Origin of the sequence: Pseudomonas helleri (genome assembly GCF_045830615.1) — a bacterium.
Lineage (GTDB): Bacteria > Pseudomonadota > Gammaproteobacteria > Pseudomonadales > Pseudomonadaceae > Aquipseudomonas > Aquipseudomonas helleri.
Window position 1 is genome coordinate 3,486,749 of the sequence record NZ_CP174501.1, and the last position, 225,217, is coordinate 3,711,965.

The window sequence follows — 225,217 nt, forward strand, 5'->3', positions numbered from 1 at the left end:
ATTCCTACGCAATATAAGGAATACGGAAGAGGACGAACTCAAAAGTCATCTTTAAAGTTCATGCCATTCAATCTAAGCCATTGCCTATAAACCGCAATCTGCGCACAGAGCAACTTAACTCTGCCCCCTGTGCACGCACTCAGGAGCAACTATGTCCCGTCCACAGGATGTGCGGTTTACCTTCAGTTCAACAGCAGACATTGCCTTTGATGTGGTGTCATTTGAACTGAGCGAAGGCATCTCTGAACTTTTCTGTTTAAACGTTGAATTGATCAGTGAATCCGCCAATGCCGACTTCGCCACCCTGCTGGACAAACCCGCCACACTGACCCTCTTCCAAAATGACCAGCCCGTACGGTACGTACACGGCCTGATCAGCCAGTTCGAGCAAGGTAAAACCGGCTTTCGTCGCACCTGGTATCGCGCCCGTATCGAGCCCGAGCTGGCCCGCGCCAACCTGCAATCGGACTGGCGCATCTTTCAGCAGCGCAGCGTGCCGCAGATTCTCCAGCAGTTGTTCAAGGATCGCCACTGGGGCGCGTGTACCCAGCGCCTGACCGAGCCCCATAAAACACGCGAGTTCTGCGTTCAGGCTGGCGAGCTGGACCTGGCGTTTTATCAGCGCCTGGCCGCGCCGAAGAAGGCTTGCTGTCGATCTTTCAGCACAGTGAGGCCGGGCATTCGTTGATCCTGGCTGACCACATCGCCACCTTCGGCATTTTGCAGGATGAGCCGTTGGTCTATGCGCCCAACCCCGGCGGCGATCCCGCGCAACCGTCACTGCACAGTTTTACCTACCGCGAACAGGTGCGTAGCAGCGAGCAGACTCAGCGCGATTACACCTTCACCCACCCGCGTTACAACCTGGAGCAACAAGAACAGGCGATGCATCTGGACCATCAATCCAGCGGCTATGAACGCTACGACTACCCCGGTCGTTACAAACATGACAACGCCGGTAAACCCTTTACCCGCACCCGCCTGCTGGCCTTGCGCAGCGATGCGCGCACGGTTGAAGTGACGGGCGATGATGCGCGGCTGGTGCCGGGTTTGGCCTTTGATCTGGTCGGCCACCCGCGCGAAGACATGAACATCGGCTGGCGCGCCGTGCACATCCACCACAGCGGGCAGCAGCACACCGCCCTGGAAGAGGAGTCCGCCGACAGCCGGGTCGGCACTCGCTACAACCTGACCGCCACCCTGATCCCGGACACCCTGCAATGGCAAGCCCCGCTGCTGCCCAAGCCGTGCATCGAAGGCCCGCAAATCGCCACGGTGGTCGGCCCGGCCAATGAAGAAGTCTATTGCGATGAGCATGCCCGGGTGCGTCTGCAGTTCCCTTGGGACCGCGAAGACCGCAACGATGACCGCAGCTCTTGCTGGGTGCGGGTGTGCCAGAGCTGGGCCGGGGCGGGTTGGGGCCATGTGGCGTTGCCGCGTATAGGTCAAGAGGTGCTGGTGGCGTTCCTGCATGGGGACCCCGACCAGCCGATGGTGATGGGCCGCAGTTACCACGCCATCAACCGCACACCTTACAAACTCCCGGAATTCAAGGCCATTAGCCCGATCCGCAGCAAGGAGCTGCACGGCCAACGCCACAACGAACTGCGCCTTGATGACACCCATGGCCAAATCAGCGCCACGCTGATGACCGACCATCAGCACACAGCGCTGAACACGGGCTTCTTGACCCATCCGCGCCCGGATGGCGGAGCGCCTCGTGGCGAAGGTTTTGAATTGCGTACCGACGCCCACGGTGTGGTGCGTGCGGGCGGCGGCTTGTTGCTGACGACCCAGCTTCGCGCCCGCGCCGTCGCCCATCACACCGACCTGCCCGAATGCGCCGAGCAACTCAGCATTGCGCAGCAACATCACGCTACCTTTTCCCAACTGGCCCGCGACCATCTGGCCCAGGAAAGCGGCGATCAAGATGAAGTCGCGCAGGCACTCAGTGACCAGCATGCGGCCATTCGCGGCACAGGCGGCAACCCGAGCGCCAACCAGTTCCCGGAGCTGAGCGAACCCTATCTGGTGCTGCACAGCCCTGCCGGAATCGCCAGCAGCACACCGCAATCCACTCACTTGACCAGCGGCGAGCACCTGGCCCTGACCAGTGGCGGCCACACCAGCCTGGCCATCGGCAAACGCCTGCTGATCAGCGCCAGCCGCGGCGTGCGCACTTTCGTCCAAAGTATGGGCTGGCGACTGGTCGCGGCCTCTGGCGACATTGACATTCGCGCTCTCAAAGACAACATCAACCTGCTGGCCAAGCTCAACATCACCGCCACAGCCGAACGCATCACCCTCAGCGCCAAAGAAGAACTGGTAATCAAGGCCGCAGGCAGCACTACCACCTATAACGCCGGTGGCATCATCCACACCACTAGCGGCCAATACATCGCCCATGCCAGTAACTTTGCCTATAAAAACGCGCAAAACCAGGCCGCGGCGTTTCCCCAAGACCTCAAAAGCGGTACCGGGAATCTGGAGTTGCTTCAGCAGTATGCCAATGGGTTGGCGTTCAAGGGGGGCCAATACCAGGTAGAAGATGCTCTAGGGCAGGTGTTCAAAGGCGTGCTGGATGCCAATGGATTTGCAGCCGTGGCGGGGTTGGCGCCCGGCCCGGCCAACGTCCAGTTCAACAAAGACCCGGTTGATGTCTGGACCGATCCGGGTTTCCCCGGGCCCCATGAACAAATCGAAACCACCACCGCTGACACCACCCGCACCCACCTGCCGGTTCAGGCCCGAGCAGTGCTTGAGACAGTACTCAACACCCCACCGTCTAAAAACGCGCTGAAGGCAGCAGCTCTCAGCAAAATGCCCTCGTCCGTCAAAACCCTCGCAGGCAGCAGCGATGCTTCCGGACAGCGGCCCGGCAACCCGGAGAAATCATCATGAATTCTCCTGCCACTCGCCCACGGCAATCGGCCAACAGCCCAATCAATACGGTCACCAAAGACGATATCGAGGCAAGCAAGGAAAAGCTCGACCAATGGCTGCGCAAGCTCACCAACGATACGGTCAGCTGGAACATGGTGCACGCCGCTGGCTCGGTGATTCCCGGGGTCGGTACAGTCTTTGCGGGGATTGATGCCATTGGCGATCTGCTCACGCTGATCGAAGGTGACCGCGAGGATTTCCTCACTTGGGTGAGCCTGGGTATCAATGTGGTCGGGTTGGTCTCGTTCCCCGGCGTCGGTCCTGCCCGGCTTGCGGTGCGCACCACGCTGTCCACGGTGCGCAAAAACGGTCTGGCGGCCATCTCAGCAGCCATGCTTACCGCCCTCGAAGAGAATCTCAACGACAAAACCCGAGGCGCACTCGAAGACTTTGCCGCCGCCATTCAAACCCGTCTCAGCGAGCTGTTGGCGAAAATCGCCGCCGAAATCAGCAAAGCCTGTGCCGCCTTCGCCCAGATGCTCAGGAGCATCGCCAGCGATGACGGACAGAAGACGCTGGCAAACAAGACTAAAACTGCGTCTCTGTTCGCAGGCCCGCTGTTCGCCATTGGGGCGCATTTTTTAATCGACGACAGACTGCTCTCCAAAAGCACCTGCCAAGAGCTGCTCAGCGTGGCCAAGAGTGCCGACGATATCGGCAAGCTGACCGCGCAAAAGGTCACGTCGCTGGGCGATGCGGGAAAAATCGGCAGTATTGGCAATTTGATTGCCGAACTGGTCTGCGCCCTCGCCCGCCGCAAGCGCCGCGGCACCCAGCCAGCAAGCGTCGCACCACAACACGTCAGCCACGCCCAGGCCCAAACTGGCCAACGGGGGATGGTGACTCAAAACACTCAACGTCACACCGACAGAGATCCCGGCTGCAAAAACAAAACCGCCTCAAGCACCGGTTGCAGCATCAGCTTCGCCACGGGTAGCGAAACCGTCGCACACGCTGACTTTTCCCTGCCCGGACCCTTCCCGGTTGAATGGGTGCGCACCTACCGTTCAAGCCTCGACGCCCTGGATCACGGCAGCCTCGGCGCACGCTGGATCACCCCCTTCACGACCCGCATCACGGTCAACGACACAGGCCTGATCTACCTCGGTGCCGACGGGCGCAACCATCGCTATCCCAACCCCAAGCTCGGCAAACATCACTACGACGCTGTTGAAGGCGTACTGCTGGTTCGCAACTCAGCCACCACCCTGGTCATCGCCCGCGGCCACGACAGCCAGGAACACTACCAGCAGTTGAGCGATCACTACGCCCTTAGTGAAATCACCCTGCGCGGCGGCGCCCGCATCACCCTGCACTATGACCACCAGCACGCAGGCCAGGCGGTGCTGTCGGACCTGATCACCTATCAGGGCGACACCCCGCACCAGCATATCCACACCCAACTCGACGACAACGGCCGCATCAACGCCCTGTGGCTGATGCACGAAGGCGCGCCCTTGCGCCAACTGGCGGGCTACGACTATGACGAACACGGCGATCTGCGCGCTGCCCGCGACGAAAACGCCGCGCAGTGGGCGTATCAATATCAGCATCACCTGATCACCCGCTACACCGACCGCACCGGGCGCGGTATGAACCTGCAATGGCAAGGCGACGGTCCGGACGCCAAAGCCGTGCGCGAGTGGGCCGACGACGGCAGCTACGACACCCGCCTGGAATGGGACGCCAACATCCGTCTCACCTACGTCACCGATGCCCTGGGCCAAGAGACCTGGCACTACTACGACATCCTCGGCTACACCTATCGCATCATTTACCCCGACGGCAACGAAGAATGGCTGTTTCGCGACGCCGCCAAAAACGTCACCCGCCATATCCACACCGATGGCAGCACCGATTCATATGCCTACGATGAGCGCGGCAACCTGCTGCAACACACCCGCGCCGACGGCAGCAGCATTCACCACGCCTACGACGACCAGGACCAGCGCTTCAAGACCCGCGATGCCGAAGGCGGCCTGTGGAAATACGACTACGACCCGCGCGGCAACATCATCGAAACCCTCGACCCCCTGGAGAACACAACCTGCTACGCCTACAACAGCGACAACCTGCCGGTGCTCATCACCGACTCCCTCGGCGGCAGCAAACACCTGGCCTACAACGCCGACGGCCAACTGACCCGCTACACCGACTGCTCGGGCAAAGTCAGCCAGTGGCAGTACAACGCCCTCGGCCAGCTCAGCCGGTTTACCGACGCTGCGGGCAACATCACCGCCTACCATTACAGCGCCGGGCAACTGGTGCGCCTGACCCTGCCAGACAACACCGAAGAGCATTTCGAGCGCAACGCCGAAGGCCGCCTGCTCAGCCACACCGACGCCCTGCGCCAGCGCACAGTGTGGCACTACAACGAAGCCGGGTTGATCCAGCAACGCCTGCAGGCCGACGGCAGCACCCTGGCCTACCGCTGGGACAAGCTCGGCCAATTACTGGAACTGCGTAACGAGAACAACAGCACAGCCACCTTCGCCTACGACCCGGCAGGCAAACTGCTGAGCGAAACCGGCTTCGACCGGCAAACCATTCACTACCAGTACGAGAACGGTAGCCAACAGCCGACCCACCGATCCGACGGCGACCGGGTCTGGCGATACGACTACGATCCGCTCGGCCGTCTGAGCGCCCGCCACGCCGCCTACCAGGGTGGTAAGCAATGGCAAACCGAAACCTTTGCTTACGATGGCAACGGCAACTTGCTGCTGGCCACCAACCCGACCTGCAAACTGCAGTGGTTTTACGATGCCGCGGGCAACAACACCCGCGAACATCAGCACCTGCACCTCTACAAACCCTGCCACGTTGCCATCTGGCAGCACGAGTACGACGCCCTCAACCAACGCATCGCCACCACCCGCCCCGACGGCCACCGGGTCAGTTGGCTGACCTACGGCAGCGGCCACTTGCTGGCGATGAAAGTCGACGACATCGAACTGCTCAGCTACCAGCGCGACGACCTGCACCGCGAAATCGTCCGCCACCAAGGCAACGGCCTGCAACAGCGCCAGAGCTGGACGCCCAACGGCCAGTTAAAGGAACAGACCGTAGCCCTTAGCGGCTCAAGCACGCGCCTGCTGGTGCGCAACTACCGCTATGACGATGCCGGGCAATTGACCGACCTGCACGACAACCGCCGTGGCGACATCAACTACCGTTACGACCCGCTCGGCCGCCTGCTCGGGGCCAGCAGCCAGCACAAAGAAGAAACCTTCGCCTTCGATCCGGCCAGCAACCTGCTCGACCCCAAGGCCCCGCGCCGGCCCATACACCACCCGCCGCCCAAGCTCCTCGATAACCTGCTGCGCGACTACGCCGGCCAGCACTACACCTACGATGTGCGCGGCAACCTGCTTGAACGCCTCGACAACGGCAAAAAAGCTCGCTTCACCTGGGACCTCTACGACCGCCTGACCCGCTACGAAGACGACCGCCTGACCGCCGAATTCGCCTACGACGCCCTGGGGCGACGCGTAGCCAAATACTCCAAAGCCCACTGCCCGCCCAGCCCCGGCGCCGGCCCGGCGTGGATCGAGCAGCAACAGCGCACGCTCAACGCCCAATACGACTGCGGCCAAAACATCTACGGCTGGGACGGCGACACCCTCGCCTATGAAACGCGCTACAGCGATAACCCCGGCGAACGACGCCTGATCCACTACTTCTACGAACCGGGCAGCTTCATCCCCGTCGCCCAAACCGTCGAAAACCGCAGCCTGTCGCTAGTGCGCGAGCCAAGCCATGAAAACGGCTACCACATCGACCGCGACCCGCTGTGGCAACACCAACCCGTGGCGAAACCGTTCAACGCCATGGCCTGGTACCAATGCGACCACCTCGGCACGCCCATGGAACTCACCGACCAACGCGGCGAGATTGCCTGGAGTGGGACCTATCAAGCGTGGGGGTTGGCCAAAGAAAAGCGTACCGACAGCGCAACTCGCGAAAACATCCGCAACCCGCTGCGCTTTCAAGGGCAGTACTTCGATACCGAAACCGGGCTGCACTACAACCGCTATCGGTACTATGATCCGCAAGTCGGACGGTTTATCAGCAAAGACCCGATAGGGTTTGCGGGTGGGCTGAACGTCTATGCGTATGCGCCGAATCCGGTGGGGTGGGTTGATCCGTTTGGGTTGAGCGTAACTCTCGCAGAACGGCTTGCGAACAAAGCCCAAAATTTACCTGCCTCCAAACGTCCGAACACAGTAGCCGTAATCACATCTACTGATGGAAAAATTACTATTGGAAAAAATCAAGGGGGAGTGACCAACCCCGAAGTGCAAAATACCCTAGACGGACTATCTCCCAACGAGTTTTCCGCCCAGTGCGCAGAAGTAAACGCAATCTCAAGAGCAAAGAACAAAGGGATAGAGTTAAAAGATTCCTCAATTTCAGTCGCAAATGTTCGTGGAAAGAAAAGCAGCAGCGGCATTCACGGAACTAGCAAGCTCCCCTGCTCAGTTTGCAATCCACTTTTAAATAAATTTGACATGAACCTATTAGAGAGATGCCATGATAATGGATAGAACAAAAATTTTATCGGAATTCAAAAACCTCCCCGTGTCGGAAATCCAGCGATACGGCTCGTCGTGCCTAAGAGCATTTTGCGCAGAGAAAAAAATTTCACACCCAGCAATCATTGATCTACTCGATCATCTTGAATCCATGCATTTCAGCCAAAATCTACCTGAATGGGATCGTCAAGGGGCTTTATTAGAACTAAATGGAAGAGGAGATGAGATACCAGCAGATCTAGAAGAAATTTTAATAAAAAATAAAGCTACCGATTTAACTGACCTAGTTGATAGCGTAGTAGAAATCGGAATTGTAGATCTATATGGAGGAAGAACAAACCTTCCCATAGAGTTCCTGGATCGAGCAATGACCATACTGGAAAAAAACAAGATTCAATTACCAGCACCTAGCGCATAATTAATTATCAACCGTTCTTTAATAAAAAAACCATTGGCATTAGCATTGGCGTAGCGTCGCTAATGCTTTATCGCCCGCCACACCGGGCACAAGGACGGCTTCGAGTGGCAGACCGAAACCTTTGCCTACGATGGCAACGGCAACCTGCTGCTGGCCACCAACCCGACCTGCAAACTGCAGTGGTTTTACGATGCGGCGGGCAATAATACCCGCGAACATCAGCACCTGCACCTCTACAAACCCTGCCACGTTGCCATCTGGCAGCACGAGTACGACGCCCTCAACCAACGCATTGCCACCATCCGCCCCGACGGCCACCGGGTCAGTTGGCTGACCTACGGCAGCGGCCACTTGCTGGCGATGAAAGTCGACGACATCGAACTGCTCAGCTACCAGCGCGACGACCTGCACCGCGAAATCGTCCGCCACCAAGGCAACGGCCTGCAACAGCGCCAGAGCTGGACGCCCAACGGCCAGTTAAAGGAACAGACCGTAGCCCTTAGCGGCTCAAGCACGCGCCTGCTGGTGCGCAACTACCGCTATGACGATGCCGGGCAATTGACCGACCTGCACGACAACCGCCGTGGCGACATCAACTACCGTTACGACCCGCTCGGCCGCCTGCTCGGGGCCAGCAGCCAGCACAAAGAAGAAACCTTCGCCTTCGACCCGGCCAGCAACCTGCTCGATCCCAAGGCCCCGCGCCGGCCCATCCACCACCCGCCGCCCAAGCTCCTCGACAACCTGCTGCGCGACTACGTCGGCCAGCACTACACCTACGACGCCCGCGGCAATCTGCTTGAACGCCTCGACAACGGCAAAAAAGCCCGTTTCACCTGGGACCTCTACGACCGCCTGACCCGCTACGAAGACGACCGCCTCACCGCCGACTTCGCCTACGACGCACTGGGGCGACGGGTAGCCAAATACTCCAAAGCCCACTGCCCGCCCAGCCCCGGCGCCGGCCCGGCGTGGATCGAGCAGCAACAGCGCACGCTCAACGCCCAATACGACTGCGGCCAAAACATCTACGGCTGGGACGGCGACACCCTCGCCTATGAAACACGCTACAGCGACAACCCTGGCGAACGACGCCTGATCCACTACTTCTACGAACCGGGCAGCTTCATCCCCGTCGCCCAAACCGTCGAAAACCGCAGCCTGTCGCTAGTGCGCGAGCCAAGCCATGAAAACGGCTACCACATCGACCGCGACCCGCTGTGGCAACACCAACCCGTGGCGAAACCGTTCAACGCCATGGCCTGGTACCAATGCGACCACCTCGGCACGCCCATGGAACTCACCGATCAACGCGGCGAGATTGCCTGGAGTGGGACGTATCAAGCGTGGGGGCTAGCCAAGGAAAAGCGTACCGACAGCGCAATACGCGAAAACATCCGCAACCCGCTGCGCTTTCAAGGGCAGTACTTCGACACCGAAACCGGGCTGCACTACAACCGCTATCGGTACTATGATCCGCAGGTCGGGAGGTTTATCAGCAAGGATCCGATCGGTTTTGCGGGTGGGCTGAATGTCTATGCGTATGCGCCGAATCCGGTGGGGTGGGTTGATCCGTTTGGGCTAGAAAGTGTTGATACTCTTAAACCCGGTCCATTTGCAGTAGAGTACATTCCCGCGCATCGAGGCCGACCGACATCAGAGGAACAAAGATAAGTCAACGGACTTATGAAAAAGTACGGATGCCACACATGTGGAACTTCCTCTACTGGCACAAAAAGTGGGAACGCAATAGCCGATCATCAGCCGCCGCAGGCACTGGGAGAGCCAGAAATATTCCTCCCTCATTGCAACACGTGCAAAGCGAGGCAAGGCGGTCAAGTTCTTCAAGAAAAGCGCAGAAGGAGCAAAGGATAATGACAACCACAACATGCTCACTAACTCATCCAGTGATATTTATCTTTGATCACTCCAGTGAAGAGGTTGAAATTCCCGATTATGACGAATCCGCCGGAGTAAGTACTACCTCATCATGCATATCGATTGGAGCCATTGCTGACGTTGACGGGGATATCACTATTTCATTAATAAATGAATACCCAAAAACACCAAGCATCGAAATTTGCGATCAAGTTGTGGCCACACCCAACAACACAATTTCAGTTGTAACGGCCGACGACACGAAACTTCTTGAGACAAATACAAACAATAAAGAGGCACGCGTTCGAGTCCTCGTCAACAATAGAAATCATCCAGACAATATCACCATTGTTATCACATGAAATTTAATAGCAAATGCAGCTGGAAAGCCGAAAATATCGAGCCTCTCACTTTCAGAATGCCAACTAAATAGATGGATACTCATGCCCTAGTATTCAGCCCCGGCGGCATCACCCACGACAGCGGAGTCGTCATTGAATCCATCCCCCACACCAACCTCAACGGTAAGTTGATGGCAGGTAAAAACAGCCTGATGATGTGCCTCCTGATGTAAGGGGCCTTTCCCTATTGTCAGGGCAGCAGCACCTATTCCGTCAACGGAGTTCCTGTCGCTTTGGACGGCATGAAAACCGTCTGCGGTGTCAGCCTGATCGCCACAGGCTTTCGCGCATTGGTTCATCGTTCTTTAACAGCCCAATAACATTGACCCAGCGCTACCAATGCCTATGGTGTACGTACTTGCGACCTGCCCGGCCGTTTGCTCAGCGCCACCACCCTAAAGGACGAAGAAAACTTCGCCTTCGATCCGGCCAGCAACCTGCTCGACCCCAAGGCCCCGCGCCGGCCCATCCACCATCCGCCGCCCAAGCTCCTCGACAACCTGCTGCGCGACTACGTCGGCCAGCACTACACCTACGACGCCCGCGGCAATCTGCTTGAACGCCTCGACAACGGCAAAAAAACCCGCTTCACCTGGGACCTCTACGACCGCCTGACCCGCTACGAAGACGACCGCCTCACCGCCGACTTCGCCTACGACGCACTGGGGCGACGGGTAGCCAAATACTCCAAAGCCCACTGCCCGCCCAGCCCCGGCGCCGGCCCGGCGTGGATCGAGCAGCAACAGCGCACGCTCAACGCCCAATACGACTGCGGCCAAAACATCTACGGCTGGGACGGCGACACCCTCGCTTATGAAACACGCTACAGCGACAACCCCGGCGAACGACGCCTGATCCACTACTTCTACGAACCGGGCAGCTTCATCCCCGTCGCCCAAACCGTCGAAAACCGCAGCCTGTCGCTAGTGCGCGAGCCAAGCCATGAAAACGGCTACCACATCGACCGCGACCCGCTGTGGCGACACCAACCCGTAGCGAAACCGTTCAACGCCATGGCCTGGTACCAATGCGACCACCTCGGCACGCCGATGGAACTCACCGACCAACGCGGCGAGATTGCCTGGAGTGGGACCTATCAAGCGTGGGGGTTGGCCAAAGAAAAGCGTACCGACAGCGCAACTCGCGAAAACATCCGCAACCCGCTGCGCTTTCAAGGGCAGTACTTCGACACTGAAACCGGACTGCACTACAACCGCTATCGGTACTATGATCCGCAAGTCGGAAGGTTTATCAGCAGAGACCCGATCGGGTTTGCGGGTGGGCTGAATGTCTATGCGTATGCGCCGAATCCGGTGGGGTGGGTTGATCCGTTTGGGTTGTCTAAAAGGCCTCTCCCATCAAAAATACCAGTTCACCGGATAGGGGGAAATTCCTCAGATAATCTTCGACTTAAAGATGCAGAGAAAAATCTAGATCCTCCAGGAATATCTGTCCTTCACAGCTGCTGCCCTTGCGATGCATCACGACAAATGCGAGAAGCATTCCCCAAAGCAAGCGGCTTACAACGCGCAGCAGAAACAGTTGCATCGGGATCAACGGATAAAATTAGAGCAGCTGGCTTTGATGTAATTGAGGACCCTACAAAAAAATTCCCCAACCATGCAAGGATTATTCACCCAAATGGGGAAACCGGGTTCAACGATGATAATTTAGGAAAACTATCTGACGCCTTAGGGAGCACAACAAAATGCCCATGACTATTCAAGCTTTTATTTTAATGGACAAAAACGGAGTGATAATAGGACGCATCGACCCAATACAACTCACCCCAAAAATACAAGGAAAATTTTCTCCAACCACTGAATTCTCTAAATATAAACCTATCTTCTCCGAACTGGAGCATGCGGCAAATAATATGTTACTCAGTCATGCAGATGAAATAGAGAAAAAAATAGACGCCATGGATTTTTATGCTATTAGAGACAACCAACCTGAAAAAAAACTTAAATTCAAACGCCTCCAGATAATGGGCGGCGAAGCCATATTCGAACCTCAGCAAGTCTTACATGACAAATTAATACAATAATAAGTCATGAGAGCCAACCCAATACCGACTCAACAAATTATAAATATAACCTAATAAGCTAGCGCTTTAATAAATATTAAAAAAACTCACAGGCATATACCAATCAAAACCATAGTTTGCCTCGGCGACATCACCGACTACGGCGGAGTCATCATCGCCCCCCACACCTACCTCAACGGCAAGCCGAGGGCAAGTGTAGGCGACCCGGTGATGCGCCCCTAGTGCAAAGTGCCGTTTCCGATTATAGAGGGCTGCGGCACCTATTCCGCCAGCGGCGTTCCTGTCGTCACGTACGGCATGAAGACCGCCTGAGGTGCCAGCCTAATCGCCAGCACCTCGCGTGCATCGGTGCACCGTTGACCATAAGTTTATCGCTCTTTAACAGCCCAACAACAGCATTGGCCCTGCGCCGTTAATGCCTACACACCTTTCAAACCCCGCGACGCCGATGGCCACAGGGTCAGTTAGCTGACCTACGGCCAGTTAAAGGAACAGACCGTAGCCCTTAGCGGCTCAAGCAAGCGCCTGATGGTGCGCAATTACCGCTATGACGACGCCGGGCAGTTGACCGACCTGCACGACAACCGCCGTGGCGACATCAACTACCGTTACGACCCGCTCGGCCGTTTGCTCGGAGCCAGCAGCCAGCACAAAGAAGAAACCTTCGCCTTTGACCCGGCCAGCAACCCGCTAGACCCCAAGGCCCCGCGCCGGCCCATCCACCACCCGCCGCCCAAGCTCCTCGATAACCTGCTGCGTGACTACGTCGGCCAGCACTACACCTACGACGCCCGCGGCAACCTGCTTGAACGCCTCGACAACGGCAAAAAAGCCCGCTTCACCTGGGACCTCTACGACCGCCTGACCCGCTACGAAGACGACCGCCTGACAGCCGACTTCGCCTACGACGCACTGGGGAGACGGGTAGCCAAATACTCCAAGGGCTGTGGCCAATTAGTCAGCGTTCTTGCTCAATAGGCTCTATCAAAGAAGCTGAATGATTAGGTAAACACAATCATCGAATCTGACCATGCAGGAAGAGAACTGGCTCTACACTTTAGGCAATGCCACTTGCTTGCTTGGAACTGATTTCTGAGCAGGATCAAAGAGCAGCAACTCTGGGGATGTTGTTTCTGGCTAAAGAGGTGACTTATGTCGATTTCAATTGGCATTGTGCGGACGCTGTGTGGCCTCTTCTCTTTTAAGCGAACCACTACGCCTCGCCGGCTCAGTCGCGATGAAGCCAGCCTGATTGAGCACTACCGCCTGCTGTCTGAGTCAGACCGCATTGCGATGCGTTACCTGTGTACTTCGCTAAAAGAAATTTCCCGCTTCTAAAACGCGGGGATGCCTATGGATTGCTGAGCTACACACATAGAGACATCGAACGAGGTTGTGGGGGTGGCGAGAAATCGCAACGAGAAGGAGGCTGACTCTGAGGCACCTCTGATTGCGGAAACCATGGCCGCCCTGCAGCCCCATTTGCCAAACCCCAGAAACGACAAAGCCCGCTAAAAGCGGGCTCTGTCGGTGTAACAATATGGCGGAGGCGTAGAGATTCGAACTCTAGGACATGTAACAGCTGACGAATTTCAAGCATCGTATTAAATCGTTATATTTCAACAGATTAGTATTCATTATATTCCGCAAGATAAATATTCTTGCGCAGCTATATGCCGCGTCCTGCAAAGCTTGGATTTTTGGTTCCGGCACCACTTTAACGCGTTTTCTGTGATTTATTCTTATCTAGGTAAAGGCACAAAGAACTTGCAATTCAGACACAGTCAATCAAGCCTGTTCCAGACGGCAACGATAGTATTTCAAAGTCTTCGCGATTTCATGAGTTTAGAGAGTGTATAGCTAACAAAGGGCGATTCACAAAAAAACCAAGACTCACCCTAAAATTAACCGAAAGACAACATCTAGAAATAAAACCTCAGCGACTGACTCCAGTCAATTGAACCAAATAAAAAAAACCAATAAAAGCATTTAAAAATCAACTTTATTACTTTCCTTTCTCAGAGACTACCACCTTAAGCCCAACCGAAAATTCAAGACAGAAGAAAAGCTACTTGACGATACAATACAATTATCCCCTCAAGGTAATCAGCAGCTTCATTCCCCTCAACTAACCCAGCATCATATAAAGCTTCAATATATCCGGACGCCCTACCGTACATTTCATTAAGCTTTAGACTGTCACCAGCAGAGCTTATCCCTCCCTTAAACCCCCTTAACATCTCAACCATAGAAGAATCAACTAAATCACTACGTCACACTCATCATACCGCTCACAACTCGACGCTTTAACTTTACTACAAAACATAAAAACCCTTAACAGAAACACCAACTAAAAGCTAAATAAATACAATGTAAAACAGGCCTTCAACCGAGTTTATTGCACTCACCCGAGGTCGAATCAGTAATCAGCGAACGGGTTAAACGACCATCACCCTATAGATCAGAATCGCTGCAATCCAAAACTCCGAATCTGTATAAACACTTAAAATCGTAAGCCAACGAACTAAAGAAAACCTCACAACTATTGATTCAGATCAATTTTCACAACATCACAGTTATGTTAACTACCAGGCCAAACTCAAACCAGTCAACCGACACCGCTAGAGTGCTTCCCATTAATGGCTATTGGAATTGCATCGGAGTTTCGCATTTGCACACGAATAGCATTTGCAATTATTTTTTATACGCCCCCATCCTCCTGCAGGCGCATTGTATTTGCGAACGCCTTCAAACCTTATCGACCTAGATACATCCGCTCCTTATTGCATGAAGACATAAGCCCTTCACTGTTCGTGTTTAGTCTATGTGCAATATACGAGTCGATCTTCAATACACATAAGCTGCTGATCCCTTTGATTTTGTATGGTTATTTTTCGCTGTTTTGACCTTAGGTAAACGTGATTGATCTGTCAAGAGTTTTGCTGGCATATCATTGCTCAGTCGGCTATACCCGCTGCTGTGCGGATAGCCAATTGATTTACACCGACGTCTGTTAGATGTATACCTCGAGATTGGGCCAAAAAATTGGTTCCCACTGTTATTGGGTCAGAGAACTTCGGCCGTTCTTTTTATTTCGCTCCTGGGACTTCTTTGGCGTAGGCCTGCAGCGCGATCAGTCCTTGATCGGCGTCGCCGGTGATTCCGATAATTCGTTGAGCATACGCCAGGCCAAGCTGGGCTATACGGGATCCGTATACCGGGCCGCCTCGCCCCACCTCATAACACCTTGAGCGCCCGGTCATACAACGCCTGCCGATCGGCCGCGCCTTTCTGGCCACCATTATTACGCTGGGTTATCTTGTTGAACTGGCCTGCGTCGACCAGCGTATTTAGGCCTTTGGATGCCCAGTACTTAGCTGCAGACTTGCCGGTGTGCTGCGGCTTTTCAGCAGCTCCGTCTGATTGAACAGATCCAGTGCCAGCGCCTTCCCACAGGTCATGTAATTGGCCCCGCCAGTGAACTGGGCAGGCCCCGGCCGTGATACTTCTGACCGTCACCATCAGCCTGTGGCGTGCTCTCTAATTGCGGAAAGGATTTTTGTAAGCGGGCGGCGAACACACCTACCTAATCCCAGCCAAGGGCTGTGATCTGAGTGAATACATGGCTGAGATCATCAGGAGATAAAAATAAACATGTGCTGAACGACGATACTCAAGGAGTTGACTGCCGGCTACTAACGCGACAGACCGCTCCAGACGAATTTTACGGTTCATTACTGGCTGCTGGTGAGGACCGACGCCAGTCGACGCGAAGCAGCCCTTGATGTCTGTTTGTTATCTTTATATGTTACGGGCATTCATTGCAGATTCTGACTGATGGCACGCGTAGGTTTGATACTGACACCCGGTTTTGCGGACTGGGAATATGCATTCATTGCTGGTACGGCGTCCCCCTTTTACGGGATCGACGCCAGGTTTTTCGCTCCTACTACGGGGCAGTTTTTTTCGCAGGGTGGATTGGCTGTAACGGTCGATAGCAGCTTGCAACAATGTCTGGACTGGAAACCGGACGTCGTCGTCATCATCGGCGGAATGGTCTGGGAAAGTGCAGACGCCCCGGATATTCGAGATTTTCTTCATGACAGTCGTTCAAGTGGAGCAACCATTGCCGGTATCTGTGGAGGAACGCTGGCACTTGCGAGGGCCGGGCTTCTCGACACTATTCCTCATACCTCGAACAGCGCTGACTTCTTACAGAATGCCGTCAGTTATGAAGGCTTCACGCTTTACCGAAGCAGCTCGATAGCGGTGATGGAAGACCGCATCATTACTGCTCCAGGTACCGCCCCCGTTAGCTTCACCTGTGCAGTGTTTGAAGGTGCCGGGCTATCTTCAGAGAGCATTTCTCAGTTCAGATCAATGTTGGCAGCGGAAAATGGGTGATCGCGTCGTCCCTGCATGTCGGACACACTCTCACGAGGTAACTGATGTGCGCTGGGGATGTAGCTGTGGGTAAGCGTCCGGGCATCAAGCCTTGCGTAATTAAACCGGCTGCCACTTAATGCGGCCGCAACTGATCTATCTCACTCGCCCGCTGCGCCGGCAGGCGCGTGAGAACATCCTTCAAATAAGCGTACGGGTCATGACCATTCAGCCGCGCCGACTGGATCTGGCTCATGATCGCCGCCGCCCGTTATGCGCTGTATAACGACCCCGTAAAGAGCCAGTTCTTACATCCAGGAGCCCAAGGCCGGCTCTGGCTCTCTGCTCATTTGTTGTCTATGAATTTGCCCCTCGAAAAGTCGTCTGTTGTTGGGTGGTTCGCTTCATGTCAGCGCGAGAAGAAACGAATTACCATGCAGGCAAACTCCGCTGTCATGCTTCGAAAACCAAACCTCCAACTCTGATCATTCCATCACAGTTAGACACAGTGATTTGACACCTATTACCTAGCATGAGTCCTTGGTGCAGAATGATGTTTTTTGCCAGATAAACGCTAAGCGCGCCCGCTGCTACGCCAGTTGCAGCATCCTCCAGGCTCTCTATTAAATGATTGAAATTTCGTCCCTCGTACTTATTCAGTTCGCAGTGCGCGTAGGCGTAAATGCCATTCACAGCAAACACCTTCCCCCATTCGACAATCTCAGTTAACTGGGGACGCAATGCGTACAACTCCTCTGGACTGACCATTTCAACCAATAGCTTCGGACTACCTACCGACGCTACTGCCGCGGTGGGCTTGATAGCTGTTTCATCGCAGCCGAGCAGTTTTGCAATGGCACCCATAGAGGGTACAGGGCTTTTCACTTGATCCGGTTCGACACTGATGCTCAGCTCATTTTCCGAGTGCGTAAATGCCAACAACTGGTTACCTATAGATGTCTGCATTGACCCAGAATATTCAGCAGCATGATGGGTGTGCATGTAATACGCCGCCGCCAGTGAAGCGTGAAAACAAAGAGGACTTCTGGCATGTGGATAATAGAAATCGAGAATGCACGGTCCGACGCCACCCTCCCCTATGTTGATGAACACACAAGCATTAACTTTCTGAGCGGATGCAAAACTTTGACGCTCAGCAGTCGACGATCCAGAGGAGGCACCTTCAAAAATTACCAAAGCTTCATTGCCGCTATTTGGCTCTGTTCCAAAACATCTATATCGCTTTAAGTACATTTTGTAGATTCGCAGTGTTTGGTCATTGATATCTAGTGTAGCCGGAAGGGGGCGCCAAACCTACTCAACGTAGCGAGGAAGGCATCCACTGCTAAGGCAGCAACTGCCCTACACTGCCTGCCTGCTGTTTTGGAATCGACGCGAGTACATCTTTGGGTATACATAGGGATCATGCTCGTTCAGCAGTGCTAATCCAATGAGTTAGTAAATGGCATCAGAGTACTCCAGTGCAGAGATGTGTTGAATATGACTCAATAGCTGCATCTGGCCAAAAGTGGTCGTTCGCGAGCGGAAGCTATCAGCCAGAAGCCGCCAGTAGCGAAAGACTGCTCTGGTCCAATAGCGGTCACCGAACGTCTACGAAACCCGGAACAACTCATTTAGTGCCAATACCCCCACTTGACAGTTGGAGGCAAACGTTCGAAAGTACCCACTCAAATTTACCATTCAAATAATACGGATATAGTTGAAGACATTATGCCTCATTGCATTATTGAGTGTTCAGCCACTCTGAATGGCGACATGCTTACATCGAAAGTTTATCAGGGCACACTAGACTCGATGCTTTTCGAACCGGACGGTAGCGATATTAAAGTCCGGGCAATTGCCTATGACAGTTACAGTGTAGGCGGCTTTAAGAGCGACTTTGTTCATGTAACGGTCAAGATACTTTCCGGGAGATCCTTGGTGCAAAAAACAGTGCTCTCTAAATCGATACAGACCAAGCTCAGCGAACTTAATTTGGTGTCATGCTCCATAACCGTTGAGATTGTTGATATCGAGCGTACAAGCTATTTGAAGTGGCTCGTTTAGTTCACGCATCCAGCTTGCGCCGCTCCTTTTATTTCGTGTCTGGGACTTTTTTGGAGCATGCCTGACAGGCCGACAGTGCGATCAATCCTTGATCTACGTCGCCGGTGATTCCGAAAATTCGTTGAGTATGCGCCGGGTCAAGTTGAGCACTACAGGGCCATAAACCAAGCTGTGAGTGCGAGTTTGCATTGAACTGAGTCGGTGGCGTCGAGTAGGACTGACAGCCGCAGATCAGCAGTAACAAGGCGATCACGCAGGTGTGCTTGGTTAGTTTTCTCACCGCTCATGGCGCGATAGTGTGTTTGGTCGCAGGCTGCCAGCCAAGGATATCGGCGAAGCACGCCTGCCGTTGGGCCACACCAGGGGAGATATTACGCAGCGTGTTTACAGCCGCATCTGAGCGACCGCTAACCCGTCAAAATGAGTTGAGTTATTGAACACATGCTAAAAAGTTTTGGAACGCTTCACCCAAAACCGCCCTTGAGCAGCACCCTTCTCCGAACCCCAGAAACGACAAAGCCCGCTAAAAGCGGGCTCTGTCGGTGTAGCAATATGGCGGAGGCGTAGAGATTCGAACTCTAGGACCTGTTACAGTCGACGGTTTTCAAGACCGTTGCCTTAAACCACTCGGCCACACCTCCTATGTTGTTGCGGGCGCCATAATACCTGAATGAAACACGTTGTCAAACTCTCTTGATCGCTTGTTTCAGAGCCTCTGCTATGATCTTTGCTACTTAACATTTCAAACCACAGGAGTATCGCCATGCGCGAACAGGATTACGCCGTTAATAACAGCGTGCAGGCTGAGCAGCTAGAGGTTAGCCGCGTCCTGCGCAACACTTACGGTTTACTGGCTTTGACGCTCGCTTTCAGCGGCGTGATGGCTTATGTCGCTCAACAGATGCGGGTCGGTTACCCGAATATTTTCGTGGTGCTGATCGGTTTCTACGGGCTGTTTTTCTTGACCAACAAGCTGCGCGATTCGGCTTGGGGCTTGGTGTCTACGTTTGCCTTGACCGGTTTCATGGGCTTTTTGTTGGGCCCAATCCTCAACCGTTACTTGGGCATGCAGGGCGGCGCTGAGGTTGTCAGCTCGGCATTTGCCATGACCGCGCTGGTGTTTGGCGGCCTTTCTGCTTATGTGCTGATCACTCGCAAGGACATGAGCTTCCTGGGCGGCTTTATCACCGCAGGCTTCTTTGTCCTGCTGGGCGCCGTAGTTGCCAGCTTCTTCTTCCAGGTCAGCGGCCTGCAACTGGCCATCAGCGCAGGTTTTGTGCTGTTTTCTTCGGTCTGCATCTTGTTCCAGACCAGCGCCATCATTCATGGCGGCGAGCGTAACTACATCATGGCGACCATCAGCCTGTATGTTTCGATCTACAACCTGTTTATCAGCCTGCTGCAAATTTTCGGCATCATGAGCAGCGACGACTGATTGATAGCGCAACACGAAAGCCCGCTTCGGCGGGCTTTTTGTTGCCTGCTGCAAGCATCTTTGAGCGTCTGCCTTTATCATTGCCGCAGATTTGCTGACAGAGCTCACCATGAAATTTGCCATTGCCCTTTATTCAGCAGCCCATGCGCCCTCTTCTCGCCGCGCCTTGCGTTTTGCCGAGGCAGTGCTGGCAAGCGGTCACGAGATCGTGCGGCTGTTCTTCTATCAGGACGGTGTGCACAGCGCCTCGAGCAATGTGGTCACACCGCAAGACGAGCAAGACATCGCGCAGCAGTGGGCCGCGTTCGTCAGCCAACATCAGCTGGACGGCGTGGTGTGTATTGCCGCAGCCCTGCGCCGCGGTGTATTGAATGAAGACGAAGCAGCGCGCTATGAGCGCCCGGCGGTCAATCTGCAAGCGCCATGGGAGTTGTCTGGCCTGGGCCAGTTACACGACGCGATTCAATCGGCTGATCGACTGATCTGCTTCGGAGGGCCTTGATATGGCTAAGTCGCTGTTGATTATCAGCCGCCAGGCGCCCTGGTCGGGCCCAGGCGCCAAAGAGGCACTGGATCTTGTGTTGGCGGGGGGCGCGTTCGATTTGCCGATTGCACTCATGTTTATGGACGATGGGGTATTCCAGCTCGTTCCCGGACAAAACGCGGCCGCGCTGCAACAAAAAAACCTTCAGGCCAATCTGCAAGCCCTGTCACTGTTCGGGATTGATGACGTGTTTGCCTGCGGCCACAGCCTGGCCGAGCGCGGCATTTCGCCCGCACATTTGGCAGTCGACGATGTACACGCCCTGTCAACCGATGAAGTACGCGCCCTTATTGACCGTTTTGACCAAGTGATAACTCTCTGATGACGACCCTACACGTCCTGAGCCACTCGCCCTTTTCAGACACACGCCTTAGCAGCTGCTTACGCGTTCTGGGCACCGATGACGCGCTGTTGCTGACAGGTGACGCGGTTTACGCTCTACAACCTCAAAGCAGCCCTCTGAAGGCCCTGGAAGAAAAAAGCGCCACGCTTAAGCTTTTTGTCCTCGAAGAAGATCTGCTCGCACGCCATCTCGACTGCCCGCAGTGGGCGACAGCGGTGGATTACCCGGCCTTTGTCGAGCTGTCGATTCACTATGACAAGGTCAACAGCTGGCTATGAGTACCCTCCTTCTCAACGGCAAACACATCGCGCTGGATAAAGACGGCTATTTGCTCGACCTTAACGACTGGTCTGCCGAGGTCGCCCATGCACTGGCGGCCGAGGCGCAGATCGAGTTGAGCCCCGAGCACTGGGAGATCCTTGAGCTGTTGCGCAGTTTTTATCAGGAGTTCGAGCTGTCACCCGCGACACGCCCGCTGATCAAGTACACCGCGCTCAAGCTGGGCCCTGAAAAAGGCAACAGCTTGCACCTCAACCGCCTGTTTAATGGCACACCGGCCAAGCTCGCTGCCAAGCTGGCGGGCCTGCCAAAACCGACTAATTGCCTATGAATACGCCTGCTGAGCTGACATTAGAAACCCCGGCCGAACACCCTTTCGCGCCATTTGTGCGCATTCTGGGCAAAGGTAAACGCGGCGCCCGCAACTTGACCCGCGAAGAAGCGCGCGAGGCAATGGGCATGCTCCTTGACGAAAAAGTCGAAGACACGCAACTGGGTGCTTTCCTGATGTTGCTGCGTCACAAGGAAGAAAGCCCCGAGGAATTGGCCGGCTTTACCGAAGCCTTGCGTGAGCGTCTGACAGCGCCAGCAATCAACGTTGATATCGACTGGCCGACTTATGCAGGCAAGAAGCGTCACCTGCCCTGGTACCTGCTGGCTGCCAAATGCCTGGCGCAAAACGGTGTGCGGATTGTTATGCACGGCGGCGGCGCTCATACCGCAGGGCGACTGTACAGTGAACAACTGCTGGACGAGTTGTCTATTCCGCTGTGCCGCGACTGGCAAAGCGTTGAAACTGCGCTCGACACCCAGCATCTGGCCTTTATGCCATTGCAGGACTGGGCGCCGCAGTTGCAGCGCATGATCGATCTGCGCAACACCTTGGGTTTGCGCTCGCCCATTCACTCACTGGCGCGCATTTTGAACCCGCTGGGCGCCCGCTGCGGCCTGCAAAGCATTTTCCATCCGGGCTACCAAAGCGTGCACCGCGAAGCCAGCGGCTTGCTGGGCGACACCAGCATCGTGATCAAAGGCGACGGCGGTGAAATCGAGATCAACCCGGACACCATCAGCCATTTGTACGGCACCACGGCGGGCGTCAGTTGGGATGAAGAGTGGCCAGCACTGTCAGCTCGACGCCACGTGAAACCGGCCTCACTTGAGCCGCGGCAGCTCAAGGCACTGTGGCGGGGCGAGATCGAAGACAGTTACCCGCAACTGGCCCTGCTCTCGACCATGGCCTTGGCCCTTCGCGGGCTGGGCACACCGCGAGAACAAGCATTCGAGTTGGCGCAGGGTTATTGGGATAACCGCGACAAATCGATTTAACTCATTTGCGAGACCGCCTCATGCTAATTCCTTACGACCAGCTTGAACCTGACACCCTCACCCGCCTGATTGAAGACTTCGTCAGCCGCGACGGTACCGACAACGGTGATGACACTCCCCAGGAGACACGTGTCCTGCGGGTGCGCCATGCCCTGAGCAAAGGGCAAGCCGTGATCTTCTTTGATCTGGAAAGCCAGCAATGCCAGTTGATGCCCAAACATGCCGTTCCCAAAGAGTTCTTTGATTAACGCTTGCTCAACGGCCCAATGGTCAAATGCCCGGGGTCCTGATTTTTGATCCGGTCGTAGATTTCGCCTCGGTGAACGCTGACGCTCCTGGGGGCATCAATCCCCAGGCGTACGTGGCTGCCACTGATGGCAATGACATGGACAATAATGTCTTCGCCAATCGAGAAGCGTTCGCCGCTGACGCGTTTTAGAATCTGCATGGCTCTTATCCTTAAAGGTGTCTGGCCACGAAGACTGAACCGCGTCATTCGGTACTTCAATCCTTACACAGCAATTCAGCTTGGGCTTACTCCTATCTGGATTAAGCCCTACATCGACTAGCTAAAAGTCCTACGCGACAGCTGTCGAATATTCCTCATCAGTAGGGGGTTTGGCTTAGGGTGCCGAAAAGCGTGGCCCCAACAGAATGATGGTTGCCCCTATCACGCACAGCACCAGTCCGATCCAGTCAGAGCCCAATGGCCGGACTCGCTCCACAACCGCCAACCAGGCAATAGACGTCACGATGTAGATCCCGCCATACGCGGCATAAGCCCGGCCCGCATATGCCGCTTCGACCTTGGTCAAGAGCAGGGCAAAAACGGCCAGACTCAACACTGCCGGCACAACCCACACCACACTCTTGCCTTGACGCAGCCACATCCAGAATCCGTAGCAGCCTGCAATTTCAAATAACGCGGCCAAAAAAAACCAAACGTAATTAAGCATGAATACTTCTTTCCTTAGGCAGCGCGCCACCCTACTCGCGCCCCATCAGCCAGGCAATAGCCAACCTTTAGCACGCGTCACAGAATAAAAAGTTGAATTATTTTCGCACCCGGCAAGTCGGACTTATTAAGAGCGTACGTAGCAGTGGTTTCAACGCCACTGAACGCCGTCCTTACTGACAATAATCAATGAGGAAATAGTCATGACCCTGATACTTCTGATCATCCTGATCTTGCTGCTGGTGGGCGGGCTGCCAGTTTTCCCTCACTCCCGAAACTGGGGCTACGGCCCGTCCGGTATTATCGGCACCGTACTGGTCGTACTGCTGATACTGCTCTTGCTCGGCAAAATATAGCGCCGTAGTCATGGCATTACGCGCAAAAAAAAGAGGCCCTGAGGCCTCTTCTTTTTTCACGCTGGTTTACTTCGGATCCACGACACCCGCAGTGTTATCCAACAAGCTTTTGGTTGCTGTCTGCAAGAAGGATTCAAGCTTCTTCTTCAGTTCAGCTTCGTCTGGCGAGTCAGTCACTACTTTGGCTTGCGGGTTCGGGCCCAAGTTGTATTGCCATACCTTGGCAGGCATGTCTTTAGGCTGAACCAGCAGATGATCGCCGCTGATGATGGCCACGGTCTGATCGTTGCCAGATGGCTTGATCACACCTGAACCCTTGTCACCTTCCGGCAGGTTCAGCAGGTCACGGCCCCAGCATTGCTGACGGAACTCACCACCCAGACGACCCATGATGGTCGGTACGATGTCGATCTGCGTACCCACGGTATCAACCCGCGCACCAAACTTCTCCTGGATGCCCGGCCCGATCAACAGCAATGGAACGTTGAAACGCCCAAGGTCCATCTCGGAGATCTGCTGCTCGTTACCAAAACCGTGGTCACCCACAATCACAAACAAGGTTTCCTTGAAATACGGCTCTTTACGCGCCTTTTCAAAGAATTGACCCAGCGCCCAGTCCGAATAGCGCATGGCGGTCAAATGCTCGTTCAACGAGCCGCGGTCGGTCACCCGTTCAACCGGCAATGGCGTTGGCAAGGCATACGGCGTGTGGTTGGACAGGGTTTGCAGCAAGGCATAGAACGGCTCTTTGCCTTCACGCTTTTTCAGCTCTTCCAGGCCACGGTTGAACATGTCCTGGTCGGACACGCCCCACGTAGGATCAGAGAACACCGGGTTTACGAAATCATTACGGCCAACGAACGTGGTCATGCCTTGGTTGCTGAAGAAACCAGACTGGTTGTCCCAGGCAAAATCACCGTTGTACACATACACATCATCGTATTTACGGGCGCTCAGCAGCTCCGGCAGACCGGACAGCTTGTGGCTGCCTTCCGGGGTCTGCATCAGGTATTCGAAACCTGGCAGGTTCGGGAAGCACGCCATAGTGGCGAACATGCCCTGATGCGTGTGCGTACCGTTGGAGAAGAAGCGCTCAAACAACAGGCCTTCTTTGGCCAGGTTGTCGAAGTAAGGCGTGACGTTGCCTGGACGCCCCAGCGCACCCACCGAGTGGCCAGCGAAGCTTTCCATCAAGATGACGACAACGTTCTTGATCGGCAGAGTTTTTTCTTCTGGTGGCGTGGTATCACGGCGCACAGGCGCGGTGTCCGCATCGACCAGCTTGTCGTTCGGGGTCAGCAGCATGTCGCGCACGGTCTGCTGAGCCTCAGGCTGCGGCAGGTTGGCTTTCCAGATATTGCTGCGCTCATCGGAGAAGCGGCTCTGCGCCGCTGAAATCAGCGACAAGGAACCATTGAGCCCTAACTGGTTAGCGAAGTTGGAATCCGTCGTGTAGGCATCACCCCAGCGCAGTGGAGGACCTTGGCGCAGTGTGCCGCGAGCAGCGACCACACACACCACCAGAATCACCATGAACACGGCAATGCGCGCATACCATGGCGCGACGGCATGTTGAGTACCAGCGCCAGCAGCCGATGTCGCACGGGTGCGGGTTAGGCGGTCTGCACCTTTAAATGCAAAGTACAGGATCACCGTCCCGACGGCCCAGGCCAGCAGGTAACGCACCACCGGGAAACCGTACCAGAGCATGCTCATGACGGTTTTCGGGTCTTCCTTCACGTATTGGAAGACCAGACCGTTGAGGCGCTGGTGGAATTCACGGTAAAAGTCCATCTCCATCAGGCCCAGGAACAGCGCCAGGCTGGAGGCGGCAGTCAGCCAGAAACGCATGGCACCGCGCAGTCGCATCGCATGCGCACTGAGCAATGACAGCAACAAAGGAATGCTGAGATAAACCACGATGCGCAGGTCAAAGCGCAGACCATTGAAAAAGGCTTCGAGGAACGTTGAGGCCGGGGTATCCAGGATCATTTCCCGGTTGTAAACCAGCAATGCCACCCGCAACAGGGTAAACATCAGCATCATGATCAAGGCGCTGAGCAGCGTAAACGCCAGATGCGATTTGACGGTCGGTTGCAACATTCGCTGGGCAGCGTTCTGTTGTTTTAAGGCGTCCGGGTTTGCCATGTCGTTTTAGGACCCAATTGATTCAAGTTGAAGTGGCTTTTCTGTGCACGGCCAGCACCTGCGCCTATAGGGCACACGTGCAGGGAGGTCATGCGCGGGCGGGCAAATGTTGCACGATCACCGGTGATTTACCACTGATACTGCACCCTTTAATGCACAGGGTTTGGCTCGACACCTGAACTGGAAATCCAGGTGAATGGCTTCTGAGAAGCAGCCGAGCCGAAATTTTGCACGCAAATTGTCATGGACGGCACGTGAAAATTTTGTGCAAATGCATAATTTGAAACATAAGAAAGGGCCTTTCGGCCCTTTCTGTAACTCACTGCGCGTTAAACGTTGCCTGGCTTGTTAATCGCCTGCAAAACGTATTGCGGCAAGGCAAACGAACCTTGGTGAACTTCAGGGTTGTAATAGCGAGTAACAATGCCACTGCCAATAAAGCGCTGACGCAGCGTCTCCAGCGGCAACTTGCGGTAGTCGCTGTTGGTTGAGCCCCAAGCAAAGGTCATCGAACCGCCGATGTAAGTCGGCACGGCCGCTTGATAGAAGTGCCAATCGGCGAACAAACCACGCATGCGCTCTGCGGTGGTTTTAACTTCTTGCAGTTGCATGAACGGCGTGCCGTTTTGCGTCACCAGCACACCACCTTCATTCAGGCAGCGATGGCAGGCTTGATAGAAGTTTTCAGAGAACAACACTTCACCCGGGCCGATCGGGTCGGTGGAGTCAGAAATGATCACATCGAACTTTTCTTCAGTGGTCGCCACAAAGCGCATGCCGTCATCGATCACCAGATTCAGGCGCGGATCGTCGTAGGCCCCTTTGGAGTGGTTCGGCAAGAACTCTTTGCACATTTCAACCACGGTGCCGTCGATCTCGACCATGGTGATGTGCTCAATGCCCACATGCTTGGTCACTTCGCGCAGCATGCCACCGTCGCCGCCGCCAATGATCAGCACGCGCTTGACCGTGCCGTGCGCCAGAATCGGCACATGAGTCAGCATCTCGTGGTAGATGAACTCATCCTTTTCCGTGGTCTGAATCACGCCATCCAATGCCATGACCCGGCCCATCACCGGGTTTTCGAAAATCACCAGGCGCTGGTGGTCAGTGCGCACTTCGTGCAGCAGCTTGTCCATACGAAAACGCTGACCATAACCCTCGTAGAGGGTTTCGAGATAGTCGGTGCTAAGTACTTCAGTCATGGGAAGTCCCTTTGAATGCAGATGGCAACGGACGGTCACCCGCCCATGATCGGCAGCTTGAGCGCTTACCACTGTTGCGGTACACGCGTTCAACTGCCCAAGAAAGGCGCGCATTCTACGACGACGAGCATGACAGGTCGAACCTTGACGCAGACAAACTCAGCGGGTGGCGCCAAATAAAGCCGTCGCCACCCACTGGCCGACGACTTAAATGCGCACATTGCCTCGCGGCCCGGCTATGGCCCAGATAATGAGGCCGAGCACCGGCAAGAAGATAATCAACAGCACCCAAAGGATTTTCATCCCGGTTCCGACGTTACTTTTGAGCACATTGATGATGGCCCAAATATCCAGCGCCAGAATAATCAGACCTACCAGACCATTAAACGTCGACCCCATGGTGATGCTCCTGAGTGAGTGCGTGTTTACTTAGGATAGTCAGCTACGGCGAGGGTTCCGTTTTTTTATTGCAGGCCGGATATCAAACGTGAACAGCGACCTTCAACGCTTCCAGCGCAGGCGCAGCACTGATACCTACCTCGGCACACAAGGCCAGCACCCGCGGCACGTCATTGCCGTACACCAGCACCATTTGCAGTTCATCATCCAGCGGCTGACTCAGGTTCAGCAGCACATAGCCGCCGTTCTCCGGGTTCATGCTGCCCATCTGGATCTGGATACGGTTCAACGCCGTCAGCGCTTCGGTTTTGGCCAATTGCTTGGGTTTGATGTTGAAAGGCACGCCAGGACCAAACGAGGCAACGATCTGGGTGAACAGGTCGACATAGGTGTCAGCCTGGAACAGGACGGTTTCCGGCAGGCTGCCAATGACGACCCACTCGCCCAACGCAATAGGGTAAGTGTCGTCGTAGTTGATGTCCGGGTTTGCCGCCAGAAATGCGTCTTGATCAGCGTAGGCTTGTGCTGCTTCGTCAGCGATTTTTGCAATTTCTTCGTCGCCCATGCACCCAGAGCTGATTTTGCTGATGAGTTCAACGAGAGTGTTTTTCATGGGCAAGGCCTGTCACAAGGAAAATTGAGGGCGCGCAGGATATATCAATTGCGCGCCTCAAGGGCATGTAATCAGCCCAACAACTCGTTCAACAGCGCGACGCTATCGTTTGCGCCCATGGTCTTGGCAGCATCCAGCGCGGTGACCTCATTGGCATCCTTGGCTTTTGGATCGGCGCCTTTGCTGATCAGGTACTTAATGATTTCGGTGCGATTAAACATCGCAGCCATCATCAAGGCGGTACGGCCGTCAAACGAAGCGCCTTCAACCTGCGCCCCGCCCTCGATCAGGGTTTTAACCATCTCCAAATCGCCTTTGAAAGCCGCGCCAGCAATCGGGCTTTGACCGTTGTCATTGCGAATTTCAGGGTCAGCCTTGTGCTCAAGCAATACCTTCACAGCGTCAACATGCCCGTGATAGCTGGCCAGCATCAGCAAGGTGTCGCCCTTGTGATTACGCAAATTAGGCGGCAAGCCCCTGCTCATCAGAGCTGCCAGCATGGCGGCGTCGCCCTCGCGGGCTTTATTGAAAACCTGCTCGGCAAACTCAGCCGCTTCCTCGGGGGTCATCTGCCGTTGTTGATCGGCTGGCTTGTTGTCTGACATATGAGGCTCCAGGTTGGCTACATAAAGCCGTAGTTTCCCGAGAGCGGCCAACGGTGTCATCCCCTTTTTACTCAAGTGCGTCATAGAAACAATCAATCAGCAAACGACTCTTGTACAAACGCACCAACAAACCGTGCGATTGGGCAAAATGCAGGATGCATGATGGCCATTCATGCAAAATGCACGAACCCCGCATCTCAACAAAAATCTAAGCCATTGATTTAAAAGGGTTTTATTGGATATCCATACTGGCACAATCACTGCAACTACCTCTCCATGCAAGCACAGATGAGCTAATGGAGCTGATTGACATGAGCCTGATCCAAGAAAAATTCGCGTCCCTGTTTTCGAACTACACCGTCAACGTTAAGCCCCGCCCGGATGGCGGTGTATTGCTGACGTTGTGTGACAGCGAAGGTAAACAGACTCAGCGGGTCATTTCATACGCGCAATTGCACACCGCAGAGCAACTGACTTGGGTGATCAGCGCGATCCGTCGGGATCTGGCAGGTACAGCCAGTGAACTGCCGACCATTTCACTGCTGCAAAGCCAGCACCGCTTTGCCCTGCCGACCTATCACACGCGTTGATAAAAGCCTGAACAAACTGTAGGAGCGAACTTGCCTCGCGATCTTTCCAACATCAAAGATCGCAAGCAAGCTCGCTCCTTCACGTTCAAAGATTAAATATCGATCTCGGCAAAGCTGCTGACCGTCAGATGATCACCCAACTTCTTCCCGCCTTCTCGCGCCAGACCACAGGTTTGCATGCCGGCTTGTTGTGCCGCGTCCAGCTCTTCGACGATGTCCGATAGAAACAGGATTTTCCCCGCCGGGCAGCCGATGGCTTCTGTGATGTGCCGGTACGATTGGGCTTCGCGCTTGGGCCCGGAAGTGGTGTCGAAATAGCCGCTGAACAAGGGGGTCAGATCGCCCGCTTCCGAACAGCCAAAAATCAGCTGTTGCGCCTGGATCGATCCTGACGAGTACACGTACAAGTCATAGCCCTTTTCGTGCCAGGCCTTGAGTGCCTCGACGGCATCCGGGTAGACGTGCCCTTTCAACTCGCCCGCCTCGTAACCCTGCTTCCAGATCATGCCCTGCAGCGCCTTAAGCGGCGTGGCTTTGCGGTCTTCAGCGATCCACTGTTGCAGGATCTCGATCACCCGCTCAACGTCCGCCTCGGGCTCGCCGCTGTCCAGGCGCACCGCCCCCAGTTGCTTCGCAACATCAGGGGTTTCGGCATGTTCACGGACGAAGTCAGGCAGGTGTTTGGCCGCAAATGGAAACAACACGTCAAACACAAAGCTGACGGCGCTGGTGGTGCCTTCAATGTCAGTGAGGATGGCTTTGATCGGCATACGGTGTCCTTAGTCTTCGAGGCGCGGGAAGCGGCTGGCGATGTCTTCGCCGGTAAAGTTTGCAACCCAGCCTTCAGGGTTATTAAACAACCGGATGGCCACAAAGTGCGGGTGCTCGCCCATGTCAAACCAATGCGGGGTGCCCGCTGGCACTGAGATCAGGTCGTTTTTTTCGCACAGCACGGCATACACATAGTCACCAATGTGCAAGGTAAACAGCCCACGGCCCGCCACGAAGAAGCGCACTTCATCTTCGCCATGACGGTGCTCATCGAGGAACTTGGCGCGCAGCTCGGCTTTTTGCGGGTGGTCGCTGTTGAGGCTGATCACGTCAACGGTGACGTAACCCTGCTCAGTCATCAATTGATCAATCTGCGTGCGATAGGCGTCGATCACTTCGTCCTGGCTGGCGCCCGGCTGGATCGGCGCAGCCGCCTGCCAGCGCTCAAAGCGCACGCCCTGCTCGGCCAGCGTGGAGGCGATGTCTTCAAGGTGGGTCAATACCTTGTTGGGTATTTCCGGGCTTGAAACGTGGTAAACAGAAAGGCTGCTCATGGGGGTATTCCTCAGCTTCGGCGTGCACTTTCGGCTTTTTCCAGGCCGTTCAGGCAGACCGTTGAAATCAGGCGGTGGGCTTCTTCGACGTGAAGTCAGCGTTAACGGTTAAGCACAGCGCGGGTTTTCAACTCGCATTCAAACAAAAATTCAAAGGCTTCGATCTGACGCAAGGCATCGCTCATGCGGGCGCCCCACGTATACAGACCATGCCCACGAATCAGGTAACCCACGCAGTCAGGGTGTGCCTCAAGCCAGGGCTGAACCTTGGCGGCCAGTCGCTCGATGTCCTGATCATTGTCAAAAATCGGCACCCGAACTGTCGACTCATGGGTCGACACACCACTGAAGGCTTTTTGCAGTTCGTAGTCTTTAAATTCGATGCGGTCACCCGGCGTCAGCCGCGACAGCACCGTGGCATTCACCGAATGCGTGTGCAACACCGCGCCGATCTCCGGGCGCCAGCTGTACAGCTGAGTGTGCAGCAAGGTTTCCGCAGAAGGCTTTTTGCCCGGTTCCAAGCTGTTGCCTGACAAATCCGTGGCCAGCACATCATCAATGCCCAACTGGCCTTTGTGCTTGCCAGACACCGTCAGCAGCGCCTCGGTGGCCGATAGCCGGGCCGAGTAGTTGCTGCTGGTGGCCGGCGACCAGCCGCGACCATATAAAAAACGCCCGGCTTCAATGATTTCCAGGCTCAAGTGTTCACGGGTAAGGCTCATGCCCTGTCCTCTTGCAATCGAGTAGCGATGATAACGGCTGCAGCCAGTGCTGCGAGGCTTGCCATACTAAAGGTGATAGTCGGCCCGAGTGTGTTCCAGCTGTAACCGGCATAAAGCGCTCCCGCCGCGCCGCCCATACCGGCCAGGGTGGCGTAGAGCGCTTGCCCCTGCCCTTGTTGACCAGGCCCGAAACTGCGCTGCACGAAACTCATGGCCGATGCATGAAAACTGCCAAACGTTGCCGCGTGCATCAACTGCGCCAACAGCAACACCCACAGGTATTCAGCAAATGATCCCAGCAACAGCCAGCGCAAGGCGGCCAAGGCAAAGCTGGCCATCAACACGCGACGCAACGAAAACTTGAGCAGGATGCGGCGCATGGCCAAAAACATCAGAACCTCAGCCACAACCCCCAACGCCCACAGCATACCGATCACGCCACGGCTGTAACCCAGGCTTTCAAGGTGCAAGGTGATGAAGGTGTAATACGGGCCATGGCTCAGTTGCATCAGCGCAACAGTCACATAAAACGCAATCACGCCGGGGCTGCGCAGTTGCTTGAAAAAGCCGCCCTCGTGGGGTTTTCGCCCCTGATTCGAAGGCTGGGCATTGGGCACCCACAAGCTGCACAACACTATGCCGCCCATGATCACGACCAGCGCCACCGGGTAAATATCCAGGCTCAGCCATTCAAACAGGCGACCCAGAATCACCACGGTGAGGATAAAACCAATCGACCCCCACAAACGCACCTGGCTGTAACGCTCCGGTTGTTCGCGCAAGTGGGCAAAGGTGATGACTTCAAACTGCGGCAGCACCGCGTGCCAGAAGAACGCATGCAACGCCATGACCAGCGCCAGCCAGGCGTAGCTCTTGCTGATAAAGATCAGGCTGAAGCCGAGCAAGGTGCACAACGCACCCAGCCGCACGATCAGCAGGCGCTTGCCGGTGTAATCACCCAGCCAGCCCCACAAGTTGGGCGCCACGCAGCGCATCAGCATGGGAATGGCGACCAACTCGCCGATCCGTGCACTGGAGAATCCGAGGTGATGGAAGTACAGCGCCAGAAAAGGCGCTGTAGCACCGAGCAAAGCGAAGTAAAACAGGTAAAACCCTGACAAACGCCAGTAAGGAAGAGGCGCCATTGCCATCAGACCATGGCGCTCAACGACCGCTGAATCACAATTGGCCCAGCACAGGCGTCGTCACACGCACATCGGCGTTTTGCCCGCGATGACGCAACAGGTGGTCCATCAGCACGATGGCCATCATGGCTTCGGCAATCGGGGTTGCCCGAATGCCAACGCACGGGTCATGACGACCTTTGGTGATGACGTCGACCGGGTTGCCGTCTTTATCAATCGAGCGGCCCGGGGTGGTAATGCTTGACGTAGGCTTGAGCGCCAGGTGCGCCACGATGGGCTGGCCCGACGAAATACCGCCCAAAATGCCGCCCGCATTGTTGCTCACAAAGCCCTGCGGGGTCAGTTCATCACGGTGCTCGGTGCCACGCTGGGCAACGCTGGCAAAGCCGGCGCCGATTTCGATGCCCTTGACCGCATTGATGCTCATCAAGGCGTGCGCCAGATCAGCATCCAGACGGTCGAAAATGGGCTCGCCCAACCCCGGAATCACACCTTCGGCCACCACGGTGATCTTGGCCCCGACCGAGTCCTGATCACGGCGCAGTTGGTCCATGTAGGCTTCAAGCTCTGGCACTTTGTCCGGATCAGGGCTGAAAAAGGCGTTTTCTTCGACCGAATCCCAGGTTTTGAACGGGATTTCAATCGGGCCCAACTGGCTCATGTAGCCGCGAATCACAATGCCCTGGGTCGCCAAATACTTTTTGGCGATCGCCCCGGCCGCTACCCGCATGGCAGTTTCACGTGCAGAACTGCGCCCACCTCCGCGATAATCGCGCTCGCCGTATTTGTGGTGGTAGGTGTAGTCGGCGTGGGCCGGGCGGAACAGGTCCTTGATCGCCGAGTAGTCCTTGGACTTCTGATCGGTGTTGCGGATCAACAAACCGATGGCGCAGCCGGTGGTGCGGCCTTCAAACACACCGGATAGAATCTCGACTTCGTCGGCTTCCTGACGCTGTGTGGTGTGGCGGCTAGTGCCCGGTTTGCGGCGGTCCAGGTCACGTTGCAGGTCTTCAAGAGACAGCTCGAGCCCGGGTGGACAGCCATCTACAATAGCGACCAACGCCGGACCATGGCTTTCGCCTGCGGTGGTAACAGTGAACAGCTTGCCGAAGGTATTGCCGGACATTCAGGGCGCTCCGTGAAAATCAGCCTAAAAACTAAGCTTGGATAACTAAGCGCGCCAGTATACGCAGGCTGCCTCTGTAGTTCATCCTCCAACCTTACTCATCCGGTGTTGTGTAACCGGCACTTTCAACAATGATGGCGTGATGATGCTGCGAATACTCCTTCTGGTTCTAACCCTGTTTGGTACTCAGGCCTTTGCGGCGACTCAGTCCAACGTCTTGCTGCGCCCCATCGAGCTGGATACCGGCTCCGGTACTCTGTACGGCTCGCTGGTGCTGCCAAAAAGTGACAAGCCGGTGCCGGTGGTCCTGCTTATTGCCGGTTCCGGGCCAACCGACCGCGATGGCAACAACCCGATTGGCGGGCGCAACGACAGCTTGAAAAAACTCGCCTGGCGTCTGGCGCAAAACAACATTGCCAGCGTGCGCTTTGACAAGCGCGGCATTGCGCAAAGCCAGCCGGCCGCCCCGGATGAGCGCCAACTGAGCGTCGATCAATACGTCAACGACGCCGTGGCCTGGGGCGACAAGCTCAAGGCCGACCCGCGTTTTGGCAAAGTGTTTTTGCTCGGTCACAGCGAAGGCGCACTGATTGCCGTCCTGGCCGCCCCGCGCATCGACGCCGCCGGGGTTATCTCGATTGCCGGTTCCGGGCGCCCTGTCGGTCAGTTGCTGCGTGAGCAGTTGCAGCGCAACAACTTGCCGCCGGCCCTGCTCAAACGCAGCTTTGAGCTGATCGCCAGCCTCGAAGCCGGGCACACCGACGACAACGTGCCGCCGGCCCTTGAAGCGATCTTTCGCCCAAGCGTGCAGCCTTACCTGATCAGCCTGCTGCGCTATAACCCGGCCAAAGCCTTCGCTGCACTGAAAATGCCGGCGATGATTATTCAGGGCACCCACGATATTCAGGTCGAGGTCAAAGATGCGCGCCTGCTTAAAGCCGCCAAGCCAGATGCATCCCTGACCCTGGTACACGGCATGAACCACGTCATGCGCATTGTGCCGATGGACATCAAGCGCCAAGTACTGTCCTACAACGACCCTAACCAGCGCCTCGCGGGTGAAGTCGGTGACCGAATTGTGCGCTTTATCGCAAAAGTGAATGCCGCTCAGCCCTCCAGTCCTGCGCATAACGGCCGATAAAACATTGTCGGCCGTCTTCAATGAGCCGACATATCGTGCTTGCACAGGATTTTGCCGTTATGAGCGACACCCCATCACAACCCGCCGACTCGCCAGAGCCGGCCACGCCCGAGGCGCCCCCGCGACCTTGGGCTGACGTGCAGCCCGAGCATTTCAAAATGCTGCGCCTGGCGCCATTGCCCACCGATCGCAGCACCGGGGCGCGGCCTTTGCGCTTCGTCCAGTTTGGTTATGCCGAGCGCCATAACAAAGAGCAGAGCTTGCTGCGCCTGAGCATTTCGCTGCCCGGCCAACAGGTCCGCAAAGAGCAAAACCAGCTCGATATCTGGCTTGATCACACCACCCAACTTGCCAGCATCAGCCCTGAACGCGGCGTGCTGGTTGAGCCGCTGAATCGGGGTATCGGGCGCTTTCTCATGGCCCAGGGCGCGCAGTGGGTTCAGAAAAAATGGTCACGCTATCGCTTTGAAAGCTTCGATTTGCCGACCAAGGACGCCCTGCACGAAGACATGCGCCTGCGCCGCGACCATTGCTTGCGCACCCAGGGCTTTGACGTGATCTATGAAGACGCCTTGCATCGCAAGGCGCGGATTGAAACGGGGCTTGCGGCGGATTTGTACAACACCTGGAACAGCGAAAAAATCCAGTTTGTCGAGATTCTCGAAGCGGCGCAGATGCTTCAGCAGGCCGAACAGAACTTGCAGGAGCAAGAGCTGAAGCTGCGCGAAAAAGACGAGAAGATCAGCAAGTTCAAGCGTGAAGACACCGGTTTACGCTTCACCATCACCTGCCTGGTGGCGTTCGCCGTGTTTCAGGCCGCCTTACTGATCTGGATTGCCACCCATCGCTGAGGCAGGCCCCCTTGCAGGGCCTGCCGGGTTTCACCCCTTAAACCCGTGCAGTAAACAGCGCCTGATGCTCGCGGCACTGCTCAGCGGTCAGCATAAACACGCCGTGGCCGCCATGTTCAAAGTCGAGCCAGGCAAAATCCACTTCCGGGTACAACGCTTCAACATGCACCTGGCTGTTGCCCACTTCGACAATCAACAACCCTTTGTCGGTCAGATGATCCGCTGCTTCGGCCAGCATCCGCCGTACCAGATTCAAACCGTCATCACCGCAGGCCAGGCCCAGCTCAGGCTCGTGTTGATACTCGGCAGGCATGTCGGCAAAGTCTTCGGCATCCACATACGGCGGGTTCGACACGATCAAGTCAAAACGCTGGCCGGGCAAGCCATCAAAGCCATCGCCCTGCACCGTGTACACACGCTCATCGACGCCGTGGCGCTCAATGTTCTGATTGGCCACCTCCAGCGCTTCAAACGACAGATCCGCCAGCACTACCTCGGCATTCTGGAACTCATCGGCACACGCGATACCGATGCAGCCCGAGCCGGTGCACAAGTCGAGAATGCGCGCCGGTTCAGCGCCCAGCCATGGCTCGAAACGTTTTTCGATCAGCTCACCGATCGGTGAACGCGGAATCAACACGCGCTCGTCGACAATAAACGACATGCCGCAGAACCAGGCTTCGCCCAACAGGTACGCCGTGGGCACGCGCTCCTCGATGCGGCGCTTGAGCAAATGCTGAAGGTTCACCAGCTCGTCGTCTTCAAGGCGGCAATCGAGGTAGCTGTCGGCAATTTCCCACGGCAGGTTCAACGCACCCAGCACCAGTTGACGAGCCTCGTCCCAAGCGTTATCGGTGCCATGACCAAAAAATAGATCTTCCCTGTGAAAATGGCTAACAGCCCAGCGAATATGGTCGCGCAGTGTGCGCAGTCGGGAAGTGATCAACGGTCTTACTCCTCAAAATCGACCCACGATTCTAACAGCCAAATTCCGACGCAGCCAAAGTTGTGCCGGACGGTGATCAGGGGCACACATTTGTACGCGTCTGAATCCGTTACAAAAAACTTAAAAACGTTACATTTCGTAGGTTTATGCACGTTTGCAATGTTTCTTGACATCGCTGTAGGCCAACAACGGCGTGGCTTACACGACTGCCCATTCACATAAACGCTCGGCCAGTGGAGAATGTCGCAAAAGCCCCACTCAAAGGAGCCCCCGAATGTCCGCTTTAAAGACGATGTTTCAACTCACTGGGCGTGGTTATGCCGCAGCTAATCTGAGCAATGCCAGCCTGCTGATCATCGATGCACAAAACGAATACCTCAGCGGCCCTCTGGCCCTGTCCGGGATGGAAGCCGCGACTGCCAACATCGCCCTGCTCCTCGAAGCCGCCCGCAAGGCCAAGCGCCCGGTGGTGCACGTTCGCCATCTGGGCACGGTCGGCGGCATGTTCGACCCGCAAGGCCCACGCGGCGAGTTCATCGCCGGGCTTGAGTCGACAGGCGATGAAGTGGTTATCGAGAAGCGCATGCCCAACGCCTTCAACAACACCGGCCTGAAAGAAGCACTGGAAAAACTGGGTCATCTGGACTTGATCGTCTGCGGCTTCATGAGCCATTCCAGCGTCAGCACCACCGTGCGCGCCGCCAAAGACTACGGCTTTCGCTGCACCCTGGTCGAAGATGCCTGCGCCACCCGCGACCTGCCCACCGCCAACGGCGTCATCAGCGCGGCAGACGTGCAGCGTACCGAAATGGCGATCATGAATGACAACTTCGCCACCCTGGCCCAAACCAAAAACCTCATCTGAGCCTGCCACTGATAGGCGGCGCCCTTTGACCGCCTATCTGCACCCTTGCTGTGCGCCAGCTTGAACTCCGATTTCGGAGCACCTCAGGAACAACCCGCCCATGTTCCTGTCTGAAGGGCCGATACCCTATAAGGAAAGATCGGAATGAAGATCTCCGATGGTTTTGATGCACGACGCTTACGCCCTAAAGAACACCGAAACTGGCGCGCATGGCTGATTCTGACCTTGGCTGCCCTGCTGACACTGGCAGGGGTCGCGTTATTATTGACCAGTGCCAGCAGCCTGATCGGCCACCCGGCAGCTCTGGGCGACCTGAACGCCAACCCCACCGCTGCCGTACTGGTGCTGATTGCCGGGTTGTTGGTCAGTTGGCTGGGCATCTGGCTATGGCGCCGTAGCCGTCGGCGCATGCGTGCTCCATTTGGCTTGAACATGGCGCCGCACCTGATGAAAAAGCGCGACTAATACACATCGGCCTGCCGATTGTCGTCGACTTGGGTAAACTGTGCGCCCTTCGCGGAGGCTGACATGCAAGACGACGACTTTTCCCTGTTCAAAAACGAGATTCGCGGTGTCAAACCGATCAAGCATGATCGCGCCGACACCGGCAAACCCAAAACTGACCGTGCGCAACTGGCCAAACTGCGGCAAAACGCTATCGTGCGCAGCAACACCACGATCATTGACGGTTTGTCTGACCAGTTTGTGATTGATGTCGGCCCCGAAGATCAACTGCACTGGGCCCGCGATGGCGTGCAAGAAAGCCAGATGCGCAAACTCAAGCTGGGCCAGATCAGCTTCGAAGGCAGCCTGGACCTGCACGGCATGACCGTCGAAAAGGCCCGCGAAACGCTCTGGGAGTTCCTCGGCGAAGCCACCCGCCTTGAAGTCCGCTGCGTGCGCGTCACCCACGGCAAGGCCGTGCGCCTTGACGGCAAAAAACCCATGATCAAAAGCCACGTCAACACCTGGTTGCGCCAACATGCACAAGTCCTGGGTTTCTGCTCCTGCCAGGCCAAACATGGTGGCGCTGGCGCCGTTTACGTCATGCTCAAACGCACCATGATGGAAGGCCGCGACGAGTAACCGCGCATCGCCACACTTGCAGCGCCGAGTCAGCCCCCGTACCCTTGCCCTTTGCGAAAAATCCCACAGGTAGATTAATGTCCCTGGAACAAAACTACACCGCCATCCTCGGTCAGCTTGGCGAAGACGTCTCCCGCGAAGGTCTGCTGGACACGCCCAAGCGTGCCGCCAAAGCCATGAAATACCTTTGCCGCGGTTATGAGCAGACCCTCGAAGAAGTCACCAACGGTGCCTTGTTCAGCTCTGACAACAGCGAAATGGTGCTGGTCAAGGACATCGAGTTGTACTCGTTGTGCGAACACCACTTGCTGCCTTTTATCGGCAAGGCGCACGTGGCCTACATTCCAAGCGGTAAAGTGCTGGGCTTGTCGAAAGTCGCACGCATCGTCGACATGTATGCCCGTCGCTTGCAGATTCAAGAGAACCTGAGCCGTCAGATCGCCGACGCGGTGATGCAAGTCACTGGCGCCCTGGGCGTTGCCGTGGTGATTGAAGCCAAGCACATGTGCATGATGATGCGCGGCGTCGAGAAGCAAAACTCGTCGATGATCACTTCGGTGATGCTGGGTGAGTTCCGCGAAAACGCGGCCACACGCAGTGAGTTTCTCAGCCTGATCAAGTAATCCGGGCATAAAAGAGCCGGCGTTCATCGCCGGTTTTTTTTCGCCTGGCTGTTTCGGCTAAGCTCCCTCCTTTATTTATTTGCCCATGAGGCTTTCTACTGTGTTTATCAAAGCGCTTCGCATCGGTTTGGGCCAATTGATCATCGCCGGGGATTTCATTACCCGCCCCAGCAAAAAACAGCGCCCTGCTGCTGACCAGGCAAAAGTTGATCAAGCGGCCAAAAGCCTGACCCTGTATCAGTTCCACGCCTGCCCGTTTTGCGTCAAAACCCGCCGCAACCTGCGCCGCCTGAACGTGCCGGTGGCCCTGCGCGACGCGAAAAACAACGAGCAAGATCGCCAGACCCTGCTGGAGCAAGGCGGCAAGATCAAAGTGCCTTGCCTGCGGATCGAAGAAGACGGCAAGACCACCTGGATGTATGACTCCAAAGTGATCATTGAGTACCTGAACACGCGGTTTGCCAGCGTTTAAACGCCAGTAGCAGCCGCAAGCTGCGATTTATTGATGTTTAAAATCAACCCATCGCAGCCTGCGGCAGTCCCCGCTTAATCCAGCATCCCGACATAGCGCGGTTGGCTCGCCACGCGCTGTATCCAGGCCAGGATCCCCGGGAATCTGCTCAGATCAAACCCGCCCTGATGCGCCACGTGGGTGTAGGCATACAGCGTCACGTCAGCAATCGAGAAGTGCTCACCCACCAGATACGGCGTGCGTTGCAATTGCTGCTCCATCACCTCCAGCGCCCTGTAACCGCGCTTTTGCAGCTTGCGGTATTCCTCTAGCCGCTCTTCGGGCAAGCCCAGATAGAACTGGATAAACCGCGCTACCGCAATGTAGGGCTCGTGGCTGTACTGTTCAAAAAACTGCCACTGCAATACCTGGGTGCGCAAACGCGGCTCGGTAGGTAAGTAGTCACTGCCATCTGCCAGGTAGTTGAGAATCGCGTTGGACTCCCACAGGCAGGTGCCATCTTCCAATTCCAGCACCGGCACTTTGCCGTTCGGGTTTTTTTCCAGGAACTCAGGGGTTTGTGTGTCGCCATTGAGAATGTCGACCGACTGCCACTCATATTCCAGGCCCAGCAGGTGCAGCATCAGTTTGATTTTGTAGCAGTTGCCCGAGTTGTAATCGCCATAAACCTTGAGCATCGCAACTCCTAAGCCGCCTCTGCGGCGTGTGCTTGACGGATAACCATTGCCAGACGCTTGAGACCTTCGTGCAGGCGTTCTGGATCAATGTGACTGAAGTTCAAACGAAGACTCCCTACGTTCTGGTCCGGGTCGGCGAAGAACGGCTCACCCGGCATAAACGCGACGTCTTGAGCCAGCGCTGGCTTGAGCAAGGTGCGGGTATCCAGCGGCTGCTTGAGGGTCAGCCAGAAAAATAGCCCACCCTGCGGCACCTGCCAATCCGCCAGGTCCGAAAAGTGTTCTTCCAGCGCGGCCTGGAAGCCGTCACGACGCACGCGGTAAAAATCACGCAACACCGCCAAATGGTTAGCCATTTTCTCGGTGCCGATCCACTGCAACGCCTGCCACTGGCCAATACGGTTGGTGTGCAAATCGGCCGACTGCTTAAGGCGCAGCAAGTGCGGAAACAAATCCGGGCTGGCAATCAGGAAGCCCACGCGCAGGCCCGGCAACAGGGTTTTCGACACCGTGCCAGTGTAGATCCAGCTGGCTGTTTTCAAGCGACTGACAATCGGCGTCGCGCTGCCGCCATCAAAGGTCAGTTCGCGGTACGGCTCATCTTCAATCAGGGTGACACCGAACTCGTCGAGCAGCGCGGCCACGGCGTCGCGCTTGGCTTCGCTGTAACGCACGGCAGACGGGTTCTGAAAGGTCGGAATCAAATAGATAAAGGCCGGGCGGTGTTTAGCCAGCTGAACACGCAGCGCTGCCAAGTCCGGGCCATCGGCCTGTAGCGGGAACGTCAGGCACTCGGCGCCGAACAGTTGGAAGATTTGCAGCGCTGCCAGATAGGTCGGCGCCTCGAGCATGATTTCGGTGCCCTTGTCGATGTACAGCTTGGCTGCCAGGTCGAGTGCCTGTTGCGAACCGCTGAGCACCAGCACCTGGCTCGCCTCGCAGTTAACCCCTAACGCACGGGCCTCTGCGGCCAGCGCCTCACGCAGGGCCGGCTCGCCTTCGCTCATGCCGTACTGGCCCAGAGCGACGGGCATCTCGGTCCAGTCGACTTTAGGCAGCATCGACTCTGCCGGCAGCCCGCCGGCAAAGGACATGACTTCCGGACGCTGAGCAGCCGCCAGAATTTCACGGATCAAAGAACTTTTAAGGCGCGATACACGTTCGGAGAAAGCCATTGAGGTCACCCGTAGCAGAAATCATTGGAAATAAGTCAAACTGGTTGACCGAAATTACGCCTCAGCGACTGGATACGTCAATATGCTTGACCTTAAAAACCCGACCACCCAGCGTGCAGCCATGCAAGCCTTCTTCTTTGGCTACCAGGCGTTCACGGCCAAGGCCGACGAGATGCTCGCCCGGCGCGGACTGAGCCGGGTTCATCAGCGCATCGTGTTTTTCATCGCCCATTACCCCGGCGTCAGCGTCAAGGAACTGCTCACCTTGCTCGGCGTGAGCAAGCAAGCCCTCAATACGCCGTTGCGCCAATTAATCGAAATGGATTTGGTCGTCAGCGTGGTGCCGCCCTCCGACAAGCGCAAACGCCTGCTGGAACTGACCGCCGACGGAGTCCGCTTTGAGGCCAGCCTGCGCCGCGAACAGGTTAAATTGCTGCAACGGGTGTTCGAACAAGCCGGTGAAGAAGCGGTGAACGGCTGGCTGACGATCAATCAGGCGCTGGGGCAAAGCCGTTCAAGCTGACAAACCTGTAAATTTGAAAACAATACTTGCTTTATTTGTATACAAACGCATAAATCAGCTGACCCCCGATCGTGCAACGGGAAACGCTTGTACGGGTATATGGAGAAAGTGATGAGTCTGGAAACCTGGCTGCTGTTCAGCAGTGCCGCCTTGGTCGTGATCCTGATTCCAGGGCCACTGTCGTTATTGATGATCAGCAACAGCCTGAACTACGGCTTACGCCGTTCTTATCCGGCGTTTTTGGGCGGAGTGATTGCCTCGATTTGCTTGCTCAGCGCGTCGGCACTGGGCTTGGGCGCCTTGTTGCTGGCATCGGAGCAATTGTTCAGCGCCCTGAAAATCGTCGGCGCGCTGTACCTGTTCTACCTGGCCTGGCAAAGCTGGAAGCAATCGTGCCAACCGGCAAGAGCCACTACAGTGCCGGATGCCGCACCAAAACCGCGCTTTCGCGCACTCTTTGGGCGCGCGTTTGTGCTCGGCGCCAGCAACCCCAAAGACATTTTGTTCTTTGCCGCGTTCTTGCCGCAGTTTCTTGACCCCAACCAACCCTTTTTGGGGCAACTGCTGGTGATGATCGCCACCTGGACCGTACTCGACCTGCTCTGCAAGCTGGCCTACGGCCTGGGCGCCCACGGCGCGGCGAGCTACCTGCGCAGTGGCAAGGGGCAAAGCTGGTTCAATAAGGTCAGCGCTGGCTTGTTCAGCGTGGCGGGCACGGCCTCGTTGTTGAGTCGTTAAATCACACCGCCACTGTAGGAGCGAGCTTGCCTCGCGATCTTTTAAAAGGTCAAAAGATCGCGAGGCAAGCTCGCTCCTACAGGTTTTGCTTAAATCGCGGGCAAAAAAAAGCCCGCAGTGTGAGCGGGCAAATCATCTACCACGATGCGAACTTTTAAACCCTAACTACCACGGTACGTCGAGTAACTGTACGGCGAGATCAGCAACGGCACATGGTAGTGATCCTGCTCGGCACTGATCCCGAAACGCAGCACCACCACATCCAGAAACGCCGGCTCCGGCAATTTCACACCCCGTGCGCGGTAGTAATCACCGGCACTGAACTGCACCTGGTAAACCCCTGAACGGTAGTCGTCACCCTGCAACAGCGGTGCGTCGCAGCGCCCGTCTTCGTTAGTCAAGGCGCTCGCCACCAAGGTCAACTGGGCACCTTCAACGCGGTACAGCTCGACCTTGATCGAACTGCCCGGACATCCGTGTGCGGCATCCAAAACGTGTGTAGTCAAACGTCCCATTGAGTGTGCGACCTCCCCGACTCGGTGAATAAATTCGGCTGCCGTGCTTTCAGATAAGCCCCGAAAGACACGGCGATGCGAAGATTAAGACACTTATTCAAAAAATTGTACACAATTAAAAATGCTATTTTTCGCGACACGTCTAACCTGAGGTTTGGAGACTATCAACGCTCAAAGACACGGCCTTTAGAGACTTTGTATTCAGAACCTGACCAATCAGGCAAGTTTTTTGCAAGTACCCTTCAAGCACAAAGCATGATAAAAATGCACAAATTCAGGGTTACAAATTTATTATTAAGTTGTATACAATCAAGTCATCGCAGAGACGCCAAGTCTGGCCAGTCGACTGTTAACACCCACAATAAGGAAGACTGTAGTGAGCGCTGACTACCCACGCGACCTGATTGGTTACGGTCCAAACCCTCCTCATCCGCACTGGCCGGACAACGCCCGTATCGCCCTGTCTTTTGTGCTCAATTACGAAGAAGGCGGCGAACGCAGCCTTCTGCATGGCGACAAAGAATCGGAAGCCTTCCTCTCGGAGATGGTCTCGGCCCAGCCGCTGCAAGGCGAGCGCAACCTGTGCATGGAGTCCTTGTACGAATACGGTAGCCGCGCAGGCGTATGGCGGGTGCTCAAGCTGTTCAAGGAATTCGACATTCCGCTCACGGTCTTCGCCGTGGCCATGGCCGCGCAGCGTCATCCGGACGTGATCCGCCACATGGTTGCCGCCGGCCACGAGATTTGCAGCCACGGTTATCGCTGGATCGACTACCAGTACATGGATGAAACGCTAGAACGCGAGCACATGCTCGAAGCGATCCGCATCCTCACCGAAATCACCGGCGAACGCCCGCTGGGCTGGTACACCGGCCGCACCGGCCCGAACACCCGTCGGCTGGTTATGGAAGAAGGCGGCTTCTTGTATGACAGCGACACCTACGACGACGACCTGCCCTACTGGGAACCCAACAACCCGACCGGCAAAGCACATCTGGTGATCCCTTACACACTGGACACCAATGACATGCGCTTTACCCAGGCGCAGGGTTTTAACACCGGCGAGCAATTCTTCCAGTACCTCAAGGATGCTTTCGATGTGCTGTACGCCGAAGGCGCAGAGTCGCCGAAAATGCTTTCAATCGGCCTGCATTGCCGCCTCATTGGCCGCCCTGCGCGTCTCGCCGCCCTCAAACGCTTCATCGAGTACGCCAAAGGCCACGAACAGGTCTGGTTTACCCGCCGCGTGGACATTGCCCGGCACTGGCACGCCACCCACCCTTTTGTTGCCGAGACCGACCGATGAGCGCCTTCAAGACCCTCAAGCCGTCAACCCTGAGCCGCGATGAGTTCGTCGCAGCCTTTGCCGACATTTACGAGCACTCACCTTGGGTGGCTGAAAAGGCTTACGACCTGGGCCTGGACGCCAGCGTCGATCAGATCGACACCCTGCACCAGCGTATGAGCGACCTGTTATTGAGCGCTGATCACGACCGCCAACTGGCACTGATCAACGCTCACCCGGACCTGGCCGGCAAAGCTGCCGTCCAGGGCCAACTGACCGAAGCCAGCACTAATGAACAAGCCGGCGCCGGTATTCACCAATGCACGGAAGAAGAGTTTCAGCGCTTCACCGAGCTGAACGAAGCCTACAAAGCCAAGTTCAAGTTTCCCTTCATCATGGCGGTAAAAGGCAGCGACCGGCACCAGATCCTCGCCGCGTTCGAAACTCGCATCCACAACCCGGCAGACGTCGAGTTCAAATGCGCGTTGGCAGAAATCAACAAAATAGCCCTGTTCCGATTACGCCAGCTCTAAGCCGAGCCGGCAGGTGCCGGTGACGTATCTCCAGCCACTTATTTAAAGGCAGACCAGAAGAATGAAAGCTTACGCCGTACCGTTCGAGAAGTTCGTCAACCTGGCCGATGCCCGTCTTGGCACCAAAATTGTTTCGGTGACCGATGACTGGTTCGCAGACGCCAACCGCCTGTTCCAGCCGACCCCGGCCGTGTGGAAGGAGGGCGTTTTCGATGACAACGGCAAGTGGATGGACGGCTGGGAGTCCCGCCGCAAGCGCTTTGAAGGCTATGACAGTGCCGTCATCCGCCTCGGCGTTCCGGGCTCTATCAAGGGCGTCGACATCGACACTTCATTCTTCACCGGTAACTTCCCGCCATCGGCCTCCCTCGAAGCCTGCTTCCTGGCTGAAGGCGAGCCGACTGAAAACACCCAATGGGTTGAAGTGCTGTCGGCGGTCGAGTTGCAAGGCAACAGCCACCACTACCACGAGATCACTAATGACCAGGCGTTCAGCCACCTGCGCTTCAACATCTACCCTGACGGCGGCGTAGCGCGTCTGCGTGTGTATGGCGTGCCATTCCGTGACTGGTCTGCGCTGGGTGACAACGAACAGGTCGACCTGGCCGCCGCCCTCAATGGTGGCCGCGCCCTCGCCTGCTCCGACGAACACTTCGGCCGCATGAGCAACATTCTTAACCCGGGCCGTGGCATCAACATGGGCGATGGTTGGGAAACCGCACGTCGCCGTACCCCTGGCAATGACTGGGTCATCGTCGCGCTGGGCCACGCCGGTGAAGTTGAAAAAATCGTCGTCGACACCCTGCACTTCAAGGGCAACTACCCGGACAGCTGCTCGATCCAGGGCGCGTTCGTCAAAGGCGGTACCGACAGCCAGATCGAAACCCAGAGCCTGTTCTGGCGTGAATTGCTGCCGAGCCAAAAACTCGAAATGCACGCCGAGCACAGCTTCAGCGAGCAAATCAAAGCGCTGGGCCCGATCACCCACATCCGCCTCAACCTGTTCCCGGACGGCGGTGTAAGCCGCCTGCGTGTACTGGGCAAGGTCGCTAAATAACACCAACACTGTAGTCGCTGCCGAAGGCTGCGATGGGTTGCACTGCGACCCTGCTGTTAAAGGCCCTACGGACCTTATCGCAGCCTGCGGCGGCGACTACAAAAGCAAAACGAACACCTGTCAGTCATTTAGAAAAAGAAGACCAACATGCGCACATTACAGATTGAACCGCTGACCAAAGAAGCCTTCGCCCCGTTCGGTGACGTGATTGAAACCGATGGCAGCGACCACTTCATGATCAACAACGGTTCAACCATGCGCTTTCATCGTCTGGCCGAGGTCCAAACGGCGACGCCAGAGTGCAAGGCGATCATCAGCATCTTCCGCGCCGAAGCGCAGGACATGCCGTTCACTGTGTGCATGCTGGAGCGCCATCCGCTGGGCAGCCAGGCGTTTATTCCGCTGCTCGGCAACCCCTTTCTGATCGTGGTCGCGCCCGTTGGCGATGTACCTGTATCAGGCTTGGTCCGCGCCTTTGTCAGTAATGGCAGGCAGGGCATTAATTACCATCGCGGCGTCTGGCACCACCCGGTGCTGACGATCGAAAAGCGGGATGACTTCCTGGTGGTTGATCGCAGTGGCTCAGGCAATAACTGCGATGAGCATTTCTTTAAAGAGGATGAGCGTTTGATCCTCGCCCCCCACCAATAAGAGAAGGTCTGCTCATTCACTCAAGAGTGACAGGCGAGAGGTAAAGACTGTGCAAGCACATCTGATGGAATGGCTGAATCTGGGCGTGCGCTGGATTCATATGATTACCGGTGTGGCCTGGATTGGCGCGTCGTTTTATTTTGTCTGGCTTGAGAACAACCTCAATCGAGCCAACCCCAAAGACGGCCTGTCCGGCGACTTATGGGCCATTCACGGGGGCGGTATCTACCACCTCGAAAAATACAAGCTGGCCCCACCGACCATGCCGGAAAACCTGCACTGGTTTAAATGGGAAGCCTACTTCACCTGGATGTCCGGCATCGCCCTGCTTTGCCTGGTGTTCTATTTCAATCCGGCGCTGTACCTGATCGCTCCCGGCTCCAGCATGAGCGGCCCCGAAGCGGTTGCCATCGGTATTGGTTCGCTGATTGCCGGCTGGTTTGTCTACGATTTTCTGTGCGACTCTGCCTTGGGCAAACGCCCGGCACTGCTCGGTTTTATCCTCTTTTTGCTGCTGGTTGCCGCAGCGTTCGGCCTGAGCAAAGTGTTCAGCGGGCGCGGCGCGTATCTGCATGTCGGCGCCATTATCGGCACCATCATGGTCGGCAACGTGTTCCGCATCATCATGCCCGCCCAGCGGGCCCTGGTTGCAGCCATCAAAGAAGGCCGCACACCCGATCCAACGCTGCCAGCCAAAGGCCTGTTGCGTTCGCGTCACAACAACTACTTCACCTTGCCGGTGCTGTTCATCATGATCAGCAACCACTTCCCGAGCACCTACGGCAGCCAATACAACTGGCTAATCCTGGCCGGGATTGCGGTACTCGCGGTGTTGGTACGCCATTACTTCAACACCCGCCACGACAGCCACAAATATGCCTGGACCTTACCCGTCGCGGCATTGGGCATGGTCTGCCTGGCGTATGTCACTGGCCCCAAACCTGCACCTGCAACGCCTGACGTGGCCAAGGTCATCAAATACCAACCGCTGCCAGAAACGGCCGTGGGCGGTGTTAAAGCAGCAGATGCCCCGCCAGCAGCAGCGCCCGCGCCTGCCGCTCCCGCCGCCCCGGTGGCCGGCGTTGACTTCGAAAAAGTCCACGCGGTAATCCAGGAACGCTGCACGGTTTGCCATTCCGCCTCCCCTACCAGCCCGCTATTCAGCGTGGCTCCGGCCGGGGTGATGTTTGACACCGCGCAACAAATCCAACTGATGGCCCCGCGCATTCAAGCGCAAGCCGTCGCCACACCGATCATGCCGCTGGGCAACATCACTCAGATGACCCAGCAAGAACGCGATCTGGTCGGTGCCTGGGTCAACTCAGGAGCCCACATCAACTGACGCACACGGGTGGCCGCAAACCGTGGGCGGCCACCCACCACACCATTAGCTCACAACAATAAAAATGACCGAGGTGTTGCATGTCCGACTTAACCGAACCGCGCATACCCGCAGTAACCGCACCACCACCCATCCAGCGGCTACCGTTGTTGCAATTGATTCTGGTCGGTCTGCAGCACGTGCTGCTGATGTACGGGGGTGCTGTCGCCGTCCCCCTGATCATCGGCCAGGCAGCCGGGCTGAGTCGTGAAGAAATCGCCTTTCTGATCAACGCCGACCTGCTGGTGGCAGGCGTGGCAACCATCGTCCAGTCGTGGGGCATCGGCCCCATGGGCATTCGCATGCCGGTGATGATGGGCGCCAGTTTTGCCGCCGTTGGCAGCATGGTCGCGATGGCCGGGATGCCGGGCATCGGCATGACCGGTATTTTCGGGGCAACCATTGCCGCCGGTTTCTTCGGGATGATCATTGCGCCGTTCATGTCCAAGGTGGTGCGCTTCTTCCCGCCGCTGGTCACCGGCACCGTGATTACTTCCATCGGCCTGTCACTGTTCCCGGTCGCCGTCAATTGGGCGGGCGGCGGCAGTACAGCTGCGCAATTCGGCTCACCGATTTACCTGTTTATTGCGGCGTTGGTGCTGGGCACCATTTTGCTCATCAATCGCTTTATGCGCGGTTTCTGGGTCAACGTTTCGGTACTGATCGGCATGGCACTGGGCTATGCCCTGTGTGGTGCCATCGGCATGGTCAACTTGCAAGGCATCGGCCTGGCGCCGTGGTTCCAGATCGTCACGCCGCTGCACTTCGGCATGCCTGAGTTTCATCTGGCACCGATCCTGTCGATGTGTCTGGTGGTGGTGATCATTTTTGTCGAGTCCACCGGGATGTTTCTGGCGCTGGGCAAGATCACCGACCAGGAAGTCACCCCACGCATGCTCCGTCGCGGCTTGCTGTGCGACGCCGGGGCTTCGTTTCTGGCGGGCTTTTTCAACACCTTCACCCACTCTTCATTCGCCCAGAACATCGGTCTGGTGCAAATGACCGGCGTGCGTTGCCGCTCGGTGACGATCATGGCCGGGATTTTCCTGATCACCCTCAGCCTGTTGCCTAAAGCCGCGTTTCTGGTGGCCTCGATTCCGCCTGCGGTATTGGGCGGCGCCGCCATTGCGATGTTCGGCATGGTTGCCGCAACGGGGATCAAAATCCTCCAGGAGGCCGACATTGCCGACCGCCGCAATCAACTGCTGGTGGCCGTCAGCATCGGCATGGGCCTGATCCCGGTGGTGCGCCCCGAGTTCTTCGCGCACTTGCCACTCTGGATGGGCCCGATCACCCACAGCGGCATCGCCATGGCAGCAGTCAGCGCCGTGTCCCTGAACCTGCTGTTCAACGTACTGGGCGGCGCCGAGCGTGCAGCCATGAGCGGTCACGTGCATCAGCATTGATCATGCCCTCAATCATCCCCCTCTCCCTCCGGGAGAGGGTTGGGGTGAGGGGCTTTTGATTCTCTGAACAGCATCAAAACAATAATAAAAAAGGAAGCATCCCATGCACTGCAAACACTGGGGCGTCACGCTCGCGGGTGGGCTTTTGGCTGCAGGTCAGGCCATGGCCGGCGATCTGTTCTTGTGGCAAACCAACAGCCTCACCTACCTGTACGGCAAGAACTTCGCGATCAACCCGTCGATCCAGCAAACGATCACCTTTGAACACGCCGACAAATGGAAGTACGGCGACAACTTCCTGTTTGTCGACCGCATTTTCTACAACGGTAAAGCCGACCCCAACAAAGGCCCGCACACCTATTACGGCGAGTTCAGCCCACGCCTGTCGTTCGGCAAGATCTTCGACCAAAAACTCGAATACGGCCCCATCAAAGACGTGCTCCTGGCCATGACCTACGAGTACGGCGAAGGCGACAGCGAGGCCTACCTCATTGGTCCGGGCTTTGACTTGGCGGTGCCGGGCTTTAACTACTTCACCCTCAACTTTTATCGCCGCCATACCGAAGGACCACGCCCTGGCACGGGGGTTTGGCAGATCACACCGTCGTTCTCCTACACCATTCCTGTAGGCCGCTCCAACGTGCTGATTGATGGCTACATGGACTGGGTGGTCGATAACGACCAGAACTCACGCGGCACGTATCACGCCAACCTGCACTTCAACCCGCAGGTCAAATATGACCTGGGCAAAGCCCTGAATCTTGGGGAAAAACAGCTGTATGTCGGCTTTGAATACAGCTACTGGAAAAACAAGTACGGCATCGAAAGCAGCAGCCGTCTGGACACCAACCAAAACACCGCCAGCGCCCTGATCAAAGTCCACTTTTAAGCCTTGCTGCGCCCGGGCAACCACAGCGCGCTTGAGTACCGACGCCAGAGTCAGTACTCTGCGCGGCCGCTCAAAGACGGGCGCTGTTTTAAAGCTGACTCTGAAGCCAACTTTATCGTTCAACCAACTGTTTACGGCCTGCATTAGTCTCCCGCCACTCAACTGTCCACGGACAGCCGAGCGATGTCTCTTTGCCGTAAAACAGGGTGTTAAAACGCCTTTAAGTTGACCACAAAGACAAGTTTTAAAACAAAAGAACCAAGGTGCCGCACAGAGCGCCGAGTTCTACTCATGCAGCATTGATTAATTTTTGGAGCAACCGAATGAAGCGCATTCTGACCGGCCTGGTGCTTGCGGGGAGCCTGCTGGGCGGTACAACGGCAGCCGCAGAAGACTTGCTACAGTGGCAAACCAACAGCTTGACGTACTTGTATGGCAAGGACTTTCAGGTCAATCCCAAGATCCAACAGACCTTGACCTTCGAACACGCCGACAGCTGGAAATACGGTGATAACTTTTTGTTCGTCGACCGTATTTTTTACAACGGCAAAGAAGACAGTAACTTAGGTACCAACACCTACTACGGCGAGTTCACGCCGCGCTTGTCGTTCGGCAAGATCTTCGATCAGAAGTTTGAATTTGGCCCCATCAAAGACGTGTTGCTGGCCCTCACGTACGAGTTTGGCGAAGGCGATTCAGACTCCTACTTGATCGGCCCCGGTTTCGACCTGAATGTGCCGGGCTTCGACTTCTTCCAGTTGAACTTCTACAAACGCTACCCAGAGGGCAACCGCCCGGGCCGTGGCGTCTGGCAGATCACCCCGGTGTGGTCCTGGACCCAGCCCGTGGGCAACTCCGATGTGGTCATCGACGGCTACATGGACTGGGTGGTCGACAACGACCAGAACGCGCGCGGCACCTACCACGCCAACCTGCACTTCAACCCACAGATCAAATATGACCTGGGCAAGGCGTTGAACTGGAGCGCGAAGCAACTGTACGTCGGTATCGAATACGACTACTGGAAAAACAAGTACGGCATCGAAGACAGCGGCTCTTTCAAAACCAACCAGGACACCGCGAGCCTGTTGGTCAAGTACCACTTCTGATGCACCCGCTTCAGCCACTGCATTCGCGTGGCTGAAGCCCTCCTCCCTGAGCAGCAACCTCCCCTCATTGGCCACCTTTATTTGACATACGCCGCGCATGCGTATATTTCTGCATACGCCATGTATGTCAAAACACCTTTCTTACCTGCAACGTCACGGAGCTTGTATGGCCAACCCCTATCGCGAGATTTTCAGCGCCCCCGGCAGCAAAGCGTTTTGCGCCGCAGGCCTGATCGCCCGAATGCCCATATCCATGGCAGGTATCGGCATCATCACCATGCTTTCGCAGTTGCACGGCTCGTATTGGTTGGCGGGCGCGGTGGCGGCCACCTTTGCACTGGCCATGGCCCTGCTGGCACCACAAATTTCTCGCGCGGTTGATCGTTACGGGCAACGCCGGATCTTGCCCGGCGTGGCGGCGGTTGGCGTCTGCGCCATGCTTGCGTTGCTGCTGTGCAGCTACCTGAACGCGCCCGACTGGACGCTGTTTGTCTGCGCCGCCCTGGCCGGCTGCATGCCCAGCATGCCGGCCATGGTCCGCGCCCGCTGGAGTGAGCTGTACCGCGGCTCGCCCAAGCTGCACACGGCGTTCTCGTTTGAATCGGTGCTGGACGAAGTCTGCTTTATCATCGGCCCGCCCATTTCCGTGGGCCTGAGCGTGGCCCTGTTCCCCCAGGCCGGGCCACTGGCGGCCGCGATCCTGTTGGCAGTGGGCGTAACCGCCTTTGTCATGCAACACAAAACTGAGCCGCCCGTGCACCCGCGCACCCTGGAGAATGACGTCACAGTCTTGCGTCAGGGCGCGGTTCTGGTGCTGATGATGGCCTTGATTGGCCTCGGCACCATTGTCGGCACCGTGGATGTGGTCAGCGTGGCCTTTGCCCAACACCAGGGTGAACCGGCGGCCGCGAGTATCGTCCTGTCGGTGTATGCGCTGGGTTCATGCCTGGCCGGGCTGGTGTTTGGTAGCCTCAAATTGAACATGCCCCTGCCCCGGTTGTTTTTGTTGGGCGCGTTGGCCACCGCAATCACCATGGTGCCGCTGATGTGGGCCAACAGCATCATCACCCTGGCCGCGGCCATGTTTGTCGCCGGGCTGTTCTTCGCCCCGACCCTGATCACCGCCATGGCGCTGGTCGAAAACATCGTCGCCCCGGCCAAGCTGACCGAAGGCCTGACCTGGATGATTACCGGCCTGGGCATGGGGGTTGCCCTCGGCGCGGTGGTCGGTGGCTGGGTGATCGATGCTTACGGAGCACCGGCAGGCTTCCGGGTGTCGTTGATCGCAGGTTTGGGCATGTTGCTGTTTGCCATCGCGGGCTATCGGCTGTTGCAAAACAGCACCTCGCAGCCGGGTAACGCGCTGGCCTGACGGCTGGCGTACGACCGCCTGCAAGCAGCTGTCTTGAGACGTTTGCAATCACGGTGCTACCATGCCCGACCGCCAAAACAGGCAAGGAAATACCGGGTTTATGAGTAGCATCCGCGAGCGCAACAAAGAACTGATTTTGCGAGCCGCCAGCGAGGAATTCGCCGACAAAGGGTTTGCCGCCAGCAAAACCAGCGACATCGCGGCCAAGGCGGGGGTGCCCAAGCCCAACGTCTATTACTACTTCAAATCCAAGGAAAACCTGTACCGCGAAGTGCTCGAAAGCATCATCGAGCCGATCCTGCGTGTATCAACGCCGTTCAACGCCGATGGCGAGCCGAACGAGGTGTTAAGCAACTACATCCGTTCCAAAATCCTGATTTCCCGCGAACTGCCGTTTGCCTCGAAAGTGTTCGCCAGCGAAATCATGCACGGCGCCCCGCACCTCAGTGAAAAACAGGTCGAACTGCTTAACGACCAGGCCAAACACAACATCGCCTGCATCCAGACCTGGATCGACCGCGGCCTGATCGCCCCGATCGACCCGCACCACCTGATGTTCAGCATCTGGGCCGCGACCCAGACCTACGCCGACTTCGACTGGCAAATTTCCGCCATCACCGGCAAGGCCAAACTCGACGACAGCGACTACGAAGCTGCGACCCAGACCATTATTCGGCTGGTGCTTAAAGGCTGTGCGCCGGATTGACGCCTGGCGCAAAAACCGTAGGAGCGAGCTTGCCTCGCGATCTTTTAAACGCTCAAAAGATCGCGAGGCAAGCTCGCTCCTACAGAAAAAGTGATTAAGCCACCACTCCCGCATCCGCCCGCAACCCTTGCCCTTCTATTGCACTGATGGCGCATTGCTCATCAATGTCCGAAGTATCGCCGCTGATACCGATCGCCCCCATCACCTTGCCCTGAGCATCGCGGATCAAGACGCCACCCGGTACCGGCACGATATCGCCTTGGCCCATGCCATTGAGCGCCGCGAAAAACGTCGGGCGCTGCTGCGCGTCCAGCGCCAGTGCACGTGATCCCTTGCCCAATGCAATCGCCCCCCAGGCCTTGCCAATCGCAATGTTGGGGCGCAACAAGCTGGCGCCGTCCTCACGCTGCAATGCCAGCAAATACCCACCCGAGTCGAGTACCGCGACCGTCAGCGGGGACGCGTTGATGCTGCGACCTGCATTCAAGGCTTGAGCCGTCAGGGTTAAAGCGACTTTCAAGGTTAAAGCACTCATGGTTGCCGTCCTTATTTTGTTATTGGAAGCCTTGCCCCGCCTGCTTCAGGCAGAACCAATGAGAGCAATAGAACACAAAAACACGATTATTTGTATACAGTTTTTCAGCTAACAAATTCCAAAAAATCTAAAATCTCCCGAAATAGGGCCTTCTAAGCGTCTTGCCATGGATTAAACAAAAGCCATTGACCTGCAGGCCGGACCATGAATAAACTCAACCATCAGCCATTTGTATACAATTATAAAACGTAAGAGGCACAATCAAATGAGCAAAATGAGAGCAATCGAAGCCGCTGTTTTGGTGATGCGTCGTGAAGGTGTCGACACCGCTTTTGGTATCCCGGGCGCCGCCATCAACCCGCTGTATTCAGCCTTGCAAAAAGTGGGCGGCATCGATCACGTCCTCGCTCGCCACGTGGAAGGCGCCTCGCACATGGCCGAGGGCTACACCCGCACCAAAGCTGGCAATATTGGCGTGTGCATCGGCACCTCCGGCCCTGCGGGCACTGACATGGTGACCGGCTTGTACAGCGCCTCTGCCGATTCGATCCCGATTCTGTGCATCACCGGCCAAGCGCCACGGGCGCGTCTGCATAAAGAAGACTTCCAGGCCGTGGACATCACCAGCATCGTCAAGCCGGTGACTAAGTGGGCAACCACCGTGCTCGAGCCGGGCCAGGTGCCTTACGCCTTCCAGAAAGCCTTTTATGAAATGCGCTCCGGCCGCCCTGGCCCCGTGCTGATTGACCTGCCGTTTGATGTGCAAATGGCTGAAATCGAATTCGACATCGACGCTTACGAACCCCTGCCGCTGGCCAAGCCTTCGGCCACCCGCGTACAGGTCGAAAAAGCGTTGGCCATGCTCGACCAGGCCGAACGCCCACTGCTGGTCAGCGGCGGTGGCGTCATCAACGCCGACGCCAGCGCGTTGCTGGTGGAATTCGCCGAATTGACCGGCATCCCGGTGATCCCGACCTTGATGGGCTGGGGCAGCATTGCCGACGATCACCCGCTGATGGTCGGCATGGTCGGCCTGCAAACCTCGCACCGTTATGGCAACGCCACCCTGCTCAAATCCGACGTCGTGCTGGGCATCGGCAACCGCTGGGCCAACCGCCACACCGGTTCGGTCGAGGTGTACACCGAAGGCCGTAAATTCATCCACGTGGACATTGAGCCGACGCAAATCGGCCGTGTTTTCACCCCGGACCTGGGCATCGTTTCCGACGCAGGCGCAGCCCTCACTGTGTTCCTGGAGGTGGCCCGCGAATGGAAAGCCGCCGGCAAGCTGAAAAACCGCAGCGCCTGGCTGCAAGACTGCCAACAACGCAAAGCCACCCTGCACCGCAAGACTCACTTCGACTCCGTGCCGGTTAAGCCGCAACGTGTGTACGAAGAGATGAACCAGGTGTTCGGCAAAGACACCTGCTATGTCAGCACCATCGGTTTGTCGCAGATTGCCGGTGCGCAGTTCCTGCACGTTTACAAGCCACGCCACTGGATCAACTGCGGTCAGGCCGGGCCATTGGGCTGGACTATTCCGGCGGCGCTGGGCGTGGTCAAAGCCGACCCGAGCCGCAACGTTGTAGCCCTGTCGGGTGACTATGACTTCCAGTTCATGATCGAAGAACTGGCCGTGGGCGCGCAGTTCAACCTGCCGTACATCCACGTAGTGGTGAACAACTCCTACCTTGGCCTGATCCGTCAGGCACAGCGTGGATTCGAAATGGACTACTGCGTGCAGCTGTCTTTCGACAACCTGAATGCCCCAGAACTGAATGGCTACGGCGTCGACCACGTCGCCGTGGTCGAAGGCCTGGGCTGCAAAGCGCTGCGCGTATTCGAACCGGCTCAAATCCAGCCTGCACTGCGCAAGGCGCAAGACATGCTCAAAGAGTTCCGCGTACCGGTAGTCGTAGAGATTATTCTGGAGCGCGTGACCAACATCTCGATGGGCACCGAAATCAACGCCGTCAATGAATTTGAAGATCTGGCGCTGGTGGGTAACGATGCACCGACCGCCATTTCAATGCTCGATTAACCCCTAAGCCCTAGCCCTCTCCTGCGTGGAGAGGGAACAAAAAAGCAGGAGTTCACCATGCCGCGTTTTGCCGCCAACCTGTCCATGCTGTTCACCGAACAGGATTTCCTTGTCCGTTTCCAAGCGGCTGCCAACGCTGGTTTTCACGGCGTTGAATACCTGTTTCCGTACGACTACAGCGCTGAAGAAATCAAACATCACCTGGAAGCCAACAAACTGACCCAGGTGCTGTTCAACCTGCCCGCCGGCGATTGGGCCAAGGGCGAGCGCGGGATTGCCTGCCACCCTGACCGGATCGAGGAATTCCACGCAGGCGTCGACAAGGCTATCGCCTACGCCAAAGTACTGGGCAACACGCAAATCAACTGCCTGGCCGGGATTCGCCCACAAGGCGTAGACGACGCCACCGTCGAAAGAACCTTCATCAGCAACCTCAAGTACGCCGCCGACAAACTGCAAGCGGCGGGCATCAAGCTGGTGATGGAAGCGATCAATACCCGCGACATTCCGGGCTTTTACCTCAACAACACCGCACAGGCGCTGGCGATTCAGGACAAGGTCGGCAGCGCCAACCTGTTCCTGCAATACGACATCTATCACATGCAAATCATGGAAGGCGACCTGGCGCGCACCATGCAAACGCACCTGGCGCAGATCAACCACATCCAGCTGGCCGACAACCCCGGCCGCCATGAACCGGGCACCGGCGAGATCAACTACCGCTTCCTGTTCGACCACCTCGACAGCATCGGCTATCAGGGCTGGGTGGGTTGCGAGTACAAGCCGCTGACCAGCACCGAAGCCGGGCTGGTGTGGCTCAAGACGCATAACGCGGTGTAAGAAAACGGGTTGCTCCGCAACCCTTCGCAGCCTTCGGCAGCGACTACGGCTTTTTATCCAATAAAAACAAGAGGATTTGTCATGGCTAAAATCGGATTTATCGGCACCGGGATCATGGGTTCGCCTATGGCCAGCAACCTGCAAAAGGCCGGGCACAGCCTGTTCTTGTCGACCCATCGCGGCGCAGCACCTAGCGACCTGCTGTCGGCTGGCGCCATCGCCCTGGCCAGCCCGAAAGAAGTCGCTCAAGAAGCCGAATTCATCATCATCATGGTGCCCGACACCCCGCAGGTCGACGAAGTCCTGTTCAGTGAAAACGGGATTGCCGCAGGCCTGAGCCCGAACAAAGTAGTGATCGACATGAGTTCGATCTCGCCCACAGCGACCAAAGCCTTCGCTGAAAAAATCAACGCCAAGGGCGCGCAATACCTCGACGCCCCGGTGTCTGGCGGTGAAGTCGGCGCCAAGGCTGGCACCCTGAGCATCATGGTGGGCGGCGACGAAAAAACCTTCGCCCGCGCCCTGCCCTTGCTGCAAAGCATGGGTAAAAACATCACTCTGGTCGGCGGCAATGGCGACGGCCAAACCGCCAAAGTGGCCAACCAGATCATCGTCGCCCTGAACATTCAGGCCGTGGCCGAAGCCCTGGTCTTTGCCGCCAAGAACGGCGCAGACCCGGCCAAGGTTCGCGAAGCCTTGATGGGCGGTTTCGCCTCTTCGAAAATCCTCGAAGTGCACGGCGAGCGCATGATCAAAGGCACCTTCGATCCGGGTTTCCGCATTAGCCTGCACCAGAAAGACCTCAACCTGGCGCTGGCTGGCGCCCGTGAGCTGGGGATCAACCTGCCCAACACCGCCAGCGCCCAGCAAGTGTTCAGCACCTGCGCCGCTCTCGGTGGCAGCAACTGGGACCACTCGGCGCTGATCAAAGGCCTGGAACACATGGCCAACTTCTCCATTCGCGACAAATAACCTCTGCACGCAACGTGTTGTAGTCGCTGACGAAGAATGAGGCTGCGAAGCGGTCCGCTTCGCAGCCTCGTGCCTCGTCAGCGACTACACAGATGTCGCAAAGCCCAAAGGCTGTATCGATACCGTGATCCCTGCGGGGCATTCGTTCACCCTCAAAAAAGTTGATTGCGCCATGACTCATTGCCCTGACTGGGCCACGGCCCTGTGCAATGGTTTCAGCCAAGTCTTCCTGCAACGTCACCCGCTCTGCGGCGTGTTGTGCCTGCTGGCCATTGTCGTCAGCGCTCCTGCGCTGCTCGGCGGAGCGTTGCTCGGTGCAGTCGCAGGCTTGCTGACGGCACAACGTCGCGGCTACGCCAAAACCGAACGTCAGGCCGGGCTCTACAGCTACAACGGTGTGTTGCTGGGGCTGCTGCTGAGCCATCAATTGCCGTGGTCAGCCATGCTGCCACTGTTGATCATCGCCAGCGCCGGGCTCAGCAGCATGGTCGTGCATCAATGGCTCAAACGCGCCACGCATCCCCATAGCCTGATGATTTACACCGCTCCCTTTGTCGCCATCGGCTGGGTCCTGCTCACCCTGCAAGGAACACCGGAGTACAGCGTTGAGCCGTATGCCCTCAACGCCTGGACGCTGTTGCAAGCCCTGCTCAAGGGGATCAGCCAAGTCATGCTGCTGAATCACCCGGTCGCCGGGCTGCTGATTGTCATCGGCTTGTGCCTGAGCCACTGGCGGGCGGCCCTGTGGGCGCTGACTGGCTCACTCGCCGGGCTGTTATGGAGCCTCTACCAACAAGACACCGGCGCCGCACTCAACGGGCTGGCTGGCTACAACCCGGCGCTGGCAGCATTGGCCTTGAGCCAGCAAGGGAGCCGAATCTGCAAGCCATTACTGGGCATCGTCGTGACCTTGGCCCTGGCACCGGGTTTCAGTGCGCTGGGTCTGCCTCTTTTAACCGCGCCCTTTGTGCTCAGTTGCTGGGTTATCGGTGGCGGTGTTCGCCTGTTAAGCCGCAAGTCCGCTGACAGTGAAGCGCAAAGCAGGTTGCGCATCGAACGTTAATACCCGAATCTTCTGGGTTTTGGGTATCGAGCGATCTACATGAAGAATCAGGATTGGCGTCAGCGCCTGTACGTGATGGTGTTTCAGTCCGACACCCCCGCCGGGCGCCGTTTCGATACCACCCTGCTGCTGATCATCATGGCGAGCCTGGTGGTGGTCATCCTCGACAGCATCAACAGCATTCACCTGCAATACGGCGACCTGCTGGCCTATATCGAATGGGGCTTCACCTTTGTGTTTGCCATCGAATACGGCCTGCGCCTGTACTGCTCGCCCAAACCATTGCGCTACGCGTTCAGCTTTTATGGATTAGTGGACTTGCTCGCCATCGTGCCGGGGATACTGGCGATTTATTACAGCGACGCGCAGTACCTGTTGATTATTCGCGTCATCCGCATGCTACGGATCTTCCGGATCCTCAAACTGTTGCCCTACTTGAGCCAGGCCAATTACCTGCTCTCGGCCTTACGCGGCAGCAAACAGAAAATCATCGTATTCCTGGTCGGGGTATCCACCCTGGTCACTGTGTTCGGCACCTTGATGTACGTGGTTGAAGGTCCGGATCACGGCTTTACCAGCATCCCGGTCAGCATCTATTGGGCCATCGTGACCCTGACCACCGTCGGCTATGGCGACATCGTCCCGCAGACCATTCCCGGGCAAGTCATCTCGGCCATGGTGATGATCACCGGCTACTCAATCATCGCCGTGCCCACCGGTATTTTTACCGCCGAACTGGCCAACGCCATGCGCGGCGAACAGCTGCAACACACGTGCACCACCTGCAAAAAAGCCCAGCACGAGGCCTCGGCGTCTTTTTGTTCCCGGTGTGGTAATGCGCTGTTCGTCAAAAACGTATAAACAAAGTGCTTTTTAATCTTTTAAGGACTATGCAGCACCCGCTATAGTCGCTGGCATATTGCCTCTTTTGCCCCCTATAACAAGGACTACGCAGTGAAAAAACTCTTTAGCGCCTCTTTGTTGGTCGCAGGCCTTGCACTCAGCAGCCTGGCCCACGCCGACAACAAACCGTTGCTTAACGTGTCTTACGACGTGATGCGCGACTTCTACAAAGACTACAACGCTGCGTTCCAAAAGCACTGGGAAAAAGAGAAGAACGAAAAGCCGACTGTGCAGATGTCCTTCGGCGGTTCGAGCAAACAAGCACGCGCAGTGATCGACGGCCTGCCGGCCGACGTGATCACCATGAACATGGCCACCGACATCAACGCCCTGGCTGACAACGGCAAACTGGTCCCGGAAAACTGGGTCACCCGCCTGCCGGACAACAGCGCGCCGTTCACCTCGGCCACCGTATTTATCGTCCGTAAAGGCAACCCTAAAGGCCTGAACGACTGGCCAGACCTGCTCAAGGACGGCGTACAAGTGATCGTGCCCAACCCGAAAACCTCGGGTAACGGCCGCTACACCTTCCTCTCGGCCTGGGGCTATGCGCAAAAACACGGCGCCGATGAAGCAAAAGCCCGAGAGTTTGTCGGCAAACTGTTCAAGCAAGTACCTGTGCTGGACACCGGCGGCCGTGCGGCCACCACCACGTTTATGACCAACCAGATCGGCGACGTGCTGGTGACCTTCGAAAACGAAGCAGAAATGATTGCCCGCGAGTTTGGTCGTGATCAGTTCGAAGTGATCTACCCAAGCGTTTCCGCCGAAGCAGAGCCGCCGGTGACCGTGGTTGATAAAGTCGTCGACAAAAAAGGCACTCGCGCCATCGCCGAGGAATACCTCAAGTACCTGTGGTCGCCAGAAGGCCAGGAAATTGCTGCCAACAACTACCTGCGCCCACGCGACCAGGCGATCCTGGCCAAGTACAACGACCGCTTCCCCAAAGTCGACTTCCTGTCGGTTGAGAAAACCTTCGGCGACTGGCGTGAAGTGCAGAAAAAATACTTCAGCGATGGCGGCGTGTTCGATCAGATCTACAGCGGCCAATAACCCCACGCCCGCGTAGGAGCGAGCTTGCTTCGCGATCTTTTGACGTTCTAAAAGCTCGCGAAGCAAGCCCACCCTCCCTACCTGTACAAAAACACAGTAAAAACGCTTGATCTCCAGCCAATGACTGCCCATGCTGCACCTCTTCTGCGATGCATGAATGAGTGGAGCTATGCGGCTGTTTCTGTGTGAAAAACCTTCCCAGGCCAAAGATATTGCGGCCGTGCTCGGCGCCAGCCGACGCGGTGATGGCTGCTGGGTGGGCGCCAATGCAACCGTCACCTGGTGCATTGGCCACCTGCTTGAAACCGCCCCGCCAGACGCCTATGACGAGCGCTACAAGCGCTGGGTACTGGCCGACCTGCCGATCATCCCGGACAAATGGAAGATGCGGGTCAAGCCCAAAACCGCCAGCCAGTTCAAAGCCGTCAAACGCCTGCTGGGTGAAGCCAGTGAACTGGTGATTGCCACCGACGCCGACCGCGAAGGCGAAATGATCGCCCGCGAACTGGTCGAGCATTGCCGCTATCGCGGGCCCATCCAGCGTCTGTGGTTGTCCGCACTGGACGACGCCTCCATTCGCAAAGCCCTGGCGGCACTCAAGCCCGGCGCCGAAACCTTTAACCTCTATCACTCGGCCTTGGGCCGCTCGCGGGCCGACTGGCTGATCGGCATGAACATGAGCCGCCTGTTTACCCTGCTCGGGCGCAAGTCCGGCTATCAGGGGGTGTTGCCGGTCGGTCGGGTGCAAACCCCGACCCTGCGCCTGGTGGTGGACCGTGATCGCAGCATCAGCGACTTTGTGCCGGTGGCGTACTGGGCGATCGATGTGCAACTCAAGCACGACGAGCAACTGTTCACCGCGCAATGGCGGGCCGATCCCGACACCTGTGACGATCAGGACCGCTGCCTCAACCAGGCCCACGCGCAACAGGCTGCTGCCGCCATCAGCAACGCCCGCCACGCACGGGTCAGCAAATTGCACACCGAGCGCATGCGCGAAGTCGCGCCGCTGCCCTTCGACCTCGGCACCCTGCAAGAAGTGTGTTCAAAAAAACTCGGCCTCGGCGCGCAAGAAACCCTCGACGTCGCCCAGGCGCTGTACGAAACCTACAAGGTCGTGACCTACCCGCGCAGCGATTGCGGCTACCTGCCGCTCAGCCAGCACAGCGAGGCTGCGTCCATACTGGCCGCCTTGCGTCAGGCCGACCCAAGCCTTGCGCCACTGGCCGGGCACCTCGACCCGCAACGCCGCTCACGGGCCTGGAACGACGCCAAGGTCAGCGCCCACCACGGCATCATCCCCACGGCAGCGGCGAAGAACCTCGAACGCCTGAGCGGCAAGCACCGCGCCGTGTACACCTTGATTCGTGCCCGCTACCTGGCGCAGTTTCTGCCCAACCATGAATACGACCGCACCCAGGCTGATTTCGACTGCGCGGGCCAGCACTTGCGGGCTGTCGGCAAGCAAATCGTCGAACCCGGCTGGAAGCGCGCCCTGCCCGAGGCTCTGGCCCCGGCCAAAGGTCGCGAAGCCCCGGCCCCGCAACCCTTACCGGCCTTACGCGAAGGGCTCGATTGCGCGGTTGCCAACGTCAACCTCAAAGACCTGTGGACCCAACCGCCCAAGCCGTTTACCGAAGGCGACCTGATCAAGGCGATGAAAAACGTCGCCAAACTGGTCCAGGACCCGCGACTCAAGCAAAAGCTCAAAGACACCACCGGCATCGGCACCGAAGCCACCCGTGCCGGGATCATTCAAGGCTTGCTCGACCGCGGCTACCTGATCAAAAACGGCAAGGCGCTGGCCGCCACGCCCCCGGCCTTCAGCCTGATCGACGCGGTGCCCCGCGCCATCGCCGACCCCGGCACCACCGCCATCTGGGAACAGGCGCTGGATATGGTGCAAAGTGGCGAAATGCCCCTTGAGATTTTCGTCGCCAAGCAGGCCGCCTGGATGAGCAAACACATCGAGCGCTGCAGCGGCATGAGCATGACCATCAGCGGCCCGGCCAGCCCGGCGGGCGTAACACCGCCCTGGAAGAAAAAACGCAAAAGCCCGGCCAGCAAGGCCAAGCCCAAGCGCATCACAAAAGCTAAAAGTGCCTGACGGGGGTCAAAGGCTCAGCGTCCCGGAGACACACGTCACCGCCGCGCCACCGACCCAGATGTCCTGGCCGATTTGCTCAATGAACACCCGCCCTGCCCGCCCCAGGGCCGTGCCCTGGCTGGCCACATAACGCTGCGGCGCCAGGCCGTCAGCGATCAACCATTGCGCCAAACCGGCGTTCAAACTGCCGGTGACCGGGTCTTCCTGCATCCCGTCCCCCGCCAAAAAGGCCCGCACTTCAAACTGCGCCTCAGCGCCATCACGCTCAGCCGACCAAGGCGCGACCACACCCAAGGCCAGACCGTGTAATTGCGAGTAGTCGGGCTTAATCGCCAGCACCTGCTCACGATCCGCCAGCAGCAGCGCCAGCCAGCCCGGCCCGTTATCGACCCAACGCGCTTGCTGCACAGCGTGCGGCTCAATGCCCAAGCCCTGACACACACGCTGTAACAACGCCTCATCGACCGGCCCAGTACGCAACAGAGGCGGCGCGGTAAAGGCCAATTGCCCAGCGTTGCGGCGGACCCGGATCAGACCTACCGCACACTCCTGAATGATCTCCTCACCACGTGGCTTGCCACCGGCTTCCAGCCAGGCATGGCAACTGCCCAACGTAGGGTGCCCGGCAAAGGGCAACTCGCGTAGCGTGGTAAAAATTCGCAGCCGATAATCCGCCTCCGGGTTTTGTGGCTTCAGCACAAACGTGGTTTCACTGAGATTGGTCCAGCGCGCAAAATCGGCCATTTGCTCATCACTCAAACCGTCGGCATTTAACACCACCGCTACCGGATTGCCCTTGAGGGCCACCGTGCTAAACACATCAACTTGCTTGAAATCGAAGAGGCTCATGGCGGGTTCCTTGTGTAGTGAGAGGGCCATCCTACCGCTATGCAGGCGCGTTTTTTTCAAAAGATCAAAAGATCGCAGCCTGCGGCAGCTCCTACAAAATTTTTGCGTGGCGCAGGGCTATGTTTTTGATCTGGCTCTTTATCTAAGAGCACCCTCACCCTAGCCCTCTCCCGAAGGAGAGGGAACCGATTGGGGGATGCTGAAGATTCTCGGTGGCCTGTTTGCTGCGCGGCAGCGCGGCGTCGGGGTAATCGACCGCGTTACTTGAACTGACGGCTCAACCCCGGCGGTACGCCGCTGGTATCGGTTTCTTCCCAGGGCCCATTCGGGCTGATCCCGCGGGTCCAGCCGTTGTCCCAGCGGTAGTAGGTGCGCTGGCGATAAAAGATGTTGCTCTGGTCATCCAGCACATACACGCCAAGACGTGCGTCCCAGTGGCTCGGGCCGCCCGGTGGCGGGGCGAACGTGGCCGAGGTGCGCGGCAACGGTTTGGGCGGCTGCGGGATCGGCATGTCCGGCAGCGGTTTGTCCGATGGTTGCGGCTGCGGGATCGGGCTGGGCGGCGTAGGCGGCGTGGATTCGTACGGTTGATGAACCGAGCAGGCACTCAGGCCGATGGCCAGGCTAAGCAGGGTGATTCGAGCAAATGCGGCCATAACGGGGTCTCGTCTAGGTATTTAGGGCCCAAAATGCAGGAGCTGCCGCAGGCTGCGATCTTTTGAGGGTGAAGATTAAAAGATCGCAGCCTGCGGCAGCTCCTACACACTGTTCGCCCAAACGCCGGTTATTTATCCGGGCTGTCGATTATCAGCTGTTGCAACGTCTGGGTACTGTTGGGCAGCGGTTTGCCGCGCCCTACCCATTCGCCAGCGGTGGGCTGGCCCGCACGGGAGATGCGCGCAACCAGTTGGACTTCAGGAAAGTTGGACAGTTTCAACTGCGGCATCATCGCGTCGGCATCGCTCAGTTCCACGGTGATCGGCAGGTCCGCCACGGTCACGCGTTTGACCGCCAACGGGGCCGGTGGGCCCGACACGGCGCGGGCGAAGATGAACACGCTGTCGCCCGGCAACACACTGGCTTTAACGGCATCAGCCAAGTCGACGCTGACCTTGATCGACGCCTGCGCCGCAGGCACAGGGGCGCTTTCAACCTTGCCGCCGCTGGCCAGCAATTGCCCGCGTGCGCGCTCGATGCCGCCCTCCAGCGCTTCGCGGGACGGGTCACCTATAGGCAGCTCATTAAGCAGTCGCTGCCAGTAGTTGATGGCCTCTTGATAACGCTGGCCCTCAAATGCCGCAATGCCGAGCAGACCCAGGCTGGTGACTTCGTTGGGGTCGGCTTTTAAGGCTTCGTCGGTCAGGGCCTGGGTCTTGTCGCTCCACTTTTTATCGTCAGCAAAGTACTGCGCCTGCGCCCACTGACCCAACAGCTCAGGCTGGCGCCCGGCCAGCGCCACGGCACGTTCAAACACCTTGGCGGCCTCTGCCGAACGGTTTTGTGCCATGTAGGCACGCCCCAGGAAGTACCAGCTCTCGGCGGAGTCCGGCTGGGCAGCGGCGGCCCGCTCAAGACGCGAGATCATTTGCTCTAGCGATTGCGGTGGCGTGGCGAACTCTTGGGTCAGTTCAACCTTGTCGCTGGCACCAAAATGCAGGTACAGGCCCACACCCAGCACCGGCACCATCAACGCCGCCAGTATGGGCACTACTTTGCCCAAGCTGGAGCTGCGCCCCGGCGCCACGCCTTCGGTGTCCGCCAGCAGTTCACGCGCGGCTTCGTCGCGACCGCTTTGCAGTTGTTGCTCGGTCAGCACGCCCTCTTCACGTTGCGCCTGCAATTGCGCCACGCGCTCTTGGTACAGCGCCACGTTGAGGGCGGTGCGGTCTTCTTCACGCTGGGCACGGCGACCACGCAGCACCGGGATCAGCAAAAAACTCAGGGCGATGAGTAGCAGCAAGCCCGCTGCAAGCCAGAAATCAATCATCTTTGTTTTTATCCAGCAAGGTATCGAGGCGCTGACGCTCCTCGGCAGAAAGAGTGTCCGAAGCTTCGGCCCGCGCTGTACGACGGCGACGCCCGACAATCACCCCGATCACCACCACCCCGCCCACCAACAAGGCCAGCGGGCCGAACCACAGCACCACGGTCTTGCTGGTCAAGGCCGGTTTGTAGCGCACGAAGTCGCCGTAACGGTCGACCATAAAGTCGATGATCTGCTGGTTGTCCTTGCCCTCGCCCAGCATGCGGAAGATCTCGCGGCGCAGGTCGGTGGCAATCGGCGCGTTGGAGTCGGCAAGGTCCTGGTTCTGGCACTTGGGGCAACGCAGCTCCTGGGTCAACTCGCGAAAACGCGCGCGCTCAGCGTCATTGGCAAACTCATAGGTGTCGATGGCCGCATGGGCGATGCCGGTCAAGGCCAGCCCGCACACCAGCGCTGCTAACCAACGCTTCATGGCTTGGCCTCATCAACCAGCGCCTGATACTTGCCAGCCAGTTGTTCGCGCCACACGCGCTCGTCGATCACGCCGACAAACTTGTGGCGGATGATGCCCTGGCTGTCGATCAGGAAGGTTTCCGGGGCGCCGTACACGCCCAGGTTCAAGCCCAACGAACCGGCTTCATCGTTGATGTCCAACTGGTACGGGTTGTGGAATTCCTTGAGCCACTTGTTTGCGTCCTCGTTGACGTCCTTGTAGTTGACGCCATAGATCACCACGCCCTGCTCGGCCAGTTTGGTCAGCACCGGGTGTTCGACCTTGCACGAGATGCACCAGGTGGCCCAGACGTTAACCAGCGCCGGTTTGCCCTTGAGGTCGGCTTCGGTCAGGGTTTTGTCGCCCTCCACCGCTGGCAGGCTGAACGCCGGGAACGGCTTGTCGATCAGGGTCGACGGCAACTCGGTCGGGTCCAGGTACAAGCCTTTGTACAGAAACCACGCCATGCCCAAAAACACCGCCAGCGGGGCCAGCATTAGCCAGCGTCTCATGCTGTTTCTCCTTTCATGCCCAGCGCGTCGCGCACGCGGGTTTTAACCTTGACTCGATAACGTCGGTCCAGCGCCGCCAGCAAACCGCCAAAGCCGGTGAGCAAACCGCCCAGCCAGATCCAGCGCACAAACGGTTTAACGTGGACCCGTACCGCCCAGGCGCCATCGCCCAGCGGTTCACCCAGCGCCACGTACAGGTCGCGGGTAAAACCGGCGTCGATACCGGCTTCGGTCATCATCGAACTTTGTACCGTGTACAAACGTTTTTCCGGGTGCAGCACGCTGACTTGCTTGCCATTGCGGATCACCCGCACGGTGCCTTTGTCCGAGGTGAAGTTCGGCCCTTCAAAATGTTTGGCACCGTCAAAAATGAACTGATAACCGGCCAGTTCCATCGACTCACCCGGCGCCAGACGCAGATCGCGTTCGGCACTGTTTTGGCTCGACAGCACCACACCCAGCGCGCACACCGCGATACCCAAGTGCGCGATCTGCATGCCCCAATAACTGCGGGTCAGGCTGCGCAGGCCTTTGACCAGGCCCTTGTGACGGGTTTTGTCACCGATATCGCGCACCCCGGCCAGCAACACCCAGGCCGCCAGCATAAAGGTCGCGATCACCGCCCAGTTAAAGTCGCCATAGGCCACACCGGCAATCACCGACAGCGCCGCACTGCCCAGCAACACCGGGGTCAACATGCCCAGCAGCCATTTGACCGGGGTGTCTTTCCAGCGCACCAGCACACCCACCGCCATGACCACCATCAGCAAGGCCATCAACGGGATAAACAGCGCATTGAAGTACGGCGGGCCGACCGACATTTTCGCCCCGCTCACCGCGTCGACAATCAGCGGGTACAAGGTGCCGAGCAGAATCATCGACGCGGCCACCACCAGAATCAGGTTGTTGCCCAGCAGCAACGTCTCACGTGACCACAGGTTAAAACCGACATGGCTTTTGACCACCGGCGCACGCAGCGCAAACAACGTCAGCGAACCGCCCACCACAAACAGCAGGAAGATCAGGATAAACACGCCGCGCTCCGGGTCGGCCGCAAACGCATGCACCGACGTCAGCACCCCGGAACGCACAAGGAATGTCCCGAGCAAGCTCAACGAAAACGCGGCAATGGCCAACAGCACGGTCCAGCTTTTAAACACGCCACGTTTTTCGGTCACTGCCAGCGAGTGAATCAGCGCCGTGCCGACCAGCCATGGCATGAAAGAGGCGTTTTCAACCGGGTCCCAGAACCACCAGCCGCCCCAGCCAAGCTCGTAATACGCCCACCACGAACCCAAGGTGATGCCGATCCCCAGAAAGGCCCACGCGACAATCGTCCACGGCCGCGACCAACGTGCCCATGCCGCGTCCAGTCGACCACCGAGCAAGGCCGCGATGGCAAAGGCAAAGGCCACCGAGAAACCGACATACCCCATGTACAGCATCGGCGGGTGCACGATCAGACCGATGTCTTGCAGCAGCGGGTTAAGGTCGTTGCCGTTGGCAGGCATTTGCGGCAGCAGGCGTGCGAACGGGTTGGAGGTGAGGATCAGAAACAGCATAAAGCCGACGCTGATCATGCCCATGATCGACAGCACGCGGGCCAGCATCACTTGCGGTAACTGGCGTGAGAACACCGACACTGCGAATGTCCAGCCGCTCAGAATCAGCGCCCAGAGCAACAGCGAGCCTTCGTGGGCGCCCCACACGGCGCTGAATTTGTAGTACCAGGGCAAGGCGCTGTTGGAGTTGCTGGCCACATAGCGGACCGAAAAATCGTCCGCCATAAAGGCGTAGGTTAAGCAACCGAAGGCAAACAGCATAAAGGCGAATTGCCCCCAGGCCGCCGGCTGGGCCAGGCCCATCCACAGTTTGTCGCCACGCCAGGCGCCGAGCAGCGGGACGATGGCCTGCACGATGGCAAAGCACAGCGCCAGAATCATGGCCAGGTGGCCCAATTCAGGAATAAACAGTCCAGACATCATCACTTAACCTCGTTAGCCGGTGCCGGGGCGGATTGGCCGCTCTCCTTCAGCGCCTTGGTCACCTCGGGCGGCATGTACTTCTCGTCATGCTTGGCCAGCACTTCGTCGGCCACCACCACACCCTGGGCGTTGAGCTTGCCCAACGCAACGATGCCCTGCCCTTCGCGGAACAGGTCCGGCAAGATGCCACGGTATTGAATGGTCACGCCCTTGTTGAAGTCAGTGACCACAAATTCGACGTCCAGCGAGTCGCCAGAGCGTTTCAGCGAACCGTTTTCAACCATGCCGCCCGCGCGGATCCGCGTGTCCAATGGCGCTTCGCCATTGGCGATCTGGGTCGGCGTGTAGAACAGGTTAATGTTTTGCTGCAGCGCGCTCAGGGCCAGGGCAACGGCCGCGCCGATGCCTACCAGAATCGCCAAAATGATGATCAAACGTTTTTTGCGCTGCGGATTCACTTCGAATTCTCCCGGCGCAAACGACGCGCCTCTTGTTGCAGATAACGCCGACGCGCCGTCAGCGGCAGCGCCACGTTAAGCGCCAGCACCGCCAGGCAAATGCCATAGGCCGACCACACATAAAGGCCATGCTGGCCCATGGCGACAAAGTCGCTGAAAGAAGCAAAACTCATCGCGTACCCTCCAGCGCTTTTAACACTTCAGCTTTGGCCCAACTGCTGCGCGCTTCGCGCTTGAGCACTTCGAGGCGCATGCGCAGCAACAGCACCGCGCCAAAAAAACAATAAAAACCCAGCACGGTGAGCAGCAACGGCAGCCACATTTCTACAGGCATCGCCGGTTTTTCAGTGAGGGTAAAGGTGGCGCCTTGGTGCAGGGTGTTCCACCACTCCACCGAGTATTTGATGATCGGGATGTTGATCACGCCCACAATCGCCAGCACCGCGCAGGCCTTGGCCGCGCTGTCGCGATTGGTAATGGCGTTGCCCAAGGCAATCAGGCCGAAGTACAGAAACAGCAGAATCAGCATCGAGGTCAGGCGCGCATCCCAGACCCACCACGAGCCCCAGGTCGGTTTGCCCCAGATGGCCCCGGTCACCAGCGCCACGGCGGTCATCCACGCGCCGATGGGGGCGGCGCATTGCAGCGCGACGTCAGCGATTTTCATCTTCCAGACCAGCCCCACCACCCCGCACACCGCCAGCATCACGTAGCAGGACTGCGCCAGCATGGCGGCCGGAACATGGATGTAAATGATCCTGAAACTATTACCCTGCTGGTAGTCCGGTGGCGCAAAAGCCAGGCCCCAAATCACGCCGACGACCATCAGCAGCACGGCGGCAATGCTTAGCCAGGGCAGTAAACGTCCACTGATGGCATAGAACCATTTAGGTGAGCCGAGTTTGTGAAACCAAGTCCAGTTCATCACGCTGTTTCCATCACGGTGCTTTGACGTGGCCTGTGCACGGCCTCATCAACGCGCGGGTCTTTACTGGCCTGTGCAGGGCCAGACCTCATTATTTATTCGCCGACACTGATCTTCAGGCCGGCCGCTATTGCAAAAGGTGTAAGGGTGACGGCCAGCACGGTCAGGCTGGCAAGCCAGAGCAGATAACCGGTTGCAGGCATGCCTTGCAAAGCTGCTTGCAAAGCCCCGCTACCCAAAATCAGCACCGGGATATACAAGGGCAAAATCAGCAACGCCAGCAGCAAGCCGCCGCGTTTAAGCCCCACGGTCAGCGCGGCGCCCACCGCGCCGAGCAAGCTCAGCACGGGCGTTCCGAGCAACAACGACAACAACAGCACCGGCAAACAGGCCACCGGCAATCCCAGCATCAGCGCCAGCAACGGTGACAAAATCACCAGTGCCAGCCCGGAAAACGCCCAGTGTGCCAGCACCTTGGCCAACACCAGTAGCGCCAGAGGGTGCGGCGAAAGGACCCACTGTTCCAGTGAACCGTCTTCAAAATCACTGCGAAACAGCCCGTCCAGCGAGAGTAAAACCGCTAATAGCGCTGCCACCCAGAGCAGTCCGGGAGACAAGGTTTGCAACAATTGAGACTCCGGGCCAACCGCCAGCGGGAACATCGCGATCACAATTGCGAAGAACACCAGCGGGTTGGCCAACTCGGCCGGGCGCCGAAAAAGCAAACGCGCTTCACGAGCCAATAACGATGCAAACACACTCATACGGCGTACTGCCCCAGATCGATGTCGCGATAACCGGCAGGTGTGCGGGTCAAGGTATGGTGCGTGGTCAACACCACCATGCCGCCCCGCTCACAGTGGCTGGCCAAGTGCTCTTCAAGGGCCGCAACGCCTTGTTTATCGAGCGCGGTAAACGGCTCGTCGAGAATCCACAGCGCCGGGCTGTCCAGATGCAACCGGGCCAAAGCAACGCGCCGCTGCTGCCCGGCCGACAAGGTGTGGCACGGCACGTCTTCAAAACCCTGCAAACCCACGGCGGCCAATGCTGCCCAAATCGCCTCACGGCTCGCCGGACGATGCAGGGCGCACAGCCAACGCAGGTTTTCTTCGGCGCTCAGCAAATCTTTGATCCCGGCCGCATGGCCGATCCACAGCAGGTTGCTGGCCAGTTCTGCACGCTGCTCGCTCAACCGTTGCCCGCTCAGCCGAATCTCGCCCTCGGTGGGTTGCATCAGGCCCGCCAACAAACGCAACAGGCTGGTCTTGCCGCTGCCGTTGGGGCCGCTGATCTGTAGCATGTCGCAGGGGCTGAGTCGCAATTCGAGATTTTCAAATAACAGGCGCCCGTCACGCTCACAGGTCAGCGATACGGTTTCTAAAAGAGGGCTGGTCACGTCGTTGAGGCCTTCACGGTTCAAGTCGGCCCGGGCGTGGCCGTTAAAGTGATGCAGGATAGATACATTTGCGGCCTGTTTAAGAGAGCTGGATCAAAGAATTGTGTTGTTTTTAGGCACCTTAAACGATGGGGCAGCATTATACATGCCATGTCCTACTCTAAAGAGGGCATATTCATAAGGTTGTAACAATGAAAAGCGACATGAATATTCCACCCATCCCACCTGCTGCGTCCAATCCCGTACGCCCCGGAGCAGCAGGCGGTGAAGTGCTCAAGTTGCTGCAACCGCTCGAGGGTTTGATCAGTCCGGGGCAAAGCGCCCAGGCGCAGGTGCTGTCGCTTAAACAGGGCGATGCGGTGTTTCAGCTGCTGCTCAAACTGACCCTGGACAGCGGCCGCCAAACCAACGTGCAGGTCAGCAGCAACCAGCCGCTACCGCTGGGCACGCTGCTGTCGGTGACCCAACCTTCGCCCGCCAGCCTGGCGGTCAGCCTGCAACAAGCCCTGAGCAGCAATGCCAGCGCCCTCACCCGCCTTGATCCGCAGCAACTGCCGGTGGGCACGTTAGTACAAGGCAAAGTGCTGAGCACCCAGGTGTTGGCGCAAGCCGCCGGGCAACCGGCCGTGTATCGCTCACTGGTAACCTTGCTTAACAGCGCCTTGAGCGGCAGCACCCTGACCGTCGACAGCCCGCGACCTTTGCGCGTCGACAGCTTGCTGACCGCGCAAGTGCAAGGCAGCCAGAGCCTGAACTTCGTACCCCTGAGCGGTCGACAAGACCAACTGGCAATTACCCAGCAACTGGCCGCCCAGCAAAGCCGTCAGGGCTCGCTCGACGGCCTGTTGAACGCCCTGCAGAAGCTTCCACCCAGCGAGAGCATGCCCGACGCTTTGCGCGCCTCTATCGACAAGTTGCTGAGCGGCTTGCCTACGCCGCAACAACTGAGCAACCCCGCCACACTCAGTAATGCCCTGCTCAACAGCGGCGCGTTTCTCGAAGCCAAGCTGCTCGGTGGCCAGTTACAAAACCTCGCCCCCGACATGAAAGCCAGCTTGTTGCGGCTGATTGCACAAATAGTGCCCGGCGTGCCGGCCAACCCCACTTTCAACCCCGGTGTCGCCGCCAGCACCCAGGCGCAAGCCCTGCCGACGTTTGTGCGCAATGCGCTGGGCATGCTTGGGCAAGTCAGCGCCAAACCGCAGCCTGGCGGTTTTCCGCTGCCGCCGCGCCTGCTGCAACGGGGCGAAGGCGAAGACAGCCTGGAAAACCTGCTCAAGCTCGCCGCCGCTGCCATTTCGCGCCTGCAAAGCCATCAATTGTCGAGCCTGGAGCAAAGCGGGCGCACCGCAGACGGTAGCCTGCTGACCACCTGGCAACTGGAAATCCCCCTGCGCAACGCCCACGACATCGTGCCGTTGCAGGTCAAGTTCCAGCGTGAAGATCCGCCCGAGCAAGGGCCTGAAGACAAACGCGAACACCGTGAGAGCAAAGATCAACTGTGGCGCGTCGAACTGGCCTTTGACCTCGCGCCGCTGGGCCCGCTGCATGTGCAGGCGCAATTGCTGCGCGGCAACCTGTCGGGCCAGTTATGGGCGCAACACAGCGCCACCGCTGAACTGATCGCCAGCCAACTGGGCGTGCTGCGCCAGCGTCTGAAGGATGCGGGGCTGAGCGTGACCGATCTCGATTGCCATCAGGGCATCCCACCCGCCCATGGCCATACTCCCCTTGAACAACGCTGGGTCGACGAAACCGCATGAGCACACCCCCCGAACCGCGTCAGGCGATTGCCCTCAAGTACGACGGCAAACAGGCGCCCACCCTGACCGCCAAAGGCGATGACGCACTGGCCGAAGCTATCCTCGCACTGGCCCGCGAGTACGAAGTGCCTATTTATGAGAACGCTGAGCTGGTCAGATTATTGGCGCGCATGGAGCTGGGCGACAGCATCCCGCAGGAGCTGTACCGAACCCTGGCTGAAATCATTGCCTTTGCCTGGCAGCTAAAAGGCAAATACCCACAGGGATTTGACCCGGATGCAGGGCCGGTGGAGCGCGACATCACGCCAACGTAACCCCACCGTTCAGTGCACTGTCGACGTGCTGCGCCGCGTCCAGCAGTTGGCTGTCGCTGCGAAAATCCCCCACCACTTGCAGGCCGACGGGCAGTTCACCCGGCGCTCTGGGCAGCGGTATGTTGATCTGCGGCAAGCCAAATGCCATCCAGAACTTGCAGAAGTCAGACGGCCCTGTGGCCTCCAGCCCCAAGGGCGCGACCATGCCGCAGCTAGCCCCGAGCATGGCGTCATAGGGGGCGAACAGCGCTTTGAGGACCGGGGCCAGCGCGGCCAGGCGGGCCTTGGCGGCGGTTTCCTGCTGCCACGTGGTCTGTTGGGCCCGCTCGATCATGGCCACCACCTGCGGGCTGAGTAACTCGGGGCTGACGTGCCATTCTTTGGCCAGCGAACGCGCACCCTCGCAATCGTTGATCAACAGATGGTCGTCAAACACCCCGGCAAACGCCTCCGGCAACTCGACCTGCGTCACTGTGTGCCCGGCCGCGCGGAGCACGTCGAGTGACGCCAGCAACGCGTCGGCCACCGGCTGATCAATGTCGCCCCAGCGTGCCGTGCGGCAAAATCCAAACGTTCTGCGCCCGCTCGCCCGCGGGCTGCTGGTCAGCCCCGGAATCAGCACCTGCGCGACCAAAGCCAGATCCCCCACCGAGCGCCCATACCAACCCAGCGTGTCAAAGCTCGGCGCCAGCGGCTTGATCCCCTCCAGAGAGACCAGCCCCCAGGACGGTTTGAACGCATATAAGCCACAGTACGATGCAGGCTTGAGCAACGAACCCGCAGTCTGCGTGCCCAGCGCCAGAGGAAAAAACCCGGCTGCCATACCCGCAGCAGAACCGGCGCTGGAACTGCCGGGTGTTCTGTTCAGGTCATGGGGGTTACGCGTCGGCCCGGTCTGCATATAAGCAAACTCGGTGGTGTGGGTCTTGCCCATGATCAGCGCGCCCGCCTGGCGCAGCAGCGTCACCACATGGGCATCGCGCGAGGGTTGGTTGCCTTGGTAGATCGGGGAATAAAAGCAAGTGGGATGATCGTGGGTATCAATGATGTCCTTGACGCCCACCGGTACACCCGCAAGCAAACCGTTGAGTGCAGGCCCTTTCAACTGTGCCACTTGCGTGCGCAGCGCGGTGGGGTCCAGCGAAACAAAGGCCTGGATGTCAGCTTCGCGCGCATGGGTGTGCGCCAAAAAATGCTCAGCGACTTCAGCGGGGCTGATACCCGCAGTGCGTACCTGCTCGGCAATCATCCCGGCATCGGCGGTGTCTAGAAGGCTCATGGTTGTGCTCACCTCTTGGCTTTATGGGTGTTAAACGGCGTATACCGACGCCCAATCGGTGAAGCCTTTGATCTCAATGGGATTGCCCGACGGATCAAGGAAAAACATCGTCGCCTGTTCACCCGGTGTTCCCACAAAGCGTCGTGTAGGCACCATCACAAAGTCGACGCAGCGATCCTCCAGCCGCGTTTTCAACGCCACCCAGTCCGGCATTTCCAGCACCACCCCGAAATGCGGCATGGGCACCCAATGCTCGCCCACTTTACCGGTATTAGTGACGGCAAACGGCTCGCCCAGATGCAGTGACAATTGATGGCCGAAAAAGCTGATGTCAAGCCAGGTCTCAGTGCTGCGCCCCTCGATGCAGCCCAAAACCCCGCAATAGAACCCACGCGCAGCGGCCAAATCGTGAACGTGGTAAGCGAAATGAAATAGCGATTTCACAGCAAGCTCCTTGAGCCAGATGTGGCCACATGACCAGGGCAGAAATCATGCCGCGTCATACTCAAAAGAGATAACCTGTTATTTTTTCCCAGAACGAAATTAATTCTTATGGATACGCGCTACCTGAAAAGCCTGATCGCATTGGTCGAGTGCGGGTCCATTGCCAAGGCTGCACGCCTTGAAGGATTGACCGCGGCCGCGATCAGCCAGCGCATCGTCGCGCTGGAGCGCCAGTTGGGGCTGGAACTGCTGCTGCGCGTCGGGCATGAGGCCAAGCCCAGCGCAGCGTGCCTGGACTTATTGCCCAGAGCACGGCGCATCACCCATGAAATAGCGCTGCTGGCCGGCGATGCCGACGCTGAGGGGCTGACCGGCCCGTTGCGCATCGGGGCGATTTCAACCGCGCTCACTGGCATCCTGCCAGCCGCCTTGCGCACCTTGACCGGCTCAAGCCCACAGCTAAAGCCGATCATTGTGCCGGGCACCTCGCGCTCACTGTTTCAGGCGCTGGAAGCCAATGAGCTGGATGCCGTCATCGTGGTAGCACCGCCCTTTGATCTGGCCAAGCGGTTTAATGCGCAGTTGCTGCGTCGGGAACCCTTGGTGTTTATCGCTCGTGAAACCTCGCCCGAGAGCGTCAACCAGCGCTTGCAGAGCCAGCCCTACATTCAATACGACCCCGACGCCTGGGGCGCCCGGCATGCGTCGCAGTACCTGCAAGACCACGGCTTGTTGCCCACCGCCGTGCTGGAACTGGACGCCCTGGAAACCATTGCCCTGCTAACCGCTGAAGGGTTGGGCGTGAGCCTGGTGCCCCGTTGGTCCGGCTTTGAACGCTGGGCCAGCGGTTGCGTGGCAGAGCCCGTGGGCGACGAGCGCTACCACCGCGAGATCGTCCTGATCAGCCACGCACACAGCGCCAAACCACGGATGGTTGCAGCGCTGAGCAGCGCGTTGTTGCGGCCGTAAATTACGAGCTATACCCCTCCCCTGTAGGAGTGGCCGTGAACTGGCCTAATGCTCCCGGACACCTCTTAAGGGCGATATGATTCGCCCAATCAGGAGGTTCCATGCAAGAGCGAAAGACCTACACCCGCGAGTTCAAGCAACGTGCTGCAAGCATGGTTCTTGATGATAGCTGCTCAGTTCCTGACGTCTGTGCATCGATGGACGTTGGGCCTACCGCTCTGCGCCGCTGGATTGATCAGGTTCGCAAAGAGCGTCAGAAAGGGCAGCCAGTGGCAGGTACCAAGGCAATCAGCGACGAACAACGAGAGCTTCAACAGCTGCGAGCCAAGGTCAAGCGCCTGGAGACCGAGGCTGAAATCTTAAAAAAAGCTACGGCTCTCTTGATGTCGGATCCCGATCGTTTTTCCTGATCGAAGAGCTGAGAGAGTCGACCTCATATCCGACCCGCCTCCTTTGTAGTGCTTTGAGCGTTTCCCGCAGCGCGTTTTATGACTGGCTTAAGCGTCGTTCAGCGCCGAATACCAAGCGTGACGCGCTCAGAGCAAAAGTCGTGCAACTGCATGACGAAAGCCGGGGAAGTGCAGGCGCGCGGATGATCTCTCAGCACTTGAAGGCCCAGCAGATCAAAGTGGGGCGGCATCTGGCCGGAAAACTCATGGCGGAGGCAAATTTGGCCAGCAGACAGCGCCGTCGCCATCAGTATCGCTCTAGAGGCGTCGAAGCATTTGTGGCCAAGAACCTGCTCAAGCGTAACTTCGAGCCAACCGCAATCAATCAGGTCTGGTGCGGCGACGTTACCAGCCTGATGGTTGGTAAACGCTGGTATCACTTGGCAGCAGTCATTGATCTGTTCGCCCGCCGAATCGTTGGCTGGGCGTTCTCTCTGATCAATGACGCCAACCTGGTTAGCAGAGCGCTGAGAATGGCGGTGGAGGTTCGAGGTAAACATGCAGGCTTGATGTTTCATTCGGATCAAGGCTGCCAATACACCAGCCAGCTCTTTCAGTCCGCGCTGCTGGAGCATGGGATAACACAAAGCATGAGCCGCAGAGGGCAGTGCTGGGACAACGCGCCAACAGAGCGTTTCTTCGGGACACTCAAATCAGAGTGGGTGCCCAATAAGGGCTACACGACAGTTGAAGAAGCCAGGCAGGATATAACTAGCTTCTTCATGCGATACAACCGAATCAGGCTCCACAGCTACAACAACTACCTGTCGCCAATAGCCATGGAGCAAAAAGCGGCATAAACACCGTAATCGGTGTCCGGGATTACTTGACCAGTTCACCGCCCCGTCTTCGACGCCGCGCTGTCGCGCAGCAAACAGGACAGCGAGTATCTTCAGCATCCCCCAATCGGTTCCCTCTCCTACGGGAGAGGGCTAGGGTGAGGGTTGCTCTTAGATAAAGATCAAAAGATCGCGAGCAAGCTCGCCCCTACAAAGCCTTTAAAATCAATCACTTATTTTATGTTTGATAAGAGCGAGCTTGCCTCGCGATCTTTTGATCTTGATCTGGCTGTTGATCCAGGAGGCCCCGTTAAATCACGCTGGCCGAACGCAGGTTTTATCTACCCAGATCAAGAGCCCCCTCACCCTGGCCCTCTCCCGAAGGAGAGGGAACTGATTGGGGGAGGCTGAAGATTATCGGTGGCCTGTTTACTGCGCGACAGCGTGGTGTCGAAGACGAAGCTGCAGCTACAGCAAGAGCCCCTTCAATACCGTTTCAAGCTCAACCTGCCCTTTGCGCGGCGTACCGGCGAATTCGATCCAGCCTTCGTTGAAGCCATCGATCATTTGCATGCGCGGCAACGGGTTGCGCATGCCCTGCTCGATAAACAGCGCCTGCCAGCGATCCCGCGGCACGACCTGCATGCTCACCGGTTTGTCGAGCAAGCGGGCGAAGGTCTCGGCAATCTGGTTCGGGGTAATACGCTGCGCGCCTTCCAGTTCAACCATGCGCTGCCCTTGCCAGGTTTCCTGCAACAACTCGGCAGCCACCCGCCCCACGTCTGCCGTGGCAATCATGGGCACCGGCTTGTCCAGCGGCTGCAAAAAGCTCGGGATCACCCCGCTCTCAATCGCCGGGGCAACATCCCACAAGGCGTTTTCCATAAACCAGCCGGGGCGTAGAAACGTCATCGGCATGGCCAGCGACCCCAAGGCCTGTTCAAGCAGTTGCAACTGGTTCAGCAGGTTGGGTTGTATGGCCTGAGCACCGATGGTTGACAGGCAAACCACCTTGCCCGGCCGCGCGCATTGCAATGCCTGGCGAATGTTGTCGACCAACACCCGCGCCTCAGGGAACCCCGGCGAAGGATCGAAGTTGGACGGCAACATGATGAACACCCCGTCGACACCGCTAAACGCCTGCGCCATGGCCTGGGCATCGTCGACTTCTGCCAGTGCCACCTCACACCCCAGTTGCGCCCAAGGCAGCGCTTTCTCGGCACTGCGTACCACCGCCCGCACCGGCTGTCCGGCACCGAGCAATGCCCGCGCGACAGCGCCACCCACTTTTCCGGTAATGCCTGTGACTGCGTACATATGCTTCTCTCCTCAACTCAAACAACGGCTGTTGTGTTGGCAGAAATTATCCAGCGCAGGCACATGATTCTTCGATAGCATCAGTGTCATTGCATACGTGACAGGTAATCACCAATGAGCTTTGACCCGGGTTTGGCCAGCGGCATGGGCGTGTTGAGCGCGGTGGTCGACAGCGGCAGTTTTGCCAAGGCCGCCGACCGGCTGGACATCACGCCCTCGGGCGTAAGCCGGGCGATTTCGCGGTTGGAAAAACGCTTGGGCATTCGCCTGTTCGATCGCACCACGCGCTCGGTGCAATTGACCGATGAAGGGCGGCGCTTTTATCAGGAAGTCGCCCCGCTGCTGGCCGGGCTTGAAGACGCAGCCAACTCGGCGGCAGACAGCGCGCTGGCCGTGCGCGGGCGCTTGCGGGTCAATATCGACCCGTATTTCTCAAGGCTGGTACTGGGCCCGGTATTGGGCGAGTTCATGCGCCGCCACCCGCAATTGCAGCTGGACTTGCACACCAAAGACCAACTGGGCGATCTGGTGGCTGACGGCTTTGATCTGGCCATTCGCTTTGGCCACCCGCAGTCGTCTTCGCTGGTGGCGCGCAAGCTGATGGAAGTACGCGTACTGACCGTCGCCGCACCCGCGTATTTCCAGCGTTACGGGCGCCCTGCCAGGCCGCAGGACCTTGAACACGGCCAGCACGTGTGCATCGACTTTCGCGACACACAGACCGGGCGGCCGTTTGCGTGGGAGTTTCATCGCGACGGGCACATACTCATCGTGCCCACTAATGGCCGGTTGATCATCAATGACGCCAGCACCTTGTACAGCGTGTGCGAGCACGGCCACGCGGTGGCGCAAATGCTCGACTTGGGGCTGGCGCCCGCGCTCAAGGACGGTCGCCTGGTGGACGTGTTCCCGGACTGGCCCGATGAGCGTTTTCCGCTGTACGCGTTCTACCCGTCGCGGCATTTACCGGCGGCTAAAGTGCGGGCGTTTCTGGAGTTTGTGCAGGGGTTGTGTTGAGTTCCCGTCACAGGCAGTGACCATGACTTACCTGTCAGTTCTGCTAGTAGACAACGCCATTCATACAACCGATTCTGCGAACTTGAACTGACCTGACAGGAGTTCCAGACATGGCCGCTATGTATCGTTATGATCCGCTGGATCGATTGATGAGTTGTTTGTCAGACACGCAAGCCAGCGGACAACGCTTTTATTGCGCCAATAAACTTGTGACAGACATTCAAGGACCGGCCAGTTATTCGCTGTTCCAATACGACAAAAATAGCTTGGCACAGTTTCGCCAGCAAGGACCTCAACGGGAAAACATTCTATTAGCCAATGACCCACAAGGTTCGGTGATTCAAGCAATAACAGAAACGCAGTTTAATACCCTTACTTATACCCTTTACGGATATCAGTCCGATCACAGCGGGTTCGTCAGTCTATTAGGTTTTAATGGCGAGCGTTGCGAGTCGTTGACCGGACATTATTTATTGGGCAATGGCACTCGCGCATTCAATCCCGTACTGATGAGATTCAATATCCCTGACCCCATGAGCCCCTTTGAGGGCGGAGGCATAAATGCTTATGCCTATTGTAAAAACGACCCCATTAACTGGAGTGACCCGTCGGGCAATATTCCCATAAAGAAAATAGCTTCCTTAGTCGTAAAAACACCAATCGTCAGACCTCAGGGGAATGTATTTACACGCACACGGAAAGCACTGCTAAACCGCCAATATCAACATATTAAAGAATTTGATTATACCCTCGCCGTTGAAGCTGAAAAACGGGGTGAATTTATAGATCGTGTCTCGGTCTATGAGACACCCTCATCTACCGCTAACATTAATAACGCTTATGAGCTTGCTCGACAAACTTATGCCTTTAAAGTAGCACCCTCAGCAAAAATGGCTCCACAATATATTGACGGCCCTGCCGGCCACCTCCCTGCAGTCGACACCTCTGCATTTGACGCAGCACATATTTATTTCAAAGCCCAACACGAAGAATTATTAAACATACCCAGCGCACAAAGAACCACGCATCAAGCAAATACAGTTAACTCACTCAAAAAAAACATATCCAGTAACAAAAAAAACCGACTTATCTATATTCACAAATCACTAAATAACATCCGAAACGCTTAAATATTTACTTTAAAAAAACAATTCACGGCAGTGCAAGAGAAGTCAAATTTCAACCCTTGTGCATCTTGCTCATCAACTCGGCCTCGGCCTGGGTCAGGCCGCAGGACTGGGTCAGTTCGTCGACGCTGGCGCCCATGCCGACCAGACGCGCGGCCTGGTCGAAGGACAGGCTGGTGGGGTCGCGCTGCTCAAGGCGGGTGAGTTTTTCTGGCAAGGGGGCCACCACCGAGCGCATTTCGTGCAGCTCTTCGCCCATTTGCACATTGCCGTTCTGGTAGGTGTCCAGGCGGCGGCTGAGTTCCTTGAGGCGGCGGTCGCGGCGGGCGTCGGCCTCGGCCTGCTGCACGGCGGCCACGCGCTGTTTGCGCACATAGAGCACAAACGCACACAGGCTCGCGGCCCACAGCAGGGCCAGCACGATTACCGCCACCTCAAGTATCAATCAGATGTTCTCCAAGTCTGACCACTCTTCTTCGGTCATCATTTTGTCCAGCTCAACCAGAATCAGCAACTCGCCGTTCTTGTTGCACACGCCTTGAATGAACTTGGCCGACTCGTCGTTGCCCACGTTCGGCGCCGTTTCGATTTCAGACTGACGCAGATACACCACTTCCGCCACGCTGTCGACCAGAATGCCCACCACTTGCCGGTCGGCTTCGATGATGACGATGCGTGAGTTGTCGGTGATGTCAGCGTTGTACAAACCAAAACGCTGGCGGGTGTCGATGACGGTCACCACATTGCCGCGCAGGTTGATGATGCCCAGCACGTAGGCTGGCGCACCCGGCACCGGGGCAATTTCGGTATAGCGCAGCACTTCCTGCACCTGCATGACGTTGATGCCGTAGGTCTCGTTGTCCAGCTTGAAAGTGACCCATTGCAGAATCGGATCCTCGGAACCTTTTGCGGCTGTGTTCTGCATACCCCAAACCCCTGACTAAAAACCTTAATTGTCTAACCGCGCTCAAGCGCGGTCGTTTATGTGTCTGCCTGATGGCGGGTCGCGCCGCTGGCGATCAAGTCGGCAAGTTCTGCCACGTCCAGCAACGCGCACATGTGTTCGATCACGGTGCCCGCCAACCACGGGCGTTGCCCGCGCTGCGAACGCCATTTGATCTGGTTGGGGTCCAGGCGCAATGAACGGCTGACCTGATGCACCGCCAGCCCCCATTCATAGCCCTGAACCGAAATAACGTATTGCAGCCCTTCACGAAAATCGTCGCGGTAACGCTCCGGCATCACCCAGCGCGCCGTGTCGAGCACGTTGAGCTTGCCGCTCTGGCTCGGCAGAATCCCCAAGAACCAGTCAGGCTGACCAAACAGCGGGGTCAACTCGCGATTGTGCAACGCGTAAATCGACCCCAGGCACACCAGCGGCACCGCCAGGGTCAGCCCTGCGACATCAAACAGCAGGCATTCAAACGCCTCGCTGGCCCACGCCGGGCGACCATCGTCCTGTACCGGCAAGCGGGTGTCGGTTGCGTTCGGCCGTTGCACGTCGAGCAGCGGCGGCGCCAGTAAGTCGGCATTCGGCAACACCTCTGACAGCGGCACCGGCACCGCCAGTTCCTGCACAGGCTCCGGGGGCGTCAGGCGGGCATCACGGACTTGCTCTTCCAGCACCGCAGCGGCGAATTCGTCCAGCGCCTCGGGCTCGGCCGTCAGTACAGGCTCCGGCGCTTGCAGTGCCTCTTCGGTTGCATCAAACAGCAAGTTGTCCAGGTAAGCCTGCAAGGCCACTTGCGGGCTTGTAGACAGCGCGACCGGTTGCTTCATCAGGTGCCTCACTCAACCTTGGCGCGACCATGGCCTCTAAGGGTTATCGGCCACGCCATGCAGATACTTGAATGCACGCCCAGCTCACACCGGCTGCGGTGTGAGTTGCTGGGTCAACATGTGTTTGAGCAACGCGCGATACGCAATCGCACCCCGGCTTTTGCCGTCGAACTGCGAGGGCGTGAGCCCTGCCCGGCTGGCGTCACGCAAACGCGTGTCGACCGGGATAAAGCCCTGCCACAGTGTTTCGGGGTGTGAGTCACGCAGTACCCGCAAAGTGCTCATAGAGGCCTGGGTGCGGCGGTCAAACAGGGTCGGCACGATGCAGAACGGCAACGCCTGTTTGCGCGAGCGATTGATCATCGCCAGGGTGTTGACCATGCGCTCCAGGCCCATCAGGGCCAAGTGCTCGGTTTGCACCGGGATGATCAACTGCTGGCTGGCCGCCAATGCATTGACCATCAGCACGCCGAGCAAGGGCGGGCTGTCGATGATCGCGTAGTCGTAGTCCTGCCACAATTGCGCCAGGGCACGGGCGATCACCAGGCCCAGGCCACTCTGGCCCGGCGATTGGCGTTCAAGCGTGGCCAGCGCGGTGCTAGCCGGCAACAAGGCAATCTGCTCGTTGCTGGTGGGCAACAGCAACTGCGCGGTCAGGCCGTCGGGCACCTGCCCCTTGTGCAAGAACAGGTCGTAATTGCTGTGCTCAAGGGCGTCCGGGTCATAACCGAAATAACTGGTCATGGAGCCATGCGGGTCGAGGTCGACCACGACCACGCGCTTGCCCGCCTCAGCCAGCAAACCCGCCAGGGCGATGGAGGTGGTGGTCTTGCCGACCCCACCTTTTTGATTAGCTACAGTCCAGACTCTCATTCAGTTATTCCTCCCGGTTGCACGCGTGCCGACCGAGAATTGCCATGCACTTATAGGGACGGTGACGGGGAATTGACGGCATTCCCTCGAACCAGCGGCGTTGATCGTGGCGGTGCAGTTTGTGTGCCAGCACGCTTCAAGGCGGCATCTGGCGTGACGTTGGCGGCGCCGCTGCTGGTCAAACTGCGACGCACTTCCAGGTTACGTGACACCACGAGCACCACGCGACGGTTGAGCGCACGCCCTTCAGGCGTTGCGTTATTGGCCACCGGCTGAAACTCGGCATAGCCCACCGACGCCATGCGCCCCGGGTCTACGCCTTGCATAGCCAGCATGCGCACAATGCTCGCCGAGCGCGCTGACGACAGTTCCCAGTTGGTGGGATATTGCGCGGTGCGTATCGGCAGGTTATCGGTAAAGCCTTCGACGTGAATCGGGTTATCGAAAGGTTTGAGGATCGCCGCCACCTTGTCGATGATGCTGAACGCCAGGTCATTGGGCATCGCATCGCCACTGCCAAACAGCAGGCTGGAGTTGAGTTCGATCTCGACCCACAGTTCGTTGCCACGCACGGTGAGTTGGTGCGAGGCAATCAAGTCCCCAAAGGCCTGGGTGATGTCATTGGCGATGGTTTTCAGCGGATCGTCCTGGGCCTGGCCCAACCCCGCGTCAGTGTTTTCGCTGTCTTTGATCAGCGGCTCGGCCGGTTTGGTGGTCAGTGGGCGCTCTTCGCCCACCGGGATCGGCTTGACGCTGCGCTCGGTGTCATTGAACACGCCCACCAGCGCCTGCGAGATCACTTTGTACTTGCCTTCGTTAATCGACGAGATCGAGTACATCACCACAAAAAAGGCAAACAGCAAGGTGATGAAGTCTGCGTAGGACACCAGCCAGCGTTCATGATTGACGTGCTCTTCAGCAGCGCGGCGGCGTCGGCTCATCGTTACCCCGTAAACCCTTGGAGTTTGAGTTCAATGGCCCGCGGGTTCTCGCCCTCGGCAATCGACAGGATGCCTTCGAGCAACATCTCGCGGTACAGCGACTGGCGCAACGCAATGGCCTTGAGCTTGCTGGCAATGGGCAGCAACACCAGGTTGGCGCTGGCCACCCCGTAAATGGTCGCCACAAACGCCACGGCAATGCCGCTGCCCAACTGCGTCGGGTCGGCCAGGTTGCCCATCACATGGATCAAGCCCATCACCGCACCAATGATGCCGATGGTCGGGGCATAACCGCCCATGCACTCAAACACTTTGGCGGCCTCAATGTCGCGGGTTTCCTGGGTCATGTAGTCGACCTCCAGCACACTGCGAATGGCTTCGGGTTCTACCCCGTCCACCAGCAGTTGCAGGCCCTTGCGCGAGTAGCTGTCGGGCTCGGAGTCGGCCATGCCTTCAAGGCCCAGCAAGCCTTCCTTGCGCGCCGTGAGGCTCCAGTTGACGACGCGGTTGATGCCGCCCGCCATGTCGATCTGCGGCGGGAAGAAAATCCAGCCCACGGTCTGGATCGCCCGCTTGAAGGCGCTCATGGGCGACTGCAACAGTGCGGCGCCAATGGTGCCGCCCAAAACGATGAGTGCCGCCGGGCCATTGGCCAGCGCGCCCAAGTGCCCGCCTTCGAGGTAATTGCCGCCGATAATCGCGACAAAGGCCATGATGATGCCGATCAGGCTGAGCACGTCCATCAGTGACACGCCTCAACCAAGTGGCGGCCCATGTCATCAAGGCTGTACACCGCGTCAGCGAGGTTGGCCTTAACGATGGCCATAGGCATGCCGTAAATCACACAGCTGGCTTCGTCTTGCGCCCACACCTGGCTACCGCCCTGCTTGAGCAAGCGTGCGCCTTCACGGCCGTCCGCGCCCATGCCGGTCAAGACCACCGCCAAAACTTTGTCACCGTAGGTCTTGGCCGCCGAGCCAAAGGTGATGTCGACACTGGGCTTGTAGTTCAGGCGCTCATCGCCCGGCAGAATCCGTACCGTGCCACGCCCGTCGATCATCATTTGTTTGCCACCCGGTGCCAGCAAGGCCAGCCCGGGACGCAAGATATCGCCGTCTTCGGCTTCCTTGACGCTGATGCGGCACAGTTTGTCCAAACGCTCGGCAAAGGCTTTGGTGAACGCCGCTGGCATGTGCTGCACCAGCACAATGGGCGCCGGGAAATTGCCCGGCAACTGGGTCAAAACCCGCTGCAACGCCACCGGGCCACCCGTCGACGTGCCAATGGCCACCAGCTTGTAAGGCTTGCGCTTGGGTGCAGGCGAATGCGCGGCCGGGGCTGGCGCCGCACGGCTGGCAATCGGTGTGGTGCGGGTCGGTGCGGGTGCAGGCGTGGGCGCCCCACCTAGCGGCGCACGGCTCACAGGTGCCGGTGCGACAACGGGCGGCGGCGCGCTGTAACTGGACAGGCGCCGGTTACTGCGCGAAATGGTATGGACCTTTTCACACAGCAGCTGTTTGACCTTGTCGGGGTTGCGCGAGATGTCTTCGAAATTCTTCGGCAGGAAGTCCACGGCCCCGGCGTCCAGCGCATCGAGAGTCACGCGCGCGCCTTCATGGGTCAGCGACGAGAACATCAAGACCGGCGTCGGGCAGCGTTGCATGATGTGGCGCACCGCCGTGATGCCGTCCATCATCGGCATTTCGTAGTCCATGGTGATCACGTCGGGCTTGAGCGCCAACGCCTGATCAATTGCTTCCTTGCCATTGGTGGCGGTGCCGATCACTTTAATCGTCGGGTCAGCCGACAGAATTTCCGACACACGACGGCGGAAAAACCCAGAATCGTCCACCACCAGGACCTTGACTACCATAAACACTCCGTTAGGCGGCAGGGCACGCTGGCGCCCCCTGCTACGAGAATCAAATACGCCGCGAGGCGTAGTGCTTGAGCATGCTCGGCACATCCAGGATCAAGGCAATGCGACCGTCACCGGTAATGGTGGCGCCCGACATGCCCGGCGTGCCCTGAAGCATTTTGCCCAACGGTTTGATCACCACTTCTTCCTGGCCGACCAGTTGATCGACAACAAAGCCGATGCGCTGGGTGCCAATCGAGATAATCACCACATGCCCTTCGCGTTGCTCTTCATGGGCGGCCGAGGCCACCAGCCAGCGCTTGAGGTAGAACAGCGGCAACGCTTTATCGCGCACGATCACCACTTCCTGGCCGTCGACCACGTTGGTGCGTGACAGGTCCAGGTGGAAAATTTCGTTGACGTTGACCAGCGGGAAGGCAAACGCCTGATTGCCCAGCATGACCATCAGGGTCGGCATGATCGCCAGGGTCAGCGGCACCTTGATGACGATTTTTGAGCCCTTGCCCAAGGTCGACTCAATGGCCAGCGAGCCATTGAGCTGGGCGATCTTGGTTTTCACCACGTCCATGCCCACGCCACGGCCCGACACGTCAGAAATCTCGGTCTTGGTCGAAAAGCCCGGGGCAAAGATCAGGTTGTAGCAGTCGTTTTCGCTCAGACGATCGGCGGCGTCTTTGTCCATCAGGCCTTTTTTGACGGCAATGGCGCGCAGCACATTGGCGTCCATGCCTTTGCCGTCGTCAGAGATCGACAGCAAGATATGGTCGCCTTCCTGTTCGGCCGACAGCACCACCCGCCCGCACCGCGACTTGCCCGCCGCTTCACGCTCTTCGGGGGTTTCACAGCCGTGGTCAACCGCGTTGCGCACCAAGTGCACCAACGGGTCGGCCAGCGCCTCCACGAGATTTTTGTCGAGGTCGGTGTCTTCACCCACCAGTTCCAGGCTGATTTCTTTTTTCAGCTGGCGGGCCAAATCGCGAACCAGACGCGGGAAGCGGCCGAAGACTTTCTTGATCGGCTGCATGCGGGTCTTCATGACCGAGGTTTGCAGATCCGCGGTAACCACGTCGAGGTTGGACAGCGCCTTGGCCATGGCCTCGTCATGAATGTTCAGGCCCAGGCGCACCAGGCGGTTACGCACCAGCACCAGCTCGCCGACCATGTTCATGATCTCGTCGAGCCGCGCAGTGTCTACCCGCACCGTGGTTTCGGCTTCGCTGGCCACCGGTTTTTCCTGCGGTGCCGGTGCTGCCTTGGCAGGTGCCGGGCGTGGGGCGGCAGGCTTGGCTTCGGGCTTGGCTTGGACCTTGCTGGCGACTGGCGCTGCAACCGCACTGACGGTAGCGGCGACCGCTGGGCTTTCGGCCGAAAACTGGCCTTTGCCATGTAGCTCGTCGAGCAGGGCTTCAAATTCTTGATCGGTGATGTGGGCTGCCGGCGTGTCCGCAACGGGTTCAGCCGCAACGTCAGCAGGGGCAGTAGCGACAGCCTCAAGGGCGTCTGCGCTGAACGAGCCCTTGCCGTGCAACTGGTCCAGCAGCGCTTCGAATTCATCGTCAGTGATTTCATTGCTGGCCGCAGCAGACGTTGCCGCAGCTGTAGCGGCTGCGGGCGTGGCCACGGCGTTCGCAGAGAACTTGCCTTTGCCGTGCAACTGATCGAGCAAGGACTCGAACTCGGCGTCGCTGATTTCGTCGCTCAGGGTCGCGTCGTCAGAGGCCTGTTCGCCAAGCGCCGCATCAGCCTTGACCGCATTCAGCGAGTCGAGCAGTTGTTCAAATTCGTTATCGGTAATGTCGCCGGTGCTGTCGTTAGACACGGCCTCGACCACCACAGCAGCCGCTTCGACCGCTGCCGGGGCAGCAGCAGGCTCGGCCAAACGCGCCAGCGCGGCCAGCAACTCAGGGCTGGCGGCGGTGATCGGGCTGCGCTCGCGCACTTGGGCAAACATCCCGTTGACGGCGTCCAGAGCTTCAAGCACCACGTCCATCAATTCCGCGTCGACGCTGCGCTCACCCTTGCGCAGGATGTCGAACACGTTCTCGGCGATGTGGCAGCACTCCACCAACTCATTGAGCTGCAGGAAGCCGGCGCCTCCTTTTACAGTGTGAAAACCGCGAAAAATAGCATTGAGCAAGTCTGCATCATCCGGTCGGCTTTCCAGCTCGACCAGTTGTTCGGACAGCAACTCTAAAATTTCGCCGGCCTCAACCAAAAAATCCTGAAGGATTTCTTCATCGGCGCCGAAGCTCATGTGTGTGCTCCTTGAAGGAGGACCTTTCAGCGCCGGACAACAGCGCCCGCACGCCTACTCAAGACCTAGAAACCTAAACTGGACAGCAAATCGTCTACATCATCCTGGCCGGATACGACGTCACTACGCTTATCGGCATGAATCTGCGGACCTTCACCCTTCGTCAGGTTTTTTTGCGAATTATTTTCAGCACGCAGCGCTTCGTGGTCATGTTCGATCCCGGCAAAGCGATCGACCTGGCTGGCCATGAGCACCAACTTGAGCAAGTTCTGCTCGACGTCGGTAACCAACTGCGTGACCCGCTTGATCACCTGACCGGTGAGGTCCTGGTAATCCTGGGCCAGCAGAATGTCAGTCAGGTTACTGGAGACGATCTGCTGCTCGGCTTCGCTGCGCGTCAAAAAACTGTCTACCCGACGTGCCAGCTCGCGGAACTCTTGCGCACCGACTTCGCGGCGCATAAAACGCCCCCAGTCCGCGCTCAAAGCCTTGGCTTCCTGGCCAAGGCCATTGACCAGCGGCGTGCAGTTCTCGACCAGATCCATGGTCCGGTTAGCGGCGGCTTCCGTCAGCTTCACAACATAAGCCAAGCGCTCGGTCGCATCCGTGATCTGCGACACTTCTTCGGCGCGCGGCATGGTCGGATCAATGTGAAAATCGACAATCGCGCTGTGCAATTCACGCGTCAGCTTGCCGACTTCACGATAAAGGCCACGATCGCGGGTCTGGTTCAGTTCATGAATCAGCTGTACTGCGTCGCCGAACTGGCCTTTTTCAAGGCTTTCAACCAGCTCTTGAGCATGTTTTTTCAGGGTCGATTCAAACTCGCCCACTGTTGATTCCTGCCGCTCCATAGTGCCCCCCGGGGAACCGTTCAACCGATGCGTTCAAAGATCTTTTCGATCTTGTCCTTGAGGGCGATGGCGGTGAATGGCTTGACCACATAACCGTTTACACCGGCTTGGGCAGCCTCGATGATCTGCTCGCGCTTGGCTTCGGCGGTGACCATCAAGACCGGCAAGTGCTTGAGTTTTTCGTCGGCACGCACATGGCGCAGCAAGTCGATACCGGTCATGCCCGGCATGTTCCAGTCGGTGACCAGAAAGTCGATATGCCCCAGATTGAGGATTGGAATCGCCGTGGTGCCGTCGTCGGCCTCGACCGTGTTGGTGAACCCCAGGTCACGCAACAGGTTTTTAATGATCCGCCTCATCGTTGAAAAGTCATCAACGATGAGGATTTTCATGTCTTTGTTCAAGTCGACCTCCAGCAGTCTTAAACGCGATCACAACCGGACCGCGCCATTCAATCAATTCGGTGCATTAACAATCGATAACCCCGTAGTCGCTGCCGCAGGCTGCGATGGGTTGCGCAGCGACCCTGCCTCGTAGAAGCGAAGGTCCTTCGGCCCTTATCGCAGCCTGCGGCAGCGACTACAGGATTTGCGTACGCCTTAATGCGCTCGCCACTGCCCCAGGCGTGCGCGCAAACGGGCGGCACACTGGCTGTGCAACTGGCTGACACGCGACTCGCTGACCCCCAGCACCTCACCGATTTCCTTGAGGTTGAGCTCTTCGTCGTAGTACAGCGCCAACACCAGCCGCTCACGTTCGGGCAACAAGCTGATGGCCTCGGCCAACGCGGCCTGAAAGCGCTCGTCTTCAAGGTCTCGCGACGGCTCAAGGTGTGCGCTGGCGCCATCTTCATGCAGCCCCTCGTGCTCGCCGTCCTGCAACAGGTCGTCGAAGCTGAACAGACGACTGCCCAGGGTGTCGTTCAAGATGGCGTAATAATCATCAAGGCTTAACTGGAGTTCGGCCGCAACCTCGTGATCTTTAGCGTCACAGCCGGTTTTTGCTTCAATAACGCGAATTGCGTCACTGACCATGCGCGTATTGCGGTGCACCGAGCGTGGCGCCCAGTCACCCTTGCGCACTTCATCGAGCATGGCACCGCGAATGCGAATGCCGGCGTAGGTCTCAAAACTCGCGCCCTTGGTGGCGTCGTACTTGCTCGAGACCTCGAGCAGGCCGATCATCCCGGCCTGAATCAGGTCGTCCACTTGCACGCTGGCAGGCAAACGCGCCAACAGGTGATAAGCGATGCGTTTGACCAACGGCGCATAGCGCTCGATCAGCTCATATTGGCTGTCACGTGACGGCTTGCTGTACATGCGATAGCCGCTGGCAGTCATCAGACTCGTCCTCCACCTGCTTGCTGTACCAAACGTTCGACAAAGAACTCCAGGTGGCCACGGGGGTTAGCCGGCAACGGCCAGGTATCGACCTTTTGCGCGATAGCCTTGAACGCCAGGGAGCACTTGGAACGCGGGAATGCTTCGTACACGGCGCGCTGCTTTTGCACGGCCTTGCGCACGCACTCGTCGTACGGCACGGCGCCCACATATTGCAGGGCAACGTCAAGAAAACGGTCGGTCACTTTGGTCAGCTTGGCGAACAGGTTGCGCCCTTCTTGCGGGCTCTGGACCATGTTCGCCAACACCCGAAAACGGTTCATGCCGTAGTCGCGGTTAAGCAGTTTGATCAACGCGTAGGCGTCGGTGATAGAGGTCGGCTCGTCACACACCACCAGCAAAACCTCTTGGGCGGCACGGACAAAACTGACCACCGACTCACCGATCCCGGCGGCGGTATCAATCACCAGCACATCGAGGTTGTCGCTCAGGTCGCTGAACGCCTGGATCAGACCGGCGTGTTGCGCAGGGCTCAACTGCACCATGCTCTGGGCGCCAGACGCGGCGGGCACGATACGAATCCCGCCGGGGCCCAGGAGCAATACATCACGCAGCTCGCAGCGACCCTCGACCACATCGGCCAGGGTAAATTTCGGTGTCAGCCCCAACAGGACATCAACATTCGCCAACCCGAGGTCGGCGTCCATCAACATGACGCGCCTGCCCAGTTCGGCCAGCGCGATGGACAAATTGACTGACACGTTAGTTTTACCGACGCCACCCTTGCCGCCGGTCACTGCGATCACCTGTACGGGATGCATGCTGCCCATGATCTTTTTTTACCTTGTCTTACTTAGACGCGGCTACAGAGAGTGCTGCGTGTTCCCCCAGGAACAACACTGTGCAGACCTTCAATGTAGGTACATTGCAACGTTTTCATCTTTACCCTAGCCAACCCGTTTGGGCGGGCTGTGGTAAATGTCAGCGAACATATCGGCCATGGCTTCTTCGCTGGGTTCTTCCTGCATTTGCACACTCACCGCCCGGCTCACCAATTGGTGGCGGCGCGGCAAGTGCAGATCGTCCGGGATCCGCGGACCGTCCGTGAGGTACGCCACGGGCAGGTCATTGCTGATCGCCAAACTCAGTACTTCGCCAAGGCTGGCGGTTTCATCCAGCTTGGTCAGAATGCAACCGGCCAGCCCGCAGCGCTTGTAGCTCAGGTACGCGGCCGACAGCACCTGCTTCTGGCTGGTGGTGGCGAGGACCAGATAATTGCGCGCCTTGATCCCGCGCCCGGCGAGGCTGTCCAGTTGCAGGCGCAACGCCGGGTCACTGGCTTGCAGCCCGGCGGTGTCGACCAGCACCACGCGCTTGCGCGCCAGCGGCTCGAGGGTTTGGCCCAATGACTGGCCGGGGGCCACGTGGGTCACCGGCACATTGAGAATGCGCCCCAGGGTTTTAAGCTGCTCCTGGGCGCCGATACGAAAGCTGTCCATGCTCACCAATGCAATATTTTGCGCGCCGTACTTGAGCACATAACGTGCCGCCAGCTTGGCCAGCGTTGTGGTTTTACCCATGCCTGCAGGACCGACCATCGCGATCACACCGCCCTCTTCCAGCGGCTCCAGTTCAGGGGTGGTAATCATCCGGGCCAGGTGCGCCAACAACATGCGCCAGGCCTGACGCGGCTCTTCAATCTCGGTCACCTGGGTCAACAAACTGTGGGACAACGGACCGGACAAACCGATGCGCTGCAAACGCCGCCACAAATTGGCTTGCTCAGGCCTTGAGCCTTGCAACTGGTTCCAGGCCAGCGAGCCCAGCTGCACTTCGAGCAACTCGCGCAGGCCGTTCAGCTCATTGCGCATGTCGTCAAACACCCGCTGGTCAATCGATGGCGCCGGTGCAGGCGCAGGCTGTGGCCGCGACGGTTCGTCAAAGCGCGGCTCAATCAACGGCTCGGCAGCGGTCAGCGGCAAGCCGGCAAACAACTGGCGGCTGGCATCCGTGTCGCCTTCTGCGCGCAAGCTCAACTCGGCCTGGGCCGAGACAATCTTGGACTGGGTCTTGCGCAGTTCTTCTTCCAGCTCAACGTTCGGCACCCGAGGTGCCAGCGCGGACAGCTTGTAGTCCAGCGCTGCGGTCAACTCAACACCGCCGGCGATCCGGCGATTGCCAATAATGGCGGCATCCGCGCCCAATTCATCACGAATGAGTTTCATGGCCTGACGCATGTCGGCGGCGAAAAATCGCTTCACTTGCATAGATCAAACCCTCAGCCGTTAGGGCCCACTGTCGCAACGATGGTCACTTGCTTGTTGTCAGGGATTTCCTGGTACGCCAGCACATGCAGGTTGGGCACCGCCAAACGGCCAAACCGCGAAAGCATCGCGCGTACCGGGCCTGCCACCAGCAAGATCACCGGGTTGCCTTGCATCTCCTGACGCTGCGCTGCGTCGATGAGTGAGCGCTGGAGTTTTTCTGCCATGCTTGGCTCCAGCAACACACCGTCTTCCTGGCCTTGTCCGGCCTTCTGCAAACTATTGAGCAATATTTGTTCCAACCTTGGTTCCAAGGTGATCACAGGCAGCTCAGACTCAACGCCGACAATGCTTTGCACGATGGCGCGGGACAAGCCGACGCGCACGGCGGCAACCAAAGCGGCAGTATCTTGACTCTTGTGGGCATTGTTAGCGACGGCTTCGGCAATGCTGCGTATATCGCGCACCGGCACCTGCTCGGCCAGCAGCGCCTGCAACACTTTGAGCAACTGCGACAGGCTCAACACGCCCGGCACCAACTCTTCAGCCAATTTAGGCGACGACTTGGCCAGCAATTGCATCAGTTGCTGCACTTCCTCATGGCCAATCAGCTCATGGGAATGCTTGTACAGAATCTGGTTAAGGTGCGTCGCCACCACCGTACTGGCATCGACCACGGTATAGCCCAGCGATTGAGCCTGGCTACGCTGGCTGACCTCGATCCACACGGCTTCCAGACCAAAGGCCGGGTCTTTGGCGGTGATCCCGTTGAGGGTGCCAAACACCTGGCCGGGGTTGATCGCCAGTTCGCGGTCCGGGTAAATCTCGGCCTCGGCCAGAATCACGCCCATGAGTGTCAGGCGATAAGCGCTCGGCGCCAGGTCGAGGTTGTCGCGAATGTGCACGGTGGGCATCAAAAAGCCCAGGTCCTGGGACAGCTTTTTACGTACACCCTTGATCCGCGCCAGCAATTGCCCGCCCTGGTTGCGGTCTACCAGCGGGATCAGGCGATAGCCCACTTCCAGGCCGATCATGTCGATGGGCGTGACGTCATCCCAGCCCAGCTCTTTGGTCTCTTGGGCGCGAGCGGGCGAAGGCAGCAGCTCTTGCTGGCGCTGCACTTCTTGCAGGGCCTGAACCTTGGCCACGTTTTGTTTTTTCCACATCCAGTAGGCAGCGCCACCGGCCACAGCAGCCAGGCTGAGGAAGGACACGTGAGGCATGCCCGGCACGATCCCCATCACCGCCATCAAACCGGCAGACACCGCCAGCGCCTTGGGCGAGGCGAACATCTGGCGATTGATTTGCTTGCCCATGTCTTCGGAGCCCGAAGCACGGGTCACCATGATCGCGGCGGCGGTCGACAACAGCAGCGACGGCAATTGCGCCACCAGGCCGTCACCGATGGTCAGCAAGGCGTAGACCTTGCCCGCTTCGCTAAAACTCATGCTGTGCTGGAAGATGCCCACGGCCATGCCGCCGATCAAGTTGATAAACAGGATCAACAGACCGGCGATGGCGTCACCGCGCACAAACTTGCTGGCACCGTCCATGGAGCCGTAGAACTCGGCCTCCTGGGCGACTTCTTGACGGCGCAGCTTGGCCTGGTTCTGGTCGATCAGCCCGGCGTTGAGGTCGGCGTCAATCGCCATTTGTTTGCCTGGCATGGCGTCGAGGGTAAAGCGCGCGCTCACTTCGGAGATCCGCCCGGCACCCTTGGTCACCACCACGAAGTTGATAATCATCAAAATCGCGAACACCACCATACCGACCACATAGTTGCCGCCGATTACCACCTCACCGAAGGCCTGGATCACCTTACCGGCAGCAGCGTGGCCTTCCTGGCCATGGAGCATCACCACCCGGGTCGACGCCACGTTCAGCGCCAGGCGCATGAGCGTCGCGACCAGCAAAATGGTGGGGAACACAGCAAAATCCAGCGGGCGCAGCGCGTACACGCACACCAGCAAGACCACAATCGACAGCGCGATGTTGAAGGTAAAAAACACATCCAGCAGAAACGCCGGGATGGGCAACATCATCATTGCCAGCATCACCAGCAGCAACAGCGGCACGCCCAACTGCCCGTGACCCAAACCGGCCAGACCGTTGCGTGCGGTGTTGATTAACTGAGAGCGATCCAATGACATGCCTAAACCTTTAGCAAACTTTTGACGCCAGATGCGTCTGCAAGCCTGCCACTGCAAGAAGCCTTCCAACTTTGGCAAAAGGCCACGTCACAATCAAAAGCCCCTCACCCTAGCCCTCTCCCTGTATGGACCGGGGACATAGCGAACACTTTGTTCGGAGACATAGCGAACAGTTAACGAAGCTTTTTCCCTGATATTACAACCCCGGTCACTCTGTCAATTTGCGCAATACGATGGCTTCCCCAGAAGACATCGTATTGCCCATCTTCAATACCCTCTTGTACACCTACACGCTCGCCTTTAAAGCCTTTACCGAGCCTCCAGGGCTGACCCTGCCAGTAGATCTCACCTTTAGCCTGCACCTTTCGCACATGAAGCTCAGCACCGTACTCGATGGCAGGTAGCACCTCCTGATACTCCCGTGCGCTGGGCGTATAGCGAGACGCTGGTACCTGCATGCCTATGCCACCGTGCGGGCGCTCGTAGTTGTAGATCTTGCGCCATTCATCCAGCGTGAACTGCGCGCTGGGCAGGTCAATCAGACACAAGCCCTTAAAAACCTCCCTGATCATGCTGCGATGCTGTCTTTCCAGCTTGCCCTGCGTTTGAGGGTGGTAGGGGCGTGAGTGGCTCACCCTTACGCCCTGACGCATGATCCAGATTTCCAGCCCTGTATACGCATCAGGCTCGTCGCCCCACGGCGCCCCGTTGTCCATCGTCATGCGCTCAGGTAGCCCGTAATGGCGAAACGCATTGATCAAATGGGCCTGTACGGTACTGCGCTGCTCGTTGCCACAGGCGGCGATAGTTAAAAAGAAACGCGAGTGGTCATCCAGAAGTGTCAATGGATGGCAGCGACCCGTACGCATGGGCACATGGCCTTTAAAGTCCATTTGCCACAGATCATTGGGCTGCTCGTGTTCAAATCTGATGAATGGTTTGACTAGACCTGCATGAGGGTCGATGCGCTCATTACGCTTGAGAATGGCATGAACCGTACTGGCTGCAGGCATGTTGTTGCCGCGCCGCTCAAGGCATCCCTTGATCTTGCGCGCCCCCCAGCCGGTGTGCTCGATATTAAGCGCCAGTATCTGCTTCTCAGACTCGTGAGCAGTTCGATTAGGCGAACTGTGGGGTCGACGGGACCGATTTATCAGCCCGTCTTTACCCTCACATTGGAAACGCTTGAGCCATTTATAAGCAGTGGTGCGGCCGATATTGAAGTGCTCGCACAATGCTTTGATGTTAGCGCCCTCAGCCAAAGCCAAGGCGACGAATTCGAGACGAAGATCCACTGCGGACACCTCTTTCCAGGACACATCACACCTCCTAAGGGGTCAATGTGTCCTATTAAAAGTGTTCGCGATGTCTCCGAACATTGTGTTCGCTATGTCCCCGGTCCATACACTCCCGGAGGGAGAGGGAACTGATTGGGGGATGCTCAAGGCTGTGGCGATCTGAAAGTACAGCGCCGAAATAAAGCCTTACACCGGCCTTAATCGCCAGCCCAGCACGTCGAGTACGTCGCAGCCATCGCGCAGCAATAACACTGCGGTGCTGGCCAGGTGTTTGAGATCAATGGCGTCGGCCTCGGCCAATTCGCGGCTGGCAAAGGTTTCCATCAGTTGGGTGACCGCCAACACACGGGCAGCCGCGTTGGCGTGCAACACATCCAGTGGCGCGTTGCGGTCGATCAATAAGGCGGGAATGGTGCAGTCAATAGCGGTCAGCGGGATGAAAGGTGAATTCGTCATAAGTTAAGTCCAATGGTTAGACGCACTAACGTTATTCATCTTTTCATTCCAAGTCGCCAAACCTGGTCGCCATGAGGGCGAGCGCGGACTATAAGCGTCGGGGTATAACAGCGGCAAGCGCCAACGCTGTACGAAGCTGCCGATAAATCGGCAGGCAAACACAAAAATCTGTAGGAGCGAGCTTGCCTCGCGATCTTTTGATCTGCCTCTGGCGAGGCAAAAAAGTGAGGCTCAGTTCCAGCGCCATTCGCCCAGGTCAATCACCAGGCACGCGCTGCTGTTTGAACCGAACACGACGTCTATCTTGCGGTTGGGCTCATAGCGGTCAGTGCCGCAACCACCAATCAAAATGGCGCCACAACGCCCATCCCGTACATGCGGGTGTTCTTCCCACACCGGCACGCTGTCCAGCTGCAACTGGCGGATAAGTTTGTACAGGATAAAACTGCGCACACAGCGCCCGTTGATGCCTTCAAAGCTCAATGACTTGCGCATAAACGTCAGTATCGAATCACGCTCTTTGTAGCAGCGCTCAACGATCGCGCTGTAGTACTGCTCTCGCCCGCTGCTGTGGGGCACCGTGGGCAAGGAAATGACGGCCAGCAAATTAGTGCCTTCCGTGCTGAAGCCCACGATGTGGCGGTCTTGCAATTGATCCAGCCAGAAAATCGCAAATGTGCCGTCCAGCGCAGGAAACTTCGGGAACAACCCCTCAAGATTAACCTTGGCTTTTTCTCGGGTATCGCTCAACACACAGGTTTTGATAGAGCCATTGGGAATAAGGGTTAACTCGATCGACATCGCGCATCTCCATTGCCTGCACACGAATCAAAAAGCACTCGACGTCTCAAGTTAAGCAGGTTTGCGCAAAGCCTCTACTGTCAGGAGTGACAGTCCGTCTTCAAATTTTCACCGCTTGTCAGCTCTTGGCTTCACATTTAGTCATCGCGGCGTAAATCCGGCGGAATCGGCAGGTCTTTCAGCGGGTCAGGCCGCTTGCCCTTGCCCGCCTGGTGCTGGCGGATCTGGTAGACGTACGCCAGCACCTGCGCCACGGCCAGGTAGAGGCCCGCCGGGATCTCCTGCTCAAGTTCGGTGGAGTGGTAGATCGAGCGCGCCAGCGCCGGGGACTCCAGCAGCAGGATGTTGTGCTTGGCGCCGATTTCTCGAATTTTCAGCGCCAAAAAGTCGCTGCCCTTGGCCAGCAACATCGGCGCCCCGCCCTTTTCGGGGTCGTATTTGAGGGCCACGGCGTAGTGCGTCGGGTTGGTGATGATCACGTCGGCATCGGGGATGGCGCTCATCATGCGGCGCTGGGACATTTCGCGCTGCACCTGGCGAATACGCTGTTTAACTTCGGGTCGCCCTTCTTGGTCCTTGTGTTCGTCGCGCACTTCCTGCTTGGTCATCAGCAGTTTCTTATGGCTTTCCCACAACTGCACTGGTACGTCGACGGCGGCAATCAAGATCAACCCGCAGGCCATCCACAACGCACTCCAGCCCACCACTTGCAGGCTGTGGATCACCGCCAGCTCCAGGGGCTCATGGGCGATGCGCAGCAGGTCGTCGATGTCGGATTTCAACACCAGCAAGGCGACGATCAGGATGATGAAAAACTTGGCCAGCGCCTTGAGCAGTTCCACCAGCGCCTTGGCCGAGAACATGCGCTTAAGCCCCGCCAGCGGGTTCATGCGGCTGAATTTGGGGGCCAGGCTGCCCGCAGCAAATAGCCAGCCACCGAGAGCGATGGGGCCGACGATGGCGGCGATCAATAAGGTGATCAGCACCGGCTGCAAGGCAATCAGGGCGATTTTGCCCGAGTGCAGCAAAAAGGCGGCCATGGAGTCGGTGTTGTACAAGGTCTCGCGGCTGATGCTGAAGTTGTAACGCATCACTTCCATCAGGTCTTCGGCCAGCGCCCCGCCAAAAATCAGCAGCCCGGCCGAGCCCGCGAGCATGATCGCCAAGGTATTGAGTTCTTTAGAGCGCGCGATTTCGCCCTTTTCCCTGGAGTCTTTTTTTCGTTTCTCCGTGGGGTCTTCTGTTTTATCGGCGCCGCTCTCGCTCTCTGCCATGGCTATTTCGCCTGTGCCAGTTCACGTAAAAACTGCAAAGCCTCGGAGGCCAGCGGCTGATACTGGTTGAGAATGTCGGCCATGCTGATCCACAGAATGACCATTCCCAGCACCAGGGTCAGCGGAAAACCGATGGCGAAGATGTTGAGTTGCGGGGCCGCACGGGTCATGACGCCAAACGCGATGTTGACCACCAACAAGGCAGTGATCGCCGGCAGCACCAGCAACAGGGCCGCGCCCAGGACCCAGCCCAGTTTGTTGGCGATTTCCCAGTAATGATTAGTCATCAGCCCGCCGCCAACCGGCAAAGTGGTGAAGCTCTCGGTGAGCACTTCAAACACCACCAAGTGACCGTTCATGGACAAAAACAGCAGGCTCACCAGCATGGTGAAAAACTGCCCGATCACGGCCACGTTGACCCCGTTGGCCGGGTCGACCATGGAGGCGAAGCCCATGCCCATCTGCACCGCGACGATTTGCCCGGCCACCACAAACGCCTGGAAAAACAGCTGCAACGAGAAGCCGAGCAAGGCACCGATAATAATTTGCTCGGCGATCAGCATCAGGCCACTGAGGTCCAGCGGGTTGACGGTGGGCAGCGGCGGCAAGCTGGGCATGATCGCCAGGGTGATCGCCAGGGCCAGAAACAGCTTGATGCGCTTGGGCACCAGCGTGGTACCGATGATCGGCATGGTGGCCAGCACCGCGCCCACCCGAAACAGCGGCAGCATAAAGCTGGCGACCCAGGTACTGATCTGCGCGTCCGTCAGGGCCAGTAGCGACATTTAGCCGATCAACTGCGGAATACTGCCGTACAACTGCAGGATGTATTCCATAAAGGTTTGCACCAACCATGGCCCGGCCACGATCAGGGTGACCAGCATCACCAGCAAACGCGGCAAGAAGCTCAAGGTTTGTTCGTTGATTTGCGTCGCCGCCTGGAACATCGCCACCAGCAAACCCACCAGCAAGCTGGGGATCACCAGCACCGCGACCATCATCGTGGTCAGCCACAACGCATTGCGAAACAGGTCGACTGCGACTTCTGGGGTCATGGGCTCAGACTCCGCCGAAACTGCTGGCCAGGGTGCCGATAATCAGCGCCCAACCGTCCACCAGCACGAACAGCATGATTTTGAACGGCAACGAAATGATCAACGGCGAGAGCATCATCATGCCCATGGCCATCAGCACACTGGCCACTACCAGGTCGATGATCAGGAACGGAATGAAGATCATAAAGCCGATCTGGAACGCGGTTTTAAGCTCGGAAGTGACGAAGGCCGGGACCAGAATGGTCAGCGGCGCCGCGTCGGGCGTCGGGATGTCGGTGCGTTTGGACAAGCGCATAAACAGCTCAAGGTCGCTGGTGCGGGTCTGCGCCAGCATAAAGTCTTTGATCGGGCCTTCTGCCTTGAGGATCGCGTCCTGGGCCGTGAGTTTTTCCGCCAGGTACGGCTGCAGGGCGTCACGGTTCACCTTGTCGAACACCGGCGCCATGATGAACAGGGTCAAAAACAGCGCCATGCCGGTGAGGATCTGGTTGGACGGGGTTTGTTGCAGCCCCAACGCCTGACGCAGAATCGAAAACACGATGATGATCCGCGTAAAGCTGGTCATCAGCATCACGAACGCCGGGATAAAACTCAGGGCGGTCATGATCAGCAAGATTTGCAGGCTGACCGAATACTCCTGCTGCCCGTTGGCGCCGGTGCCCAGGGTGATCGCCGGGATCGACAACGGGTCGGCCGCCAAGGCGACCGGCGCGAGCAAGGCCAACAACAGTGCGACAGCTAAACGCATTACGGCTTGTCCTTTTGCTGGCCGAGGATTTCCATCAGCCGCTTGGCAAATTCAGGCGTGGCCGGTTGCGTGGTGTCCGGCGCTGCAACCGGCTCTTTGAGCACATGCAGCGGGGTGATGCGGCCCGGCGTCAGGCCGAGCAGGATTTGCTCGTTGCCCACTTGCACCAGCACCAACCGGTCACGGGTGCCCAGGGCCCGCGAGCTGATCAGTTCGATGACTTGCCCCTGGCGTGCGCCCCCTTGCTGAACCCGGCGCAGCACCCAGGCCAGGACAAAGATCAGCCCCAGCACCAGCAACAAACCCAGCACCAGTTGCGTCAACTGGCCGCCCAGGCTGCTGGCGGCCACGGGCGCAACGGCGCTCGCGGTGCTGGCCACCGGCTCTGCTGCCAGGGCGCTCAAGGGTAGCGCCAGTAAACCGCCGAGAAACCGCTTCACTTAGCGCAACTTCTTGATGCGTTCGCTTGGGCTGATCACGTCGGTCAGGCGGATGCCAAACTTTTCGTTGACCACCACCACTTCGCCATGGGCAATCAGCGTGCCGTTGACCAGCACGTCCAGCGGCTCACCGGCCAGGCGATCGAGTTCGATGACCGAGCCCTGGTTGAGTTGCAGCAGGTTACGAATGTTGATGTCGGTGCTGCCCACTTCCATGGAAATCGACACTGGAATATCCAGAATCACATCCAGGTTGGGACCGTCCAGCGACACCGGGTCGTTGTTGCGCGGCACGCTGCCGAACTCTTCCATGGGCAAGCGGTTGGACGCCGGTTTTTGCGCGGCGTCAGCGGCCAGCAGCGCGTCGATATCGGCCTGGCCAACATCGCCGGTTTCTTCCAGCGCGGCGGCCCATTCATCGGCCAGCGCCTGGTCGGCGGCGCTTGTATCGTTTTCGTTAGCCATCAGGTGTCCTCACTGAGCAATTGGGGGAGTTCGGTGTTTAACGCCGAACGATGGGTTCAAGCACTTGCAAGGCCAGATTGCCTTTGTGCGAACCCAGTTTGACCTTGAACGTGGGCACGCCATTGGCGCGCATCACCAGTTCGTCCTGCAATTCGATCGGGATCACGTCCCCCGGCGCCATGTGCAAAATGTCGCGCAGGCGCAGTTGGCGGCGGGCCACGGTGGCGCTCAGCGGTACGCTGACGTCCAGCACGTCTTCGCGCAGGGCTTTGCTCCAGCGTTCGTCCTGGTCGTCGAGGTCTGACTGAAAGCCCGCATCGAGCATTTCGCGCACCGGTTCGATCATCGAGTACGGCATGGTCACGTGCAGGTCGCCGCCACCGCCATCGAGTTCGATGTGGAAGGTCGACACCACAATCGCTTCGCTGGGGCCGACGATGTTGGCCATGGCCGGGTTCACTTCCGAGTTGATGTACTCGAAATTGACTTCCATGATCGCCTGCCATGCTTCTTTCAAGTCGACGAAAGCCTGCTCCAGCACCATGCGCACGACGCGCAATTCGGTGGGGGTGAATTCGCGGCCTTCGATTTTGGCGTGACGGCCGTCGCCACCAAAAAAGTTGTCCACCAGCTTGAACACCAGCTTGGCGTCGAGGATGAACAGCGCGGTGCCGCGCAACGGCTTGATCTTGACCAGGTTGAGGCTGGTGGGCACGTACAGCGAGTGCACGTATTCACCGAACTTCATCACCTGCACACCGCCCACCGCCACGTCTGCCGAGCGGCGCAGCATGTTGAACATGCTGATGCGGGTATAGCGGGCGAAACGCTCGTTGATCATTTCCAGGGTCGGCATGCGACCCCGGACAATCCGGTCCTGACTGGTCAGGTCGTAACTTTTGACGCTGCCGGGTTCGGCAGCCGCCTCGGCCTGTACCAGACCGTCATCGACACCATGCAACAGCGCGTCAATCTCATCCTGGGACAGCAGGTCTTGCACGGCCATGTCGTGTCCTACTGCAATACAAAGTTAGTAAAGAGGGCCTGATCAATAACCACTTTGCCGAGTTCTTTTTGCGCCACTTCCTGCACGCTGGCAGTGGCTTTCTGACGCAACATTTCCTGCCCCACCGGAGTGGCGAGGCTGTCAAAGGTCTGTCCGGAGAACAGCATGACCAGGTTGTTGCGGATCACCGGCATATGCACCTTGAGCGCATTGAGGTCATTTTGCTCCCGCGCCTGCAAGGTGATGCTCACTTGCAGATAGCGCTGGCGGCCGTTGTCATTGAGGTTGACCACAAAAGCGGGTGGCAGCGGCTCGTAGATGGCCGGGCGCTTGATGTTGGCGTCCACCACAGGCGGCGCGGCGCTTTTCTCGCCGCTCATGAAAAACCAGGTGGCCCCCACCGACAGGCCGATGGCCAGCAACAGCGCCACGACCACCAGAATAATCAGCTTGAGTTTGCCTTTATCGGCGGGGTCTTTCGGTGCGTCGGTCGTCGCCATGCCAATAATCCGTCACTTTTGGGTTTTCACAGGTACATGACTAGGCAGAGCAAGTGTTATGCCAGAACTGGAGGGGGCATAACACTTGTAGTCGCTGCCGAGGCACGAGGCTGCGTGCGGGCCGCAGGACCGCCACTTAGGGGTGCTTACAGCCCATCGCAGCCTCGTGCCCCGGCAGCGACTACAAGGCCATTTGGGGTTCAGGCGTAGTAGTCCACGGCGCTGGTGCCCAGCACGATGCTGGGGGCGACGGGTTCGGCGGCGGCTAACGGCGTGTCGTCGTCAAGGCGCGCGCCACTGGCCCGGGAGCGCTGCTGGCCTTGTTGCTCCTGGCCTTGGCCCTGCCAATTGCGCGATTGGTCCGACACATTGACGTCGACCTGGCCCATGCCCTGCTGGGCGAGCATGTCGCGCAGGCGGTGCATCTGGCTGTCCAGCGCTTCACGCACGGCCGCATGACCGCTGACAAAGTTGACTTGCGTGGACTGGTCCGCCGCGACGTTGACGCGAATATCCAGACGCCCAAGCTCCGCCGGTTGCAATTGGATGTCGGCGGATTTGAGGTTGGCGCTGGACAGGTACATCACGCGGTTGACGATGTCCTCCGACCAGCCACTCTGGTGCATGGCCAGCGGCTGATTGACCGGCAGCGCATTCGCGGTTTTCGGCACGGCCGCCTGAGTCAGCGCAGCCAGACGATTGGCAAAGTCATCGACACGGGTGTCGCTGGAAGCGCTTTTGAGGTCTTTAAGGCCGTCATCCACCAGCCCCTTGAAGGCTTTTTCACCGCCCTCACCCGTACTGGAGGCGTCGGCTTTGGGCTCAAGCATCTGCGCAATCGCGTTCGGCTGGCCCTGGCTCGCACTGGCCGGAGTGTCGGGTTGAGCATTTTTCGCCGGTGACTGGCTGCTGGCGGACACATGGCCGCCCTGCTCCATGGCCAGGCGCACAGCGGGCATGTCATCCAGCGGATCGGCTTGCGGGTCAAAGGTGTCATCCACCACAGGCGGTGGCGGCGCTTGCACGGCCATGTTCACGGCGGCCAGTTGCGCAGCTTGCTCATCAGGCTGTGCCGGGGCGACAGGCGCAGGCGTTTCTGCTACCGCCGGTGGCGTTTGCACAGCAGGGGGTGTGATGTCGGCAGTCGGCAGGCCGTCGTCAGGTTTGACCGGCGTGTCATCTTGATCGGTGCTTTGAGACTTGCCAGCAGGCAAGGGTTTGCCGCTATCGGCAACAGCAGGCGGTGGGTTTTCAGCGCTGTTATTGCTCGCATCGCGTGTTATGGCAGGCTTGCTGCTGGTGACACTCGAGGTGGCGTCAGACGCTTTGGCATAGACCCTGGAAAACGGCTCGCCCCCTGTTTTTACGGGCTCGACGTCAGGCTGTGCAGCTTTGCCCGTTGCGGCTTTGGACGCAGCGACGGCAGGTGTCTGAAGGAACGGGTTGGCGGCGAGTGGCATTGGCAAAGTCTCCGCTGTACGGCAGGCATCGGTACAGGTGGAAGAGACAGAGCAAGGTTCGGGCCAGCTTTGCCGTCAGTTGCCCGAGAGGTAACTGGAGACGCTCACCCTCTGGCGCTCGGCACGATACAGCTGGCGGACCATTTGGTATTCGTCATTGATTTCGATGACCAGCTCTTTGATGTCCGCCAGTTGCTTCTTTTGCGCACGCTCTTCGAGCTGACCGCACAACAGCGCCAGGCGGGTGGCGCCCATGTTGCTGCTGCTGCCTTTGAAGCTGTGCGCAACCAGGGTCAGGTCGCGGGCTTCCTGGGCATTGTGCAATTGGTCGATACGTTCTTCGGAGTCTGAGAGAAAGGTGTCCAGCAGGTCTGCAAACCCCTCCTCCATCACCTCGCGTAACGAACTGATGACTTGCTCATCCATATGAATTTCAGACACTTGTTCACTCCTTGATCAAGAATGCTCGGATTATGCCAGAGCCTCCCATAAAAACTCTACGGTCGCTGTACGACCCTCGTCGGACCACCGCGCGGACGGGCAGAGCTGGCGCACCAGACTCAAACCGCGCCCCGACAAACGGTCGAGATCAAGCGGTCTGGCCAGCATGCTGGCCACGTCAAAGCCCGGCCCGCTATCTTCTACGTGAAGTGTCAGACGACCACCCTGGCGATCTGGCACCACGTTCATAGCAACACGAACGTAACCACTTTTTAGCGCAATCAGACGCAGATTGCGCAATTCGTAATATTTTGCAAAACCTTTAGCGTCCCGCTTGAGCCGAGAATCCAGACCCAGCACGCCATGTTCCAGCGCATTGCTATACAGCTCGGACAGCACCGCATGGATCTGAGCGCCCTGGGCACGCAGGCCATGCACCTCCATCAGCATGTGCAGCAAATAAGGCAGCGGGTTGAACTGTTGCAGCGTCGACGCCCGGAATTCGAAACGGGCGGACCAGTCGAGCGGGCTGCATTGGCCGCTGTCGGTGTAGAGCATCGCGGGCATTCCCAGGCGCGGGGCAACCTGCGAGGTGATCTGCACCATGCTGACGTCATCACGGATCTGCCCCTGGAACTGCCGCAACGCCTGCTCGACTTCATCGATCAGATGCTGCGGGTCGCGATTGGCCTCCAGCACGCGCTGCAACCGTTGCGCACCAAACAGCTGTTCATCCGGGCCAGTGGTTTCGGTTACGCCATCGGTGAGCAAGAACAACTGGTCGCCGGGCAGCATGGGCATCACCCGAGTTGAATGGTCAAACGCCTTGGCCTTCAACACCCCCAGCGGCAAATGCTGCGAACTGAGCGCGGTACGTTGCCCCGTGGCCAGGGAGTGCAAATAGCCATCGGGCATTCCCCCGCTCCACACTTCAAGGCTGCGCCTCAGCGCGCTGACACAGACCACGTGGGCGCAGCAGAACATGTCGACCGGCAGGATGCGTTTGAGCTTGGCATTCATTTCACGGAGCATTTCGCCCAGGCCATAGCCCTTGGCCGTCATACTGTAGAACACCTCAGCCAAGGGCATCGCACCAATGGCTGCCGGCAAACCGTGGCCGGTAAAGTCGGCCAGCAGCAGATGGGTATCACCCGAAGGCGTGTGGGCGGCGAGCAGCAAGTCGCCGTTGAACAAGGCGTACGGCGACTGCCGATACTGGATATTCGGGGCGCTCAGGCAGCCCTCGTGGGCCACCCGGTCAAACACCGCCTTGGCCACACGCTGCTCATTGAGCAAATACACATTGTGCCGGGCGATCTGGTCACGCTGCTGCAACACGGTGTCTTGCAGGCGCCGCAGGCGATCCATGACAGTGATCTTGGCGGCCAGCAGCATCGGGTTATACGGCTTGAGCAACACGTCATCACCGCCCGCCTCCAGGGTGCGGGTCAATGCATCGGCGTGATTGAGTGACGTCAGGAAGATGATCGGCACCAGCACTTCCCCGGCCAGCGCCTTGATCTGGCGCGTCGCCTCAAAGCCGTCCATCACCGGCATCAGGCCATCCATCAGCACCAGATGCGGGCGCTGCTGGCGGAAGACCTCCACGGCCTCGGCGCCGTTACTGGCCAGCAACACGGTATGGCCCAGGCGCTGCACGATAGTGGCCAGCAACAGCCGGTCCGCAGCGCTGTCTTCGGCGATCAATATCGTCAGGCCGCGAGCCTGGGGCGGGTTCACTTGATGTCGAACAACTTGTCGAAATTGGAGATGGCCAGGGTTTTGCGCACATCGTTGCTGCTGTTGACCACCTGGATCTCGGCTTCATCGCCACCGGCGTGATCGCGCAGCAACAACAGCATGCCCAGGGCGGAACTGTCGATGTAGGTGGCCTCTTTCAAGTCCACGACAATCGAGTCGGGTTTGGGGACGCTCTTTTCGTAAGCATCACGAAAGTCTTGATGCTTGGCAAAATCAAACCGGCCCTTGATGGCGATGGTCAGTTGGTTGCCGTCGGCTGAAACGTGAGAAGTCACGGCCATGGGGTAGCTCCTGGTTCAGGTATCGATTGACCTGAACTATAGACGCTCTGAAAACCTGCGCAGGCTGTAGGAGCGAGCTTGTCTCGCGATCTTTTAAACGATGAAAAGATCGCGAGGCAAGCTCGCTCCTACAGGGGCATGCGGGATTAGTAGACTTCTTTGCGTGGCAGGCGCTGGGATAGTTCGTCCATCAGTTTTTGCTCGCGCTTGTCTTCAAGCTGGCGCGCTTCGTCGGCGTAGCGCTGGACCAGTTTGCGCAACCCTTCAACCCTGGCGTAGGCCTGTTGCCAGGATTCGCGGGCTTTGTTGAGGTTGTTTTCATGCCATTGCAGGCTTTGGCGTTGCTGGCCCACCGCGGTTTCAAGCTGGCCCAGAAAGTATTGGTAGTTGCGCAGCCATTGGCCGGTTACGCCCTGGCTACCGCGCTCGACCCATTGCGCCTGGTATTCGCCCCGAAAGTTCTCAAGGTCGCCCAGCTTGCTGTTGGCCAGATTGACCTGGCCCTGAAAGTGCCCCAATCGCTGGGCAGCTGCCTTTTCAGTTTTTTCGGCCATTTCGACCACCGGCGCCAGACGCGCTGCCCTTCCTCCGCTCGCCATAATCGTTTAACCACCCGCCGCCGGGGCGAACAGGCTGGCCAGGTGGCCGCCGCTTTCGCCCAGGCTGATGTTGTCGTTTAGCCCTTGGCGCAGGTACGCGACCATGGCTGGTTGCAGGGCAATGGCGGTGTCGGTTTCACGGTCGCCACCGGCCACGTAGGCGCCCACGCTGATCAAGTCCCGTGCTTGCTGGAAGCGTGACCACAGTTGTTTGAATTGCTGCGCCCGGCGCATATGCTCGGCGCTGACCACCGACGGCATGACCCGGCTGATGGACGCTTCAATGTCGATGGCCGGGTAATGGCCCTCTTCGGCCAAACGCCGCGACAGCACGATATGCCCGTCGAGCACGCCCCGCGCCGAGTCGGCAATCGGATCTTGCTGGTCATCGCCTTCGGACAACACGGTATAAAACGCAGTAATCGAGCCGCCTCCGGCTTCGGCATTACCGGCGCGCTCCACCAGCTTGGGCAGCTTGGCGAACACAGACGGCGGGTAGCCCTTGGTTGCGGGCGGTTCGCCAATGGCCAGGGCAATTTCCCGCTGGGCCTGAGCAAAACGGGTCAGCGAGTCCATCAACAGCAGGACGTTTTTGCCCTTGTCGCGAAAGTATTCGGCAATCCGCGTGCAGTACATGGCCGCGCGCAAACGCATCAGCGGCGCATCGTCGGCAGGCGAAGCAACCACCACAGAACGCTTGAGGCCTTCTTCACCGAGGATGTGCTCGATAAATTCCTTCACCTCACGGCCCCGCTCACCGATCAGGCCCACCACGATAATGTCGGCCTCGGTAAAGCGCGTCATCATGCCCAACAGCACGCTCTTGCCCACGCCGGTACCGGCAAACAGGCCCAGACGCTGGCCACGACCGACCGTCAATAATCCGTTGATGCTGCGAATGCCCACGTCCAGCGGCACGCTGATGGGGTCGCGCTTGAGAGGGTTGATGGTCGGGCCGTCCATCGGCACCCAGTCTTCGGCTTTCATCAAGCCTTTGCCGTCCAGGGCGCGGCCCGCACCGTCGAGCACCCGGCCGAGCATGCTCATGCCCATTGGCAAGCGGCCGGTGTCGGCCAAGGGCACCACGCGGGCACCCGGCGCGATCCCGGCCACGCTGCCCACCGGCATCAGGAAAATTTTGCTGCCGGAAAAACCCATCACTTCGGCTTCGACTTCAACCGGGTGAAACAGGTCGTCGTTGATCACCAGACAGCGACTGCCCATGGCGGCACGCAGGCCTTCGGCTTCAAGGGTCAGGCCGACCATGCGCAACAGCCGCCCTTCGACCACCGGCTGGGCCGGTAAAGACACCGCCGGAGCATAGCCGCTCAGGCGCTTGGCGAAGCTGGTGCGCTTAAGGCGCATGGGGCTGGTCCAGGTCGACGTCGATGTCCGGCGCGGCCGGGTGCAGCGACTGCTCGTGCAGTTGATCAAACAGTTGGCTCATCGCCAGTTTGATCCGCGTTTCGATGCTGGCGTCGATGCGGCTGTGTTCGGTTTCGATGCGGCAGCCGCCCGGTTGCAGGCTGTCATCTTCGACAATTTTCCAGCGCTCGTCATGGCGCTCGCGCAGGGCTTTGATCTGGTCAAAGTCTTGCGGGTTGATAAACAGACGGATGTTGTCGGCGCCCATCGGCAGCAGTTTCAAGCTGTCGCGCAGCACTTGCTCGATGTGGCTTGAGTCGGTTTTGAGCTCGCGCTGGATCACCAGCCGGGTCATGTGCTCGACCAGCCCGACCATGGCTTTTTCAAGCTGCTGGTCCTGCTCGGCCAACGGCGCCAGCAGGCTGCCCATTAAACGTTCGAGGCTGGCGACCTTGGCATTCAAGGCCACTTCGGCTTCCTGGCGCACTTTGAGCTGGGTGCTGTGAAACCCTTCTTTTTCGCCGGTGGCAAAGCCTTCGTTCCAGGCTTCCTGGCGGATGCTTTCGAGTTCTTCGAGGGTCAGCGGCTGGACTTCTTCGAGCGGCACTTCTCTGTCGGCGGGCAGTTCTTCAACCGGTTCCGGCTCGGGTTCTTCGGGCTCTTCCTGCCAGGGGTCAAAACTGGGCAGCCCCCATACGTCGAAAGCACCGACATCCTTGGCGCGGATTACATCCCCGGGTGACTCGCCGTTGCTCACTTAGATCATCTCTTCGCCGCCCTTCCCGCCGAGAACGATTTCTCCGGCTTCGGCCATACGGCGGGCAATGGTGAGGATTTCTTTTTGCGCGGTTTCGACGTCGCTGACGCGCACCGGGCCTTTGGCTTCCAGGTCGTCGCGCAGCAGTTCGGCCGCGCGCTTGGACATGTTCTTGAAGATTTTGTCCTGAACGTTGTCGTCAGAGCCCTTGAGCGCCAGTACCAGCACGTCCGAAGACACTTCGCGCAGCAGCGCCTGAATGCCGCGGTCGTCGACATCGGCCAGGTTGTTGAAGACGAACATCAGGTCTTCGATCTGCCCGGACAGGTCTTCGTCGATGTCGCGGATCGAGTCCATCAACTGCGCTTCCATCGAGCTGTCGAGGAAGTTCATGATGTCGGCGGCCCGCTTGATCCCGCCCAGCGAAGTACGCGCCGCGTTGGAGTTACCGGCGAACTGCTTCTCGAGGATCTGGTTGAGCTCTTTCAACGCCGCCGGTTGCACGGTGTTGAGCGAGGACACGCGCAGGATGATGTCCAGCCGCGCCTTCTGGTCGAAATGACCGAGCACTTCGCCTGCCTGATCGGGGTCGAGGTAGGCCACCACGATGGCCTGAATTTGCGGGTGTTCGAAGCGGATCACGTCGGCCACGGCGCGCGGCTCCATCCACTTCAGGCTGTCGAGGCCGCTGGTGTTGCCGCCCAGCAGAATACGGTCGATCAGGCCATTGGCCTTGTCTTCGCCGAGGGCCGAGGTGAGCATTTTGCGGATGTAGCTGTCAGAGCCGACGCCGAGGCTGGTCTGATCGCCGACGATTTCGACGAACTCGCTCATCACCTGCTCGACTTGCTCACGGTGCACGTTGCGCATCTGCGCCATCGCCACACCCACGCGCTGCACTTCTTTGGGCCCCATGTGCCGCAATACTTGCGCGGCATCGGCTTCGCCCAGCGACAGCAGCAAAATCGCTGCCTTGTCGACCCGGGTCAGCTTGGCATTGGCGGCAGCTCGGTTATCACTCATCGGCGTTGATCCACTCTTTGACGACCTGGGCCACGCGGCCCGGGTCTTCGGCTACCAGACTCTTGATGGCATTCAGTTGTGCGTCATAGCCTTCGCTCGGGCTCGGCAACATGATGCTTTGCGGCCCGCCCAGGCTCACGCGGTCGTTGGCCAGCTCACCGTCCAGACCGCCCATGCCGGCCATTTCGGCATCGCTGCCAATGCCCGCCACCTGCTTGTTGCGGCCGTTGCCGGTGATGTTGTTGAGCACCGGGCGCAGCACGCCGAACACCAGCACCAGAATGAACAGCACGCCCAGCACTTGCTTGACCACATCCCAGAACCAGGGCTGCGAGTAGAACGGGATATCGGCAATCACTTCGCCGCGCTCGGAGGAGAACGGCACGTTGATCACGCTCACACTGTCACCGCGGCTGGCATCGAAGCCCACGGCGTCCTGCACCAGGCGGGTGAAGCGCGCCAATTGATCGGCGCTCCACGGCGTGCGGGTGACTTCGCCGTTGGCCGGGTTGACGATGGCCTGATCATCGATGACCACGGCCACCGACAGGCGATTGACTTTGCCCTGCTGCTGCTTGGTGTGACTGATGGAGCGGTCGAGCTCAAAATTGCGGGTCGACTGCGAGCGTTTGTCGGCCGGGTACGGCGCCAGCATCGGTTGGCCGGTGGCCGGGTCCATGATTTGCTGGCCGTTGGCATCCAGCAGCGGCTGGCCCGGTTGCACCATGCCTGCGCCTGCTGCTCCGGCCTGGCCGGTTTGCTGCGGCGCGGTGGCCGGGGCTGGCGGCTGATTGCTCAACGCCCCCGGTACGCCTTGCGGGCCGTTGCTGGCGGTGCGTTGTTCGTTGGTGGATTGCTCGCTGCGCAAGGCCGGCTGGTCGGGGTTGAACTGCTCGGAGGTGGACTCGACCGAGCTGAAATCAACGTCTGCCGAGACTTCGGCCTTGTAGCGATCGTTGCCCAGCACCGGTTGCAAGATGTTGTGCACGCGCTGGGTGAGCATGCCTTCCATGCGCCGGCTGTAATCAAATTGCTTGCCGGCCATGGTCAGCTCGGAGTTTTCCGCCTGATCCGAGAGCAAGTTGCCCTTTTGATCGACCACGGTGACCTGGGACTTGATCAACTCCGGCACGCTGGTGGCCACCAGGTTGATGATCGCCATCACTTGGCCAGGCTCCAGCGAGCGGCCGGGGTACAGCTCAACCAGCACCGAGGCGCTGGGCTTGCGTTCATCGCGCACGAACACCGAGCTTTTCGGGATCGCCAGGTGCACGCGGGCAGCCTTGATGTTGTTGAGGCTGGAAATGGTCCGTGCCAGTTCGCCTTCCAGACCACGGCGATAGCGCGTGGCTTCCATGAACTGGCTGGTGCCCAGGCCCTGGTCTTTGTCGAGGATTTCGAAGCCGATGTTGCCGTCTGAAGGGGTGACGCCTGCGGCCGCGAGCTTGAGCCGCGCCCGTGAGACGTCATCGGCCTTGACCAGCAAGGCGCCGGAATTGGGTTCAACGGTGTAGGCAATATCGGCGGCGGCCAGGGTTTCCATGACCTGCTTGGCGTCCATCCCGGCCAGGCTGCCGTACAGCGGCCGGTAATCGGGCTGTTGCGACCACAACACCACGGCAAAACCGATTGCCACGCTCGCCGCCAGACCGACCATAAGGCCGACCTGACGCAACATGGTCATCTCGGCCAGGTTGTCCAGAAAGGACAAGCCGAACAGCGGCCCTTTGCCGCCACCCAGGCCTGACTTGGCCGGAACGTTTTCCGGAAGTGCATCTGCCATGACTTAATATCGCCCTTAAACCGGCATCTGCATGATGTCTTGGTACGCCTGAACCAGCTTGTTACGCACTTGCGTGATCGCCTGGAAAGACACGCTGGCCTTTTGTGAGGCAACCATCACGTCGGTCAGGTCGACACCGCTTTTACCGATTTCGAACGCGTTGGACAGCTGCGACGACGCTTGCTGCGTCTCGCTGACCTTGTTGATCGCGTTGCCGAGCATGTCGGAGAAGCTCGGTGCACCCGCTTCAGGAGCGGCCTGCACAGCCGATTTGGGTTGAGCCATGGCGTCCATTTGCATGGCCCGCATATCCAACATCAATCGATTAAATTCAATACCTTGGCTCATGGACTATGGCCTCCGCCGACCCGCATTTTTTTGACACTTTCACTGCTCGTAGTGAGGTATAGCAACAAGGGTGCCAGCTCTTTGTCGTTTTCGCACGATTAACGTTACAAAACATCGCAAAGGATAGGTTGAACATCAAAAGCCCCTCTCCCTAGCCCTCTCCCGGAGGGAGAGGGAACTGACCGGGGGATGCCGGTGCTTTGCTGCAATCTGTAAGTCTTGCACTGAATCCAGAAACACCCGAGATAAAGCTCCCTCTCCCTGACCCTCTCCCTGAGGGAGTCGGAACCGACCGGGGAATGCCGGTGCTTTGCTGCAATCTGCAAGTCTTGCTCTGAATCCAGAAACACCCGAGATAAAGCTCCCCCTCCCTGTCCCTCTCCCTGAGGGAGTGGGAACTGACCGGGGGATGCCGGTGCTTTGCTGCAATCTGCAAGCCTTGCTCTGAATCCAGAAACACACGAGATAAAGCTCCCTCTCCCTGTCCCTCTCCCTGAGGGAGTCGGAACCGACCGGGGGGTGCCGGTGCTTTGCTGCAATCTGCAAGCCTTGCTCTGAATCCAGAAACACCCGAGATAAAGCTCCCTCTCCCTGGCCCTCTCCCTGAGGGAGTGGGAACTGACCGGGGGATGCCGGTGCTTTGCTGCAATCTGCAAGTCTTGCACTGAATCCAGAAACACACGAGACAAAGCTCCCTCTCCTTGGCCCTCTCCCTGAGGGAGTCGGAACTGACCAGGGGATGCCGGTGCTTTGCTGCAATCTGCAAGTCTTGCACTGAATCCAGAAACACCCGAGATAAAGCTCCCTCTCCCTCCGGGAGAGGGTTGGGGTGAGGGGTTTTTCAGGTTGCAGCAAACAAGTACGCCTCAACATCCATCCCGGCATCACGCATTTGCGCCAGCTTGTAGCGCAAGGTGCGCGGGCTGATGCCCAGGCGTTCGGCCGCTTCTTTGCGCCGCCCCCGCTCGGCACGCAAGGTGTCGATGATCATTTCAAACTCATGGCGACGCAGGTCGTCGCCCAACGCGCCGGACGACTCGACCGGCGCCACCGCAGGCAGCGGCGCGTACGTCACCGGCCCGGCCAGGCAGAAGTCGGCCGCTTCAATCAAGCCGCTTTGTTGCAGGATCAGCGCCCGCTGGATTGCGTTGTCCAGTTCACGCACATTGCCCGGCCACGGGTAACCCACCAGGCACGCCTGGGCCTGCGCCGAGAAACGCACCGGAGCATACTTCATTTTGCTGATGTGCTTGGCCAGCAGCCGCTCGGCCAACGGCACGATATCGGCGGTGCGTTCTCGCAACGGGCGCCAGGCCAGCGGAAACACCGATAACCGATAGTACAAATCTTCGCGGAAGCGCCCCGCCGCCACTTCACCGGCCAGGTCACGGTTGGTGGTGGCGATCACGCGGATATCCAGGGCAATGGGTTTGCGCCCGCCCACGCGCTCGACTTCACGTTCCTGCAACACCCGCAGCAACTTGGCTTGCAGGCCCAGGGGCATTTCCGAAATTTCGTCGAGCAGCAAGGTGCCGCCATCGGCCTGTTCGAACTTGCCCGCCTGCGCTGCAATGGCGCCGGTGAACGAGCCTTTTTCGTGGCCGAACAAGGTGGCTTCGAGCATGTTGTCCGGGATCGCCGCGCAGTTGATCGCCACGAATGGCTGATCGATCCGGCTGGAATGCTGGTGGATGTAACGCGCCAGCACTTCTTTACCGGTGCCCGACTCCCCGGAAATCAACACCGTCGAGTCACTTTTGGCCACCCGCGCCGCCAGCGCCAACAGTTGCGTGCTGGCCGGTTCAACCGCCACCGGGCCTTCGCTGTCTGCCGCGCCCAGGCTGCCCAGCGCATGGCGTGCCACCAGATCAAGCAAGGCTTTGGGTTCAAACGGCTTGACCAAGTAATCCGCCGCACCTTGACGCATCGCATCGACGGCACGCTCTACCGCGCCGTGGGCGGTCATCAACAGCACCGGCAACTGCGGATGGCTGGCGCGCAGGCGGCCCAGCAGTTGGTGGCCGTCCATGCCCGGCATGTTGACGTCGCTGACCACCAGGCTGAAGGCTTCGCCCGCCACCGCGTGCAATGCTTCTTCGCCGGAGCCGACGGCCTTGAAGTCGTGACCGGCCAACAACAACGTGTCGGCCAGCGCTTCACGCAAGGCGCGGTCATCCTCGACCAGTAGCACTTTGATTTGCATCGCCATCAGTTAGCCTCCCCTGCAACGGCAATCAGCGGCAAGCTGAGCAAGGCACAGGTGCCCCGCCCCAGCCGCGAACGTAAGCCCAGATCACCCTGGTGCGCACGCACCACGGCGGTGACCACAGCCAGTCCGAGCCCGGTGCCGGTGGCCTTGGTGGTGAAAAAAGGTTCGCCCAAACGCTCCAGCACTTTGGGTTCGATGCCGCTGCCGCTATCGCTCACGCACAGGCGCAGCTGGTTGTCGCGGGCATACAGGTGCACCTTGAGGCGCACCGCACCGGCTTGCAGGGCGTTTTCGATGAGGTTGAGCAGCGCGCCCACCAGCGTGTCGCGGTTACACAGCACCAGCCCGGTGTGCACATCGCACTGCCAACGCATTGACACACCCTCAACGTGGGTCTGTGCCGCTGCCTGCAATGCTTGCATCAAGGCTTTAGGGGAAACCCGATCCGCCAGCGGCAGTTCGCCACGGGCAAACACCAGCATGTCGCGCACCTGGTGTTCCAGTTCGTGCAGGCGTTCTTTCAAGCGCCCTGCAAAGCGCTGCTGGGTTTCGACCGGCAACGTTTGTTCAGTCAAATGGCTGGCGTAGATCAACGCCGCCGACAAGGGCGTGCGGATCTGATGCGCGAGGGAGGTGACCATGCGCCCCAGCGACGACAAACGTTCGTGCCGGGACAGCTGGTCTTGCAGGCGCCGGGTTTCTGTCAGGTCGTTGAGCAACACCAGTTGCCCCGGCTCCGGATCCAGCGAGCGGGTGGCAATCGACAGGCGACGGCCGTCTTTAAGCGAGATTTCATGGCCATCGTCTTCACGCGGCGCGAAGCAGCGGGCAATCACCTGGCGCCACAATTCACCTTGCAGCGGCAGCCCCAACAGCTCGCATGCCGCCGGGTTGGCCTCGCTGACCAGTCCGCGATCGTCGATCACAATGACGCCGCCGGGCAGCAAGTCCAGCAGGTGCTGCAAGCGATTGGCCAGCCGCTGGTTTTCTGCCAGCTCAGCCACGCGCCGCTCCCCAGCCAGCGCCAGCTCGCCTTTAAGCTCGGCAACCCGGGCTTCCAGCAGGCTGTAGGAGTCGGTCAACTGGGTCGACATCTGATTGAACAGCGAGAACGCCTGCTCAAGCTGCGCCGCGTTGGCGGGCATGGTGCTCAGAGACGCGGCAGCCCCTGCGAGATCAGGGACCGAGGACTGTTGGGCGGCGTGGGGCATGGGACGTTCTCGCGTGGCTGACCGTCATAAAACGGTTCGTTAAACCAAGCAAAGCAATACCCGTGCCCGAAAAATAACATTGGCTCGATGAAGGGGGATGCGTTGACGCAGATCAAAGGATTGAAACTGGACCCTGTAGGAGCGAGCTTGTCTCGCGAGCTTTTTAAAAGATCAAAAGATCGCGAGACAAGCTCGCTCCTACAGTTAGGGCGGGGTTAGTCGTCGCCCTGCTCTTCGCCTTCGCGGCGGCTCATGCCGTATTTGCGCATTTTCTCAACCAGGGTGGTACGACGGATCCGCAGGCGCTCGGCCGCGCGGGCCACAATGCCGTTGGCGTCGTCCAGCGCTTGCTGGATCAAGCCTTGTTCCAGCCCGCCCAGGTAGTCCTTGAGGTCCAGGCCTTCAGGCGGCAGCATCGCGCCGGTGGTGAAGTCCGGCGTGTGGCTGTTGATGGCAACGCGCTCTTCCATATCACTGCGCAGGCTGTCGACCAACTGCTCGTCTTCATCGTCGACATAGCGGAATTTTTTCGGCAGCTCTGCCACGCCGATCACGCCATAGGGATGCATGATCGCCATGCGCTCAACCAGGTTGGCCAGCTCGCGGACGTTGCCCGGCCAGGCGTGGCGGCAGAGCGACATGATGGCGCCCGAGTTGAAGCGGATCGAGCCGCGCTTTTCGTGTTCCATGCGTGAAATCAGCTCGTTGAGCAGCAGCGGAATGTCTTCCACCCGCTCACGCAGAGGCGCCATTTCAATCGGGAACACGTTGAGGCGGTAGTACAAGTCTTCGCGGAAGGCGCCGACTTCGATCATGCTTTCGAGGTTTTTGTGGGTGGCCGCAATGATCCGCACATCGGCGCTTTGGGTCTTGTTGCTGCCCACGCGCTCAAAGGTGCGTTCCTGCAACACCCGCAGCAGTTTAACTTGCATCGGCAGCGGCATGTCGCCGATTTCATCGAGGAACAGCGTGCCGCCATTGGCCAGTTCGAAACGCCCGGCGCGGCTGGTGATGGCTCCGGTGAACGCGCCCTTCTCGTGCCCGAACAGCTCGCTTTCAAGCAGCTCTGCCGGGATCGCCCCGCAATTGACCGGCACAAACGGCGCATCGCGGCGCTTGGAATGGTAATGCAGGTTGCGCGCGACCACTTCCTTGCCGGTCCCGGACTCGCCGAGGATCAACACGCTGGCGTCGGTGTCGGCCACTTGCTGCATCATCTGGCGCACGTGCTGAATCGCCCGGCTGGTGCCGACGAGGCTGCGAAACAGGTTGGGTTCACGATGACGACCGCGCTCACGGGCCTGATCGTACATTTCACGATAGACCTGGGCACGGTGCAGCGAATCGAGCAATTTGCTGTAGCTGGGCGGCATTTCGAGGCTGGACAGCACGCGACGACGCTGGTCGTCGGGCAGCTCGGTCGAAGAAATATCACCTAAAAGCAGAATGGGCAGGAACTCATCCCAGGCTGCGAGTGTCTTAAGCAGGCTTGAAATTCCGCCAGCAGCGCTCACCGTGCCAATCAGCACGCAGAGCACTTCACGGCTGGACGACAGGCCTGTAACCGCCTGCTCCCACTCGTGACTAGGGCTGGTTAAATTCTCTTCGCCGAGAAAACTTAAAATTACCGCCAGGTCATGGCGGCGGACGCTATCGTCATCAATCAGCAGAATTTTGGTTTCACGCCACATGCAATAGCAACTTCCCTAGTAAACTCAGCGCTCCGGACAATGTGGAGCACACTAGCCGCCCCGATCCTGTTGGATGTGTGAGGCGACTGAAACAGAATACGTACTAGTTAAGTCAAAAAAACATACACAGTCAAATTTATGGCGCCGCCAAACAGATTAACCCTATACTTCTTATGCCTTAACCGAACAAATGGTAAACCTTTGAAGCATTTTTTGCTTGGTTGATCTGCGCCATTTGTTCGACGACCAGTTGCCGCTCGTCCGTAGCGGCCTCCAGCAGCATGCGATACACCACCAACAACCCCTCCAGATTTTCGCGCAGCACCGCTTCGTCCAGCGGGCGTTCGTCGAGTACTGTCTCAACACATTCACGGCACGCCGAGTCCAGCTCGCCGATGGCATCCCAATTGCGCGCCGCCAGGGCATCGATCAGCGCGTCGCGGGTTTCTTGAATTCGTTGCAGTTGGCTCATGACGCACTCCTCAGGCCATTAGATTGATTGCGGGGCGATCTCGTCCCAGCCGCTTTTCACCGTGATCAGCAGGCGCGCGACTTCGTCGATGATTTCAGAATCGTTTTTGATATTGGCCTGGGTCAGACGCACAGCCATGTATTCGTACAGGTCATCGAGTTGCTGCAGCGCCGCCTTGTCGTCGGTCTTGTCAGCATCCAGGCCCTGACGCAAACCGCCAATAATGTCGACGGCTTTGGTCAGCAACAGTGCCTTCTGCGGGATATCACCACGGCTCAACGCACCTTTGGCCTGGGCCATGCGATCCAGACCGCCTTCCATCAGCATTTGAATCAAGCGATGAGGGCTGGCTTCGGAGATTTGAGCGTGGGAATTGACCTTCTGATACTGACGAAGGGCGCGCATCGGGTTCATGTTTCTACCTCATCACAAATGGGCTAAGTCTTACTTCTTATGTCGGCGCCGGGGCTCAAAGCTTTAGCGCTCAAGCCGCACCAGATGCCCGGAAATCAGTTATTCGACTTCGGGTTATTCAGCGAATTGAGCGTGGTCATGATGCTGGAGCTGCTGGCGTTGATCTTCGCAATCAGGCCATCCATCGCCGTGTATTTGGCGGTCAGGGAAGACTTGAGCGCATCCATGCGCCGATCCAGATCGGCTTGCTGCGTAGTCAACCCCGTCAACTTGGTGTTCAAGTCTGCAGCGCGAGTGGCCAGCAGGCCCGTGGTCCCCACATAACTGCTAGTGGCTTTATCCATGCGAGAGATCAAACCGGTGTCGCCAGTAAACACCTTGGCAATTTCAGTCGCGCCATTCTTGGTCGCCACGGCGGCGTTCCACTTGGTGTCATCCAGGCTTAACAGCCCGGTTTTGGCATCGGTGCCGATCCCCATTTGAGACAAGTTACCAACGCTTGAACCACTGGTGTTTTGCAACAACTCACTGCGCAGACTGCTGACCAGTTGGCGCATCGAAGCATCACCCGTCAGAGCCCCTGACGTAGTGGTCGATGCATCGCCGGTGGCCGTCACTTTGGTTTGCGTATTGATACTGGTCAGCAACGTGTTATAGGCCGTGACAAACGACTGCACCGAGGTTTTCAGCGTATCGGTATTGGACGCCACAGTGATGGTGGACGCCTTGGTGTCGATCAATTCCAAGGTCACACCGCTGATGGCCGAGGTGATCTTATTGCTTGAGGACTCCATCGCAATACCGTCGATGGTGTACTGGGCATTCGCCGGAGCTTTACCGGCGTCAAAGCCGCTGGACAACTCAGAGTCACCGCTCAGGGTGATATCCGTGCCCTTACCGGTGGTCTGCGAACTGATGACCAGCCGCGAGCCATTGGCATCGGTCAACACGTTGGCGCTGATGCCCTTAGATTGCAATTGCGTGTTAATAGCTTCGCGGGTCTGCTGCATCGTTGCGCCAGCCGGGATACTGACGTTGTAATCGTTGTCAGACTGCGAAATGGTCAGCGTCGTAGCTTCGTTTCCCGCATTGACCACGGCAGAACTGCCGCCCTCAAAAACCTTGCTGGTAACTTTGGAGGCGGTCGCCAATTGCGTGACGTCAAGCGCGTATTTGCCAGCCGACGCCTTGTCATCAATGGTGACCTTGGAAATTTTCTCGTCAGACGACGAGGCCACGAGTCCGTTGAAACTGGACACGCTGTTGAGCTTGTCAATCGCGGTGCGATAACTTTCGAGCGCTACTTTGATACTACCCACAGCAGACAACTGCGTGGTGGTACTGGTTTGCAGCTTGGTGATCTGGCTCTGCTTGGGGGCTTTTTCGGCGTCCACCAAAGCCTTGACGATACCGACTGTATCGAAACCCGAGCCGACACCGGTAATGGTTGAACTGGCCATCTGTATTCTCCTTATTCGGTTTCGGCGGCTGCCATTTTATTGGCGAGAAGAGCCTGGGCAGCAGAAATCATCACAATTCATGCCACCTGCGCTACAGCACACCAAAAAACAAAAGGGCACGTAAACGCGCCCCCTTGTGTTCAACCGAACGCGATGTTTACTGAAGCAGCTTCATCACAGCGGACGGCAGTTGGTTCGCCTGAGACAGGATCGCGGTGGACGCCTGTTGCAGGGTTTGTTGCTTGGTCAACTCAGCGGCTTCGGAGGCGAAGTCGGTGTCCTGAACACGACCCAGTGCCGCGTTCGAGTTCTCGGAAATGCTCTGCAGGTTGGACACAGTGCTGGTGAAACGGTTTTGCACCGCGCCCAGTGCCGAACGCTGAGTGTCGATCTGCTGGATCGCATCAGCCAGTGCCTGCACGGTACGCTGAGAGTCAGCGGCTGTCAGAATACTCAGGTCGGCGACGGTGGTTTCGACGGTAGTGGCTTTCGTGGCCGGATCTGTAGAGGCGCCTGTAAGCCCCAGCGCCTTCAAACCTGAACCTGAAGCACCATCCTTGATAGAAATGTCCTTGGTGGAGAACAACTTCAAAGTACCGTCATCATTCTTGCTAGCCGTTACGCCAGTGCTGGCGCTGTTAATCGACGAAACGATAGTGTCCGTAGAATCGCCCTTCTTGAACTTGACCTCAACACCGTTAAGCTCAATCGAGGTATCAGCAGACAATTTCGCTTGAGATGTACCCGCCGAGAGGCCCAACTGATCCAAGGAACCACCCTTAGTGTTAGCCAGCTTGATATCTTTGCCATCATTGGTGGTTAAAGATACCCGCCCATTTTCAAACGTAGCCTTGGCGCCATCACCTGCTTGGGTCGCCAAACTTTTCAAGACATCGTCCATTGTCTTGGTTGTGTCCCATGTAACCTCCTTGCCATTTACAGTAACACTTCCATCTGTGGCCATCTTGGTTGTTAATGCTGGCTGCACTTGAGCAGTAGTTGCTGTATCCAGACCAAGATTTGCCAAGCCTGCGTTATCACCGGCAGCTTTTCCTGCAACTGCTGGAATGTAGCCTTCCTCACCTTCAGTTCCAACTGCATCCTGAGCCTTAACTGCAGGATCGATCACTGCCTCGAGCTTAATGGCACTCTTGGACGTTAGAACCAACTTGCCCTCAGCAACGCTGGCAGTGACACCGGTTTTATCCGTTTTACCATTAATGGCTGTCACTGCCGCATCAGCAGCGGCGGTGCCGGCTTCGGCATCATCAAATGAAATTTCTTCACCATTAATCTTAATTTTATCTGTCGCAGTAGTGGCCTTTGGAGAAGCGACCGCGGTGACCTCAGTTTTTATGCTCAACACAGTACCAACTGTAGTTGCGCTCAACCCCTTCAACGCAGTACCGCTGGTGCTCGCTTCACTGTAAGAACCTTTCAACGCAGTAGCACTGATATCGCTCATGCCAAACGAAATGGTCTGGTTGGCATCAGCACCTACCTGGAAGGCCTGGTTCTGGAACGAGCCGTCCAGCAGATTACGACCACCGAAGGTGGTGGTTTGGGCGATACGGGTCAGTTCACCGGTTTTCGCTGTAAATTCTTGTTGCAGGGCCGAACGGTCAGCGTCGCTTTTGTCACCGTTCGCCGCCTGCAGAGCCAGTTCACGCAGACGCTGCAGAATGTTGGTCGACTCTTGCATCGCGCCTTCAGCAGTCTGTGCGATCGACGTACCGTTGTTGGCGTTGGCGATGGCAACGGTCATGCCTTTGGTCTGCGAGGTCAGACGGTTGGCCATCTGCAGGCCAGCGGCGTCGTCTTTGGCGCTGTTGATTTTCAGGCCGGAAGACAGACGGGTCATCGAGGTGCTCAGCGCATCACCGGCTTTGTTCAGGTTCTTCTGAACGGTCTGGGACGTGACGTTGGTGTTTACGGATAAAGCCATGACGAAATCCTCATTAGATAAATACTGCGGCTTCCGGCCCTGGCAACCGCCGGGTGTGGCCTAGAGAACCTTCGTAATAGTTATCGTCGTGATGGCAGGATGCTTGAGGGCTTTTTTGATTTTTTTTACAGGCGGGGTTTCATGCCTTGTGTTTCAAGGGGTTGCGCGTTGTCCCCTGGCAAAATCTGATCGTGTAGGAGCGAGCTTGCCTCGCGATCTTTTGATCTTCTAAAAGATCGCGAGGCAAGCTCGCTCCTACAGCGGGGTCGATTGTTGTGTCTAGCGCGTGTTTAGTCGCGATAGATGATCGCTGAGCCCCACGACAGGCCCACGCCGAACCCGCTCAGCGCGACGCGCTTCCAGGCGGCGTCCATCACGTGTTTTTCCAGCAGCAGCGGAATGCTCGAGGACACGGTGTTGCCGGTCTCGACCATGTCCTTGATGAACTTCTCGGGCTCGCTTTCTTCAAAACGACGGGCCACGGCGTCAACAATCGCTGCGCTGCCCTGGTGGATGCAGAACGCGTCGATGTCTGTGGCTTTGAGTTCGGACTCGTCCAGCAGTTCGTGCAGGTGCGCCGGGACTTTGACCAGGGCGAAGTTGAACACCTGGCGACCGTTCATAAAGAACACGCCATCGCTGACTTTCAGGTGCGGTGCGCCCGAGCCGTCGGTGCCGAATTTGGCTTTGCCCAGCTGCCAGGTGGCGTCTTCGCCCATCCAGGTGGCGGTGGCGGCGTCGCCAAATAGCATGGTGGTGTTGCGGTCTTCGGGGTCGACGATTTTGGAGTACGGGTCGGCGGTCACCAGCAAGCCGTTTTTCAGGCCCGCGGCTTCCATAAAGCCTTTCATGGCGTAGATGCCATACACGTAGCCCGAGCAGCCCAGAGAGATGTCGAACGCAGCCACGTGGGTCGGCAGGCCCAGCTTGTCTTGTACGATGGCAGCGGTGTGCGGCAGGCCTTCGGCGTCACCGTTCTGGGTGACGACGATCAGCGCGTCGATGGATTCACGCGAGAGCTGCGGGTTGTTGGCGAACAGTGCGTTGACGGCTTCTACGCACAGGTCTGAGGTTTCCTGGTCAGCATCTTTACGCGGCAAGAAGGCCGAGCCAATCTTGCCCAGAATGAAGTCTTCGTCCTTGGAGAACTTCGCGCCCTGAGCGTAGTTGTCTACGCCGTTTGCAGGCACGTAACTGGCGATGCTTTTAATGCCAATCATTGTGGCTTCCCAATACTAATAGCTGGAGATCACCCGCTCAGCTAACCGAGGGGCGTTGACAATAAGAGGGCTTCGTCGCGCAAAAACAGCGGCGAAATGGGCACCTGACACCTGCAAAAAAACACACAAATCAGCTGAAAATAGCCCGGCGCCCGCCCAAACGTTTCACACGATACAGTGAAGATGCGCGTTGTGACTCATAGGTCACTCTAATTTGTGTGGTTTTATACAAAAGATTTCAGAGAAGTTGTAGTCGCTGTCGAGGCACGAGGCTGCGATGCGGGCCGCAGGAACGCCAAAACGGGGGTCGCTTCGCAACCTATCGCAGCCTCGTGCCTCGTGCCTCGTCAGCGACTACGGGATTTAGATCACAGCTGATTGAACAGGCTGAGCTGGGAGATTTTGACGAACGCCAGTTGCGAGGCTTCGAGCATGGATTTCTGGAAGGCCAGTTGGGTTGCCGCGCTCGCGGTGTCGGTGTTGCCGATGGCCGCGGTGGTGGAGTCGTTGGCCAGGCCCATGCTGGTGTTTTCGTCGAATTGAATGTCCACCGCGTTCAACCGCGCACCAATTGAGCCTCGGGCGGTGTCGATGCTGGCGCTGGCGTTTTTCAGGTTGCCAATCGCGGTGTTGATTGCGTCACGCTGCATGCGCGAGGCCGCCGCGTCTTTTTCACTCGGCACTACCAGCGCCTTGCGCAGCTCGCTGATGGTGTCCAGCGCGCTCTGGCTTTGGTGGTTGTTGTTGCTGACAACAAACTGATCGCCCGAAGCCGGGGTGCCGGTGAAGTCAAATTTGACGCCCATGGCTTCCAGCGAGCCATCGGCCAGGGTGCCCTTGGCAATCGACTTGCTGCTGTCGGTCACCGGCTGCGCGTAGACCTCGTACTCGGTGGCGCTGGTGAACTTGATCACCGCGCCATTGCTCGGAAAGCTGTCGCTGTAGGTGCCCGCGTTGGTCACGTTGGAGCCGGTGATTTGCGCCGTCGAGCTGTTGCTCGGGGTGCGCGAGGCATTGAAGGTGTCGGGCTTGGCTTGCAGGGTGAAGGTATGGCCCTTGACCGCCGCGTCCTGGTCGGTCGGGGCAATGTCCTTGAGGTTCAGGTTGATGTCAAAAGACACCCCGCGCAGGCTGATGCTGTGCGCGCCCTCTTTGGTCGAATCGAACACGCCGTTGCCCGGGATCTCAGAGGTCACGTCTTTGCCGTCGGCATCTTTGAGGGTGTATTGGGTGCTGCTGGTGAATTCCAGGGTGTACGGCTGGCCTGCGGCAAAGCTCTTGTTGAACACCGCGCTGGAGGTCACCAGACCCGATGACACGGCAACCACGCCTTTGTCCGGCACCACCGCACCGTCCGGGTCGAGCATCGGCTGCAAGGTGCTTTGAGTGCGCCCGGTGTTCACCGAGTTCTCCATAAAGCTTTTGGCCGTGTCACTGCCCGCCAGGGTCAGGGTGTCCGAGACCTTGAGGTTGAGCTGAGTGTCATCGCCCTGATAGGTGTAGGTGCCGTCGTTGTTGCGGATGTACGGCTGGGTGTCGGTCTTGGAGCCCGAGAACATGTAGTTGCCCGCGGAATCTTTGCTGTTGAGCAGGCTGAACACCTGGTCTTCGATGCTGCCCAGTTCATTGGCCACCGCCAAGCGGTCGGCGTCGTTGGTCAGACCACCCGCCCGCAGCGCCAGCTCACCGGCTTTTTGCAGGGAGTTATTGATGCTGTCGAGCACGCTTTCCTGATTGCTCAGCGACGACTTGATGCTGTCCATGTTGGCGGAGTACTGGCCCAGCATGTCTTTTTGCTGCTGCAGTTGCAGCAAACGTGCGGCCCCCACCGGATCATCGGCAGCGGTCTGGATGCGCACGCCAGAGTCGATCTGCTGCTGGGTCTTGATCACCGACGAGAAGTTGTTCTGGTAAGTGGTGCTAGTCGACTCAAAAAACTGGGCAGTGGAAATACGCATCGTCGAGTGCTCCCTTAAAGACTGTTGATCAGCGTGCTGAAGGTTTCTTGCGCCGCTTTGATGATTTGCGACGATGCGGTGTAGTACTGCTGGAACTTGACCAGATTGGACGCTTCTTCGTCCAGGTTGACCTGCGACACCGAGTTGCGGGTTTGCGTGGCGTACGCCAGGGCGGCCGTGTTGGCGGTGCCGTCGACGCTGGCCTGGCTGGCTTTGCCGCCGACCTTGGAGACCAATTGGCTGTACGAGGTGCCAAGGCTCGCCCCGCCCCCGCCGCCGGTCACGCCCACGGTCTGTTTGGTTTGCAGGCCCAACAGTTGGTTGGCGTTGCTGTTGTCAGCCTTGCCATCCTTGTTGAAGCGAATATCAAAACTGTCCCCTTTGGCCGGCGAGCCGCTGAGGGTGGTGTCGAAATTGACGGTTTTTGGCGTGCCGTCCGGGTTGGTCACCGCCGCGCCCGAGGCATCGAGCACCGGCACCTTGATCGTGACTTTGTTGTCCTGACCCGGAACGATGGTGCCTTCGCCGATCTTCTCGCCCTTTTCATTGAGGATGCGATAGCCCTGGGTGCCGCCGCTGGCTTCGTCAAAGGCAATGCGCACCGGCATCGCGCCTTCGATTTCGCTTTGCGCTTTGCCCAGGTCCGCGCCGCCATAAATATTCAGCGCTTGCGACAGGCTCAGGCCGCTCGCCGCACCAGTGCCGCTGTTGGAGCCGCCTTTAACGGCCACCAAAGGCCCGGCGAACGCCAATTTACTGGCATCGGTCATTTGCACGTTAAGGCTGCTGGCGCCATTGGCGGTGGGGCTGACTTTGAAGCTGTCGCCCTTGCTCAACGCGCCGCCATTAAGGCTCATGGTGAAACCGTCGATCACCGCCGGCGGGTCTTGATCGAGCTTGAAGGCGCCCATGTTGGTGCCGTCCGAGCGCTTGACCGTGTATTCGTTGTCGCTGGTGAACGTGACCTGATAGTCGTAGGTGGTCAGTGCGCCGCTGTTGGTGATTTTTACATCGAGGTTGCCCGAGCCTGCGCTGTTGCCAGTCGCGGCCAAGCTACGCTGGCTGATCGCCTTGTCGCTATTGATGCTGCTGAACAGGGACGAGCCAAATTCGCCGTTGGCGTCCAGCCCCTGCCCCAACTGCTGGTTGAAGGCATCGGCCAACACGATGGCTGTGCGCCCCAGTTCATTGATGGACGGGGCCAGCACGTCTTCGCGATAACGCAGCAGGCCGCCGATTTTGCCGCCAGTGAGCACCGAAGTGACGTCGGAACTGGACTGCGGGTAGTTGATCTGGATGCTGAACTGGCTTTTGTCGGTTTTGCTGGGCACCGCCGACAAGGTGTTCGAGGTATTGCCCTGCACCAGCGCCTGACCAGTGCCGAGGGTGATGTCGTACACGTTGTCATGCTCTTGAACCGACACCCCGACCAACTCGTTGAGGGTGCGCACCGCTTCGTTGCGGGCGTCCATCAGGTCGTTGGGGGTGTTGCCCGCCGTGGTGGCCTGGGCAATTTGCTTGTTCAGCGAGGCAATGGTGGCCGTGTGCTGGTTGACCATCGAGGTCAGGGTGTCCAGCTGGCTGTTGATGCCGTCGTTCTGCTGGTTGAGCTGAGTCGAAATCGAGTTGAAGCGGTTGCTCAGGGTTTGCGCATTGGTCAGCAGCAATTGCCGCGTGGAGCTGTCGCCTGGCGCCCCGGCCGCTGTTTGCAGGGAGGCGAAGAAGCTGTTCAGCGCTGACGACACACCGGTGCTTTTGTCCGAGAGCAGTTTGTCGATCGAGCCGATCTGGTCGAGATACGCCTGGGCGTCGCCGTTGAGCGATGTGGTGGCTTGCAACTGGGCGTCGAGATAGGAGTTGTACACCCGGCGTACGTCGGCCAGGGTAGTCCCGGTGCCGATAAACACCCCGCTCACCTGCTGCGAGCCCGCGCTGCTCTGCACCACTTGCTGACGCGAGTAGCCCGAGGTATTGGCGTTGGCAATGTTATTGCCCACGGTGGCCAAGGCCCCTTGGCTGGCGTTAAGCCCCGACATCCCGATGTTGATCAAACTCGCCATGGTTCAAACCTTATAAATGCGTGAGAGAACCCGTCGAGACGTAGCTCTGGTAGGTTTTCATTTGCTTGGCAATCTGCGAAATCTTGCTCGCGTACTCAGGGTCGGTCGCGTAACCGGCCTTCTGCAATTCACGAACAAACTGCTCTGGTTTATCGGCTGCGTTGAGCACATCTTTATAACGATTGTTGCTCTGCAGCAGGGTCACCAGGTCGTGGAAGCTGTCTTGGTAGGAGTTGTAGGAACGGAAGTCCGCCGTCTCCTTGACCATCTGCCCGTCACGGAACTCACTGGTAATGGCCCGCGCCTGCGCGCCCTGCCAATTGCCGGTGGCCTTGATGCCGAACAGGTTGTAACTGCTGTTGCCGTTTTGTTGACGCATGACCGATTTGCCCCAACCGGTTTCCAGCGCCGCTTGCGCGACCAGATACAGCGGGTCGACGCCGATTCGGTCGGCCGCCTGCTGCGCCATCGGCAACATGGTGGCAACGAACGCATCCGGCGACTCAAAGGCTTGTTTGGCCGGTGCCAACGGCGGCTGAGCCACGGCGCGGCCATAAATCTGCATGCGCCCGTGCACCCCGGAGGCGCTGAGCATCGGCTGTCGGCTGCCCTTGATCACCGCGTCCAGCGCCGGGCTGGTGCGGCCCGGCACGGTGCTGGTGTTGACGGTTGAGCGCGCCGGGTCAGCCGACGGCACAATCCCGGCCAACAGGCGGTCGGTCAATTTGCTCGGTAACGCCAGACGACGCTGGTTAAGCATCGCCATGTCATTTTTGTGCCCGCCATCGACCGCAGGCGTGGCCACCCGTGCAGCCCACAAGGCGCGCTGGCCGTTGGAGCGCACGAACGGGCTGTTCGTGGCAGTCGTCGCAGGCGCAGTGACCTTGGTTTCTGCGGCCACAGCAGGTGTGGCGGGTACGTCACCCGGCACTACCGATTTGTTTTTCGACATCTGGCGCATCAACACGTCGGCCAAGCCAATGCCGCCGCCCTGGCGTGACAATGTCACCGACAGTTGCTGGTCGTACATTTCTTGATACTGCTTGGCCGCAGGCGTGTTCAGCGGGTTGTCCTTGCCCAGCACTTCGTTGGCCGATCGCATGGACTTGAGCATTTCGTTGAGGAACAGCGACTCGAATTCCTGCGCAACCTTGCGCATATTGCCGTCGCTGTTACGGTCGCCGACCTTCAGGTTGTTCAGACGATTGAGGTCGCTGAACGCCCCCGAATCGCTGTCACTAACGACACCACTCTTACGCATGTCCATGCCGTAGGCCTCAGATCACGATCAGGTCGGCTTGCAAAGCGCCGGCCTGTTTCAGGGCCTCGAGGATCGCCATCAGATCCCCCGGCGCCGCACCCACCTGATTCACCGCCCGGACGATTTCGTCGAGGGTGGTGCCCGGACCGAACTTGAACATCGGCTTGGCTTCTTGCTGGGCGTTGATCCGCGAGCGCGGTACTACGGCCGTCTGGCCGTTGGACAACGGGCCCGGCTGGCTGACGATCGGGTCTTCGGTGATGGTCACGGTCAGGCTGCCGTGGGTTACCGCCGCCGGCGATACCTTGACGTTCTGCCCGATCACGATGGTGCCGGTGCGCGAGTTGATGATGACCTTGGCCACGGCCTGACCCGGATCCACTTCGAGGTTTTCCAGAATCGACAGGTAGTCAACGCGCTGACTGGGGTCCAAAGGCGCGGTGACGCGGATCGAGCCGCCGTCAATCGCCTGGGCCACACCCGGCCCCAGCAGGTCGTTGATTTTGTCGACCACGCGCTTGGCGGTGGTGAAGTCGGAACGGTTGAGGTTCAGGGTCAGGCTGTTGCCCTGATTGAAACCGCTGGGCACGGCCCGCTCGACCGATGCACCGCCCGGAATGCGCCCGGCTGACGGTACGTTGACGGTGATTTTCGAGCCGTCACGGCCTTCGGCGTCAAAGCCGCCGACCACCAGGTTGCCTTGGGCAACGGCGTAGACGTTGCCGTCAATACCCTTGAGCGGGGTCAGCAACAGTGTGCCGCCGCGCAGGCTTTTTGAGTTGCCGATGGACGACACGGTGATGTCGATCACCTGCCCCGGCTTGGCGAACGCGGGCAGATCGGCGCTGATCGACACCGCGGCGACGTTTTTCAACTGCACGTTGCCCGAACCCGGCGGCACTTTGATGCCGAACTGCGAGAGCATGTTGTTAAAGGTCTGCAGGGTGAACGGCGTTTGCGTGGTCTGGTCGCCCGTGCCGTTAAGCCCGACCACCAAGCCATACCCAATCAATTGGTTGGAGCGCACGCCCGAAATGCTGGCGATGTCTTTCAACCGCTCGGCGTGAGCGCCCAGGGTTGTCGACAGCAGCAGTACGGCTGCCAGCAGGTGCTTGAGATTCGGCATGGTCGGTCCGGTCAGAAAGGGAACAGTGGGCTAAGGAAGAAGCGGTCAAACCAGCCCGGCTGGCTGGCATCGGCAAACGAGCCCGTCCCCGAATAAGTAATGCGCGCATCGGCCACGCGGGTCGAGGACACGGTGTTATCGGTAGAGATGTCATCCGCCCGGACCAGCCCGGCGATTCGCACCAGTTCGTCGCCAGTGTTCAAGGTCATCCACTTCTCGCCGCGCACGGCGATGATGCCGTTAGGCAGAACGTCGGCCACCGTCACAGTGATCGAACCGGTCAGGCTGTTGCCCTGCCCGGCCTTGCTGTCGCCCTTGGTGGCACGGCTGCCGCTGTAGCCTGCGTTGAGGCTCAGGTCAGCACCGCCCAACGGGTTGTTGGTGGTCATGCCGCCACCGAACAGCGAGGTCAGGCCGATGTTGGTGTTGCTGTTTTTACCGATGGCCGAGTTGGCGTTTTTGCTCGCCTGGGTGCGCTCGTTCAAGGTGATGGTGATGATGTCACCTACCCGGAATGCCTTTCGGTCGCTGTACAGGTTCTGTTCAAAACCGGCCTGGTAAATCGAACCGTTGTTCGCCGCAGCCGGCAGCGGCGTGCGCGGCAGTACCGGGGCGTAGTACGGATCGTTAGGGCGTGGCGGCGGGCTGACACAACCCGCCAGAAAAGTAACGCCACCCAGTGCCAGAACAGAAATAAAGCGTTTCATGACCTCTCCCGCTTCACGTAATTACAGATTTTGCGTCACAAACGACAACATTTGATCGGCGGTGGAGATCACTTTGGAGTTCATCTCGTAAGCACGCTGAGTGGTGATCATGTTGACCATCTCTTCAACGGTGCTGACGTTCGAGGTTTCGAGGGTGTTCTGCATGGTGGTGCCGAAACCGTTCAGGCCCGGCGTGCCGATTTGCGGCGCGCCGCTGGAGGCGGTCTCAAGGAACAGGTTGCCGCCCTGTGCCTGCAAGCCGGCCGGGTTGATAAAGTCGGCGGTTTGCAGGTTGCCGATGATCTGCGCAGCGGCGTTGCCGGGCACGGTGACCGACACGGTGCCGTCCTGGCCGACGGTGAACGTCTCGGCATCGGCAGGCACGACAATCGCAGGCTCCAGGGTGAAACCGCTGGCGGTGACGATCTGGCCGTTGGAATCAAGGTGGAAAGTACCGTCACGGGTGTAGGCCGTGGTCCCGTCGGGCTGCATGATCTGGAAAAACCCGCGGCCATTGATGGCCATGTCCAGCGGCTGCTCGGTGGTTTGCAGGCTACCGGCGGTGAAGTTCTTTTGCGTGCCGACAATGCGCACACCGGTACCCAGTTGCAGGCCGGAAGGCAGCTCGCTGTCTTGGGTCGATTGCGCGCCGGGCTGGCGTTTGATCTGGTAGAGCAAGTCCTGGAACTCAGCACGATCACGCTTGAAGCCGGTGGTCGAGACGTTGGCCAAGTTGTTGGAAATTGTCGTCAGGTTGGTGTCTTGTGCAGCCAAACCCGTTTTTGCAACCCACAGTGCCGGAAGCATGCGTGCTCTCCTCGTGCGCCGGTTTTTCGGCACAACGTGTCAGTAATTAGCTCATGGCCAGGACGCGAGTCATGGCCTGGTCGTCTTCTTTGGCGGTGTTCATCATTTTGATGTGCAACTCGAACTGCTTGGACAGGGCCAGCACCGAGGTCATCTCTTCGACGGCATTCACGTTGCTGGCCTCCAGAAACCCCGAGGTCACCCGCACATTGGCGTCGAATGGCGCAGGCTGGCCGTTGGCGGTGTGGATCAGACCGTCGAGACCTTTAGTCATGGAGCGCAGGTCCGGTTGAACCAGCTTGATGCGGTCCACTTCAGCCATCACGCGCGGGCCCTCACCCATGGCGCGAATGCTGATGGTGCCGTCTTCGCCCACTTCAATTTGCTGCTGCGGCGGCACGGCGATCGGCCCGCCGTTGCCCATGACCGGCATGCCGTTGCCGGCCCGCAGAATGCCCAGCGAGTCGACATTCATGCTGGCGGTGCGCACATAGGCTTCGCTGCCATCAGGGGCCTGCACGGCCAGCCAGCCATCGCCTTTGACGGCGATGTCCAGGTCACGCCCGGTTTGCACCAGCGCACCCGGCGTGAAATCCGTGGCAGGTCGCTCGGTCATGGCAAAGGCCCGCGCAGGAAAGCTGTCGCCAAACACCGGCATCGAACGCGCCTGTTCCAGATCGCGCTGAAAGCCGTTGGTTGAGATGTTCGCCAGATTGTTGGCATGTGCCTTTTGCGCCAGAGCATTCTGACTGGCGCCGGTCATTGCCACATAAAGGTACTTGTCCACACTCATTCCTCTGCCTGACGGACGCTTGCCGCCCACCGCTGTACTGAATGGGTACTAGCAATTTGCGCACCAACTTTTTATTGACGGTGCAAAGGCCGTGCTGGCGGGGCTTGAGGAGGTTTATGTGGCGTCACACAAATGGCAAACCGGCGTGGTTATGCCGGTTGCGGCAAAGGGCGGCCTGTTAAAGCCCTCACCCTCACCCTAGCCCTCTCCCGGAGGGAGAAGGAACCGATTGGGAGATGCTGGAGTTTTTTTGCAACCTGAAGGCCTTGCACTGAATCCAAAAGCTCTAATCCCGACCAGGCTTGATGATGTCGTGCTCGCGCAGTTTGTTGGCTATGGTGGTGTGCGATACGCCCAAGCGCTTGCCCAGCAGGCGGCTGCTCGGGTGTTCGGAGTACAGGCGCTCCAGCACAGCTTTTTCAAAGCGGCCGACGATTTGGTCCAGCCCGCCTTCCATCGAGAATTCGCCCAGCGGCTGGCGCACGCCGTAGTCCGGCAAGCGGATGTGTTCGGCCTTGACCACGCCGCCATCGCACAGCGACACCGCCTGGAACAACACGTTTTCCAATTGCCGCACGTTGCCCGGCCAATGGTAGTGGCTCAAGCGGTCCATGGCCGCCGGGGCCAGGCGCGGCAACGCACAGCCAATTTGCCGACTGGCCTGATCGAGAAAATGCTCGACCAACGGCTCAAGGCCATCCAGGCAATCGCGCAGCGGCGGGATGTGCAACGACAATACGTTGAGGCGGTGGTAAAGGTCCTGACGGAATTCGCCACGGGCGCACAGCTCAGACAAATCCACCTGCGTGGCGCACATCACGCGCACATCGAGGTAGACCTCTTCGTCGCTGCCGACACGGCGAAAGCAACCGTCCTGCAGAAAGCGCAACAATTTGACCTGCAAACGCGGGCTCATTTCGCCCACGCCATCCAGAAACAACGTACCGCCAGCAGTCAGCTCCAACAGCCCCAACTTGCCCTCGGCCCGTGCCCCTTCGAATGCACCCGGACCGTAGCCAAACAGTTCGGTTTCGGCCATCGACTCGGGCAAACCGGCGCAGTTGAGCGCCATCAGCGGCGATTGCCCACGCGGGCTGGCCAGGTGACAGGCGCGCGCCAGCAATTCTTTGCCGGTGCCGGTTTCGCCTTCTATTAATAGAGGCGCATCCAGCGGCGCCATGCGTCGGGCTTCACGGACCACGGCGGCCATGACTTTTGAGCTTTGGAAAATACTGTCGAAGCCGCGCAGTTCCTGCTTACGCACGTTGTAAATCTGCTCACCCAGACGGTCGGCCCGGTGCAAGGTAAGCACCGCACCGGCCATGGCTTCGCTGTCATCGTGTTCCAGTTGCAGTGGCGCGATGTCAGCGAGGAACACATGCCCCTTGATCTTGACCCGCAGGCCGTTGATCCGCGATTTGTTGGCCCGCACCAGCTCCGGCAAGTCGAAGTCTTCGGCGTAGCGCGATAGGGCAATGCCCGGCACTTCATCGACGCGCACGCCGAGCAACTGCGCCGCCGCACGGTTGGCCGCCACAATCGAGCCGCCCATATCGATGGAGAGCACGGGGAATTCCAGCGCGCCGAGCAAGGCGTTGAGTTCCATGTGCCTGCGTTCGCTGGGCATCAACCCTACACGTTTGACGCCAAAAACCCCGGCGATGGTTTCAAACTTCGGGCGCAGCGCCTGGAACTGAAGGTTGATCAGATTTGGGCAAAACAGGTAGATCGCATTGCCCTGATCGCCGCCCACCTCGCCGCGCTTGACGTTGATGCCGTAGGCCACCAACAGATTGAGGATGTCACGCAGGATGCCAATCCGGTTTTGGCAGTGGACTTTGATACGCATGGGGCAAGGCTCGGTTGTGTCTTTATTGTAGGAGCGAGCTTGCCTCGCGATCTGTTGATCTTTTTAAAAGATCGCGAGGCGAGCTCGCTCCTACAGGGGTGTGTATTTGTTCGGGAGAGCATTTTGCTGTCACGATTTTTTGACGATTTTGCAATTACTCACGCAAGAATGACAGTTCAATTCTCTTGTCGTAACGAATTATTTACGGAATGCGCACTCCATTCAGATAATTGACACGCTTGCCCGGCTGCATACGGCCAGCACTTGGGATATCACTTAACCAACGAATACCCGCCGTCCCTGACAGAACAATAAAAACGATTTCTCTGCGGAGAGCACCATGAAGCACACGAAATACGTCGCCCGTGAGCCGGATGCCAATGGCTTTATCGACTACACACCCGAGGAACACGGGGTGTGGAATACGCTGATTACCCGCCAGCTCAAATTGCTCGAAGGCCGTGCCTGCCCTGAATACTTGCAAGGCATCGAAAAACTCGGCCTGCCCCACGACCGCATCCCGCAACTGGGCGAGATCAATAAAGTGCTGGGCGAAACCACCGGCTGGCAAGTTGCCCGCGTGCCGGCTTTGATCCCCTTCCAGACCTTTTTCGAATTACTGGCCAGCAAGCAGTTCCCGGTGGCAACGTTTATTCGTACCCGTGAAGAACTGGATTACCTGCAAGAGCCGGATATTTTCCACGAGATTTTTGGCCATTGCCCGCTGCTGACCAACCCGTGGTTTGCTGAATTCACCCACACCTACGGTAAGCTCGGCCTGCAAGCCAGCAAAGAACAGCGCGTGTATCTGGCCCGCCTGTACTGGATGACCATCGAGTTCGGTCTGGTGGACACCCCTGAAGGCAAACGCGTGTATGGCGGCGGAATTCTGTCTTCGCCTAAAGAAACGGTTTACAGCTTGTCTTCAGAACCTGAACATCAGCCATTCGATCCGCTGGAAGCCATGCGCACGCCGTATCGAATTGATATTTTGCAGCCGCTGTATTTTGTTCTGCCGGACTTGAAGCGCCTGTTTGACCTGGCCCACGAAGACATCATGGGCATGGTTGAAAAAGGCATGGAGCTGGGCTTGCATGCGCCCAAGTTCCCGCCCAAGCCGAAAGCGGCTTAACCCTTATTTTTTTCAAGACCAATAAAAAATCGATTTCAGGAATACACCATGAGCACATTGAACCAAGCCCACTGCGAAGCCTGCCGCGCCGATGCTCCACAGGTCAGCGACGAAGAGTTGCCGATTCTGATCAAGCAGATCCCGGAATGGAACATTGAAGTTCGCGACGGCATCATGCAGCTGGAAAAGGTTTTTCTGTTCAAGAACTTCAAGCACGCTCTGGCGTTCACCAACGCCGTTGGAGAAATCTCCGAAGCTGAAGGCCATCACCCGGGCCTGCTGACCGAATGGGGCAAAGTGACCGTGACCTGGTGGAGCCACTCGATCAAAGGCCTGCACCGCAACGACTTCATCATGGCTGCGCGCACCGATGACGTTGCCAAAACTGCCGAAGGTCGCAAGTAATGCACTTCTCAGCCATTGGCCGCGTGCCGGGCGATCCGATTCTGGGGTTGATCGACGCCTATAACCAGGACACCAACCCGAACAAATTCGACCTGGGCGTGGGCGTCTATAAAGACGCCAACGGCCTGACCCCGATTTTGCAGTCAGTCAAACAGGCCGAACAGCGCCTGGTAGATCAGCAACAGACCAAAACCTACATCGGCGGCCACGGCGACAGCCGTTTTGGCCAACTGATCAGCGAACTGGTACTGGGCACTGATTCGCCGCTGCTGGCGGCCAAACGTGCGGGCGCCACGCAAACGCCGGGCGGTACCGGCGCATTGCGTCTGGTGGCCGACTTTATCGCGCACTGCCTGCCAGGGCGCGGAATCTGGCTGAGCGACCCGACCTGGCCGATCCACGAAAGCATTTTCGCCGAAGCCGGGTTGAAAGTGGGTCACTACCCCTACGTGGGCCGCGACAACAGCCTCAACGTGGCCGCCATGCTGCACGCCCTGGAGCACGTACCCAAGGGCGACGTGGTGTTGCTGCACGCGTGCTGCCACAACCCGACCGGCTTTGACCTGTCGCAAGACGACTGGCTGCAGGTGCTGGATGTCGTGCGTCGGCGCGAACTGCTGCCCCTGATCGACTTTGCCTATCAGGGCTTCGGCGACGGCCTGGAAGAAGATGCCTGGTCAACACGCCTGTTCGTGAGCAAACTGCCTGAAGTGCTGATCACCAGCTCTTGCTCGAAGAACTTCGGCCTGTACCGTGAGCGTGTCGGCGCGTTGATCGTGTGCGCCAATGACGCCGAAAAACTGACCGATGTGCGCAGCCAACTGGCGTATCTGGCGCGCAACTTGTGGTCCAACCCGCCTGATCATGGCGCCGCCGTGGTGGCGACCATCCTCGGTGATGCGCAGCTCAAGGCGCAATGGGCCGCCGAGGTGGAAGCCATGCGTAGCCGCATCGCCCAGTTGCGCAGCGGTTTAGTCGAGGCGCTGACGCCGTTCGGTCTGGCCGAGCGCTTTGCGCACATCAACCAGCAACGCGGGATGTTCTCGTACACCGGGTTGAGCACCGAGCAAGTGCAAGTGCTGCGTGAAAAACACAGCGTTTACATGGTCGGCTCAGGGCGCGCCAACATGGCCGGGGTCGATGGCACCCGTCTGGAGTTGCTCGCCAAGGCCATTGCACAGGTCTGCCAGCACTAAAAACCGTGTAGGAGCGAGCTTGCCTCGCGATCTTTTGAGCATTTAAAAGATCGCGAGGCAAGCTCGCTCCTACAGGCCTGTTACAAGATGAATAAATCGCCACAATCGGCGCCAGACGCAATAAAAAGACAAATTGTCACACTCCCTCCTGTATCCTGCCCTTGCTTTTTAAAAGCGCCGATTTACCCAGCGATTTAAAAACACACCTTACGAGGAGCGCGACGATGCACGAGATCCCAAACCTCCCCTTCCCAAGCCTGCATGAAACTCAGCAGCCAACCCCGCAACACACCAGTGGCGAAAACCCCGCACTGGAAGAGGCTCCAGACAGCCTCCAGGCCGACAGCGAAGACTGACCGGCCATCTATCAGGCGGTGCGAAAAGCTTCAGGTTTTTCATACCGCCTGACACAATTGCGGCACCCTTCTCTTCTCGCGGACAACAGCGTGACTGACACCTTTAGCGACACCCAGGCCAGCGTCCTGATCGGCACCGCCGAAAAAATGATCGAGCTCTGGGAGCGTCTCAGCCCACAAAAGCAGGCCCTGCTGCTTAAGCGCTTCGGCACCCAGGAAAACGCACTGGCTGCTTTAATTGCGACACAATTGGTTGCACCGTTGTAATCTGCACCTTACCGCTCCCCGCAGGACCCCTACCCAATGCCTGAAACACAACGCCCTATGGCAATCACGCTGCAAGTGGTTTCCATCGTTCTGTTTACCTTTATCGGCTATTTGAACATCGGCATCCCGCTGGCCGTATTGCCCGGTTACGTTCACAACCATCTGGGCTATGGCACGGTCATCGCCGGGCTGGTGATCAGCGTGCAATACCTGGCCACGCTCCTGAGCCGCCCTTACGCCAGCCGCATCATCGATAACCAGGGCAGCAAGCGCGCAGTCATGTACGGCTTGGCGGGTTGCGGCTTGAGCGGTGTGTTGATGCTGACTTCAAGCTGGCTGGCAGCGGCACCTGTCTGGAGCCTGGCCAGCCTGCTGCTGGGCCGGCTGGTGCTGGGCAGCGCTGAAAGCCTGGTGGGTTCGGGGTCGATCGGCTGGGGCATTGGCCGGGTGGGCGCCGCCCACACCGCCAAAGTCATCTCCTGGAACGGCATCGCCAGCTACGGCGCCATTGCCATTGGCGCACCACTGGGCGTGGTGATGGTCGGGCATTTGGGCATGTGGAGCCTGGGCGTGAGCATCATTGCCTTGGCCACGCTGGGCTTGCTGCTGGCCTGGCCAAAAGTGGCCGCGCCCATTGTCAGCGGCGTGCGCTTGCCGTTCCTGCACGTGCTGGGCCGGGTGCTGCCCCACGGTACAGGCTTGGCGCTGGGTTCGATTGGTTTTGGTACCATCGCCACCTTTATCACCCTGTATTACGCCACCAACCACTGGGAAAACGCCGCGCTGTGCCTGAGCCTGTTTGGCGCCAGCTTTATCAGTGCGCGGTTGCTGTTTGGCAACATGATCAACCGCCTGGGCGGCTTTCGCGTCGCCATTGCCTGCCTGAGCGTCGAAACACTGGGCTTGCTGTTGCTGTGGCTGGCGCCTGACCCGCATCTGGCCTTGGCCGGTGCGGCGCTGAGCGGTTTTGGCTTTTCGCTGGTGTTTCCGGCGCTGGGCGTTGAGGCGGTCAACCTGGTGCCCGCCTCCAGCCGAGGCGCAGCGGTGGGCGCCTACTCGCTGTTTATCGACCTGTCACTGGGCATCACCGGGCCGCTGGTGGGCGCGGTGGCGGCAGGTTTTGGCTTTACCTCGATCTTCCTGTTTGCAGCACTGGCGTCGTTTAGCGGGGTGCTGCTGAGTGTTTACTTGTATCGGCAGGCAAAGCTTGCACGAGGCAGTTAAGAACAACCCCCTTCTGGCTGAGGTCTTTTGACTTAAAAGTCCACCTTGCCCCGCCCGGCTTTGATGCTGCCGCGTTTGGTCTTGGATTCGAGGCGACGCTTTTTTGAGCCCAGGGTCGGCTTGGTCGGGCGGCGCTTTTTTTCGACCTTGGTCGCGCTCACGATCAATTCAAGCAAACGCTCCAGCGCATCCGCCCGGTTCTGTTCCTGGGTGCGGTATTGCTGCGCCTTGATGATCAACACCCCGTCACTGGTGATGCGGCTGTCACGCAGCGCCAGCAGTCGCTCTTTGTAAAAAGGCGGCAAGGATGAGTTGGGGATGTCGAAGCGCAAATGCATGGCACTTGAGACTTTGTTGACGTTCTGCCCGCCCGCGCCCTGGGCACGAATGGCCGTCAGTTCGATTTCGGCATCGGGAATGTGCACGTTGTTGGAAATCACCAGCATTACAAAGGTCCATCAGCAGGGCGTGCAGCATACCCCACAAACAACACACCCGGCGCGGTGGCCGGGTGTGTTGTTTAACCGATCAATTTACTTGGCCGGGCTGTAAACCTCAGCGGAGGCTTGTTCTACACGCTTGGGTTTCAACCAGTAGCAGAGCCCCATAAAGGCCACCCAAATCGGCATTGCGAACACCGAGATGCGAATGCCCGGGATCAACAGCATGATCACCAGAATGAACGCTACAAACGCCAGGCAGATGTAGTTGCCGTACGGGTACCACAGTGCCTTGAACAGCGGGGTTTGCGCGGTTTTGTTCATGTGCTGGCGGAATTTGAAGTGCGAGTAGCTGATCATCGCCCAGTTGATCACCAGCGTCGCAACCACCAGCGACATCAGCAGTTCCAGCGCGTCGTGCGGCATCCAGTAGTTGAGCAGTACCGCAATCACCGTCACTGCTGCCGAGGCCAGAATGGCATTGACCGGCACGCCGCGCTTGTCGATCTTGGCCAGCGCTTTGGGCGCATCACCCTGCTGCGCCATGCCCAGCAGCATACGGCTGTTGCAGTAGGTGCCGCTGTTGTACACCGACAACGCCGCAGTCAGCACCACGAAGTTGAGGATGTTCGCTGCGGTGTTGCTGCCCAGCATCGAGAACACTTGTACAAACGGGCTGCTGCTGTAGCTGTCGCCACCGGCGTTGAGGGTTTCAAGCAGCGAGTCCCACGGGGTCAACGACAGCAGAACCACCAGCGCACCGATGTAGAAAATCAGGATGCGGTAGATCACCTGGTTGATCGCTTTAGGGATCACCGTGCGCGGCTTGTCGGCTTCTGCTGCGGTGAAACCGAGCATTTCCAGACCACCGAACGAGAACATGATGAAGGCCATGGCCATCAGCAAACCGGTCACGCCGTGCGGGAAGAAACCACCATGCGACCACAGGTTGCTGACGGAAGCTTGAGGGCCGCCGCTACCACTGGTGAGCAAGTAACTGCCCAGGGCGATCATGCCGATAATGGCCACGACCTTGATGATCGCGAACCAGAACTCAGCCTCACCAAACACTTTGACGTTGGTCAGGTTGATCACGTTGATCAGCACGAAGAAGGCTGCCGCAGAGGCCCAGGTCGGGATCTCGGGCCACCAGTAGTGCACGTATTTACCGACCGCTGTCAGCTCCGACATGCCCACCAGGATGTACAGCACCCAGCAGTTCCAGCCCGACAGGAAGCCGGCAAAGCCGCCCCAGTATTTATGCGCAAAGTGGCTGAAGGAGCCGGCAACGGGCTCTTCGACGATCATTTCGCCGAGCTGGCGCATGATCATGAAGGCAATGAAGCCGCAGATGGCATAGCCCAGAATCATTGATGGACCGGCCGATTTCAGTACCCCGGCCGAGCCGAGGAACAGGCCAGTACCAATCGCGCCGCCGAGGGCAATCAACTGGATATGACGATTTTTCAGGCCGCGTTTAAGCTCACCTGATTGCGAGGTTTTTCCACTCATTGAAAGCGTTCCACACAAGGTTTGATGTGATTCAGTGCGATGTAGCTTGAGCACCAGAGGCAGTGATCGAAGGGTCTACAACACACATCAAACCCCAGCGCAGACGCCAGGAATCCAAAGTTGTTTCACGAGTCATGCGTCACCTGTTTGTTTTTATCTGTGACGGAATCGAACCCGCAACGCTTGTGGCGATGCGGAGTTAACAAGGCGGGTTAGCCTCGAGGTTTTGGCCACTCATCACGGGGTTGAGCAGCGCAAAAAGCGCGGGTACGCAATTGGGTCACAGTTAAAACGCGGCGCATTGTACACCCGCTCGTAGGCAAGATCCCATCACACCGCCGTTTGCAAGACGAAACAAGCCAATAAACGGTCAGAAATGGTGCAAGCAGCCAGCTTTCCGGAAAGTATTCTTTACACAAGGGGTAAAACGGGCAGTTGCGCCGGATAACCTGTTGATTTTGTAGAGATAGCGTTACGGAGCGTAAAGAAATATTTCCACGTGGAAACCTGATTTTGTAGGAGCGAGCTTGCCTCGCGATCTTTTAGAAGATCAAAAGATCGCGAGCAAGCTCGCTCCTACAGGAGATGTGTGATTTGCAGGCATAAAAAAACGCCAACCCTTTGGGGGTTGGCGTTTTTTTCACAGCGCCGCAGGTTTACTCAGGCTTGCGACGACCAAAGCCTGGACGCTGACCGGAACCGGACGGCGCGCCTCGACGCTTGCCGGACGGCGCATCATCAACCAGCTTTGGGCCAGAACGCGTCGGCTTGGCCGGGCGCTTGCTGATTTCGCTCGGACGCTCGGCGATCGGTGCACCGCGCCCTGCCGGTACGCGGTCAGTGCGACCGGACGGCTTGCGGGCCGGACGGGCAGACTCATCACGGGCCGGACGACCTGGACGCTCACCTTCGATGTGCGGCTGGCGCGCTGGACGCGGCGCAGCCGGCTCACCATTGGCCGGGCGCAAGGTACGTGCAACACGGTCAGCACGCGGTACCGGGCGCGACGACTTGCGCTGCATACGCTCAAGCTTGTCTTTGCTCTTGGCGTTCATTTCAGGCAAGGCAACCGGCGTAAGGCCGACTTCAGCACTGAGAATGTCGATTTCGTACTGGCTCATTTCGCGCCAGCGACCCATCGGCAGGTCAGAGTTGAGGAACACCGGACCGAAACGCACGCGCTTCAGACGGCTGACCACCAAGCCCTGAGATTCCCACAAACGACGCACTTCACGGTTACGGCCTTCCATCACCACGCAGTGGTACCAATGGTTGAAGCCTTCACCGCCTGGCGCTTGCTTGATGTCGGTGAAACGCGCAGGGCCGTCTTCCAGCACTACGCCCGCCTTGAGGCGTTCGATCATCTCGTCATCGACTTCGCCACGCACACGTACCGCGTATTCACGGTCCATTTCGTAGGAAGGGTGCATCAGGCGGTTAGCCAGCTCACCGTCGGTGGTGAACATCAGCAAACCGGTGGTGTTGATGTCGAGACGACCGATGTTGATCCAGCGGCCTTCTTTTGGACGCGGCAGCTTGTCAAACACGGTCGGACGGCCTTCCGGGTCGTCACGGGTGCAGATTTCGCCGTCGGGTTTGTTGTACATGATCACGCGGCGCACCGATTCGGCGGCCTCTTCACGCTTGATCACCTTGCCATCGATGGAGATGGCGTCATGCAGATCTACGCGCAACCCAAGGGTTGCATCCTTGCCATTGACCTTGATGCGGCCTTGGCTGATCCAGCTTTCTACGTCGCGGCGCGAGCCGACGCCGATACGGGCGAGTACTTTTTGCAGTTTTTCGCCTGCCGGGCCAATTTCCTGGCTGTCTTTAGGGTCTAGATCACTCATCTGGGCACCTCCCGGTGTGTCAACTCAGGCGTGGCCTGAGGTGTTAAAAATTAAGCCCTGCTGCTCGAACGAGCGCGTGGGGGTCGCGAATCATACGCGGATGTTGGCCATTGCGCATCAATGTCGGGTGATGAAGGCGCCGACTTACTTCTTTTTCCGCCGGCCGGTGACCTTCAGAGTCTTCAAACGCAGGGCGGCTTCGGCCAGCACGGCGCGTTTTTCATCCTTGTCGAGTTTCTTCCAGCTTTTGATTTCACGCTTGCTGCGCCCGCAGCCGATGCAGATGTCATCGGTGAATTTGCAGAGGCTGATGCAGGGGTCTTTCATGGTGGAATCTCTCAAAATCCCTGTAGGAGCGAGCTTGCCTCGCGATCTTTTGATCTTTAAAAGCTCGAGAGGCAAGCTCGCTCCTACAAGGGGTGTGTCAGTCTTCGAGATCGCGGCGTTCCTGTTCGATGGCGTCGGCCAGGGCGCGGGCTTCGAGTTCTTCTTCACTCAGGGTGGCCCGCGCTTCCAGGGCCGCTACGGCAGCACGCAAGCGATCACGCGCCAGCTCCGCCGCGCTGAGCCGTGGCTCGACCTCAGGGTGCGGTTCTGGCTCAGGTGCTGGTGCTGGCTCTTGCTCTTCACTTGCCGCTTGCAGCTCCTCGCTGACTGCTGCCTCTTCCCTCAACAAATCATCAAAGTCAGTTTTAAGACCTTCTTCCATCGAGTCCAGTTCCACCAGCAAGGTGCGGAAGCTGGTCTCGTCCTTGGGCTCTTCAGGCTCCAGGCTTTCGTCTGCCAGGGCTTGCAGGTGCTCGGGCACAGGGGCGTCGTCGAAGTCGAGGATCGGGTCTGGCTCCAGCTCGCGCAACTCGGCCAACGGCGGTAAATCGTCGAGGTTTTGCAGGTTGAAGTGGTCCAGAAACGCCTTGGTGGTCGCAAACATCGCCGGTTTGCCCGGCACGTCGCGGTAGCCCACTACGCGGATCCATTCGCGCTCCAGCAGGGTTTTGACGATGTGGCTGTTGACCGCCACGCCGCGCACGTCTTCGATCTCGCCACGGGTGATGGGCTGGCGATAGGCAATCAGCGCCATGGTTTCGAGCATCGCCCGTGAATAACGCTGCGGGCGCTCTTCCCACAGCCGCCCGACCCACGGCGAAAACTTCTCGCGTATTTGCAGGCGATAGCCCGAAGCGACTTCCTTGAGTTCAAAGGCGCGGCCATCGCACGACTTGCGCAGCATATCGAGGGCCTTTTTGAACACGGGCGGTTCAGGCCGTTCGCTCTCGTCAAACAGCTCAAACAGTCGCTCCAGACTTTGCGGCTTTCCGGAGGCCAACAAAAAGGCCTCCAGCAGCGGTGCCAGTTCGCGGGGTTCAGTCAAATTCATGGTTTCAGCTCTTTATTCGGCTCGCGCCCGCACGTGGATTGCCGTGAAGGGCTCATTTTGCACCAACTCGACCAGCGACTCTTTGACCAGCTCAAGAATGGCCATAAAGGTCACGACCACGCCCAAACGCCCTTCTTCTACGGTGAACAGCTCAACAAACGGCACAAAACCGCCGCCTTTGAGACGCTCAAGTACTTCACTCATGCGCTCTCGCGTGGACAGGGCTTCACGGCTGACCTGATGGCTTTCGAACATGTCGGTACGGCGCAGCACTTCGGCCATGGACATCAGCAGCTCTTCGAGCGCGACGTCCGGCACCAGCTTGCGCGCCCGTGCTTCGGGGGCGTCGAGTTTGGGCACGATGATGTCGCGCCCTACCCGGCTCAAGCCATCAATGCCTTCCGCTGCCGCCTTGAATCGCTCGTATTGTTGCAAGCGGCGGATCAGTTCGGCACGCGGGTCGCCTTCTTCCTCTTCGACCTCGGCCGAGCGCGGCAGGAGCATGCGTGACTTGATTTCGGCCAGCATCGCGGCCATCACCAAATACTCGGCGGCCAGCTCCAGACGCACGGTTTTCATCAGTTCGACATAGCCCATGTACTGGCGGGTAATTTCCGCCACGGGAATGTCCAGGATGTCGATGTTTTGTTTGCGGATCAGGTACAGCAGCAAGTCGAGCGGGCCTTCAAACGCGTCAAGAAACACCTCCAGCGCATCCGGGGGGATGTACAGATCCATCGGCATTTCAATAACGGCCTGGCCATAGACCATGGCAAACGGCAGCTCTTGCTGGGCACCGGCTTGCTCATCAACCGCTTCTACTACGTCCAGGTCTGACATCAGGCCTCGACCATAAACGGCGTCGGATCACCACAACCTACCCGCACCACTTCGGGATCGTCACCGGCAAGATTGATGACAGTCGACGCTTTATGCCCCCCAAAACCGCCATCAATAATCAGATCGACGTGCTTTTCCAGCTCCTGGCGAATCTCGTAAGGGTCTTCCATCGGCTCGGTTTCACCCGGCAGGATCAGCGTGACGCTCATCAGCGGCTCGTTCAGCTCTTGGAGCAGTGCCAGGGCAATGGGATGCTGCGGAACGCGCATACCGATGGTGCGCCGCTTGGGGTGCAGCAGCAGGCGCGGCACTTCACGGGTAGCGTTGAGGATAAAGGTGTACGGCCCCGGCGTGTGAGCTTTGAGCAAACGGAACACGCCAGTATCCACCCTGGCAAACACACCCAATTGCGACAGGTCGCTGCACATTAAAGTGAAGTTGTGTTTATCGTCCAGGTTACGCAGGCGCTTGATTCGCTCGATCGCGGTTTTGTCGCCCATCTTACAACCCACGGCGTAGGACGAGTCGGTGGGATAGATCACCACACCACCCTCTCGGATGATCTCGACTGCCTGTTTGATCAGGCGCGGCTGCGGGTTTTCCGGATGGATCTGGAAAAATTGACTCACGTTATGTTCCTGTTCAGTCGGTGGCAGCAGGCTGGTCATATTTGAATCGACACCACAATGGCGGCAGATCTTCCGGGACGGGGCGATATTCTCCGATCTCGGACCAACCTCCAGGGCCATGAAAATCACTGCCGGCGCTGACCAGCAGACCAAATTCACGCGCCAGAATCGCCAGGCTGCCCACCTGATCGGCAGGTTGGTAGCCATTGACGACCTCAATCGCGTGACCTCCCGCTTGAATATAGTCGCCAATCAGCCGACGTCGCTTGCTGCGCGTGAAATCGTAGTGCGACGGGTGCGCCAGGCTCACCCAGGCACCGGCTGCACGCAAGGTGCCGACGGTCTCTTCAAGGGTTGGCCAATGCTGTTTGACGTCGCCCAGCTTGCCAGCGCCCAGCCATTTGCGGAACGCTTCGGCGCGGTCTTTGACGTACCCGGCCTCAACCAGGTAGTCGGCAAAGTGCGGACGGGCCGGGGCATTGCCGCTGTCGCCCAGGCCTTGTTGAATGGCCCGTGCGCCTTCCAGCGCGCCGGGCATGCCTTTAAGGGCGAGCTTGCGGCTGATTTCTTCAGCGCGCAGCCAACGGCCTTCGTGCAGTTTGGCGATGGCCTCAAGCAAGGCCGGGGCCTGGGTATCAAACCCGTAGCCCAGGACATGAATGGTTGCGCCACCCCAGGTGCACGACAATTCAATGCCGTTTACCAGCGTCATGTTCAAGGCCAGCGCCGCCGCGCGGGCTTCTTCGAGGCCTTCAAGTGTATCGTGATCGGTCAGGGCCAGGACTCGCACACCTTTCTCGAACGCACGCGCAACCAGTGCCGCCGGCGCCAAAGCGCCATCAGATGCCGTGCTATGGCAATGCAAGTCTATTTCCACGGGGATTTAATAACCTCTAGCTGACGCTTTCGCTGTCATTGATGTTTGTTATTATGCCGCCACATCCTGCTTCTGGCTGCCACTGTGAAACAATTCATCGACTTCATCCCGCTGTTACTGTTTTTCGTTGTCTACAAAATCGAACCACGCGTCGTCGATTTCGCCGGGCATAGCCTGACGGTCGGGGGCATCTTCAGCGCGACAGCGATGTTGATCCTCAGCTCGGTGGTGGTTTACGGCATTCTGTTTATCAAGCAGCGCAAGCTCGAAAAGAGCCAGTGGCTGACCCTGATCGCCTGCCTGGTATTTGGCAGCCTGACCTTGGCCTTCCACAGCGAAACCTTCCTTAAATGGAAGGCGCCGGTGGTGAACTGGCTGTTTGCCGTGGCATTTGCCGGTAGCCATTTCATCGGCGACAAGCCGCTGATCAAACGCATCATGGGCCACGCGCTGACCCTGCCGGATGCCGTCTGGACGCGCCTGAACCTGGCCTGGATCGGCTTCTTCCTGTTCTGCGGTGCGGCCAACCTGTTTGTGGCCTTCACTTATCAGAGCATTTGGGTCGACTTCAAAGTCTTCGGCAGCCTGGGCATGACCGTGCTGTTCCTGGTTGCTCAGGGTATTTATCTGTCGCGCCACCTGCATGACACCGATTCTGCACCGACCAATACCAAATCCGAGGACTGACATGCTCTACGCAATCATTTCCACCGACGTTGCCGACTCCCTTGAAAAACGCCTGGCCGCGCGCCCCGCGCACCTTGAGCGCCTGCAAGCACTGCAAAAGGAAGGCCGTGTCGTACTGGCTGGCCCGCACCCGGCCATCGACAGCAATGACCCAGGCCCGGCCGGTTTCACTGGCAGCCTGGTGGTCGCCGAGTTCGACTCCCTGGTAGCGGCCCAGGCCTGGGCTGACGCGGACCCTTACGTGGCTGCTGGCGTATACGCCAATGTAATCGTCAAGCCGTTCAAGAAAGTCCTGCCCTAATCGCGGTATTTTTTGCCGGTCGCCGACGCGCAAAGCGTCGGCACTGGCTAAATCGAGTAAGACATGAGCGACCTGTTACTGATAGATGATGACCAGGAGCTGTGTGAGCTTCTGAGCAGTTGGTTAAGCCAGGAAGGCTTCCAGGTACGCGCTTGCCACGACGGCCTGAGCGCCCGCAAGGCGTTGCTCGAGGCCAGCCCCGATGCGGTGGTGCTGGACGTGATGCTGCCCGACGGCAGTGGTCTGGAGCTGCTCAAGCAACTGCGCAACGACCACCCTGACCTGCCCGTGCTGATGCTGTCGGCCCGTGGCGAACCGCTGGACCGTATTCTCGGCCTTGAACTGGGCGCCGATGATTACCTGGCCAAACCCTGTGACCCTCGCGAACTGACCGCCCGCTTGCGCGCTGTCTTGCGCCGCAGCCACCCGGCCGCCGTGTCCACCCAACTGGAGCTGGGCGATTTGTGTTTCAGCCCGGCGCGGGGCGTGGTCACCATCGACGAACATGACATTCCCCTGACCGTATCTGAAAGCCGCCTGCTTGAGGCGTTGCTGCGCCAGCCCGGCGAGCCGCTGGACAAACAGGAACTGGCGCAAATTGCCTTGGGCCGCAAGCTAACCTTGTACGACCGCAGCCTCGACATGCACGTGAGCAACCTGCGTAAAAAGATCGGCCCCCACCCCGATGGCCGCCCACGCATCATGGCCCTGCGCAGCCGCGGCTATTTTTATAGCGCATAAGAACCTGTAATCGCAGGGCTTGGCGTTATGTAAACCTCACCCCAAAACGTCTTTACCTAAGCTTTACGCTCGACTGACAGCCATTGACCTTGATCTCCCTAAACTGGGCGCATCCGGATTCACCGGAACCGTACTAAGGAGACACACCATGCGTAAGACTCTAATTGCTCTGATGTTTGCTGCAGCCCTGCCAACCGTCGCAATGGCCATGCCTGGTGGTGACGGCCCAATGGGTCCACGTCACGGCGGTGAGCACGGTCGCGGCGATGCCCCTTACAGCCAACTGGACCTGAGCCGCGAACAGCGCCAGCAGATCGGCAAGTTGATGGGCGAGCAAATGCACGAACGTAAACAACTGGTTGAGAAGTACCTGGAAAAACTCCCGGCTGCTGATCAAAAGGCACTGAAAGACGAAATCGCTGCCAAGCATCAGAAAACCCAGAGCGATATTCGTGCGCTGCTCAAGCCTGATCAGCAAAAAACGTTCGATGAGATGCAAAAAAAACGCGCTGAACGCCAAGCAGAATGGAAACAGTTCAAGGAGTGGAAAGCTCAGCAGGCTCCAAAAGCGCAATAATCTAGTCTGTTACCAAGCCCAACGGCCCCCCGGTCGTTGGGCTTTGGTCGTTTCAATCATTTACCTGTGAGGAATTACTGTGCGTTCACTGTTTTGGCGGATTCTGGCCAGTTTTTGGCTGGCGATAGCCTTGGTCGCAGGGCTCTCGATTCTGTTGGGGCATATGCTCAATCAGGACGCCTGGATCCTCAGTCGCCACCCCGGCCTGCATAATCTGGCGCAACAGTGGACCGAACGTTTTGAAACCCAAGGCCCGGACGCCGCCCAGGATTTCCTCGAACGGCGCAAGCGTCGTTATCACATTGACGTCCAGGTGCTAAACGAAAGCGGCGACCCGGTGGTGGAAGGCACCTTTCCACGCCGCGCTGCGGTTTGGGAAGCCCGCCAGGGGCGCGGCAAGGAGCAACTGCCGTGGCGCCGCCTGACCGTCGAGTACACCAGCCCCAAGACCGCCGAAACCTACTTGCTGATTTACCGCATTCCGCACCCGGAGCTGGACGCCTGGCATCGCCAAAGCCTGATCTGGCCGCTGAGCGCGCTGGGGATTGCGCTGGTGGTGCTGACCTTGTTCAGTTTGCTAGTCACGCTGTCGATCACCCGCCCGCTGAGCCGCCTGCGCGGGGCCGTGCACGATTTGGGGCAAACCACCTATCAGCAAAACAGTCTGGCGCAACTCGCATCACGCCGTGATGAGTTTGGCGTGCTGGCCACTGACTTCAACCGCATGGGCGCCCGCCTGCAAAGCTTGATCGGCAGCCAGCGCCAACTGCTGCGCGATGTATCCCATGAACTGCGCTCACCGCTGGCACGTTTGCGCATCGCGTTGGCGTTGGCCGAACGGGCCGGGCCAGAAGAACGCGAAAAGCTCTGGCCACGCCTGACCCGCGAGTGTGACCGCCTGGAATCATTGATCAGTGAAATTCTCGCACTGGCCAGGGTTGATGCCGATCAAGCCAGCGCCGAGCCCATTGAGCTGAACCCCTTGCTCGCCACGGTCCAGAAAGACGCCTCACTGGCCGCCCCCGAGCAACGGGTGCAGCTCAATGCCGAGCCTGACCTGAGCATCAGCGGTTGGCCGACCATGATCGAACGCGCCGTGGATAATCTGCTGCGCAACGCTCAGCGCTTCAACCCGCCAGATCAACCGATTGAATTGACCGCACAACGCTCGGGCGACCACATCGCCATCAGCGTGCGCGATCACGGCCCGGGGGTGGCTAAAGAGTATTTGGCGCATCTGGGCGAGCCGTTCTTCCGGGCACCGGGCCAAACGGCGGCAGGCCATGGGCTGGGCCTGGCGATTGCCCGCCGTGCAGCAGAGCGCCATGGCGGCAGGTTGTTGCTGGACAATCACCCGCAAGGCGGGTTTGTTGCCACGCTGGAGTTGCCGTTGGAGCCTAATGCCACTTAGCGAGCTTGATTCGCAATCGTTTAAAGATCATAAGACCCCCCTCACCACGCCTCTCCCGAAGGAGAGGGAACCGATTGGGGGATGCTGAAGATATTCGGTAGCCTGTTTGCTGCGCGACAGCGCGGCATCGAAGACGGGGCGGTATCGTAAACGCTTAGGCTGTCCAGGCTTTGACGAATTCGGCGCTGTTCACTTTTGGCGCATCACGCAGTTCGTTCTGCGGGGTACCCAGGTACAGGAACGCAACCACTTCTTCGCCGTCTTCCAGCCCCAGGCCCTTGGCCACGTGTGCGTTGTAGGACAGCTCGCCAGTACGCCACACCGCGCCAATGCCTTGGGCAAATGCGGCCAGTTCAATGGCGTGGGCAGCGCAACCGGCGGTAATCAACTGCTCGGACTTCGGCACTTTGAAGTGCTCCTGCAAACGTGCCACGACCACCACCACCAACGGCGCCCGCAATGGCATGGCCCGCGCCTTGTCCAGTGCCGCCTGGGTCACTTCGCCGCCCTGCCCTTGCACCGCTTGGGCCAGAATTTCACCCAGTTGATTGCGCGCTTCACCTTCAACCGTCAAAAAACGGTAAGGCCGCAGTTGGCCGTGATCCGGAGCGCGCAAGGCGGCCGCGAACAAGACTTCACGTTGCTCGGCCGTCGGCGCAGGGTCCAGCAAGCGCGGGGCAGATACACGGTTAAGCAAAGCGTCGAGAGCCTCCATTGGCCACCTCCTGAAGAAAATGTGCGGCTATTCTAACGGTATCCATCGAAAGTCTGGCGGTTTACATCGCTCAGACCACAGGTAGAATGGCGCCCCCCTTCAATCCCGAGCTGATTTCATGGCACTGCCGACTTTACGCATTATCGGTTTTGTAATCGGCATCTTCCTGATTACGCTCGCGGTCAGCATGTCTGTGCCGATGCTGACGCTGGTCATTTTTGACCGCTTGAGTGATCTGCCGTCCTTTCTGTGGGCCAGCCTGATCACCTTCGTCGCCGGTCTGGCACTGGTGCTGCCCGGCCGCCCGGAGCAAGTGCACCTGCGCCCGCGGGACATGTATCTGCTCACGGTCTCGAGTTGGCTGGTGGTGTGCATTTTTGCTGCGCTGCCGTTTTTGCTGACGCAGCACATCAGTTACACCGACTCATTTTTCGAAAGCATGTCCGGGATTACCGCCACCGGCTCCACGGTGCTGAGCGGGCTGGACACCATGACGCCGGGTATTTTGATGTGGCGATCGATGCTGCACTGGCTCGGCGGCATCGGCTTTATCGGGATGGCGGTGGCCATTCTGCCGTTGCTGCGCATCGGTGGTATGCGCCTGTTCCAGACCGAATCGTCTGACCGCTCAGAAAAAGTCATGCCTCGCTCACACATGGTGGCGCGCCTTATTGTCGCCACTTATGTCGGCATCACCATTCTCGGCAGCCTGGCGTTCTGGTGGGCGGGCATGAGTGTGTTTGACGCGATCAACCATGCCATGTCGGCGATTTCCACTGGCGGGTTTTCAACCTCGGACCAGTCTCTGGCCAAGTGGACGCAACCGGCGGTGCACTGGGTGGCCATTGTGGTGATGATTCTCGGCAGCCTGCCCTTTACCTTGTATGTGGCAACATTGCGCGGCCATCGTCGGGCATTGTTCAAGGATCAACAGGTTCAAGGGTTGCTCGGGCTGCTGGTGGTGACCTGGTTCGTCATGGGCACCTGGATGTGGTGGACCACCGACATGTCGTGGTGGGATGCCTTTCGTCATGTGGCGCTAAACGTTACGTCGGTGGTGACCACCACCGGCTTTGCCCTGGGCGACTACAGCTTGTGGGGCAACTTCTCGCTGATGCTGTTTTTCTACCTGGGTTTTATCGGGGGTTGCTCGGGCTCGACGGCGGGCGGAATCAAGATTTTCCGCTTTCAGGTTGCCTATATTCTGCTCAAGGCCAACCTTAACCAGCTGATTCACCCCCGTGCGGTGATCAAGCAAAAGTACAACGGGCACCGCCTCGACGAAGAAATCGTGCGCTCGATTTTGACCTTTTCTTTCTTCTTCGCCACCACCATCTGCGTGATTGCACTGGCGTTGTCACTGCTTGGCCTGGACTGGATGACCGCCCTCACCGGTGCCGCCAGTACGGTGTCTGGCGTGGGGCCGGGGCTGGGTGAAATCATCGGCCCGTCGGGCAATTTCTCCAGCTTGCCGGATGCCGCCAAATGGATTCTGTCGTTTGGCATGTTGCTTGGGCGTCTGGAGATCATTACCGTGTTTGTATTGTGTGTCCCGGCGTTCTGGCGGCATTGATTCAATCAGAGGTTCAGCATGGGCCAAATCCTGTCACTGCGTCATTACCGCCAGGACGTGATCGCGCACAGCCATGAGCATGCGCAACTGGTGATCAGTTTGTCCGGCCTGCTCGACTTTGAAGTCGACGGCCGGGCCAGCCTGTTGCGCCAGCAGCACCTGATGGTGATCCCGGCCGGGGCCCATCATATTTGCGGCAGCGAACAAGGCAGCCAATGCTTGGTGCTCGATGTACCGGGCCAGGACTGGCTCGGCGAGTCGCTGGGCAGTCATGCCGACGCCAGCCGCCGCTTGCTCGACAACGCCGGGCACTTGAGCCTCGACGCCAATCAACACCAACTGGTGAGCTGGCTGGCCGCCAGCCCGGTGAACGACCCCTTGATCGCCCGGCAAGGCGCGATCCTGTTGCTGGCGAGCCTGAACAACGCTGTCGAACCGGTAACTGCAAACCGTCTGCCTTTCGCCGCACTGGATGCCTACATTGAGCAAAACCTCGCTTACCCGCTTCAGGTCATGGATCTGGCGCGAGTCGCAGGTTTGTCCTGCGCGCGTTTGCACAGCCGCTTCGTCAGTGAATGCGGGCTGACGCCCATGGACTACATTCGCCAGCACCGCCTGAACACGGCATTGCAGCTTTTGCGCCACAGCGCCCTGCCCATGGGCGAGGTGGCCAGCCGGGTCGGCTACGCCTCGCAAAGCGCCTTTAGCGCGGCCATGCTGCGAGAATTTGGCGCGTCACCTTCGAGGCTGCGCCGCGAGTCTGGCGACAACTGACGCGAGTCTGGCGACAGACACCGCTCAAGCCCACAGCCTAGACTGCCTGCCTTGCCTGTATCGACTTAAGGACTGCAATGACTCCGCGTACCGCCTTGGGCGCCCTGCATATTGGCGCACTGATGTTCGGCCTGACCGGCGTGTTCGGCAAACTCGCCGCCGCGTCAGCTTCCATTATTGTGTTCGGCCGGGCCGGTTTCGCGGTGCTGGCGCTGGCCTTCTTTGCTGCACTGGCCAAAAGCACCCGCTGGAAAAAACTGGCACTGCGCGATGCGCGTAACCTGCTGATCAGCGGCTTGCTGCTGGCCGGGCATTGGGTGAGTTTTTTTGTTTCGGTCAAAATTGCCGGGGTGGCGATTGCGACCTTGGGCTTTGCCAGCTTCCCGGCATTTACCGTGATCCTCGAAGGGCTGATTTTCCGCGAGCGCATCCGCCTCAATGAAGTGATTCTGGTGTTGCTGGTCAGTATCGGCCTGATTCTGGTGACGCCCAGCTTCGATCTGGCCAGCCAGGCCACCGAAGGGTTGATCTGGGCCATTGCCTCGGGCCTGCTGTTTTCGCTGCTGTCGCTGAATAACCGGGCCAACAGCGGACGCGTGCCCGCGGTGCAGGCAGCGATGTGGCAAAACGCAGTGGTCGCCTTGTGCCTGCTGCCTTTTGCGGCACCGGGTCTGAGCGAAGTTCGACCGCTGGACTGGCTGTGGATCGCCTTGCTCGGGGTGTTCTGCACAGGCGTGGCCCATAGCCTGTTTGTCGCCAGCCTGGCGGTGATCAAAGCGCGCACGGCGGCCGTGGTCTTTGCCCTCGAGCCGGTGTACGGCATCACCCTGGCGTGGCTGATATTCCACGAAACCCCGACGCTGCGCATGCTGGTTGGCGGGGTGTTGATCATCGTCGCGATTGTGGTGTCGAGCCGCCTCAGCAGTGGCCCGACGCCGAAACAAGCCGTGCTCGATTCAGCCGCTCACTGAACCCGGTCGTTGTGCCCCAAATCACGCTGCGGGTCGATCTGATCGCGGACCCGCTGCTTGAGCACCTTGGCTTCGGGGAAGCCGCCGTCGGCCTTGCGCTCCCAGATCTGCACGCCGTCACAGGTAATGCGGAACACGCCGCCGGTACCCGGTTCCAGCGCCACTTGGCGCAAATCGTCAGCAAATGTACTGAGCAGCTCTTGCGCCAACCAGGCCGCCCGGAGCAACCACTGACATTGCGTGCAATAAGTGATGACAATTTGCGGCTTGCTGGCAGACATGTTTCTAAAACTCCTGGGGGTAAAGGCGCCGCTATAATAGACGCCTTTGTCGCTCGCCCAGAGATTCATGATGCGCCGTCTGCTGATTTTCCTGCTTCTGTGTTTAAGCCCGCTGCCTCTGTTGGCAGCTGAAAAGCCCCAGCCCAAAATCGGTTTGGTGCTGTCCGGGGGTGCCGCCCGTGGCCTGGCCCACGTCGGTGTACTCAAAGCGCTGGAAGAGCAAGGCATTCATATTGATGCCATCGCGGGCACCAGCATGGGCGCGGTGATTGGCGGGCTGTATGCCTCGGGCTACAAGATTGATGAGCTGGAAAAGCTCGCCCTGAGCATCGACTGGCAAGAAGCGCTGTCAGACAGCCCCGCCCGCGAGGATGTCCCGTTCCGGCGCAAGCAGGATGACCGGGACTTTCTGGTCAGACAAAAACTCAGCTTCCGTGACGATGGTAGCCTGGGCCTGCCATTGGGCGTCATTCAGGGGCAAAACCTGGCATTGCTGCTGGAAAGCCTGCTGGCGCACAGCAGTGACGTGCGCGACTTCGACAAACTGCCCATCCCGTTCCGCGCCGTGGCCACCGACATCGTCAGTGGCGAGAAAGTGGTGTTCCGCAAAGGCCACCTGCCCCAGGTGATTCGCGCCAGCATGTCGATCCCGGCGGTGTTTGCGCCCGTGGAAATCAACGGCCAGTTGCTGGTCGATGGCGGCATGGTCGACAACATCCCGGTGGACGTGGCCCGCGAGATGGGCGTCGACCTGGTGATTGTGGTCGATATCGGTACGCCACTGCGGGGGCGCAAGGAGCTCAACACGGTCTTCGACATTCTTAACCAGTCCATCACCCTGATGACCCGCAGTAACTCTGAGGTTCAACTGGCCACGCTAAAACCGGACGACGTACTGATCAAACCGTCGCTCGCGAGCATCGGCGCGACGGACTTTGGCCGCTCAGAAGAGATCATCAATGCCGGCTATCGCGCGACGCAGATTCTCGAAAACCGTCTGGCCAGCCTGCGCCAACCCGCCGACGCGCAACTGAGCATCGCCCGCTCTGCCGAAGAACGGACCCCGGTGATTACTGCGATCAAAATCGAGAACGACTCGAAAATCGACGACTCAGTGATCCGCTATTACATCCGCCAACCGGTCGGTGAGCCCTTGGATCTCGCACGTTTGCAACGGGACATGGGCACACTGTACGGCCTGGATTACTTTGATCAGGTGCAGTACCGCGTGGTGCACAAAGGTCAAGAGCGCACCCTGGTGATCAGCGCCCGGGCCAAGCGCAGCGGCACCGATTACCTGCGTCTGGGCATCAACCTCTCTGACGACATGCACGGTGACAGCGCCTTCAACCTTGGCGCCAGCTACCGGGTCAATGGCATTAACCGCCTGGGCGCCGAGTGGCTGACGCGGGTGCAAATTGGCGATAAACAAGAGCTGTACAGCGAGTTCTATCAACCGCTGGATGCGGGCTCGCGGTTCTTTGTGGCGCCGTATATCAACGCTCAATCGCAGAACGTCGAGGCCATTCTGGATAACGACCCGATTGCTGAATACCGTCTTGAGCGCTATGGATTTGGCTTGAACCTGGGCCGCCAGATCGGCAACAGCGGTGAGATCCGTGTGGGCGTCGGAGAGGCATGGGGTAAGGCCGATGTACGAATCGGCGAGCGTGACTTGCCGAGCACCAGCTTCACCGAAGGCTTTTATGACGTGAAGTACTCGTTCGACTCGCTGGATAACGTTTATTTCCCGCACACCGGCGAAGACATCAGCTTGAACTTCCGCCAGTTCGATCCGGCGCTGGGCTCGGACGAGCGTTATCGCCAATGGGAATTCAACCTCGACAAGGCCCTGAGTTCGGGGCCGAACACCTGGATTCTAGGCGGGCGTTACGGGCGTACGCTGGACCAGGCCAACGTCGTGACCTCAAGCTTTTTGCTCGGCGGTGCGCGGCAGTTGTCCGGGTTCCGTGAGGATGCGATTTCGGGGCAGAACATCAGCTTGATGCGGGCTGTTTACTATCGCCGCCTGACGCCGCGCTCGTACCTGCCGCTTGATTTCCCGCTGTATGCCGGTGCGTCACTGGAACGCGGCCGCGCCTGGAACAACGACAACGAGTTCGACAGTGGCTACATCAATGCCGCGAGCATTTTTATTGGCTTTGATACACCGCTGGGCCCGCTGAATTTCAGCTACGGGATTAACGATGACAATCAAAAGGCGTTGTATTTGAACCTGGGGCAGACGTTCTAAGCTGTGCCCTTGTAGGAGCGAGCTTGCCTCGCGATCTTTTGATCGTTTAAAAGATCGCGAGGCAAGCTCGCTCCTACAGGTAGAGGGAGGGAAGTCAGTTCTTTTCGAGGTTTTCGAGGATGCGCTTGTGTACGCGCATGCAGATGCGCTGATCTTCTTCGTCTATGCCGACAAACAATTCCTGACGCAATGCGGTGGCGATGGCCTCGATCTGGGCGATCAAGGGCAAGGCTGACTCACTCAATTCGATTTTCTTGGCGCGGCGGTCTTCCAGCACCGCCTGACGTTTGACCAGACCTTGGGCTTCAAGGCTGTCGAGCAAACGCGCAAGGGTCGGACCTTCAACCCCGACACTTTGCGCCAATTCCCGCTGGGTAGGCTTGCAGTCGAATCGTGCCAGATGCAGCAGCACCAGCCAGCGGGCTTGCGACAGGCCGAGACCGGCCAGGCGTCGATCCAGCTCCGCACGCCAGCCACGAGACATTTGGGCCAACTGCATACCAAAACGGTGTTGATCGGTTAACGGCATAAAAAACTCAATGTTTAGACTGAAAAAGAGTGAAACCAATTGTTAGTCAGCTAAGCATGGAGCTTGCACATAGGCAAGACCTGTATGTCAATCAATTCGTTACATGCCAATAACCGTTACATTTCGAACTCGGATTGCAGGGCGGCGCGCACGCAATACAGGACGCCTTCCGGCACTCGACCTTTGAACTGTTCAGCGATACTGGCCACGCTTGGCAACTCACCCTCACCGTCCAGAAACGCGTCCTGCACTTCTTCCATCAGCTCTTCGGGTAAGTCCAGGGCTTGCTCCAGCGACAGTTCCTGACGCCCAATGGCTTCGGCCAGCAGCGTGTAGACGTTCTTTTCAGAGCACTGCAATTGCCCGGAAATCTGCAGCGGGGTCATGCCCGCGCGTGCCAAGCTGATCAGTTCGTGGCGGATGTCCGCGACCACTTTCGGCGCCTCGGCCTGCCCGCCCAACACTTCGAGGAACGCCTCGCCGTAGCGCTCCAGTTTGCGCGCACCAATACCGCCGACCTTGGCCATGTCGGCCAGCGACGTCGGCTGGCTGCGCAGCATTTCGAGCAGCGTTGAGTCGGGGAAGATGACGTAAGGCGGTACGCCATGCTCTTCGGCCAGCTTGCGGCGCAAGGCACGTAGGGCCTCCCACTGCTCGCGCTCGTCGCCACGCACCAGTTGGCTGGCCGGGCTGGCAGAACTGCTTTTGACCGTGGTTTGCGGCTTGAGCTCGCGACGCAGCTCTAGCGTCACTTCGCCGCGCAACAATGGTCGGCACGTGTCGCTCAAACGCAAACCGCCGTAGCCTTCGATATCAATGTCGGCCAGACCACGGGCAACCAGTTGGCGGAACAAGGTGCGCCAATCGCCCTCGGATCGGGCTTTGCCTACGCCGAAGACCGACAGGTGTTGATGGCCCATGCTGCGGGTTTTTTCGTTTTCGCGGCCCAGCAACACGTCAATCAGGTGACCGGTGCCATAACGCTGGCCAGTACGATAAATCGCTGACAACGCCTGACGCGCCGGTTCTGTGGCGTCCCAGGTTTGCACGCCGTCGACACAGTTATCGCAATGCCCACATGGCTGGGGCATGTCTTCATCAAAGTACGCAAGCAAGGTCTGACGACGGCAGCGGGTTTCTTCGCACAGAGCCAGCATCGCGTCGAGCTTGTGATGCTCCAGACGCTTGTGGCGCTCGTCGCCTTCGGAGTTTTGCAGCATCTGCTTGAGCATCACCACGTCTTGCAGGCCGTAAGCCATCCAGGCATCTGCCGGCAAGCCATCACGGCCAGCACGGCCGGTTTCCTGGTAGTACGCCTCAAGGGATTTGGGCAGGTCCAGGTGCGCCACAAAGCGCACGTTGGACTTGTCGATGCCCATGCCAAAGGCAATGGTCGCGACCATGATCAGCCCTTCTTCGTTGAGGAAGCGCTTTTGGTTGGCGGCACGGGTTTCGTTGGGCAGGCCGGCGTGGTACGGCAAGGCCGGGAAGCCCTGGTCGCACAAAAACTGCGCCACTTCGTCGACCTTTTTACGCGACAGGCAATAGACGATGCCCGCATCACTGCGCCGCTCCGAGAGGAACGCCAGCAATTGTTTGCGCGGCTGCTCTTTGGGCACGATGCGGTAAAAAATGTTGGGCCGGTCGAAGCTCGACAAAAAACGCTCCGCGTTCTGCAAATGCAGGCGGGTGACGATTTCTTCGCGGGTGCGTTTGTCGGCGGTGGCGGTCAGGGCGATGCGCGGTACATGGGGGAACATCTCGGCCAGTTGGCCCAGTTGCAGGTACTCCGGGCGGAAGTCATGCCCCCACTGCGACACACAGTGCGCTTCGTCGATGGCAAACAGGGCGATGTCCAGGCTCTGCAGAAAGGCCATCATGCGCGGCTGCACCAGACGCTCTGGCGCCAGGTAGAGCATTTTGACTTCGCCACGGCGGATCCGGTTGGCCAGGTCGCGCTGTTGATCGGCGCTCAATGTCGAGTTCAGGGAGGCGGCGGCGACGCCCAGTTCTTCGAGCGTGGCGACCTGATCGTCCATCAAGGCGATCAACGGCGAGACCACCACCGCCAGGCCGTCACGCAACAGCGCCGGGACCTGGAAGCACAAGGACTTGCCACCGCCGGTGGGCATCAGCACCAAAGCGTCGCCACCACTGGCCACGCGCTCAATAATGTCACCCTGACGGCCACGGAAACTGTCGTAGCCGAAGATGTCTTTGAGTACGCGTTGAGCCTGTTCGAGCATAGAAACTCCAGAAATCGCCGAAACACCCCTGCGTCAGCGGGACCCGGCGCGGCCTCAAGCGGTGTTTAAACCCTTGGGCGCAAAGCGCTGGAGCCGCTGTCTTGACCGCAGGGCATCACAAAACGCGGCAGTATACCCGAGCACTCCACCCTACAGGGCGCTGTGATTGCAGTACCGATCACCGGGAAGTGATGGCAAATGCGCTCAACGACTGGCTTGGGCGCTCAAGAAAGCCTAGAATTCGGTATTGTTTATTTTCTAGGTAGTCCCTTAATGTCCTTCGCTGAGCAACTAACCCGCCTGCAAGCCTTCCTCGACGCTGACGAGCTGCATGACGAGGCGCTGGACTACGTAGCCACTCACGGCTACCTGACTGCCCTGTCCATCTGCGCTGAAGAAGTACCTGAGCGTGAATGGATCGACGCCATTTTCGCTGAAACCCCGAACTACAAAGACGACGCCGAGCGCGAAGAGATCGAAGGCTCCCTGATTAAGCTCAAGGACCACATCGCTCGCCAGTTGGCATCGGACGAAGAGTTCGAGCTGCCGTGTGATCTGGACCTGGGCGACGAGCCGGATGATTCCGATCTGCGCGGCTGGTGCATCGGTTTTATGGAAGGCGTGTTCTTGCGCGAAGAGGCCTGGTTCGAAAGCGCCGAAGAAGAAGTCAGCGAAATGCTGCTGCCGATCATGGTTGGTTCGGGCCTGTTCGACGACCAGCCTGAATTCGCCGATATCGCTCAGGACGCCAACCTGATGGACGACATGATCGTGCAGATTCCGGAAGCCCTGACCGCCCTGTTCCTGCTGTGCAATGCCCCTGACGAAAAACCGGCCATCCTCAAGCCGCGTCACCACTGATTCAATGCCCGGCCCCTCGTTCAGCAGCCGGTCGCGGCTGCTGCGTTACGCTCTGTTTGCCATTGGCTGGCTGAGCGTAGCGCTGGGGGTTCTGGGGATCTTCCTGCCGGTACTGCCCACCACCCCCTTTCTGCTCTTGGCTGCCGCCTGCTTTGCGCGCAGTTCCCCACGGTTTTACCAGTGGCTGGTCGAACACCCTCGACTGGGGCCCTGGATCCGCGACTACCTCGACGGTAACGGCATTCCGCTCAAGGCCAAGGTCTACGCCATTGGTTTGATGTGGCTGAGCATTGGTGTGTCCTGCTACCTGGTGCCATTGCCTTGGGCGCGAGGGTTTATGCTGCTCAGCGCGGTGCTGGTGAGCCTTTATATCCTGCGCCAGAAAACCTTGGAAAAACCCTGAAGATCAAAAGATCGCGAGGCGAGCTCGCTCCTACAGCGGGGGTTTTGTGACGTGGTTGCGCTGGTAGGTGTCGGCGCCCATGGCTTCGATTTGCCCTTCAATCAGCGCTTCAAACGGGCGCAGCAGCGGTGCATAGGACGCCGGGGCTTCGAGGATATCCAGAGCCTGGACGATGGCTTCCACGGTCGACAAAGCCCCAGGCCCCGGCGCCTTGCGCAGCCGGTAACGGGACACCGCGCCCTCGGGCAAGGTCATCCGTGGCAACTGTGCCAGCAACGGGTTGAGGTGCAGCAGTTTGCGCGCCTTGCGCCATGTGCCATCGGGCACCACCAACAGCAGTTTTTCAGTTGCCGCAGTATCTGCCTGTAGCGGTTGCGCACCCTCCCCCGGAAACAACAACCGCGTCTGATACCCCGGCGGGTTGAGCAGCGTGTGCAAATCCTCAAACACTTCGCCCACTCGCAGCTCAGCGTTGGTCAGCCCCAAGGCCGCCAGCCGTGCAGTGTTCAGCGCATGATTGACTTCACTGGGGTGCTGTAACAGCAAGACGCGGGTGTGGCTGTCCAGTTGTGGGATCAAGTCGCACAGGCAGTGCGTTTGCGGGCGCAAGCAGCGAGGGCATTGGGCACGGGACATAGCGATAACGCTCTCTTCAAGGTTGATTTAGCTGCGCTTTGAGCAGGTCGCGAAACGTTTGAATCAGCGGCTCACGACTACGACCACGGCGCACGATCATTGAAAACGGCGCCTGATAACCAAAGGTCGCCGGCAGCAACACGCGCAAGTCACCCTTCTCGACCCACGGCTCGGCGTAATGTTCGGGCAAGTAACCAATGTAGGCGCCGGAGAGCACCAGAATCAGTTGGGCCTCCATGCTGTCGACGGTGGCCGCGCTGTGTTTAAAGCCGTGCCGCGCCAGCTCGGCCTGGCTCCAGTAGCCGCGCCCGACCATGCGTTGCTGAGTAATCACCGGCTCGGGGATTCGCCGCTCAGCGAACAAGGGATGCCGCGTGCTGCAATACAGCCAATGCTGTTCACGGTACAGCGGCTGATAAACCAGACCGCTCATGCGCGACGAAAACGCACCGATGGCCAGATCAAGCCGGTTGTCTTGTACTCCGAGCTGCAATTCGTAAGGGCTCATGACCGACAGGTGCAAGTGCACCGCCGGGTGCTCCTGGCTGTAGGCGCCAATGGCTTCGGCAAAGGGCAAGGCTTTGTCGCTGACCGTGGAGTCGATCACCCCCAGATTCAAGGTGCCGCGCAGTTCACCCTTGAGCGCGGCGGCGTACTGTTCAAAGCCTTCCAGCTCGCCCAATAGACGCAGGGTTTCCTGATGAAACAGCTCGCCCTTGCTGGTAAGGCTGAACCCGCCGCGCCCCCGATGGCACAGCACCAGCCCCAGATTGGCCTCCAGTTGGCTCATGTAGGTGCTGATGGCCGACGTCGACAGGTTGAGCTCCTGCTGCGCCGTGGCGAAACCCTGGTGCCGGACCACGCTGGCAAAGATTCGCAATAGTTTTAGATCGGGTAAAGCGTTGGCCATGAATGACTCACTTTTCACGGTAGGAGCGAGCTTGTCTCGCGATCTTTTCACGATCAAAAGATCGCGAGACAAGCTCGCTCCTACCCGTGGCGCGCATATTTTAGGCTTGGAGTCTAACTCGGGGCTGCGCATTAGTTTAGAAAAATCTGAACTAAGTATTTGCCCGTAGGGATTCTTCCCGCCGCCCGCCTTTCGCAGAATCGACCGCCATAACCACAACAAACGACGAGGTCTTTCCCGTGGATAAAATTCTTCACCAACCACTGGGCGGCAATGAAATGCCGCGCTTCGCCGGCATTGCCACCATGATGCGCCTGCCCCATCTGCAATCCGCCGCCGGTCTGGATGCCGCCTTTGTTGGCGTGCCATTGGACATCGGTACATCGTTGCGCGCAGGCACCCGTTTCGGCCCTCGCGAAATCCGCGCCGAATCCGTGATGATTCGCCCTTACAACATGGCCACCGGCGCTGCCCCGTTCGACTCGCTGTCGGTCGCGGATATCGGCGACGTGGCAATCAACACCTTCAACCTGCTGGACGCCGTGCGCATCATCGAAGAAGCCTACGATGACATCCTCGAGCACAACGTGATCCCGCTGACGCTGGGTGGCGACCACACCATTACCCTGCCGATCCTGCGCGCCATTCACAAAAAGCACGGCAAGGTTGGCTTGGTGCATATCGATGCGCACGCCGATGTGAACGATCACATGTTTGGCGAAAAGATTGCCCACGGCACCACGTTCCGCCGCGCCGCCGAAGAAGGCTTGCTGGACTGTGACCGTGTCGTGCAAATCGGCCTGCGTGCCCAGGGCTATACCGCTGAAGACTTTAACTGGAGCCGCAAACAGGGGTTCCGTGTGGTGCAGGCCGAAGAGTGCTGGCACAAGTCGCTGGCCCCGTTGATGGCTGAAGTCCGCGAAAAAGTCGGCGATGGCCCGGTGTACCTGAGCTTTGATATCGACGGCATCGACCCGGCCTGGGCGCCTGGCACCGGCACCCCGGAAATCGGCGGTCTGACCACCATTCAGGCGATTGAGATTATTCGCGGCTGCCAAGGCCTCGACCTGATCGGTTGCGATCTGGTAGAAGTCTCGCCGCCTTACGACACCACCGGCAATACCTCACTGCTGGGCGCGAACTTGCTGTACGAAATGCTCTGCGTCTTGCCGGGAGTCACTCATCGCTAAACCCCGCCTCCAGACGGGATAAAGGGTTCGAGGTGCCATCGCGCACCTCGAACAGCGCCCTCGCCGGCCTGCCGGCTGACCGGGCCGTTTTTGTGCATGACGCGGCCAGCGAGCGGCGCATGTAAGGGGAGCAATTCTTTAGCCAGGATCGCGCGACTCCGGTCTTCAAGACCTGAGCCAGCACACAAGAACAAAAGGCCTTTGGCTGGCCTGTTACGAATGTTTGTCCGCTTTGTCGGAAAGGCTGCCGCCCCCTTAGCCAATGTGATCGGAGATGATCATGAATAATAAAAACAGCCCCAATAATGCGGGCCACATTAATTCACCAGGAGTTGACCCGGCTCCGAACAACGCACGCCGAACCGGACTCAGGGATGTATTTCGCCTGTTTTTGGGTAACGCGCGCGCCACGCAATACACCCAACGCCACACCCGAAACACCGGTGATGCCACCCATCGCCTGATCGCCTCATAAAAAAAATAATCGGAGACTCGCCATCATGGCTTTAGACCTAATAGTCGTCCTTATCTACGCTGCGGCAATGCTGGTGCTGGGTTACTACGGCATGCGCAAGGCAAAAACCCACGAAGAGTACTTGGTCGCCGGACGCAACCTGGGCCCGACACTGTACATGGGCACCATGGCCGCCACGGTGCTGGGCGGTGCTTCAACTGTCGGTACGGTGCGTTTGGGTTATGTACACGGGATTTCAGGCTTCTGGCTGTGCGCGGCCCTGGGTTGCGGGATCATCGCGCTCAACCTGTTCTTGGCCAAGCCGTTGCTCAAGCTGAAAATCTTTACCGTGACCCAAGTGCTGGAAAAACGTTACAACCCGATGGCGCGCCAGGCGAGTGCGGTGATTATGCTGGCGTATGCCCTGATGATCGGCGTGACCTCCATTTTGGCGATCGGCACCGTGCTTGAAGTGTTGTTCGGCCTGCCGTTCTGGGTATCGGTGGTGCTCGGCGGTGGCGTGGTGGTGGTGTATTCGACCATTGGCGGGATGTGGTCACTGACCCTGACTGACATCGTGCAGTTCGTGATCAAGACCGTGGGCCTGATGTTCGTGCTGCTGCCGATCTGTCTGTACCGTGTCGGCGGCTGGGATGAGCTGGTGAGCAAACTGCCAGCGTCGAACTTCAGTTTTACCAGCATCGGCTGGGACACCATCATCACCTACTTCATGATTTACTTCTTCGGCATTCTGATCGGTCAGGACATTTGGCAGCGCGTGTTTACCGCCAAAACTGACAAGGTGGCCAAGTACGCCGGTACGTTCGCAGGGTTCTACTGCATCCTTTACGGCCTGACCTGTGCCCTGATCGGCATGGCAGCCCATGTGTTGATCCCGGACCTGGGCAACGTCAACAACGCGTTCGCCGCCATCGTTAAGGTTTCGCTGCCGGACGGCATTCGCGGGCTGGTGATTGCTGCCGCCCTGGCCGCCATGATGTCCACCGCCAGTGCCGGCTTGCTCGCCGCCTCCACCGTATTGACCGAAGACCTGCTGCCCAAGCTGCGCGGCGGCAAACAATCGAGCCTGAAGATCAACCGCCTGTTCACCATGCTCACAGGCCTTGTGGTGCTGGCGATTGCTCTGGTGGTAAGCGACGTTATCAGCGCCCTCACGCTGGCCTACAACCTGCTGGTTGGCGGCATGCTGGTGCCATTGATCGGGGCGATTTACTGGAAGCGCGCCACGACGGCAGGCGCCATCAGCAGCATGAGCCTGGGCTTTATCACGGCGCTGATTTTTATGATCAAGGATGGTCTGGACGCTAATACGCCGATCTACTACAGCCTGGCTGTAGGGCTTATCAGCTTTATCGTGGTCAGCTTGCTGAATCGGCGCCCGGCCACAGTGGCCAGCGCTGCCTGATACCCACTTTCTTCAGCGGGCGCGACGTCGGAGGTCGTGCCCGTTTTTTTCGATATCAGGCGCTTACGCTGCCACCGTATTAACGGCGACGTTGCGGACGGCGACGCGGGTCTCCGACAGGGATCGGAATAGGTTGCAGCGGAGGCTCAATCAGGCCCAGTGCAACACCGACGTCATGCAGCCAGTTTTTCAGTTTGTCTTTCATATTTCCCCCTTGGGGCCACACTTGCGACCGGATTCCTTGGTCGCTTCGTACAGATAATAGTCCTAAGTCCTACAAGATGCTTGCTTAAGGTCAATGAACTTTAGGCTAATCCTCCTCTTTTCAAGTCAGGCCGATGCGCGTTGTGCTGCAACTTCTACGTCGCTTTTAACGGACGCCGTCTGCTGCAACGTTATCCACGCATTCAAGTTGGCGCCCAGCATGCCCTTTCGCCACATCAACCACGTAGTGGCAGAGGCAAAAGGTTGTTTCAAGGGATGTACGCCGACACTTTCACGGCCCGGCAAGCTGGCCAGCATCGAGGCTGGCATCAACGCCACACCCGACCCTGCCACCACGCACGCCAGCATGCCCTGATAGGACTCAATCTCCATCACGCGGCCCATCGCCGCCCGGTCGCTGGCGTACCAGGCCTCAAGGCGAGTGCGATACGAACAGCCCTGACGGAAGGCGAACACCTCACGGCTTTGCACGTCCTGGGCGCGGGTGATCGGTGGATGATCCAGATCGCTGATCATCACCAATTGCTCTTCACAGAACTCGACGCCATCAAGCCCGGCCAACTCAAGCGGGCCATCCACCAGTGCCGCATCCAGTCGCCCGGTGAGCAAACCTTCGAGCAATTCCCCGCTCGGCGCCGACTGTACATGCAGGTTCACCGCCGGGTAGGCGCGGTGGTAGCGGGCCAGCAAAGCGGGCAAATGGATCGCCGCGGTGCTGTACATCGTGCCAAGGGTGAACTTGCCGGACGGCACGCCGCCCTGTACCGCGCCCAGCGCCTCATCGCGCAGGGCGAACAGCCGCGCGGTGTAATCGAGCAGCACTTTGCCCGCCGGGGACAATTGCAAGCGCTGGCGCTCACGCATGAACAACTCGACACCCATTTGCTCTTCAAGTTGTTTGAGCCGGGTCGACAGATTGGAAGGCACGCGGTGCAGACGCTCAGCTGCGCGGGTGATCGAGCCTTCTTCGGCCACGGCCTGAAAAATCCGTAATTGGCTGAATTCCACACCATTCTCCAAAACTGAACAAGTCACTCACTATTATTCAATTTTATAGAAAGTCAATCACCGCTAGCCTGACGGTCATTGTCACTGCCCCGGAATTAACAGCATGTCAGCCCTGACTCGCTTACTCGCCAGCTTTATCGCACTCATGATGGCCATGGGGATTGGTCGTTTTTCACTCACCCCGCAACTGCCGCACTTGATCAGCGAAGGTCAGATCGACTTGACCGGCGCCGGGCTGATTGCCGCCGCCAACTATCTTGGCTATTTAATTGGCGCGCTGGACGCCATTCGCGCCAGACGCCCGGAGCAAGTCCGTGGCCGACTGCACACAGGCTTATGGCTGTGCGTGGTGCTGACGCTGATTTCGTACTGGGCACAAGGCTTCTGGCCGCATTTGCTGCTGCGCTTTGGCGCCGGGGTGGCGAGTGCCTGGGTGATGGTGATGATCACCGCGCTCAGCCAGCAAATCGCGGTCAGCGCTAACCGGCCGCGCTTGGGTGCCCTGGTGTTTGCAGGGCCCGGCATTGGCGTGGTGCTGACCGGATTGCTCGCGCTGTTTGCCAACGTTCAAGGGCAAAACTCGTCCATGTTGTGGCTGATCTACGCGGTGGCCGCCTTGCTCATGCTGCTGGTGATCATGCCGATCCTGCCACCCGCCAACGGCCTTGCTCCGCACGTGCAGACGGCGCCCACAAGCCCACGCCACCCCGGTATCACCCGTCTGGGAGCCATTTATGCGCTGTATGGCTTGGGGTACATCATTCCGGCGACGTTTTTGTCGCAAATGGCCAGCGCGCAATTTCGCGGTCAATGGCAAGCCGATTTGTTCTGGCCAGCTTTCGGCCTGTGCGCGGCCATTGGCGTGGTGCTGATCAGCTTTCACCGGCCCTCGCCGCGCACCACTCGCCTGTGGCTGATGGCCGCGCTGTGGGTGCAGGCGGCCGGTGTGCTGGCATGCTTGCTGCCCAGCAGTGCGGGCCTGGCGCTGGGGGTGATTTTATGCGGCACGCCATTCCTGGCCTGTATGCCGCTGGTGATGCAAAGCTCGCGCGACATCGCCCCCCACGCCACTCAGCGCAACGCCGCCTTGCTCACCGCCTGTTTTGCCGTCGGCCAACTGGGCGGGCCTTTGCTGGCAGCCGTCAGCAGCCATTTCAGTGGCGGCTTGCACCCGGCGCTGATCATCGCGGCCAGCGGCCTGGTGCTGGCCGGGGTACTGGCCTTGCAACTGGTTAATTTTGTAGCAGTGCGCGCACCTTGCGACGTACCCACTGCTCCGCGCTGACAAAAGTGATACCTAGCAGCACCAGCACCGCGCCCACGGCGAAGTTGAAGCTTAATGGCTCATCCAGTATCAACACGCCAAAGGTCACCCCGAACAAGGGCGTCATAAACGAAAACACGGCCAGATTGGAGGCCAAGTAACGCTTGAGCAGCCAAAACCACATCAGGTAGCTGAAAAAAGACACCACCAAGCCCTGAAACAAGACGCTGCCAATGGCCAGCCCGGTAAAGCTGAAGTGGGTGATCTGCCCTGTGGCAAGCGCAATCACCAGCAGGCCGATAAAGCCCACGATCAACTGGTAAAACAGGGTCAGCGTGACCGGTGCCTCAGAGAGCCTGGAGCCACGCACCACCACAGTGGTGACGCCCCAGGCCATGCCCGCCAGCACGCCGTAGGCATCGCCAAGCAAGACGTCGGGGTCCATGTCCGCGAACGACATGCCGCCGGCAAAGGAGAATGCAATGCCCAGAAACGCGAGGAAGATCCCCAGCCACTGCAGCGGCCGCAGACGCTCACTGGGCAACAGCCAGTTCACCCCCAGCGCAGTAAAGATCGGCGCGGTATAGAGGAACACCGACATGTGCGCCGCGCTGGTCAGGTGCAGACCCTGCGCAATAAAGAAAAACTCCAGGCCAAACAAACTGCCTGCGAGCAATCCGCCGCGCCAGGTGTAGGGCACCTGGTCCCAGCCACCCTTCCAGCAAATCACCAGCCCCACCAGCAGCGCCGAGATCCCCGAGCGGGCCATGGCCTGCATGACCGGGGAAATATCAGGTGCAGCCACTTTGATCAGCACCTGCTGGACACCCCAGATCAGGCACAACCCCAGCATGACTTGCAGTGCAAAAGCATCCGTTGCTCGCCGCGAACCACTCATAGCCACACCCAAAAGATAAAAACAGCGCAGGCCGCTGGTTTAAACCAGTTCGATGCGGTCCGCGTGGATCACAATCTTGCCTTCCTTGTAGAGCGCACCAATGGCCTTCTTGAAGTTGCCCTTGCTGACGCCAAACAGGTTGCTGATCTGCTCGGGTGCACTTTTATCACTGACCGGCAGTACGCCGTTGTTTTCACGCAACTTGCTGAGGATCTTCGAGTTCAGGCTGCTGGATGCCTCCTGACCGACTGGCTGCAAACTCAGGCTGATCTTGCCGTCGGCACGAACTTCTTTGATATAGCCTTTCTCTTGCTTGCCCGCACGCAGGAACTTGAACACTTCGTTCTTGTGGATCAAGCCCCAGTGCTTGTTGTTGATCACGGCTTTAAAGCCCATGTCCGTGGCCTCAGCCACCAGCAGATCAACTTCCTGGCCCACTTGGTAGTTGGCCGGGGTTTTGTCCAGGTAGCGGTCCAGGCGGGCCGTAGCCGTGATGCGGCGTGTGTGCTTGTCCAGGTAAACGTGGACAACCACATATTCGCCAGCGGTCATCTGGCGTTTTTCTTCGGAATACGGCAACAGCAAATCTTTCGGCAGGCCCCAATCAAGGAAAACACCGATGCTATTAATTTCGACGACTTTAAGACTGGCAAACTCACCGACTTGAACTTTTGGTTTTTCAGTGGTGGCAATTAACTTGTCAGCGCTGTCCAAATAAACAAATACGTTTAGCCAGTCTTCATCTTCACTGGGAATATCTTTCGGAATATAGCGATTGGGCAACAGGATTTCCCCGTCAGCTCCACCATCCAGATACAAACCGAAGTTAGTGTGTTTAACCACTTGCAAACTGTTGTAGCGACCGATTAAAGCCATGTCCAATACCCTCATTACGTGGACAGCATTCTACCCGAGTTTGGCCCGGCAAATTGGAGCCGCGCAGCAAGGCTTTCACATTTTTTACAAAAGGCCTGATTTATCAAGGATTTTTGCCTCGACCCTAGGACCACTCGTCAGCCCGGCGAGCCCTCAAGGCCCTGCCGAGCAGCGCAAAAACAACCCGATGATATGAATTAAAACAGCGGGTTAGCGGACGCGTAGAGTGTTGATTATGTGCAATGCCAAGGTGCTTATAATATTTCAGGAGGATATTTAACAAGCAATTGTCAAGTATTTCAGTTACTATCGCTGGCCAAGTTATTTTCTACAGGTGAATAGCCGCCATGCGTGTAAAAGCATCCGCCAGCAAAGTAAAGCCAGCTCCCGCCGTTGAAACCAGTGATTCAATCAATGCGCAAATTGCCGCATTCTTGAAGTCCGGTGGCGAGATCCAGCAAATTGACAAAGGCGTCAGCGGCCAAACTTTCGGCGCATCCAAACAGATTTCGCTGGGTAAAAAGTAATACCTCCCGCTTTATAGTGGTCCTGATGCGCTTTGCCTTCCAAAGCGCTGGGACTCCTGAACCCCCTCCTCTCAAGAAATCGACGAACGGCCCCCATCGGCCGGCATACATCCGTATGCTTGAACCTCTCTAAACCAAGCCTTCGAGCCAATCACTGCATCCAGTTGTCAAGGGAGTGACCTATGCTCACACGAGCGTTACTGCTCACCGGCACATTGCTGTCCAGCGCGGCTGTCAACGCACAGGTGTTTTCACGCGAGCTGGGCGATTTCGACCTCAGAATGGGCACCCAGCCCAGCCGCAGCATGGCCCAAGGCCTGGTCAAGCCGACCAGCCCGGGTTCGACCTTCCATGGCGGCCTGGACCTCACGCACAACAGCGGCTGGTATGTCGGCCAATGGGCACCCACCATGGGCCTCAAGCCCGGCAGCAATCTGGAAGTCGATTCCTACCTCGGTTACAAACACCCGTTTGACCAGACCTTGAGCTATGAACTGGGGATGATTCATTACAGCTACCCCAAGGTCAGCCCGATGGACAGCCAGCAGTTTTATGCGGGGCTGACAGTGTTGGGTACGCGCTTTGGCGCAGCGTTCAGCAATGACCCGGATCGACGCGACAGCACCGTGTTTGCCGATTTGGGCGCCAATCGCACGCTGGGCGTCGGGGTCAGCCTGAAATACACCACCCACCAGTTGGGTACGCCGGTATCCATCGCCGATGGAGGCAGCGTGCGTACGTTCAATGATTGGTCGATCACCTTCTCACGGCCCTGGATGGGCGTGAACCTGAACGTGATCTACAGCGACTCTAGCCTCGACGGCGGAGATTGCTCGGCGTACTCGGGGCAAAACCCGCAATGCGATGGGTTACTGACGTTCAAGGCTGAACGTACGTTTTATTGAGAGAGGGGATCACAAAGCCGTCCCGTCTTCGACGCCGCGCTGTCGCGCATCAAACAGGACACTGTAGTCGCTGACGAGGTACGAAGGCTGCGATCGGCCAGCGTGGTTTAACGGAGCCGCTTACGGCTTAGATCAAGATCAAAAACCAGATCAAGATCAAAAGATCGCGAGCAAGCTCGCTCCTACAGGGTCTTTAGAATCAATCACTTATTTATGTTTGATACGAGCAAGCTTGCCTCGCGATCTTTTGCTCTTAAAAGACCGAGAGGCAAACCTTATCCGTAAACCTTACTCAGCAGCCGGGGCTTCTGGCTTGCGGCGCTTGAGCGGCGCCATGCCGTCCTTGCTGACCAGCGACAGGGCGTCGGTCTTTGGGCGGTTGGCGATTTTGCGTTTGGTCGGGGCCTTGGCGCCGGTCTTTTTCTTGTCGCCTTTGCCGTCAGTCTTTTTCTTCTTCACACCAACGGCTTTACCCGAAGCCTTGACCTTTTTCGGCCCGCTGTAGGTGCCTTTGACTTCTTTGATCACGCGACGCTCGAAGCTTTGCTTCAAGTAGCGCTCGATGCTGGACATGAGGTTCCAGTCACCATGGCAGATCAGCGAGATCGCCAGACCGTCGTTACCGGCACGGCCAGTACGGCCAATGCGGTGAACGTATTCGTCGCCGCTGCGTGGCATGTCGAAGTTGATCACCAGATCCAGACCTTCAACGTCCAGACCACGGGCGGCCACGTCGGTGGCGACCAGAATTTTCACGCCGCCCTGCTTCAGGCGATCAATGGCCAGCTTGCGGTCTTTTTGGTCTTTCTCACCGTGCAAGACAAACGCCTTGTACTCCTGAGCCACCAGACGCCCGTAGATGCGGTCGGCCATGGCGCGGGTGTTGGTGAAGACGATCGCTTTTTGATAAGTCTCATTGGCCAGCAGCCAGTTCACGATTTGTTCTTTGTGCTGGTTGTGGTCAGCGGTGATCACTTGCTGACGCGTGGTAGCGTTCAGCTGGCTGACCTGGTTGAGCTGCAAGTGCTCAGGGTTGTTCAAGACTTTACCGATCATGTCACGCAGGCCCGAACCACCGGTGGTGGCCGAGAACAACATGGTTTGCTGACGGTTCGGGCATTCGTCAACCAGACGCTGCACGTCTTCGGCAAAGCCCATGTCGAGCATGCGGTCAGCTTCGTCGAGCACCAGCACTTCAACTTCGTTGAGTTGCAGGTTGCCGGCGTTCAGTTGCTCAAGCAAACGGCCTGGCGTGCCGATCAGGATGTCAGGCACTTTGCGCAACATGGCGGCCTGTACTTTGAAGTCTTCACCGCCGGTAATCAGACCGGACTTGATGAACGTGAACTGCGAAAAGCGTTCAACTTCTTTCAAGGTTTGCTGCGCCAGCTCGCGGGTCGGCAGCAAAATCAACGCTTTGATGCTGACGCGGATTTTGGCTGGGCCAATCAAGCGATTGAGAATCGGCAGAACGAAAGCAGCGGTTTTGCCACTCCCGGTTTGAGCTGTAACCCGCAGGTCACGCCCCTCGAGCGCGAGCGGGATGGCCGCTGCTTGCACAGGCGTAGGCTCGACAAATTTAAGCTCGGCCACAGCTTTAAGCAGGCGTTCGTGCAGGGCGAAATCGGAAAACACGGGTGCTACCTCGAAGAAATGCGAAAAATCAGCGGCATAGAGTAACGGTTTCGAGCGCTCAGGCCGAGTTTCTTTGCACCAACGGCGCGAAACAAATGCTTTTTTAGGGTCTTTAGTCCAAAGACAGCCCCTAAATCGTCTTGAGATGGTCTAATCCCAGGGCCATTTCTTTTGGGATAACGCTTTAACTTATGGATACTCAAACACTCTGGAGCGAATTTGAACGCCTTTGGGCCAACCTGGATCACTATCCTTGGCTGTCGTCCGTTCTGGGACTGATCGTATTGGTGAGCGTCGCCCTGCTCGCCGGTCACATTGCCCGCATCATCATCTTGCGCGTCACCAAAATGCTCGCACGCCAGCCAGCCCTGCACTGGGTCAGCGATTTGCGCGAACACAAAGTGTTCCATCGCGTGGCGCAAATGACGCCGTCACTGATGATCCAGTTTGGCCGCAATTTGGTCCCGGACCTGAGCGACAATGGTCGCCAATTTCTCGGCAACCTGGCCCTGGCCATCACCATTTTTGTGTTGACGCGGGTCATCACCGCCCTGCTCGATGCCTTGCTCGACATTTATGCACGCACCAATTACGCCAAGACCCGGCCCATCAAGGGCTACATCCAGCTGGGCAAGATGCTGCTGTATGTGTTCTCGGCGATCATCATTGTCGCCACCCTGATCGACCGCTCGCCGATGCTCTTGCTCTCGGGTCTGGGCGCCATGTCTGCGGTGATTTTGTTGGTCTACAAAGACACCCTGCTGTCTTTTGTCGCCAGCGTTCAGTTGACCAGCAACGACCTGCTGCGTGTGGGCGACTGGATCGAAATGCCGCAAGTGGGCGCCGACGGCGATGTCATGGATATCACGCTGCACACCGTCAAAGTGCAGAACTTCGACAAGACCATCGTCTCCATCCCGACCTGGCGACTGATGTCCGAGTCGTTTAAAAACTGGCGCGGCATGCAGCAATCCGGCGGTCGACGGATCAAGCGCAGCCTGTTTATTGATGCCGCAGGCGTCGGGTTTCTGACCGACGAGCAGGAGCAGCGCCTGGAGCAAGTGCGCTTGCTGAGCGACTATCTGACGCGCAAAAAAGCCGAACTCAAGAGCTGGAACGAAGCCCAGGGCAACGTCGCGGCGATGTCAGCCAACCGTCGACGCATGACCAACATAGGCACCTTCCGCGCCTACGCACTGGCCTACCTGCGAAGCCACGCGATGATCCAGCCCAACATGACCTGCATGGTCCGCCAGATGCAAGCCACGCCCCAGGGCGTGCCACTTGAAATCTACTGCTTCACCCGCACCACTGTCTGGGACGAATACGAGCAAATCCAGGGCGATATTTTCGACTATCTGTTGTCGGTCTTGCCGGAGTTTGGCTTGAGTGTGTATCAACAGCCAAGTGGCAATGACTTGCGTCAGGGGCTGATGAACAAAATCAACCCGCCGCAAGTGGCGGTTGAAGACTGAGTCACGGGTAAGTCGCCGCAGCCAGTGATGACTGCGGCGACGTGGCAGCGTTAGCTGTGTTTGAACTGCGGATCACCGGTCAGTTCGAACAACAACTCGATGCCTTCGGGCCAGTCACCCAGGCCACTCTCATGGTTGATGTGCCTGGCATTCTCCAACAGCTTCAATTCACTGCCCCACGCCTCACTGAAGGCTTTCGCACGCTCGACACTGACATAGGGATCATCCGTGCTGGCCACGGTTATCGAGTCAAAGGGCAGTTTCCCCAGGTGCATGGGTGCAAACCCTGACGTGCCTTGCGGATAACTCGGCGCTTCGGTGTCGCTGGGGGCTACCAGCAGCGCGCCGCGAACACGGTTTTTGGCATCAGTGGGGTACTGATGCGACCACGCCGCAATCAGGTTGCACGCCAGACTGTGCCCCACCAACACCACCGGTCGCTGGCTGGAAGTGACTTTGTCGTGTAATCGCTGAACCCATTCAGCGCACACCGGCGTGTTCCAATCGTCTTGCTTGACCCGTTTCAGACCGCTGTACTTCTTCTCCCAGCGCGTTTGCCAGTGATCTTCCCCCGAATTATTCAGGCCCGGCAAGATCAACACTTTGACTGTCATTCCCACTCCCCTTTAAGGCGTTAGATAGGGTCTGTTGACGTTTCATTGCGGTCGCGACGAGACGTCAACAGACCTTGGGCCTTAAGGACCTTAGCCCCTGATAGCCTTGCGGTCTAGCCGGCTGATCCACACGGCCAGCAGAATCACCGTGCCGCCCAACATTAACCTGCCCAACGGTTCGTGCTGGTTCCAGATCAGCAGGTTCAGCAGTAAACCCACCGGTACATGCAAGTTGTTCATCACCGCCAGGGTGCCGCCGCTGACCAGGCACGCGCCTTTGTTCCACCAGTACATGCCCAGCGCCGTCGACACCAGGCCCAGAAACAGCAACACGCCCCACTGCAACGGTGCGTCGGGCAAAAAGTGCGCTTTGCCAAACAGCAGGAAAGCCGGCAACACCACAATCAGGGCGCCGACATAAAAGAACCCGAAACGCCGGTAGCCTGGTAGCTCACTCGGGTAACGCAGCACCAAACGCCGGTACAGCACCTGACCAGCGGCATACGTAAAGTTGGCCAGTTGCAGCAGCAGGAAGCCTTTGAAGAAGTCCGGGCTGATGCTGTCGAACCGAATCACCGCGGCCCCGCCAACGGCCACTAGCGCGGCGACCAGCGCCCACGGGTTGAAGCGCCGGTTCAGCGCATCTTCAATCAGGGTGACGTGCAACGGCGTAAGGATGGTGAACAGCAGCACCTCGGGCACCGTGAGCACGCGAAAGCTCAGGTACAGGCAGACGTAGGTGATACCAAACTGCAGGGCGCCAATAACCAGCATGCCGCGCATAAAGCCGGGTTCGACCTGGCGCCAGCGTGTCAGCGGGATAAAGACCAGACCGGCCAGCACCACACGCACCAGCACGGCGAAGTAACTGTCGACGTGCCCCGCCAGATACTCGCCAATAAGGCTGAAGGAAAACGCCTGAATCAGCGTCACAACTAGCAAATAACCCATAAATCTCTCGCCCGGTATTGAGTGGACGCGACCTTAGCGGTTTTTCGGCACGCTGCGCTATCGGCCCGTAAATCGCAGGCAAAAAAAACCCGATCCAGCGTTAGAGCTGATCGGGCGATAGCACTCAAAGAAAGTGCCAAGGGAGGTTCGATGCGCGAACCGCTTGCTTGAAGGAGCAGTGAAGCGAATTAAGCCATGCAACGATTATCTGTTGATTAACAGACCGGCTCAGGCCACATCTGAAAGCCTGGCTTTGGCTTGGTTCAACCCTTTTTCCTGGAAGTCGCCGCCCAGGTTCATGCCCTCGGCATGGATAAAGGTCACGTCATGAATGCCCACAAAGGCCAGTACTTGGCGCAGGTACGGTTCTTGGTGGTCTGCGGTGCTACCCGCATATATCCCGCCGCGTGCGGTGAGCACGTATGCTTTTTTCCCGGTGAGCAGACCCTGGGGGCCTGTCTCGGTGTATTTGAAGGTCAGGCCGGCGCGCAACACATGGTCCAGCCAGGCTTTGAGGGTGCTGGGGATCGCAAAGTTGTACATCGGCGCCGCCAGCACCAACACGTCTGCCGCCAGCAGCTCGTCGGTCAGCTCATTGGAGCGCTGCAAGGAAGCCTGTTCAGCGGCGTTACGCTGCGCCTCGGGCTTCATCCAGCCGCCCAGCAAATCGGCGTCCAGATGCGGAACCGGGTTCACAGCCACATCGCGAATGGTCAGGCGATCAGCCGGATGCAGGGTTTTCCAGTGACTGATGAACTGCTGTGTCAGCTCGCGGGAAAATGAGTCCTGTTGGCGAGCGCTGCTTTCGATGATCAGAACATTAGACATGGGCGGTAGGCTCCATCTGTGAAGGCTGTAAGGCGATGGAGTGAATCCTAGAGGGCATTTCATTGATGAAAAAGCGTAAATATCTGCTACAACCTATCTATAAATTTGTTTATTAATGAGTACCCTGTACAACAGGCTGCGGCCACACAACGACTCATTACCAAAGGAATACAACGTGAAAGCGCCCCGCGTGACCCTTGACCAATGGCGCACGCTGCAAGCGGTGGTCGACCACGGCGGCTTTGCGCAAGCTGCTGAGGTGCTGCATCGCTCGCAGTCGTCTGTCAGTTACACCGTTGCTCGCATGCAAGACCAGCTCGGCGTGCCGCTGTTGCGCATCGACGGGCGCAAAGCCGTGCTCACTGAAGCTGGAGGCGTTTTATTACGGCGTTCGCGCCAGTTGGTCAAACAAGCCAGCCAGCTTGAAGACCTCGCCCACCATATGGAGCAAGGCTGGGAAGCCGAAGTGCGGCTGGTGGTTGATGCCGCCTACCCGAATGCACGGCTGGTGCGCGCCTTGACCGCTTTTATGCCGCAGAGTCGTGGCTGTCGTGTGCGGCTGCGCGAAGAAGTCCTTTCGGGCGTTGAAGAGGTCTTGCTGGAAGGCGTAGCCGACCTGGCCATCAGCAGTTTCAATATTCCCGGCTACCTGGGCACAGAACTGAGCACCGTCGAATTCATTGCCGTGGCCCATCCCGATCATGCCCTGCATCGCATGCAACGGGTGCTGCACTTCCAGGACCTTGAAAGCCAGTTGCAAGTGGTGATTCGCGACTCGGGCCGCCAGCAACCCCGCGACGTGGGCTGGCTGGGCTCTGAGCAGCGCTGGACGGTCGGCAGCCTGGCCACGGCCGCCGCCTTTGTGGGCAGTGGCCTTGGCTTTGCCTGGCTGCCCCGGCACATGATCGAGCGCGAGCTTAAAGAAGGCGTGCTCAAAGCGTTGCCACTGGATCAGGGCGGTGACCGCCACCCGGTGTTCTACCTGTACGCCAACAAGGACAAACCGCTGGGCCCGGCGACGCAAATACTGGTGGAGTTGTTGCGCACCTTTGATACCGCCCCCCTGGACGCAGCCTTTGCTGCCCCTGAACAGGCATAAAACAAAGATTGCAGCCATGACAGCGGTGGGCAGGAACATCGATCCCGAATATCCTGTCCAAGCTTCGCGGCTGGCCATTCATCAGTGCCAACCTCATCCCGTCACCTATTCAACACACAGCGCGTGCGTTCTCTGACGCTGCTGCTTTCACTTTTCAGGACTTTTGACTTATGTTGAAAAAAATTGCTTTTGCTGCCAGCGCCCTGCTCTTCGCCGCCAACCTGATGGCTGCGACGCCTGCGGCAAACAAAAACGCGCAAACCCCACCTGCTCAAAAAGCCCCTCACGTGCTGCTGGACACCAGTTTCGGTCCGATTGAAATCGAACTGGACCCGGTAAAAGCACCGATCAGCAGCAAAAACTTTTTGAGTTATGTCGATAGCGGCTTTTACAACAACACCATTTTCCACCGCGTGATCCCGGGCTTTATGGCTCAGGGCGGCGGGTTCACTGGGCAGATGGTGCAGAAAACAACCCGCGATCCGATCAAGAACGAAGCCAGCAACGGCCTGCATAACGTGCGCGGCACCTTGTCGATGGCCCGCACCTCCAACCCGGACTCCGCGACCAGCCAGTTCTTTATCAACGTGGTCGACAACGCGATGCTCGATCCGGGCCGTGATGCCGGTTATGCAGTGTTTGCCAAAGTCGTAAAAGGCATGGATGTGGTGGACAACATCGTCAACACCCAGACCACCAGCAAATCCGGCATGCGCGATGTGCCGATTGACCCTATCTACATCAAGTCTGCCAAACGCATCGACTAATCGCTTCGAATGCTGCGGGGAGCTTGACCGGCCCAGGCCGGTCACACCACTAAAGGAGAGCCCGCTCAGCGGGCGTCAGTGACCATGCTTTATCGTCGTTTTGAACAACTGATCGATATTTTTCGCGAAGCCCCCAGCGCCGCACCGCCTAACACCGTTTGGGCGTTTTACATCTATTACCTGCGCCAAGTCTGGCCACTGTTTGCCGCCTTGCTGGTCGTCGGGCTGGTCGCCGCCTTGATTGAAGTCTCGCTGTTCAGTTACTTGAGCACCTTGATCGATCTGGCCCAGGGCACGCCCAACACTGAGTTTTTCAGCATTCACAGTGGTGAGCTGATCTGGATGGCCGTGGTGGCGCTGATCATTCGCCCGGTATTCTTCGGCCTGCATGATCTGCTTGTGCACCAGACCTTAAGCCCGAGCATGACCAGCATGATCCGCTGGCAAAACCACAGCTATGTGCTGAAACAAAGCCTCAACTTTTTCCAGAACGACTTCGCCGGGCGCATTGCCCAGCGCATCATGCAAACCGGCAACTCGCTGCGTGACTCTGCGGTGCAGGCCGTCGATGCGTTGTGGCACGTGTTGATCTACGCCATCAGTTCGCTGGTGCTGTTTGCCGAAGCGGACTGGCGGCTGATGATCCCGTTGCTGACCTGGATCGTGCTCTATATCGGCGCGTTGTATTACTTCGTGCCACGGGTCAAGGAACGCTCGGTGGTGTCTTCGGATGCGCGCTCTAAATTGATGGGCCGGATCGTTGACGGTTACACCAACATCACCACCCTCAAGCTGTTTGCCCACACCAATTACGAGCAGCAGTACGCACGCGAAGCGATCATCGAACAAACCGAAAAAACCCAACTGGCCAGCCGCGTCGTGACCAGCATGGACGTGACCATCACCTCCATGAACGGTCTGCTGATTGTCAGCACCAGCGGCCTTGCGCTGTGGTTGTGGAGCCAGTCACTGATCAGCGTGGGCGCCATTGCGCTGGCCACTGGCCTGGTGATTCGTATCGTCAACATGTCTGGCTGGATCATGTGGGTGGTCAACGGCATTTTTGAAAACATCGGCATGGTCCAGGACGGCCTGCAAACCATTGCGCAACCCGTTACGGTCAAGGACAAGGACAACGCGCCACGCCTGAAGGTCGATCGCGGTGAAGTGCGTTTTGAGCACGTGGACTTTCACTACGGCAAACAGAGCGGGATCATCAGCGACCTGAACCTGGTGATCAAACCCGGCGAAAAAATCGGCTTGATCGGACCGTCCGGGGCGGGCAAATCGACGCTGGTAAACCTGCTTTTGCGCCTGTATGACCTGCAAGGCGGGAAAATTCTGATAGACAGTCAGAATATCGCCGAAGTGACGCAAGAAAGCCTGCGCGAGCAGATCGGAATGATCACTCAGGACACGTCTTTGCTGCACCGTTCGATCCGCGACAACTTGCTGTATGGCAAGCCGGACGCCACCGACGATGAACTCTGGGCAGCCGTGCGAAAAGCCCGTGCCGATGAGTTTATTCCTGCCCTTTCCGATGCTCAGGGACGTACCGGTTTTGACGCCCATGTGGGCGAGCGCGGGGTCAAATTGTCAGGTGGTCAGCGCCAGCGCATCGCTATAGCACGGGTGTTGCTGAAGAATGCGCCGATTCTGATCATGGACGAAGCGACCTCGGCGCTGGACTCCGAAGTCGAAGCCGCGATTCAGGAAAGTCTCGAAACCTTGATGCAAGGTAAAACCGTGATTGCCATCGCTCACCGACTTTCAACCATCGCCCGCATGGACCGTTTGGTAGTCCTCGAAAAAGGTCAGATTGCCGAGTCTGGCACCCACGCCGAACTGCTCGCCCATGGCGGTTTGTATGCCCGACTGTGGCAACACCAAACGGGTGGATTTGTCGGCCTCGATTAAATCCCCCTGTTCGACACTCCACTCGCTGCCAAAACGGCGAGAATCAGGCCTGCCGGTATGGCAGTGCCGTTCTCGCCTCTTCGGCATAGGCCAACACACCCGCACGTTCGCGCGCCAGAAAATCACTGACGGCAGCTTTCAAGCCCTGATGGCGCAGGTAATGCCAGGAGTGCGTAATCACCGGCTCAAAGCCGCGTATCAGCTTGTGCTCGCCCTGAGCGCCGGCGTCAAACCGCTGGATGCCGTTAGCAATAGCGTAATCCATGCCCTGGTAAAAACAGGTTTCGAAATGCAAACGGTCGAACTCGGCCAAACAACCCCAGTAACGACCATACAAGCTGCCGCCCCCGATCAGGCTAAAAGCCATGGCTACCGGGGTTGAGCCTTGTTTGGCCAGGACCACGCGAATCGCTTCGGGCATGCGCTCGGCCAGCAAGCTGAAAAAGTCACGGGTCAGGTACGGCGTCTGCCGTCGCACCGCATAGGTGTTGGCGTAACAGGCGTAGACAAAATCCCACTGCGCCTCGGTCACCTGCCGGCCCTCCAGCCATTCGAACTCGAACCCCTGCCCCGCCACTTGTTCGCGCTCTTTGCGCATTTGCTTGCGCTTGCGCGAACTGAGGACGTCGAGAAAATCCTGAAAATCGCGGTACTCGCGGTTTTGCCAATGGAACTGACAACCCAACCGTTGCAACCAGCCGGGCTGTTGCGCCAACGCGGTATCCGCCAGCGCATCGGTGAAGTTGATGTGCGCGCTGGACAGCCCTTCGATCTCCAGATAACCGGGCAAAGCGGCCAACAAATCAAACCCGTCTTCAGGCCGTGCGGCCAGCAATCGCGGGCCACTTACCGGGCTGAAAGGCACTGCGGTCAGCAGTTTGGGGTAGTACTCGATCCCGGCCCGTTCACAGGCGTTCGCCCATTCGTGATCGAACACGTACTCGCCGTAGGAATGCCATTTTCGGTAACTGGGCAATGCCGCCAGCACGCGATCGTTTTCAACGTGCAACAGGTGTTCAGACTGCCAGCCGGAATGTGGGCCCAAGCTGCCACTGTCCTCCAGTGCACTGAGAAACCCATGGCGAAGGAACGGTTGCGCCACCGGCACCAGCGCATCCCATTGCTCGGCCGAGATGGCGGACAGGCTGTCCAGACGTTGTAACGGCATTCAAAAGCCCCGGGGTAGTGCGTTAGAACGGCGATGTTAGCACCCGCTTATGACACTGCGCCTTTTACATTTCCACACAATGGCTGGACCCGTTAGAAACCCACGCCTGCAGATGAGTCGATTCAGCTCAAGAGTGCGTTGTCACAGAGTTGCTATCACTGTGCCACTTTTCTGTCATATCCAATCGTGATACTGGCGCCGCTTCTTAGAAGTCGGGGTTATGAGTGAGCGCTTATCAACCCACGTAAACATCATATTAGCGAGCCCATAAGGGCCGAGTGTTTTTGGGGTGGCAACGTCCATCTCACTACTGGGAGATTCATATGCGTCTTGTTTCTACACGGATTGCGGCGGGACTGTGTGGCGGGCTGGTATTAGGCATGAGTGTTCCAGCAAGCGCTGGCGTTGATGCAAAACTACTGGAAATGCTCAAGGCAAACGGCTCTATTTCTGCGGCGCAGTACGCCGAACTGCAAATCGAGTTGACCAGCGAGAAACAAGCTCAACAAGAAGCCGCTGCAGACCAGGTTAAAAAATCTGACCTCAGCGCTTTCGAACAAAAAGTGGCCTGGGCTGCCAAAACCGAATTCAAGGGCGATGTTCGGGTCCGTCAGGAAACCGTCAAAATTGATGGCGAATCCGATGGCAAAAACCGTGACCGCCAACGTATTCGTGCTCGCCTGGGTGCTTATACCGAAATCAACCCGCAAGTGAACACCGGCATCCGTATCGCCACCGGCGGCAGCGACGACGCACGCTCCACCAACCAGGATCTGGACAACTACTTCGACAAGAAGCAGCTGTGGCTGGACATGGCTTACGTTGACTATCACCCTACAGCGATCAAAAACCTGCACCTGGTTGGCGGCAAGATGCCACAACAGTGGGTCAGCATGGGCGACGTGATCTGGGATAGCGACATCAACCCTGAAGGTGTGTCTGCCTCCTACAAAACCAACCTGGGCAGCAGCGGCGTCGAAGTGTTCGGCAGCACCGGCTACTACACCCTCAAAGACAACGTGAACGGCGATGGCGTGCAGTTCAAAAATGACTTGAGCCTGTATGCCGGCCAGTTGGGTGCACGCTTCGCACCGACCGACAGCCTGAAAGTAACCCTGGGTGGTAGCGTTTACGGCTTCCACAACGACGAAGACAGCCGCTGCCCAACCACCGGCACCAAGACCACGCCGTGCGCCCTGGCCGTTAACGGCAACAGCACCAGCGAGTTCCGCCTGTGGGAAGGTTTCGGTCAGGTCGACATCGCCAACCTCCCGGTTCCGCTGTCGCTGTACGGCCAATACGTGCACAACTCCGAGACCGACAGCGATCAGGACGACGCCTGGTTGGTGGGTTTCAAGAGCAAGCTCAACGCCTTCAGCCTGGACTACAACTACCGCGACGTTCAGCGTAACGCTGTGGTCGGCGCCTTCACTGACTCTGACTTCGCCAACGGCACCACCGGTTCTCGCGGTCACAAGTTCAAAGTGGGTTACGAAATCGACAAGAACTTTGGTGTCGGCGTGACCTACTTCCTGACCAAGGCTGACTACGCAACCTCCACCCAGAAAGATGCCAGCACCAACACGCTGCAACTGGACGTAGAAGCCAAGTTCTAAACCGTTTCACGCAACAAACAAGCCGCTGAACGCTTTCACCGGCTTGTTTTAACCCGCAGTGCGTGAATGCCGTCGGTCCCCATCCCATCCCCGACGGCATTCGCGCTTGCGCCCTACCGCTGACGCGATTGCTCGCTCAGCATCCGTTCAACCGTCGCGTCCAGGTCATCGGGCTGCGGTTCGGGCAGCGCCTTCAACGTGGCACTCATCAAGCGCATTTGCCGGATAAAGCGCCGACAATTGGGACAAAACAGCAAATGATGGCGCATCTGCAAACGCTCACGAACACTCAACTGCCGGTCCATGTGGTCACTTGATCGCGCAACGTATTGCTTGCAGCTCAACATTCGCCGGTCTCCTCGAAATGCTCCACGGTCGCAAAGACTTTAAGCCGGGCACGATGCACCAGCACTCGGGCATTAGAGAGCGATATATCGAGAAGATTACAAATCTGCTCCAACTCCAGCCCCTGGCGTTCACGCAATACCAGCACCGAGCTTTGCAATTGCGGCAGGCTGAGCAACGTGCGCTCAAGGCATTCACGCAACTCTTGTTCCGTGAACAGCGCTTCCGGGGTGTCCTGATGCCAGGCATAAGGGCCCAACAACCAGTGGCCATCGCTGGCAAAACGCTCATCATCAACCGTACCGTGGGGTGACGGCAGGTCGTCGAGCAAGACTTCACGACGATTGTGTTTAAGGCGGGTTTTGGCGGCGTTGGCGGTGATAGTGAGCAGCCAGGTCTTGAGGCTGGAACGGCCTTCGAACCCGCGCAGGTTGCGCACCACTGACAACCAGGCGTCCTGAACGACTTCATCGGCATGCCGACTGCCGACAATCGCATAAGCCACGGCAAGCATGGCCCCTTGATAGGCACTGACCAACTGCCGAAAAGCTTGTTGCTCACCGGCGAGCAGGCGCTGGAGCCATTGCGAGTCGTCAGCGGCTGCCATTCAAGCGCTCCTGATCAGATAAACACACTTGCTGCCTCACGATCTTTTGGCCGATTAAAAGATCGCGAGGCAAGCTCGCTCCTACAGGGAGTGTGTTGACCTTGGTTATCGTTTGCGCAGGATCACGCTGCCTATCGAGTAGCCGGCACCGAACGAGCTGAGTACCGCCAGCGAGCCACTGTCCAGATCATCCTGGTAAGTGTGGAAGGCAATCACGGAGCCGGCAGAACTGGTGTTGGCGTAGGTATCGAGGATCACCGGCGCTTCTTCAACCGACGCTTCGCGGCCCAGCAGGCGCTTGACGATCAGGTGGTTCATGCTCAGGTTGGCCTGGTGCAGCCAGAAGCGTTTGACGTCAGCCACTTTGACTTCGTTTTCTTCCAGGTGTTTGTCGATCAAGTCCGCCACCATCGGGCAGACTTCACGGAATACCTTGCGGCCTTCCTGCACGAACAGCTTGTCCGGGCTGTCGGGGTTTTCGTCCGAAGCACGGTTGAGAAAGCCAAAGTTGTTGCGGATATTGTTCGAGAAGGTGGTCAGCAGTTTGGTGCTGACGATGTCGAACTGATGACTGGACGTCGCCAGATCAGCGCGCTCAACCACAATGGCGGTGGCCGCATCGCCAAAAATAAAGTGGCTGTCGCGGTCACGGAAGTTCAAGTGACCGGTGCACACTTCCGGGCTCACCAGCAGCACCGCGCGGGCCTGACCCAGTTGCACGCTGTTGCTGGCCGTCTGCAGACCGAAGGTCGCTGACGAGCACGCCACGTTCATGTCAAAACCAAACCCCTGAATGCCCAACGCCTGTTGCACTTCAATGGCGATGGCCGGGTACGGGCGCTGCAGGTTTGAGCAGGCCACGATCACGCCGTCGATATCTGCGGCAGTCTTGCCCGCTCGCTCCAGCGCTTGCGTGGCGGCGCCGACGGCCATTTCGCAGAGCACGGACATCTCATCGTTGGAACGCTCAGGCAAACGCGGGCGCATGCGTTGCGGGTCAAGGATGCCGTCCTTGTCCATCACAAAGCGGCTTTTGATACCTGAGGCTTTTTCGATAAAGGCAGCGCTGGACTCGGCCAGAGGCTCGATGTTACCGGCCTCGATAGCGCCAGCGTTGTCGGCGTTGAACTGTTGCACATACGCGTTGAAGGACTGCACCAACTCTTCGTTGGAAATGCTGTTGGCCGGGGTGTACAGGCCGGTGCCGCTGATGACGACGTTATACACGGTCGTTCCTCTTATTCTGTTCAAGCCGAAAATAATCGTGTCAGGTAGTTATAGCCGCGAAGTTTGCCATAAATGGCAACATTTGGCCTGATTTGCCGAATCATGAAAGCACGCCCTCCGGCAGGATCAGGCTTAAGCGTCCACCAGACTCCATTGCTTGCTCAACCGCTTATCCGAAATAGGCACTTTGGTGCCCAGTTGCTGGCCAAACAGCGACACGCGATATTCCTCCAGCCACCAGCGATAGAGTTCCAGTTGCGGGTCGCGCTTGCCTTCCTGGGCATGCTTGGCAGCACGCGCCTGGTACTGGGCCCACAAACCTGCCAGCTCAGCACTCCAGACCCGGTCTTTCTGCACCTGACCCGGCAGTTTTTCCAAACGCATTTCAATGGCCTTGAGGTAGCGCGGCAGCTCTTTGAGCCACTGCGCCGGGGTTTCGCGCACAAAGCCCGGATAAACCAAATGGCTCAGTTGCTGCTTGATGTCATTCAAGGCCACCGCCTGGGCCAGATCAATCTTGCCTTTGAAGCGCTTTTGCAGCCCGTGCCACAGCTTGAGAATGTCCAGCGTCAGTTTGGCCAGCTTCTCTGCGTGCTCGGTCAACGCACCGCGCTTGCGCTCGGCCAACGACGCCAGCCCCGCACCATCACGCGGCAACGTCGCTTCGCCCTCAAGGATGCAGCTGTCGAGGCTGGCCAAAAGGATGTCTTCGACCAGGCTCTCGACTCGGCCCAGTTCGCGGTACAACAAGCCCAGTTCGGTCTGGCCCGGCAACTTGCTGCGCAAGAACTTGGCAGGTTCAGCCAACTGCTGCATCAGCAAACGCTGCAAGGCCCGGCGGTGTTGGTACTCAGCCTCGGCAGGCGTTGAAAAGCGCCCTTCCTTGACGGTATTGCCCTCTTCCACCAGCGCCGGGTAGACGGTCATCGACAGCCCGGCGATCTTTTGCTGGGTTTTCTCGGCCACCGGCGCAAAGACTTTGGCTTCAACAGGCTGCTGGCTTTTAGCTGTTTGCGGCACCGCCAAAGCCGCCTGACTGGCTTGCGCAAAGCGCGCCGTCAGTTCGGCAAGGTCACGACCTTCACCCAGGAACTTACCGTCGCCGTCGACAATTTCGAGGTTCATCTTCAGATGACTCTCAACCTGCTGCGCGGCTTCGGCCCACGCTTCGTCAGTCACCCGTGCGCCGGTCATGCGCAGCAGTTCACGGCCCAATGCCTGCGGCAGCGAACCTTCAGCAAACGTCATGCGTTGCAGCGCGGCTTTGACGAAGTCCGGCACCGGGACGAAGTTTTTGCGCAAGGCCTTGGGCAAACTGCGCACCAGGGCAATGCATTTGGCTTCGATCATGCCCGGCACCAGCCACTCCAGGCGCTCTGGCGGCAAGACCGGCAACAAGGGCGCCGGCACTTTGACCGTCACCCCGTCACGCGGGTGATTCGGTTCAAAGTGGTAGCTCAATTCGAGGGTCAAATCCCCCAGGTGCAGGGTGTTCGGGTAGTGCTTGGCGGTGATTTCGGTGGCTTCGCGAGCCAGCACGTCCTCTTCGCGCATGATCAGCAACTGCGGGTCTTTTTGGCTATTGACCCGGTACCAGCTGTCAAAGGTTGCGGTCTGGTGAATCTCGGCCGGCAGACGTGCGTCATAAAACGCATAGAGGGTTTCTTCGTCGGCCAGAATGTCACGCCGCCGCGCCTTGGCTTCCAGCTCATCGAGCTGTTCGAGCAGCTTGGCGTTGGCCGTCAGGCACTTGGCCCGCGACTGAATCTCGCCGCGCACCAGCCCTTCTCGGATAAACAACTCACGTGACAGCACCGGATCAATCGGGCCGTAATGCACCGCGCGCCGCCCGACCACAATCAACCCGTACAGGGTGATCTGCTCGTAGGCCACCACTTGCCCGCGTTTCTTTTCCCAATGCGGCTCAAAGTAGTTCTTTTTGATCAAGTGCCCCGCCAGCGGCTCGATCCAGTCAGGTTCAATTTTGGCTACCATTCGCGCATAGAGCTTGGTGGTTTCGACTAGTTCGGCAGTCATCAGCCATTGCGGGCGTTTTTTGCCCAGGCCCGACGACGGGTGAATCCAGAAGCGACGCTGACGCGCGCCCAGGTAATCGCCGTCTTCAGTTTTCTGCCCGATCTGGCTGAGCAAACCGGACAACACCGCTTTGTGCAGTTTTGGATAGTCGGCCGGCTCTTTATTGACGCTGAGCTGCATGTCGCGGCAGATCAAACTCAATTGGCGGTGCGAATCGCGCCACTCGCGCAGCCGCAGATAATTCAGGAAGTTCTTGCGGCACCAATTGCGCAGCGGGCTCGCGGTCAAGGCCTGGCGTTGCTCTTCAAAGCCGCGCCACACATTGATCAGCGCGGCAAAGTCCGAGTCCACGTCTTTCCACTGTGCGTGGGCCTGATCCGCTGCCTGCTGACGCTCGGGCGGGCGCTCACGCGGGTCTTGCACCGACATGGCACTGGCGACGATCAACACTTCCTGCAAGCTGCCCAGCTTGGCGGCTTCAAGCAACATGCGGCCCATGCGCGGGTCCACCGGCAAGCGCGCCAGTTGGCGGCCCAAGGGTGTCAGCTGGTTCTCGCGGTTAACCGCTGACAGCTCTTGCAGCAGGTTGAAACCGTCGGTGATGGCCTTGCCATCCGGCGGCTCGATAAACGGAAACGCAGTAATTTCGCCCAGACGCAGGTGCAGCATCTGCAAGATAACGGCTGCAAGGTTGGTCCGCAGAATCTCGGGGTCGGTAAATTCCGGGCGACCGTTGAAATCTTCCTCGGCGTACAAGCGCACGCAAATCCCCGGCTCGACCCGTCCGCAGCGGCCTTTACGCTGGTTTGCACTGGCCTGGGAAATAGCTTCGATAGGCAGGCGCTGCACCTTGGCCCGATAGCTGTAACGGCTGATGCGTGCGGTGCCGCTGTCAATCACATAGCGAATACCCGGTACGGTCAACGAGGTTTCCGCAACGTTGGTCGCCAGCACCACACGACGCCCCGGATGCGACTGGAAAATCCGTTGTTGCTCAGCCGGAGACAGGCGCGCATACAAAGGCAGAATTTCGGTGTGCTTGAGCTGTGCCTTGCGCAGCATCTCGGCGGCATCGCGGATCTCGCGCTCGCCGGGCAAAAACACCAGCACGTCGCCAGGGCTTTTACGCTCGCTGCGCTCATGGGCGGCGATTTCATCGAGGGTGGCGATGATCGCCTGGTCGACACTCAAATCCTCTTCGACACTGTTGCCCTCTTCGTCCTGCTCGGAGGTCAGCGGGCGGTACCAGGTTTCGACCGGGAAGGTACGGCCGGACACTTCAACAATCGGCGCATCGTTGAAGTGTTTGGAAAAACGCTCCAGATCGATGGTCGCCGAGGTGATGATGACTTTGAGGTCCGGGCGCCGTGGCAGCAGGATCTTCAGATAGCCGAGCAAAAAGTCGATGTTCAGACTGCGCTCGTGGGCCTCGTCGACGATGATCGTGTCGTAGCGCTCGAGGTAACGGTCGTGCTGGGTTTCGGCCAGCAGTATGCCGTCGGTCATCAGCTTGATCAGGGTGTTGGAATCACTCTGATCCTCAAACCGCACTTGATAGCCGACCAGCGCCCCCAGCGGCGTACCCAGTTCTTCAGCGACCCGGCTGGCAACACTGCGCGCAGCAATCCGGCGAGGCTGGGTGTGACCGATCAAGCCGTGCTGGCCGCGGCCAATTTCGAGGCAGATTTTCGGCAACTGAGTGGTTTTACCCGAACCGGTTTCACCGGCCAGGATCAACACCTGATGCTTGAGCAGCGCCGCCTTGATCTCGTCGCGCTTGGCGGCAATCGGCAGATTTTCGTCATAACGAATCAACGGCACGCTGGCCGCCCGGGTAGTCACCTGCGCGCACGAGGCCTGCACACGCTCGGCCCAGGCCGCCAGTTTGGCGTCATCAGGCTTCTTGCGCAGCTCATGCAACTGCCGACGCAACTTATGGCGGTCGGCAATCATGGCGTGATCAAGGTTTTTCAACAGTTGGTTGATAGCAGGCGATTCGTCAGTCATCAGGTGCGCAAAAGTCTTGGTAAAGGCAGGCGGAGATTGTCGCAGATTTAAGCGGTTGTGCACGAGTCTGTAGGAATTGCGCACAACCATTGCCTTGCAGGCTGCATCCCCTACACTGCGCGGCTTAATCCTTGTTAGAGAAACCCTGTGAGATTCGCAGATTTTGTACGCATGCTGTCGCTGGCCGGCATTTGGGGCGCCAGTTTCCTGTTTATGCGAATCATCGCGCCAGTGCTCGGCTCTATTCCCACCGCGTTTTTCAGGGTTTCGATTGCCGCTACCGGCTTGCTGGTGATGTTGGTGCTGATGCGCGTCAGCTGGAACTTCGGCGGCAAGTTGAAGGTGGTGTTGATCCTGGGTGTGATCAACTCCGGGTTGCCTGCCACGTTGTATTCGGTTGCGGCGCAAGTACTGCCCGCGGGGTATTCAGCCATCTTTAATGCGACCACGCCGCTGATGGGGGTATTGATTGGCGGACTGTTTTTCAGCGAGCAACTCACCCTCACCAAGCTGGCCGGGGTATTTCTCGGGTTATTTGGCGTCGGGGTGTTGACCGGTGCCGGGCCGGTGGCCTTCGACCTGAACTTGCTGATGGGCGCCCTCGCCTGCCTGCTGGCGACGATCTGCTATGGCTTTGCGGGCTTTTTGGCGCGCCGCTGGCTGGACCAACAAGGCGGGCTGGACCCGCGCCTTTCGGCCATGGGCAGCATGCTCGGGGCGACCTTGTTTCTGTTGCCGTTGTTTGGTCTGAGCCTGCTCAATCAACCACCAGCCGATTGGGGCGGTGCACGGGTATGGTTGTCGCTGTTGGGGCTTGGGCTGGTGTGCACAGCCTTTGCCTACATCTTGTTCTTCCGTTTGCTGACCAACATCGGCCCGGTCAAATCCATGACCGTGACCTTTATGACCCCGCCCTTCGGGATCTTGTGGGGCGCCTTGTTTCTGGGCGAACCGCTGTCAATCGCGCACCTGTACGGCGGGCTGCTGATCGCCGCAGCGTTATGGCTGGTGCTCAAGCCCAACAAGCCGTGAAACTGTAGTCGCTGCCAAAGGCTGCGATGGGCTGCGTAGCGGCCCAGTTTTTTGAAGGCCCTGCGGTCCTTATCGCAGCCTTCGGCAGCGACTACATAGCTGTTTCTCTTATACGATTTTACGGAACACGAAGACCAGTCCGATGATGATCAAGGCCATACCGAGCACACTCAGCAAGGCCAGCTTGTTGCCAAAGATCAGGTAGTCCATGACCGCTGTAACCGCAGGCACCAAGTAGAAAAGGCTGGTTACGTTCACCAGGTTGCCCCGGGCGATCATCCGGTACAGCAGCAAGGTAGCCAGCACCGACACCACCAACCCCATCCACAACACCGGCACCACAAAGCCTGCGCCGTGTTCAAAGTGGAACGGTTGAAACGGCACAAACACCGTGCACAACAGTAACCCGGCCAGGTACTGCAACGGCAATGTGCCCAGCGGGTTCTGGGTAATGCGTTTCTGCATCAAAGTGCCCGCCGTCATGCTCGCCAACGCCAACAACGCACAGAGCATTCCGCCCCAGGACAAACCGGCCAGGCCAATGTTTTGGTACACCACCAGAATCAGGCCGGTCAGCCCCAGCATGAGCCCCACCGAACGGCTAAAAGAGTGACGACGTTCCAGAATCACCGCCGTCAGGATCGGCTGCACGCCCATCACCGTGGCCATGACGCCGGGCGTGACCTTGAGGTCCAGCGCCAGCAGATAAAAAATCTGATACGCGCCCAGTAGCACCGTCCCGGTGGCCAGTGCGTAACCAATGGCTTTGGCGCCGCGTGGCATCTGCAGTTTCATGGACGGGATCAACAGCACCAGCGCCAGCAGAGCGATGGCAAAACGAATCAACAGAAAGGCAAAGGGCGAAGCATGGGCCAGCCCCCACTTGGAGAAAATCGCGCCGCTGCTCCACAGCAGAACAAACAGGCTCGTGGACGCCGCCGCAAACGCGGACTCTTTAGAAATCGAAAGCATGGGTAACACCTGTCATCAGACATAAAAAGCCAACTCAGCCGAAGCTGAAGTTCAATGGTTTTTTAGACGGGTACGGGCAGCCGAAAGCTTGGCTTAGCCCGCAACACCAACACCCGGTGGCGAAACAACGACGTTCACCACGGTGCGACTGACAGGAGGGGGATAGTGGCTGATCTGCACAGGCTGTTTGCCCCCGCACGGCATCACGCCAGCAAAGACTGCTGGAACGACAACGCTGTGAGTAAGGGAAACCGGCATGTGCTGATTCTTTTGAAGAGAGTGGTATGAGCCATTGGCTCAACGAGCGCTGACTATAACCAGCGCTCGACATTTATTGCAATGACTGAACAGATTTAAAACACGTCGGTGTCCAGTACAACGGTGCACTCCGCATCGACTTCCAGAATTCAGCAAAACCTATGCCCAAACCTAGAATCCGGCTCAAGCATCAATTATTGAAATCACAGGCCAGAGCCATCGCGCACTCAATTCTGGCAGAGTCAAATGTGACCAAGGATGGTGCTCTATGCATAGTCAGATTTGAGCCCATTGATAGCGAAGCGCTCGCTGCGCTCGTCGAATGGGGCGATAACGTCCATTTTTCCTGGCAGAAAATTCCAGAATGGAAAGCCAGAGAACCCTGGTCGTTAGACCTTTCAATATGGTCCGGAACAGAACTGTGCGGGCTCTGCTTCGCCAACCCGAATCAAAGTCGGCTGCGAACGAAAATCATCAGGCTCGAAGGCAAACCGGACAGCCATCACCCTCTGAAAAACCGCATAGCTGCATTGACTATGATTGCCGTTGAACAGTACGCAAGACTCATAGGCAGCGAATGGCTGGAAATTCAAGAGCCAGCACAAGGTGCGCTAGCGGTATATCGGGACTTGGGGTTTCAATTCGATGCATTTGGCCGCCTTGTCGTACGCTTGGATTAGGACTAGTATCGACCTCACTGATCAATAAACAACCAAAACGGTGGCAATATGCAAGCAATCAACCCGACACCGTCTCCACTAAAAACCCGGCCCGACAGTAAATCTGAGGGGGCTACTGCTTCAAATCATCAGCAGCGCTTTCTACAGGTTGCGTTGAACGGCAGCAAAGTCAATGAGCCAACAGGTGTTTTAGCGGGCCGCTAACTTATTTTTTTCAATAAAAAACCGCTCATCTAGAGCGGTTTTTTATTGCACACCTCAAATCAACCGAACAACCAACGCCACAGCAGTACCAGCACGATAACGGCCAGCACCGGGCGGGCGATGCGGTATAGCTTGGGGTTGCGGCGTTTCCATTGTTTGACTACGCCGCTGAAGCGATCACTGAAGGTTTTGCTCCAGGCGTAGGCTTTGTTGATGCCGCCTACGCGTTCGTCGTCGAGGTTTTGCGGGGCGGTGGCTTTGCCCAGTTGCGCACTGACCCAGCGATTGATGCGGGTCATCAGGCGGCTGGTCAACGGGCGCTCGACGTCGCAAAACAGGATCACGCGGGTGATGTCGGTTTCGTTTTTCACCCAGTGCACGTAGGTCTCATCGAACATCACGTCTTCACCATCGCGCCAGGCGTATTCCTCGCCGTCAACGAAGATGCGGCACGCGTCGGAGTTCGGTGTCGACAACCCCAGGTGATAGCGCAAGGAACCTGCAAACGGGTCGCGGTGCGGGTTGAGATGGCTGCCGCCCGGCAACAAGGCAAACATTGCGCCTTTGACGTTGGGGATGCTGTTGACCAGCTCTACGGTTTTAGGGCACAGCAGTTCGGCCGATGGCAGCGGCTTGTCGTACCACTTGAGGTAAAAACGCTTCCAGCCTTTTTTGAAGAATGAGCCAAAGCCGGCGTCGTTGTTCTTCTCGGCGGCGCGGATATAGCCTTCGTCGAACAAGTGCATGGCTTCTTCGCGAATGGCTTGCCAGTTGTCTTTGAGGACGTCCAGCTCGGGGAATTTGCTGCGGTCCAGATAAGGCTTGGACGGCACGCCCGAGAATAAGTACATCAGCGCGTTGTAGGGCGCAAAGAATGCGGAGTGGTTGACGAACTGGCGTAACACCGGCAAACGCGCCTTGCCGCGCAAATGCACGTACAGGATGCTGCCGACAAACAGCAGTATGAGCCCTGCCTTGATGGCGAAGGATAAGGTCATGCAACAACTCCTCGAAAATACCGTGCGGCACCAAAAGCCCGCCGTGGCAGCCCGCCATGATAAACACTACCGACGCAGGACAAAACCCGCGCATTCCAACATTCAGTCTTAAGTACTACTCAATAACAGCGTAATTATGCATAAGCAGGCGTTTAGATCGTTTGATTTGAGTCATCAGTAACGGGTGGGAGCGGGCTTGCTCGCGATTCCGGCTATCGCGAGCAAGCCCGCTCCCACAGGACCTTCGGCCTTACTGCTGCAATTCTTGTTCGCTGAACAGGTCGCTGAACAAGAAGCTCGACAGGTAGCGCTCGCCCGAGTCCGGCAGGATCACGACGATGGTCTTGCCCTGCATTTCCGGGGTTTCAGCCAGGCGTGCGGCCACGGCCATGGCAGCACCGCCGGAGATCCCGCTCAAGATGCCTTCATCATGCATCAGGCGCAGAGCCATGGCCTTGGACTCGTCGTCGCCGACCAACTCAACTTTGTCGAGAATCGACAGATCGAGGTTTTTCGGCACAAAACCTGCGCCAATGCCCTGAATTTTATGTGGCGAGGGCTTGATCTCCTCTCCGGCCAGCGCTTGGGTGATCACCGGCGACGTGATCGGCTCAACGGCGACCGACAGAATCGGCTTGCCCTGGGTGTGTTTGATGTAACGCGATACGCCGGTAATGGTGCCGCCGGTGCCCACGCCCGCGACCAGCACATCCACATCGCCGTCTGTATCGTTCCAGATTTCCGGGCCGGTGGTTTTCTCGTGGATCGCCGGGTTGGCCGGGTTATCAAATTGCTGTGGCATAAAGTACTGCTCAGGGTTGCTGGCCTGAATTTCAGCAGCTTTATCAATGGCGCCCTTCATGCCCTTGGCCGGCTCGGTGAGTATCAGCTCAGCCCCCAGCGCCTTGAGCACTTTGCGCCGCTCAAGGCTCATCGAAGACGGCATGGTCAACACCAATTTGTAACCCCGTGCAGCAGCCACGAAGGCCAGACCGATCCCGGTGTTGCCGGAAGTTGGCTCGATAATGGTCATGCCCGGCTTGAGCACGCCACGGCTCTCAGCGTCCCAGATCATGTTGGCGCCAATCCGGCATTTCACCGAATAGCCAGGGTTACGCCCTTCAATCTTGGCCAGAATGGTCACGCCACGCGGCGCAATTTTGTTGATCTGAATAAGAGGTGTGTTACCGATGGAGTGCGCGTTATCTGCAAAAATGCGGCTCATGGCGGGGTCCTTATGCACCTTTTGGGGAGGCCCCAAGGGTAGGCTTCACGGTTCATCGCGTCCAGTCGTGACGCCTCAGTCAGAGACTGAATAAGGCGTCTGCGTTCACCTGAGGCGGACGTCGCGTTATAGTCGGACATACTTTTTTGTCCCCCGCCCTGCCCTTGCAGGCCTGGATCATGGTTTGAGGAATTGCAGATGAAGTTTGAAGGCACCCGCGCCTATGTGGCCACTGATGACCTGAAACTGGCGGTCAACGCAGCGATCACCCTGGAGCGCCCGCTGCTGGTCAAGGGCGAACCCGGCACCGGCAAGACCATGCTCGCCGAGCAGCTGGCCGAGTCCTTTGGCTGCAAGCTGATTACCTGGCACATCAAGTCCACCACCAAGGCCCATCAAGGCCTGTATGAGTACGACGCCGTAAGCCGCTTGCGCGATTCGCAACTGGGCGTGGACAAAGTGCACGATGTGCGCAATTACCTTAAAAAAGGCAAGTTGTGGGAAGCCTTTGAGGCCGAAGAGCGGGTCATCCTGCTGATCGACGAAATCGACAAGGCCGACATCGAGTTCCCCAACGACCTGCTGCAAGAACTCGACAAGATGGAGTTCTACGTTTACGAGACCGATGAAACCATCAAGGCCAAGGTCCGCCCGATCATCATCATTACCTCCAACAACGAAAAAGAACTGCCGGATGCGTTCCTGCGCCGCTGCTTCTTCCACTACATCAACTTCCCGGATCGCACCACGCTGCAGAAGATCGTCGACGTGCACTTCCCGGATATCAAGAAAGAGCTGGTCAGTGAAGCGCTGGACGTGTTCTTCGATGTCCGAAAAGTACCCGGCCTGAAGAAAAAACCGTCGACGTCCGAGCTGGTGGATTGGCTCAAGCTGCTGATGGCCGACAACATTGGCGAAGCGGTGTTGCGTGAGCGCGACCCGACCAAAGCGATCCCGCCACTGGCCGGCGCGCTGGTGAAAAACGAGCAGGACGTGCAGTTGCTGGAACGTCTGGCGTTTATGAGCCGTCGCGGCAATCGCTGATTTTTCAAGAAGGCGATAAGCATGCTGCTTAATCTGTTCAATGAAATGCGTGCGGCCAAGGTGCCGGTTTCGGTGCGCGAACTGCTGGACTTGATCAACGCGCTGAAAAACCGTGTGACATTCGCCGACATGGACGAGTTTTACTACTTGGCGCGTACGATCCTGGTGAAGGACGAGCGCCATTTCGACAAGTTTGACCGTGCCTTCGGCGCCTATTTCAACGGCCTGCAAAACCTCAATGAACACCTTGAGGCGCTGATCCCTGAGGACTGGTTGCGCAAAGAGTTTGAACGCTCGCTGAGTGACGAAGACCGGGCGCAATTGCAGTCGCTGGGCGGCCTGGACAAGTTGATCGAGGCGTTCAAACAGCGCCTTGAGGAGCAGAAAGAACGCCATGCCGGTGGCAATAAGTGGATCGGTACCGGCGGCACCAGCCCGTTTGGCTCGGGCGGTTATCACCCCGAAGGGATTCGAGTAGGCGATGCCGGGGCGCGTCAGGGCAAGGCGGCGAAAGTCTGGGAACAGCGCGAATACAAGAACCTCGATGATCAAGTCGAGTTGGGCACCCGCAATATCAAGGTAGCGTTGCGCCGCCTGCGCAAGTTTGCCCGCCAGGGCGCCGCCGATGAACTGGATATCGACGGCACCATCGACCACACGGCCCGCGATGCCGGGTTGTTGAATATCCAGATGCGGCCCGAGCGGCGCAACAACATCAAGCTGTTGTTGCTGTTCGATATTGGCGGCTCGATGGATTCCCACGTGAAAACCTGCGAGGAGTTGTTCTCGGCCTGCAAGACCGAGTTCAAGCATCTGGAGTACTACTACTTCCACAACTTCATTTACGAGTCGATGTGGAAAAACAACCAGCGCCGCCACGTCGAACGTATCGCCACACAAGATGTGCTCAACACCTACGGCGCCGATTACAAAGTGATTTTTATCGGTGACGCAGCGATGGGCCCGTATGAAATCACCCACGCCGGGGGCAGTGTCGAGCACTGGAACGAAGAGCCGGGTTACAAGTGGATGCAGCGTTTTATGGAGAAATATAAAAAGCTGATCTGGATTAACCCGTATCCGAAAGACACCTGGAAATACACGGCATCGACCGGGATTGTGCAGGACCTGGTTGAAGATCGCATGTACCCGCTGACCCTGGACGGGCTGGAAGAAGGGATGCGGTTTTTGGCTAAGTAATCCCGTTTTTTTGTAGGAGCGAGCTTGCCTCGCGATCTTTTTAAAAGATCAAAAGATCGCGAGGCAAGCTCGCTCCTACGGGTTCGGGGTTAGATGAAGCGTTGCATAAAAGCCTGGTGCTGGCGCTGTGCGGCGTCTTGGGTGACGGGCCGCAAGTAGACGGTCTCCCCCGGCACACATTGTGCCAATCGTGCCAGCGCCAACGGGGTTAATGCCCCCAGGCGCGGGTAACCGCCAATGGTCTGCCGGTCATTGAGCAAAACGATTGGCTGGCCATCGGGCGGTACCTGGATGGCGCCCAGCGGAATGCCTTCAGAGATCATCGGCACGCCCTGATACTCCAGCGCCGGGCCCTGCAGGCGAATACCCATGCGGTCTGCGCGGCTGTCGAGGGTCCACGGCTGATTGAAGGCATCGAACGTGCTTTGCCCGCTAAACGCACCGATCTGCGCGCCCAGCACCACATCCAGCAAAGGGTTGGCGGTAAAGCCAGGTTGTTGCGCAAGGGGAATGTCACGTAGCGCTAACGGCTCGGCGGTGTAATTCAGCTCATCGCCAATGGCCAACGCACGACCGAAACCATCGGGGCCACCCAGTTGCTCACGCACCACCGTTGCACTGCTGCCCAGTACCTGTGGCGCGACAAACCCGCCGGGAGCTGCCAGATAGGCACGAGCGCCCAACAGTGGCTGGGTAAAGCTTAAAGTCTGGCCTTTTTTCAACTCGACACGCCGCCAGGGCTTGAGTGCTTTACCGTCGACGCTTGCCGCCAGATCCGCCCCCGCCAGCGCTAGGGTGCAATCGCTCTGGGCAATCAGGCTCAAGCCGCCCAAGGTGATCTCAACGACCGCCGCGCCTGGCGTATTACCCAATAGCCAGTTGGCCCACGTCATCGACAACCAGTCTGCGGCTCCGCCTTGAGTCACGCCCAAATGTCGCACACCAAAACGTCCGGCATCTTGCAACAGACACATCGGGTTGCTGGCCTTGATCAGTAAACGGCTCATGCAAAAGCCTCCTGAGGTGTGTCGTCACCGCCTAAACGGATGAATTCTGCGTGGGACACAGCCTCGAATTGCACGGTATCGCCGGGTTGCATCAAGCTGTAGCCCTCTCGATTGCGATCAAACAGAGCGCTCGGGGTGCGGCCGATAAGGTTCCAGCCACCGGGCGATTGCGCCGGGTAAGCCGCCGTTTGCCGCTCGGCAATGCCCACGCTGCCTGCGGCCACACGCTTGCGCGGTGTGTTCAGGCGTGGCGCGGCCAGGGCTTCTTCGACCAGCCCCATAAAGGCGAAACCGGGGGCGAAGCCCAAGGCAAACACTTGATATTCACGCTCGCTGTGGCGGCGAATCACCTCACTCACGGGGCAGCCAATGCGCGCGGCCAGCAGCGAAAGTTCCGGGCCGACACTGAGGTCGTACCACACCGGCAGCACATGACACTGGCCAAGACGCTGCGTTTCGGGACGCAGGTCCGTGATGGCCTGGCCGATCAACACCCGGGCCTCGGCCGGGGTCAGCGTCAGGCCGTCGTAATGCACCATCAAGGTGGTGTAAGACGGCACCAGGTCTATCAGATGGTCGGCAAATACAGCGCGTAATCGCTCGCTGGCGGCCAGCATCCACGGCATGTTGCTTTCCGCAATCTCATCGAACAGACGCAACATCAGGCAGTCGATGGCCACGACTTCGATCCGCGGCTTCATGGCTGCGCCTGCTGGCTCAGGGCTTCACGAATGCGCCGCACGGCCGCCACCGAGCTGGCGTTGTCGCCGTGTACACACAAGGTCGTGGCGTGCAGGTGCAAGGCGCTGCCGTCGCTGGCCGTTAGGGGCTGGCCTGCGGCAATCGTCAGCGCTTGCTGGACGATGACATCTGCTTGATGGTGCACGGCGCCGGGTAACTGGCGCGAGACCAAGTGCCCGGCGCTGTCGTAGGCCCGGTCGGCAAAGGCTTCGAACCACAGGGTCAGACCAAACTCATCGCCAATGGCCTGGGCCGCGCTGTTGTCACGCGTGGCCATCAGCATCAGCGGCAAGCTGACATCGTAGGCGGCGACCGCCTGAACCACGGCGCGCAACTGCGCAGGGTTGGCCATCATGTCGTTGTACATCGCACCGTGGGGTTTGACGTAGCTGACGCGCGAGCCTTGGGCGCGGCAGATGCCGTCCAGTGCGCCGATCTGATAATGCAGCAGGTCTTGCAGCTCTTGCGCCGAGTAGGCCATGGAGCGCCGACCGAAGCCCGCCAGGTCTTGATACGCCGGGTGCGCGCCGATCAGCACATTGTTCGCCAGCGCCAGGCCCACAGTTTTGCGCATGATCCCCGGATCACCGGCGTGAAAGCCGCATGCGATGTTTGCGCAATCAATAAATGGCATCACCTCGGCATCCAGGCCCAGAGTCCAGTTGCCAAAGCTTTCGCCAATGTCGCAGTTCAATAACAGGCGGCTCACGGTGATGCTCCTGTGGTCTTTTTAGAAATTAGATGCAGGCATTTTTCGACAGCAACAGGCGGTTAGTCCAACTAATAAAAGCAGGGTATGGGGATAAGAAAAGTTGATGGCTCGCGATTTTTTAAACATCAAAAGATCGCGAGGCAAGCTCGCTCCAACAGCGGGGCGCGGGGTTTAGCTGTTGCGTTCGCGGCGAGCGATGCGTTCGCGCTGGCGTTTGCCGCCCAACACGACCCAGTCCACCAACCGGAAGAAGCCTTCGATGATGAAGGAAAACAGCAATGCACCGGCCATTGCCCAGCCAATGGCGGTGGGCGACAGCAGTACCTGGTAGGTGTAGGCGTTGAGCGTTTCCTGGCGGATGTCCGGATCGGCCGCGTAGGCCACTTGCAGGGCGCGGATGTACCAGGGGCCTTGCATGGCCTGGAACTGGTCGTCGAGCAGGCGCTGACGGTTGAGCAAGGTGCTCAGGCTGGTGGCATCGCTGCGAAACACCGGGTCGTCACTGGCCTGGTAATGCGCCACCAGGGCGTGCAGGTCACCTTTGAAGAATTGGTTGGCAGTGTTCTGGAAACCGGCCAGCCCGGTCTGGGCTTCGATCAGGTGCGCTTCCACGCGGTTGGCGTAGTCGTTGATAAAGCCCGGCACTTGCACGCCCAGTAACAGGCCCAGCGTAAACAGCACCAACCGCAGGTAGCTCAGCCACATACACGCGTCCCTTAATCAGTTTTTCCGTGGCTGATGCGCTCACCGCGGCGCCACAGGCTCCAGTGGCCAGGCTCATAGCGCGTCCAGACTTCGTTCTCGGTCAAAGGCTCGGTGGCGATCACGGTCACGACGTCGTTAGGCGTTGTTTCTGACTGGAAGTCGACGATCACGTCGACATCTTTCAATCTGGCTGGGCCAAACGGGGCGCGTCGAGTGATGTGCACCAGTTTGGTTGAACAGTAGCAAAACAGCCAATCGCCATCACTGAGCATGCAGTTAAACACGCCTTTGCTGCGAAATTCGGCGCACGCCTGGGTCAGCACCGGAATCAACTCTTCGACTTCAACCGGCTCCGGAAACGCTTCACGCACGCGATTGAGCAAATCGCAGAAAGCCGCTTCGCTGTCGGTGTCGCCAATCGGCCGGTAGAAGCTGGCGCTCGGTGAGAAATCAGCCAATTGGCCGTTGTGTGCAAAGCACCAGTTACGGCCCCATAACTCGCGGACAAACGGGTGGGTGTTGGACAAGCAGACTTTGCCGACGTTAGCCTGGCGGATATGGCCAATCACCACTTCGCTTTTGATCGGATAACGCTGCACCAGCAACGCGACTTCAGAGTCGCAACTGGCGGCCGGGTCCTGGAACAAACGCAGACCACGACCTTCATAAAAGGCAATACCCCAGCCATCACGATGCGGGCCGGTACGCCCGCCACGCTGCATCAAGCCGGTAAAACTGAACACAATATCAGTCGGGACATTGGCGCTCATGCCCAATAATTCACACACGCTCGCACACTCGCATTCAAGCTCAACGAAAAGAAATCAGACCCGCGGTTCAACCCGATTCGAGCCTGCCGGACGCGGCGCTGGCGGGCGACCGTAACGGTCATCACCGGCCGAGCCGAATGGCTGATCATCTTCAGGGTCAATGCTGCGGTTTTGCTCAGCGGCTGCGCTTTGCGCCTGACGCGCCTTGCGGGCACGCTCGATTGGCCAGCGAATAAACACAAACACCGCGTACAGGCAAAACGCAAACAGGGTGTACATCAACAAGTCAGACGCTGCACGCCAGACGTTGTCACCCACCTTGAACGCCAGGTCCAGGGCCGAGATGGCCACCGCCGGGGCGAATTGATCTTTGACCGGGTCAATGATGGTCGGGCTGAACAGCAGCACCGCCATCAGGATGCGTAATGGCTCACGTAACCAGCGCCACATAAAGCGGGTCAGGCGGCACCATACGAGCAGGCAGCCTAAAGCGGCGAAGGCGTATAAGCCCCAGGCGATCAGATAGTCGTTCTCGGTCATGGTATCCGTGGTCGGCAGGCAATGAAGCGCTATGATAACGGCTTTTCGAGAGTGCGGCTGCACCGCCGTCAGCGTCACTTCTATTCATTCAGATTTCAGAGAACGCTCAATGACCGAATCAGCCTACGCAAACAGCGCACCAATCGCACATAAGGTCGAGGGTTCTGACCCCTACGCATGGTTACAAAATCGCGATAGCAAAGAGGTTTTGGACTACCTGATAGCGGAAAACAACTACCAGGAAGCGCAACTGGCCGACCAGGCCGAATTGCGCGAGACGCTGTTTCAAGAGATCAAGGGACGGATTCGCGAGACAGATTTGTCGCTCCCCTCCCCTTGGGGCCCGTACCTGTATTACACCCGCACCCAGGCCGGTGACGAATACGCCCGCCACTACCGCTGCCCGCGCCCGGCCGATGACAGCCAACAGGTCGACGAAAGCGCCGAGCAGTTGCTGCTGGACCCGAACGCCCTGGCCAATGGCGGGTTTATTTCATTGGGTGCGTTCAGTATCAGCCCGGACCATCAGCGCCTGGCTTATAGCCTGGACACCAGCGGCGAAGAAACCTATCGCCTGTTCGTCAAAGAGCTGGCCACTGGCGCCGTCACGGAACTGCCCTTTGAGGACTGCGATGGCAGCATGACCTGGGCCAATGACAGCCAGACCCTGTTTTTCGCTGAGCTGGACGACACCCATCGCCCGCACAAGCTGTGGCGCCACACCCTGGGTGAAACCGGGGCCCATGAGGTGTTTCATGAAACGGACGGGCGATTTTTCCTGCATTGCTACCGCTCAAGCTCCGAACGCCAACTGATCCTGTTGCTCAACAGCAAAACCACCAGTGAGACCTGGGTGCTGGACGCCGAGCAGCCGCAGCAGGCATTTCGCTGCCTGGCGCCACGGGTTGAAGGCCACGATTACAGCGTCGATCATGGCTTGCACGAAGACCAATGGACGTGGTTTATCCGCACCAATCAGGACGGGATCAACTTTGCGCTGTATTACGCGCTGGGTGACGCCCCACAGCGCAGTGAGTGGCAACGCCTGATCGCCCATGACGACCAGGTCATGCTTGAAGGCCTGACGCTGAACGCCAAAGCCCTGTGCCTGAGCCTGCGCGAAGGCGGCCTACCGATTATTGAGATCCGTCCGAACGGTTTGCCGCCATACCGCGTGCAACTACCAGACGCAGCCTACAGCCTGTATGTGCAAGACAGCCTTGAGTTCCAGGGTGCGCACATCCGCCTGCGTTACGAGTCGCTGAATCGCCCGGCGCAAGTCCGCCAGCTGACGCTGACCGATGGCGAACAAAAGGTCCTCAAGGAAACGCCGGTACTCGGGCCGTTCAATGCCGATGACTACGTCAGCCAACGTTTGTGGGCCACGGCGCCGGATGGCACTCAGGTGCCCATCAGCCTGGTCGTGAAACGTGATGCGCTGGGCAAACCGACACCGCTGTATCTGTATGGTTACGGCGCCTATGGCGAAAGCCTTGACCCGTGGTTTTCCCACGCACGCCTGAGTTTGCTTGAACGCGGCGTGGCGTTTGCCATTGCCCATGTGCGCGGCGGCGGCGAGCTGGGTGAAGCGTGGTATCGCGCGGGCAAGCAGGAACATAAACACAACACATTTAGCGACTTTATTGCCTGTGCCGAGCATTTGATCGACCAAGGGCTGACCCGCAGCGAGCAATTGGTGATCAGTGGAGGCAGCGCGGGCGGCCTGTTGATCGGGGCAGTGCTCAATCAGCGCCCGGAACTGTTCAAGGCGGCGATTGCTGAAGTGCCGTTTGTCGATGTGCTCAACACCATGCTCGACCCCGATTTGCCGCTGACGGTGACCGAATACGACGAGTGGGGCAACCCGCAAGAACCTGAGGTCTACGACCGCATCAAGGCCTACGCGCCTTATGAGAATGTGGCGGCGCAGGCGTACCCGGCGATGCTGGTGATCGCCGGGTACAACGACAGCCGTGTGCAGTATTGGGAGGCGGCCAAATGGGTGGCCAAGCTGCGCGCCACCAAGACCGACGACCATTTGCTACTGCTTAAAACTGAGCTGGAAGCCGGCCATGGCGGCATGAGCGGCCGCTATCAGGGCCTGCGCGACGTCGCGCTGGAGTATGCGTTTGTGTTTAAGGTGTTGGGGATTTAAGCCTTTGCGGTTATCGGCCTGCAAGCAACGGGTTGCGCTGCAACCCTTCGCAGCCTGCGGCGCGACTACGGCGGTCAGTCCGCCGGGATCTTGGCTTTCGGGTCTTTGGTTTCAAGCCCGGGTATCGGCTGATCTTTGGGCGGTGGCTGCGGCAGATCTATCGGCGGCAGCGGCACCAGGCTGCTGTTGCCGGGGGCAGGCTTGGGCGCTGCACGCGGGGTGACCTGCGGGTATGGCGTAGGTGTAGCAGTGCCCGGCGAACCCGGGGCGGATGTCACCGGGACACTCGGAATGGGGGTTAACTCCGCTGCCTGAGCCGCACTTATCGAGAGCGCGCCCCACACAATGGCCGTTAGAATAGTGCGTTTCATCAATGACTCCGTTGCCAGACCAGCTTGTATGCCGTCAGGCTACTCGCAACCAGCTGATTTTGTCCTCTTCTATGAGACTTCCATGAAACGTTTTGTTTTGCTCGACACCACCCCGATCCCCGAAAATGGCGGCGCCTTGTGCCTGTTTGAGTATGGTGAAGACTTCGTTATCAAGATCCAGGGGGGTGACGGCGGCCAGTTGATGAACACCCGCATGCATGGCTCTGAAGATGCTCTGGCTGAGATCCCGTGCCGTAAAGTGGCCGGTCGCACGAACTCACGGGTGCTGATTGGCGGCCTGGGCATGGGCTTCACCCTGGCTGCGGCCCTCAAACATTTGGGCAAGACTGCCGAAGTGGTGGTCGCGGAACTGGTGCCGGGCGTTGTGGAATGGAACCGCGGCCCGCTCGGCGAGAAAGCCGGCAACCCCTTGCAAGACCCGCGTGCGGTGATTCGTGTCGAGGACGTGGCCAAGGTGCTGCAAGCCGAACCCAATGGCTTTGACGCGATCATGCTCGACGTCGATAACGGCCCCGAAGGCCTGACCCAAAAAGCCAACAGCTGGCTGTACTCGGCCGGGGGCTTGAGTGCTTGCGCCAAGGCATTGCGCCCCAAAGGCGTGCTGGCCGTCTGGTCGGCAAGCGCCGACAAGCAGTTTTCGGACAAGCTGCGCAAAGCAGGCTTTAAATCCGAGGAAGTGCAAGTCTTCGCCCACGGCAACAAGGGCACGCGCCACACGATCTGGATTGCGGAAAAAATCAAAGGCTGATCAACAGCTAAACTTCACGACATAACCGTCATTCGTCTTAAGGTGAACCCCATGAGTTCAGCAAACCCACCCTCCCACACCGCCAAGCTGGACCGCATCCTGGCCGATGCCCAGCGTGACCGTGAAATGGGCTATCGCGACAAAGCCCTGAAAATGTACCCCCACGTGTGCGGCCGCTGCACCCGTGAGTTCTCTGGCAAGGGCCTGAGCGAGTTGACGGTTCATCACCGCGACCATAACCATGACAACAACCCGCAGGACGGCTCCAACTGGGAGTTGCTGTGCTTGTACTGCCACGACAACGAACACTCGCGCTACACCGACCAGCAGTACTTTTCGGACAGCTCACTCAGCACCCCTAAAGTTGCCAAGGCCACTCATAACCCGTTTGCGGCGCTGGCCGGGCTGATGAAAAAAGACGAGTAAGCGCTTCTTGTCGCCGGGTGTTGGCGCCGGTGGGCGGGCCATGTGCTGGTATACTCGCGTCTTTTTTCAGAAAGGCACCGGCACGTGGCAGACAAACGGTACAGCTGCATTGGTTTGTATAACCCCAAATCACCGGAAAACGTCGGCTCGGTGATGCGTGCGGCTGGTTGCTACAACGTGGCTTCGGTGTTTTACACCGGCAAACGTTATGAGCGCGCCCGCGACTTCATCACCGATACCAAGAAGATCCATCAGGATATTCCGCTGATTGGCATCGACGACCTCAAAAAAATCATCCCGCTGGGCTGCATCCCCGTCGCCGTTGAACTGGTCGAGGGCGCACGCTCTTTGCCCGAGTACACGCACCCGGACCGGGCGATTTACATCTTTGGCCCCGAAGACGGCTCGCTGGATAAAGAGGTGCTGGACTGGTGTGAGGATGTGATTTACATCCCGACCAATGGCTGCATGAACCTTGCAGCCACGGTCAATGTGGTGTTGTACGACCGCTTGGCCAAGGGCAAGAACACGCGTTCCGGCCCCAAGTTCGGTTAAGGTTTTTTACCGTACTGCTGGCCGGTGCTCCAATCGACCAGCAGGCTGTAAGCAATCGCCAGTAATGTCGGCCCGATAAACAGGCCAATAAAGCCGAAAGCAATCAACCCGCCAAACACCCCCAGCAATACGATCACCAGCGGCAAGTTGCCGCCCCGGCTGATCAGGTAGGGTTTGAGCACGTTATCGACACCGCTGATGATCAGCGTGCCCCAGATGCCCAGGAAAATCGCCATGCCATACTCGCCTTTCCAGGCCAGCCAGGCGGTGGCCGGGATCCAGACCAAGGGCGGGCCCATGGGGATCAGGCTGAGCAGGAAGGTGGCCAAACCGAGCACCAGCGCCCCCGGTACACCGGCGATCAAAAAGCCGATCAGCGCCAGCAAGGCCTGGGCTGCTGCCGTGCCAATCACTCCGTTAACCACCCGCTGCACGGTGCCTGCCACCAATTCTTGATAGTAATCTGCTCGCTCGCCGATCAGCCGCACCAGCAGGCTATGGACGAACATCGCCAGGCGCGGTCCATCCCGGTAGAAAAAGAACACGAAGACAATGCTCAGGGTCAGCTCAAGAATCCCGCCGCCGATTTGCGCACTGCGCGCCAGCAGCCAGTTACCCACCTGCCCCAGGTAAGGTTTGACCGCCACGATCATGGCCGCACCTTGCTGATCGATGGTGTTCCACATGCCGACCAGCCGCTCACCGACCAGCGGAATGCCAGCAAGCCAGGTCGGCGCTTCGGGCAAGCCTTCAAGCTGTACATCTTTGACAAACGTGGTGGCGTCACGCACGTGGTCTGCCAGGTTAAAGCCCAGCCACACCAGCGGCCCGGCCACCAGCAGCATCCAGCCAACGGTCAGGATGCTGGCGGCCAATGTCTCGCGACCGTTGAGCCAGCGCGTTAAAAGACGCATCAAGGGCCAACTGGCGAATGCCAGCACCGCCCCCCAGAACAAAGCCGACCAAAACGGTGCCATCACCCACAGGCTGGCGCCGAACAGCACCACGAGCAGGATCTGCACCAACAGGCGATCGTTATTGAGCATGTAGGTTCCGCAGACAATTGAGGTTTCGAATAGAAGCGACGACTACCAGAGTGTAGCCGCCGTTTTGCAGGGTTTAGCGCAACAACTCCAGATGCAGGCCCTTGGCCGGTTTGGTCCCCAGGTCCATGCGAGCGGCGCGTACACCGCCTTTGATCAAGGCATCACGCCAGGCCGCTGCGTTGGCGCCGGTCAAACTGACCCGGGAGGTGACATCAAGGTTCAATGCCCGGGCGATCAGGGTGACCCATTGTGCGTCCGGCTCACCGGTCAGTTTCGGAAAGTCCAGTTCGCCTGTGCTTTTCAACTGGCGTTGCAAGGTCGCTGAGGTGGGCAGCAGTTCGCCCAGATCGGCGCTGGCCTGGAGTTGCTCGACGTGCAGATAAGCTTTGCGCCCGCCCCGATTGATGCCATACAAGGCAACCAGTTGATTCTGTTCTGGCGCGGCCCGGCGCATCAACAGGTAGGACTGTTGATCATCCGCCCCCACGAGTTTGGAGTTGCCGAACACTTCATTGGCCCACAGGCTGCTTTCACCGCAGTCGCGGCCCTGACACCAGAACAGCAGCTCGGCGCCTTCTTTTTGCAAGGCTTCACGGGCTGCCGTAAAGGCTTCAGAGCCCGTATGCTCGGCGGGCAGTTCGTACGTCACGGCGGTGGTTTGACCACGGCTGTTGACCTGCCCTTCAAAACGCAGACGGCCACTGATTTTGCGGATTGAGCCCATGGGGTAAATGCGTTCGATGTCGGGCTTTACGCTGTAATCGACAATTTGCGCGTCGGCCAGCCGGGGCAGACCTTGCAGGTCGTGGCTGCCTGGCACATCCGCAGCCCATGCCCAAGTACTCAGGCAACTCAGGCCCAGCGCCCAGATAAAACGAGTGGGTATGTTCATCGGCGTCTCACGGTTGAGAGCGGATGGCCTTTGCAGGGCGCAGCGGTGTAGTGATCCATGATGGTTGTCTCCCCTTTCAAGCCGCCAAGCCTCGACAGTTGGCCTGCGCAAGTCAAGGAGTGACGAAGAACCGATTGAAACAGTCTGCAACAAGGGTTGCTCCGGCCTCGTCATTCAGGTGCAAATGATGACCGCCGGCTAACCGCTTCAAGGTAAAGGGTAGACGATCCAACAGCTCAGGGTGGCTGGCCAGCATGCCCTCTTCGGCTACCACCAAGGTGGTCGGGCACGTGACCCGGCGCACGAACGACATGGCCTGCGCATCGGTCAGTCGAAGCGGTGACGGCAACGTCAAGCGACTGTCACTGCGCCAGCTGTAACCTCCAGGCACGGGCATCAAGCCCCGCTGGGCAAGCAGTTCGGCCGCTTCGCGACTGACAGCCACCATGCCCTTCATGCGCGCTTCAATGGCTCGATCAAGGGTGGGGTGTACCGATTTGCGCTTGTGCCCATGGGCCAGTTGCGCCTCAAGGGCCTTGCCCATGTTCTCGGCCGCGTCAATGTCGGGGCCACTGCGCAGGACGATGCCGTCGATCAAAGCCAGCCGGGTAACCCGCTCGGGGAACGAGCCCGCGATGATCACCGAGACAATCGCGCCAAGCGAATGCCCCAACAGGGCAAACTGCTTCCAGCCCAGTTGCTCGGCGACACACAGCACGTCAAACGCGTAATCGGCCAACGCATAACCCGCCCCACGCGGGCGGTGATCCGAGTGGCCATGACCGGCGAAATCCACTGCCACGATGCGCAACCCAGAAAGTTTGGGCGCCAGCCGGGCAAAGCTGTTGGCGTTGTCCAGCCAGCCATGCAGGGCGATGACCGGCAGACCGTCTTGCGGGCCAAATATATGCGCTGCCAGTTCGATATGCGGCAGGCTCAGACGGATTTCTTCAACCACAGGGCTCATGCAGGGTGCTCTTCAGGGGCCGGGTTGACGCAGTTCCCAGCGGGCAAAAATGTGTTTGAGCAGATGGGCGGTTTCTTGCGGTTGCTCCAGCGGGAACATGTGCCCGCCCGGCACGCTCAGCGACTCACCGAGGGGCAAACGTGCCACGGCGCGGGCATGATGGCGCATGACCACGCGGCTGTCTTGCCCACGCACCACGGTTAAAGGCACCTGCAATTGCAGGATACGTCCGGGACTGGTGTGGGGAACACCGCGGTAGATATTGATTTCAGTGGCCGGATCAAAGCTCAGGCGCAAGCGGTCATCAACGGCTTGCAGGCCATGCTCGAGGTAGGCATCAAAACAATCGGGGTCGAAGCTGCGAAACAACGCCTTGCCCGCGAAGTATTCCCGTGCAGCTGCGCGGTCAGCAAACTCTTCACGGCGCCCCAAGGTACGACCCGCCGGGGTGAGGCGGTCGATAAAGCCAAAACGCTTGGCGGCACGAATCATCCATTGATCAGCCACCGTCAGCACCGGGGAATCCAGCATGACCACGCCTTTGTACAAATGCGGGCAACGTAACGCGGCGTGCAGGTGCAACATGCCGCCCAGCGAATGGCCGACGCCGAGCACCGGCTCGTCTTGTTGTTGCAGGTGATAAATCAACTCATCGACCAGATTGCGCCAATTATTGTCCACCGGGAACCGCGGGTCGTGCCCGTGCTGCGGCAAACGGGCAACGCTGAAGTCCGGCGCCAGGGCGTCAAACAATTTGCCGTAGGTGCCTGAGGGGAATCCATTGGCATGGGCGAAGAAAATCTGCCGAGACATACAAGGCGTCCATACATAGGAAGTACGCCTTATTGTCTGTAGGAATATTCCCCACAACAACGACCGTATACGCCATGAAAGGCGACACAACGGCCATTACCGTGCCGAATCAGCGCGCTGGAGGTGTTTCGCCCAGCGGGACGACGGCGATGGTCAGTCGCGAAATGCAGTTGAGTTTGCCGTTGTCGTCGGTCAGGCGAATGTCCCAGACGTGGGTGGTGCGCCCCATATGAACCGGCTTTGCCACCGCACTCACCCGCCCGCTACGCACGCCGCGCAGGTGGTTGGCGTTGACCTCCAGACCTACGCAATAGAACTTTTTGGTGTCTATGCACAGGTAGCTGGCCATCGAACCGAGGGTTTCGGCCAGTACCACCGAAGCCCCGCCATGCAACAAGCCGAACGGTTGATGAGTGCGGTGATCCACCACCATGCTCGCGGTGATCGACTGGTCATCGTAGGCATCAAAGGTGATGTCGAGCACGTCGCAGATGGTGTTTTTACGCATCTCGTTGAGGTGCGCGAGGTCCGGCTGGGTGGTCCACAAACTCATGGGTCATTCCTTGCTCTGTGAGTGATGGCTGTCATTTTGTCGTAGGATTTTTCGACAACCTGAGCCCAACTATCTTTCACACGGACCTGATTCTGCAACTGTTGCTACAACGGGGGTTTGCCTACCGGGGGTTATGCACACTCAGCAAGGTCATGCAGCCGGCCAGCGGCCACTCCCCTTCGAGCTCCGCCAGGCTGGCGGTGTGCATCGGCTGCGGCTGACGCACATGACCGTGCTGCAACAAGCTGATCAGTTCACCCACAAAAGGCTGATGGCTGACCAACAATACATTGCCACCGTCTGGCAACTGGCTGACGGCGAACTTGGGCTCGCTTTCTGGGGTCAGCCACGGCACGGTCATGAGCTCACCAGTAAACCCCAAGGCCACGCGCACCAGCTCAGCGGTTTGCTGAGCCCGTACGTAGGGGCTGACCAAAATGCGTTCCAGGGGTTTGCCGATCAAGTGTGCGGCGCTGCACAGCACTTGATCACGACCATGGGCCGTGAGTTCGCGCTCGGCATCACGTCGGGCATGATGTTCGGCTTCACCGTGGCGCAAAATCCACAGCTTCATGGCTTGGTCTCGGTGCCGTTCGAAGGAGAGACGTAAGGGGCTTCACCTTCTGGCGCACGTGGTGCTGGCCAGTCAGCAAAAGGCCAAGGCTTTTGCTCGGTGTGAAAGCTGCCAAAGCGCCCGATCTGGGCAAGATAAAGGCTCAGGCTGTCACCAAAGTTCATCAGGCAGCCATTGGGGGCGCCGTAGACCAGGCGATAAATCAATTGCACCAGCACCAGGCCGCCGAGCACCAATTGCGCGACTTGCCAGACCAGTAGAAAAACCAGCATCCACAGCACGCGTATCACGATGGATTCGTACTTGGGGGCGTTCTTGCTGTCACTCATGTGCTGCTCCTGTGCTGATCAGTTGAAACCACTGGTGGAGATAAAGTCGACATCGGTCTTGGGTTCTGCGCGCATCAACAGCTCGATCACCTGGTTGAGCGTACGGCCTTCAAACAGAATGGCATGCAGCCCGGCCACCAACGGCATGTAAACGTTCAGTTCCTGCGCTTTGGCCTTGAGCACCTTGAGGGTATTCACGCCCTCGGCCACTTCGCCCAAACGGGCGACCGCGTCTTCCAGGCTCAGCCCCTGCCCCAACGCATACCCGACCTGATAGTTACGGCTTTTGGGCGATGAACAGGTCACGATCAAATCACCTACACCCGCCAAGCCGAGAAAAGTCATCGGATTAGCGCCTTGGCTGACAGCAAAACGAGTCATTTCTGCCAACGCGCGGGTAATCAACATACTTTTTGTGTTTTCCCCCATGCCCAGCGCCACCGCCATGCCGGCGATGATGGCGTAGACGTTTTTCAACGCCCCGCCCAGCTCTACACCAAAGCGGTCGGCGCTGGCATACACACGAAAGGTGCGCCCGTGCAAGGCGCTCTGCACTTGGGTGCAGAGTGCTTCATCAGCGCTGGCCACCACGGTGGCGGTCAATGCATGTTCTGCCACTTCACGGGCCAGGTTGGGGCCGGACAAAACGCCGATGCGGGCCTGAGGGGCGATCTCTTCGAGGATTTCGCTCATCAGTTTAAAACTGTGGGCTTCGATGCCCTTGGTCAGGCTGACCAGCATTTTGCCGCTCAAACGCTCGGCGTGGGGCGCCAGCACGCTGCGCAACGCGCTGGAAGGCAGCGCCACAAAGCACAATTGGCAGCTCTGCAGCGTGGCTTGCAGGTCGGTGACCGGCTCAACACCCGGGTGAATTTTGATGCCTTTGAGGTAGCGAGGGTTTTCTCGATTGAGGCGCATCGCCTCGGCTTGCTCGGGGTCGCGCATCCACTGGTGCACACGGTGACCGTTTTCTGCCAGCAAGTTGGCCACGGCGGTGCCAAAACTACCGCCTCCCAAGACCGCAATAGCGTGCTGTTCAGTCATATGCAATCCCGTCTTCCATCTAGCAGTGGCAATGCTCGCATTATACGGGCCGCCAGCCCTGCGACCAGCCCCATAGCGCATCGCTTTGGCACCGTTGCTTTGAAGCGCACCCTGCCGGTCGTTTTGCACACTTAAAGCCCGATAAATAGGCGGCCCTGACTGTCAAAGTGTGACAGCTCAGTTACCATGCCGCTCTGAAGGTAGCTGAGAAGCACAACTGAAGGGATTCATCATTCATGACGACACGTAGTCGCTGGGATATTCACACCCGCACGCAGATGATGAGTCTGGGCCCAGCTTTATTGATCACCCTGCTGCTGATCAGTTTTTTCACCTGTGTACGGATTCAGGACTTGCGCCAGGAGCTGAACTACACCGGTCAGTTGATTGCCAACCAATTGGCCCCGGCCAGTGAATACGGGGTCATTACCGGTAATGCGGTGATCCTGCAAAGCCTGATCACTGCCTCGTTGAACACCCCCCACGTCGAATTTGTGCAGATCCAGGACAGTGCCGGCAAGACGCTGGCTCGCGCTGAAAAAGCGGCGTTTTCCCCATCGCAAGGGGCCAAATTTGAGGTTTTTCAGGCGCCAGTGCGCTGGCAGAGAGGCCACTCAGGCGATGTGTTTTTACGCAACAACCTGCAAGCCTCTGCGCCAGAAGAGGATTACCTGGGCCGCGTGCTGGTGGGTATGTCCAACGATGCATTCAGCAAGCGCCAACAAGAGATCCTGCTCAAAGCGGTGATTCTTGCGCTCTTTGCCCTGGGTTTTACCTTCCTCTTGGCACGGCGCCTGGCGGCGAACCTGTCCAAGCCCATCAGCGACATGAGCAAAACCGTCAAGGCCATCCAGCACGGTGATTACAAAGCTCCCCTGCCGGTGGTTGACGATGGCGAACTGGGCAGCCTGGCCCAACACATCAATAATCTGGCTTCGGGCCTTGAACAGGCCAGCCGTGAGCAGCAGACGGCTATAACGCAACTGACTCAGGCGCGCGAAGAAGCCGAGAGCGCCAACCGCGCTAAAACTGAATTTTTGGCGATGATGAGCCATGAATTGCGCACGCCCATGAATGGCGTGCTGGGAATGCTGCAACTGCTCGAAACCACCGAGATGACTGAAGAGCAAAAGGAGTACGCAGATCTTGCCTCGGCGTCTACTGAGCACTTGTTGAAGGTGATCAATGACATTCTCGACTTCTCGAGGATCGAACGCTCGACGCTGGAACTTGAGCACATTGCGTTCAACTTGCTGGATTTGATCGATAACTGCGCACAAACGTTCCAGTTCAGTGCAGGCCAGCGGGGTTTGCTGCTGCAACTGACACTGCCTGAGGGCTTGTCGGCCTTGCACGTCCTGGGCGACCCGACCCGAATACGGCAAATTCTGGTGAACCTGATTGGCAATGCCTTGAAATTTACCGAGCGCGGCAACGTCAGCATTGAAGCTAAATGGCAGCCGCTGGATCACCAGTTGATTTGGTTTACCTGCACGGTGCGCGACAGCGGAATCGGGATCAGCAACGAAAAACTTGAGTCGATGTTTGACGCTTTCCAGCAAGCGGACAGTTCGATATCCCGGCGTTATGGCGGCACCGGCCTGGGCCTGCCCATCGCCCGTACGCTAGCTGAGCGCATGGGCGGTACGTTGCGCGCCAAGAGTGAGGAAGGCCAGGGTTCGGTGTTCACCCTGGAAATTCCGCTGGAGCTGCACCAGCCCGTGACCCTGAGCCAACCGCCGGCGCTGGCTGCACAAGCGCCCATGGGCCAGGGCGGCAAAGTGCTGTTGGTGGAGGATAATCCGGTCAATCAGACGGTCATCGAAGCCACCCTGCGAAGCCTTGGCTACGAAGTGTGCGTGGTCAGTGATGGCGCACAAGCCATTCACCAGGCCAATACCGAAGACTATGTGGCGATCCTGATGGACTGCCGTCTTCCCATCATTGATGGCTATGAGGCTACCCGGCAAATTCGCCAATTGGCAGGCTGCAGGACAGTGCCCATTATCGCGTTGACCGCCAACGCCTTACAGGGAGACAGGGAAAACTGCCTGCAAGCCGGTATGAACGATTACCTTGCAAAGCCGTTCAAACGAACCGATCTGGAACAAATTCTGCAGTGCTGGGTCCAGTAACTTGTGGCTAAAGAGCCACCTGCGACTGGCGTAAAATGCAAAAGTGCGGCAGTCTTAGGCACCCGAATGGGCCCCTGAACCGGCCCGATTTAAATTTTCAGTGCACAAGTGTACATTCCTGTCCTTTGCGCTGTGACTTTCACTACAACGCAATAGTCTATGTGTAGGCTGGCGAACTGAGACAACATGTTTCGGTTGGTCGGGAAGATTTGCCCCACCCTGCCGCATGGGATTATTGAGGAGCTCGCATGACCAAACAAAACGCCTTTACTCGGGAAGATCTGCTGCGCTGTAGCCGCGGCGAACTGTTCGGCCCAGGTAACGCGCAACTGCCCGCCCCTAACATGCTGATGGTGGATCGCATTACCCATATCAGTGAAGAAGGCGGCAAGTACGGCAAAGGTGAATTGGTCGCCGAGCTGGATATCACTCCAGACCTGTGGTTTTTTGCCTGCCACTTTGAAGGCGATCCGGTAATGCCGGGCTGCCTTGGCCTCGACGCCATGTGGCAGCTGGTTGGCTTTTACCTGGGCTGGCAGGGTTTGCCGGGCCGCGGTCGTGCCCTGGGTTCGGGCGAAGTGAAGTTCTTTGGCCAGGTTTTGCCGACCGCCAAGAAAGTCACCTACAACATTCACATCAAACGCGTCCTCAAGGGCAAGCTGAACCTGGCCATTGCCGATGGTTCGGTGACTGTCGACGGTCGCGAGATTTATACCGCTGAAGGCCTTCGGGTCGGCGTGTTCACTTCAACTGACAACTTTTAAGGGTTATCCGCATGCGCCGCGTCGTTATCACTGGTCTGGGCATTGTTTCGTGCCTGGGCAATGACAAAGAGACCGTCTCCGCTAACCTGCGTGCTAGTCGCCCTGGCATCCGCTTCAACCCGGAATACGCCGAAATGGGTCTGCGTAGCCAGGTTTCCGGCTCCATCGACCTGAACCTCGAAGAGCTGATCGATCGCAAGATTTATCGCTTCGTTGGCCATGCAGCGGCTTACGCCTACCTGGCCATGAAAGACGCCATCACTGATTCGGGCCTGACCGAGGAGCAAGTCTCCAACCCGCGTACTGGCCTGATCGCCGGTTCCGGTGGTGCGTCGACCCTGAACCAGATGGAAGCGCTGGACATCCTGCGCGAAAAAGGCGTTAAACGTGTCGGCCCATACCGTGTAACGCGGACCATGAGCAGCACCGTGTCCGCTTGCCTGGCGACACCGTTCAAGATCAAGGGCCTGAACTACTCCATCGCTTCTGCCTGCGCCACCAGTGCTCACTGCATCGGGCACGCCATGGAACAGATCCAGATGGGCAAGCAGGACATCGTTTTCGCCGGTGGCGGTGAAGAGGAGCACTGGAGCCAGTCGTTCCTGTTTGACGCAATGGGCGCGCTGTCCAGCAAGCGCAATGACACCCCTGAGCAAGCTTCCCGTGCCTACGACGCCGACCGTGACGGTTTCGTCATCGCTGGCGGTGGCGGTATGGTGGTGGTCGAAGAGCTGGAACACGCTCTGGCCCGTGGCGCCAAGATCTACGCTGAAATCGTTGGCTACGGCGCAACGTCTGACGGCTATGACATGGTTGCTCCGAGCGGCGAAGGCGCTATCCGCTGCATGCAGATGGCAATGTCGACGGTCGATGCACCGATCGACTACATCAACACCCACGGCACATCGACTCCGGTTGGCGACGTGGCAGAGATGAAAGGCATTCGCGAAGTCTTCGCAGACAAGGCACCGCCTATCAGCTCGACCAAAAGCCTGTCGGGTCACTCCCTGGGCGCCGCAGGCGTTCACGAAGCGATCTACTGCATGCTGATGATGGAAGGCAACTTCATTGCGGGCTCCGCCAACATTGATGAACTGGACCCGGCGGTTGCTGACATGCCAGTGCTGACCAAAACCCGTGAAGATGCAACGATCAACACCGTGATGAGCAACAGCTTCGGCTTCGGCGGCACTAACGCAACCCTGGTTCTGAAGCGCTGGGAAGGCAAGTAAGCCCTCCCCCGCTCACTGAAAATGCCCCGACCTGGTCGGGGCATTTTTTTTGCCCAATGGAACGTACAACCCGGTGCAGTGCTCTATAAAGATCAGGACCTTTATCACTCCACTCTGAGGTTTGCCATGACCGTTACCGTCAACACCGTGTCCCACGAAGGTTTTCGTCACAGCATTAAAATCGACGATTACGAAGTGTTTACTGATGTTCCCAAAGCGATCGGTGGTGAGGGCTCAGCCCCGTCTCCACACGATTATTTCGATGCCGCGCTGGGCGCCTGCAAAGCATTGACGCTCAAGCTCTATGCGCAAAAGAAAGACATTCCGCTTACCGGGGTGACTGTTGAGGTCAAGCACGATGCCAGCGAAGAGCAACAAGGCAAATACGCGCTGCACGTGAAACTGACCCTCAAGGGCGTATTAACCGACCAACAGCGCGAAGAGCTGCATAAGGTCGCCGACAAGTGCCCGGTGCACAAGCTGATGACCACCGCTGACGTCACCATCGAAACGCACTTGTCAGAAGGCGCTTTCAGTCAGTAATGCGGGCCTGGCGAGCGTTGGGTTATGCTCAACGCTCCCTTTACAGCCTGGACGGGCCCATGCCGACATTCACCGTGATTCAACCGCGCGCCGAAGACGTCGAGGGCCAGCCGATCTTGCGCCCGCTGCCTTCAGCCAAAAGCCGCAGTGTCGGGCCGTTTGTTTTTTTCGATCACATGTTGGTGACCGATTACCCACCTGGCCACGGCATGAATATCCAACAGCATCCGCACATTGGTCTTTCAACCCTCACCTACCTGTTTGAAGGCCAATTGCAGCACAAAGACAGTTTGGGCTCAGACCAGTTGGTCGGGCCTGGCGAAGTCAGCTGGATGACCGCAGGCGCCGCGATTGCCCATATTGAGCGCACCCCCGCCCCGCTACGCGAGCAGGGCTCGACCTTGCACGGCCTGCAAGTGTGGCTGGCGTCGCCTAAAGAACACGAGCAAGGCGCAGGTTCGTATAGCCATCACCCGGCCGACAGCCTGCCCGTGAGCGATAGCCTGGGGGTCCGCGTACGAATGATTGCCGGGACAGGCTTTTGCCTGGAGTCGCCGGTACCGGTGCTTTCACCGACGGTGTATGCCGAAATCCATATGCAAACAGCCACCACCCTGTTGATCCCTGATGAACATCAGGAGCGGGCGCTGTATGTGTTGCAAGGCGACATGCAGCTGGAAGGCCAAACACTGGAGCCACACAGCCTGGTACTGCTGCCGGCGGGTGAAGCACTGACCCTGAGCGCAGACAGCGATTGCCACGCGGTGCTGATTGGCGGCGCGCCGCTCGATGGGCCGCGGCGCATGAACTGGAATTTCGTTGCCAGCGACCGCGAGTTGATTGAGCGGGCAAGAGCCCGCTGGGCAACAAGCGATTGGCCGACCGTCCCTTTCGAGAGCGGCCGGATTGAGTTGCCCTGAAGGCCTGAGACGGCCTTAGAGGATCATCGCTGCGGCCCAGCCGAAGGCCAGCAGTGGCAGGTTGTAGTGCAAAAAGGTCGGCACCACGGTGTCCCAGATGTGGTGATGCTGGCCGTCGATGTTCAAACCGGAGGTCGGGCCCAAGGTTGAGTCCGACGCTGGCGAGCCTGCATCCCCCAACGCGCCTGCCGTACCGACGATGCACACAATCGCCATCGGGCTAAAACCCAGTTGCACGCAAAGCGGTACGAAGATCGCGGCCAGAATAGGCACCGTCGAAAATGAAGAACCAATCCCCATGGTCACCAGCAACCCGACCAGCAGCATGAGCAACGCGCCTACGCCCTGGCTGTGATTGATCCAGCCCGCCGAGGCTTCAACCAGTGATTTCACCTCGCCCGTGGCTTTCATGACTTCTGCAAAGCCTGAGGCGGCGATCATGATGAAACCGATCATGGCCATCATTTTCATGCCTTCGGTGAACAGGTCGTCGGTCTCGCGCCAACGCACAATCCCCGACACCGAGAAAATCAGAAAACCGACAAGGGCCCCGATAATCATCGAGCCCAGCCACAGCTGAATAATGAACGCGGACGCAATCGCGACCCCGGCCACCAGCAGGGTCAACGGGTTGTAGTTGATCGTGGTCTGTTCAACCTGCTCGATCTTGGCCAGGTCATAGTCACGCTTTTTGCGGTAGCTGATGAACACCGCCACCAGCAGGCCAACCAGCATGCCCAGCGCAGGGATAGCCATGGCGTGGGTGACATTGACCTGGCTGATATCAACGCCACTTTTGCTGACGTTGGCGAGCAGAATCTGGTTGAGGAAAATATTGCCAAAACCAACCGGCAAGAACATGTACGGCGTGATCAAACCAAAGGTCATGACACAGGCAACCAAACGGCGGTCGATCTTCAGTTTGGTCAGCACATACAGCAAAGGCGGAACCAACAACGGGATGAAAGCGATATGAATCGGCAAGATGTTCTGCGAGCAAATCGCAACCACCAGCAGTAACCCGATCAATAGCCATTTGACCCTATTGCCGCCGACAGCCTGCTGCTTGTTGACCATCGCCAAGGCTCTGTCGGCCAGGGCATGAGCCAGCCCGGACTTGGAGATCGCGACTGCGAAAGCGCCCAGCAAGGCGTAAGACAACGCCACAGTGGCTCCGCCGCCCAAGCCGCTGTTGAACGCCTCGAGCGTGGCCTCGATGCTCAGGCCGCCCACCAACCCGCCGACCACCGCACCCACAATCAGTGCGATGACCACATGCACACGGGACAGACTGAGCACCAACATGATGCCGACCGCGGCAATTACTGCATTCATAGTTACAACCTCATAGTACGCACCACGATAAAAACACCGTAAAGCGGAAAACTCCGGGCAATAGACTGCTGTTCCAGTCGCCGGATTTGGAAAGGAGGGCTTATTTGAGGGCGCACACTTTGCAGGAGCATCGGCGCCTTGTCAAAGCGCAGGCCAGAAGCGATCGCCAGACCACTGAAAAAGCAATTTATCCCTAGTATTTACAGGGCTTTAGCGCAATTTTTTTAACATGAAATTTCGCTTTTTGTCGTAAAGAAATGTGTCAAATGGCCGCTAAGGGTAAAAGCCTCTTTTTAGGATGTCTCCATGTCGCTCAGACAGCTTTCCATACAGTGGAAAATCACCCTGCTCGCCGGGCTTTGCCTTGTGGGCATTGTTGCCCTGCTGGTAGGGCTTTCTCTCTACCGCATGGAGTACACCTCCAGCCTGGTAGAAGCCTCAAGCGCAAAAATGCTCAATGAGTCAGCCCAAGCGCGTATTGAAGCTCAGGGTGAGGCGCAGGCCCAGGCCATTAGCCGTCAATTCATGGACGCCTACCAATACGGAAACGGCTTTGCCCGCCAAGTCCTGTTTTTGCGTGAGCAATCTGAAAAGCGCTTTCTGGATGCCTTCGACCTGCGTGAGGACCTGACTCACCAAGTAAAAGCGGCGTTGCAGGCCAACCCTGACTTACTCGGCCTGTCGTTGGTGTTTGAAGCCAACGCACTGGATGGCAAAGACAAGTTGTTTGAGCATCAACCCGTACTGGGCAGCAACGACAAAGGCCGCTTTGCCCTTTATTGGTCACAGCCGACACCCGGCAAGCTGACCTCAATGGCGCTGCCTGAAACCGATATGTCCGACACCAGTATCGGACCGAGCGGTCAGGCCAATAACTCATGGTTTACCTGCCCGCGTGCGACGCTAAAGCCGTGCATTATCGAACCTTACTTTTATGACATTGACGGGCAACGGGTGCTGATGACCAGCATCGTTTTCCCGCTGATGGTCGATGGCAAGGTGATCGCTTCGCTCTCCGTTGATATCAACCTCAACAGCCTGCAAGCCATGAGTGTGCAGGCCAGTAAAAAACTGTACGACGGGCAAACCAACGTCGGCATCATCACCTCGGCAGGCTTGCTGTCGGGTTTCAGCGCGGATGCCAGCAAGCTAAGCCTGCGCCTGAATCAGGTCGACCCTAATGACGGTGCCAAGCTGACAGAGTTGATGAACAGCGCGGGTCAGACCGAGAGCATCCGCAACCATCAACGTTTGAAAGTGCTGACACCGTTTTTCCCGATTCCTGGCAGCAAACCTTGGGGGGTCCTGCTCGATGTGCCTGAAAAGGTACTGGTGGGACCGGCACAAGTGCTTCAGGCCGACCTGGAGGCGCGTAATACCGCTGGCACCCTGATTGAGTTTGGGCTGGGTTCGCTGGCGGCGATCATCGGTTTGCTGTTGGTATGGCTGATGGCGCGCAGCGTGACTCGCCCGATACTGGGTGTTGCGCGCATGCTGGAGGACATTGCCAGCGGCGAAGGTGACCTGACGCGCCGTCTGGAGTACGACAAGAAAGATGAGCTTGGGCAATTGGCGGGCTGGTTCAACCGCTTCCTCGACAAACTGCAACCAATCATTGCCGAAGTTAAACGCTCCGTGCAGGACGCTCGCAGCACCGCTGACCAGTCGGCGGCGATTGCGACCCAGACCAGCGCAGGCATGGAGCAGCAATATCGCCAGGTGGATCAGGTGGCCACAGCGTCTCATGAAATGAGCGCAACGGCGCAAGACGTCGCCCGCAGTGCTGCACAGGCCGCTCAAGCCGCACGTGACGCCGATCAGGCGACGCGCCAGGGCCTGACCATCATTGACCGCACAACCAACAGCATTGATCACTTGGCCGCTGACATGAGCGAGGCGATGGTGCAAGTGGAAGGATTGGCGGCCAACAGCGAGAAAATTGGTTCTGTACTGGAAGTGATCCGCGCCATTGCCGAGCAAACCAACTTGCTCGCCCTGAATGCAGCGATTGAAGCAGCACGTGCCGGTGAAGCCGGCCGTGGATTTGCCGTAGTGGCGGACGAAGTGCGTAACCTGGCGCGACGCACTCAGGAGTCGGTCGAAGAAACTCGCCAAGTGATCGAGCAACTTCAAGTGGGCACCCAAGATGTCGTGTCGTCCATGGGCAATAGTCATCGTCAGGCTCAGGGCAGTGTCGAGCAAGTAGGACAAGCGGTCACTGCGCTGCAGCAAATCGGCGAAGCGGTGACAGTCATTACTGACATGAACTTGCAGATTGCCAGTGCCGCAGAAGAACAAAGTGCCGTGGCCGAAGAGATTAACCACAACGTGGCCACGATTCGTGATGTCACCGAGTCGTTGTCCGGGCAGGCCAATGAGTCGGCACGGGTAAGCCAGTCGCTGAACTCGCTGGCGAATCAGCAACAAAACCTGATGGATCAGTTCCGCGTGTGATGTGACAGCCAAGAGGCGCCTGCTGGCCTGAGCCACTGGCGCCTCTTAACGTTTACGCTTGTGCAGTTCGATGATCACTGACAAGCCGCCCAGCGGTCCGGTTTCAAGCCTCATCTCCCCTCCCCATGCCTCCACAATATCGCGCACGATGCCCAAGCCCAGGCCATGGCCGCTGACTTGTTCGTCCAAACGAGCGCCACGGCTGAAGACCTGATCACGCTCGGACTCAGGAATACCGGGACCATCGTCCTGGACCTCTATGACAAATCCATTCGGGTTTTGCTGAACACTCAGTTCAACCTGGGAGTCGGCCCATTTACAGGCGTTATCCAATAGGTTGCCGAGCAATTCGAGCATGTCTTCACGGTCCCAAGGCATCTGCAGCCTGGGTGAGGCATTTAACGCCAGGTGCAGGTGATCGCCATGAATCATGCCCAGCGTGGACATTAAGGCAGGCAGTTCTGCATCGCCGTCAAACTGGGCACCCGGCAAGGCATCACCGGCCAGCCGGGCACGATTGAGCTCGCGAGTCATCCGCTGCTGAATATGCTCCAGTTGCTCGCGCAGGCTTTGTTGCAACTGAGGGTAGCGCTCAAACTGCGGGTCATTGACCAAGCTGTATAAGACCGCCAGAGGCGTTTTTAAGGCATGCCCCAAGTTGCCCAGGGCATTTCGCGAGCGCTTTAAGGTGTCTTCAGTGTGGCTCAACAGGTGGTTTATCTGTGTGACCAAAGGCTCAAGCTCAAGGGGAACTTGGGTATCCAGCTGTGAGCGTTGACCTGATTGCAATTGCACGATTTGTTTGCGCGCGGTTTCCAGTGGCCGCAGTGCTCGACGGACTGTAAGCCGCTGCATCAGCAAGATGATCATGAGCGCAACGATGCCAATGCCCAGACCAATTCTCTGCACTTGCTTGAAGCTTTCTCGTATCGGCGTGTAGTCCTGAGCCACTGTGATGGAAACAGGCTGGCCAAAGCGCAGGTAATCGCTGCGCAGGAGCAGCAACATCTGGCCTTCCGGGCCGGGTTGAAGCGTGCTGTCCAGCCCAGGCTGCTTGGGTCTGGGTAATTGTGCGTCCCACAGCGAGCGCGAGCGCCAATGAGTGTCGCCAAATTCGATGCTGAAATAATGCCCTGAAAACGGACGCTGATAAGCGGGCGACAGGCGTCGCTCGTCCAGCTGTAAACCTAGAGGACCACGGCTCAGCGCGACTAACAGGTTTTCGCTGTCAATCTGCAGGCCAGACTCTAAATATCGCTGAAGGCCATTTTCAAATAGCCAGAGACTGACTTGGCTTACCACCAGGCCCGATAGCAATAAGACACTGATCAGGCCAATGCTCAAGCGCCGCTGAATGGACTTCACTGATCACCAGACCCGAATATATAGCCCTGCCCGCGACGGGTTTCTATGACAGATCGGCCGAGCTTGCGCCGCAAATGGTTCACATGAACCTCAAGCACATTGGAGTCGCGTTCTGTTTCACCGTCGTAGAGGTGCTCAGCCAAATGGCTTTTGGAGAGGATCTGTTGGGGGTGGAGCATAAAGTAGCGCAACAGGCGAAACTCGGCAGCGGTCAGTTGTACTTCACTCTCGCCATGGGTAACAGATTGACGCGACTCGTCCAGATGCAACCCTGCGGATTTGAGCAGCGGCTGGTTCGACTGTCCATGAGAGCGGCGCAACAGCGCTTGTACACGCAGTTGCAGCTCTTCAGGGTGGAAGGGTTTGGTTACGTAATCATCGGCTCCGGCCTTGAGCCCTTCAATCCGCTCAGACCATGAGCAGCGGGCGGTCAGGATCAGCACCGGCGTAGCAAGCCCCTGTGTGCGCCATTGTTTAAGAACGTCGATACCGGGAACACCCGGCAAACCCAGATCGAGAATAATCAGATCGTACGGCTCACTTTGTCCCTGATAAAGGGCATCACGGCCGTCGGCCAGCCAATCCACTGCATACCCCAAGCGCGTTAGCCCGGCTATCAATTCGTCAGCCAAGGGGACATGGTCTTCTACCAACAACAACCGCATTAATCATCCACCTCATCTTTGAGTAGCTGGCCATCTGCGGCATTCAGCTTGAGTTCACGGACGACACCGTCCTGAGTCAGTAACTCAACTTCGTAAACATACATGTCATCATCCTCTTCAAGCTCCGCTTCGAGCAGCTTGGCCTTGGGGTGATACTGGAATGCCTTTTGAAGCAGTTGCTCCAGGGGCAAGATGACGCCTTTTTCTCGCAAACGCAGCGCTTCGTCCTGATCCAGGTCCCGGGAGAAGACCAAACAGGAAAACGTAAAAAGCAGCAGTGCAACACAGCCTCGAACGTACTGATTCACGGTGATCACTTACCTCCGATGCATGCCACGTTAAAAATGCGGACTATAGCGTTGTTGGCTTAATTGAAACTGAATATGCAGGTCTGTCTGCCCGCTGGCCTGGAGCGTGATTGTCGTTAGCCGTGCGTTAACTGCTAAACTGCCGTCCTGCATTCATCGCCTAGGCGATAGCCACCTTTCAGAGCTATAAACACTGTGGAAATTTTTAAAGAGTTTACCTTCGAATCCGCACATCGGTTGCCTTACGTCCCTGAAGGCCATAAATGCGGTCGTTTGCATGGGCATTCATTCAAGGTTGCGATCCATTTGAGTGGAGACATTGATCCTGCAACCGGCTGGATCCGCGACTTCTCGGAAATCAAAGCGATTTTCAAGCCGCTGTATGAGCAACTCGACCATAACTACTTGAACGATATTCCTGGCTTGGAAAATCCAACCAGCGAAGTATTGGCCAAGTGGATTTGGCAACAGCTCAAGCCCTTGCTTCCAGAACTGTCAGCCATTCGAATTCACGAAACGTGCACCAGCGGCTGCATTTATTACGGCGACTGAACGCCGGGGTATAAGGAAACCACCTGAGCGGTGGTTTTTTTATGTCTGGAATTTGAGCTGCAAGCTGCAAGCTGCAAGCTGCAAGCTGCAAGCTGCAAGCTGCAAGCTGCAAGCTGCAAGCTGCAAGCTGCAAGCTGCAAGCTGCAAGCTGCAAGCTGCAAGCTGCAAGCTGCAAGCTGCAAGCTGCAAGCTGCAAGCTGCAAGCTGCAAGAGCGTGGGGGCCTGGGTGGGGGTGTCCAGTGCTGATTGGGGGTTTCGCAGGGTTTATCGATTGTTTGTTGCAGGGGGATGCTCAGTGTTTTTTCGAGCACAAAAACAAAATCCCCGTCTGCGTGAGCAGACAGGGATTTTGGAATTTAATCTTGACGATGACCTACTCTCACATGGGGAAACCCCACACTACCATCGGCGATGCATCGTTTCACTACTGAGTTCGGGATGGGATCAGGTGGTTCCAATGCTCTATGGTCGTCAAGAAATTCGGTAGCCAGGTCGTTACGTGCGTAACGCTCCAGCGAATGGGTATGTAATAGAGTCGGTGTTTTGTGAGTTGCAAACTTTCGGTTTGTATCG

Annotated in this window: 229 protein-coding genes, 1 tRNA gene, 1 rRNA gene and 4 pseudogenes; 98 read left to right on the plus strand and 137 right to left on the minus strand. The window is 58.3% G+C overall.

Annotated elements, in window-relative coordinates; genetic code table 11:
- Positions 1-151 precede the first annotated feature (151 nt).
- From ACJJU9_RS15580 to ACJJU9_RS15595, 4 genes are read left to right on the plus strand one after another with little or no spacing between them, the layout of a single operon-like run.
- Positions 152-688: a contractile injection system protein, VgrG/Pvc8 family gene (locus ACJJU9_RS15580; protein WP_407728939.1), complete on the plus strand. Its 537-nt coding sequence runs from the start codon at positions 152-154 to the stop codon at positions 686-688.
- Positions 646-2,901: a type VI secretion system Vgr family protein gene (locus ACJJU9_RS15585; protein ID WP_407728940.1), complete on the plus strand. Its 2,256-nt coding sequence runs from the start codon at positions 646-648 to the stop codon at positions 2,899-2,901. Before ACJJU9_RS15580 ends, ACJJU9_RS15585 begins: the two co-directional genes overlap by 43 nt.
- Complete coding sequence (locus tag ACJJU9_RS15590) at positions 2,898-7,490, plus strand: RHS repeat-associated core domain-containing protein (protein WP_407728941.1); 4,593 nt, start codon at positions 2,898-2,900, stop codon at positions 7,488-7,490. The genes ACJJU9_RS15585 and ACJJU9_RS15590 overlap by 4 nt, the downstream gene beginning before the upstream one ends.
- The gene (locus ACJJU9_RS15595; protein ID WP_407728942.1) at positions 7,483-7,896 is read left to right on the plus strand and encodes a hypothetical protein; all 414 of its coding nucleotides are present in this window, start codon (positions 7,483-7,485) and stop codon (positions 7,894-7,896) included. The genes ACJJU9_RS15590 and ACJJU9_RS15595 overlap by 8 nt, the downstream gene beginning before the upstream one ends.
- Before the next feature lie 39 nt (positions 7,897-7,935).
- Here ACJJU9_RS15595 and ACJJU9_RS15600 read toward each other — a convergent pair whose 3' ends face one another.
- Positions 7,936-8,307: a hypothetical protein gene (locus tag ACJJU9_RS15600; protein WP_407728943.1), complete on the minus strand. Its 372-nt coding sequence runs from the start codon at positions 8,305-8,307 to the stop codon at positions 7,936-7,938.
- On the opposite strand from ACJJU9_RS15600, the gene ACJJU9_RS15605 reads away from it, so the two are divergent.
- The 6 genes and pseudogenes from ACJJU9_RS15605 to ACJJU9_RS15630 all read left to right on the plus strand — a co-directional run bounded on the left by ACJJU9_RS15605 (position 8,257) and on the right by ACJJU9_RS15630 (position 13,200).
- On the plus strand, positions 8,257-9,570 hold the full coding sequence (locus tag ACJJU9_RS15605; RefSeq protein ID WP_407728944.1) for an RHS repeat-associated core domain-containing protein: 1,314 nt from the start codon (positions 8,257-8,259) through the stop codon (positions 9,568-9,570). The two genes, ACJJU9_RS15600 and ACJJU9_RS15605, sit on opposite strands and share 51 nt — an antisense overlap.
- Positions 9,571-9,770: 200 nt before the next feature.
- The gene (locus ACJJU9_RS15610) at positions 9,771-10,136 is read left to right on the plus strand and encodes a hypothetical protein (RefSeq protein ID WP_407728945.1); all 366 of its coding nucleotides are present in this window, start codon (positions 9,771-9,773) and stop codon (positions 10,134-10,136) included.
- 71 nt (positions 10,137-10,207) lie between these two features.
- A pseudogene (locus ACJJU9_RS15615) lies at positions 10,208-10,495 on the plus strand (PAAR domain-containing protein).
- A 57-nt stretch (positions 10,496-10,552) separates the two neighbouring features.
- Positions 10,553-11,893: an RHS repeat domain-containing protein gene (locus tag ACJJU9_RS15620; protein ID WP_407728946.1), complete on the plus strand. Its 1,341-nt coding sequence runs from the start codon at positions 10,553-10,555 to the stop codon at positions 11,891-11,893.
- Entirely contained in the window at positions 11,884-12,222 is a 339-nt protein-coding gene (locus ACJJU9_RS15625) for a hypothetical protein (RefSeq protein WP_407728947.1), read from the plus strand. Before ACJJU9_RS15620 ends, ACJJU9_RS15625 begins: the two co-directional genes overlap by 10 nt.
- Positions 12,223-12,750: 528 nt before the next feature.
- Entirely contained in the window at positions 12,751-13,200 is a 450-nt protein-coding gene (locus tag ACJJU9_RS15630) for a hypothetical protein (RefSeq protein ID WP_407728948.1), read from the plus strand.
- A gap of 2,259 nt (positions 13,201-15,459) precedes the next feature.
- Here ACJJU9_RS15630 and ACJJU9_RS15635 read toward each other — a convergent pair.
- Positions 15,460-15,742 (minus strand): annotated as a pseudogene (locus tag ACJJU9_RS15635) (glycoside hydrolase family 19 protein); the annotation flags it as partial.
- Between the two features lie 317 nt (positions 15,743-16,059).
- Here ACJJU9_RS15635 and ACJJU9_RS15640 point away from each other — a divergent pair.
- Positions 16,060-16,626: a DJ-1/PfpI family protein gene (locus ACJJU9_RS15640; protein WP_407728949.1), complete on the plus strand. Its 567-nt coding sequence runs from the start codon at positions 16,060-16,062 to the stop codon at positions 16,624-16,626.
- A gap of 99 nt (positions 16,627-16,725) precedes the next feature.
- Here the strand turns inward: ACJJU9_RS15640 and ACJJU9_RS15645 are convergent.
- Both ACJJU9_RS15645 and ACJJU9_RS15650 read right to left on the minus strand, forming a co-directional pair.
- Positions 16,726-16,948, minus strand: a pseudogene (locus ACJJU9_RS15645) (transposase domain-containing protein); the annotation flags it as partial.
- Between the two features lie 110 nt (positions 16,949-17,058).
- Positions 17,059-17,859: a PhzF family phenazine biosynthesis protein gene (locus tag ACJJU9_RS15650; RefSeq protein WP_407728950.1), complete on the minus strand. Its 801-nt coding sequence runs from the start codon at positions 17,857-17,859 to the stop codon at positions 17,059-17,061.
- Positions 17,860-18,336: 477 nt separating this feature from the next.
- Here ACJJU9_RS15650 and ACJJU9_RS15655 point away from each other — a divergent pair, with 477 nt between their 5' ends.
- Complete coding sequence (locus tag ACJJU9_RS15655) at positions 18,337-18,672, plus strand: 5-carboxymethyl-2-hydroxymuconate Delta-isomerase (RefSeq protein ID WP_314916585.1); 336 nt, start codon at positions 18,337-18,339, stop codon at positions 18,670-18,672.
- 553 nt (positions 18,673-19,225) lie between these two features.
- Here the strand turns inward: ACJJU9_RS15655 and ACJJU9_RS15660 are convergent.
- Positions 19,226-19,313 (minus strand) — tRNA-Ser (locus ACJJU9_RS15660).
- Between the two features lie 122 nt (positions 19,314-19,435).
- On the opposite strand from ACJJU9_RS15660, the gene ACJJU9_RS15665 reads away from it, so the two are divergent.
- From ACJJU9_RS15665 to ACJJU9_RS15695, 7 genes are all read left to right on the plus strand, one after another.
- Positions 19,436-20,107: a Bax inhibitor-1/YccA family protein gene (locus tag ACJJU9_RS15665; protein WP_048371231.1), complete on the plus strand. Its 672-nt coding sequence runs from the start codon at positions 19,436-19,438 to the stop codon at positions 20,105-20,107.
- Between the two features lie 109 nt (positions 20,108-20,216).
- Positions 20,217-20,609: a sulfurtransferase complex subunit TusD gene (gene tusD, locus ACJJU9_RS15670; RefSeq protein WP_153336792.1), complete on the plus strand. Its 393-nt coding sequence runs from the start codon at positions 20,217-20,219 to the stop codon at positions 20,607-20,609.
- Between the two features lies 1 nt (position 20,610).
- Positions 20,611-20,973 (plus strand): sulfurtransferase complex subunit TusC, encoded by a 363-nt coding sequence (gene tusC / locus ACJJU9_RS15675; RefSeq protein WP_407728951.1) that lies wholly within the window; start codon positions 20,611-20,613, stop codon positions 20,971-20,973.
- Entirely contained in the window at positions 20,973-21,272 is a 300-nt protein-coding gene (gene tusB, locus ACJJU9_RS15680; RefSeq protein ID WP_123751578.1) for a sulfurtransferase complex subunit TusB, read from the plus strand. The genes tusC and tusB overlap by 1 nt, the downstream gene beginning before the upstream one ends.
- Positions 21,269-21,604 carry a TusE/DsrC/DsvC family sulfur relay protein gene (locus ACJJU9_RS15685; RefSeq protein WP_048391108.1) on the plus strand — a complete coding sequence of 112 codons (336 nt, stop codon included), beginning with the start codon at positions 21,269-21,271 and terminating at the stop codon, positions 21,602-21,604. The genes tusB and ACJJU9_RS15685 overlap by 4 nt, the downstream gene beginning before the upstream one ends.
- Positions 21,601-22,602: a glycosyl transferase family protein gene (locus ACJJU9_RS15690; RefSeq protein WP_407728952.1), complete on the plus strand. Its 1,002-nt coding sequence runs from the start codon at positions 21,601-21,603 to the stop codon at positions 22,600-22,602. Before ACJJU9_RS15685 ends, ACJJU9_RS15690 begins: the two co-directional genes overlap by 4 nt.
- 20 nt (positions 22,603-22,622) lie before the next feature.
- On the plus strand, positions 22,623-22,850 hold the full coding sequence (locus ACJJU9_RS15695) for a YheU family protein (protein WP_016781468.1): 228 nt from the start codon (positions 22,623-22,625) through the stop codon (positions 22,848-22,850).
- Here ACJJU9_RS15695 and ACJJU9_RS15700 read toward each other — a convergent pair.
- Entirely contained in the window at positions 22,847-23,050 is a 204-nt protein-coding gene (locus ACJJU9_RS15700; protein WP_048371242.1) for a carbon storage regulator, read from the minus strand. The two genes, ACJJU9_RS15695 and ACJJU9_RS15700, sit on opposite strands and share 4 nt — an antisense overlap.
- Positions 23,051-23,225: 175 nt before the next feature.
- On the minus strand, positions 23,226-23,558 hold the full coding sequence (locus ACJJU9_RS15705; protein ID WP_048371244.1) for a YnfA family protein: 333 nt from the start codon (positions 23,556-23,558) through the stop codon (positions 23,226-23,228).
- A gap of 202 nt (positions 23,559-23,760) precedes the next feature.
- Between ACJJU9_RS15705 and ACJJU9_RS15710 the strand changes: the two genes are divergently transcribed.
- A complete protein-coding gene (locus ACJJU9_RS15710; RefSeq protein ID WP_048371247.1) occupies positions 23,761-23,913 on the plus strand; it encodes a DUF3309 family protein in 153 nt (50 codons plus the stop codon).
- Positions 23,914-23,979: 66 nt separating this feature from the next.
- On the opposite strand, the gene ACJJU9_RS15715 is transcribed toward ACJJU9_RS15710, so the two are convergent.
- The 5 genes from ACJJU9_RS15715 to ACJJU9_RS15735 all read right to left on the minus strand — a co-directional run bounded on the left by ACJJU9_RS15715 (position 23,980) and on the right by ACJJU9_RS15735 (position 28,883).
- Positions 23,980-26,061, minus strand: coding sequence for an LTA synthase family protein (locus ACJJU9_RS15715; protein ID WP_407728953.1), 2,082 nt, complete (start codon positions 26,059-26,061; stop codon positions 23,980-23,982).
- 329 nt (positions 26,062-26,390) lie between these two features.
- The gene (gene speE / locus ACJJU9_RS15720) at positions 26,391-27,266 is read right to left on the minus strand and encodes a polyamine aminopropyltransferase (RefSeq protein WP_048371251.1); all 876 of its coding nucleotides are present in this window, start codon (positions 27,264-27,266) and stop codon (positions 26,391-26,393) included.
- A 207-nt stretch (positions 27,267-27,473) separates the two neighbouring features.
- Entirely contained in the window at positions 27,474-27,665 is a 192-nt protein-coding gene (locus ACJJU9_RS15725; protein WP_048371254.1) for a PLDc N-terminal domain-containing protein, read from the minus strand.
- A gap of 82 nt (positions 27,666-27,747) precedes the next feature.
- A complete protein-coding gene (locus ACJJU9_RS15730) occupies positions 27,748-28,278 on the minus strand; it encodes a hypothetical protein (protein ID WP_048371256.1) in 531 nt (176 codons plus the stop codon).
- Between the two features lie 71 nt (positions 28,279-28,349).
- Positions 28,350-28,883 carry an ankyrin repeat domain-containing protein gene (locus ACJJU9_RS15735; RefSeq protein ID WP_407728954.1) on the minus strand — a complete coding sequence of 178 codons (534 nt, stop codon included), beginning with the start codon at positions 28,881-28,883 and terminating at the stop codon, positions 28,350-28,352.
- A 311-nt stretch (positions 28,884-29,194) separates the two neighbouring features.
- On the opposite strand from ACJJU9_RS15735, the gene ACJJU9_RS15740 reads away from it, so the two are divergent.
- Complete coding sequence (locus ACJJU9_RS15740; RefSeq protein WP_048371628.1) at positions 29,195-29,473, plus strand: DUF3509 domain-containing protein; 279 nt, start codon at positions 29,195-29,197, stop codon at positions 29,471-29,473.
- Between the two features lie 92 nt (positions 29,474-29,565).
- Here the strand turns inward: ACJJU9_RS15740 and mtnC are convergent, their stop codons facing one another.
- The 5 genes from mtnC to aroC all read right to left on the minus strand — a co-directional run bounded on the left by mtnC (position 29,566) and on the right by aroC (position 33,791).
- The gene (gene mtnC, locus ACJJU9_RS15745; protein ID WP_407728955.1) at positions 29,566-30,243 is read right to left on the minus strand and encodes an acireductone synthase; all 678 of its coding nucleotides are present in this window, start codon (positions 30,241-30,243) and stop codon (positions 29,566-29,568) included.
- Between the two features lie 9 nt (positions 30,244-30,252).
- A complete protein-coding gene (locus tag ACJJU9_RS15750; RefSeq protein ID WP_048371260.1) occupies positions 30,253-30,798 on the minus strand; it encodes an acireductone dioxygenase in 546 nt (181 codons plus the stop codon).
- Positions 30,799-30,899: 101 nt separating this feature from the next.
- Complete coding sequence (locus ACJJU9_RS15755) at positions 30,900-31,520, minus strand: methylthioribulose 1-phosphate dehydratase (protein ID WP_407728956.1); 621 nt, start codon at positions 31,518-31,520, stop codon at positions 30,900-30,902.
- The gene (locus ACJJU9_RS15760) at positions 31,517-32,665 is read right to left on the minus strand and encodes an MFS transporter (RefSeq protein ID WP_048371265.1); all 1,149 of its coding nucleotides are present in this window, start codon (positions 32,663-32,665) and stop codon (positions 31,517-31,519) included. Before ACJJU9_RS15760 ends, ACJJU9_RS15755 begins: the two co-directional genes overlap by 4 nt.
- 34 nt (positions 32,666-32,699) lie before the next feature.
- Entirely contained in the window at positions 32,700-33,791 is a 1,092-nt protein-coding gene (aroC, locus tag ACJJU9_RS15765) for a chorismate synthase (RefSeq protein WP_048371267.1), read from the minus strand.
- Positions 33,792-33,933: 142 nt separating this feature from the next.
- Here aroC and ACJJU9_RS15770 point away from each other — a divergent pair, with 142 nt between their 5' ends.
- Both ACJJU9_RS15770 and ACJJU9_RS15775 read left to right on the plus strand, forming a co-directional pair.
- A complete protein-coding gene (locus ACJJU9_RS15770; RefSeq protein WP_048371269.1) occupies positions 33,934-34,932 on the plus strand; it encodes an alpha/beta hydrolase in 999 nt (332 codons plus the stop codon).
- A gap of 59 nt (positions 34,933-34,991) precedes the next feature.
- Positions 34,992-35,783 (plus strand): hypothetical protein, encoded by a 792-nt coding sequence (locus ACJJU9_RS15775; RefSeq protein ID WP_123751587.1) that lies wholly within the window; start codon positions 34,992-34,994, stop codon positions 35,781-35,783.
- 37 nt (positions 35,784-35,820) lie between these two features.
- Here the strand turns inward: ACJJU9_RS15775 and prmB are convergent, their stop codons facing one another.
- On the minus strand, positions 35,821-36,729 hold the full coding sequence (prmB, locus tag ACJJU9_RS15780; RefSeq protein ID WP_407728957.1) for a 50S ribosomal protein L3 N(5)-glutamine methyltransferase: 909 nt from the start codon (positions 36,727-36,729) through the stop codon (positions 35,821-35,823).
- 274 nt (positions 36,730-37,003) lie between these two features.
- Here prmB and ACJJU9_RS15785 point away from each other — a divergent pair, with 274 nt between their 5' ends.
- The 5 genes from ACJJU9_RS15785 to ACJJU9_RS15805 all read left to right on the plus strand — a co-directional run bounded on the left by ACJJU9_RS15785 (position 37,004) and on the right by ACJJU9_RS15805 (position 39,775).
- The gene (locus ACJJU9_RS15785; RefSeq protein ID WP_048391127.1) at positions 37,004-37,594 is read left to right on the plus strand and encodes a cysteine hydrolase family protein; all 591 of its coding nucleotides are present in this window, start codon (positions 37,004-37,006) and stop codon (positions 37,592-37,594) included.
- A 144-nt stretch (positions 37,595-37,738) separates the two neighbouring features.
- A complete protein-coding gene (locus ACJJU9_RS15790; protein ID WP_153391723.1) occupies positions 37,739-38,059 on the plus strand; it encodes a hypothetical protein in 321 nt (106 codons plus the stop codon).
- A 63-nt stretch (positions 38,060-38,122) separates the two neighbouring features.
- Positions 38,123-38,680: a Smr/MutS family protein gene (locus ACJJU9_RS15795; protein ID WP_048371278.1), complete on the plus strand. Its 558-nt coding sequence runs from the start codon at positions 38,123-38,125 to the stop codon at positions 38,678-38,680.
- Between the two features lie 77 nt (positions 38,681-38,757).
- Complete coding sequence (gene folE, locus ACJJU9_RS15800) at positions 38,758-39,303, plus strand: GTP cyclohydrolase I FolE (protein ID WP_048371280.1); 546 nt, start codon at positions 38,758-38,760, stop codon at positions 39,301-39,303.
- A 100-nt stretch (positions 39,304-39,403) separates the two neighbouring features.
- Positions 39,404-39,775: a glutathione S-transferase N-terminal domain-containing protein gene (locus ACJJU9_RS15805; RefSeq protein ID WP_048391129.1), complete on the plus strand. Its 372-nt coding sequence runs from the start codon at positions 39,404-39,406 to the stop codon at positions 39,773-39,775.
- A 74-nt stretch (positions 39,776-39,849) separates the two neighbouring features.
- Here ACJJU9_RS15805 and ACJJU9_RS15810 read toward each other — a convergent pair whose 3' ends face one another.
- Together ACJJU9_RS15810 and ACJJU9_RS15815 are read right to left on the minus strand one after the other, a co-directional pair.
- A complete protein-coding gene (locus ACJJU9_RS15810; protein WP_407728958.1) occupies positions 39,850-40,452 on the minus strand; it encodes a glutathione S-transferase family protein in 603 nt (200 codons plus the stop codon).
- An 8-nt stretch (positions 40,453-40,460) separates the two neighbouring features.
- Positions 40,461-41,627, minus strand: coding sequence for a PLP-dependent aminotransferase family protein (locus ACJJU9_RS15815; protein WP_048371284.1), 1,167 nt, complete (start codon positions 41,625-41,627; stop codon positions 40,461-40,463).
- 82 nt (positions 41,628-41,709) lie between these two features.
- Between ACJJU9_RS15815 and ACJJU9_RS15820 the strand changes: the two genes are divergently transcribed.
- Both ACJJU9_RS15820 and ACJJU9_RS15825 read left to right on the plus strand, forming a co-directional pair.
- Positions 41,710-42,150, plus strand: coding sequence for a MarR family winged helix-turn-helix transcriptional regulator (locus tag ACJJU9_RS15820; RefSeq protein WP_048371286.1), 441 nt, complete (start codon positions 41,710-41,712; stop codon positions 42,148-42,150).
- A 111-nt stretch (positions 42,151-42,261) separates the two neighbouring features.
- Positions 42,262-42,888 carry a LysE family translocator gene (locus tag ACJJU9_RS15825; protein ID WP_407728959.1) on the plus strand — a complete coding sequence of 209 codons (627 nt, stop codon included), beginning with the start codon at positions 42,262-42,264 and terminating at the stop codon, positions 42,886-42,888.
- A 161-nt stretch (positions 42,889-43,049) separates the two neighbouring features.
- Here ACJJU9_RS15825 and uraH read toward each other — a convergent pair whose 3' ends face one another.
- Entirely contained in the window at positions 43,050-43,403 is a 354-nt protein-coding gene (uraH, locus tag ACJJU9_RS15830) for a hydroxyisourate hydrolase (protein WP_048371291.1), read from the minus strand.
- A 376-nt stretch (positions 43,404-43,779) separates the two neighbouring features.
- On the opposite strand from uraH, the gene puuE reads away from it, so the two are divergent.
- The 10 genes from puuE (at position 43,780) to ACJJU9_RS15880 (ending at position 53,792) form a co-directional block, all read left to right on the plus strand.
- Positions 43,780-44,709, plus strand: coding sequence for an allantoinase PuuE (gene puuE / locus ACJJU9_RS15835; RefSeq protein ID WP_048391544.1), 930 nt, complete (start codon positions 43,780-43,782; stop codon positions 44,707-44,709).
- Positions 44,706-45,221 (plus strand): 2-oxo-4-hydroxy-4-carboxy-5-ureidoimidazoline decarboxylase, encoded by a 516-nt coding sequence (uraD, locus tag ACJJU9_RS15840; RefSeq protein ID WP_048371295.1) that lies wholly within the window; start codon positions 44,706-44,708, stop codon positions 45,219-45,221. The genes puuE and uraD overlap by 4 nt, the downstream gene beginning before the upstream one ends.
- Before the next feature lie 61 nt (positions 45,222-45,282).
- Positions 45,283-46,278 (plus strand): allantoicase, encoded by a 996-nt coding sequence (gene alc, locus ACJJU9_RS15845; protein WP_048371297.1) that lies wholly within the window; start codon positions 45,283-45,285, stop codon positions 46,276-46,278.
- 147 nt (positions 46,279-46,425) lie between these two features.
- Positions 46,426-46,929, plus strand: coding sequence for an ureidoglycolate lyase (locus ACJJU9_RS15850; protein WP_407728960.1), 504 nt, complete (start codon positions 46,426-46,428; stop codon positions 46,927-46,929).
- A gap of 49 nt (positions 46,930-46,978) precedes the next feature.
- The gene (locus ACJJU9_RS15855) at positions 46,979-48,271 is read left to right on the plus strand and encodes a urate hydroxylase PuuD (RefSeq protein WP_048371301.1); all 1,293 of its coding nucleotides are present in this window, start codon (positions 46,979-46,981) and stop codon (positions 48,269-48,271) included.
- An 80-nt stretch (positions 48,272-48,351) separates the two neighbouring features.
- Complete coding sequence (locus ACJJU9_RS15860; RefSeq protein WP_048371302.1) at positions 48,352-49,716, plus strand: nucleobase:cation symporter-2 family protein; 1,365 nt, start codon at positions 48,352-48,354, stop codon at positions 49,714-49,716.
- 103 nt (positions 49,717-49,819) lie between these two features.
- On the plus strand, positions 49,820-50,605 hold the full coding sequence (locus ACJJU9_RS15865) for an outer membrane protein OmpK (protein ID WP_048371304.1): 786 nt from the start codon (positions 49,820-49,822) through the stop codon (positions 50,603-50,605).
- A gap of 323 nt (positions 50,606-50,928) precedes the next feature.
- Complete coding sequence (locus ACJJU9_RS15870; protein ID WP_048371305.1) at positions 50,929-51,714, plus strand: outer membrane protein OmpK; 786 nt, start codon at positions 50,929-50,931, stop codon at positions 51,712-51,714.
- A 166-nt stretch (positions 51,715-51,880) separates the two neighbouring features.
- Positions 51,881-53,086 carry an MFS transporter gene (locus tag ACJJU9_RS15875; protein WP_048391555.1) on the plus strand — a complete coding sequence of 402 codons (1,206 nt, stop codon included), beginning with the start codon at positions 51,881-51,883 and terminating at the stop codon, positions 53,084-53,086.
- Positions 53,087-53,186: 100 nt separating this feature from the next.
- Positions 53,187-53,792: a TetR/AcrR family transcriptional regulator gene (locus ACJJU9_RS15880; protein ID WP_123751600.1), complete on the plus strand. Its 606-nt coding sequence runs from the start codon at positions 53,187-53,189 to the stop codon at positions 53,790-53,792.
- A 94-nt stretch (positions 53,793-53,886) separates the two neighbouring features.
- Here the strand turns inward: ACJJU9_RS15880 and ACJJU9_RS15885 are convergent, their stop codons facing one another.
- Positions 53,887-54,327 (minus strand): GlcG/HbpS family heme-binding protein, encoded by a 441-nt coding sequence (locus ACJJU9_RS15885; RefSeq protein ID WP_407728961.1) that lies wholly within the window; start codon positions 54,325-54,327, stop codon positions 53,887-53,889.
- A 265-nt stretch (positions 54,328-54,592) separates the two neighbouring features.
- Here ACJJU9_RS15885 and gcl point away from each other — a divergent pair, with 265 nt between their 5' ends.
- The 7 genes from gcl to ACJJU9_RS15920 all read left to right on the plus strand — a co-directional run bounded on the left by gcl (position 54,593) and on the right by ACJJU9_RS15920 (position 63,306).
- A complete protein-coding gene (gcl, locus tag ACJJU9_RS15890; protein WP_048371314.1) occupies positions 54,593-56,368 on the plus strand; it encodes a glyoxylate carboligase in 1,776 nt (591 codons plus the stop codon).
- Positions 56,369-56,425: 57 nt separating this feature from the next.
- On the plus strand, positions 56,426-57,208 hold the full coding sequence (gene hyi / locus ACJJU9_RS15895; protein WP_407728962.1) for a hydroxypyruvate isomerase: 783 nt from the start codon (positions 56,426-56,428) through the stop codon (positions 57,206-57,208).
- 81 nt (positions 57,209-57,289) lie between these two features.
- Complete coding sequence (locus ACJJU9_RS15900; RefSeq protein ID WP_407728963.1) at positions 57,290-58,180, plus strand: 2-hydroxy-3-oxopropionate reductase; 891 nt, start codon at positions 57,290-57,292, stop codon at positions 58,178-58,180.
- Positions 58,181-58,352: 172 nt separating this feature from the next.
- Positions 58,353-59,243, plus strand: a complete 891-nt coding sequence (locus ACJJU9_RS15905) for an urea transporter (RefSeq protein ID WP_407728964.1) — start codon at positions 58,353-58,355, stop codon at positions 59,241-59,243.
- 39 nt (positions 59,244-59,282) lie between these two features.
- On the plus strand, positions 59,283-60,104 hold the full coding sequence (locus ACJJU9_RS15910; protein ID WP_153327815.1) for an ion transporter: 822 nt from the start codon (positions 59,283-59,285) through the stop codon (positions 60,102-60,104).
- A 93-nt stretch (positions 60,105-60,197) separates the two neighbouring features.
- Positions 60,198-61,199, plus strand: a complete 1,002-nt coding sequence (locus ACJJU9_RS15915; protein WP_407728965.1) for a sulfate ABC transporter substrate-binding protein — start codon at positions 60,198-60,200, stop codon at positions 61,197-61,199.
- A gap of 169 nt (positions 61,200-61,368) precedes the next feature.
- Entirely contained in the window at positions 61,369-63,306 is a 1,938-nt protein-coding gene (locus ACJJU9_RS15920) for a DNA topoisomerase III (protein ID WP_407728966.1), read from the plus strand.
- A 6-nt stretch (positions 63,307-63,312) separates the two neighbouring features.
- Here ACJJU9_RS15920 and ACJJU9_RS15925 read toward each other — a convergent pair whose 3' ends face one another.
- The 11 genes from ACJJU9_RS15925 to ccmA form a co-directional block, all read right to left on the minus strand.
- Positions 63,313-64,155, minus strand: a complete 843-nt coding sequence (locus tag ACJJU9_RS15925) for a PhzF family phenazine biosynthesis protein (protein WP_407728967.1) — start codon at positions 64,153-64,155, stop codon at positions 63,313-63,315.
- A 260-nt stretch (positions 64,156-64,415) separates the two neighbouring features.
- The gene (locus ACJJU9_RS15930; RefSeq protein ID WP_407728968.1) at positions 64,416-64,811 is read right to left on the minus strand and encodes a hypothetical protein; all 396 of its coding nucleotides are present in this window, start codon (positions 64,809-64,811) and stop codon (positions 64,416-64,418) included.
- 128 nt (positions 64,812-64,939) lie between these two features.
- Positions 64,940-66,142, minus strand: coding sequence for a c-type cytochrome biogenesis protein CcmI (gene ccmI / locus ACJJU9_RS15935; RefSeq protein ID WP_407728969.1), 1,203 nt, complete (start codon positions 66,140-66,142; stop codon positions 64,940-64,942).
- Positions 66,135-66,611 (minus strand): cytochrome c-type biogenesis protein, encoded by a 477-nt coding sequence (locus ACJJU9_RS15940; RefSeq protein WP_273219171.1) that lies wholly within the window; start codon positions 66,609-66,611, stop codon positions 66,135-66,137. The genes ccmI and ACJJU9_RS15940 overlap by 8 nt, the downstream gene beginning before the upstream one ends.
- Entirely contained in the window at positions 66,608-67,144 is a 537-nt protein-coding gene (locus tag ACJJU9_RS15945; protein WP_407728970.1) for a DsbE family thiol:disulfide interchange protein, read from the minus strand. Before ACJJU9_RS15945 ends, ACJJU9_RS15940 begins: the two co-directional genes overlap by 4 nt.
- Positions 67,141-69,129, minus strand: a complete 1,989-nt coding sequence (locus tag ACJJU9_RS15950; RefSeq protein WP_407728971.1) for a heme lyase CcmF/NrfE family subunit — start codon at positions 69,127-69,129, stop codon at positions 67,141-67,143. Before ACJJU9_RS15950 ends, ACJJU9_RS15945 begins: the two co-directional genes overlap by 4 nt.
- The gene (ccmE, locus tag ACJJU9_RS15955) at positions 69,129-69,587 is read right to left on the minus strand and encodes a cytochrome c maturation protein CcmE (RefSeq protein ID WP_178110195.1); all 459 of its coding nucleotides are present in this window, start codon (positions 69,585-69,587) and stop codon (positions 69,129-69,131) included. The genes ACJJU9_RS15950 and ccmE overlap by 1 nt, the downstream gene beginning before the upstream one ends.
- On the minus strand, positions 69,584-69,760 hold the full coding sequence (gene ccmD, locus ACJJU9_RS15960) for a heme exporter protein CcmD (protein WP_048371340.1): 177 nt from the start codon (positions 69,758-69,760) through the stop codon (positions 69,584-69,586). The genes ccmE and ccmD overlap by 4 nt, the downstream gene beginning before the upstream one ends.
- Complete coding sequence (locus ACJJU9_RS15965; RefSeq protein WP_173430622.1) at positions 69,757-70,515, minus strand: heme ABC transporter permease; 759 nt, start codon at positions 70,513-70,515, stop codon at positions 69,757-69,759. The genes ccmD and ACJJU9_RS15965 overlap by 4 nt, the downstream gene beginning before the upstream one ends.
- 92 nt (positions 70,516-70,607) lie before the next feature.
- Positions 70,608-71,276, minus strand: coding sequence for a heme exporter protein CcmB (ccmB, locus tag ACJJU9_RS15970; RefSeq protein WP_048390373.1), 669 nt, complete (start codon positions 71,274-71,276; stop codon positions 70,608-70,610).
- Positions 71,273-71,908 carry a cytochrome c biogenesis heme-transporting ATPase CcmA gene (gene ccmA, locus ACJJU9_RS15975; protein WP_048371630.1) on the minus strand — a complete coding sequence of 212 codons (636 nt, stop codon included), beginning with the start codon at positions 71,906-71,908 and terminating at the stop codon, positions 71,273-71,275. Before ccmA ends, ccmB begins: the two co-directional genes overlap by 4 nt.
- A 191-nt stretch (positions 71,909-72,099) precedes the next feature.
- Between ccmA and ACJJU9_RS15980 the strand changes: the two genes are divergently transcribed.
- Together ACJJU9_RS15980 and ACJJU9_RS15985 are read left to right on the plus strand one after the other, a co-directional pair.
- Entirely contained in the window at positions 72,100-73,671 is a 1,572-nt protein-coding gene (locus ACJJU9_RS15980; RefSeq protein ID WP_407728972.1) for a flagellar hook-length control protein FliK, read from the plus strand.
- Complete coding sequence (locus tag ACJJU9_RS15985; RefSeq protein WP_153374105.1) at positions 73,668-73,985, plus strand: EscU/YscU/HrcU family type III secretion system export apparatus switch protein; 318 nt, start codon at positions 73,668-73,670, stop codon at positions 73,983-73,985. Before ACJJU9_RS15980 ends, ACJJU9_RS15985 begins: the two co-directional genes overlap by 4 nt.
- Here the strand turns inward: ACJJU9_RS15985 and ACJJU9_RS15990 are convergent.
- Together ACJJU9_RS15990 and ACJJU9_RS15995 are read right to left on the minus strand one after the other, a co-directional pair.
- Positions 73,972-75,264: an amidase gene (locus ACJJU9_RS15990; RefSeq protein WP_407728973.1), complete on the minus strand. Its 1,293-nt coding sequence runs from the start codon at positions 75,262-75,264 to the stop codon at positions 73,972-73,974. The genes ACJJU9_RS15985 and ACJJU9_RS15990 overlap by 14 nt on opposite strands.
- A 30-nt stretch (positions 75,265-75,294) precedes the next feature.
- Entirely contained in the window at positions 75,295-75,708 is a 414-nt protein-coding gene (locus ACJJU9_RS15995; protein WP_407728974.1) for a VOC family protein, read from the minus strand.
- 108 nt (positions 75,709-75,816) lie between these two features.
- Here ACJJU9_RS15995 and ACJJU9_RS16000 point away from each other — a divergent pair, with 108 nt between their 5' ends.
- The 3 genes from ACJJU9_RS16000 (at position 75,817) to ACJJU9_RS16010 (ending at position 77,926) form a co-directional block, all read left to right on the plus strand.
- Complete coding sequence (locus tag ACJJU9_RS16000) at positions 75,817-76,677, plus strand: LysR substrate-binding domain-containing protein (RefSeq protein WP_407728975.1); 861 nt, start codon at positions 75,817-75,819, stop codon at positions 76,675-76,677.
- Between the two features lie 101 nt (positions 76,678-76,778).
- On the plus strand, positions 76,779-77,087 hold the full coding sequence (locus ACJJU9_RS16005) for a transposase (RefSeq protein ID WP_076965378.1): 309 nt from the start codon (positions 76,779-76,781) through the stop codon (positions 77,085-77,087).
- 8 nt (positions 77,088-77,095) lie between these two features.
- Positions 77,096-77,926, plus strand: coding sequence for an IS3 family transposase (locus ACJJU9_RS16010; protein WP_407730991.1), 831 nt, complete (start codon positions 77,096-77,098; stop codon positions 77,924-77,926).
- Between the two features lie 447 nt (positions 77,927-78,373).
- On the opposite strand, the gene ACJJU9_RS16015 is transcribed toward ACJJU9_RS16010, so the two are convergent.
- Complete coding sequence (locus tag ACJJU9_RS16015) at positions 78,374-79,222, minus strand: NmrA family NAD(P)-binding protein (RefSeq protein ID WP_407728976.1); 849 nt, start codon at positions 79,220-79,222, stop codon at positions 78,374-78,376.
- A gap of 114 nt (positions 79,223-79,336) precedes the next feature.
- On the opposite strand from ACJJU9_RS16015, the gene ACJJU9_RS16020 reads away from it, so the two are divergent.
- Positions 79,337-80,239, plus strand: a complete 903-nt coding sequence (locus tag ACJJU9_RS16020; RefSeq protein WP_407728977.1) for a LysR family transcriptional regulator — start codon at positions 79,337-79,339, stop codon at positions 80,237-80,239.
- A gap of 110 nt (positions 80,240-80,349) precedes the next feature.
- Positions 80,350-81,369 (plus strand): RHS repeat-associated core domain-containing protein, encoded by a 1,020-nt coding sequence (locus ACJJU9_RS16025; RefSeq protein ID WP_407728978.1) that lies wholly within the window; start codon positions 80,350-80,352, stop codon positions 81,367-81,369.
- 49 nt (positions 81,370-81,418) lie between these two features.
- On the opposite strand, the gene ACJJU9_RS16030 is transcribed toward ACJJU9_RS16025, so the two are convergent.
- The 51 genes from ACJJU9_RS16030 to ACJJU9_RS16280 all read right to left on the minus strand — a co-directional run bounded on the left by ACJJU9_RS16030 (position 81,419) and on the right by ACJJU9_RS16280 (position 134,744).
- A complete protein-coding gene (locus ACJJU9_RS16030) occupies positions 81,419-81,811 on the minus strand; it encodes a DUF2802 domain-containing protein (protein WP_048371360.1) in 393 nt (130 codons plus the stop codon).
- Positions 81,812-82,291 (minus strand): chemotaxis protein CheW, encoded by a 480-nt coding sequence (locus ACJJU9_RS16035; protein ID WP_123752211.1) that lies wholly within the window; start codon positions 82,289-82,291, stop codon positions 81,812-81,814. It lies immediately after the preceding gene.
- A 56-nt stretch (positions 82,292-82,347) separates the two neighbouring features.
- The gene (locus ACJJU9_RS16040; RefSeq protein ID WP_407728979.1) at positions 82,348-83,145 is read right to left on the minus strand and encodes a CheW domain-containing protein; all 798 of its coding nucleotides are present in this window, start codon (positions 83,143-83,145) and stop codon (positions 82,348-82,350) included.
- An 84-nt stretch (positions 83,146-83,229) separates the two neighbouring features.
- Positions 83,230-84,018, minus strand: coding sequence for a ParA family protein (locus ACJJU9_RS16045; protein WP_048371367.1), 789 nt, complete (start codon positions 84,016-84,018; stop codon positions 83,230-83,232).
- A 50-nt stretch (positions 84,019-84,068) separates the two neighbouring features.
- Positions 84,069-84,959 carry a flagellar motor protein MotD gene (gene motD / locus ACJJU9_RS16050; protein WP_048371370.1) on the minus strand — a complete coding sequence of 297 codons (891 nt, stop codon included), beginning with the start codon at positions 84,957-84,959 and terminating at the stop codon, positions 84,069-84,071.
- 2 nt (positions 84,960-84,961) lie between these two features.
- Positions 84,962-85,702 carry a flagellar motor protein gene (locus tag ACJJU9_RS16055; RefSeq protein WP_048390386.1) on the minus strand — a complete coding sequence of 247 codons (741 nt, stop codon included), beginning with the start codon at positions 85,700-85,702 and terminating at the stop codon, positions 84,962-84,964.
- Positions 85,702-86,832, minus strand: a complete 1,131-nt coding sequence (locus tag ACJJU9_RS16060; RefSeq protein ID WP_048390388.1) for a chemotaxis response regulator protein-glutamate methylesterase — start codon at positions 86,830-86,832, stop codon at positions 85,702-85,704. The genes ACJJU9_RS16055 and ACJJU9_RS16060 overlap by 1 nt, the downstream gene beginning before the upstream one ends.
- Before the next feature lie 49 nt (positions 86,833-86,881).
- Positions 86,882-89,092 carry a chemotaxis protein CheA gene (locus ACJJU9_RS16065; RefSeq protein WP_407728980.1) on the minus strand — a complete coding sequence of 737 codons (2,211 nt, stop codon included), beginning with the start codon at positions 89,090-89,092 and terminating at the stop codon, positions 86,882-86,884.
- A 65-nt stretch (positions 89,093-89,157) separates the two neighbouring features.
- Complete coding sequence (locus ACJJU9_RS16070) at positions 89,158-89,946, minus strand: protein phosphatase CheZ (protein ID WP_048371378.1); 789 nt, start codon at positions 89,944-89,946, stop codon at positions 89,158-89,160.
- Between the two features lie 20 nt (positions 89,947-89,966).
- Positions 89,967-90,338, minus strand: coding sequence for a chemotaxis response regulator CheY (locus ACJJU9_RS16075; protein ID WP_162207692.1), 372 nt, complete (start codon positions 90,336-90,338; stop codon positions 89,967-89,969).
- Positions 90,339-90,545: 207 nt separating this feature from the next.
- Positions 90,546-91,289 (minus strand): RNA polymerase sigma factor FliA, encoded by a 744-nt coding sequence (fliA, locus tag ACJJU9_RS16080; RefSeq protein ID WP_227024854.1) that lies wholly within the window; start codon positions 91,287-91,289, stop codon positions 90,546-90,548.
- A complete protein-coding gene (fleN, locus tag ACJJU9_RS16085) occupies positions 91,286-92,116 on the minus strand; it encodes a flagellar synthesis regulator FleN (protein ID WP_048371384.1) in 831 nt (276 codons plus the stop codon). The genes fliA and fleN overlap by 4 nt, the downstream gene beginning before the upstream one ends.
- 117 nt (positions 92,117-92,233) lie before the next feature.
- Positions 92,234-93,553 (minus strand): flagellar biosynthesis protein FlhF, encoded by a 1,320-nt coding sequence (flhF, locus tag ACJJU9_RS16090; protein WP_048371386.1) that lies wholly within the window; start codon positions 93,551-93,553, stop codon positions 92,234-92,236.
- Positions 93,554-93,564: 11 nt separating this feature from the next.
- Positions 93,565-95,694 carry a flagellar biosynthesis protein FlhA gene (gene flhA, locus ACJJU9_RS16095; protein ID WP_048371631.1) on the minus strand — a complete coding sequence of 710 codons (2,130 nt, stop codon included), beginning with the start codon at positions 95,692-95,694 and terminating at the stop codon, positions 93,565-93,567.
- A 179-nt stretch (positions 95,695-95,873) separates the two neighbouring features.
- Positions 95,874-97,019 (minus strand): IS481 family transposase, encoded by a 1,146-nt coding sequence (locus ACJJU9_RS16100; RefSeq protein WP_407728679.1) that lies wholly within the window; start codon positions 97,017-97,019, stop codon positions 95,874-95,876.
- A gap of 165 nt (positions 97,020-97,184) precedes the next feature.
- Entirely contained in the window at positions 97,185-97,454 is a 270-nt protein-coding gene (locus ACJJU9_RS16105) for a short-chain dehydrogenase (RefSeq protein WP_153333534.1), read from the minus strand.
- Between the two features lie 231 nt (positions 97,455-97,685).
- Positions 97,686-98,255 (minus strand): hypothetical protein, encoded by a 570-nt coding sequence (locus ACJJU9_RS16110; protein ID WP_407728981.1) that lies wholly within the window; start codon positions 98,253-98,255, stop codon positions 97,686-97,688.
- A 137-nt stretch (positions 98,256-98,392) separates the two neighbouring features.
- Entirely contained in the window at positions 98,393-99,529 is a 1,137-nt protein-coding gene (gene flhB / locus ACJJU9_RS16115; RefSeq protein WP_048371394.1) for a flagellar biosynthesis protein FlhB, read from the minus strand.
- Positions 99,530-99,531: 2 nt separating this feature from the next.
- Positions 99,532-100,314, minus strand: coding sequence for a flagellar biosynthetic protein FliR (fliR, locus tag ACJJU9_RS16120; RefSeq protein ID WP_048371396.1), 783 nt, complete (start codon positions 100,312-100,314; stop codon positions 99,532-99,534).
- The gene (gene fliQ / locus ACJJU9_RS16125) at positions 100,315-100,584 is read right to left on the minus strand and encodes a flagellar biosynthesis protein FliQ (RefSeq protein ID WP_016781562.1); all 270 of its coding nucleotides are present in this window, start codon (positions 100,582-100,584) and stop codon (positions 100,315-100,317) included. It abuts the gene before it with no gap.
- 4 nt (positions 100,585-100,588) lie between these two features.
- Positions 100,589-101,332, minus strand: coding sequence for a flagellar type III secretion system pore protein FliP (fliP, locus tag ACJJU9_RS16130; protein WP_048390404.1), 744 nt, complete (start codon positions 101,330-101,332; stop codon positions 100,589-100,591).
- Complete coding sequence (gene fliO / locus ACJJU9_RS16135) at positions 101,332-101,772, minus strand: flagellar biosynthetic protein FliO (protein WP_407728982.1); 441 nt, start codon at positions 101,770-101,772, stop codon at positions 101,332-101,334. Before fliO ends, fliP begins: the two co-directional genes overlap by 1 nt.
- Positions 101,773-102,237: a flagellar motor switch protein FliN gene (fliN, locus tag ACJJU9_RS16140; RefSeq protein WP_048371405.1), complete on the minus strand. Its 465-nt coding sequence runs from the start codon at positions 102,235-102,237 to the stop codon at positions 101,773-101,775. It lies immediately after the preceding gene.
- Between the two features lie 37 nt (positions 102,238-102,274).
- Positions 102,275-103,243 carry a flagellar motor switch protein FliM gene (fliM, locus tag ACJJU9_RS16145; RefSeq protein WP_048371407.1) on the minus strand — a complete coding sequence of 323 codons (969 nt, stop codon included), beginning with the start codon at positions 103,241-103,243 and terminating at the stop codon, positions 102,275-102,277.
- A gap of 8 nt (positions 103,244-103,251) precedes the next feature.
- A complete protein-coding gene (fliL, locus tag ACJJU9_RS16150) occupies positions 103,252-103,743 on the minus strand; it encodes a flagellar basal body-associated protein FliL (RefSeq protein WP_407728983.1) in 492 nt (163 codons plus the stop codon).
- A 200-nt stretch (positions 103,744-103,943) separates the two neighbouring features.
- Positions 103,944-105,203, minus strand: a complete 1,260-nt coding sequence (locus ACJJU9_RS16155; RefSeq protein WP_407728984.1) for a flagellar hook-length control protein FliK — start codon at positions 105,201-105,203, stop codon at positions 103,944-103,946.
- A 75-nt stretch (positions 105,204-105,278) separates the two neighbouring features.
- Positions 105,279-105,644, minus strand: coding sequence for an Hpt domain-containing protein (locus ACJJU9_RS16160; RefSeq protein WP_048386048.1), 366 nt, complete (start codon positions 105,642-105,644; stop codon positions 105,279-105,281).
- Between the two features lie 30 nt (positions 105,645-105,674).
- The gene (locus ACJJU9_RS16165) at positions 105,675-107,384 is read right to left on the minus strand and encodes a SpoIIE family protein phosphatase (RefSeq protein ID WP_407728985.1); all 1,710 of its coding nucleotides are present in this window, start codon (positions 107,382-107,384) and stop codon (positions 105,675-105,677) included.
- Positions 107,381-107,686, minus strand: coding sequence for an STAS domain-containing protein (locus tag ACJJU9_RS16170; RefSeq protein WP_153336189.1), 306 nt, complete (start codon positions 107,684-107,686; stop codon positions 107,381-107,383). Before ACJJU9_RS16170 ends, ACJJU9_RS16165 begins: the two co-directional genes overlap by 4 nt.
- Before the next feature lie 146 nt (positions 107,687-107,832).
- On the minus strand, positions 107,833-108,285 hold the full coding sequence (gene fliJ / locus ACJJU9_RS16175) for a flagellar export protein FliJ (protein WP_048371419.1): 453 nt from the start codon (positions 108,283-108,285) through the stop codon (positions 107,833-107,835).
- A gap of 6 nt (positions 108,286-108,291) precedes the next feature.
- Complete coding sequence (fliI, locus tag ACJJU9_RS16180; RefSeq protein ID WP_048386051.1) at positions 108,292-109,650, minus strand: flagellar protein export ATPase FliI; 1,359 nt, start codon at positions 109,648-109,650, stop codon at positions 108,292-108,294.
- Positions 109,640-110,407: a flagellar assembly protein FliH gene (gene fliH / locus ACJJU9_RS16185; protein WP_407728986.1), complete on the minus strand. Its 768-nt coding sequence runs from the start codon at positions 110,405-110,407 to the stop codon at positions 109,640-109,642. Before fliH ends, fliI begins: the two co-directional genes overlap by 11 nt.
- On the minus strand, positions 110,408-111,430 hold the full coding sequence (fliG, locus tag ACJJU9_RS16190) for a flagellar motor switch protein FliG (RefSeq protein WP_048371424.1): 1,023 nt from the start codon (positions 111,428-111,430) through the stop codon (positions 110,408-110,410).
- The gene (gene fliF, locus ACJJU9_RS16195) at positions 111,423-113,213 is read right to left on the minus strand and encodes a flagellar basal-body MS-ring/collar protein FliF (RefSeq protein WP_048371426.1); all 1,791 of its coding nucleotides are present in this window, start codon (positions 113,211-113,213) and stop codon (positions 111,423-111,425) included. Before fliF ends, fliG begins: the two co-directional genes overlap by 8 nt.
- Before the next feature lie 15 nt (positions 113,214-113,228).
- Positions 113,229-113,561 (minus strand): flagellar hook-basal body complex protein FliE, encoded by a 333-nt coding sequence (gene fliE, locus ACJJU9_RS16200; RefSeq protein WP_048371428.1) that lies wholly within the window; start codon positions 113,559-113,561, stop codon positions 113,229-113,231.
- 841 nt (positions 113,562-114,402) lie between these two features.
- Positions 114,403-115,764 carry a sigma-54-dependent transcriptional regulator gene (locus ACJJU9_RS16205; protein ID WP_407731002.1) on the minus strand — a complete coding sequence of 454 codons (1,362 nt, stop codon included), beginning with the start codon at positions 115,762-115,764 and terminating at the stop codon, positions 114,403-114,405.
- Positions 115,765-115,769: 5 nt separating this feature from the next.
- The gene (locus ACJJU9_RS16210) at positions 115,770-116,915 is read right to left on the minus strand and encodes a PAS domain-containing sensor histidine kinase (protein WP_227024842.1); all 1,146 of its coding nucleotides are present in this window, start codon (positions 116,913-116,915) and stop codon (positions 115,770-115,772) included.
- 281 nt (positions 116,916-117,196) lie between these two features.
- Complete coding sequence (locus tag ACJJU9_RS16215) at positions 117,197-118,672, minus strand: sigma-54 dependent transcriptional regulator (protein ID WP_153336187.1); 1,476 nt, start codon at positions 118,670-118,672, stop codon at positions 117,197-117,199.
- Positions 118,673-118,850: 178 nt separating this feature from the next.
- Entirely contained in the window at positions 118,851-119,144 is a 294-nt protein-coding gene (locus ACJJU9_RS16220) for a hypothetical protein (RefSeq protein ID WP_048371434.1), read from the minus strand.
- Positions 119,145-119,162: 18 nt separating this feature from the next.
- Positions 119,163-119,558: a flagellar export chaperone FliS gene (gene fliS / locus ACJJU9_RS16225; RefSeq protein WP_407728987.1), complete on the minus strand. Its 396-nt coding sequence runs from the start codon at positions 119,556-119,558 to the stop codon at positions 119,163-119,165.
- A 95-nt stretch (positions 119,559-119,653) separates the two neighbouring features.
- Positions 119,654-121,018, minus strand: coding sequence for a flagellar filament capping protein FliD (gene fliD, locus ACJJU9_RS16230; RefSeq protein WP_407728988.1), 1,365 nt, complete (start codon positions 121,016-121,018; stop codon positions 119,654-119,656).
- A 157-nt stretch (positions 121,019-121,175) separates the two neighbouring features.
- Positions 121,176-122,963, minus strand: a complete 1,788-nt coding sequence (locus ACJJU9_RS16235) for a flagellin (RefSeq protein WP_407728989.1) — start codon at positions 122,961-122,963, stop codon at positions 121,176-121,178.
- Between the two features lie 290 nt (positions 122,964-123,253).
- Positions 123,254-124,183, minus strand: a complete 930-nt coding sequence (locus tag ACJJU9_RS16240) for a ketoacyl-ACP synthase III (protein ID WP_048386068.1) — start codon at positions 124,181-124,183, stop codon at positions 123,254-123,256.
- A 368-nt stretch (positions 124,184-124,551) separates the two neighbouring features.
- Positions 124,552-126,141 carry a flagellar hook-associated protein 3 gene (locus ACJJU9_RS16245; RefSeq protein ID WP_407728990.1) on the minus strand — a complete coding sequence of 530 codons (1,590 nt, stop codon included), beginning with the start codon at positions 126,139-126,141 and terminating at the stop codon, positions 124,552-124,554.
- A gap of 14 nt (positions 126,142-126,155) precedes the next feature.
- Positions 126,156-128,201, minus strand: coding sequence for a flagellar hook-associated protein FlgK (gene flgK / locus ACJJU9_RS16250; protein ID WP_407728991.1), 2,046 nt, complete (start codon positions 128,199-128,201; stop codon positions 126,156-126,158).
- Between the two features lie 10 nt (positions 128,202-128,211).
- Positions 128,212-129,468, minus strand: a complete 1,257-nt coding sequence (gene flgJ, locus ACJJU9_RS16255; protein ID WP_048386073.1) for a flagellar assembly peptidoglycan hydrolase FlgJ — start codon at positions 129,466-129,468, stop codon at positions 128,212-128,214.
- Positions 129,469-129,478: 10 nt separating this feature from the next.
- Positions 129,479-130,588, minus strand: coding sequence for a flagellar basal body P-ring protein FlgI (locus ACJJU9_RS16260; protein ID WP_048371451.1), 1,110 nt, complete (start codon positions 130,586-130,588; stop codon positions 129,479-129,481).
- Between the two features lie 11 nt (positions 130,589-130,599).
- Positions 130,600-131,295 carry a flagellar basal body L-ring protein FlgH gene (flgH, locus tag ACJJU9_RS16265; RefSeq protein WP_048371453.1) on the minus strand — a complete coding sequence of 232 codons (696 nt, stop codon included), beginning with the start codon at positions 131,293-131,295 and terminating at the stop codon, positions 130,600-130,602.
- 21 nt (positions 131,296-131,316) lie between these two features.
- Positions 131,317-132,102 (minus strand): flagellar basal-body rod protein FlgG, encoded by a 786-nt coding sequence (gene flgG / locus ACJJU9_RS16270; protein ID WP_048371455.1) that lies wholly within the window; start codon positions 132,100-132,102, stop codon positions 131,317-131,319.
- Between the two features lie 46 nt (positions 132,103-132,148).
- Entirely contained in the window at positions 132,149-132,889 is a 741-nt protein-coding gene (locus ACJJU9_RS16275; RefSeq protein ID WP_048371638.1) for a flagellar basal body rod protein FlgF, read from the minus strand.
- A gap of 292 nt (positions 132,890-133,181) precedes the next feature.
- Positions 133,182-134,744 carry a sigma-54-dependent transcriptional regulator gene (locus tag ACJJU9_RS16280; RefSeq protein ID WP_048371457.1) on the minus strand — a complete coding sequence of 521 codons (1,563 nt, stop codon included), beginning with the start codon at positions 134,742-134,744 and terminating at the stop codon, positions 133,182-133,184.
- A gap of 340 nt (positions 134,745-135,084) precedes the next feature.
- Between ACJJU9_RS16280 and phhA the strand changes: the two genes are divergently transcribed.
- The 6 genes from phhA (at position 135,085) to ACJJU9_RS16310 (ending at position 139,324) form a co-directional block, all read left to right on the plus strand.
- The gene (gene phhA / locus ACJJU9_RS16285) at positions 135,085-135,876 is read left to right on the plus strand and encodes a phenylalanine 4-monooxygenase (RefSeq protein WP_407728992.1); all 792 of its coding nucleotides are present in this window, start codon (positions 135,085-135,087) and stop codon (positions 135,874-135,876) included.
- A gap of 48 nt (positions 135,877-135,924) precedes the next feature.
- On the plus strand, positions 135,925-136,281 hold the full coding sequence (locus tag ACJJU9_RS16290; RefSeq protein ID WP_407728993.1) for a 4a-hydroxytetrahydrobiopterin dehydratase: 357 nt from the start codon (positions 135,925-135,927) through the stop codon (positions 136,279-136,281).
- Positions 136,281-137,477 carry an amino acid aminotransferase gene (locus ACJJU9_RS16295; RefSeq protein WP_407728994.1) on the plus strand — a complete coding sequence of 399 codons (1,197 nt, stop codon included), beginning with the start codon at positions 136,281-136,283 and terminating at the stop codon, positions 137,475-137,477. Before ACJJU9_RS16290 ends, ACJJU9_RS16295 begins: the two co-directional genes overlap by 1 nt.
- 224 nt (positions 137,478-137,701) lie before the next feature.
- Complete coding sequence (locus ACJJU9_RS16300; protein ID WP_407728995.1) at positions 137,702-137,833, plus strand: hypothetical protein; 132 nt, start codon at positions 137,702-137,704, stop codon at positions 137,831-137,833.
- A gap of 90 nt (positions 137,834-137,923) precedes the next feature.
- A complete protein-coding gene (locus ACJJU9_RS16305; RefSeq protein WP_088500399.1) occupies positions 137,924-138,100 on the plus strand; it encodes a hypothetical protein in 177 nt (58 codons plus the stop codon).
- Between the two features lie 36 nt (positions 138,101-138,136).
- Positions 138,137-139,324, plus strand: a complete 1,188-nt coding sequence (locus ACJJU9_RS16310) for an MFS transporter (RefSeq protein WP_407728996.1) — start codon at positions 138,137-138,139, stop codon at positions 139,322-139,324.
- A gap of 32 nt (positions 139,325-139,356) precedes the next feature.
- On the opposite strand, the gene arfB is transcribed toward ACJJU9_RS16310, so the two are convergent.
- The 8 genes from arfB to ACJJU9_RS16350 all read right to left on the minus strand — a co-directional run bounded on the left by arfB (position 139,357) and on the right by ACJJU9_RS16350 (position 146,853).
- Positions 139,357-139,770 (minus strand): alternative ribosome rescue aminoacyl-tRNA hydrolase ArfB, encoded by a 414-nt coding sequence (arfB, locus tag ACJJU9_RS16315; RefSeq protein WP_048371466.1) that lies wholly within the window; start codon positions 139,768-139,770, stop codon positions 139,357-139,359.
- A gap of 87 nt (positions 139,771-139,857) precedes the next feature.
- Entirely contained in the window at positions 139,858-141,276 is a 1,419-nt protein-coding gene (locus tag ACJJU9_RS16320) for an amino acid permease (protein WP_153336748.1), read from the minus strand.
- 656 nt (positions 141,277-141,932) lie between these two features.
- Positions 141,933-143,129, minus strand: coding sequence for a 23S rRNA pseudouridine(2605) synthase RluB (rluB, locus tag ACJJU9_RS16325; protein ID WP_048371470.1), 1,197 nt, complete (start codon positions 143,127-143,129; stop codon positions 141,933-141,935).
- A 144-nt stretch (positions 143,130-143,273) separates the two neighbouring features.
- A complete protein-coding gene (locus ACJJU9_RS16330; protein WP_407731003.1) occupies positions 143,274-143,456 on the minus strand; it encodes a DUF1289 domain-containing protein in 183 nt (60 codons plus the stop codon).
- A 97-nt stretch (positions 143,457-143,553) separates the two neighbouring features.
- Positions 143,554-144,507: an SMC-Scp complex subunit ScpB gene (gene scpB, locus ACJJU9_RS16335; protein ID WP_407728997.1), complete on the minus strand. Its 954-nt coding sequence runs from the start codon at positions 144,505-144,507 to the stop codon at positions 143,554-143,556.
- A gap of 12 nt (positions 144,508-144,519) precedes the next feature.
- Positions 144,520-145,218, minus strand: coding sequence for a ScpA family protein (locus tag ACJJU9_RS16340; protein WP_164488149.1), 699 nt, complete (start codon positions 145,216-145,218; stop codon positions 144,520-144,522).
- Positions 145,219-145,346: 128 nt separating this feature from the next.
- Positions 145,347-145,976: an L-threonylcarbamoyladenylate synthase gene (locus ACJJU9_RS16345; protein WP_407728998.1), complete on the minus strand. Its 630-nt coding sequence runs from the start codon at positions 145,974-145,976 to the stop codon at positions 145,347-145,349.
- Between the two features lie 13 nt (positions 145,977-145,989).
- Entirely contained in the window at positions 145,990-146,853 is an 864-nt protein-coding gene (locus ACJJU9_RS16350) for a PHP domain-containing protein (protein ID WP_314918815.1), read from the minus strand.
- Between the two features lie 84 nt (positions 146,854-146,937).
- On the opposite strand from ACJJU9_RS16350, the gene ACJJU9_RS16355 reads away from it, so the two are divergent.
- The 5 genes from ACJJU9_RS16355 to ACJJU9_RS16375 all read left to right on the plus strand — a co-directional run bounded on the left by ACJJU9_RS16355 (position 146,938) and on the right by ACJJU9_RS16375 (position 150,570).
- On the plus strand, positions 146,938-147,540 hold the full coding sequence (locus tag ACJJU9_RS16355) for a septation protein A (RefSeq protein ID WP_048371484.1): 603 nt from the start codon (positions 146,938-146,940) through the stop codon (positions 147,538-147,540).
- 1 nt (position 147,541) lies between these two features.
- A complete protein-coding gene (locus ACJJU9_RS16360) occupies positions 147,542-147,841 on the plus strand; it encodes a YciI family protein (RefSeq protein ID WP_048371486.1) in 300 nt (99 codons plus the stop codon).
- 63 nt (positions 147,842-147,904) lie between these two features.
- Positions 147,905-148,582: a response regulator transcription factor gene (locus ACJJU9_RS16365; RefSeq protein ID WP_048371487.1), complete on the plus strand. Its 678-nt coding sequence runs from the start codon at positions 147,905-147,907 to the stop codon at positions 148,580-148,582.
- A 148-nt stretch (positions 148,583-148,730) separates the two neighbouring features.
- Entirely contained in the window at positions 148,731-149,159 is a 429-nt protein-coding gene (locus ACJJU9_RS16370) for a Spy/CpxP family protein refolding chaperone (RefSeq protein WP_048371489.1), read from the plus strand.
- A gap of 79 nt (positions 149,160-149,238) precedes the next feature.
- Positions 149,239-150,570, plus strand: a complete 1,332-nt coding sequence (locus ACJJU9_RS16375) for a HAMP domain-containing sensor histidine kinase (RefSeq protein ID WP_323369772.1) — start codon at positions 149,239-149,241, stop codon at positions 150,568-150,570.
- Positions 150,571-150,724: 154 nt separating this feature from the next.
- Here the strand turns inward: ACJJU9_RS16375 and ACJJU9_RS16380 are convergent, their stop codons facing one another.
- Complete coding sequence (locus ACJJU9_RS16380; protein WP_407728999.1) at positions 150,725-151,285, minus strand: NAD(P)H nitroreductase; 561 nt, start codon at positions 151,283-151,285, stop codon at positions 150,725-150,727.
- A 118-nt stretch (positions 151,286-151,403) separates the two neighbouring features.
- Here ACJJU9_RS16380 and ACJJU9_RS16385 point away from each other — a divergent pair, with 118 nt between their 5' ends.
- From ACJJU9_RS16385 to ACJJU9_RS16395, 3 genes are all read left to right on the plus strand, one after another.
- Complete coding sequence (locus tag ACJJU9_RS16385) at positions 151,404-152,858, plus strand: TrkH family potassium uptake protein (protein ID WP_407729000.1); 1,455 nt, start codon at positions 151,404-151,406, stop codon at positions 152,856-152,858.
- Positions 152,859-152,876: 18 nt separating this feature from the next.
- The gene (locus tag ACJJU9_RS16390; RefSeq protein WP_048386104.1) at positions 152,877-153,632 is read left to right on the plus strand and encodes an AraC family transcriptional regulator; all 756 of its coding nucleotides are present in this window, start codon (positions 152,877-152,879) and stop codon (positions 153,630-153,632) included.
- A gap of 77 nt (positions 153,633-153,709) precedes the next feature.
- Positions 153,710-154,603 (plus strand): DMT family transporter, encoded by an 894-nt coding sequence (locus tag ACJJU9_RS16395; RefSeq protein WP_123752009.1) that lies wholly within the window; start codon positions 153,710-153,712, stop codon positions 154,601-154,603.
- Here the strand turns inward: ACJJU9_RS16395 and ACJJU9_RS16400 are convergent.
- Positions 154,597-154,884, minus strand: coding sequence for a SelT/SelW/SelH family protein (locus ACJJU9_RS16400; protein WP_048386108.1), 288 nt, complete (start codon positions 154,882-154,884; stop codon positions 154,597-154,599). The genes ACJJU9_RS16395 and ACJJU9_RS16400 overlap by 7 nt on opposite strands.
- A 70-nt stretch (positions 154,885-154,954) precedes the next feature.
- Here ACJJU9_RS16400 and ACJJU9_RS16405 point away from each other — a divergent pair, with 70 nt between their 5' ends.
- Positions 154,955-157,138: a patatin-like phospholipase family protein gene (locus ACJJU9_RS16405; RefSeq protein WP_407731004.1), complete on the plus strand. Its 2,184-nt coding sequence runs from the start codon at positions 154,955-154,957 to the stop codon at positions 157,136-157,138.
- 94 nt (positions 157,139-157,232) lie between these two features.
- On the opposite strand, the gene ACJJU9_RS16410 is transcribed toward ACJJU9_RS16405, so the two are convergent.
- Entirely contained in the window at positions 157,233-157,667 is a 435-nt protein-coding gene (locus tag ACJJU9_RS16410; RefSeq protein ID WP_048386112.1) for a MarR family transcriptional regulator, read from the minus strand.
- A gap of 116 nt (positions 157,668-157,783) precedes the next feature.
- Positions 157,784-159,913, minus strand: a complete 2,130-nt coding sequence (gene recQ, locus ACJJU9_RS16415) for a DNA helicase RecQ (RefSeq protein WP_048371507.1) — start codon at positions 159,911-159,913, stop codon at positions 157,784-157,786.
- Between the two features lie 273 nt (positions 159,914-160,186).
- Between recQ and ACJJU9_RS16420 the strand changes: the two genes are divergently transcribed.
- Both ACJJU9_RS16420 and ACJJU9_RS16425 read left to right on the plus strand, forming a co-directional pair.
- A complete protein-coding gene (locus ACJJU9_RS16420) occupies positions 160,187-160,774 on the plus strand; it encodes a YecA family protein (RefSeq protein ID WP_314918808.1) in 588 nt (195 codons plus the stop codon).
- Positions 160,775-160,778: 4 nt separating this feature from the next.
- A complete protein-coding gene (locus ACJJU9_RS16425; protein WP_407729001.1) occupies positions 160,779-161,177 on the plus strand; it encodes a YbaN family protein in 399 nt (132 codons plus the stop codon).
- 30 nt (positions 161,178-161,207) lie between these two features.
- On the opposite strand, the gene ACJJU9_RS16430 is transcribed toward ACJJU9_RS16425, so the two are convergent.
- Positions 161,208-161,813: a tRNA-uridine aminocarboxypropyltransferase gene (locus ACJJU9_RS16430; RefSeq protein ID WP_407729002.1), complete on the minus strand. Its 606-nt coding sequence runs from the start codon at positions 161,811-161,813 to the stop codon at positions 161,208-161,210.
- A gap of 16 nt (positions 161,814-161,829) precedes the next feature.
- On the minus strand, positions 161,830-162,723 hold the full coding sequence (locus ACJJU9_RS16435) for a LysR family transcriptional regulator (RefSeq protein WP_048371511.1): 894 nt from the start codon (positions 162,721-162,723) through the stop codon (positions 161,830-161,832).
- A 239-nt stretch (positions 162,724-162,962) separates the two neighbouring features.
- Between ACJJU9_RS16435 and speB the strand changes: the two genes are divergently transcribed.
- The 3 genes from speB (at position 162,963) to ACJJU9_RS16450 (ending at position 165,793) form a co-directional block, all read left to right on the plus strand.
- On the plus strand, positions 162,963-163,913 hold the full coding sequence (gene speB, locus ACJJU9_RS16440; protein ID WP_048371512.1) for an agmatinase: 951 nt from the start codon (positions 162,963-162,965) through the stop codon (positions 163,911-163,913).
- A gap of 280 nt (positions 163,914-164,193) precedes the next feature.
- A complete protein-coding gene (locus ACJJU9_RS16445) occupies positions 164,194-164,388 on the plus strand; it encodes a hypothetical protein (protein WP_407729003.1) in 195 nt (64 codons plus the stop codon).
- A gap of 25 nt (positions 164,389-164,413) precedes the next feature.
- Entirely contained in the window at positions 164,414-165,793 is a 1,380-nt protein-coding gene (locus tag ACJJU9_RS16450; RefSeq protein ID WP_407729004.1) for a sodium:solute symporter, read from the plus strand.
- Between the two features lie 79 nt (positions 165,794-165,872).
- Here ACJJU9_RS16450 and ACJJU9_RS16455 read toward each other — a convergent pair whose 3' ends face one another.
- Both ACJJU9_RS16455 and ptrR read right to left on the minus strand, forming a co-directional pair.
- Positions 165,873-165,998, minus strand: a complete 126-nt coding sequence (locus ACJJU9_RS16455) for a PA1414 family protein (RefSeq protein ID WP_407729005.1) — start codon at positions 165,996-165,998, stop codon at positions 165,873-165,875.
- 125 nt (positions 165,999-166,123) lie between these two features.
- On the minus strand, positions 166,124-167,026 hold the full coding sequence (gene ptrR / locus ACJJU9_RS16460; protein WP_407729006.1) for a putrescine utilization regulator PtrR: 903 nt from the start codon (positions 167,024-167,026) through the stop codon (positions 166,124-166,126).
- A gap of 103 nt (positions 167,027-167,129) precedes the next feature.
- Here ptrR and ACJJU9_RS16465 point away from each other — a divergent pair, with 103 nt between their 5' ends.
- Positions 167,130-168,311 (plus strand): MFS transporter, encoded by a 1,182-nt coding sequence (locus ACJJU9_RS16465; RefSeq protein WP_273217542.1) that lies wholly within the window; start codon positions 167,130-167,132, stop codon positions 168,309-168,311.
- On the opposite strand, the gene ACJJU9_RS16470 is transcribed toward ACJJU9_RS16465, so the two are convergent.
- On the minus strand, positions 168,259-169,188 hold the full coding sequence (locus tag ACJJU9_RS16470) for a DMT family transporter (RefSeq protein ID WP_048386128.1): 930 nt from the start codon (positions 169,186-169,188) through the stop codon (positions 168,259-168,261). The genes ACJJU9_RS16465 and ACJJU9_RS16470 overlap by 53 nt on opposite strands.
- Positions 169,189-169,227: 39 nt before the next feature.
- Positions 169,228-170,064, minus strand: a complete 837-nt coding sequence (locus ACJJU9_RS16475; RefSeq protein WP_048371524.1) for a S1 RNA-binding domain-containing protein — start codon at positions 170,062-170,064, stop codon at positions 169,228-169,230.
- 347 nt (positions 170,065-170,411) lie between these two features.
- Between ACJJU9_RS16475 and ACJJU9_RS16480 the strand changes: the two genes are divergently transcribed.
- Entirely contained in the window at positions 170,412-170,591 is a 180-nt protein-coding gene (locus tag ACJJU9_RS16480; protein ID WP_048371526.1) for a hypothetical protein, read from the plus strand.
- A gap of 182 nt (positions 170,592-170,773) precedes the next feature.
- The gene (locus ACJJU9_RS16485; RefSeq protein WP_048371529.1) at positions 170,774-171,496 is read left to right on the plus strand and encodes a TorF family putative porin; all 723 of its coding nucleotides are present in this window, start codon (positions 170,774-170,776) and stop codon (positions 171,494-171,496) included.
- A 288-nt stretch (positions 171,497-171,784) separates the two neighbouring features.
- Here ACJJU9_RS16485 and ACJJU9_RS16490 read toward each other — a convergent pair whose 3' ends face one another.
- On the minus strand, positions 171,785-173,131 hold the full coding sequence (locus ACJJU9_RS16490; RefSeq protein ID WP_048371531.1) for a DEAD/DEAH box helicase: 1,347 nt from the start codon (positions 173,129-173,131) through the stop codon (positions 171,785-171,787).
- A 191-nt stretch (positions 173,132-173,322) separates the two neighbouring features.
- Here ACJJU9_RS16490 and ACJJU9_RS16495 point away from each other — a divergent pair, with 191 nt between their 5' ends.
- Complete coding sequence (locus ACJJU9_RS16495; RefSeq protein ID WP_273217550.1) at positions 173,323-174,606, plus strand: mechanosensitive ion channel family protein; 1,284 nt, start codon at positions 173,323-173,325, stop codon at positions 174,604-174,606.
- A gap of 50 nt (positions 174,607-174,656) precedes the next feature.
- Here ACJJU9_RS16495 and ACJJU9_RS16500 read toward each other — a convergent pair whose 3' ends face one another.
- From ACJJU9_RS16500 to ACJJU9_RS16510, 3 genes are all read right to left on the minus strand, one after another.
- On the minus strand, positions 174,657-175,220 hold the full coding sequence (locus ACJJU9_RS16500) for an RBBP9/YdeN family alpha/beta hydrolase (protein WP_407729007.1): 564 nt from the start codon (positions 175,218-175,220) through the stop codon (positions 174,657-174,659).
- A gap of 90 nt (positions 175,221-175,310) precedes the next feature.
- Positions 175,311-176,171, minus strand: coding sequence for a carboxylate/amino acid/amine transporter (locus ACJJU9_RS16505; RefSeq protein WP_048371537.1), 861 nt, complete (start codon positions 176,169-176,171; stop codon positions 175,311-175,313).
- 228 nt (positions 176,172-176,399) lie between these two features.
- Positions 176,400-176,999: an FMN-dependent NADH-azoreductase gene (locus ACJJU9_RS16510; RefSeq protein ID WP_123751999.1), complete on the minus strand. Its 600-nt coding sequence runs from the start codon at positions 176,997-176,999 to the stop codon at positions 176,400-176,402.
- Between the two features lie 175 nt (positions 177,000-177,174).
- On the opposite strand from ACJJU9_RS16510, the gene ACJJU9_RS16515 reads away from it, so the two are divergent.
- The 3 genes from ACJJU9_RS16515 to ACJJU9_RS16525 all read left to right on the plus strand — a co-directional run bounded on the left by ACJJU9_RS16515 (position 177,175) and on the right by ACJJU9_RS16525 (position 180,782).
- Positions 177,175-178,098 (plus strand): LysR family transcriptional regulator, encoded by a 924-nt coding sequence (locus ACJJU9_RS16515; protein WP_048371541.1) that lies wholly within the window; start codon positions 177,175-177,177, stop codon positions 178,096-178,098.
- 170 nt (positions 178,099-178,268) lie between these two features.
- Complete coding sequence (locus ACJJU9_RS16520; protein WP_273217560.1) at positions 178,269-178,865, plus strand: peptidylprolyl isomerase; 597 nt, start codon at positions 178,269-178,271, stop codon at positions 178,863-178,865.
- An 84-nt stretch (positions 178,866-178,949) separates the two neighbouring features.
- Positions 178,950-180,782 (plus strand): ABC transporter ATP-binding protein, encoded by a 1,833-nt coding sequence (locus tag ACJJU9_RS16525; protein ID WP_407729008.1) that lies wholly within the window; start codon positions 178,950-178,952, stop codon positions 180,780-180,782.
- 43 nt (positions 180,783-180,825) lie between these two features.
- On the opposite strand, the gene ACJJU9_RS16530 is transcribed toward ACJJU9_RS16525, so the two are convergent.
- Positions 180,826-181,950: a GNAT family N-acetyltransferase gene (locus tag ACJJU9_RS16530; protein WP_407729009.1), complete on the minus strand. Its 1,125-nt coding sequence runs from the start codon at positions 181,948-181,950 to the stop codon at positions 180,826-180,828.
- Between the two features lie 323 nt (positions 181,951-182,273).
- Between ACJJU9_RS16530 and ACJJU9_RS16535 the strand changes: the two genes are divergently transcribed.
- Entirely contained in the window at positions 182,274-183,566 is a 1,293-nt protein-coding gene (locus tag ACJJU9_RS16535; protein ID WP_407729010.1) for a putative porin, read from the plus strand.
- 113 nt (positions 183,567-183,679) lie between these two features.
- On the opposite strand, the gene ACJJU9_RS16540 is transcribed toward ACJJU9_RS16535, so the two are convergent.
- The 4 genes from ACJJU9_RS16540 to hrpA form a co-directional block, all read right to left on the minus strand.
- Entirely contained in the window at positions 183,680-183,913 is a 234-nt protein-coding gene (locus ACJJU9_RS16540; RefSeq protein ID WP_407729011.1) for an anti-sigma factor family protein, read from the minus strand.
- Complete coding sequence (locus tag ACJJU9_RS16545) at positions 183,907-184,518, minus strand: RNA polymerase sigma factor (RefSeq protein ID WP_407729012.1); 612 nt, start codon at positions 184,516-184,518, stop codon at positions 183,907-183,909. The genes ACJJU9_RS16540 and ACJJU9_RS16545 overlap by 7 nt, the downstream gene beginning before the upstream one ends.
- Positions 184,519-184,623: 105 nt before the next feature.
- Entirely contained in the window at positions 184,624-185,745 is a 1,122-nt protein-coding gene (locus tag ACJJU9_RS16550) for a beta-ketoacyl-ACP synthase III (protein WP_407729013.1), read from the minus strand.
- Between the two features lie 132 nt (positions 185,746-185,877).
- On the minus strand, positions 185,878-189,789 hold the full coding sequence (gene hrpA, locus ACJJU9_RS16555) for an ATP-dependent RNA helicase HrpA (RefSeq protein ID WP_407729014.1): 3,912 nt from the start codon (positions 189,787-189,789) through the stop codon (positions 185,878-185,880).
- 171 nt (positions 189,790-189,960) lie between these two features.
- Here hrpA and ACJJU9_RS16560 point away from each other — a divergent pair, with 171 nt between their 5' ends.
- On the plus strand, positions 189,961-190,821 hold the full coding sequence (locus ACJJU9_RS16560) for a DMT family transporter (protein WP_407731005.1): 861 nt from the start codon (positions 189,961-189,963) through the stop codon (positions 190,819-190,821).
- A gap of 108 nt (positions 190,822-190,929) precedes the next feature.
- On the opposite strand, the gene ACJJU9_RS16565 is transcribed toward ACJJU9_RS16560, so the two are convergent.
- Complete coding sequence (locus ACJJU9_RS16565) at positions 190,930-191,793, minus strand: DMT family transporter (RefSeq protein ID WP_407729015.1); 864 nt, start codon at positions 191,791-191,793, stop codon at positions 190,930-190,932.
- Between the two features lie 419 nt (positions 191,794-192,212).
- Between ACJJU9_RS16565 and ACJJU9_RS16570 the strand changes: the two genes are divergently transcribed.
- Positions 192,213-192,731, plus strand: coding sequence for a hypothetical protein (locus tag ACJJU9_RS16570; RefSeq protein WP_407729016.1), 519 nt, complete (start codon positions 192,213-192,215; stop codon positions 192,729-192,731).
- A gap of 263 nt (positions 192,732-192,994) precedes the next feature.
- Here ACJJU9_RS16570 and ACJJU9_RS16575 read toward each other — a convergent pair whose 3' ends face one another.
- On the minus strand, positions 192,995-193,933 hold the full coding sequence (locus tag ACJJU9_RS16575; protein WP_123751988.1) for an aspartyl/asparaginyl beta-hydroxylase domain-containing protein: 939 nt from the start codon (positions 193,931-193,933) through the stop codon (positions 192,995-192,997).
- Positions 193,934-194,183: 250 nt separating this feature from the next.
- Positions 194,184-195,158 (minus strand): cysteine synthase A, encoded by a 975-nt coding sequence (gene cysK, locus ACJJU9_RS16580; RefSeq protein WP_048371564.1) that lies wholly within the window; start codon positions 195,156-195,158, stop codon positions 194,184-194,186.
- Positions 195,159-195,356: 198 nt separating this feature from the next.
- On the opposite strand from cysK, the gene ACJJU9_RS16585 reads away from it, so the two are divergent.
- Entirely contained in the window at positions 195,357-196,202 is an 846-nt protein-coding gene (locus ACJJU9_RS16585) for a MoxR family ATPase (RefSeq protein WP_048371566.1), read from the plus strand.
- Between the two features lie 21 nt (positions 196,203-196,223).
- Complete coding sequence (locus ACJJU9_RS16590) at positions 196,224-197,402, plus strand: VWA domain-containing protein (protein WP_048386160.1); 1,179 nt, start codon at positions 196,224-196,226, stop codon at positions 197,400-197,402.
- An 89-nt stretch (positions 197,403-197,491) separates the two neighbouring features.
- Here the strand turns inward: ACJJU9_RS16590 and ACJJU9_RS16595 are convergent, their stop codons facing one another.
- The 6 genes from ACJJU9_RS16595 to ACJJU9_RS16620 all read right to left on the minus strand — a co-directional run bounded on the left by ACJJU9_RS16595 (position 197,492) and on the right by ACJJU9_RS16620 (position 201,877).
- A complete protein-coding gene (locus ACJJU9_RS16595; RefSeq protein WP_407729017.1) occupies positions 197,492-198,409 on the minus strand; it encodes a biotin-dependent carboxyltransferase family protein in 918 nt (305 codons plus the stop codon).
- A complete protein-coding gene (locus ACJJU9_RS16600) occupies positions 198,406-199,110 on the minus strand; it encodes a 5-oxoprolinase subunit B family protein (RefSeq protein WP_407729018.1) in 705 nt (234 codons plus the stop codon). The genes ACJJU9_RS16595 and ACJJU9_RS16600 overlap by 4 nt, the downstream gene beginning before the upstream one ends.
- Positions 199,107-199,859: a 5-oxoprolinase subunit PxpA gene (locus ACJJU9_RS16605; protein WP_407729019.1), complete on the minus strand. Its 753-nt coding sequence runs from the start codon at positions 199,857-199,859 to the stop codon at positions 199,107-199,109. The genes ACJJU9_RS16600 and ACJJU9_RS16605 overlap by 4 nt, the downstream gene beginning before the upstream one ends.
- Positions 199,860-200,033: 174 nt before the next feature.
- Positions 200,034-200,567 (minus strand): DUF2937 family protein, encoded by a 534-nt coding sequence (locus tag ACJJU9_RS16610; protein WP_048371575.1) that lies wholly within the window; start codon positions 200,565-200,567, stop codon positions 200,034-200,036.
- 11 nt (positions 200,568-200,578) lie between these two features.
- Entirely contained in the window at positions 200,579-201,355 is a 777-nt protein-coding gene (locus tag ACJJU9_RS16615; protein WP_048371577.1) for a class II glutamine amidotransferase, read from the minus strand.
- 36 nt (positions 201,356-201,391) lie between these two features.
- Positions 201,392-201,877, minus strand: coding sequence for an MFS transporter (locus ACJJU9_RS16620; RefSeq protein WP_407729020.1), 486 nt, complete (start codon positions 201,875-201,877; stop codon positions 201,392-201,394).
- Between the two features lie 109 nt (positions 201,878-201,986).
- On the opposite strand from ACJJU9_RS16620, the gene ACJJU9_RS16625 reads away from it, so the two are divergent.
- Positions 201,987-204,032 carry a S9 family peptidase gene (locus ACJJU9_RS16625; RefSeq protein ID WP_407729021.1) on the plus strand — a complete coding sequence of 682 codons (2,046 nt, stop codon included), beginning with the start codon at positions 201,987-201,989 and terminating at the stop codon, positions 204,030-204,032.
- Between the two features lie 74 nt (positions 204,033-204,106).
- Here ACJJU9_RS16625 and ACJJU9_RS16630 read toward each other — a convergent pair whose 3' ends face one another.
- Positions 204,107-204,403, minus strand: coding sequence for a hypothetical protein (locus tag ACJJU9_RS16630; RefSeq protein ID WP_407729022.1), 297 nt, complete (start codon positions 204,401-204,403; stop codon positions 204,107-204,109).
- An 82-nt stretch (positions 204,404-204,485) separates the two neighbouring features.
- Here ACJJU9_RS16630 and ACJJU9_RS16635 point away from each other — a divergent pair, with 82 nt between their 5' ends.
- The 3 genes from ACJJU9_RS16635 (at position 204,486) to ACJJU9_RS16645 (ending at position 206,153) form a co-directional block, all read left to right on the plus strand.
- Entirely contained in the window at positions 204,486-205,172 is a 687-nt protein-coding gene (locus ACJJU9_RS16635) for a spermidine synthase (protein ID WP_048371582.1), read from the plus strand.
- A gap of 51 nt (positions 205,173-205,223) precedes the next feature.
- Positions 205,224-205,598 (plus strand): YajD family HNH nuclease, encoded by a 375-nt coding sequence (locus ACJJU9_RS16640; RefSeq protein ID WP_407729023.1) that lies wholly within the window; start codon positions 205,224-205,226, stop codon positions 205,596-205,598.
- Positions 205,599-205,682: 84 nt separating this feature from the next.
- Positions 205,683-206,153 carry an RNA methyltransferase gene (locus ACJJU9_RS16645; protein WP_048371586.1) on the plus strand — a complete coding sequence of 157 codons (471 nt, stop codon included), beginning with the start codon at positions 205,683-205,685 and terminating at the stop codon, positions 206,151-206,153.
- On the opposite strand, the gene ACJJU9_RS16650 is transcribed toward ACJJU9_RS16645, so the two are convergent.
- The 8 genes from ACJJU9_RS16650 to ACJJU9_RS16685 all read right to left on the minus strand — a co-directional run bounded on the left by ACJJU9_RS16650 (position 206,150) and on the right by ACJJU9_RS16685 (position 212,371).
- The gene (locus ACJJU9_RS16650; RefSeq protein WP_048371588.1) at positions 206,150-207,199 is read right to left on the minus strand and encodes an AI-2E family transporter; all 1,050 of its coding nucleotides are present in this window, start codon (positions 207,197-207,199) and stop codon (positions 206,150-206,152) included. The two genes, ACJJU9_RS16645 and ACJJU9_RS16650, sit on opposite strands and share 4 nt — an antisense overlap.
- Before the next feature lie 73 nt (positions 207,200-207,272).
- Positions 207,273-208,091, minus strand: coding sequence for a DUF4892 domain-containing protein (locus tag ACJJU9_RS16655; protein ID WP_048386176.1), 819 nt, complete (start codon positions 208,089-208,091; stop codon positions 207,273-207,275).
- A gap of 112 nt (positions 208,092-208,203) precedes the next feature.
- Positions 208,204-209,058 (minus strand): alpha/beta hydrolase, encoded by an 855-nt coding sequence (locus tag ACJJU9_RS16660; protein WP_048386178.1) that lies wholly within the window; start codon positions 209,056-209,058, stop codon positions 208,204-208,206.
- Between the two features lie 12 nt (positions 209,059-209,070).
- Positions 209,071-209,871, minus strand: a complete 801-nt coding sequence (locus tag ACJJU9_RS16665) for an alpha/beta fold hydrolase (protein WP_153373572.1) — start codon at positions 209,869-209,871, stop codon at positions 209,071-209,073.
- A 109-nt stretch (positions 209,872-209,980) separates the two neighbouring features.
- Positions 209,981-210,424, minus strand: a complete 444-nt coding sequence (locus tag ACJJU9_RS16670) for a hotdog fold thioesterase (protein WP_048371594.1) — start codon at positions 210,422-210,424, stop codon at positions 209,981-209,983.
- Between the two features lie 121 nt (positions 210,425-210,545).
- Positions 210,546-210,998 (minus strand): phosphohistidine phosphatase SixA, encoded by a 453-nt coding sequence (gene sixA, locus ACJJU9_RS16675; protein WP_153373571.1) that lies wholly within the window; start codon positions 210,996-210,998, stop codon positions 210,546-210,548.
- Positions 210,995-211,327, minus strand: coding sequence for a DUF4389 domain-containing protein (locus tag ACJJU9_RS16680; protein ID WP_407729024.1), 333 nt, complete (start codon positions 211,325-211,327; stop codon positions 210,995-210,997). Before ACJJU9_RS16680 ends, sixA begins: the two co-directional genes overlap by 4 nt.
- A gap of 18 nt (positions 211,328-211,345) precedes the next feature.
- The gene (locus ACJJU9_RS16685; protein ID WP_048371600.1) at positions 211,346-212,371 is read right to left on the minus strand and encodes an NAD(P)H-dependent glycerol-3-phosphate dehydrogenase; all 1,026 of its coding nucleotides are present in this window, start codon (positions 212,369-212,371) and stop codon (positions 211,346-211,348) included.
- Positions 212,372-212,607: 236 nt separating this feature from the next.
- On the opposite strand from ACJJU9_RS16685, the gene ACJJU9_RS16690 reads away from it, so the two are divergent.
- The 5 genes from ACJJU9_RS16690 to ACJJU9_RS16710 all read left to right on the plus strand — a co-directional run bounded on the left by ACJJU9_RS16690 (position 212,608) and on the right by ACJJU9_RS16710 (position 217,965).
- On the plus strand, positions 212,608-214,506 hold the full coding sequence (locus tag ACJJU9_RS16690) for an ATP-binding protein (protein ID WP_353233019.1): 1,899 nt from the start codon (positions 212,608-212,610) through the stop codon (positions 214,504-214,506).
- A gap of 248 nt (positions 214,507-214,754) precedes the next feature.
- Positions 214,755-215,270 carry a 3-hydroxyacyl-[acyl-carrier-protein] dehydratase FabA gene (gene fabA / locus ACJJU9_RS16695; protein WP_032859207.1) on the plus strand — a complete coding sequence of 172 codons (516 nt, stop codon included), beginning with the start codon at positions 214,755-214,757 and terminating at the stop codon, positions 215,268-215,270.
- A gap of 11 nt (positions 215,271-215,281) precedes the next feature.
- Complete coding sequence (gene fabB, locus ACJJU9_RS16700; protein WP_048371603.1) at positions 215,282-216,502, plus strand: beta-ketoacyl-ACP synthase I; 1,221 nt, start codon at positions 215,282-215,284, stop codon at positions 216,500-216,502.
- A gap of 126 nt (positions 216,503-216,628) precedes the next feature.
- Entirely contained in the window at positions 216,629-217,045 is a 417-nt protein-coding gene (locus ACJJU9_RS16705; protein WP_048371605.1) for an OsmC family protein, read from the plus strand.
- Positions 217,046-217,104: 59 nt separating this feature from the next.
- Entirely contained in the window at positions 217,105-217,965 is an 861-nt protein-coding gene (locus tag ACJJU9_RS16710; protein WP_407729025.1) for a pirin family protein, read from the plus strand.
- A gap of 15 nt (positions 217,966-217,980) precedes the next feature.
- Here the strand turns inward: ACJJU9_RS16710 and ACJJU9_RS16715 are convergent, their stop codons facing one another.
- Positions 217,981-219,300, minus strand: coding sequence for a Na+/H+ antiporter family protein (locus ACJJU9_RS16715; protein WP_407729026.1), 1,320 nt, complete (start codon positions 219,298-219,300; stop codon positions 217,981-217,983).
- A gap of 525 nt (positions 219,301-219,825) precedes the next feature.
- Between ACJJU9_RS16715 and ACJJU9_RS16720 the strand changes: the two are divergent.
- Both ACJJU9_RS16720 and ACJJU9_RS16725 read left to right on the plus strand, forming a co-directional pair.
- Positions 219,826-220,896, plus strand: a pseudogene (locus tag ACJJU9_RS16720) (HAMP domain-containing protein); the annotation flags it as partial.
- Between the two features lie 102 nt (positions 220,897-220,998).
- Complete coding sequence (locus tag ACJJU9_RS16725) at positions 220,999-221,754, plus strand: methyl-accepting chemotaxis protein (protein ID WP_406549869.1); 756 nt, start codon at positions 220,999-221,001, stop codon at positions 221,752-221,754.
- Positions 221,755-221,799: 45 nt separating this feature from the next.
- Here ACJJU9_RS16725 and ACJJU9_RS16730 read toward each other — a convergent pair whose 3' ends face one another.
- The 3 genes from ACJJU9_RS16730 to ACJJU9_RS16740 are packed head-to-tail and all read right to left on the minus strand — an operon-like array spanning position 221,800 to position 224,101.
- Positions 221,800-223,119, minus strand: a complete 1,320-nt coding sequence (locus ACJJU9_RS16730) for a sensor histidine kinase (RefSeq protein WP_407729027.1) — start codon at positions 223,117-223,119, stop codon at positions 221,800-221,802.
- Entirely contained in the window at positions 223,116-223,784 is a 669-nt protein-coding gene (locus ACJJU9_RS16735; protein ID WP_407729028.1) for a response regulator transcription factor, read from the minus strand. Before ACJJU9_RS16735 ends, ACJJU9_RS16730 begins: the two co-directional genes overlap by 4 nt.
- Entirely contained in the window at positions 223,784-224,101 is a 318-nt protein-coding gene (locus ACJJU9_RS16740) for a PepSY domain-containing protein (protein WP_407729029.1), read from the minus strand. The genes ACJJU9_RS16735 and ACJJU9_RS16740 overlap by 1 nt, the downstream gene beginning before the upstream one ends.
- A 186-nt stretch (positions 224,102-224,287) precedes the next feature.
- On the opposite strand from ACJJU9_RS16740, the gene queD reads away from it, so the two are divergent.
- A complete protein-coding gene (queD, locus tag ACJJU9_RS16745) occupies positions 224,288-224,644 on the plus strand; it encodes a 6-carboxytetrahydropterin synthase QueD (protein ID WP_048386287.1) in 357 nt (118 codons plus the stop codon).
- A 360-nt stretch (positions 224,645-225,004) separates the two neighbouring features.
- Here the strand turns inward: queD and rrf are convergent.
- Positions 225,005-225,120, minus strand: a 5S ribosomal RNA gene (gene rrf, locus ACJJU9_RS16750).
- Between the last annotated feature and the right edge of the window lie 97 nt (positions 225,121-225,217).

Bases quoted from the DNA above. Each gene is read 5' to 3' on its own strand.
- ACJJU9_RS15580 (WP_407728939.1), top strand. From the start codon at position 152: ATGTCCCGTCCACAGGATGTGCGGTTTACCTTCAGTTCAACAGCAGAC.
- ACJJU9_RS15590 (WP_407728941.1), top strand. From the start codon at position 2,898: ATGAATTCTCCTGCCACTCGCCCACGGCAATCGGCCAACAGCCCAATC.
- ACJJU9_RS15595 (WP_407728942.1), top strand. From the start codon at position 7,483: ATGGATAGAACAAAAATTTTATCGGAATTCAAAAACCTCCCCGTGTCG.
- ACJJU9_RS15605 (WP_407728944.1), top strand. From the start codon at position 8,257: ATGAAAGTCGACGACATCGAACTGCTCAGCTACCAGCGCGACGACCTG.
- ACJJU9_RS15610 (WP_407728945.1), top strand. From the start codon at position 9,771: ATGACAACCACAACATGCTCACTAACTCATCCAGTGATATTTATCTTT.
- ACJJU9_RS15625 (WP_407728947.1), top strand. From the start codon at position 11,884: ATGCCCATGACTATTCAAGCTTTTATTTTAATGGACAAAAACGGAGTG.
- ACJJU9_RS15630 (WP_407728948.1), top strand. From the start codon at position 12,751: ATGGTGCGCAATTACCGCTATGACGACGCCGGGCAGTTGACCGACCTG.
- ACJJU9_RS15640 (WP_407728949.1), top strand. From the start codon at position 16,060: ATGGCACGCGTAGGTTTGATACTGACACCCGGTTTTGCGGACTGGGAA.
- ACJJU9_RS15650 (WP_407728950.1), bottom strand. From the start codon at position 17,859: ATGTACTTAAAGCGATATAGATGTTTTGGAACAGAGCCAAATAGCGGC.
- ACJJU9_RS15655 (WP_314916585.1), top strand. From the start codon at position 18,337: ATGCCTCATTGCATTATTGAGTGTTCAGCCACTCTGAATGGCGACATG.
- ACJJU9_RS15665 (WP_048371231.1), top strand. From the start codon at position 19,436: ATGCGCGAACAGGATTACGCCGTTAATAACAGCGTGCAGGCTGAGCAG.
- tusD (WP_153336792.1), top strand. From the start codon at position 20,217: ATGAAATTTGCCATTGCCCTTTATTCAGCAGCCCATGCGCCCTCTTCT.
- tusC (WP_407728951.1), top strand. From the start codon at position 20,611: ATGGCTAAGTCGCTGTTGATTATCAGCCGCCAGGCGCCCTGGTCGGGC.
- tusB (WP_123751578.1), top strand. From the start codon at position 20,973: ATGACGACCCTACACGTCCTGAGCCACTCGCCCTTTTCAGACACACGC.
- ACJJU9_RS15685 (WP_048391108.1), top strand. From the start codon at position 21,269: ATGAGTACCCTCCTTCTCAACGGCAAACACATCGCGCTGGATAAAGAC.
- ACJJU9_RS15690 (WP_407728952.1), top strand. From the start codon at position 21,601: ATGAATACGCCTGCTGAGCTGACATTAGAAACCCCGGCCGAACACCCT.
- ACJJU9_RS15695 (WP_016781468.1), top strand. From the start codon at position 22,623: ATGCTAATTCCTTACGACCAGCTTGAACCTGACACCCTCACCCGCCTG.
- ACJJU9_RS15700 (WP_048371242.1), bottom strand. From the start codon at position 23,050: ATGCAGATTCTAAAACGCGTCAGCGGCGAACGCTTCTCGATTGGCGAA.
- ACJJU9_RS15705 (WP_048371244.1), bottom strand. From the start codon at position 23,558: ATGCTTAATTACGTTTGGTTTTTTTTGGCCGCGTTATTTGAAATTGCA.
- ACJJU9_RS15710 (WP_048371247.1), top strand. From the start codon at position 23,761: ATGACCCTGATACTTCTGATCATCCTGATCTTGCTGCTGGTGGGCGGG.
- ACJJU9_RS15715 (WP_407728953.1), bottom strand. From the start codon at position 26,061: ATGGCAAACCCGGACGCCTTAAAACAACAGAACGCTGCCCAGCGAATG.
- speE (WP_048371251.1), bottom strand. From the start codon at position 27,266: ATGACTGAAGTACTTAGCACCGACTATCTCGAAACCCTCTACGAGGGT.
- ACJJU9_RS15725 (WP_048371254.1), bottom strand. From the start codon at position 27,665: ATGGGGTCGACGTTTAATGGTCTGGTAGGTCTGATTATTCTGGCGCTG.
- ACJJU9_RS15730 (WP_048371256.1), bottom strand. From the start codon at position 28,278: ATGAAAAACACTCTCGTTGAACTCATCAGCAAAATCAGCTCTGGGTGC.
- ACJJU9_RS15735 (WP_407728954.1), bottom strand. From the start codon at position 28,883: ATGTCAGACAACAAGCCAGCCGATCAACAACGGCAGATGACCCCCGAG.
- ACJJU9_RS15740 (WP_048371628.1), top strand. From the start codon at position 29,195: ATGAGCCTGATCCAAGAAAAATTCGCGTCCCTGTTTTCGAACTACACC.
- mtnC (WP_407728955.1), bottom strand. From the start codon at position 30,243: ATGCCGATCAAAGCCATCCTCACTGACATTGAAGGCACCACCAGCGCC.
- ACJJU9_RS15750 (WP_048371260.1), bottom strand. From the start codon at position 30,798: ATGAGCAGCCTTTCTGTTTACCACGTTTCAAGCCCGGAAATACCCAAC.
- ACJJU9_RS15755 (WP_407728956.1), bottom strand. From the start codon at position 31,520: ATGAGCCTTACCCGTGAACACTTGAGCCTGGAAATCATTGAAGCCGGG.
- ACJJU9_RS15760 (WP_048371265.1), bottom strand. From the start codon at position 32,665: ATGGCGCCTCTTCCTTACTGGCGTTTGTCAGGGTTTTACCTGTTTTAC.
- aroC (WP_048371267.1), bottom strand. From the start codon at position 33,791: ATGTCCGGCAATACCTTCGGCAAGCTGTTCACTGTTACCACCGCAGGC.
- ACJJU9_RS15770 (WP_048371269.1), top strand. From the start codon at position 33,934: ATGATGCTGCGAATACTCCTTCTGGTTCTAACCCTGTTTGGTACTCAG.
- ACJJU9_RS15775 (WP_123751587.1), top strand. From the start codon at position 34,992: ATGAGCGACACCCCATCACAACCCGCCGACTCGCCAGAGCCGGCCACG.
- ACJJU9_RS15785 (WP_048391127.1), top strand. From the start codon at position 37,004: ATGTCCGCTTTAAAGACGATGTTTCAACTCACTGGGCGTGGTTATGCC.
- ACJJU9_RS15790 (WP_153391723.1), top strand. From the start codon at position 37,739: ATGAAGATCTCCGATGGTTTTGATGCACGACGCTTACGCCCTAAAGAA.
- ACJJU9_RS15795 (WP_048371278.1), top strand. From the start codon at position 38,123: ATGCAAGACGACGACTTTTCCCTGTTCAAAAACGAGATTCGCGGTGTC.
- folE (WP_048371280.1), top strand. From the start codon at position 38,758: ATGTCCCTGGAACAAAACTACACCGCCATCCTCGGTCAGCTTGGCGAA.
- ACJJU9_RS15810 (WP_407728958.1), bottom strand. From the start codon at position 40,452: ATGCTCAAGGTTTATGGCGATTACAACTCGGGCAACTGCTACAAAATC.
- ACJJU9_RS15815 (WP_048371284.1), bottom strand. From the start codon at position 41,627: ATGGCTTTCTCCGAACGTGTATCGCGCCTTAAAAGTTCTTTGATCCGT.
- ACJJU9_RS15820 (WP_048371286.1), top strand. From the start codon at position 41,710: ATGCTTGACCTTAAAAACCCGACCACCCAGCGTGCAGCCATGCAAGCC.
- ACJJU9_RS15825 (WP_407728959.1), top strand. From the start codon at position 42,262: ATGAGTCTGGAAACCTGGCTGCTGTTCAGCAGTGCCGCCTTGGTCGTG.
- uraH (WP_048371291.1), bottom strand. From the start codon at position 43,403: ATGGGACGTTTGACTACACACGTTTTGGATGCCGCACACGGATGTCCG.
- uraD (WP_048371295.1), top strand. From the start codon at position 44,706: ATGAGCGCCTTCAAGACCCTCAAGCCGTCAACCCTGAGCCGCGATGAG.
- alc (WP_048371297.1), top strand. From the start codon at position 45,283: ATGAAAGCTTACGCCGTACCGTTCGAGAAGTTCGTCAACCTGGCCGAT.
- ACJJU9_RS15850 (WP_407728960.1), top strand. From the start codon at position 46,426: ATGCGCACATTACAGATTGAACCGCTGACCAAAGAAGCCTTCGCCCCG.
- ACJJU9_RS15860 (WP_048371302.1), top strand. From the start codon at position 48,352: ATGTCCGACTTAACCGAACCGCGCATACCCGCAGTAACCGCACCACCA.
- ACJJU9_RS15865 (WP_048371304.1), top strand. From the start codon at position 49,820: ATGCACTGCAAACACTGGGGCGTCACGCTCGCGGGTGGGCTTTTGGCT.
- ACJJU9_RS15870 (WP_048371305.1), top strand. From the start codon at position 50,929: ATGAAGCGCATTCTGACCGGCCTGGTGCTTGCGGGGAGCCTGCTGGGC.
- ACJJU9_RS15875 (WP_048391555.1), top strand. From the start codon at position 51,881: ATGGCCAACCCCTATCGCGAGATTTTCAGCGCCCCCGGCAGCAAAGCG.
- ACJJU9_RS15880 (WP_123751600.1), top strand. From the start codon at position 53,187: ATGAGTAGCATCCGCGAGCGCAACAAAGAACTGATTTTGCGAGCCGCC.
- ACJJU9_RS15885 (WP_407728961.1), bottom strand. From the start codon at position 54,327: ATGAGTGCTTTAACCTTGAAAGTCGCTTTAACCCTGACGGCTCAAGCC.
- gcl (WP_048371314.1), top strand. From the start codon at position 54,593: ATGAGCAAAATGAGAGCAATCGAAGCCGCTGTTTTGGTGATGCGTCGT.
- hyi (WP_407728962.1), top strand. From the start codon at position 56,426: ATGCCGCGTTTTGCCGCCAACCTGTCCATGCTGTTCACCGAACAGGAT.
- ACJJU9_RS15900 (WP_407728963.1), top strand. From the start codon at position 57,290: ATGGCTAAAATCGGATTTATCGGCACCGGGATCATGGGTTCGCCTATG.
- ACJJU9_RS15905 (WP_407728964.1), top strand. From the start codon at position 58,353: ATGACTCATTGCCCTGACTGGGCCACGGCCCTGTGCAATGGTTTCAGC.
- ACJJU9_RS15910 (WP_153327815.1), top strand. From the start codon at position 59,283: ATGAAGAATCAGGATTGGCGTCAGCGCCTGTACGTGATGGTGTTTCAG.
- ACJJU9_RS15920 (WP_407728966.1), top strand. From the start codon at position 61,369: ATGCGGCTGTTTCTGTGTGAAAAACCTTCCCAGGCCAAAGATATTGCG.
- ACJJU9_RS15925 (WP_407728967.1), bottom strand. From the start codon at position 64,155: ATGAGCCTCTTCGATTTCAAGCAAGTTGATGTGTTTAGCACGGTGGCC.
- ACJJU9_RS15930 (WP_407728968.1), bottom strand. From the start codon at position 64,811: ATGGCCGCATTTGCTCGAATCACCCTGCTTAGCCTGGCCATCGGCCTG.
- ccmI (WP_407728969.1), bottom strand. From the start codon at position 66,142: ATGATTGATTTCTGGCTTGCAGCGGGCTTGCTGCTACTCATCGCCCTG.
- ACJJU9_RS15940 (WP_273219171.1), bottom strand. From the start codon at position 66,611: ATGAAGCGTTGGTTAGCAGCGCTGGTGTGCGGGCTGGCCTTGACCGGC.
- ACJJU9_RS15945 (WP_407728970.1), bottom strand. From the start codon at position 67,144: ATGAGACGCTGGCTAATGCTGGCCCCGCTGGCGGTGTTTTTGGGCATG.
- ACJJU9_RS15950 (WP_407728971.1), bottom strand. From the start codon at position 69,129: ATGATGTCTGGACTGTTTATTCCTGAATTGGGCCACCTGGCCATGATT.
- ccmD (WP_048371340.1), bottom strand. From the start codon at position 69,760: ATGAGTTTTGCTTCTTTCAGCGACTTTGTCGCCATGGGCCAGCATGGC.
- ccmB (WP_048390373.1), bottom strand. From the start codon at position 71,276: ATGAGTGTGTTTGCATCGTTATTGGCTCGTGAAGCGCGTTTGCTTTTT.
- ACJJU9_RS15980 (WP_407728972.1), top strand. From the start codon at position 72,100: ATGAAAAGCGACATGAATATTCCACCCATCCCACCTGCTGCGTCCAAT.
- ACJJU9_RS15985 (WP_153374105.1), top strand. From the start codon at position 73,668: ATGAGCACACCCCCCGAACCGCGTCAGGCGATTGCCCTCAAGTACGAC.
- ACJJU9_RS15990 (WP_407728973.1), bottom strand. From the start codon at position 75,264: ATGAGCCTTCTAGACACCGCCGATGCCGGGATGATTGCCGAGCAGGTA.
- ACJJU9_RS16000 (WP_407728975.1), top strand. From the start codon at position 75,817: ATGGATACGCGCTACCTGAAAAGCCTGATCGCATTGGTCGAGTGCGGG.
- ACJJU9_RS16005 (WP_076965378.1), top strand. From the start codon at position 76,779: ATGCAAGAGCGAAAGACCTACACCCGCGAGTTCAAGCAACGTGCTGCA.
- ACJJU9_RS16015 (WP_407728976.1), bottom strand. From the start codon at position 79,222: ATGTACGCAGTCACAGGCATTACCGGAAAAGTGGGTGGCGCTGTCGCG.
- ACJJU9_RS16020 (WP_407728977.1), top strand. From the start codon at position 79,337: ATGAGCTTTGACCCGGGTTTGGCCAGCGGCATGGGCGTGTTGAGCGCG.
- ACJJU9_RS16025 (WP_407728978.1), top strand. From the start codon at position 80,350: ATGGCCGCTATGTATCGTTATGATCCGCTGGATCGATTGATGAGTTGT.
- ACJJU9_RS16035 (WP_123752211.1), bottom strand. From the start codon at position 82,291: ATGCAGAACACAGCCGCAAAAGGTTCCGAGGATCCGATTCTGCAATGG.
- ACJJU9_RS16040 (WP_407728979.1), bottom strand. From the start codon at position 83,145: ATGAAGCAACCGGTCGCGCTGTCTACAAGCCCGCAAGTGGCCTTGCAG.
- ACJJU9_RS16045 (WP_048371367.1), bottom strand. From the start codon at position 84,018: ATGAGAGTCTGGACTGTAGCTAATCAAAAAGGTGGGGTCGGCAAGACC.
- motD (WP_048371370.1), bottom strand. From the start codon at position 84,959: ATGAGCCGACGCCGCCGCGCTGCTGAAGAGCACGTCAATCATGAACGC.
- ACJJU9_RS16055 (WP_048390386.1), bottom strand. From the start codon at position 85,702: ATGGACGTGCTCAGCCTGATCGGCATCATCATGGCCTTTGTCGCGATT.
- ACJJU9_RS16060 (WP_048390388.1), bottom strand. From the start codon at position 86,832: ATGGTAGTCAAGGTCCTGGTGGTGGACGATTCTGGGTTTTTCCGCCGT.
- ACJJU9_RS16065 (WP_407728980.1), bottom strand. From the start codon at position 89,092: ATGAGCTTCGGCGCCGATGAAGAAATCCTTCAGGATTTTTTGGTTGAG.
- ACJJU9_RS16070 (WP_048371378.1), bottom strand. From the start codon at position 89,946: ATGGAGCGGCAGGAATCAACAGTGGGCGAGTTTGAATCGACCCTGAAA.
- ACJJU9_RS16075 (WP_162207692.1), bottom strand. From the start codon at position 90,338: ATGAAAATCCTCATCGTTGATGACTTTTCAACGATGAGGCGGATCATT.
- fleN (WP_048371384.1), bottom strand. From the start codon at position 92,116: ATGGGCAGCATGCATCCCGTACAGGTGATCGCAGTGACCGGCGGCAAG.
- flhF (WP_048371386.1), bottom strand. From the start codon at position 93,553: ATGCAAGTGAAGCGATTTTTCGCCGCCGACATGCGTCAGGCCATGAAA.
- ACJJU9_RS16105 (WP_153333534.1), bottom strand. From the start codon at position 97,454: ATGACGAATTCACCTTTCATCCCGCTGACCGCTATTGACTGCACCATT.
- ACJJU9_RS16110 (WP_407728981.1), bottom strand. From the start codon at position 98,255: ATGTCGATCGAGTTAACCCTTATTCCCAATGGCTCTATCAAAACCTGT.
- flhB (WP_048371394.1), bottom strand. From the start codon at position 99,529: ATGGCAGAGAGCGAGAGCGGCGCCGATAAAACAGAAGACCCCACGGAG.
- fliR (WP_048371396.1), bottom strand. From the start codon at position 100,314: ATGTCGCTACTGGCCCTGACGGACGCGCAGATCAGTACCTGGGTCGCC.
- fliQ (WP_016781562.1), bottom strand. From the start codon at position 100,584: ATGACCCCAGAAGTCGCAGTCGACCTGTTTCGCAATGCGTTGTGGCTG.
- fliP (WP_048390404.1), bottom strand. From the start codon at position 101,332: ATGCGTTTAGCTGTCGCACTGTTGTTGGCCTTGCTCGCGCCGGTCGCC.
- fliN (WP_048371405.1), bottom strand. From the start codon at position 102,237: ATGGCTAACGAAAACGATACAAGCGCCGCCGACCAGGCGCTGGCCGAT.
- fliM (WP_048371407.1), bottom strand. From the start codon at position 103,243: ATGGCCGTGCAAGACCTGCTGTCCCAGGATGAGATTGACGCGCTGTTG.
- fliL (WP_407728983.1), bottom strand. From the start codon at position 103,743: ATGGCGACGACCGACGCACCGAAAGACCCCGCCGATAAAGGCAAACTC.
- ACJJU9_RS16155 (WP_407728984.1), bottom strand. From the start codon at position 105,203: ATGCCACTCGCCGCCAACCCGTTCCTTCAGACACCTGCCGTCGCTGCG.
- ACJJU9_RS16170 (WP_153336189.1), bottom strand. From the start codon at position 107,686: ATGGCCGTGACTTCTCACGTTTCAGCCGACGGCAACCAACTGACCATC.
- fliJ (WP_048371419.1), bottom strand. From the start codon at position 108,285: ATGGCGAGCGGAGGAAGGGCAGCGCGTCTGGCGCCGGTGGTCGAAATG.
- fliI (WP_048386051.1), bottom strand. From the start codon at position 109,650: ATGCGCCTTAAGCGCACCAGCTTCGCCAAGCGCCTGAGCGGCTATGCT.
- fliG (WP_048371424.1), bottom strand. From the start codon at position 111,430: ATGAGTGATAACCGAGCTGCCGCCAATGCCAAGCTGACCCGGGTCGAC.
- fliF (WP_048371426.1), bottom strand. From the start codon at position 113,213: ATGGCAGATGCACTTCCGGAAAACGTTCCGGCCAAGTCAGGCCTGGGT.
- fliE (WP_048371428.1), bottom strand. From the start codon at position 113,561: ATGAGCCAAGGTATTGAATTTAATCGATTGATGTTGGATATGCGGGCC.
- ACJJU9_RS16205 (WP_407731002.1), bottom strand. From the start codon at position 115,764: ATGCAAATCAAAGTGCTACTGGTCGAGGATGACCGCGCCTTGCGTGAA.
- ACJJU9_RS16210 (WP_227024842.1), bottom strand. From the start codon at position 116,915: ATGCCCGCCAACGCGGCGCAGCTTGAGCAGGCGTTCTCGCTGTTCAAT.
- ACJJU9_RS16215 (WP_153336187.1), bottom strand. From the start codon at position 118,672: ATGTGGCGTGAAACCAAAATTCTGCTGATTGATGACGATAGCGTCCGC.
- ACJJU9_RS16220 (WP_048371434.1), bottom strand. From the start codon at position 119,144: ATGAGCCAACTGCAACGAATTCAAGAAACCCGCGACGCGCTGATCGAT.
- fliS (WP_407728987.1), bottom strand. From the start codon at position 119,558: ATGAACCCGATGCGCGCCCTTCGTCAGTATCAGAAGGTCAATTCCCAC.
- fliD (WP_407728988.1), bottom strand. From the start codon at position 121,018: ATGGCCAGTTCAACCATTACCGGTGTCGGCTCGGGTTTCGATACAGTC.
- ACJJU9_RS16235 (WP_407728989.1), bottom strand. From the start codon at position 122,963: ATGGCTTTATCCGTAAACACCAACGTCACGTCCCAGACCGTTCAGAAG.
- ACJJU9_RS16240 (WP_048386068.1), bottom strand. From the start codon at position 124,183: ATGATTGGCATTAAAAGCATCGCCAGTTACGTGCCTGCAAACGGCGTA.
- ACJJU9_RS16245 (WP_407728990.1), bottom strand. From the start codon at position 126,141: ATGCGTATTTCCACTGCCCAGTTTTTTGAGTCGACTAGCACCACTTAC.
- flgK (WP_407728991.1), bottom strand. From the start codon at position 128,201: ATGGCGAGTTTGATCAACATCGGGATGTCGGGGCTTAACGCCAGCCAA.
- flgJ (WP_048386073.1), bottom strand. From the start codon at position 129,468: ATGGACATGCGTAAGAGTGGTGTCGTTAGTGACAGCGATTCGGGGGCG.
- ACJJU9_RS16260 (WP_048371451.1), bottom strand. From the start codon at position 130,588: ATGCCGAATCTCAAGCACCTGCTGGCAGCCGTACTGCTGCTGTCGACA.
- flgH (WP_048371453.1), bottom strand. From the start codon at position 131,295: ATGAAACGCTTTATTTCTGTTCTGGCACTGGGTGGCGTTACTTTTCTG.
- flgG (WP_048371455.1), bottom strand. From the start codon at position 132,102: ATGCTTCCGGCACTGTGGGTTGCAAAAACGGGTTTGGCTGCACAAGAC.
- ACJJU9_RS16280 (WP_048371457.1), bottom strand. From the start codon at position 134,744: ATGCGTATCAAAGTCCACTGCCAAAACCGGATTGGCATCCTGCGTGAC.
- phhA (WP_407728992.1), top strand. From the start codon at position 135,085: ATGAAGCACACGAAATACGTCGCCCGTGAGCCGGATGCCAATGGCTTT.
- ACJJU9_RS16290 (WP_407728993.1), top strand. From the start codon at position 135,925: ATGAGCACATTGAACCAAGCCCACTGCGAAGCCTGCCGCGCCGATGCT.
- ACJJU9_RS16295 (WP_407728994.1), top strand. From the start codon at position 136,281: ATGCACTTCTCAGCCATTGGCCGCGTGCCGGGCGATCCGATTCTGGGG.
- ACJJU9_RS16300 (WP_407728995.1), top strand. From the start codon at position 137,702: ATGCACGAGATCCCAAACCTCCCCTTCCCAAGCCTGCATGAAACTCAG.
- ACJJU9_RS16310 (WP_407728996.1), top strand. From the start codon at position 138,137: ATGCCTGAAACACAACGCCCTATGGCAATCACGCTGCAAGTGGTTTCC.
- arfB (WP_048371466.1), bottom strand. From the start codon at position 139,770: ATGCTGGTGATTTCCAACAACGTGCACATTCCCGATGCCGAAATCGAA.
- ACJJU9_RS16320 (WP_153336748.1), bottom strand. From the start codon at position 141,276: ATGAGTGGAAAAACCTCGCAATCAGGTGAGCTTAAACGCGGCCTGAAA.
- rluB (WP_048371470.1), bottom strand. From the start codon at position 143,129: ATGAGTGATCTAGACCCTAAAGACAGCCAGGAAATTGGCCCGGCAGGC.
- ACJJU9_RS16330 (WP_407731003.1), bottom strand. From the start codon at position 143,456: ATGAAAGACCCCTGCATCAGCCTCTGCAAATTCACCGATGACATCTGC.
- scpB (WP_407728997.1), bottom strand. From the start codon at position 144,507: ATGAATTTGACTGAACCCCGCGAACTGGCACCGCTGCTGGAGGCCTTT.
- ACJJU9_RS16360 (WP_048371486.1), top strand. From the start codon at position 147,542: ATGCTCTACGCAATCATTTCCACCGACGTTGCCGACTCCCTTGAAAAA.
- ACJJU9_RS16365 (WP_048371487.1), top strand. From the start codon at position 147,905: ATGAGCGACCTGTTACTGATAGATGATGACCAGGAGCTGTGTGAGCTT.
- ACJJU9_RS16370 (WP_048371489.1), top strand. From the start codon at position 148,731: ATGCGTAAGACTCTAATTGCTCTGATGTTTGCTGCAGCCCTGCCAACC.
- ACJJU9_RS16380 (WP_407728999.1), bottom strand. From the start codon at position 151,285: ATGGAGGCTCTCGACGCTTTGCTTAACCGTGTATCTGCCCCGCGCTTG.
- ACJJU9_RS16385 (WP_407729000.1), top strand. From the start codon at position 151,404: ATGGCACTGCCGACTTTACGCATTATCGGTTTTGTAATCGGCATCTTC.
- ACJJU9_RS16390 (WP_048386104.1), top strand. From the start codon at position 152,877: ATGGGCCAAATCCTGTCACTGCGTCATTACCGCCAGGACGTGATCGCG.
- ACJJU9_RS16395 (WP_123752009.1), top strand. From the start codon at position 153,710: ATGACTCCGCGTACCGCCTTGGGCGCCCTGCATATTGGCGCACTGATG.
- ACJJU9_RS16400 (WP_048386108.1), bottom strand. From the start codon at position 154,884: ATGTCTGCCAGCAAGCCGCAAATTGTCATCACTTATTGCACGCAATGT.
- ACJJU9_RS16405 (WP_407731004.1), top strand. From the start codon at position 154,955: ATGCGCCGTCTGCTGATTTTCCTGCTTCTGTGTTTAAGCCCGCTGCCT.
- ACJJU9_RS16410 (WP_048386112.1), bottom strand. From the start codon at position 157,667: ATGCCGTTAACCGATCAACACCGTTTTGGTATGCAGTTGGCCCAAATG.
- recQ (WP_048371507.1), bottom strand. From the start codon at position 159,913: ATGCTCGAACAGGCTCAACGCGTACTCAAAGACATCTTCGGCTACGAC.
- ACJJU9_RS16420 (WP_314918808.1), top strand. From the start codon at position 160,187: ATGTCCTTCGCTGAGCAACTAACCCGCCTGCAAGCCTTCCTCGACGCT.
- ACJJU9_RS16425 (WP_407729001.1), top strand. From the start codon at position 160,779: ATGCCCGGCCCCTCGTTCAGCAGCCGGTCGCGGCTGCTGCGTTACGCT.
- ACJJU9_RS16430 (WP_407729002.1), bottom strand. From the start codon at position 161,813: ATGTCCCGTGCCCAATGCCCTCGCTGCTTGCGCCCGCAAACGCACTGC.
- ACJJU9_RS16435 (WP_048371511.1), bottom strand. From the start codon at position 162,723: ATGGCCAACGCTTTACCCGATCTAAAACTATTGCGAATCTTTGCCAGC.
- ACJJU9_RS16445 (WP_407729003.1), top strand. From the start codon at position 164,194: ATGAATAATAAAAACAGCCCCAATAATGCGGGCCACATTAATTCACCA.
- ACJJU9_RS16450 (WP_407729004.1), top strand. From the start codon at position 164,414: ATGGCTTTAGACCTAATAGTCGTCCTTATCTACGCTGCGGCAATGCTG.
- ACJJU9_RS16455 (WP_407729005.1), bottom strand. From the start codon at position 165,998: ATGAAAGACAAACTGAAAAACTGGCTGCATGACGTCGGTGTTGCACTG.
- ACJJU9_RS16465 (WP_273217542.1), top strand. From the start codon at position 167,130: ATGTCAGCCCTGACTCGCTTACTCGCCAGCTTTATCGCACTCATGATG.
- ACJJU9_RS16470 (WP_048386128.1), bottom strand. From the start codon at position 169,188: ATGAGTGGTTCGCGGCGAGCAACGGATGCTTTTGCACTGCAAGTCATG.
- ACJJU9_RS16475 (WP_048371524.1), bottom strand. From the start codon at position 170,064: ATGGCTTTAATCGGTCGCTACAACAGTTTGCAAGTGGTTAAACACACT.
- ACJJU9_RS16480 (WP_048371526.1), top strand. From the start codon at position 170,412: ATGCGTGTAAAAGCATCCGCCAGCAAAGTAAAGCCAGCTCCCGCCGTT.
- ACJJU9_RS16485 (WP_048371529.1), top strand. From the start codon at position 170,774: ATGCTCACACGAGCGTTACTGCTCACCGGCACATTGCTGTCCAGCGCG.
- ACJJU9_RS16495 (WP_273217550.1), top strand. From the start codon at position 173,323: ATGGATACTCAAACACTCTGGAGCGAATTTGAACGCCTTTGGGCCAAC.
- ACJJU9_RS16500 (WP_407729007.1), bottom strand. From the start codon at position 175,220: ATGACAGTCAAAGTGTTGATCTTGCCGGGCCTGAATAATTCGGGGGAA.
- ACJJU9_RS16505 (WP_048371537.1), bottom strand. From the start codon at position 176,171: ATGGGTTATTTGCTAGTTGTGACGCTGATTCAGGCGTTTTCCTTCAGC.
- ACJJU9_RS16510 (WP_123751999.1), bottom strand. From the start codon at position 176,999: ATGTCTAATGTTCTGATCATCGAAAGCAGCGCTCGCCAACAGGACTCA.
- ACJJU9_RS16520 (WP_273217560.1), top strand. From the start codon at position 178,269: ATGTTGAAAAAAATTGCTTTTGCTGCCAGCGCCCTGCTCTTCGCCGCC.
- ACJJU9_RS16525 (WP_407729008.1), top strand. From the start codon at position 178,950: ATGCTTTATCGTCGTTTTGAACAACTGATCGATATTTTTCGCGAAGCC.
- ACJJU9_RS16530 (WP_407729009.1), bottom strand. From the start codon at position 181,950: ATGCCGTTACAACGTCTGGACAGCCTGTCCGCCATCTCGGCCGAGCAA.
- ACJJU9_RS16535 (WP_407729010.1), top strand. From the start codon at position 182,274: ATGCGTCTTGTTTCTACACGGATTGCGGCGGGACTGTGTGGCGGGCTG.
- ACJJU9_RS16540 (WP_407729011.1), bottom strand. From the start codon at position 183,913: ATGTTGAGCTGCAAGCAATACGTTGCGCGATCAAGTGACCACATGGAC.
- ACJJU9_RS16545 (WP_407729012.1), bottom strand. From the start codon at position 184,518: ATGGCAGCCGCTGACGACTCGCAATGGCTCCAGCGCCTGCTCGCCGGT.
- hrpA (WP_407729014.1), bottom strand. From the start codon at position 189,789: ATGACTGACGAATCGCCTGCTATCAACCAACTGTTGAAAAACCTTGAT.
- ACJJU9_RS16560 (WP_407731005.1), top strand. From the start codon at position 189,961: ATGCTGTCGCTGGCCGGCATTTGGGGCGCCAGTTTCCTGTTTATGCGA.
- ACJJU9_RS16565 (WP_407729015.1), bottom strand. From the start codon at position 191,793: ATGCTTTCGATTTCTAAAGAGTCCGCGTTTGCGGCGGCGTCCACGAGC.
- ACJJU9_RS16570 (WP_407729016.1), top strand. From the start codon at position 192,213: ATGCCCAAACCTAGAATCCGGCTCAAGCATCAATTATTGAAATCACAG.
- ACJJU9_RS16575 (WP_123751988.1), bottom strand. From the start codon at position 193,933: ATGACCTTATCCTTCGCCATCAAGGCAGGGCTCATACTGCTGTTTGTC.
- cysK (WP_048371564.1), bottom strand. From the start codon at position 195,158: ATGAGCCGCATTTTTGCAGATAACGCGCACTCCATCGGTAACACACCT.
- ACJJU9_RS16585 (WP_048371566.1), top strand. From the start codon at position 195,357: ATGAAGTTTGAAGGCACCCGCGCCTATGTGGCCACTGATGACCTGAAA.
- ACJJU9_RS16590 (WP_048386160.1), top strand. From the start codon at position 196,224: ATGCTGCTTAATCTGTTCAATGAAATGCGTGCGGCCAAGGTGCCGGTT.
- ACJJU9_RS16595 (WP_407729017.1), bottom strand. From the start codon at position 198,409: ATGAGCCGTTTACTGATCAAGGCCAGCAACCCGATGTGTCTGTTGCAA.
- ACJJU9_RS16600 (WP_407729018.1), bottom strand. From the start codon at position 199,110: ATGAAGCCGCGGATCGAAGTCGTGGCCATCGACTGCCTGATGTTGCGT.
- ACJJU9_RS16610 (WP_048371575.1), bottom strand. From the start codon at position 200,567: ATGTGGCTGAGCTACCTGCGGTTGGTGCTGTTTACGCTGGGCCTGTTA.
- ACJJU9_RS16620 (WP_407729020.1), bottom strand. From the start codon at position 201,877: ATGACCGAGAACGACTATCTGATCGCCTGGGGCTTATACGCCTTCGCC.
- ACJJU9_RS16625 (WP_407729021.1), top strand. From the start codon at position 201,987: ATGACCGAATCAGCCTACGCAAACAGCGCACCAATCGCACATAAGGTC.
- ACJJU9_RS16630 (WP_407729022.1), bottom strand. From the start codon at position 204,403: ATGAAACGCACTATTCTAACGGCCATTGTGTGGGGCGCGCTCTCGATA.
- ACJJU9_RS16635 (WP_048371582.1), top strand. From the start codon at position 204,486: ATGAAACGTTTTGTTTTGCTCGACACCACCCCGATCCCCGAAAATGGC.
- ACJJU9_RS16640 (WP_407729023.1), top strand. From the start codon at position 205,224: ATGAGTTCAGCAAACCCACCCTCCCACACCGCCAAGCTGGACCGCATC.
- ACJJU9_RS16650 (WP_048371588.1), bottom strand. From the start codon at position 207,199: ATGCTCAATAACGATCGCCTGTTGGTGCAGATCCTGCTCGTGGTGCTG.
- ACJJU9_RS16655 (WP_048386176.1), bottom strand. From the start codon at position 208,091: ATGAACATACCCACTCGTTTTATCTGGGCGCTGGGCCTGAGTTGCCTG.
- ACJJU9_RS16660 (WP_048386178.1), bottom strand. From the start codon at position 209,058: ATGAGCCCTGTGGTTGAAGAAATCCGTCTGAGCCTGCCGCATATCGAA.
- ACJJU9_RS16665 (WP_153373572.1), bottom strand. From the start codon at position 209,871: ATGTCTCGGCAGATTTTCTTCGCCCATGCCAATGGATTCCCCTCAGGC.
- ACJJU9_RS16670 (WP_048371594.1), bottom strand. From the start codon at position 210,424: ATGAGTTTGTGGACCACCCAGCCGGACCTCGCGCACCTCAACGAGATG.
- sixA (WP_153373571.1), bottom strand. From the start codon at position 210,998: ATGAAGCTGTGGATTTTGCGCCACGGTGAAGCCGAACATCATGCCCGA.
- ACJJU9_RS16680 (WP_407729024.1), bottom strand. From the start codon at position 211,327: ATGAGTGACAGCAAGAACGCCCCCAAGTACGAATCCATCGTGATACGC.
- ACJJU9_RS16685 (WP_048371600.1), bottom strand. From the start codon at position 212,371: ATGACTGAACAGCACGCTATTGCGGTCTTGGGAGGCGGTAGTTTTGGC.
- ACJJU9_RS16690 (WP_353233019.1), top strand. From the start codon at position 212,608: ATGACGACACGTAGTCGCTGGGATATTCACACCCGCACGCAGATGATG.
- fabA (WP_032859207.1), top strand. From the start codon at position 214,755: ATGACCAAACAAAACGCCTTTACTCGGGAAGATCTGCTGCGCTGTAGC.
- fabB (WP_048371603.1), top strand. From the start codon at position 215,282: ATGCGCCGCGTCGTTATCACTGGTCTGGGCATTGTTTCGTGCCTGGGC.
- ACJJU9_RS16705 (WP_048371605.1), top strand. From the start codon at position 216,629: ATGACCGTTACCGTCAACACCGTGTCCCACGAAGGTTTTCGTCACAGC.
- ACJJU9_RS16710 (WP_407729025.1), top strand. From the start codon at position 217,105: ATGCCGACATTCACCGTGATTCAACCGCGCGCCGAAGACGTCGAGGGC.
- ACJJU9_RS16715 (WP_407729026.1), bottom strand. From the start codon at position 219,300: ATGAATGCAGTAATTGCCGCGGTCGGCATCATGTTGGTGCTCAGTCTG.
- ACJJU9_RS16725 (WP_406549869.1), top strand. From the start codon at position 220,999: ATGGAGCAGCAATATCGCCAGGTGGATCAGGTGGCCACAGCGTCTCAT.
- ACJJU9_RS16735 (WP_407729028.1), bottom strand. From the start codon at position 223,784: ATGCGGTTGTTGTTGGTAGAAGACCATGTCCCCTTGGCTGACGAATTG.